The sequence below is a fragment of the Thalassovita sp. ABM4_323 genome (assembly GCF_056158665.1).
Genome location: NZ_JBSWTS010000007.1, coordinates 3,480,922 through 3,698,798, shown reverse-complemented (window position 1 = coordinate 3,698,798; position 217,877 = coordinate 3,480,922). Strand labels below are relative to the sequence as shown.

Below are 217,877 nucleotides of genomic sequence, written 5' to 3'. Positions count from 1 at the left end.
TCTACGATGTTCTAGATTAACAGCCGCTTCGGACCCTGGTCCGGGCGGCTGTTTTCGTTTGCGGTCCTCCCCCCGGCGACATGCGTGTTCTTACTTACTTGTATTGGTTTGGGCGCTGAAACATTCTGTTTTAGCGAAAGAGGAGGAGCGCGCATGGAACGGGTTGCACCGGAACAGCAAGGTATGAGCTCTGCTCGGCTGGCTTTGATCGGCCAGTGGATGGATCGCTATGTTCAAGATCGCAAATACCCCGGCAGTTCCGTTCTGATCGTGCGGGGGGGGCAAGAGGTGTATCACCACGCGACCAGCCTGCGTGATATCGAGCGCGATTTGCCATTCGAGAGGGATACGATCGCGCGCATCTATTCCATGACCAAACCCGTGACCTCGGTGGCGCTGATGATGCTGGCGGAACAGGGGTTGTTTCATCTGGATGCCCCGGTTTCCGAGTTCATTCCGGCGTTTTCCAACATGTCCTGCCTGGTCGCCGGGGCGACAGATATTGCTCAGACGCGTCCCTGCGCAACGCCCACGCTGCACCAATTGCTGACCCATACTTCGGGGCTGAGCTATCCGTTCAATCCAGGGGTCTTACCGCAGGTGATGGAGCTGGACGATCTGATGTTCAAGCCCAACCAGGGCGTGCTGGAAGACATGGCCAGCCAGGTCGCAGCACTGCCGCTTGCCTTCGAACCTGGCAGTCGGTGGGAATACTCGGTTGCGATCGACATTTTGGGCCGGGTGGTCGAAATCGTGTCGGGGCAGACCCTTGCAGAGTTCTTCAAAACCCGGATTTTCGATCCGCTGGGGATGACGGAAACGGCGTTTTCGGTGCCTCAGGGGGCGCAAGACCGTTTTGCCGCGCTTTATACGCCCTTGGCCGGGGATGCGATGGACTTGAACGCGGCGCAAAAAGGGGCTGAAACCCTAAGATGCGTGGACGAGCGAGAGACCTCGGCATTCTTGAACGCCTCGATGTTTTCAGGTGGCGGAGGGCTGGTCGGAACTCTTGATGACTACATGAAATTCACCGAAATGCTGCGCCGAGGTGGGGAATTGGGCGAACGTATCCTGTCGCCGAACACGCTGGCCTTCATGCGTCGCAACCACCTAAAGGGCGATATCGCCTCGATGGGCCCGGCCAGTTTCGCGGAGCAACCCATGGAGGGCATGGGCTTTGGTCTGGGTGGATCCGTGGTTCTGGATCCGGGCCGAACGCGGGTGCCCGGCAGCATCGGTGATTTCAGCTGGGGCGGCATGGCCTCGACGTTCTTCTGGACCGATCCGATCTTGGATCTCAGCGTTGTGTTTTTCACCCAACTGTCGCCGTCCAGTTCGTACCCCTCTCGGGCCGAATTAAAGGCGCTGGTTCATGGCGCGGTGATGTGATGACAGATCGAGCAATCCTATGGGAGCCAACGCCCGAACGCGCCCAACAAACCTTGATGGCCGACTATATCAGATGGCTGGAAACTGCGCGTGGTCAGACCTTCAATGATTACAATGCTTTATGGGAGTGGAGCACCACCGAGATCGAGGAGTTCTGGACCTCGATTTCGGCGTTTTTCAACGTTTCCTTCAGCCATCCTCCGTCAGAGATTCTGAAAGAACGCAAGCAGCCGGGGGCCGAATGGTTCGTTGGCGCGCGTATGAACTATACTGACAGAATGTTCGCCCGCGCAGAGCAGCACCCGGATGAACCCGCACTGATTGTGCAGTCGCAAACCATGGGGCGATCCCAGCTCAGTTGGGCGGAATTGCGTCAGGCTGTGGCGAATGTCGCGGCGCATCTGGCCGAAATGGGGGTGGGCAAGGGCGACCGGGTTGTCGCCATCCTGCCCAACACCGAAGTGTCGATTATCGCTTTTCTGGCCACAGCCAGCCTGGGTGCGATCTGGTCCCTTTGCGCGCCGGACATGGGGCATGTGGCCATTCTGGACCGTTTTCGCCTGATCGAACCCAAGGTCTTGATCGCGCAAGACGGGTACAAACACATCGACAAGATGGTCGACAAGCGCGCGATCCTGGATGACATCGCGGCCGGGTTGCCCTCGCTGGAACAGCGCATCATTTTGCCGCTTGTGGGGGATTTGCCCGATGGTGCGGTGCATTGGCAGCAGATGCTGACCGGCGACGCCGAGCCGAAAACCACGCAGGTCGATTTCTCGGATCCCTTGTGGATCGTGTTTTCCTCGGGCACGACAGGCAATCCCAAACCCATCGTGCATGGCCATGGCGGTGTCTTGCTGGAGGGGCTAAAGACCTGTCTTCACATGGATATTTCGGACCGTACCCGATATATGTGGCTGACCTCGTCGGGGTGGATCATGTGGAATTTGCAAGCCGCCTGTCTGGCCAATGGCGCCACGGTGGTGATGTTTGACGGGGCCGCGAACCACCCGGATTTGATGGAGTGTTGGCGCATCGCCGCGCAGGAACGGGTGACCTATTTCGGCGCGGGGGCAGCGTATTTTTCGCTGTGTCAGAAGGCCGGTATCACCCCTCGGCATGAACTGGATCTTAGCGCGATCGAGGCCGTGGGATCGACCGGATCACCGCTGACCGCCGAGGGCTATGACTGGATCTACAGCGAGGTGTCGCCAGATGCGTGGCTGGCGCCGATTTCAGGCGGGACGGATATCGCCGGGGCGTTTGTCTGCGGAAACCCGATGTTACCGGTGCGCGCAGGCGAGATGCAGGCGCGTGCCCTGGGCATTGCAACCCGCAGTTTCGATCCTGACGGAAACGAGCTGATCGGTGAGGTCGGCGAGCTGGTCTGCACCCAGCCATGTCCCTCGATGCCGCTGTATTTCTGGGGGGATACGGACAATCGTATCCTGCTGGACAGCTATTATGACACCTATCCGGGGAGCTGGCGGCACGGCGACTGGATTGAGATAACCGCCGATGGGGGCAGTGTCATCTATGGGCGCTCGGATGCGACGATCAACCGGCGCGGGTTGCGGTTGGGCAGTTCTGAAATCTATCGCGCGGTCGAGGCCTTGGACGAGGTCCAGGATTTGCTGGTTGTAGATCTGGAATTCCTGGGACGCGACAGTTTCATGCCTCTGTTCGTGGTTCTGAGCGACGGGCAGGACCTGGACGAGACCATGATCAATAAAATCCACGCCGCGATCCGGGCGTCTGTGTCGGCGCGGTTCCTGCCCGACGAAATCATCGCCATCGCCGAAGTCCCGCGCACGCTGTCAGGGAAAAAGCTGGAGGTCCCGGTGAAAAAGCTGCTGCTGGGCGGGGATCCGGCCAAGGTCGTGAACCGAGATTCCATGGCGAATCCGGACAGTTTCGACAGGTTTGTGACCTACGCGGCCGCGCGCGCCTAGCTGATCCGGGCGTGGCACCAATCGCGTAAACGGGCGATGTCACGGGGCAGTTCCTCGCCGAAATCCCCGCAAAAGTCCTGAAACTGGGGCAGTTTGGCACGTCCAACCCCGATGATCACCGGAATGTCCTGCGTCAGCGCGGCACCGATGACAGCGCGAAACCCTTGGCCTTCGGCCTCTTGTTTGCCGAATTTGTTCAACAGCAAAAGGTCAGGGCTCGCATCCAGCGCCGCTGCGATCAGGCCGGCGGCGTGCTCCAATCCTTCCGGGTCCAGCGAACAGCCGGTCGCGCCCTTGCCCAAATCCTGACTGATCCCAATGCGCGGGCCGTTTGGCAGCAGGTGCAGCGCCATGTCCTGCTTGGCCCCGTCTTCACGCGTGGTGTGCTGAACGGCTCCGATCAGCGCGACGCCCTCGGCCATCAGATCCTTGGCCAGCTGGCCCAGGATGGCATCCGCCTCGCCCGGTTCGTCAGATATGATATAGCCCAGCATTTCTGCCTCTTGAATCTGTCTGATCCCCCTTACAGGATGGTCGGGCCGCGTGAAAGAGCGGCAGCGTCGCAGGAGCCCTCCCATGTCACACTTCCCCGGAGTCATTATCGCAGGTGGCCGCGCCGAGCGTCTGGGCGGCGGGGACAAGTGCCTGTTATCGCTGGCGGGCTCCAGCCTGTTGGATCATGTGTTGGGCCGGTTGGTCCCGCAATGCACCACTGTCGCGCTGAATGCCAACGGAGAGGCCCGCCGGTTTCGCGGGTATGGTCTGACGGTATTGCCGGATGAGGGATCCGAGCAGGCCGGGCCGCTTGCCGGGGTTCTGGCCGCGATGGATTGGGCTGAACGGCAGGGCGCGGATCATGTGGTGACCGTGGCGGCCGATACCCCGTTTTTTCCGCGCGATTTGGTGGACAAACTGGCCGCAAAGGGTGGGTTCGCGCTGGCGGCCAGCCAGGCCGCAGACGAAGACGCCGCGCAACTGCATCCGGTGTTCGGATTGTGGCCGGTCGATTTGGCGGACGACCTGCGCGCGGCCTTAGCACGAGGCGAGCGCAAGGTGCGCATGTGGGCAAAACAGAACGGAGCGCAGCAGGTGGTGTTCCGCTTTGGTGGGGTCGACCCGTTTTTCAACATCAACACGCCCGAGGATTTGCGGCAGGCCAAGGCGATTGCCCGCAGCTCGGCCCGGGCGGATCAGTGTTTTCGGATGAAATAGACCTGCGCGGTGCCGGTGTCCTGCATCGACACCAGCTCGGCCCCGGTTTCCGTGCAGAAATGCGGAATGTCGATCACAGCAACAGGATCGGTCGCCGTCAGCCGCAGCACCTGGCCAGGTTGCAGCGCCATCAGCCGTTTGCGCGCCTTCAGCACCGGCATCGGGCAGATCAGCCCCGAGGCATCGTAGTCATCATCAAATTCCATGCCCGCAGGTAACGCGGCGCGACCGTTCTGTCCATGGTCGCGCCGCCTTGGGATCACACGAGCCGAGGTGTCGCGTCGATTTGCAGCGCCTTCAGCGCCTGGGCGACGGACATGTCATGATTCAGCGCGTGTTTGGCGACCTTGGCCGCCTTTTCATAGCCAATCTGGGGCACCAAAGAGGTCGCCATCGCCAGGCTGTTTTCCAGCAGCTCGCGACAGCGCGCCTCGTCGGCCTCGATCCCCAGAATGCAGCGGTCGGTCAGGCAGGCCATCGCCCGTTTCAAAACGCGGATGGATTGCAGGATGTTCAGGATGGCCACGGGCTCCATCGCGTTCAGCTGCAATTGCCCGGATTCGGCGGCCATGGTCACGGTCAGATCGTTGCCGATCACCTGAAAGGCGACCTGGTTCACCACCTCGGGGATCACCGGGTTTACCTTGCCCGGCATGATGGAGGATCCGGCCTGCACTGCGGGCAGATGGATTTCGCCCAGCCCCGAGCGCGGGCCCGAGCTGAGCAACCGCAGATCATTGCAGATTTTCGACAGCTTCACCGCGACCCGTTTCAGGATGCCAGAAAAGGCGACAAAGGCCCCAAGGTCCGAGGAGGCCTCGATCAGGTTGCGCGCGGCGATCACCGGAAACCCCGAGACCTGCGCCAATTGCGACACGGCCACGTCAGTGTAGTTCGCCGGCGTGTTGACGCCCGTGCCGATGGCGGTGCCGCCCAGGTTCACCTCGAGCAACAGCTTGGACACATCGCGCAGGCGGTCGATGTCTTCCTCGATCGTGTTGGCATAGCTGCGAAATTCCTGGCCCAGCGTCATCGGCACGGCGTCTTGCAACTGCGTGCGGCCCAGTTTCGGGATGCCGTCGAATTCGCGCGCCTTGGCCTCGAATGCGTCACTCAGGCGGCGGTGCTCAAACGACAGGCTGTCCATTCTCAGCAGCACCGACAGGCGCAACGCGGTGGGATACACGTCATTGGTGGACTGCGATTTGTTCACGTCATCATTGGGGTGCAGATGCGCGTAATCGCCTACATCACGACCCATGCTTTGCAGGCCCAGATTGGCGATCACCTCGTTGGCGTTCATGTTGGTCGAGGTGCCCGCGCCGCCTTGCAACATGTCCACGATGAAATGCTTGTGGTGCTGTCCGGCCAGCAGCGCATCACAGGCGGTTTCGATCGCTTTGGTTTTTTCGGCGTTCAAGACACCCAGCTTGTTGTTGGCGCGCGCGGTGGCTTTCTTGACCATGGCCAGAGCCGAGATCAGCTCGGGGAAGTCCGAAATCGGTACGTCCGAGATGCGAAAGTTGTTGTAGGCGCGAATGGTGTGGATGCCATAAAGGGCGTCGTCTGGAACGTCGTAATCGCCCAGAGAATCAGTTTCGGTGCGCATTTGGGTTTCCTCCCGATGAGAACGTGGGCCTCTTACGCCCATGGTAGTTTTTAACAAGCCACTTTTTTGTGCATTTTTCCTTTACTGACGCTAGTTGATGCTGGTTTGAGGGGGCTTTGCACCACATTGATTCCAGCGGCGAACTGGTTTGATCGGGCGCGGTCGTGCAGTTAGGTTGCCGGTTCAAGCTGTCCCAATTGTTGGGATCAGAGGAGGGCAGGGCACATCCATGCGGATTTTGGTGATTCACACGGGCGGAACGATCGGCATGGTGCAGACAGACCACGGGTTTGCGCCGCGATCTGGCGTTGTCGAAGAGGCGATTGCCACACTGCTGGCTGATGGGATTTTGCAGGCCGAGGTCGAGATTCTGACCTTCGGTCAGTTGATCGACAGCGCCCAGGCGACGCCCGCGGATTGGGGGCGCATTGCACAGCATGTGCACCAGGCCCGCGATCAGCATGACGCGTTCGTTGTGACCCATGGCACCGACACCTTGGCCTATTCTGCGGGGGCTTTGTGCCTGGCGCTGCCAGGGCTGCGGCAGCCGGTGATTGTGACGGGCTCGATGTTGCCGCTGACGGTCGAGGGCAATGACGGCTGGCGCAACCTGACCGACGCGTTGCAGGCCGCCACCACCGCCCCTGCCGGAGTCTGGGTGCAATTCGCGGGCAATCTGTTGCATGGCGGGCGGGTGCGCAAAAGCCACTCGAGCGCCCTGGACGCGTTCGAGGCCGAACCCTGCGAGGTCATTCCGGTTCTTCCGGCCGCCACGCCTGCGCTGAACGTGGTGATGCAACACAATGTCGGAGTTTTTTCGGTCACGCCGGGCCTGTGCCTGGACTTGCTTGAGGTCGCTGTGCAGCGGTGTGACGGGTTGGTGCTGCGGTGCTATGGCTCGGGGACAGCGCCCGATACGCCGGAAATGCGTGCAGCATTGACACAGGCGCGCGACCGGCAAATCCCCGTGGTGGCTGTCAGCCAATGCCCCGAGGGCGGGATGAAGCTGGGCACTTATGCGGCGGGTCGGGTCATGCGGGACACCGGGGTGATCGACGGGCGCGACATGACCCCCGAGATGGCCTATGTCAAACTGCACTTTGCCCTGTCGCTGGGGCTGGACGATGCGCGTCGGCAAGAATTCCTGCGGGTGCCCCAATGTGGCGAGCTGACACCGGCCACTTGATCAGGTGACCACTTGATCAGGTGACCGGCGCCTCCAGCAGGCGCCGATCGTCGCGCATCCCCATGGCCAGCATACGGCGCACTTCGGGCGGGATCTCCTCGTCATCTGGGTCGTACAAGGCGCACATCTTCATGGTTTTGCGCAGGTCCAGACCCTCGCCCAGATACTGGTACACGATCTGCGTCGCGGTCGGCGGGCGGGGCGCGCGTGCGGCCACGCCGGACACGATCCCGGTCAGATATCGGATGCGGTTATTGTAGCAGGGGTACAGGATTATCTGCATGACCTCGTTGCGGGTCAGGGTCTCCATCACCGTCATGAAAATCCGGTCGCCCAGCATGAAACAGGCGCCTTCGTATTTGCAGGTAAAACGCCGCGCGCCGGGTGTGCCTACGGCTTCGATGCTTTTGACGTTCAGCCCGTAGGGGGTGCGATAGATCTTGGTTAACGAGCGCAGCGTTTGCCCAGGATGGGACATGGAATTGTAGTAGGTGAAATAATATCCCACATACCCGTCCAACGCCGCGCGCGAACCCGCGCGAATGTCATCGGCAACGGCGGACACGATGTTCTTTTCCGCCCGTACGCCGCTTTCGTTCGGTTTCAGGCGCACCAGTTCGGTGAACTGGCCATGCGGCATCAGAAGTTCGGATTCCTCGACCCCAAAGAAATCACACATGCGGCGCATCAGGCGCAACGAGGGGAAGGTTTCACCGCTGAGGTAGCGATTGAACTGAGACCGGTTCACCCCCAATTGGCGACACACGTCAGCGATGGATTTGTGATAGCTGCACAGCAATCGCAGGTTCCGATGAAGATCGCGGGACATCTGGCCACCCTTCGCTAGTTGATGCTCTTACCGATACAACTGGGGTCAAGCAGACGCAAGCTAGTGAAATGGTAAACCTGACCTCTGTGCCTAGGGTGCGCCAATCCGGCGTGGATTTGGCTGCGCTCAACTAGGAGGACTAACATGGAATTTCTGGAGTTAATCTTCGGCAAGATCGGAGACCTGACCTGGGGTTGGTCGCTGATCCCGATCCTTGTCGTGTTCGGGGCGTTTATCACGCTGGCGACGGGCTTTGTACAATTTGAATTTTTCGGCCGTATGTTCCGCGTGCTGCGCAGCGACAATAACGCGGCAGATCCCAGCAAGATCTCGGCGCGCGAGGCGCTGCTGGTCTCGGTCGGAGGGCGCGTCGGCGGGGGCAACATCGCGGGCGTGGCCGTGGCCATCACGCTGGGCGGGCCCGGTGCAGTGTTCTGGATGTGGGCGATTGCGCTGGTCGGCATGGCCACCAGCCTGGTCGAATGTTCGCTGGCACAGCTGTTCAAGCGCAAGGTTGGCGAAAATGACTATCGCGGCGGACCGGCCCGCGCGATCATCCACGGTCTGGGCGCCGAATACAAATGGCTGGCCGTGGTCTATGCCATCTGTTTGATCGCAGCTTTCGGTCTGGGCTTTAACGCGTTCCAGGGCAACACCGTGGCTGGCGCCGTTCAGGACAGCCTGGGCATTGATCGTCTGTGGACCGGCATCGTGCTGGCTGCGGTCGCCGGGGTGATCATTTTCGGAGGTATTCACCGGATCGCCAAGGCCGCGGACGTGGTCGTGCCGATCATGGCAGTGGGCTATATCCTGATGGCGCTGATCGTGATCGTGCTGAATATCGGCGAGCTGCCGGGGGTCATCACCTCGATCGTGAAAAACGCCTTTGGATTCGAGCAAGCCGTCGGCGGCGGAATGGGTGCGGCGATCGCCCAAGGCCTGCGCCGTGGTCTCTTCTCGAACGAGGCCGGTCTGGGCTCGGCCCCCAACGTGGCCGCCACCGCCGAGGTCCGTCACCCGATCAGCCAGGGCATCACGCAGTCCTTCTCGGTCTTCATCGACACGATCCTGATCTGTTCGTGCACCGCTTTCGTGATCCTGCTGGGCGATGTGTATGTCCCGGGCGCCGAGGGCATCGACGGTGTCGCGCTGACGCAGCAATCGATGGTGTCGCATCTGGGGGCTTGGGCGCAGTATTTCCTGACCGGAGCGATCCTGTTGTTCGCGTTCTCGTCGATCATCTACAACTACTATCTGGGGGAAAACGCGCTGACCGTGCTCAGCAAGAACCCCTTGTCGCTGACCATATTGCGTGTGGCGATCATGGGCATCGTGTTCCTGGGCGCTGTGGCCCCCGGAGCGACGGCGGTGTTCTTCTTCTCGGATCCGATGATGGGCATTCTGGCGCTGGTCAACCTGCTGGCCATCATGATGCTGTTCCCTGTGGCCATGCGATTGCTGCGCGATTTCCGTGCTCAGTTGAAGGCCGGTGTGGCCCGTCCCGTGCTGAACCCGGACGACTATGCCGATCTGGATATCGACCGCGAGGCGTGGAAGGTTCCGGCCGAGTAATCCGGCAATATCGAGTGAAAGGGGGCGCCGATGGGCGGCCCCTTTTGCTTTGCGCAGGAAACGGATCGCTTTGCTTTGCTGGGTGGCCTAGCCAGGAGCAGCTGTAACCCGACGGACCTGATATGACGAACACTCCCAAACTGGACCGCGTGTCCTTAGGATTGATGGTGCTGCTGGCGGCAATCTGGGGCGGGTCGTTCTTTTTTGCCAAGATCGCCTTGCAAGAGCTTCCGCCCCTCACGATCACGCTGCATCGTGTTGTCTGGGCCTTGCCCATTCTCGGTGTGATCGTTTGGGCCAAGGGGCTGAAATGGCCGCGCAGTCCCAAAATATGGGGCAACTATCTGGTGATGGGAGCACTAAACAACGCGATCCCGTTTTCACTGATATTTTGGGGGCAGCTGCGGATCGACAGCGGGCTGGCTTCGATTTTGAACGCGACATCGGCCATGTTGGCGGCGGTGGTCGCAGGGATGTTCCTGAAAGACGAACCTTTGACCCCGCGCAAACTGATCGGAGCGGGACTAGGGTTACTGGGGGTCGCTGTGATCATGGGACCCAAGGCTCTGACGTCCTTCGATCTTAGCAACTTGGCGCAGCTGGCTGTGTTAGCGGCGGCGTTGTCATATGCATTTGCCGGGGTATGGGGGCGCGTTGCACTGGCCGATCAGCCGCCGTTGATGAACGCGCTTGGCATGTTGCTGGGCAGCACAGCGCTGATGATTCCCGTTGTCCTGTGGGTGGATGGTCCGCCTGCGCTAAGCCTGTCCGCCTCTGTTTGGGCGGCGCTTTTGGGGATCGCTGGCCTGTCGACCGCGCTGGCCTATGTTCTCTATTTCGCGATCCTTGCGCGCGCGGGTGCGGCGAACCTATTGCTCGTAACGCTTCTAATACCGCCATTTGCCATCGGATTAGGGGTCCTGGCCTTTGCAGAGCAACTGAATGCAGGCCTTTGGCTGGGATTCGCCATAATCGCGCTGGGCTTTGTTGTAACGGATGGCCGGGTTTGGGGAGGCTTGCGCCGGTGGGGTTTCTAATCTTTTCTAATCCTGGGACCAGTCAATGGCCTTGCGCGCCAGGGCAAAGAACTGGTCTTTTTCCGACCTGCTGAGGCCCGGCAGAACATCGTTTTGCAGTGCGACGACGATGGGCAGCGTCACCCGAAACATCGTCGCGCCTTTGTCCGTGGGAAAGACCGTCTTGGAGACGCCGTAGCTGACATAGCCCGTTGTCGCCAGGTCATCGATCACCGGAACGATGGTGTTTTCATCATAGACGATCGCAGTCGCCACCTGCGCGTGGTTCATCCCCGGGGCCGAAATGATCGCGTCCATCGTCGCAAATTTGATCGGAGTCAGATCATATCCAGCCGCCTGCATCTGGCGAATGAACACCTGCGTAGAAATCTGTTGTAGCCGCCGAATCATATGCCCCGGCATCCCGCGTGCTTTCATGGTTTGCTCGCGCCTCCTCGGGGGTATGTGTAATCCTTATTTGATAACAAGAGGTTTCCGTGAATTGTATGTGTACATATTTTTATTGACCCAAACTAATATGTGTAGTTATTATATCGACAACTTAGTCAATCGTGTCGGCGGCTGCCGGGAAGGAGGAGACATGCAATTTTATGTAGACGGATTTCGGGGCGGGAACCCGGACATCAAAAACGCAGCCCCTGGGCGCCGGGATCGTCGTGAAAACGCACCCATGCCGGAAAAGGTGGACGTGCTGATCGCGGGCACCGGTCCCGCTGGTCTTTGTCTGGCCGCGCAACTGGCTCAGTTCCCGGAAATCGAAACCATGATCGTCGAGGCCAGCCCCTCCAACATCGTCAAGGGCAAGGCAGACGGCATCAACACCCGCACCATGGAGATGTTCCAGGCGTTCGGATTTGCCGACAAGGTCAAGCGGGAAACCTACTGGGTGAACCAGACCAATTTCTGGATGCCGGACCCCGAAAAACCCGAACATATCAAGCGTGTAGGCCGCGTTCAGGACGTGCCTGAGGGCAGCTCGGAAATGCCGCATATCCTGATCAACCAGGCGCGGATGCACCAGCTGTTTCTCGAGGTGATGGAGAACTCTCCTTCGCGTCTGGAGCCAGATTATAACTGGGCCGTCAAGGATCTGGAGATCGACACCACCACCGATGATTATCCTGTTACCGTGACGCTGGAAGACACCGGCGTGAACTGGGGTGAAACCATCAAGGTCCGTGCGAACTATGTGGTGGGTTGTGACGGCGCCCGGTCCAAAGTGCGCAAGGCCATCGGTGGCGAGCTGCACGGCGACGCGGCCCACCAAGCCTGGGGCGTGATGGACATTCTGGCCAACACCGATTTTCCGGATGTGCGTCAGAAATGTCTGATCACCTCGGCCAACGAAGGCAACGTACTGATCCTGCCGCGCGAGGGCGGCTATCTGTTCCGCATGTATGTCGAGCTGGATAAGCTGAACGAAGACGAACGTGTGGCGCAGCGCAACATCACTCAGGACCAGATGATCGCCGCGGCCAACCGGATCATGGCGCCCTACACGATTGACGTGAAAGAGGTCGTCTGGTGGTCGATCTATGAAATCGGGCACCGTATGACCGACCGTTTCGACGACGTTCCCGCAGGTGAAACCGCCACCCGGATGCCGCGCGTCTTTACCGCTGGTGATGCGTGCCACACGCACAGCCCAAAGGCGGGTCAGGGCATGAACGTGTCGATGCAGGATACGTTTAACCTGGGCTGGAAACTGGCGCATGTGTTCCAGGGTCGTGCGGATGCCAGCCTGCTGCATTCCTACTCGGCCGAGCGCTGGGCCGAGGCCAAGCGCCTGGTGGATACCGACCACGAATGGGCGCGCGTGATGTCCGCCCCTCCGGGTGAATCCGAGCTGGACGATGGCGAACTGCCCCGCTTTGCCAAGCACTTCATCCAGAATCTGGAATTTACCGGCGGTCTGGCCGTGAAATACAACGAATCCGCGCTGGTAGCCGCGCCGAAACATCAGGATCTGGCCACTGGCGAAGAGATCGGGCGCCGGTTCCATTCGGCCCCTGTTGTGCGCCTGTCGGATGCCAAGCAGCTGCAACTGGGCCACGTGGCCGAGGCCGACGGCCGCTGGCGCATCTACGCCTTTGCGGGCGAAGGGGACAGCTCGGATGCTGGCTCGGCGATCCACAAGCTGGCCGACTGGCTGGCAACCGATGCGAACTCGCCTGTGCTGAAGTACACCAAAGAGCACGAAGACATTGACGCCGTAATCGACCTGCGCGCCGTGTTCCAGCAGACCTTCGATCAGCTGGCCTACGAAGACATGCCCGCGCTGCTGAAACCCTTTAAGGGCAAGCTGGGCCTGATGGACTATGAAAAGGTGTTCTGCGTCGATCACAAAGACGAAGGCGATATCTTTGACATGCGCGGCATCGACCGGGCCAAGGGCTGTATGATCGTTGTGCGCCCCGACCAGTACATCGCCAATGTGCTGCCGCTGGATGGCTATGACGAACTGGCCGAATTCTTTGGCGGGTTCATGCTGGAGGCCTGATCCAGTCAAATCCTATGGCGGGCGTCCCGGTTGGGGCGCCCGTTTGCGTTTCAGATCAGCTGCGTCATCCATTCGTTGAACGCATGGGCCAGTGGTCGGTCGGACAGTTGTGACAGGAAATACCCCTCTTTCCCGGGGATCGAGGTCGGATCGGCCAGAACAACGGCCCCGGAATTCAGCGCCTTGCGCGCGACCAATCGGTTCAGCAAGGCCACGCCGACCCCATCCATCGCCAGCTTCAGCGCGATGCCATAGGAATCCACGGTGATGGCCGAGGTTAAGCCCTTTACACCCACCAGATCGCCCCAGTTTTTCCAGCCGACCGAGGTGCCAACCGTTTGGATCAGAGGCAGTTGATCGATGCGCCCGCGCAGCCCCGGCGCGCGCACGGGCACCAGGGCATTGGGCAGCGCAATGGCCCCGGCGCCAACCTGCTTGGCCGATCCAAACCGCAATTCGATATCCGCCTTGGGGGCGTTGTATTCGTCTGGCCAGATGGTCGCCTGGAAGCCAATTTTCGCATTGGGATAAAAGGCTTGGAACTCGGGCAGATGGGGCGAGATCACCCATTCGATCAGGCTGACCGAGGCCGCGATTGTCAGCGTGTTTTCCGAAGGCGGGGCCAGATGCGTATCGGTCGCCGCGACCAGCATAGCCAGCGCGGCCTCGACCTCGGGCAGCAATTTGCGCCCCGCATCCGTCAGGGCCAGACCCCGCGGCAGGCGTTGAAACAGCTGAACGCGCAGCCGTGTTTCCAGCGCCTTGATCTGCTGGCTGACGGCCGATTGCGTCATGCCGATCTCGTCCCCCGCGGCGGTAAAACTCAGCGCGCGGGCGGCAGCCTCGAAGGAACGGAACCAGGTCAGCGGGGGGAGGGATGTTTTCATGGCCAAGTGATCCATTAGGAATACTTATGCCTATGGCTCAACTTGTTTCATTTGTCAATTTCGCGCCCCGCCGTCAGTCTGCCCCCAGCGAACAGGAGACAGACATGACGCCCGAAATTCGGAAGATCGTAACCTATGACGAAGAGGTCCTGATCGAGGGCTTTCGCGCGGCCCCCAAGCCGTGGCGCATGTTCGCCGTGGCCGCAGTAGTGAAAAACCCCTGGGCCGGGCGCTATGTCGAGGATTTGAAACCGGAAATTCAGGCCTATGGTCCGGTTCTGGGGCAGATGATGACCGACCGGATGATCGCGTTGGCCGGTGGGGGCGATCAGATCGAGGCCTATGGCAAAGCCGCTGTCGTCGGGCTGGACGGCGAGGTCGAGCATGCCTCGGGGTTGATCCACACCCTGCGCTTTGGGAATTTCTATCGCGAGGCCGTGGGGGCGAAATCCTATCTGGCCTTCACCAACACGCGCGGCCCGGCGAATGCGCCGATCATGGTGCCGCTGATGGACAAGAACGACGCCGGGCGGCGCTCGCACTACCTGACCATTCAATTCGCCATCCCGGACGCGCCGCGCGCCGACGAGGTGGTGGTGGTGTTGGGGGCCGCGACCTCGGGGCGGCCGCATCACCGAATTGGCGATCGCTATCAGGATTTGAAGGACCTGGGTCATGACCTGGACAACCCGGCAGCGGTCTAAGCTCGGCCCATTGGCGGCGATCACGGCGGGCGAGGGGCCTTTGGTCCTGCTGCTGCACGGCGTGGGATTGCGCGCCGAAGCCTGGGCACCGCAGATCGAAGCGCTGGCCCGGGCGGGTTTCAGCGTGATCGCGCCCGACATGTTGGGCCATGGGGGCAGCGCCGCGCCAAAGGGCAAGGCCTTGTCAGACTACGTGGCACCCCTGTCCGAGATTTTGGACCGCCCAACCGTTGTGATCGGCCATTCGATGGGCGCGATGCTGGCGCTGGAGCTTGCGTCCTCTCGGCCCGAGACGATCCGGGGCGTGGTGGCCATGAACGCGATTTTCCGCCGTTCAGACAGCGCCAAGCGCGCCGTTCAGGCCCGAGCGGACGCCTTGGATGGCCAGACTGTCCCTGATCCCAGTGAAACCCTGACCCGTTGGTTTGGCCAAGCGGACAGCCCGGCGCGTGCGGCCTGCCGTCGCTGGCTGAGCTTGGTCGACCCGCAGGGCTATAAATCGGCCTATTCGGTTTTTGCCCACAGCGATGGCCCCTCGGATCAGGCACTGGCCAACATCGCCTGCCCGGCCTTGTTCCTCACCGGCGCGGACGAGCCCAACTCGACCCCCGAAATGTCCCAAACCATGGCCGCGCGTGTGAAAAATGGCCGGGCCGAGGTGATTGACGGCGCCGCGCACATGGTGCCCATGACACACTCTGATACAGTGAACGCCCAACTGGTGCGTTTTGCAAAGGAGTGCCTGACTTGACCTCTTTCGATCCCCGCGCGTTGCGTGACGCGTTTGGCAGTTTCATGACCGGAGTCACGGTGGTGACAACCCGCGATGCCCAAGGCGCGCCGGTGGGCTTTACGGCGAACTCGTTTGCCTCGGTGTCGCTGGACCCGCCGATGGTGCTGGTCTGCCCGGGCAAGTTTCTGTCGTCCTACGAGGCCTTCACCGGCTCTAGCCATTTCGCCATCAGCGTTCTGGCCGAAGGACAGCGGGACGTGTCCAACATCTTTGCGGGCTCCAAAGAGGACAGGTTCGCTCAGGTGCCCCATTCGCTGGATCTGAATGACGTGCCGGTGATCGACGGTGCGCTGGCCCGGTTCTCGTGCAAAACACATCAGGTGATCCCAGCGGGCGATCACAGCATCCTGATGGGCGAGGTGCAGGATTTCACCCAGTCCGAGGGTCTGGGTCTGGGCTATGTGGCCGGGCGCTATTTCAGCCTGGGGCTTGAACACAGCTCGGCGCAATCCGTGCAGCAGCCCGTCACCTGCGGGGCGATCATCGAATGCGATGGCGGAGTGCTGCTGGAACGCACAGAGAAGGGATACCGCCCGCTTCAGGTCAGCGTGGCCGAGGCTGGAAACCTGCGCAATTCCATTTCCGCCAGCTTGGCCGCACAAGGGGTCGAGGCCGAGCTGAACCAGGTCTACTCGTCTTATACCGATGCCAATACCGGTGCCAAATTCACCTATTTCCTGGGCAGCGGGGCCACCACCCGCGATCTGCCGGGGGTCGAGCTGATCCCCACTGCTGATCTGCCCGGCATCACCTTCACCCGTCAATCAATCACCAACATGATGGCGCGCTTTGCCTACGAGGTCCGTACGCGGAACTTCTCGCTGTACCTCGGGGACACGAACAAGGGCGACATCCATCGGATAACCCAAAGGACCTGACCCATGGAGTTCTCGCTTTTTGCACATATGGAACGGCTGACGCCTGACCAGTCTCATCAGCAGCTATATGACGAGTTTGTGGGATTGTGCAAAACAGCGGACGAGGGCGGGTTTCGCGCCATCTGGACCGGGGAACATCACGGGATGGAGTTCACCATCGCGCCCAACCCGTTTCTGCCCTTGGTGGATCTGGCGCATCATACGAAAAACGTGCGGCTAGGCACTGGCACCGTTATTGCCCCCTTCTGGCATCCGATCCGATTGGCTGGCGAGGCCGCTGCGGCGGATCAGATCACCGGTGGGCGGATCGAACTGGGGATCGCGCGCGGGGCCTATAGTTTCGAATATGAACGGATGATGCCCGGCATGGACGCCTGGGAAGCCGGTCAACGCATGCGCGAGATCGCCCCGCTGGTCCCCAAAATCTGGAGCGGCGACTGCGCCCATCAGGGGGAATTCTACAGCTTTCCGTCGACCACGGCCGTGCCCTCGGTCCGCCAGGATGGGGGGCCTCCGATCTGGATCGCCGCGCGTGATCCTAACAGCCATGATTTCGGCGTGCACAGCGGCTTCAACATCCAGGTGACGCCCCTGTGGCAGGGCATGGACGAGGTCGAAACGCTGATGGGGCGGTTTAATGCGGCCTGCGACAGCTATTCCGGCCCGCGCCCCAAGATCATGATGCTGCACCACACCTATGTGGGTGCGGATGCCGATGATGTGGCCACTGCGGCGCGGTCCTTCCAGCGCTACTACAGCTATTTTTCGGCCTGGTTCCAGAACCAGCGGGCCATTCGCAAGGGTATGATCGACCCGCTGACCGAGGACGAGATCACCGCCAACCCGATGTTCCAGCCCGACACCCTGATGCGCGATCTGACCATCGGCACCGCCCAGCAGGTGATCGACAAGCTGAAACGCTATGAGGATCTGGGATATGATGAATTCTCGTTCTGGATCGACAGCGGTATGAGTTTCGAACGCAAGCGCGCCTCGCTGCTGCGCTTTATCGACGACGTGATGCCCGCATTTGCATGAGGCCCGACATGAGCACGCTTCCCCACTATCAACTCTATATTGACGGCACCTGGTGCGAGGGCGCGCAGGGGCAGGTCATGGCCTCGCAGAACCCCGCGACGGGGCAGGATTGGGCGACATTTGCCTGCGCGGCCCCTGCGGATGTAGATCGCGCGATCGCCGCCGCGCGCCGGGCGCTGGGCGATCCGGCCTGGCGCGATATCTCCGCCACGCAGCGCGGCAAACTGCTGTATCGCCTGGCCGATCTAATTGAACAAAACGCCCAGGCGCTGGGCCGCGTCGAAACCACTGACAGCGGCAAGCTGTTGGCCGAAACAGCGTCACAAACGGCCTATGTTGGCGACTACTACCGCTATTACGCTGGTCTGGCCGATAAAATCGAAGGCGCCGTTTTGCCCATCGATAAACCGGACATGCATGTGTTCACCCGACGCGAGCCGATTGGCGTGGTCGCCGCTATCGTGCCGTGGAATGCGCAGATGTTCCTGACAGCCACCAAGCTGGGCCCCGCGCTGGCGGCGGGCTGCACCGTGGTGCTGAAAGCCTCGGAAATCGCACCCGCCCCAATGCTTGAATTCGCCAAACTGTTCGAACAGGCGGGGTTCCCGCCCGGTGTGATCTCGGTTGTGACCGGAGACGCGGAAAATTGCGCGATCCCGCTGACGCGCCACCCGGATGTGGACCGGATCGCCTTTACCGGCGGGCCGGAAACCGCGCGTCATGTCATCCGCAACTCGGCTGAAAACTTTGCCGTGACAACGCTGGAGCTGGGCGGCAAGTCCCCGATCCTGGTGTTTGACGACGCCGATCTGGAAAGCGCCGCCAACGGGCTGATCGCGGGCAATTTCGGGGCCTCGGGGCAAAGCTGCGTTGCGGGGTCTCGGGGGCTGGTCCAGCGCGGCATTCTGCCTGCGCTGATCGAAAAAATCCGGGAAAAATCCAGCCAGATTGTTGTTGGCGATCCGCTGGCTCCAGACACTCATGTCGGGCCGCAGTGTACGGCAGCGCAGGTAAGCACAATCGCCCAGACTCTGGCCAAGGCTGGCCAGCAGGGGGCTGATATCCATTTTGGCGGGCAGCCGCTGGAGCGCGCGGGCAATTTCATGGCGCCCACGCTGGTTGAATGCAAATCGCCAGAGACCGAAACGCTGAAGGTTGAAATGTTCGGCCCGGTCATGTCGCTGCTGCCCTTCGAGACCGAGGACGAAGCGATCAAATTGGCCAATGATACGCCTTATGGGCTGGGGTCGGGCGTGTTTACACAGGATGTCGCGCGGGCGCATCGTGTCTCGGGCCGCCTGCGCGCTGGGATTTGCTGGGTGAACACATATCGTGCGATCTCGCCCATTGCGCCCTTCGGGGGCTTTAACGAGTCGGGATATGGGCGCGAGGCCGGGGCCGAGGCTGTGCTGGACTACACCCGCACGAAAACCACCTGGATCAATACCTCGGATCAGCCGATGGCCAACCCGTTCGTGATGCGCTGATCATTTCGCGTTGATTTAGGTGACCAGAACTTCGAGCGGGTATGGTGAAATGGTATCATAAGAGCCCATCAAGGAAGCGATGTGTCTTTCATGCTGTCTCTCCAAGTTGCTAGGGGGGCTGGCGAGAAACGCCAAATCGGGGCGCCGACACTTGAGGTGGCGATGGAGAGCTACCTGTCGCGCCCAAAATTGCGGTCGGAGGCGCACAAGCACACGTTGCGTCTCCAGTTCGAAAAGCATCTGAAGGACTGGCTAAAGCTGCCGCTCGCCCACCAGGGCCGGAAGCCATCGTCCCGATGGACCTGAGGCCGGTCATGCACGAACACTCAAACTGGACCACTCAAGTGGGGCTGATCACCGTCGAAGGGTATCGGTAACGGTTAGGTAGGGTTGGACGGGGGAAGGGAGGCTGCTAGAACGAAGTCCTGCACAGTCTGTACGTAGCTCTCTGCGGATACACCCATTTTGCGGTATTTCGTGCGTTTGACATACCAATCCTGCAAGAGCGGTTTGATAAGCGAGGGTAGGAATGGGGATATGTCGGAGCGCAGCAAATTCTGTGCCTGCGCGCGGCTGATAACGTCTGCGAACACCTGTTCCGTAAAATTGGAACTTTCGATTGCCATCTGTCGTTCTTTTTCGGGAAAACTCTTTGCTTCCATGAAACAGAAGACAAACCAAGAGTGCATTTCTTCGGTCAGGAGAATATGGGCCTCTATCAGCCATCTCAGATGGGTCAGCGGATCCTGTGTGACGTCTTCGGGTGGGTGGGTTAGTACATCTTGGACAGATGTCAGTACCTGCGACAGGATCATATTTAACAGCGTGGTTTTGCTGTCAAAATAGGCGTAAAGGCCACCCATCGAGATTTCGGCCTCCTTGGACAGTTCACGCAAGGACATGGCGTGGAACCCCTTGCGGTTCGAGATTTCCAATGCGGTCTCTATGATCACCACCAGTTTCTTGATCGCAACTTCTGGTTTGCGGATAGAAATGGTATCGCTATTGCGCTCCAGCATTGAGCGGCAAAGGGCTTCGGGTGAGTGATCAGACGCGACAAGCACGGGGGCCTCCTGTAGACTGCTGTAGAACCCCAACTTTGCAATAAGTGTTTGTCCTTTCAAACCCCCGAACGGCCAATTCTTAAATCGAGCGACCGTTCTAGATAGGGTCTTTCCTTGATTTTGCCTTAGCTAAACACTTTCCGTAGGCCCGCCTCGGGCATGGCGTGATCAAACTTTACGAGAAGCGGCGCTAAGATCGTTTCGACCTTGTCCTTCCCCAGAGATTTCATAAGTGCGACAGGCGGGTGCCCAAACCGCAGCGCCTTTGTCGCGCCAAGGTCAATCGCCTCGGGCGAGGCGACGCCTTCGGAAATAGCTTCAAGCACAGGGAAGAAAACCGATGCCAACAAGCGATCAGTTACGATCTCTTTTTGCTCGTTCAAAAGGGCTTCGGGGTTTTCTTCAATGTCCCAGATTCCATCAGCGACTCCGATTTTCTGAAGACCGGTCGCTGGCTCATAGAACGCGCCGAGGCCGGAAAGATTGGATACGGCACTTAGGTTAATGCGGGGCTTTACGATGTTCATGACCGTGAACGGTCCAATCGCCAGATCGAACACCTGATGCGCGATTTCGTCGATTTGGCCGGTGGTGGCCAGTCCTTCATCTACGATGCGAACGGCCTCATTCGTGTAAGGGCAGAAGAAGCGATTCACAGCGAAACCACTGGAATCATTGCAAGAAATTACGGTTTTTCCAGTGCTATTCAGAAAGTCTTTTGCAAGGTTCAACGCATTTTCAGAGGTTTGCGTACCGGCCACCAATTCTACTACTGGATTGTGTTCCGCCGGGCTGAAATAGTGCAAACCGAGGAAATTCTGAGGGTAGGGCAGAGCGTTGGCCATGTCCGAAACCCTTAGCGCGCTTGTGTTGGTTGCGACCAGTGTGTCTTTTTCAACGTGCATTGCAATGTCGCCAAGCAGCTTGCGCTTGACGTCTAAGTCTTCAAACACGGCTTCGATAATCAAATCAGCGCCGCAAACGTCTGTAAGGTCTGTAGATACAGAAAGAGCAGACAGAGCAGAATTGCGACCTTCAGGCATCAGCTGTTCCTTGACGACGAGACGATCAAAGAATTTTTGAGCACGGGCCTGAAGTCGTTGCAGGCTGGCGACCTGCGAGTTGATAACGCGCGTTTCCAGGCCAGCTGCAATGCATCCAATTGCAATGCCGCCGCCCATGGTACCAGCCCCGATGATTGCAACAGATCTGACCTGCCCCCCGAAATCTCCCGCACTTTAATGTAGAGTTTGCTCAACCTCTTGAAGGAGCAAACAAATGCGAAAGAGCCGTTTCACTGAAGCCCAGATCATTGGGATGATCAAAGAACAAGAAGCCGGGATTCCGACGGCGGAGGTGTGCCGCAAGCATGGCCTGAGCCAGGGCACGTTCTACAAATTCAAATCCAAGTATGGCGGCATGGAAGTGTCTGATGCGGCCAAGCTGAAGGCGATGGAGGACGAGAACGCCAAGCTTAAACGTCTGCTGGCCGATGCCATGCTGGACAACGTTGTGCTGAAGGATTTGCTGGGAAAGAGTTGACGACGCCGAATGAGCGGCGAGAGGCAGCGCTCAGGGCGATGCGGGATCATGACATCTCGCAACGCCGGGCCTGCCGACTTGTCGGTGTCGATCCGAAGACGGTCCGGCGTGAACGCCCGCCGGACAATCCTGAGATACGCAAGGAGATGAAGGCCGTCGCGGCCAAACGGCGTCGGTTTGGCTACCGCCGGATCGGCGTGATGCTGGAGCGCGAAGGATACGTGATGAACCACAAGAAGCTGTATCGGCTGTACACCGAGGAGAAGCTGGGCGTTCGGCGACGGCGTGGACGGAAACGGGCGCGTGGGTCTCGAACACCAATGCCAGAGGCTTTGAGGCCAGGCGAACGTTGGTCGATGGACTTCCTGTCGGACACGTTCGGGGCATCACGCCGGTTCCGCATCCTGGCCGTCAATGACGATTTCTGCCGTGAGAACCTGTGCCTGATGGCCGACACCAGCATCTCGGGTGCCCGGGTTGCGCGTGAGTTGGATGCGCTTGTGCGTATCTATGGCAAGCCTGCCAGCATTGTCAGCGATAACGGGACTGAGTTCACAAGCCGGGCAATCCTGAAATGGGCGAACGACAACGGCGTCGACTGGCACTACATTGATCCGGGCAAGCCACAGCAGAATGCCTTCATCGAGTCATTCAACGGCAGCTTGCGCGACGAATGTCTAAATGAAGAGATGTTCGAAAGTCTGGATGATGCGCGTCGAAAACTGGCGCTCTGGCGGTACGACTACAACAACGTCAGGCCGCACTCATCTCTCGGAAACAAAACGCCCGCAGAAGCGCGCCGAACGCTTGAGCAATTTGAGAGCTCCGCGTCCGGCGCGCTTGCCCAAATTGACGACCAAGACTATGAATACCAGACCCGCAAACTCTCGTTATGAATGAGGGAGCCTCGGGGGGCAGGTCACAAGCTTTGTTTTCATAATTAATCAGCCCCGCCTAAGTGATCCCGTTTGATTGTTAGTGCATGATTGGTCTTGTTTCCATCGGGATGATGGAAACTGGGGCTGGTGGTCGATAGTCCAATGCACTGTGGGGGCAATTTCTATGCCATGATCTTTCTCCTTTGTGGCAAAATACCAAGGCAAAGGAGCGGAACAATTCCGCGCCAGGTCCAGGGCACCAGAAGGCCGATGGTTGTGCCGGATGGTGAGAACCGGCGTTTGAGCCTGGATTTCGTCTCCTACGCCATCACCGACGGCCGCCGGTTCCGCATCCGTGCCGTGGTAGACGACCATACCTGTGAGAACCTGGTACTGATCGCCGGCACATCCCTGTCCGGCTTGCGGGTCACGCAGGACCTGGACCGGGCCATTTCCGAACGCGGGATGCCAGAAACAATCGTTTCCTACAACGGGGTCGACTGGCTCTATATCGCGCCGGGAAACCCAACCCAAAACGCATTCATCGAAAGCTTCAACGGCAAGCTGCGTGACGAATGTCTGAACGCAACGCTCTTCATTTCACTGGCAGAGGCCTGTGGAACGCTGGAAGCATGGCAGAAGGATTACAAATATCCAACACCACATTCGGCGTGGGGCAACCTGGCACCGATGGAATTTGCAGAGAAAATGAACATGGACAAACTGTCCGCGTATGGCCATCAAACCAAACCTAAGGACTCTCAGAAGGTTGAAGTTCATAACTTGACGACGAAAAACCGATGCAATAGTACCGGTGAACGTTGAGCGGGCGTTGTGTAATGGTAAGACCCTTGCCTTCCAAGCAAGAGATACGGGTTCGATTCCCGTCGCCCGCTCCAAAAATTTTTTTTCCGACACATTGCCTGCAAATAAGTTTGGTTCTTTTTGCTAACCAATTGTTAATTTTCATTAAATAGGGTTTTTCGCACTAGTCTTCCAAGCTAATGACGCGGGTTCGATTCCCGCCGCCCGCTCCAGAATATTATCTTCATGAAAAAACTGCGGGAATTCGGACCGTCTTCCTAGGTTTCGGTGCTGTCGCGCTTAGATCTCGCAACCGCGACATACGCACAGCTTGCCCGAGGTCCAAAGCTCGCTTAAACCGCCAGCGCAGGACAGGGAAAGGAAGACCATGGCGCGCGGAACCACTACTGTCACCGAGGATCGCGAGAAATCGAAACGCGTCGGCGCGTTGAGAGAGCTGTGGCCGTTTCTGAAACCGTATAAATTGATGGTGTTGCTGGCCGGTTTGGCGCTGGTGCTGACGGCTGGCGTGTCGCTGATCCTGCCGCTGGCAGTGCGCCGCGTGGTGGACAATTTCAACGGGGCGGACGCCGCGCTGTTGGATCTGTATTTTGGGGCGGCGCTGGCCATCGCAGCAGTGTTGGCGCTGGGTACGGGGCTGCGCTATGCGCTGGTGACCCGTCTGGGCGAACGTGTCGTTGCCGACATCCGCATGGCCGTGTTCGACCGGATCATCGGCATGTCCCCGGCCTATTTCGAAAAGATCATGACCGGCGAGGTGATTAGCCGGATCACCACGGACACGACCCTGATCCTCAGCGTGATCGGGTCGTCGATCTCTGTGGCTTTGCGCAATGTGCTGATCTTTGCGGGCGGCCTGGTGCTGATGCTGTTCACCTCGGCCAAGCTGACCGGGATGGTGCTGTTGATCGTGCCCTTGGTGATTGTGCCGATTTTGGTGCTGGGGCGGCGGTTGCGTGTGCTGAGCCGCGAAAACCAGGACTGGATCGCGGAATCTTCGGGCAATGCCTCCGAGGCGCTTTTGTCCGTCCAGACCGTGCAGGCCTTTACCAACGAGGGGGCCTCGCGCCGGGATTTCTCCGACGTAACCGAGCGCAGCTATGGCTCGGCCCGGCGTCGGATCACCACCCGCGCCGTGATGACGGTGATCGTGATTTTTCTGGTGTTCTCAGGCGTTGTCGGGGTGCTGTGGATCGGTGCCAATGACGTGCGCGCCGACCAGATGAGCGCAGGCGCTTTGATACAGTTCGTAATTTATTCGGTGATGGTGGCCGGGTCCGTGGGCGCCTTGTCGGAAATCTGGGGCGAGCTGCAACGCGCCGCCGGCGCCACAGAACGCCTGGTCGAGCTGTTGCGGGCGCAGGACAGCGTGGCCGATCCCGCTCAGCCGGTCGCGGTGCCCAGCCCGGTGACGGGGGCAATCACGTTTGATCAGGTCAATTTCCGCTATCCATCGCGCCCCGATGCCCCGGCCCTGGACAACGTTTCCTTGCAGATCAAGCCGGGGGAAACCGTGGCGCTGGTCGGTCCCTCTGGGGCGGGCAAGACGACGATCGTACAGACAATTCTGCGCTTTTATGATCCGCAATCCGGGCAGATTTTGCTGGATGGGACCCCTCTGTCGCAGATGTCGCGCGATGCGTTCCGCCAGCATATGGCGTTGGTGCCGCAGGACCCTGTGATCTTTGCCACCACGGCGCGCGAAAATATCCGGTTCGGCCGCCCCGGTGCCTCGGATGCCGAGGTGGAAGCCGCCGCCAAGGCTGCCGCCGCGCATGAGTTCATCGGCAAATTGCCCGAGGGCTATGACAGCGATGTGGGCGAGCGCGGGGTGATGTTGTCGGGCGGGCAGAAACAGCGGATCGCAATTGCCCGCGCGATTTTGCGCGATGCGCCGGTCTTGTTGTTGGACGAAGCAACCAGCGCGTTGGATGCCGAAAGCGAACGGGCGGTGCAGGCGGCCGTGGATGAGCTGTCGAAAACGCGCACGACCATCATCGTTGCGCACCGTTTGGCGACCGTGAAAAAGGCGGATCGGATCGTGGTGATGGATCAGGGGCAGATCGTGGCCATGGGCACACATGACGAATTGGTGGCCGAGGGCGGATTGTATGCGCGTCTGGCCAAGTTGCAATTCACCGATGGGGCTGTCTGAGCGTTATTCAGCGGAGCGCGCTGACGCGCGCGCTTGATGTCTCGTCGTCCGCCTGTGGCGGCCGCCTCGGCCTGCGGAGAGGTGACGCGGGACAGTTGCCGTTGCGGTAGTGACGCGGTTTGGCCGGTTTTCCCCTTTTGAAGCCTAGCGGGTTTCGCCAGATTTGTCGGGGAAGGCCGTCAGTTGTGGCGCGCTGCTAACAATGGGGACATATCATGGGACTGTTCAATTTCTGGAAAAAGTCGGGCAAGAAACTGGCGGAAGAGCCGACCGCCGAGGTGCTGAAGCAAGAGGTCGCAGACTTGGGCCTGGATGCCGAGGGTCTGGATTTCGAAGTGGATGGCGACAAGGTGAAAATCTCGGGTGCGGCGCTGACGCCTGAGCTGCGCGAGAAGGTGATCCTGGCCGTGGGCAATGTCGAGGGCGTGGCTGAGGTCGAGGACGAGGTCGCAGACGATGCCGTGTTCCATACGGTGGAAAAGGGCGACACCCTGTCGGCCATTGCCAAGAAAACCCTGGGCAGTGCCAATCGCTATAACGAGATTTTCGAGGCCAACAAGCCGATGCTGAGCCATCCGGACAAGATTTATCCGGGTCAGGTTCTGCGCATCCCGGTGGACGCGTCGGCCTGACGCTCCAGATATTCCAAGTGAAACCGGAGAAAAGGCGCCGATCGGTGCCTTTTTTTGCGTTTTGACGTTGCGCAATTGACCTTAGGGTCGTCTTGTAAGAAGGCCGAAACACTTACACATTGCGCGCGAGGAACACGAAGGTCCGCCTGTGCTGCGGGTCTCTTACGGGAGGAAAAAGATGAGCTTTGCATCCGTTCAGGACACGATCGCCATTGAAAACGAAATGCCGTGGGAGGCGCGCGACGTCCCCCAGACCTTGTACCAGATGCTGACGCGGACCAAGGAAAAGAACGGCAACGGCAAGGCGGTTTCGTTTCAACTGCTGTCCGGGCCGACGGATAAGGCTGAAACCCTGACCTGGGCCGAGCTGCACGCGCGCAGCTGTCAGGCGGCCAATATGTTCCGCGATCTGGGGATTGGCGAGCAGGACGTGGTGGCTTTTGTCCTTCCCAACTGTAACGAGACCATCCTGACCCTGCTGGGTGGCGCTATTGCGGGGATCGTGAACCCGATCAACCCGCTGCTGGAGCCCGAGCAGATCGGTGCCATTCTGCGCGAGACCAAGGCCAAGGTTGTGGTGACGCTGAAGGCCTTCCCCAAGACGGATGTGGCTCAGAAAACCGCCGAGGCTGTACGCCACGCGCCGGGTGTGCACACGGTTCTGGAGATTGATCTGAATCGCTATCTGACCCCGCCCAAAAGCTGGATCGTGCCGCTGGTGCGCCCCAAAAACCCGGGCGGGCACCATGCGGACGTGCTGGATTTCAATAAGACGCTGAAAAAGTACCCGCGCGAGCTGAGCTTTGCTGACAGCAAGGGCGACCGCGTGGCCGCCTATTTCCACACGGGTGGCACCACCGGCATGCCCAAGGTCGCGCAGCATCGCTATTCGGGGATCATCTATAACGGTTGGCTGGGCGGCACCTTGCTGTACACCCCCGAGGATAACGTGATCTGTCCGCTGCCGCTGTTCCACGTTTTCGCGGTGCATGTGATCCTGATGGCCGCGATCTATTCGGGCGCGCATGTGGTGTTCCCGACACCGGCCGGATATCGCGGCGACGGGGTGTTCGACAACTTCTGGAAGCTGGTCGAACGCTGGCAGGTTACCTTTATCATCACCGTGCCCACAGCGATCTCGGCCCTGATGCAGCGGCCGGTGGATGCGGATATTTCCTCGGTGAAGACGTCCTTCTCGGGGTCTGCGCCGCTGCCGCTGGAGCTGTTCAACCGGTTCGAAACGGCCTCGGATGTGACCATCGTCGAAGGCTATGGCCTGACCGAGGCCACCTGTCTGGTGTCGGTGAACCCGGTAGATGGGCAGAAAAAGGTCGGCTCGGTCGGCATTCGGTTCCCCTATTGTGACGTGCGCATCTACAAGAACGTGGATGGCGAGCCGGTGGAATGCGCGCCTGATGAGGTGGGCGAGATCTGCGTGTCCAACCCCGGTGTGAACGCGCCCGAAACCTATACCGAGGCGGATAAAAACAAGGATCTGTACTACTACGGCAAGTACCTGCGCACGGGTGATTTGGGTCGGATCGACGAAGACAACTACATCTGGATCACCGGGCGCGCCAAGGACCTGATCATCCGCGGTGGCCACAATATCGACCCCGCCGAGATCGAAGAGGCGCTGCTGGCCCATCAGGCCGTTGCCTTTGCCGGGGCGATCGGACAGCCCGATGTGCATTCGGGTGAAATTCCCTGCGCCTATGTCGAACTGGTCGAGGGGGCCTCGGTCACGCCCGAAGAGCTGCTGAAGCACTGCAAGGTCCATGTGCACGAGCGCGCCGCCCAACCCAAGTTTATCGAGGTTCTGGACGAGCTGCCCAAAACCGCCGTGGGCAAGGTCTTTAAGCCCGATCTGCGCAAGAAGGCGATCACGCGCATCTACAACAGCGCCCTGGACGAGGCCAAGCTGAACGCCAAGGTCATCGAAGTTGTCGACGACAAGAAACGTGGTTTGGTGGCCCGTGTCGAGCGCACAGGCGTGGTGCATGACGACGAGGTCGGGCATGTGCTGGGCGCCTATACCCGCCCGTGGGAATGGGCCGACTGACCCGACGTTGTTTTCTGGAATGGGGCCGCCTTTTGAGGCGGCCCTTTTTGTTTTGATTGAAACGGTTTAATCGATCTGGCCGGCTAGTCTTGGCCAAAGTCCGCCAGCGACACCGACAATGCTTCACCCGGTTGCAGGGTCACCTCCAGTGCGCGCCCATCCTCCAGCCTCAGCGCATATCGGCCCGGCGCCAGTGAGCGGCTGGAGCCAAAGGCGATTGTCTCGGGCGCGCTGCCCTGATCGAGTGGGATCAGCTGCGCGGATTTGGGCAACGGCTGGGCCACCGCCAGCGCCACCGCCTGAGACACGGCCTCGTCCAGGGCCTGGGGATCGTTGGCTGCGAAATAATTCCCGCCCATACGACCGGCCCACCGGCGAAAATCAGCGGCCAGAGCCGCATCATCAATGGCAAACCCTACAATATGCAGCGTCGCCTGAATTCCGTTTTCAGATAAGGCGTCCAAGGCCTGATCCACCGAGCCGTCGCAGGTTTCCTCGCCATCTGTCAGCAGAATGATGGTGCGCGCCGGACCCGCCTGGCTCAGGTCCTGTGCAGCGGCCGTCAGGCTGGCCGCGATGGGGGTTTTGGCCAGGTTGATCGCCTGAATCTGGTCAATCGCGGATTTCAGGGCAGGGCGATTCAACGGCGCCAGCGGGCTGAGTTGCCGCGTCAGGCACCCGTCCCTGGCCAACCCAAAGACCCGCAGGCTGACCTGGGCCTGTTCGGGGATCACCTGCTCGACCAGGCGATGCAACGAGTCCTTGGCAATCGCAATTCGGCGCGTGCCGTTCAGTCGCTTGAGCATGGACCCCGAGGCATCCAACACAAGCGACACGGCCGGGGCAAACTGATCGGCGTCCTGCTCTGGGGGCTGGGCCTGCCCCGACCCGCCGGCCTGATGGTCAACCAGGGTCAGACTGGCCGGTTTCGGGGGGGCGGGCAGATCGCGCCAGGACAGCTCATACACCTTGGGGCCCGTCAGCGCAGAGGCCGCGTTCATCAGTGCCTCGTGGATTTCGGCGCGGCTGAGAGTGCGCAGGAACCGCCCCTCAAATGCTGCGGCGAAATGCATGGGATAGGGGTCAACTTCGGCCGGGTTCGGGCAGAAGAAATTCCCATCATTGCAGGGCACCAGAACGGCCCAGGTGCGTGCCGGAACCGAGCCAATGGCAAAGGTCCAATCCCGATCGTCCCTTTGCGCCATGCCGGCGCCTGTCCCGTAATAGACGATGCCTTTGCCGCCGGGCCAGTGGCGCAAAACCTGTGCATCCGCCCGCAGCGCCTCGCCGAACTTGGTTGTGCCCAGGCCGCGTTCCTTGAGGTCCGAATCCACGCGCGACAATGCGAACATGATTTCGTCGCGCCCCTTCAAGAGCGCCTGACCGGACCGACCCGGAACTCCGATGGACAAGGCGTCCTGCCCGTCGCCCATCATGTTGGCCAGCTCTTGATATGCGCGCCGCCGCGTCGGTTCCGCCAGCTCTAACATGCTGGACATCTCGCGCCGCAGGATCAGCAGACGTCCCTCTTCGTGCACCTTCAGGAAATGGTCCCGGCGCGGATCCACCTGCGCCACATAGCTGATATGATCGCCCTCCACGGCGGCCGTCTGCGCCATCAGCCCGTCCAGCACCTGTTTCAAATCAGGGCGTTCCTGCACAAAGGCGCCAAGCGGCGTCAACGGGATTTCGGTGTGGTCAGCGTCATACAGGCGCAGGCCAACCTCGACGATCCGGGGGGCGCTCAGCGTAATAACGCGCAGCATGGTCCGGGCCGCGTCCGGTTGTGCGGCCAGGTGATACCAATCGGGCGCGTCCTCTTTGCGGGTCGCGGAACGAAGGGTCTGATTCGCCGGCAGCAGCTGCCCGGCGCCAAATGCGCCGCCTAAAGGCGCAGGCAATGCGTCGGACACAGGAGGTACGTTGCGCGCGATCCAGTCGTGATAGCTGCGCCGATCATCCTCGGGCCAGATCCCCAAAATCGAGCGATACGCGCTGCTGTGGGGTGTCTCGATCACCTGGATCTGTGCCGGGGCTGCCTGCCGATCCGGGGAATAGGGCAGATGCACGAACACATAGCGGGCGCGGGTGCCCGGTGGCAGAATCAGATCCGAGACCTGACCGGGTTCAGGGCGCATCATGCGTCCGACGAACTGGCCTCGTCCGGTCGGCCTGTTCCCGATCGCGATATCGACATAGGGAACCTCGTCGTCATAGGGCGTGGGGCGCAGCCAGGAAATCCGCTGCACCTGCGCGGCCCGGGCTTTGAAAAAGCCCAGAACCATGGACCCGACATAGTCCGGGGGTGTCTCTTCGGGTCCAAGCTCGGGCGGGAGGAGGGTCAGACGTTCAGAGCCGGTCTGGAGGGCCTCGACATTGGTTCCACCCGGCGTGTTGCTGCCAATCACCAAGCCACCCAGCGTCGGATCAGCCAGATTGACACCCTCGGGGGTCGGCGACCAATCGGGCTGTGCGATCACGGCGACTTCGCTGGCGTACAGACAGTGCCGCTGGTCCGCGCAATCGGGATTGGACAGCCGCAGATATTGGGCCGCCACGCCACTGGGAAAGGTCAGAAATTGCCGAGTGGGGGTGATTTCCAGATCGAACAAGCCGATATCCTGGAATACCTGTCCGTCCTGGGACTGTTCGATCCGCAATTTGCGCGGAATCCGGTCCAGAGGCATCGCCTGCGGACGCATCGTGTAGACAAACCCTGCCAAGGGCACCGGCGTCTGCCCGGCCAGATCCAGCGTGAGACTTTGGGCATGATCAATGAAGTGCGGCTGGACTCGCGGCGCGTTGCGGTCGATCAGGGGCAGGTGCTGCTGGTCTTCGGGCAACCGAGCGTCATTCACCGCCCAGACCCTTCCGCCAAGCGCGTGCCATGCCACATTCAGCCCACCGATCATCTGTTCAGGCACGGGCCAATACGGACGCGCCCCAACGGGCGCGCCGCGTTGCGTGGTCTTCAGCGGCACGCGCAGCTCTTGAAGCGCAAAACTTGGGCCCTCGGCTGTGAAGTGGATGGCTGCGTCCTCGTTTGCCCCAAGATAGGGCGGGGCAGACAGGGAAAAGGACAAAGCGCGGCTCTCGCCCGGGGCAAGGGTCAGATCAACCGGTCCGTCCCCGATTGTCCAGCTGCGCGCACTGACCTGCGGCATCAGGGTGGTATTTAGCGGGTGGTCATTTGGGTTCGTGACCGTCAGCCCAATTTCCTGCGCCTGCGACAGGTCCGCAAAGGCGGCGAAGGGGGCCACTGGGGTCGCCATGTTCAAAACCGGAGGCAGCGATGCGGGCGCATCGCGCAGCGGCAATAGCGGCAATTGGGTCAGATCATATAGATCGCAGGCCATTTCGCGAGCGTGTTGGGTGTCGGGATGGGCTCGTAGTTCAAGCCGGGGATGCATCGGGGGCGCGCCAAAGCGACGCTCGCGCAGCTCGTTGGCCGTGTCGGGCCCACAGTCAGCCGAGAAGAGACCAGCCCCGCCAAAATCGATCCGCAAAGGTTGCCACAACCGCCCGGGCAGCGCGGCGGTTTTCAGCCGGACCGGCAAATCCGTCGTTTCCCAGGGCACCTCTGCTGTCAGAGCCATTGTCGGGCCCTGTGGCGGAGTCCTATCGCCCGTGGCGGGCCACAAGGCACAGCTCAGGGACTGCCCTGGCGCGATTGATTGGGCCTCGATCCGGACAAAACCCGTGGTCATCGCGCCCTCAAAAACCCGCACGCCGTCAGCCTCCTGGGTGATCCGGGCGAATTGGCCCGCTTCGTCAAACAGGTGCAGGCGCCCGGTGTGCACATGCCCCTGCGCATCGCTGCAACGCGCGGCGATGGCCGTGACATCAGAGGCAAAGTCGATCCGCCGGATCAGCGTTTGTTCGGGGGCGGTGACATTGACCGTCAGGTTGACGGGCACGGGCAGACGATCCGCGGGATCAATCCCCGCCGCGCGATAGTGTGCTGTCACTCGGGGTGCGGTCGTTTGCAGCTGCTGGCGCAGGGTCTCGGGCGTTTTCCAACGGGGGGCACAGCGATAGAGATTAGGGCCGTCTGGCCTGGGACGGTGGCTGATCATAAAACGCGTGCCAGCCGTGCCCTGATGCGCCATCGACAGGCCTTCGGGGGGAACCCCTGCGCCGCGCAGCCGGGCCTGGGCTGGATCATCCTGCCCCACCAGAAGGCCGGTCTCTACATCAGCGTGTTCGGGCTGAAGGCAATGATAGAAAATCTCGCCCGGCTGTGCGGGCAGGTCGATCAGGAAACTATCCCTGGGATCCAACCCGCCAACATGCCCCGTCACCCAGTTGCCCGCCCGAAGCGAAATCGGGGTGCGCGCATTGGGTTCGGGCTCGGTAATCTGAGCGGCCTGAGGAGGCTGCAACGCGACCCGCCAGGCATCGCGGCTTTGGTCCGTGCCCAAATGGGTCAGCGCCAGGTGGTAGGCGCCGGGGTGCAAGAAGAAGGTCTGATCAGAACTGCTGCCTGGGGCGTAATTCCAATGGTCCAGCACCGGGACCCCGCCATAGTTCAACACGGCCCGCAGCTGGGAATCATCCGGCGCCGAGATTTGAATCCGGACATGTTGAGGGGCGTCCAGCTCGAACCGGATCCCGTCGGTTTCGCCCTTGGTGTTGAAAATTCCGCGCACTGACTGGCCAAGTTTCAGGTGCATCGCTTCAAAGGCTCGGGCGTTGGGTTCTTCCTCGAAATCGGTCGGGGCGGCGCCGGTTTCCAGCAATTCCAACCGATAGGATTCGGCCCCCCGCAGACGGACGAAATAGGTGCCCGCAGGCAAGCGCAGACCCGAAAGCTGGGTCAGGCGGCCCTCTCGGTTGGCGGGGGTGTGCAGAACCTGTTCACCATTTCCCAACAGCAGGCTGAGCTCGGGGCCTCCTGCCGCCTGAAGCGTATACAGCTGCTCTAAATCCGTGATGGTAAAGCGAAAATGATCTTCGTCCCCAGCCGGGACGCTCCCGGATATCGCCTGTCCCAGCGGCAGCAAAGAGGCCCGCGCGATCAGGTCATTGGGTTCGGATTCTTCGTTTGAACGCGGAGGTTTGCGCATTTTGGTGCGCAGCGTATAGGGCGCAACTTGATCGCGCACAGCGATGGCCACGGCATATTGTCCAACGGGCAGCACCAGATCGGACAGCTCGGATTTTCCGGTTCCTGTGCGGCGCGCCAAAACCTGGCCGTCAGGGCTCAGCAATGACAGCTCTCCGGTCAGGTCCCCGAAATCGGCCGAGATCAGCAAACCCGCCCCAGCGCGGGTTTCGGTAACCTCGAGCGCCCATAAATCAGGCGAGGATCTGGTGCCGATCCCGCTGACCCGGTGACGCTTCTTGCCCGCGGGCCAGTTCAGCGGCTGGGCGGTTTCGAAGGTGTCGTTTGGCTCTTTTTCATCGCTGTCCACCGGGGCATGGTCCAGCCGCATCGCGAAGGTGGGCCAGGGATCTGCGCCAAATCCTTCATCGCGCTGGTACACAACTTCGACCCGTTCCAGGGCTGCCTCGATATTAGGCGCGCGCGTGGTAGCCGGGGTCCCTGTCAGGGGCAGGGTGATCCGTGCCGTGGGATAGTGATAGATGACCTCGCCCGCATAATTTTGCGGCAGCGCAACGCTGAGGCGCGCCTGTTGCAGGTCCTCGCCAGTGCCCAGAGCCGCAATCGGTGCCTCCAGCGTGACCCGCGGGCCCGCAGGGGGGCGCACCCATTCCCCGGGTCGCACAGGCCCGTCTGGTTTCGCACCCAGCTCGGGTGTTGGGACAAAGGCCAGCTGCGTTGGCTCTGACACCGCGATTTCCAGATGCGTTGCCCCAGTGGGCAAGGCGATATGGCCGGGTTGCGTCGCATCCAACGAAACGGCGCTGAGGGACTCGATCTTGCGGATCCGTCCGGCCTCGTCTGTCGGCAATTGCACTGCCGCCACGCGCCCGCGCAGGGTCGGGGCGCCGTTGAGGATCGTAAATGTCCAAGAGCGCGCCTGCGTGCCCGGACCCAATGGCACAAACAAGACGCCGTCCGTGTCGTAGCGCTGGGCGGCATCGGCCTGGGCGGGCAGCATCAGCGGCGCCCCGATCGTCAGCTTCAGATCTTCGACAACCGTCTGGGCCTGCTTGGTGCCCCCTAGCGTCGCCGAGCCAAGTGTGCCTTCGACATCAATCAGCTGCGCCCCGGCCGGAGTCGCAAAGACAAGGGCGGCGACAAAAGCGATCAGACGGCCCATGTCTTACACGCACGCTTTTTCGATGACGACTTCTCCGAACGTGATCGCGCTGGCCGCGCCGACGGCACCTCCGAACACCAGGGACACGGCCGCCAGACCGGACTTGATGTTGTTGCAGGTCGCGCATTTCCCTTGTTTTTTCTTGGGTTGCTTCATGCAGGCGTCCAGGTTGACGAAATGCCGCGCCAAAATGCCCACGGCCGAGATCACAAAAAGCTGTTCTTCGGTGGCGGTGCTGCCTGTCCCCAGCCCATTGGCAAGCCGCGCAGTGCCACGATGGGGATCCATTTCCAGCCAGACCGTTTTCAGCACGCTGTCCGAGGGCCAGACGATCAGATGTGCGCCTTGTCTCAGCGTGCGCTCGATCACCGCGCGGTGCAGGGCCAGTTCGGGATCGTCGGCCTCTTGGGGCAGGGTGGCCAGATAGTCTGGGCCGTTGATTGGGGGTATTCCCGCTGTAATGCTCTCTTGCATCAGTTTAAAGGCGCCAAGTTGGGTCATGTGATTGGGCAGCGTCGCGATGATGCGATCGGCCAGCTCGGCTTCTTGTGCGGCGGCGCGCAGGGCGGCAACGGCCACCGTCATTTTCGCGCCATCCAGGGGAATGCGCCCGTCATACAGGATATCGGTGGCCAGCCCCGAGCTGTTCTGGCCCATGTCCCCAAAGGTGCGTAGCAGCACGATCGAGGGCAGGGCATGCGCCAAGTCATCCGTGTCGCTGACCAGAGTGCTGAGTTCACGCCAGAAGGTCGCGATCATCGCCATCGAGGCCGTCTCCCCCGAGGTCGGGCTGTTTAGCGCCCCGTCTGACAGGTCATCCATCAATTCCGCAATGGATTGCAGCGCTGTCGTGGCGACTTGCTGTGCGCCATCAAAGAACCCTCCGACCGAAAAAATATACCCCCCGGACAGGCGGGCCAACATCAGCGCCTTGATCGCGGCCCGCTGATCGTCTTGCGACAGGGTTTGCCAGTCTTCTGCTGCGGCCAGCTTGGATTGCGCCGTGGCCTTGTCAAACAGAATGCGTTCGCCCAGCAAGGGCGGCTGGTCCGGGGCTTCTATGGCAAAGCGCAACAGGATTTGTGACAATAACTCGGGTTGCGTGCGTTCCCCGCCATTGTCCAACGAGGCCAAGGCCTCGCCCAGAAGCCCCGCGCCAGTCTGGAACACGTCTCCGGCGCCACCAGCCAAGGCCTCGAGCGGGACAACCGTCCCGTCCATCGATACGGCCATTGGGGCGAACAGATCTGACGTCACCACCAGCGATTGACGCGGGTCGAATTTGGACAGATCCGGGTTCTGGCTCAGATATCCGGACGGGGAAATCGAAAAGCTGACGCTGGTGCGCGCCAGATTGGCCACGGGGGCGCGAAACTCGGCGATCGAGACCTCACCACCTTTGGCGGATTTGACAACCAGCGAAAGCCTCGCTTGGTGCAGGTGTTGCGTGGGAATTTCGGCGTTCATGAAAGCGCCCTTGCTGGTGTCCGGCGCCGTGATCGAGGTGTTGCGCGCGGGATCAAACCAGGACCAGTCCTGACTGACCGAGCGGCGATAGCGGACAACCGCATAGAGTTGCTCCTCGATCTCGGATCCCGGAATACGCAGGTCTGGCAGCATCGGATCAGCGGCATTCAGCGCCCCAATTCCTGGTCGCAGATCGCGCGATTGCCCAGATATAGCGGAGCGAGTCGACGCGCCTCCCAGGGCCTCCAGCAATTCCTGACCGACCTCTTCGAACTCGTCGCTCAGCTCGGCGACATCTTCGGGGATCGGAAGGTCAGGCAGGGCCCGGGTCACCGATGGCTGGCCCGCCGATCCGGGGCGTGAGCCCACCAGAACCTGCGTTTCATAGCCGGCCCGCTTCAGCAAGCCGGCCAGTGTCAGGGATTGATCATAGCTGTTGCCATATCCCGAGTTGAGAACGCCCTCGGTGCTGCGCAAAACCCCACGATAGGGAACATATCCGATCTGGCCACCGACAAAGGCAGCGATGTCCGAAGCCTCGGTGCCAATGCGTTCCAGCACCGCGTTGGCCTGATCTGCCCGCAAGGCCATGGCACTTTGCAGGTCTTGGGCGATATCCGCCAGATCAGACAAAATGTCCTGCGTGTCTGTGTCAAAAACGCTAGGGTCATCCTGGGCCGACAGGGGCGTCGCCATCCAGACAGCGGCCCAACCAGTCACCAGGCCGATCGCAAGAATTCTAGAGCAATGTCGCAACATACAAAAATCCCGTTTCAATAATACTGAGTACAACCGGCGCCGGTGCCCTGACCAAAATTGAATGCCAGGCCGCCCGCGCCAGCAGAACACCTGGCAACTATCGCCGCGCAATTGAAAAGCGCAATGCGTATTTCCCATACCCTGTTGCGGGTCCGATACAGCGGCAATGATTTGCCGGAATGTGGGTTTCGGAACGAGAGGAAAGAATTTGCCTCAAAATAAATTGACAAAAATAGTATGGTAATGTAGCGACGCAGCGAAAGCCACCTGATCCGCTAGGCAGCTATGCATTTAGCAACGAAGGGATCGGGGAATTATGTCTTCTCGTGCAATCAGTATTGCAGCCGTGGCTGCGATGTCGGCGCAACCGCTTTGCGCCCAAGAGGTGCTGTCAGGGTTTGACGGCGACCTGATCGGGACCGTCACAATCGGTCAAAGCCGCCGTGGCGTTCAAACGGATACGGCCTCGTCCATCACCACCATCGAACAAGAAGAGCTGGACGCGCGTCAGGCGACCTCGTTGGGCGAGCTGATCAACTCGGTGCCCTCGGTCAGCCTGGTAAATGGCAACACGCCCCAAGGGTCGGCGATTTCGATACGTGGCATGGGCGCGCAATCCGGGGTCTATGGTACCGATGGCAAAGTGGCCATCGTGGTGGACGGCATCGCCAGCGGCGCCGAAGAAATCTATCGCAGTGGTTCAATGCTGAGCCTAGAGCCAGAGCTGTTCAAGCAGGTCAACGTGCAACGCGGCCCCGCAGAATTGTTCCGATATAGCTCGGGCGCGATGGGCGGCACCGTTGAAATGGTGACCAAGGACGCCAGTGATTTCCTGGAAGAGGGCGACGATTTCGCCTTCCGTCAAAAGTTGGGCTTCGAAAGCAATGGCGAGGGCGTTCTGAGCACCTCGATCCTGGCCTGGGCACCGGATGATCGGCTGGAGTTCCTGGGCTTCTATGGCTACCGCGACAAGGGTGAATTCGTTGACGGCGATGGCAACGCTTTGGATGCCACCGCGTTCTACAAACCGGCCTATCTGGCCAAGCTGAAATACAAACTGTCTGACGCTAGCTCGGTCACGGTCTCGCATCTCTATGACGAGATCCCGATGTATGACACGCCCTATAACGTGTTCACCCCCACTTGGGGCGGCGGCAGCCTGGTGGACCGCTATGTCAAACAGGCCGTGACCTATGCCGCCTATCGCTATAGCCCGGTCGGCAATGATCTGATCGATCTGGAGGCGCGCCTCAGCCGCCGTGTCGAGGGCGAGCGGGTGACCTCGCTGGATACCTCCTCGGATATCTATAACTCGGATCATGACACAACCACGGTTTCGTTCCGGGTGGAAAACACCTCGGTCTTCAACACCGGTTCTATCGCGCACACCCTGACCGCCGGGGTTGAACTCAGCGAACGGACCCGGAGCTCGACCGAACTGGCGGGCACTTATGCAGGCTTTAACGCGCGCTCGGCCCCAGGGGGGACAGATGACGCGCTGTCGGTCTTTGTCAGCGATAAGATGGCGTTCAATGACAGACTGACCCTGACCCCGCAGATCCGGTTTGAAAAGCAGACGCTGACCTCGCTTGGCAACGACTATGCCTATACCACCATGTGGGGCACCAGCGTGGCCGCTGTTGCAGACGGCGCGCAGTACAAGTCCGAGGCCTTCACGGGCGCCTTGTCCGCGCGCTATGCGGTGACCGATGCTGTCGCGGTGTTCGGGGCCGTCGCCTATAACGAAAACCTGCCGATCCTGGACGATCTGCGCAGCAGCACCAATCGGTCTCAGTCTGAAAAAGGTCGCACCTATGAACTGGGCGCATCGTTCGACAGCGATGCCGTCTTCAACGACGAAGACAGCCTGAAGGTCAAACTGACCGGGTTCCGCACCGAAATCTGGGATGGCACCACGTATTCGGGTATTTCCGAGGTCGACATGGAGGGGCTGGAGCTCGAGGCCAGCTATGTCCATCCTGCCTTCTACGCGGACTTGAATGCCTCGAAAATTCGCGGGACCATCAATGGCTCCGACACCCCGTTTAACAACATTCCGGCTGACAGTATTCAGCTGACATTGGGCAAGCGGGTTCTGAATGATCAGCTGGACCTGTCGCTCGAGGCCAAACATGCGTTTGCGCAAACCCGGACCAGCGCAACCTCTGGCGGGACAGCGCCCTCGGACGGGTTCACACTGTACAGTATCGCGGCTGCCTACACGCCAGACAGCGGCGCCCTGAAGGGGATGGAGCTGCGTGCCTCGATCGAGAACCTGACCGACGAAACCTATCGCGCCTATCTGTCCACCCGCAACGGCGCGGGCCGAACCTTCAAGCTTTCGTTGGTGAAAACCTTCTGATTTTGCAAACACTTGCGCGGCCCATCCGTGGGGCGCGCCCTTATGCCAAAGGACATACCATGACCCAAGCCCCGACCGCCGCAGAAATCCGTCAGGCCCGCCTGGACAATCCCAAAACCCGTGATCGCGATCTGGCCCATCAGCTGGGCATTTCCGAGGCACAGCTGGTCGCCGCCCATGTTGGCCGCTGGGCCACGCGCATCCACGCGCATCCCGACCATCTGATGCCGCAGGTCTCGAAACTGGGCGAGGTCATGGCCCTGACCCGCAATGACTCGGCGGTGCATGAACGGGTCGGAACCTATGGCGAGTATCATTCGGGCAAGCATGCCTCGATGGTGCTGGGCAAAGAGATTGATCTGAGGATTTTTGCCAAGCACTGGGTGCATGGCTATGCAATCGAGCAGCAAACCGACAAAGGGCCGCGACGCACATTGCAGGTCTTCGACGCAGCGGGCGACGCCGTCCACAAAGTATTCTTGCGCGACACCTCCAATCATGACGCCTGGAATGAGGTCGTCGCGGCCCTGAAGGTCGAAGATCAGTCCGAAGGCCAGCAAGTGGCGGCACGCGCTCCTGCTGAAGGAGCCAAGATCAACCCCGACAAGCGGGACATCCTGCTGGACGAATGGGCCCGCATGACCGACACGCACCAGTTCAACCGTCTGGCCTCGAAGCTGGGGATGAATTGTCTGGGCGCCTATCGTCTGATCACTGGCGAACGCTGGGTCCGCCCGCTGGAGATCAGTGCGCTCGAGCAGTTCCTGAACGCCACAAGCGCCGCAGGTCAGTTGGTCGTGCTGTTCGTCGGCAATATGGGTAACATCCAGATTTACTGGGGCAGTCTGGACAACATCAAACCGATGGGCCCCTGGCTGAACGTTCTGGACGAACGGTTCAACCTGCACCTGCGCGGCGACAAGATTGCCGAGGTCTATGCCATCGAGAAACCCACCAAGCGCGGCCCGGCTGTCTCGGTCGAGGCCTTCGACGCGGAGGGCGGAATCATCCTGCAAATCTTTGGCCAGCGCGTTGACGAAAACGATGATCTGAGCAGCTGGCAAAAGCTGGTTGATGATCTGCCCACCCTGAAAGAAAGGGAAATCGCATGATGTTCCGCAGTGTTGCTGCGGCCTGCGTGGCGCTGCTGCCCCTTGGGGCAGTGGCCGAAAGTTATCCGCAGGCCGAACGCGTGGTTTCTGTTGGCGGACCTGTGACCGAAACCGTGTATCTTTTGGGCGAACAGGATCGTCTGGTCGCGCGAGACACGACCTCGGTCTATCCGCCCGAGGCGAACAAACTGCCCGATGTCGGCTATATGCGCCGCCTGTCGGCCGAAGGCGTTCTGTCGATGAACCCTGACCTGATCATCGCGCGCGATACCTCGGGCCCGGTCGAGGTCATTGACCTGCTGAAAGAGGCCGCCGTTCCAACCGTGCTTACCCATGACAGCTTTGACGCCGATGCCGTAGTGAACAACATCCGCATCATCGGCAAGGCGCTGGGCGTGCAAGACAAGGCCGAAGCGCTGGCCACCAAAGTTCAGGCCGATCTGGCCGCGCTGGCGCAGGACGTGGCGACCGTCAGTCATCCCAAGCGGGTGATGTTTATCCTGTCCGCTGAGAACGGCAAGCTGAATGCCGCGGGCAACCAGACCGGCGCAGATGGCCTGATCCAACTGGCCGGGGCCGTGAACGTGATGGCGGGGCAGTTCGTTGGCTACAAAATCGTCACTGACGAGGCGGTGATCAAGGCCGCGCCCGAGATCATCATCATGATGCAAGGCCGGGCCAATCACGCAGGTCAGAAAGAGGAAATCCTGTCGCTGCCGTCCCTGGCCCTGACACCCGCCGGTCGCGACGGCGGTTTTGTTCTGGTGAATGGGCGTGCCCTTGGCTTTGGTCCCGGCATGCCTGAACTGGTGCGCGAATTGCACGGCAATCTCTATTCCAAAGCCGACCGGATGGGGCACTGACCATGGTGGCGCTGGACGAATCCCAAGCAGGCCAACACACCCATGCGGGCGACCGCATGGGCCGTGCGCTGCACATCCGAGCGATCCTGGTTGTCGTGTTGGGGCTGGTGGCGCTGCTCAGCCTGGGTTGGGGGGCTGCGGACGACACCAAGGTGATCACAGCGCTGCTGGCCGGGGTCGGTTTGGACACGGGGGCACAGCTGCGCGACCAGATCATCGTTTGGGACATCCGTTTGCCGCGGATGCTGGTGGGCTGCGTCGTCGGCGCGTCGCTGGCTGTGTCCGGGGTGCTGCTTCAGGGCCTGTTTCGGAATCCGCTGGCCGATCCTGGCTTGGTGGGTGTCAGTGCGGGGGCCGGTTTGGGCGCGGTTCTGGCCATCGTTCTGGGCGGGTTGCTGCCGCTGGCGCTGCAAGAGGCCCTGGGCATCTACCTGATCCCGGCAGCGGCTTTCCTTGGTGGTTGGGGCACCACGTTACTGTTGTACAAGATCGCCACGCGCAACGGGCGGACCTCGGTCGCGACCATGCTGCTGGCGGGGATCGCGCTGGGGGCATTGACCGGAGCTCTGACCGGGCTGGTGGTGTATTATGCCAGCGATGACCAACTGCGCGACCTGACTTTCTGGGGCATGGGGTCGCTGGCCGGAGCAAGCTGGTCCAAGCTGCTGACGGCCGGGCCCATCATGGCGATTCCCTTGCTTGCCAGCCCGTTTCTGGCACGTGGTTTGAACGGTTTGGCCCTGGGCGAAGCCGCGGCCATGCATCTGGGATTTGACATTCAACGCGTTAAAAACATGGCGATTTTCTGCGTTGCTGCCAGCGTGGGTGCGGCTGTCGCCATCACGGGTGGCATCGGATTTATCGGGATCGTCGTGCCGCACCTGCTGCGTTTGGTGCAGGGGCCGGATCACCGCTACTTGCTGCCTAATGCGGCGCTGCTGGGGGCCATCGTGCTGTTGCTGGCTGACCTGATTTCGCGTGTTGTGATCGCCCCGGCGGAACTGCCGATCGGGATCGTGACCGCGATGATGGGTGGCCCGTTCTTCCTGTGGATTCTGCTGCGCAATCGCAGCCTCGTGGACATGTGAGGCACCGATGCTGACCGCAACCGATATCTACGTTCATTTCGGCCAGGCTCGGATCCTGCAAGAGGTCACGTTCACGGCCTCCCCCGGAGAGCTGACCGCGATTGTTGGCCCCAACGGATCTGGAAAAACCACACTGTTGCGGGCCATGACCGGCGAGGTCGCCTATGACGGCCAGGTATCCCTGAACGGGCGCAATATCGCGGCTCTGAAACCCTACCAACTGGCCGCGATGCGCGGGGTGTTGGCGCAGGCCACGCCGCTGGCCTTTCCTTTTACCGTGATCGAAGTGGTGCGTCTGGGGCTGGAGGCTGGCCTCTCGGCTGGGCGCGAACGCCTGCCGCACATGGCGTTGGAACGCGTGGGGCTGGCGGGCTACGAAGGGCGGTTCTACCAACAGCTTTCAGGTGGAGAAAAACAGCGGGTCCAGCTGGCCCGCGTGCTGGCCCAGATCTGGGAGCCGATGCAGGACGGCGCGCCACGCTGGCTGTTCCTGGACGAGCCCGTCTCGGCGCTGGACATTGGCCATCAGCTGACCGTGATGCAGCTGGCGCGGGACTATGCCGATGCCGGGGGCGGGGTTGTTGCGGTGATGCATGATTTGAACCTGACGGCTATGTTCTCGGATCGGGTGAGCCTGATGAACCGCGGCCAGATCGCCGCAAGCGGTGCGGTGGATGACGTTCTGACCGACGAAAACCTGTCGCACGCCTATGGGGTGTCCGTTCACACCAGTGTGCCGCCTCCGTTGGGTGGCGTTTACGTGTTGCCACAGGCCGCGACCTCCCCGTCCGGCGCCCCCCTTAGCCCTTATGACAGACCGAAGGATTGGCGATGAAGTATACATTTTTCTCTGCGCTATTGGTGTCGATATTGCCGATACCAGCGCTGGCTGCGGCGCCCAAGCTGGAGCTGAACAAGACCCAGCAGATGGACACGGCCTGCCGCCTGACCTTTACCGCGCGATCGGAACAGACCGTCGAAAGCCTGGTTCTGGAAACCGTGCTGTTCGAAACGGACGGATCGGTTAACCTGCTGACATTGTTTGATTTTCAGTCGCTGCCCGGCGGCGCCCTGAGGGTTCGTCAATTTGATGTGCCCGACATCCAATGCGACCAGATCGGCCAGATTCTGTTCAACGGTGTGCATGCCTGTCGCCTGCACAATGGCGACACCTGCGAGGCGCCCTCGGTGAGCAGCCGTACGGATATCGAGGTGCGCCGATGATCGCGCATATGCTGCATCAGGTCGGGGCGCTGGTCGCGCTGGGCGGTCCCGTTGTCGCGCTGCTGCTGGCCGCGTCGGTTTTGGCCATGGCGGTCGCGGCGTATAAGATCTGGATCTTTTGGGAGGAGGGCCTCTGGCGGGGGCACAAGCTGTCCTCGCTGGATGCGGCAACCCTGTCGCAAGAGCGTGGCTTTGCCGCGCAGACCTTGTTGGCCTGTCTGAAGGCCCGCCAGGCGGGTGTGTCTGCGCACGAGCTGCGCGAACGTGCCATTCCCCGATTGGAGCGCGGCTTTGGCCGCCTGTCCGCGGGTCTGCGCCTGCTGGACCTGATTGCCCAAGTGGCGCCGCTGCTGGGGCTGTTCGGCACCGTTCTGGGCATGATCAGCGCGTTTCGTGCGCTACAGGACAGCGGGGCCTCGGCCGATCCGACCATTCTGGCCGGCGGTATCTGGGTGGCGCTGGTGACAACGGCGGCCGGTCTGGTTGTGGCCATGCCGGCCTCGATGGTGCTTAGCTGGCTCGACGGCCGGATCGAGACCTTCCGCCGCCTGACGGATGAGCTGCTCGAAGAGGCGCTGAACCCCGGTCTGATGGTCCATTCGGCCCCGCATACCCCTGACTCGGCTGAGGTTGCCAATGCGGTCTAGAAGGGCCCCCAGCCGTCGACGCCTGTCGATGACGTCGTTGATTGACGTCATCTTTCTGCTGCTACTGTTCTTCATGCTCAGCTCGACCTTTTCCAAGTTTGGCGAGATCGAGCTGAAGTTGGGGGCGGGGTCCGGTGCGGCCACCGCCACGAAAGAGCGCCTTGTGCTGGTCCGGCTGACCCATGACGGGCTGAGCATCAACGGACAAGAGACAGAAATCTCTGGTGCACGTGATCGTATCACAGCCTTGCAAACAGGGGCGCCAATGCACCTGGTGCTGAGCGTGACGGAAAAAGCCACGGCCCAAACACTGGCCGATACCCTGCTGATGCTGCGTGGGTTGAAGAGCACCAAGTTGACGGTGGTGAACTGATATGCGCCGGCGTCCCATCCCTGTGCGGCCCAAGCCCGAGCCCACCGTGGCCCTGATCAACATCGTGTTCCTGATGCTGGTGTTTTTCCTGGTGGCCGCGCAATTGGCGCGACCGCTGGAGCAGGATCTGCGACTGGTGGAAACCGAGGACCCCAGGCTGGTGCCGCCGCCTGACGCGGTGACGCTGTTTGCGGACGGGCGCACCGTGTTCCGAGGTGTCGAGTTTGACGCCGCTCAGGTATTGGCCGCGCTGCGGGCCGAGGACCTGCCGTTGATCGGAAAGATCCTGCCGGATCGGGCGGCCCAGGCAACCGACCTTCTTAAATTGGCCCAAGCGTTGCGCAGCGCGGGGGCGACAAAGGTGATGATCATGACAAAGCAGGCTCCGAAATGAAGATACGCAAGTGGATCGGATGTAGCACCGCGGGCATTCTGTCGCTGGGGGTGCACGGGGCGCTGGCGGCTGTCTTTTTCGCATCCGGGGAGGAACCGGAAATGGTGGGGGGGCACGTTGCCGGAGAAATCGCTCTGGGAACGGGCTTTGCCGACTTGGTGCAGGGCTCGATCCAGCCCGTTGCCGCGCGGACACCGATGCCTATGCCCAAAACGGCCACGACGCCCCAAATCAAACCGACCGCAACCGAACTGCCCAGGGTGACATCACTGCCCCAACCGTCGATAAAACCCGTTGTGACGCCAGTACAGGTCGTGCAAAACGCGCCCGTTGAGACTTCGGTGACCAAGATCACCGCAAAGCCCAAAGCCAACCCCAGTACCAGGGGCAATGCCAAGGTGAATTCGAAGGTCGGGCAGGACAACGGGACGGCGGCGGGCAAAAAAGCCCAGTCCTCGGCGCAAAAGGGTCAGGCCAAGCAAGTCGGGCAGGGCGCCGAACGGACCTATAAGCGCAAGGTGCTGCGCAAAATCGCGCGGGTGCCCAAAAAGCGGACCGGGGCGAAAGGGCTGGCCCTGGTTGGGATGGTGATCGCGGCAGATGGCCGTATCGCCTCGGTTGGGATTGTGCGCTCGTCGGGACATTCAGGTATCGACCAGATGGCCATCGAGACGGTGCGCCGTGCCCGCGGCTTTGACCCCACGCCGACCGGCGCGCGGATGAAGCTGGTGGTCGAGATGAAAAGCAAAGGCTGACCCACGCGAGGGTGGATCAGCCTGTGGTCGATCAAGGATCGCGCTGGCCTAGTCGGCCTGATCTGCGGTATCGGCGTTCAATTGGCCGTAGTTCTGTGCCCCGATCTCGTCCAGCAGACCGATCTGGGTTTCCAGAAAATCAATATGGCCCTGTTCGTCGATGATCAGCTGTTCGAACAGGTGCATCGACGCATAGTCGCCAGCTTGCGCGCAATAGGCGCGTGCCTCGGAATACAGCGCCACGGCCTCCATTTCGGCGTCCAGGTCGCAGGTCAGGGTTTCGCGCACATTTTCGCCGATTCTCAGCGGGTCCAGCGTTTGCAGATTGGGGTGCCCTTCCAGAAAGATGATCCGATCAATCAGCTTGTCGGCGTGCTCCATCTCTTCGATGCTTTCTTCGCGCATCTTCTTGGCGAGCTTCCCATATCCCCAGTCTTTTTGCAGGCGATAATGTAGCCAGAACTGGCTGACCGCGGTCAATTCGATCCGCAGCGCCCGGTTCAGATATTCAATTACTTTTTTGTCGCCTTTCATGGGTGCAACCTCTTGTTTTCGCTATGCGTTTCAACCCGCGCAGCTCCATCGGAACCTCCAGGTTGTCGTTGGCGCGCATCGACTCGACAAAGAGCTTCATGCAGCCGCCGCACTCCGGTACCTTGCCAAGCGCGTGATAGATTTTTCCCGGGGTGATGATCGTAGTTTCATCCGCAGCACGCATCCAGTCAATAGTCGCATGGATATCGCGATCTGATATTTTCTGGCAGCTGCATACAATCATGACCGAACCCGTGTGGCGTGAGCTTGATCAGATAATCGAGTATTTTTGTCGGAAAGTCAATTCCTGACAAAAAGAATAGGGCACGAGCCGCGGGTTGGTGGCGCTCAGATCCGAATGAATGGCTGCACAAGGCGGGGCAGCAACGAGGAAAATCGCAACGGTGCATCCGTGGCGGCCAGGCAGATGCAGGGCGCGCCCTCATCTGCGATCGGTGTATGCTCAAGTTGGGCGTCCGCGATTTCCAGATCACCCACACCATATTGGCCGGTTTCGTCGCTAAAACTGCCCTGCAACACCAGTGTGAGCTCTAGCCCGTTATGGCTGTGATCCGGCACGGCGCGGCCACCGGGAATATAGAGCAGCCGCACGGTGCCCTCTTGGCCCGAGGACAAAATGCACTGGCGCACGCCCATCCCGACCGGTTTCCATCGCGGGGTCTTGCCGCTCAGGGCCTGCATGACCGGGCCGGGATAGACCCCCGAGCGCGCGTAAACCGGACGCTCTTTGACGGGGGCATCCAATTGCGCCAGAACGCTGTTTTTCAGCCCGGCGGACAGGGGCGTCGCGCCAGAAGCCTCAAGCAAAGCGCCACCAACGGCCTGGTGCGCCTCGAGCGCGGCGCGGCATTCCAGGCACATGGACACATGGCTGGCCACGACCATCGCATAGGGATGTTCAAGGCTGCCAGCAGCATAGGCGGCCAGCAGAGAGTTGGGGATATGATGGGTGATCGAGCGCATCTTATCTCATGCCCTTCAATTCGTGTCTTAGTCGCTCCAGCCCCAGCCGGATACGGGATTTGATGGTGCCCAGCGGTAGCCCAGTGCTGGTGCTGATGTCCTGGTGGCTCATTTCGCCGAAATAGGCCTGTTCGATGATGGTGCGTTGATCGGGTTTCAGCGTCGCCAAGGCCTGTTTCAGATGCTGGGCTTCTTGATCCAGCGCCAAGATATGGCTGGCGTCGGGTTCCGTTTCCGGGTCCTGTGCCAGTTCCTCGGGGATGGGGCGATTTTCGCGCCGGAAATGATCGATCTGCCGGTTTCGCGCAATCTGGTAGATCCAGGCCGAGACCTGCGCGCGGTGGGGGTCAAACTGATCCGCTTTGCGCCAGACGGTCAGCAGAACGTCTTGTACGATCTCTTCAGCTTGTCCGCCGGGCATCCCCGAACGCATGACAAAGCCCTTCAGACGCGGGGCGAAATAATCGAACAGCGCCGCAAAGGCCGCGCGGTCCCGAGTATCACGCACGGCCAGCATCCATAGCGTCTGCTGAGAAATGTCGTCCGCAGGTGTTGTCACCTTGTGCACGTCCTTCCGCCGGGGCGCAGGCACGCGCCGTTCATAGGGGGTAATATCGCAAGTTTCGACCAACATATCCAGCATACGCAGCGGAACAAGAACCGGATCATTTTTATTGATCCAAATACTGTCTGGTCGCGTAACGCCAACAAACCAAACAAAGTTCGGAGCGTTCATGACCTTTCAATCCCGGCCCATAGCCCCTCAGCGGATCGCAATCATCGGCGCAGGTATCTCGGGGCTGGCGGCGGCCTATTTGTTGGCGCCGCACCATGCCGTAACCCTGTACGAGGCCTCCTCGCGCCTTGGTGGACATGCCCGCACCGTGATGGCCGGACGTCATGGCGACACACCCGTGGATACCGGGTTCATCGTGTTCAATTATGCCAATTACCCGCATCTGACGCGGATGTTTCACGACCTGGATGTGCCCGTGGCCAAAAGCGACATGAGCTTTGGCGCCTCGATCAATGATGGCCGCATCGAATACGGCCTGAAGGACCTGAAGGCCCTGGCGGCGCAGCCCGGCAACCTGGCGCGTCCGGGGTTCCTGCGTATGGTGCGCGACATCCTGCGCTTTAACGCCAATGCCGAGCGCCTGTCGCAAGATGAAAGCCTGACCATTGGCCAGTTGATGGACGAGATGCGTCTGGGGACCTGGTTTCAACGCTTCTATCTGACACCGCTATGCGGGGCGATCTGGTCGACGCCTCCGGCGGAAATCCGTAAATTTCCGGCTCGCGCTCTGGTGCAGTTCTTCCGCAATCACGCCTTGCTGAGCACCTCAGGCCAGCACCAGTGGTGGACGGTCGATGGCGGTAGCATTGAATACGTCACCCGGCTGGAGCGCCATCTGAGATCCCGGGGTGTCGTCCTGCGCACGGGAACGCCCGTTCAGACCGTGAAACGCGACGGCCAGAGCAGCACCGTTCATACGGGCGTGGACGCGCCCGCCACCTATGATCACGTGATTTTCGCCTGTCATTCCGATCAGGCCCTGGCTCTGCTGGCAAAACCGACCCGGCAAGAGGCACAGGCGCTGTCGGCGATCCGGTTTCAGGACAACCAGATGATCCTGCATCGCGACACCCGCCAGATGCCTCGGCGCAAGTCCGTCTGGTCCAGCTGGGTCTACAAGGCCGACACCACACGCCCCGAGCCCGCTATTGGCGTGACCTATTGGATGAACCGGCTGCAGAACATTGACGAAGCCGACCCGCTTTTCGTGTCGCTGAACCCGGCGCAGCCCGTGGCCGAGGATCTGATCTATGATCAGAAAAACTTTCGCCACCCGGTGTTTGACGGGGCCGCCCTGACAGCGCAGCGACAACTGACTGCGATGCAGGGGCAGAACAACACCTGGTTTGCCGGGGCCTATACGCGGCACGGATTTCACGAGGATGGGTTCGCCAGCGCTGTGCGGATCTCGCGCCTGATGGTGGGACAGCTTGCATGAGCCCGCAGGCTGAACATATCCGCGCCAGTACCACGCACACCCGACATGGCGACCTGCGCCACAGCTTTCGCTATGGGGTGGATTTTGTGCTGATCGCCCCCGAGGCCAAGCAACCCGGCCCAGCCCTGTTCTCGCGCAATCGCTTCAACATGATGTCGGTGCATGATGTCGACCATGGTGGCCCCTGGAAGGACGGCACGGGCCCCGCCTGGGTGCGCAGCGTGCTGCGCCAGAACGGATTGCCCAACGAGGATTGTACGGTGCTGTTGCTTACGCAGCCACGCTATCTGGGCTATGTGTTCAACCCGGTCAGCTTTTGGCTGGTCCATCGTGGCGCGGCGCTGGTGGCGGTGATTGCCGAGGTCTCGACCCCGTTCAAAGACAGGCATTCCTATCTGTGTCATGCGCCGGGCTTTGCCCCCATCACTGCCCAGACCCGCATTCACAAGCCCAAGGCCCTGCATGTTTCCCCCTTTCAAGAGATCAAAGGGGGGTACGAGTTTACCTTCGATATCCGGCCTGACCGGGTGTTCATCGGCATTCGTCATACCAATGGCGCGCGGGGGTTGAACGCCACGCTTTGCGGGTCCCGGGCGCCGATGACCAATCGAGGCCTGCTGGCCGCCAGTGCGCGCAGGCCCCTTGGCGCGCTGCGCACGCTGTTTCTGATCTACTGGCAAGCTCTGCAATTGAAACTGAAAGGCGCACCCTATCGCACCCGACCCGCGCCCCCCAAATCCGAGGTGACCTGATGCTGTTCCTAAGCAAACGCGTAAAACACGACTTTCTCGAGACCTGCGCCCGCATCCAATCCGGCAGCCTGCGCCTGTACACGCCCGAAGGCGAAATCTTTGACTTTGGCACAGGTGCCCCGGCCGCCGAGATGCAGATTCACGATTGGTCGGTCGTTACTTCGATCGCAGCGCGGGGCGATATTGGTCTGGGCGAAACCTATGTGGCCGGGTTGTGGGACAGCCCCTCGATCGAGACCCTGACCCAGGTGGCCTTGCGCAATCTCGAGGCCTTCCAGGGCTATGCCTATGCCGGTTTCTGGAACAGCCTGAAATTCCGGGTGGTGAACCATCTGATGCGCGCAAACTCGCGCCGGGGTGCCGCGCGCAACATCCGCAAACATTACGATGTGGGCAACAATTTCTATCAGCTGTGGCTGGACGAGGGCATGACCTATTCCTCGGCCCTGTTTGATGGCGATGACACTGATCTGGTCCGTGGACAGAACCGCAAATATGACCGCATCCTTGGCCAGATCTCTGACCGGGAAAGCGTGTTGGAAATCGGGTGTGGTTGGGGCGGTTTCGCCGAACGCGCAGCCGAGCGGGGCCACAACGTGCGGGCGCTGACCATCTCGCCCAGTCAGAAGGGCTATGCCGACGCGCGTCTGGACGGGCGGGCCGAGATTTGTTTGCAGGATTATCGTGAAAGCGGGGGCACCTATGACGCGATCGTGTCGATCGAGATGATCGAGGCCGTTGGTGCCCGCTATTGGCCGACCTATTTCGCCACGCTCAAGGCGCGGTTGGCACAGGGTGGGCGGGCCCTGGTACAGGCGATCACGGTGCAGGACAGCTATTTCGAGACCTATCGCAAGAGCTCGGACTTTATCCGGCACTACACCTTTCCCGGCGGCATGTTGTTATCCGATGCTGTGATCGACGCGCAGGCGCGCAAGGCCGGGCTGCGGGTGAATGACAGTTTTGCGTTCGGGGCGGATTATGCCCGTACCTGCGCCATCTGGGCCGAGCGGTTAAACGCGGCCTCTCCGAAAATCCGGCGATTGGGGCATGACGAGGGATTCTTGCGCGGCTGGAAGTATTACCTGGGGATTTGCGCGGCCTCATTTGCCGAGGGGCAAACCAACGTGGTGCAAGTGGAGCTGAGCCATGCCGGCAGCTAACCCCCAGACTGTGTGGATCATCGGGGCCTCGGATGGGATCGGCGCAGCGCTGGCGCGCGCTTATGCGGCGCGTGGGGACCGGGTGATCCTGTCCGCGCGCTCGGCGCAGCGTCTGGAGGACCTGCGAACCGAGCTGGGCGCGAACCAGCATCTGGCCCTGCCACTGGATGTGAGCGACCGGTCCAGTCTGGATCGGGCCATCCAGCAGCTGATCAGCCTTGGACCGATTGACCGGGCCATCCACATGGCTGCCGCCTATGATCCCGGACAGATTTCTGAAATCGACCCTGTCACGGCGGCGCGTATCGTTGACGTCAACCTGACTGGCAGCTTCCACGTGGCTCAGGCGGTGCCGCAGGTGTTGAAACCAGGCGGGCAGCTGGCGATTTGCGGCTCGGTCGCCGGATATGTGGGCCTGCCTCAGGGGCAAATCTATTCGGCCACCAAGGCCGGGGTGATCAACCTGGTGGAATCGTTGCGCGCAGAGATGTCGGATCGTCTGGACATTCGGCTGATCAGCCCCGGTTTTGTCGATACGCGACTGACTCGGCGCAACGATTTCACCATGCCAGCTCTGCAAACACCCAAGAGCGCCGCCCAAGAGATCCTTCGCGGGCTGAATGGTTCTCGGTTCGAAATCCATTTCCCGCGCAGGCTGACCTTGGCGCTCAAGCTGCTGCGGGCCCTGCCATACTCGGCCTCGATGCCCTTGACCCGGCGGCTGGTTCGATGACGCGCCTGCATAACCGCCAGGGGGCGAAAAACGCCTGTCTGCGCCCGCTGACCCAAACGGTCGTCCGTTCAATCATCAAAGGTAAACCATGAAGATCCTGATCCTATATGCCGTGACGGCCCTGGTGTTCCTGTTGCTGGACCTTGTGGGGCTGAAATACATCGTGAAACCGGTGTTCGAGCGCCACGTCGGCCATCTGTTTGCGGACCCGTTCAGGATGGGGGCTGCGGCCCTGTTTTACCTGGGCTATATCGCCGGAGTTTTGTGGTTCGTTTCCGTGCCCGCGCTGCGCCAGTCCGATCCGTTGGCGGCCCTGGTTGGCGGCGCTCTGCTGGGCCTGCTGGCCTATGGCACCTATGAATTCACCAATTACGCAACGCTACGGGATTGGAGCCTGGAGCAAGTCGCGGTGGACACCCTTTGGGGGGGTGTGCTGACGGGTGTCTCGGCCTGGGCGGGCGTTGTCCTGGTTCGGCTTTCTTTCGGGACGCTCGGCTAATCCGCTCGCGCACAGGAGCACGTAAAAAATCGCGTATGAAGTTGCGCCAGATCAATCCGCGCCCCACATCTTCTTTGTAGCCTGAACACAACAAAGAAGGAGGACGGGATGCAAATCCAGATCAACACCGACCACAACATTCATGGCGACGAACGCGTGGCCGAGGTTTGCGAACAGATCGTGCGCGACACTCTGGCCCCCATCGCGAAACGCCTGACTCGGGTCGAAGTGCATGTGAAGGACACCCGCGGCCCCAAAGGGGGAGAGGACATCCGCGCCACGGTCGAGTGTCGCCCCGAGGGCCTGCGCCCCTACGCGGCCCATCACGACGCGGCTGATATCCCTCATGCAGTTAAGGCGGCGGCCAAGAAAGTGCGCCAGCGGTTGGAGACCGAATTCGGTAAACTGGCGCATCACTGACGCTGTCGGCGCGGCCCACCCGAGGGTGCAACACGGGCCGCGCCCATTTTTGGCAACACTGACTGGAAATCTCCTCTTGAAACAGAGTGTTCCGAAATAAGCGCTTTGCCTGAGATAATCGGTGATCTACCGTGTCATCGTCGACAGAATATATGTTTTTCCGGTTTTCCAGGGAGCTTCCAATGACGAAACTGCACAAGGCAATGCTGGCATCGGTGCTGGTGATGGGCGCTGCGGCCCCCGCGCTGGCCAATGGTCCGGCGATTTATCCATACGCGACCACGGCAAATTACTGCCCCGGTGGGTTGCAGCCGATCTCGATCAATGGGGTGATTTGTTGCGGCACGCCGAACCAGTCCATGACCTATCAGCAGGCCACATCGGCCCCTGTCACGCGCAGCTATCACCGCCCCGCGCCGGCCCGTCGTGCCGTCTGCCCCGAGGGCCAGAAGGGTTGCTATTACGACTAAGAGTAGGGCGGCGGCTGGAAGTATCCGGCCGCTGCTTTCTGTAGATGTCGGAAATTGGCCCGCAGGCCAAGCAGGTCAGAGCGCCTTGAGATCAGACGCCATCATCCGGCCGTCGCGTCCCTCTTGCAGCTCGTACTCGACCTTTTGATTGTCGGCGAGCCCTGTCATCCCGGACCGTTCCACGGCCGAGATATGCACGAACACATCTTTGCCGCCGGTGTCGGGCGCAATAAATCCATAACCTTTAGTCGTATTAAACCATTTCACGGTGCCGCTGGGCATGTCCGTGTCTCCTTTTGCCTTGTCGTTCCCTGAAAATGCAGGGCCATGTGTCGCCGTTCTGTTGGGTTCGACCGATACACGGGGCAGCGAGACGTACCTATAGACCAATGTCACATGAAAGATGATTGATGGCCCAATGTAAAAATCAAGCAAAACAATCGTGCGCGGCGATGAATTGCTTGTTATTGAGGCACTTGTGTCAACGGAGAGACAGATGATCATCTATGGGTTGAAGAACTGCGACACCTGTCGCAAGGCCTTGAAAGCATTGGAAAACGCCGAGCTGGTGGACGTAAGGGAAACGCCGCTGGACGCTGAATTCCTGGCGCAGGCTGAGCAAAAATTCGCTGAAAAACTGGTCAACACCCGCTCGACCACGTGGCGGGGGCTGAGCGAAGACGAGCGCGCGCGCCCCGCGCTGGAGCTTCTGGCGGACCATCCGGCGTTGATGAAGCGCCCGCTGATCCGCACCCCTGAGGGGGAATTATTCCTGGGTTGGACCCGTGACGTGCAGGTAAGCCTTGGCATCACGGACTGACGTCCCTAGGTCATAGGAAACCGGAGGTAACATCATGCGCAACGCAGCCCTTTTCCTGGGAATTATCGGTGGTCTGATCGGAATGGTGGTCGGCTTTTTCAGCTATGGCTATACCGAGTTCGTCGAGCGGGTCGGGGATTTCGACGGGATGCTGGACCAGGTCGAAAACGTCGATCTGATCCGCTTTGCCAGCTTCTTTGCGCCGCTGTTGGCGATTGCGGGCGGGGCCATGGCCAAGGCGCGGGCCCTGTGGGGTGGTGTGCTGTTGCTGATGTCGGCGGCGGGCATGTATTACGCCTTCAGCTTCAACGTCTTCACCATGTTCCCCATCGGATTCTGCGCCCTGGGGGGGCTGTTGGCTATTGCGGCTGGGAAACCGGACGAGCCAAAGGCCCATTTCTAAGCAGCGCATCAACCGAGACCGGACCTGCGCCCTTGATCACCAGCGTGGTCAGGGCCAGCATCCAAAAGGCCCGCTGATCCAGGATCAGGCTGTCGGGAATGCGGTCGAACCAAGCGCCCAGGGTCTCGGCGTGTTCGATGCCGCCGTGGCCGTACAGATCCGTCAGCGATTGCACAGCGACAAATCCGATCATCCCCAGTGCGGCCAGGCGGGTTAGCAGGCCCAGAATGATCAGCAGCGGCAGGATGAACTCGGCCACGGTGCCTGCGACGACAACCGCCCAATGGAAGACCCCCAGTTGCGAGGCGTCATAGGACACGGCCTCGAACGCTTTGGGGAAAATCTGCGCATATGCTCCGACCGAGGGGCTGAAGATCCCAAAGATCCCGTCGCCCAGTTTGGTGATCCCGGAGGCCCAGAAATACATGGCCAGAACGGCGGCAAAGACAAAGCGCGCCAATGTGGGCAACAGCCAGTCTGCGCGGTTCAGCTGTTCCGTGAGTGCGTGGTAAAGGCTAAACAGTCTTGTCATTTTGGGGCCTCCGAAGTCAGTGAGTGAAGGGCCTGTTGCTGGATGAGCAGCGGCAACAGGGTGGATAGATCGGCGTCAGGCGCGCGCTCCAGCGCCTCGCCCAGGACATGTCCGTCCAGCAAGGCAGCCATCAGCGCGGCCTGTGGTTCGGACAAGGGGGTGGCGGTAGGATCAAAGTCAGGCCGGGTGATCAGCACGGTTTCCGCGCCGCCGGTGGGTTGAGGGCCCTGATCCATCGCATAGGCGCGGATTTGCGTGACTGGAAACTGGGATTGCAGCAGCCCGACCGCAGGGGCAAAGCCAAACCGGGCCGCCATAAAGGCCTCGGGCGTGAGGGACTGCAACGTTTCCGGGTTTATCGGGGCTGCATCCGCGGCGTGATACGCCACGCGCAAGGCCCATTCCAGGCGCGCCACATCCGGCAACCAGGCCAGATGGGCCAACGGCTCGATCCCCGCCAGGAACGCAGGAAACGCATCGCCATACAGGAACATCAGCGGGGATCTGGGCGCGTGGGTGGCCACGAATTGCCGGGCGATCTGGGTGAAATTGTCCTCGCCCACCAGCCGGGCCGTGGCGGGAAACCCATCGCTCAGGGCCTCCATCAACGAAACGGTGACATTGTTGCGATAGACGTTGAATCGCTTGCCAGCGGGGGCCTTTGCTTTGTCCAGCAAGCCCGCCGGGATCGGGAACGCGGCATCGCGTAGGGCGGTGTGAAATTCGGATTGCGAGGTCATGCGGGCACCTTCAGCGCCGCATCCGCGCGCGCGGCCTCGGCCTGCAATTCGGTCCATTCCGGGACATCGTTGTCCCACTCGATCAGGATCGGTTTCGGCCCGGTTTGATGCAGGGTGTAGCTCAGCAACGCCCAAACCGGATCAGCCACCGGGCGCCCATGGCTGTCGATCAGCAGCGGTGCGCCGGTGTCATCGGTGTCTTCGTCGTGACCACCCAAATGGATTTCGCCAACCTTCTCAGTGGGGTAGGCGTCAATATAGGCGCGTGGATCGTATCCTAGATTGGTGGCCGACACGAAAACGTTGTTCACGTCCAGCAGCAGGCCACAGCCCGTGCGCTTGGCGATCTCGGCCAGAAAATCGGGCTCTTCATAGGTCGAGGCGGCAAAACGCAAATAGCTTGAGGGGTTTTCCAGCAGCATCTGACGGCCCAAGGTCTGTTGAACCTGATCGATATGATCGCAAATTCGGCGCAGCGTGGCTGCCGTATAGGGCAGGGGCAGCAGATCGTTCAAAAACTCGGCCCCGTGGGTGGACCAGGCCAGATGTTCGGAAAAACTGGCGGGGTTCAGCCAGTCACACAGGTGCTTCAGGCGGGCCAGATGATCGGGGTCCAATGCATCCTCGCCGCCGATGGACAGGCCAACACCGTGGACTGAGATCGGAAAACGTTGCGCCAGATAGCGCAGCATCGCCAGCGGCCGACCGCCATCCCCCATGTAGTTTTCGGCATGGATTTCCAGCCACTGAACCGCTCCGGATTTGTCCAGAATGTCGGTATAGTGTTGCGGCTTAAAGCCAACTCCCGCAGCGGCGGGCAAATGATTGGCCGTATCAAACATGATGTCCCCGATCCTGTGTGAAAAGAGCCTGTGCGAAATGGGCCTGTGCGAAATGGGGCGGGCATGGTTGCCCACCCCAGAAGGCGCTTAGCCTTTCATCGGCAGGTCGCGATCCAGTGCGGTCAGGCTGCCTTTGCGCATGGTGCCATCTTCCATCGCGGGCAGCGCGATATCCATGCAGGTGCCTGCATCGACCAGGGTCCAGGCGTTGCCCTGGTAATCCACCTTCGACGAGCCGGCGCAGGTGGTGCCGGGGCCAGCGGCACAATCGTTCTTGCCGGCCAGCGAAACGCCAAAGCATTTCTCTTTTTCCATCGCATGTGCGGTGGTGGTGGTCTGAGCGGTCAGAGCGGCGGCCAGTGCGCCTGCGACGGCTGCGGTTTTCAGTGCGTTGGACATGTTTGGTTCCCTTTCCAATGTAAAACTCGTCCGGACGTTGCCGGTGGGGAAAGGTTAGGAAAACCAGGGCGTCACAGGCCACTCACAGGCCCGTGCATCACAGCCGCGTCAGCGCGCGTGTGAGCCCCGTGATCGTACAGGGTGGTTTTCGACGTGTTTATTACGGACCCGGCAACATTTTCCGTCGCCAAAAGGCGAAAAAAATTCGGTTTGTTACAGTGGCGCCTTGCAGGTGTTGATCTGAGTGTGCCGTGCGTGGGGATGCTCACGTTCGCGTCCGAATGGTGTTGCATCGGTTGAAACCGTCGCTGAATTGGCGCAGCGCATAGAAAAACGCGCCACCCCGGGGCAGCGCGTTCCAGAAGTGTTCGGGCGGGCTGGATCAGCCGCGCAGATCGGGCGGTGTGGCTTCGGCCGACAGTGAGGCGACCACATCATCCAAAGGCTGCACCGAGGTTTGCTTTTCCCCAAGGCGGCGGACGGACACGGTGCGCTCTTCGACCTCTTTCTTACCAATGGCCAGAATGGCGGGCACTTTCGACAGCGAATGCTCGCGGACCTTATAGTTGATCTTTTCGTTGCGCAGGTCGGTTTCGGCGCGCACACCAGCGGCACGCAGAGCGGCGGCGACCTCTTCGCAATAGTCATCCGCTTCGGACACGATCGAGGCCACAACCACCTGACGCGGTGCGATCCAGAACGGCAGCTTGCCCGCGTTGGATTCGATCAGGATGCCGATGAAACGCTCGAAGCTGCCCAGAACCGCGCGGTGCAGCATGACAGGGCGATGTTTGGCACCATCCTCGGCGATATAGTTCGCGTCCAAACGCTCGGGCAGAACGAAATCCACCTGCAACGTGCCGCACTGCCAATCTCGGCCGATCGCATCGGTCAGAACGAATTCCAGTTTTGGGCCATAGAAGGCGCCCTCGCCGGGGTTCAGGTCGTACTCATAGCCTGCCGCCTTGGTGGCGTTGGCCAGCGCGGCCTCGGCCTTGTCCCAGACGTCATCAGCACCCGCGCGCGTGTCAGGACGGTCCGAGAATTTCACCGCGAACTCGGCAAACCCCAGATCCTTGTAGATTGCGCTGAGGAATTCGATGAACTTCTTGGTCTCTTCTTCGATCTGGTTTTCACGGCAGAAGATATGCGCGTCATCCTGCGTGAAACCGCGCACCCGCATGATCCCGTGCAGCGCGCCCGAGGGTTCATAGCGGTTACACGAGCCAAATTCGGCCATGCGCAGCGGCAGATCGCGATAGGATTTCAGACCCTGGTTATAGACCTGCACGTGGCAGGGGCAGTTCATGGGCTTCAGTGCGTTGATGGATTTTTCGCGGGCATGTTCTTCGTCTACTTCGACGATGAACATGTTTTCCTGGTATTTCTCCCAGTGGCCCGAGGCCTCCCAGAGTTTGCGATCAACGACCTGAGGCGTGTTCACCTCGACATAGCCGCCTTTTTCCTGCTGGCGGCGCATGTAGTCTTGCAGGGTGGTATAGATTTTCCAGCCGTTGGGGTGCCAGAAGACCTGACCGGGGGCCTCTTCTTGCATGTGGAACAGGTCCATTTCGCGGCCCAGTTTGCGGTGGTCGCGCTTGGCGGCCTCTTCCATCATGACTTCCCAGGCTTTCAGATCCTTGCGGTTCTTGAAGGCCACGCCATAGATGCGTTGCAGCATCGGGCGGGTGTTGTCACCCAGCCAATAGGCGCCGGCCACGTGGGTCAGCTTGAACGCATCCGCGGGCACCTGACCGGTGTGCTGCAAATGGGGGCCGCGGCACAGATCCTGCCAGTCGCCGTGCCAATACATCCGCAGGTCTTCGCCCTCGGGGATGCGGTCGATCAGCTCGACCTTGAAGGGCTCGCCGCTGTCTTCATAGTGTTTCACCGCGCGGGCACGATCCCACACTTCGGTTTTCACAGGCTCGCGAGCGTTGATGATGTCCTTCATCCGCGCTTCGATCTGGCCCAGGTCCTCGGGGGTAAAGGGCTCTTCACGGTCAAAATCATAGAACCAGCCCTGATCGCGGACGGGGCCGATGGTGACTTTGACGTCGGGCCAGATTTCCTGCACGGCGCGGGCCATAATGTGGGCCAGGTCGTGGCGGATCAGTTCCAGCGCGGGTTCGTCATCCTGCATGGTGTGGATGGCGATTTGCGCGTCCTCGGAGATGGGCCACTGCATGTCCCAATGAGCACCGTTCACGCTGGCGCTGATGGCTTTTTTCGACAGGGATTTGGAAATACCAGCCGCGATTTCGGCGGGGGTGATCCCGGCTTCGAATTCGCGCGCATTGCCATCGGGGAAGGTAAGAGTGACGTTTGCCATATGTTGGCCTCCTCGTCAGTTTGGCGCCCACGGAACGCCCGGTTGCGGGTTATGTGTGGCCCCCTTTTGAATCGCGACCGAGCCCAAGTCAACCCGGCTCGGGCCGCTGCAGAAAACCTGAGTCCAAATGGCCACGGGCTCTTTCCCCGGCTGGCCGCTTGGGGCACAGTTGCACCAAACCCAGCAAAGAGGCCCCCATGAGCACCAGTTTCCTAGACACCCCCAGCGGTCGCCGCATTGCCTATCATGTCACGCCCGGCTCGGGCCCCGGCGTGGTGTTTCTGGGCGGGTACAAATCCGACATGGGGGGCACCAAGGCCGTTTACCTCGAGGACTGGGCAAAATCGCAGGGGCGGGCCTTTTTGCGGTTCGATTATTCTGGCCACGGCGAATTGTCCGAGAAATTCGAGGACGGCTGCATTGGTGACTGGGCCGAGGATGCCGTGCGGGCGATCACTCAACTGACCGAGGGGCCGCAGGTTCTGGTGGGCTCGTCCATGGGGGGCTGGATTTCCCTGCTGATGACGCGCCGCATCCCTGAAAAGGTGGCCGGGCTGGTCACGATCGCCGCTGCGCCCGATTTCACCGAGGATAGCTTCTGGGCCGGGTTCACCGATGCGCAAAAGGCCGAGATGGCGCAAACCGGGCAGGTCGCGCTGCCCTCGGACTATGACGAGCCCTATATCGTGACGCAGCGCCTGATCGAGGATGGGCGCAACAATCTGGTTCTGCGTGATGCGCTGCCGCTGCCGTTCCCGACTCGGTTCTTGCAAGGCACGGCTGATGGCTCGGTCGAACGGTCCGTCGCGCTGCGTCTGCTGGATCACGCCACGGGGCCAGATATGCGTCTGACCTTGGTGGACGGGGCCGATCACAGCTTTTCTGATGACACGTGCCTGCCACTGATCACGGCCACGATCACAGACGTGTTGGAGCGGATCTGATGGAACAGAGAATCAGCCTGATCACCCTTGCCGTCGAGGATATGGACCGCACCGCCGCCTTTTATGACGCGCTGGGATGGCGTCAGGAAGAAACTCCCGACGGGATGGTGGTGTATGACCTGCTGGGGCAGACGCTGGGCCTGTATCCCAAGGCAGATCTGGCGCGGGACATGGGGGTTGATCCCGACGCGCTGGGTCATGGCGCGATGACCCTGGCCTGCAATACCCGCACCAAGGACGAGGTTTCGCAGGTCTTTGAGGCTGCAAAATCCGCGGGCGCACGGGTGCTCAAGGAACCGCATGATGTGTTCTGGGGCGGGCATATTGCCTATTTCGCCGACCCCGAGGGCCACATCTGGGAAATCGCCTTTAATCCGTTTTCGCCTCTGCGCGAAGATGGTGCATTTCGGTGGAACGGCTACGAGGCGCCCTCAGCGGAGGCAGGCTGAGCGTGTAAGCCGTTGACTTGGTCAGGGCGACACCCGACTGTTTGAACATAGAATAGAGTGAGTGGCAGGGCAGGCGGAATGCAAGAGCCTTTGGTTTTCCTTCCGGGGATGATGTGCGACGCGCGTTTGTTTGCGCCGCAATTGATTGATTTGGGGCGCGATCATGTGGTCTCGGTCGCGCCGATCACGGGCGGCGACCGGATCGAGGACATCGCCAACGCCATCCTGCCCCAACTGCCGGAACGCTTTGCTTTGGCGGGCCTGTCCATGGGCGGGATCGTGGCGATGGAATTGATGCGCAAAGCGCCCGAGCGCATCACCCGGCTGGCCCTGATGGATACGAATGCGCTGGCCGAAACCCCTGCGGGGGCCGCGGCCTATGAACCTTTGATCATTGGCGCCAAAGCGGGCCGGTTAGAAGAGACCATGCGCCAATTGGTGCTGCCCGACCATCTGGCACCCGGTCCAGCGCGGCTGACCGTGATGAATGAACTGCTGCAAATGGCGCTGGGGCTGGGGCCGGACGTGTTTGTCAATCAGGCCCGCGCGCTGCAACGGCGCCGGGATCAGCAGGCGACATTGCGCAAGGTGAAATGCCCCACGCTGGTGCTGTGCGGCGAACATGACGGGCTGACGCCGGTCAAGCGCCACGCCTTTATGGCCGAGCTGATTCCCTATGCCGAGCTGGAGGTGATTGAAGGCGCGGGGCACCTGCCCACGCTGGAACAGCCCGTCAAGGTGAACGCGGCGCTGCGGCGTTGGATGCTACAGCCGCTTGTGTTGCGCAGCTAAAAAGGCGCGGACAATGCCCGCGCCTTTCTTAGATTCCGTGTTGAACTGATTAGTTCGAGGCAACGACCTTGGGACGCGCGGCCTTTTTCGCCGGTTTGGCGGGGGCGGCCGAGTTCTGGTCGATGAACTCCAGCACCAGCGGGCGGATGTTGTTGCGCCAGCTTTTGCCCGCGAAAATACCATAGTGACCGGCGCCAGGCTCCAGGTGGCTGGCTTTCTTTTCGTCCGGCAGGCCGGTGCACAGGCGCAGCGCGGCGACACATTGGCCGGGGGCCGAGATGTCATCATTCGCGCCTTCAACGGTTTTCACCGCAACGGTCGTGATCTTGCCAATATCGACGTGCTTGCCGTTGATCGAGAATTCGTTTTTGCCGATCTCGCAGTTTTTGAAGATCCGCTCGACCGTGGACAGGTAGAACTCGGCGGGCATGTCCATCACGGCCAGATATTCGTCATAGAATTGGTTGTGGGCGTCGTGATCCGAAGCCTCGCCCTTCATCACGCGCTGAATCTGATCCGCAAAGGCCGAGGAGTGGCGATCCGCGTTCATCGACATGAACGAGGCCAGCTGCAACAGGCCCGGATACACCATGCGGCCCACGCCCTTGTATTTAAAGCCCACACGCTGGATCATCATCTCTTCCAGCTGGCCCATGGTGACGCGGTTGCCGAAATCCGTCACGTCGGTGGGCGTCGCGTCAGGGTCAATCGGGCCACCGATCAGGGTCAGCGAGCGGGGCTGTGCCTCGGGATCTTCCTCGGCCAGATAGGCGGTGGCGGCCAGGGTCAGCGGTGCGGGCTGACAAACGGCGATCAAATGGGTGTCAGGCCCCAGGTGACGCATGAAGTCGACCAGGTACAGGGTGTAATCTTCGACATCGAACTTGCCCGCAGAAACAGGAATGTCACGGGCGTTATGCCAATCGGTGATGTAAACTTCACAATCGGGCAGCAAGCTAAGAACAGTGGAACGCAGAAGGGTCGCATAATGCCCCGACATAGGAGCAACCAGCAGCACCTGGCGCGGTTTGGGCTCGCGGCCCATGACCTTGAAATGAATCAGGTCGCCAAAGTCGCCCGGAACCACGGTTTCGACGTTGACCAGGTGGTCCTTGCCATCATCACAGGTAAAGGTGCGGATGCCCCAGTCAGGCTTTACGACCATACGCTGGAAGGTCCGTTCAGTAACTTCGCCCCAAGCGGCCATCCACTGCAAAGCAGGGTTTGGCACCATGCTGAAAACCGGATATGATGCCATGGACAGGGCGGAGGCACCCAACCATTGGTTCGTATTACGCAAAGTTTCCATAAGGTCGTATGTCGCCATATAGCGCATGGTGATCTCCTTTTTCACGGCATTCGCCGTTGCGTTTCAATCTCTTACCCTGCCAAACCGACGACAGTTAACCTGTTCACCGAAGATGCTGCGTGGCAGCGAGAATAATGGGGAATCTCTAATATGACAACAAAAGAGGATGTCGCAGGCGAAAATTTGGAACGCCTGAACGCGAATCTCGCGAGGGTTGAGGAGCTCTCTCAGAGGTTGATCGCGGCGATGTCTGGACGAAAACCGCCCAACCCCACGCTGAACGCACCCGATCAGGATATGTTTCTGAAGGCCGCCACCACTTATTGGCAAGAGATGTCTCAGAATCCCGCCCGCCTGTTTGAAAGCCAGCTGGAGTATTGGGGGAAATCGGTCAAACATTTTATCGAAGCACAACAGGTTCTGGCGCAGGGGAAATTGGAAGCCCCCGAAGACAGAACACCCACGGATCGGCGTTTTTCGAATCCGCTTTGGAAAACCAACCCATATTTTAATTACGTCAAACAGCAATATATGCTGAATGCCGAGGCGTTGCAGAATGCCGTGAATGAAATCGACGATCTGGAAGACATCGAGAAAAAACGGCTTCAGTATTTCTCGTCTCAGATTATCGACATGATGGCGCCGACCAATTTCCTGGGGACAAACCCCGACGCGTTGGAAAAGGCGATCGAAACCGACGGCGAATCCCTTGTTCGCGGGTTGGAGAATCTGGTTGCGGATCTCGAGGCCAATGACGGTGAAATGCTGGTCCGGCTGGCCGATGCAAATGCGTTTAAGGTGGGGCAGAACATCGGGGCCAGCAAAGGCAAGGTGATATATCGCAACCGAATGATCGAACTGATCCAGTATGCGCCCACTACCGAAGAGGTCCACGCCACGCCTCTGATCATCTTCCCGCCCTGGATCAACAAATTCTACATCCTCGACCTGAAGGAACAGAACAGTCTGATCAAATGGGTCACGGATCAGGGCTATACCCTGTTTGTGGTCAGCTGGGTGAACCCGGATGAATCTCATGCGGATGTCGGCCTGGAACACTATATCGAGGACGGATTCCTGACCGCCATCCGCGAGGTCAAGGCGATCACCGGCCAGGATCACGTCAACGCGGTGGGCTATTGTATTGCCGGTACGACGCTCAGTATGACTCTGTCGCTGATGAAGCATCGTGGCGACAAGTCGGTCAAATCGGCCACGTTCTTTACGACTCTGACCGATTTCAGCGATCAGGGTGAATTCATCCCCTTCCTGCAGAACGATTTCATTGATGGTATCGAGGAAGAGGTGAATGAACGCGGCGTGTTGCGCTCGTTTATCATGTCGCGGACCTTCTCGTTCCTGCGCTCCAATGATCTTGTCTATGGCCCCGCGATCCGCAGCTATATGCTGGGCGAGGCGCCGCCGGCCTTTGATCTGCTGTATTGGAACGGCGACAGCACCAACCTTCCGGCCAAGATGTCCGTGGATTACCTGCGCAAGCTTTGCCAGGAAAATCAGTTCGCCGATGGTGGTATCGAGCTGATGGATGATCGCCTGCATCTGGGCGATGTGGATGTGCCCGTGTGCCTGATCGCCTGCGAGACCGATCACATCGCTGCCTGGAAAGACAGCTATCGCGGCGCCCAGCAGATGGGGTCCAAGAACAAGACGTTCATCCTGTCGGAATCCGGGCACATCGCCGGGATCGTGAACCCGCCTAATAAAAAGAAGTACGGTCACTACACGAACCCCGACATGACGCTCAGTTCTGACGCCTGGCAGAGCAAGGCCAAATACCATGAAGGGTCCTGGTGGCCGCGTTGGGAAAGCTGGCTGGCCAAGCGTTCGGGCAAGATGGTTCCGGCCCGCGAACCCGGTGATTCGAGCCACCCAGCCCTGTGTGATGCGCCTGGGACCTATGTATTGCCGAAGTCAAGCGACTGATTTCACTTGAAAATCTAAATTATTCTGCGGCGCAGCAAAAATCTCTTGATTTGCTGCGCCGCAGCATTCATATTGTTTGCAGTTGCAGAAACCGGGGTGGGCCCGGAACGCAAACAAAGGAATTTTAAAATGGCTACCAAGACCGCAACCGCACCCGATTTCACCGCAGTTCTGAAAGACATGATGGGTTCGTTCCCCGTTGACACCAAAGCTTTCGAAGACGCCTACAAAACCCAGGCGACCCTGAACGAAAAGCTGGCCGGTGTTGCTCTGACCGCTGCTGAAAAATCCTCGGACATCTCGTCCAAGTGGACCAAAGAAACCCTGACCAAGCTGGCCGACATGTCCAAAGCCAAGGCCGAGCCTGCTGACTACGCCAAAGCTGTGACCGATTTCGCTTCGGCTTCGGCTGAAACCGCTGCCGAAAACATGGCTGCTTTCGCTGAGATCGCCAAGAAAGTTCAAATGGACACCGTTGAGCTGCTGATGGCTGCTGGCAAAGACATCACCGAAGAAGCTTCGGCCGCTGTTCAGAAAGCCACCAAAGACGCTACCGAAGCTGCCAAGAAAGTCGCTTCGAAGTAATCGCGCTATCGCCGCATCGACCTCCTCCCAAAATTGATGCGTAGCGTGGGGCGGGCTTTTATAGCCCGCCCTTTCTTTTTGTGCGGACCTGTCGTAGGCTTTGCTGCAGTGCTGCATTTTGGGAGGACCGCCCTTGTCGGACGACAACAAACCGCTTTTGATCAAACGTTATGCTAGCCGTCGTTTGTACAACACGGAAACCAGCGATTACGTGACGCTGGACGACATCGCTGGCTTCATTCGCGAAGGTCGGGAAGTCCAGATCGTGGACCTGAAATCAGGGGATGATCTGACGCGCCAGTATCTGCTGCAAATCATCGCTGAACACGAAAGCCGCGGGGACAACATCCTGCCGGTGAACATCCTGACGGATCTGGTGCGGACCTATTCGGGGCCGGCGGGCTCGGTCGTGCCGCAGTTCCTGCAAATGTCCTTTGATATGTTGCGCGATGGTCAATCCAAGATGATGGAGAACATGTCCAAGGTGAACCCCATGTCCAACATGCCCGGGTTCGAGGCCATGCAGGCGCAGCAAGAGGCCTTTATGAAGGCAATGACTGGCGGGTTGTCCAACAACTGGAGCGGTCCGGCTGATGAATCCGCAGACTCCAGCGGTGAGGAAAACCTGGACGAGATCAAGAAACAGCTGGCCGATCTGCAGGCCAAGCTGTCGAAGATGAGCAAGTAACACACGATGGTCGACAGCCCCGGACGGATCACGCTCTGGGGCGTCGAAGTGTTTGTCGCCACGGCCGAAGAGCGAAGCATCTCGGCTGCTGCGCGTCGATTGGGGGCCAGCCCCTCGGCCGTCAGCCAGCAATTGACCAATCTGGAAACCGCGATCGGGGCGACGCTGCTGCTGCGCAATGCGCGCCCCATTGGCCTGACACCGGCGGGCGAGATGTTCCGCCGCCGCGCCAGCACCATCCTGAACGAGGCCGCGCTGGCACGGGCCGAGCTGGCCAACGCCGATATGACCGCGCTGACCCGTCTGCGGCTGGGCGTGATCGAGGATTTCGAAGCCGATGTCACCCCCAGCCTTTTGACGGCGCTGGCGGGGCAATTGTCCGGCTGTCAATTTCTACTGGAAACCGGCGCTAGCCACAGCCTGCATGATCAACTGGACGCGCGCGGGCTGGATGTGGTTGTCGCTGCAGAAATGGGGGCCCATCCGGACTGGGCCGAGGCCTATCCGATCCTGACCGAGGGCTTTGTGGCCGTCGCGCCGGTCGGGCGGGTGCGTAAAACAGCGGACGTGCTGACGCAGCTGCAATCCCTGCCATTGGTGCAGTACACGACGCGGCACTATATGGGGCAGATGCTGGCCGCGCATTTGGCACGCCAGAACCTGACCTTGTCCCATCGGTTCGAGCTGGACAGCTATCATGCGATCCTGGCACTGGTCGCACAGGGCGCGGGCTGGTCGATCCTGCCGCCCCTGGCGTTGATGCGGGCGCGCCGGTTCTGGCCGGGCCTGGACGTGTTCGAGCTGCCCTTCACACAGCTGCACCGCACCATCACCGTCACCGCGCGCCAGGACATGCTGGGCGACATTCCGGCTCAGGTGGCGACGCAGTTAAACCCGATCCTGAAGGCCGAGGTGGTCACCCCGGCCATTCAGGCCTATCCGTTCATGCAAAACCTGCTGAAGCTGGTCTGATCAGGTGCCGTAGGCGCGCAGATTGCCCATCACGTCCTGCGCCGCGCGGATCAGCGCATCGGCGATCACGTCCAGTTCGGGCAGTTGCAGTCGCGCGGGCAGGCGGGTGTCGCAGGCCTTCATCAGCATCTCGCGGGTTTGCGGCAGGCTGGGCAGGTCCTCGATGAATTGCCAGTTCCAAAAGGCGCGGGCGTTGTCAGTGCTCAGCCCAAAGATCTGGACCTTGACGCCGCGCTTGGCTGCGGCCCCCTCGAAGGCGCGGACCTCGTCCTCGTTCATGCCGACCAGGTTGAACTGGATGGAATCGGGTGCACGCTCTTCGGGGTCCAGTTTTTCGGGGACTTCGATCCAGGGCGAGCCATTCAGTTTTTCGGCCACATAATCGTGGTTGCGCCGGCCATCGCGGACACGGCGGGCGACCTCGGCAATTTGCGGGCGCACGATGGCGGCGGACAGGTTGTTCAGGCGCAGGTTATACAGCGGCAGCTGGTTCTGCCAGCGGCCAAAAGCCTCGGCTAGCGCTTGCGCATCTTCGTCGGTCTGGCACTGGTGCTTTTTCCAGTTGTGTTCGTATGCGCCTGACATGATCACGGCGCGCGCCACGATATCGGGGTCATCGGTGATCATGATGCCGCCTTCGCCCGAATTCAGCAGCTTGTAGCTTTGGAAGGAAAAGCAACCGATCTTGCCGATGGTGCCGATTTTCTTGCCATGCCAGGTGGTGCCCAGCGAATGGGCGGCGTCTTCGATCACGGGGATGTCCCGCTCGGCGCACAGGGCCATGATCGCGTCCATATCCGAGGTATGCCCGCGCATATGGCTGATGATCACCGCGTCGATGTTGTCGTCCAGGCGGGTGGCGAAATCCTCGATATCCAGGCGGTAGTTTTCCCCCACTTCGGCCAGAACGGGCACGCAATCGGCATGCACGATCGACGAGGGCACAGCCGCGAAGGTAAAGGCCGGGATCAGCACACGTGCATCGCGGGGCAGGCCAAGCGCCTTCAGCGACAGGAACAGCGCGGCTGAACAGCTGGACACCGCCAGGGCGTATTTGCAGCCCATGAATTCGGCGAATTCCTTTTCCAGAAGCGACACAGGCGCGTTCTCCGGCGCGGTATAGCGGAACAGATCGCCAGATTGCAGCAGCCGCGCGATCTCGTCATGGGCGGCTGCAGGGATCGGTTCGGCGTCATACACGTTCGGAGGCAGTGTCATTTCGGAATTCCTGAATTCTGTTTTCAGTTTTGTTAAACGACTTTGAGCCGATCTCAAAATGAAATTCCGATGACGCAGGGATCATTTGCAGCGCCGTGTCGGCCGCGCCACCCGGCCTAGAGCCCCAATCGATCCCGCAACGCAAACCAGGTCATGGCCAACGTCATCAGCGGAGTCCGAAACGCAGCGCCCCCCGGAAAGGGAAGCGTCGGGATTTTCGCCATAGTATCAAAGCCTTCGCTGTCGCCCTGGATGGTTCGCGCCATCAACATGCCGGCATGGGTCGCCGTCCCGACCCCATGCCCCGAATAGCCCGAGGCCGACAGCACCGTTTTGCCCACCCGCGCCAGATACGGCAGGCGCTTCATGGTGATTCCCAAGGTGCCGCCCCAGGCATAATCGATCCGAACGTCCCGCAGATGCGGATAAATCTGCGTCATCGGTTTGCGCACCTTGGCCGCGATATCCTTGGGGAAGCGGTCGCCATAGCTTTCACCACCGCCAAACAGCAGCCGCCCATCATGGGACAGACGGAAGTAATTGACCACGAATTTGCTGTCCGCCACCGCGATGTCCTGCGTCAGCACCTTAGCAGCCTCGGCGCCCAAAGGCTCGGTCGCCGCGATGAAGTTGTTGATCGGCATCACCCGCGCGGCCACCTTGCGGTTCAACCCGCCCAAATACCCGTTGCACGCCAGAATGACGTGGTTGGCCTGGACCTGTCCCTGATCTGTGCGAACCGTGTTCGGCGCTCCTTCGACGATACCGTGTACGTGGGTGTTCTCAAAGATACGCACCCCGGCTTTGGCTGCCGCCTCAGCCAGTCCAAGCGCCAGGTTCAGCGGATGCAGATGCGCAGCGCCTTCGTCCAGCAGCCCCCCTTTGTAATCGGGCGAGGGGCATATCTCGTGAAACGCCTCGCGCGTCAGCGGGCGGATCTGATCATACCCATACGAGTCACGCATCTTCTCGGCATAGTCCTGCAAATGCGCGACATCACTGCGCGAGGACCCGGCCCAGGCAATACCAGGGCGCAGATGGCACGCGATCTGGTGACGTGTCACCAGGTCCTTGACCAATTGCTTGGCCTCTTCGCCCAGGCGCCATAGATGGCGCGCATCGTCCAGCCCGACCATCCTTTCCAGCGCATCCTGATCCTGCCGCTGCCCGCTGCCCAACTGTCCGCCATTGCGCCCCGAGGCCCCAAATCCGACCCGATGCGCCTCAAGCAGCACCACGTCCAACCCTGCTTCGGCCAGATGCAAGGCCGCCGACAGCCCCGTATACCCGGCACCAACCACGCAGACATCCGCTCGCGTTGTCCCTTTCAACATCTCAAACGAGGGACACGCATTGGCCGTGGCCGCATACCAACTGTCCGGGTACTGCCCGCGCACGTCATTCGCATACAGCAAGTTCATCTCAATCCCTTTCGTCTGCGCACCAACCCGAGCGCCCTGAAGGGCGCGAGATATCCAGCGCCGCCCGAAAGGGCGGCCCCTTTGGATCAACTGGAAATCAGACGTTCAGCAACAGGTGCTCGCGTTCCCAAGGGCTGATCACCTGAAGGAATTCGTCATATTCGGCGCGTTTCACGATGGAATAGACCCGCGCGAATTCCGGGTGCAGCAAGTCATGCAGATCCGTCGCCGCGTCGAACAGATCCAGGGCCTCGCCCAGCACGCGCGGCACGTCCTCGTGCCCGTCATAGGCGTCGCCCTTGAATTGTTTGTCGGGGCGCTTGCCCTCCAGCAGACCCAGATAGCCACAGGCAAGGCTGGCCGCGATGCCCAGATAGGGATTGCAATCCATCCCCGCCACACGGTTTTCCACTCGTCGCGCCTTGGGGCCTGACAGCGGCACGCGAATGCCCGTGGTGCGATTGTCACGCGCCCATTCCAGATTGATCGGCGCCGCGTGATCGCGCACATAGCGCCGGTACGAATTCACATAGGGCGCCAGCATCGCCATGGCTGCGGGCAAGTGGTTCTGCAACCCGGCGATAAAGTGGAAAAACGCATCTGTTTCCCCGCCTTGCGGCCCTGAAAAGATATTGCTGCCATCCTCGATATTCAGGATCGAGTGGTGGATATGCATCGCGCTGCCCGGCTCGTCGGCGATCGGCTTGGCCATGAAGGTCGCAAAGCAATCGTGGCGCAGCGCGGCCTCGCGGATCAGCCGTTTGAAGTAGAACACCTGATCAGCCAGCGCGACCGGATCTCCATGCAGCAGGTTGATTTCCAGCTGACCGGCGCCGCCTTCCTGCGTGATGCCGTCAATCTCCAGCCCCATGGCTTCGGCAAAATCATAGATGTCGTCGATCACCGGACCAAACTCATCCACGGCGGACATGGAATAGGCCTGACGTGCGGCCGCCGGTCGGCCCGAGCGCCCCATCATCGGCTCGATCTTCTTGGCCGGGTCCAGGTTGCGCGCGACCAGATAGAATTCCATTTCCGGGGCCACCACGGGTTCCCAGCCTTGTTTGCGGTACAGCTCGACCACGCGTTTCAGCACGTTGCGCGGGGCAAAGGGCACGGGGTCGTCATTGCGATCAAAGGCGTCATGGATCACTTGCAGCGTCCAGTCGCCTGTCCAGGGCGCGGCAGTGGCGGTGCTCATGTCCGGTTTCAGGGTCATGTCGCGCTCGATAAAGCCTTCTTCGCCCGCGGCCTCGCCCCAATCGCCGGTGATGGTCTGGTAAAAGATCGAATCTGGCAGGTGAAAATAGTCCTGGCGCGCAAATTTCGGTGCGGGCACGGCCTTGCCGCGCGCAATTCCGGGCAGGTCCGAGACGATGCACTCCACCTCGTCCAGCCGATGTTCCGCCAGGTATTCCTGTGCCGCTTGGGGCAGAGAATTCATCCAATCGCTCATATCTTCTCTCCCTTCAGGACCGATGCCATTTTGAGACTCATAGCGGCATTGTCCACAGGGTTTGGTAATTCCGTCGTTGCGTCCTTGATCAAAGGGGCGGGCACCACACCGGGCGCGCGCTGTTCCAACAGGGATTGGATTTCCGAGGCGGCGAATTCGGGATGCGGCTGGATGGTCAGGATATGGTCGCCATAGGCCAGGATGGCGTTTTCACAAAACGCGTTGCTGGCCAGAACACGAGAGCCTTCGGGGCGGGTGACAACCTGATCCTGGTGCCAGGCGTTCAGCTGCAAGCGCACGTCGCCCATGTCATAACTTTGACGGCCGATCGCCCAGCCACCATCGAATTTCACGACATGGCCGCCCAGGGCCTGCGCGATGATTTGATGGCCAAAACATATCCCGACCATGGGCAAGCCAGCGGCGGCAATCTGGCGGATCAGGGTTTCCAGCGGCTTGATCCAGGGATGATCTTCGTACACGCCATGTTTCGAGCCAGTGATCAGCCAGGCATCCGCCTGATCGGCCCCGTCGGGCAGCTCATTGTCGACCACGTTCCATGTGTGAAACACGAAGCCATGCCCGTCCAGAAGACGGGTGAACAGGGCCGAATAGTCGCCGGTGGTTTCCAACATCTCGTCCGGCAGATGGCCGGTTTGCAGGATTCCGATTTTCATACGTCACCATTTTCTTGGGTGGTCTGGCCCCCGGAATGGGACCAGATAGCGGCCAGTTGCCGGTCAGATACCGGTTCGACACTGGCCAGATAACGGACTGAGCCCGTTGCGGCAATGCAGCCTTGGTCGCGCGGCGGGGTCCCCCCGCCGTCAGACAGTGTCGAGGTAGATCTCGACTCTTTCCTCGGGTGTCAGTTCATCCATGTAGTGCAGCTCTTGGCGCTTGGTCAGAACGATGTTGCGGATCATCTCGGGGGCGAAGATGCGCTTGATATGTTCGCTGCCCTCAAAGGCATCGATGGCCGTGCCCCATTTGTCGGGGATATGTGGGATGTCCAGCGCATAGGCATTGCCGGTGATCGGCGCGGGCGGAGCCAGCTGATCCTCGATCCCGGTCAGCGCCGCGCCCAGAATGGCCGTCAGCAGCAGATAGGGGTTCACGTCCCCGCCGGCAACGCGGTGTTCCAACCGCCGGGCCTTGTGGCTGCCCGAGGGCACGCGGATCGCCGCCGTGCGGTTTTCATAGGCCCAGCTGATACCAGTAGGCGCATGCGCGCCAGGCACCATCCGGTCATAGCTGTTCCAATGGGGGGCAAAGATCAGCGTGCTGTCATGCATCGCCCGCAAACAGCCCGCGATGGCGTGATGCAGCATGGGTGTGCCCTTGTCGCCGCCATCGTCAAAGACGTTCTTGCCATCCTCATCAATCAGCGAAAAATGCGTGTGCAGGCCGGACCCGGCGTAATCCTCATAGGGTTTGGCCATGAACGAGGCGGCAAACCCGTGGCTGCGGGCCAATCCCTTGACCAGCATCTTGAACAGCCAGGCATCATCAGCAGCGCGCAAGGCATCGTCGCAATGCATCAGGTTGATCTCGAACTGGCCCAGACCGGCCTCGGAAATCGCGGTGTCGGCGGGGATGTCCATTTCCTCGCAGGCGTCATAGAGATCGGTAAAGAAGCTGTCGAAGGCATCCAGCGCGCGGATCGACAGGGTTTCAGCCCCCTTGCGCCGCTTGCCCGAGCGCGGGCTGACCGGGATACGCAGATCGCGGCCGGAATCGTCGATCAGGAAAAACTCCATCTCCATCGCGACCACGGGGGTCAGGCCGATGGCCTTGTAGCATTCCACGACGGCGCGCAGGGCGTGGCGCGGATCGCCGTCATAGGGGCGGCCATCGTCATCATACATCCACAGTGGCAGCAACGCGGTGGGGGCGGCCAGCCAGGGCATTGGCATAAAGCCACGCTCGGTCGGGCGCAGCACGCCATCAGCATCCCCGCTGTCAAACACCAGCGGGCTGTTCTCAATATCCTCGCCCCAGATGTCCAGGTTCAGCACGGACATGGGAAAGCGCGTGCCGTCCTCGACCACCTTATCGGCAAATCGCGTGGGCACGCGTTTGCCACGCGCCTGTCCGTTCAGATCTGCCGCCGCCACGCGGATGGTGCGCACCTCGGGGTGCTTTCTCAGCCAGTTGTTCATCTTCATGGTTCGATGAGGCCGTCCTTGCCGCGCAGACGCAAGCAATTCTTACCGCCAGCAGGCTTTGGAGGGGGCCATTGGTCCCTGATTGTTAAATTTTGATCAAATAATTGAGTGCGAACATTGGGCACAAAGTCACGCCAAAAGGGCGCAATGATGCGCAGCTAAATAATTTGATCAAATAATGGATACTACCGGATCAATCGCGGACGCAAGCGAATTTTACGCCGGTGTTGTTGGGGCAGGTGCCGGTTCAGCCGATGATTGATCAGCCCAAAGATGCCAACGATGACCAGGGTCAACAGAATGAAGTACCCGGCGAGGATCGGGTAGGGCACAAAAGGGTTAAAGGTTTTTTCAGCGAAATAGCTGGCATAATACAGCGCGTCGCCCTTCTGTCGCCACGCCGGAAAGCCCGAGAAAAACACCAGAACCGTGGCGTGAAACAGGAAAATCGCCTCGTTCGTATAGGCGGGCCAGGCCAGCCGTAGGGTCGTGGGCCAGGTGATGTGGCGGAACTTTTTCCAGCCGCTAAACCCATAGGCATCCGCGGCCTCCATGTCCCCCTTGGGGACCGAGCGCAGCGCGCCATAGAAAATCTCGCCCGAATAGGCGGCGGTGTTGAAAAACAGCACAATCAGCGCGCCCAGCCAGGCATCGGTGAACGGGGCGAACAGCGGAAACGCCTTTTTCAACGAAAGAAACAGGAAATAGCCAAAGAAGAACTGCACGAACAACGGCGAGCCCCGGAACACAAAGATGAACCACTCGGCCGGTTTGCGCAGCCAGCGGGATTGCGAATTCTTGGCTACGGCCAGCGCATTGGCCAGAAAGAAGCCAGCCAGCAGGGCCATGACCCCGAAATAGATGTTCCACAACATGCCCGAGCCAATCAGCGTCACCTGATGGCACAGCGTGAAATCGGTCTTGGGCAGCAGCCGTTCGCCGATCCCGATCGAGCGCAGCGCGTAGTCCTGGATGATCTGGACGCAGCTCATGCCTCGGCCCTCCGCTGGGCTTCACCGGCAGCGGTGGCTTGGCCGTGTGACAGACGTTTCATCAGTCGTTCCAGCGCCACCTCGGACACGCGGGTGAACCCAAGATAAAACACCAGCAGCCCCAGAAAATACCACATCCGCCAGTCAGGATGCGGATAGTCAGTAAAGCGCGGGGTCTTCGCCGCGCCCAGCTCGCGCGCCCAATAGACGATATCCTCGACCCCCAGCAGGAACAGCAGCGGCGTGGCTTTGATCAGCACCATCCACAAATTCGACAGGCCGGGCAGGGCATAGACCCACATCTGCGGCACCATCACGCGCCAGAAGGCCTGCCGTTTGGACATGCCATAGGCATAGGCCGTTTCCATCTGGGCATGGGGCACGGCCCGCATGGCCCCGAACAACACATTGGCCGCGAAGGCCCCGAAAACAATGGCAAAAGTCAGTACAGCCAGGGCAAAGCCATAGATCTCGTGTACCCATTGCGGGGCGTCCCCCAGCGGCAGTTTCGCAATGTTGCAGACCACGAAGTCATTGCCCTGCCGGATCGGATCAGACCAGTCGGGGCATTTCAGTTGATGGCGGATCCATTCAAACCCCTGATCCAGCGCGATCACGAAAAACAGGAAAAACGCGATGTCCGGAACGCCGCGCACGACCGAGATATAGATCTTGCCCAGCCAGCGCAGTGGCAGCACGGGCGATTTCGCCGCTGTCGCCCCAAAGAACCCGAACACCAATGCAGCGGGGGCGGTGATCGCCAGCAACAACAGCACCGTCCCGACCGAGTAGAACAGCATCATGTGCTTGTCCGTGGTCAGATAGCAGCTGAGCCAGCTCAGCCCCTCAAGCGTGGATGGGTCGGTGCAATAGGGAAACATAGTGCCGTCCGGATGGGGCAGGGGCGGTGCGCGCCCCCGCCTGTTGGATCAGAAGGTTTCGCCGATTTGCCACTTGGTGATCAGGGCGTTCAGCGTGCCGTCATCCTTCATCGATTGGATGGCCGCATCGAATTTGCCGCGCAGCTCGGCGTCGGATTTGCGGATGCCCATGCCGACACCGCCGCCGATCATTTCCTCTTGCTCCAGGAACATCAGGGCGTCATCTGCGGCCACATAGTCGGCCAGGCTGGCCTTGTCCGCCAGGATCGCGTCGGCCTCGCCGTTCACAACGGCGGCCAGGGCTTCGTCAACCGTGGCGAATTCGACCAGTTGCGCGCCCATCTCTGCGATGAATCCTGCCTGAATCGTGTTGGCCTGCGCCGCGATCACGCCGGTTTTGATATCCACATCCATGCTTAGAACCGCATAGGCCGAGGGATCGGGCTGCGTGTAAGCCTGTGTAAAGTCAATCTTTTCCATGCGTTCGGCTGTAATCGACATGCCAGCGATGATGGTGTCATAGTTGCCCGACACCAGGTTGGGGATGATCGAATCCCAATCGTTGGTCACCCATTCGCATTTCAGCTCGGCGCGGGCGCACAGCTCGTCGCCCAACTCGCGTTCGAACCCGTCAACTTCGCCATTGTCATTCAGATAGTTGAACGGAGGATAGGCGCCCTCGGTGCCCATACGGATGGTTTTTGCGTGGCTTCCCGCCATCGCCATGCCAGCCGACAGGGCCAGGATTGTGGTCGTTAGGATCAGTTTCTTCATGGTTCACTCCCGTTAGGTTGCGCGTTGGAAGGCCCGTTTCTCAGAAATGAGAGGTGACGGACAAAAATTGTTGCAGGCGTTCGGTTTTGGGCGCGCCGAACAGAATTTCGGGCGGGCCTTCTTCCTCGATCTTGCCTTGATGCAGGAATACGACGTGGCTGCTGACGTCATGGGCCATTTTCATGTCATGAGTGACGATCAGCATAGTGCGGCCTTCGGCAGCCAAGTCTTTGATAACTTTAACGACTTCTTGTTCCAGTTCGGGGTCCAGAGCGCTAGTGGGTTCGTCGAACAGGATGGCTTCGGGCTCCATGCACAGGGCGCGGGCGATGGCAGCGCGTTGCTGCTGGCCGCCGGACAGCTGGGCCGGATAGACATCGCATTTGTCCCCGATCCCGACCTTGTCCAGATAGGCGCGGGCTTTGGTTTCCACCTCGGCCTTGTCGCGGCCCAGGACGGTGACCGGGGCCTCCATCACGTTTTGCAGGATGGTCATATGGGCCCACAGATTGAACTGTTGGAACACCATGCTGAAGTTGGTGCGGATGCGCAGAACCTGTTTGGCATCGGCTGGCTGGCGGGCGTGGCCTTGGCCCTTCCATTTGACGGGTTCACCCTTGAACAGGATCTCGCCTTTCTGGCTGTCTTCCAGCAGGTTGGCGCAGCGCAGGATGGTGGATTTGCCTGACCCGGACGAGCCAATCAGCGAAACAACGTCTCCCCTATGCGCGGTGATATCCACGCCTTTAATGACTTCCAACGAGCCATAGGCTTTGAAAAGCCCTCGAATTTCGATGACTGGTTCCTTAGCGGACACGACGACCCTGTTTCTTGTTTCTTTCCTCCAGTAGGAAATTTTTTACCGAATGATGCAACTTTCAAACCGACGTTTTCGGGCGAAAAACGATTAGATTGACCTTCGGTCATGCAGAATGGGTCAGATATTCGTGCGTTTTAGCCGCGATTTTCAACGCGTTGACGGGCCAAAGCACTGTCGCGGTCGTTGATGCCCAGAAAATTGGCGACCATGCGCAGCAGCAAATCCTCGGCGTCATCGCGCACCCCATCGGCCAGAACCACCTGCCAAAGGGATTCGATGATGGCGGTGCGTGCTTCGAACGGCACGGCGTCTTTGATGGCGCGGGTGAAACGCACGGTGTCCGGGGCTTCGGATTCCAGGATTTCGGCCTGTTGCAGCAGGGTTTGCGCGGCCTCGGGGCCAAGCGCGTACCGCGTTTGCGCGATTTGCAGGATCAAGGCCCGCTCGTCACTGTCAAAATGCCCATCTGCGCGGGCGACCCGCACCAAAAGCGCACAAAGCGCCAGGCGCGCGTCATCATCGGGCAAAGGGGCGGGGCCGGGCTGCGTCAGCCGCTTCAAGAGATCTGCAAACATGACACCGATATAGGGGCTTTTGCGCGCCGCGCCAACAAACTCGGTTCAGGTCTTGTTGATCGATTGCGCCGCCTGGAACCGAGCTTGCTGACTATCGGCTTCGGACAGGCCCAGGGCCAGCTTGGTGCGATTGACAACGTCCAGCTCTTCGGGGCGTTCATGCCCGTCGGCCAAAGCGACCTGCCACATGGCCTCAAGCGTGGCCAAACGTTCGTTGAAATCCACCCCCTCGCGGATCATCTCCGAGAAGACGTCAATATGAGGCGCGTGCTGTTCCAGTTTTTCACAAAGCGCGCGCATCTTGGCGGCTTCGACCACGTTCAGGTCAAACCGCTGCGAGAAAATCCGGTCAATCCGTTGAATTTCATGGACATTATAGTTGAGGTCGGATTTCGCGACCCGCACCAGCAAGGCGCCCAAGGCCAGCTTTTCATCCGGCTCGGGCAATTCGGTGTCCTTGATGCCGCGGACAGATCTGAAAAGTTGCGCGAACATATCTTGAAGGCTAGGCGCAGAACTGATTCCGCGCAAATCGAAAAACCTTGATGCGCTGCACTGCGAACGCGGCGCTGTGGCTTCGGTGAAACACTGCGCTGACGCAGGGGAAGGCGCCTCAAACCGGTCACAATTCAGCCCAACTAATTCCCACAACCCTCAATAGAAGGTTAACTGAGTAGATACGCCAGAAGGAGTTCCGGCGATGAACCGGATGATTTCAAATGACTGGGACGACAAGCCCGCTGCGTTCAAACCGCAGGGATTGGACGAGGTCGCGCAGGCAGCCATTGCCTTTGACTGGGCTACAGGGGACATGCGCCAACTTGGGCGGCACATGTCCAAGATCGGGTTGGATCTTGCCACCGCTGTGCGGGTGTTCCTGAACGGAAACCCCCATCCTTTCAACCACATGGACCCCGACGAAGTGCCGTTGCAGGACAGCGCGCGTTGCTCGATGCTGGATTGTTTGCACAGCCGTATCAGCGCGGGTTTCTACCTGCCGGATCCTGATATCGGTCTTGCCCCGGTGCGTCACGAGGCGCAAACCTGGATCAACGCGCAACGGCGGGATCGCCAAGAGGGCCGCATGGGCCGTTGGGTGTTTGACGAGGCCAAATTCGAGGCCATTTCCGACAATGGTCCGCGCACGCTTGTGATGACACCCGAGCACGACAACCGCCCGACATTGCTGCGCATATTTATGGAGCCGATCTGGCGCTAATCCATTCCAAATAAAAGAAAAACGGGGCCTATCTGGCCCCGTTTTCTGTTAGACAAGCCTGGAGGTTTCCACGGCCGCGCGGACGAAGTCCTTGAACAGCGGGTGCGGATCAAACGGCTTGGATTTCAGTTCGGGGTGATATTGCACGCCAATGAACCAGGGGTGATCCGTCCATTCCACGATCTCGGGCAGGCGGCCATCGGGCGACATCCCCGAGAAGGTCAGCCCGCAGGCCTCCAGCTTTTCGCGGTACTTGATATCCACCTCATAGCGGTGACGGTGGCGTTCTTCGATCGCGGTGCCGCCATAGACCTTGGCCACGTTCGAGCCATCCGCCAAAACCGCATCATAGGCGCCCAGACGCATGGTGCCGCCCTTGTCGTCATCGGCTTTGCGCTTCACCTTGGCGTTGCCCTGCACCCATTCTTTCAGGTGATACACAACGGGTTCGAACCGCTTGCCGCCGGCCTCGTGATCGAACTCTTCCGAGCCCGCAGTGTCGATGCCAGCCACGTTGCGCGCGGCCTCGATCACGGCCATTTGCATGCCCAGACAGATGCCCAGATAGGGGATTTTCCGCGTACGGGCGAATTCGGCCGCTTTGATCTTGCCTTCGGTGCCGCGCTCGCCAAAGCCACCGGGGACCAGAATGGCGTGGAAGCCCTCCAGATGCGGCGCCGGGTCTTCGTTATCGAAGATTTCAGCATCCACCCATTCGACATTGACCTTGACCCGGTTGGCCATGCCGCCGTGGGTCAGGGCCTCTTTGATCGACTTATAGGCGTCTTCCAGCTGGATGTATTTGCCCACGATCGCCACCTTCACTTCGCCGTCGGCATTGTGGATGCGATCAACAACATCGTCCCATTTGGCCATGTCGGGCTTGGGCGCGGGCGAGATGCCGAACGCGTCCAGAACCGCCTGATCCAGACCTTCGTGGTGATAGGCCAGCGGGGCTTCGTAGATCGAGTTCAGGTCATAGGCGGCGATCACCGCGTCCTTGCGAACGTTACAGAACAGGGCGATTTTCTCGCGCTCTTTGTCCGGGATCGGCTGTTCGCTGCGGCAGACCAGCACGTCGGGCGCGATGCCGATGCTTTGCAATTCCTTGACGCTGTGCTGGGTCGGTTTGGTCTTCAGCTCGCCGCTGGCCGCCAGATAGGGCAGCAGCGTCAGGTGCATAAAGATACACTGGCCGCGCGGGCGGTCATGGGTGAACTGGCGGATCGCTTCAAAGAAGGGCAGGCCCTCGATATCGCCGACGGTGCCGCCGATTTCGCACAGCATGAAATCGACCTCGTCATCGCCGACGGCCAGGAAATCCTTAATCTCGTTGGTGACGTGGGGAACGACCTGAATGGTTTTGCCCAGGTAATCGCCGCGACGCTCTTTTTCCAGAACGTTGGAATAGATTCGCCCCGAGCTGACCGAGTTGGTGTTGCGCGCGGGCACGCCGGTGAAACGTTCGTAATGACCCAGGTCCAGATCGGTTTCGGCACCATCGTCGGTGACGAACACCTCGCCATGTTCAAACGGGCTCATGGTGCCTGGATCGACGTTAAGATAGGGGTCCAGCTTGCGTAGGCGGACCGAAAAACCGCGCGCTTGCAACAACGCTCCAAGGGCAGCTGAAGCCAACCCCTTGCCCAGCGAGGACACAACACCACCAGTGATGAAGATATAACGAGCCATGTCGGCTTCTCCCGTGATTTTCGCCTGGCATTTTGCCAAAACCTGCGCCCCTACGGTTCCAAAAAAACCGTAGCACCACGGGACTCAAGCCTTACTAGATTCGCAAATATAACGCAAGACGACCGCAAGATGCTGTTGCGGTCGTCCGCGAAATTTCAAGGTGTTGTGGTTAGTCCGCGCGGGGAACCAGCGGGCCGGTATCACCAGCCGATGGCGGCAGCAGGTCATTGCCGGGCTGCGTTTCCTCGGGGGCGGTCTCTTCGGTGGTGGTGCCACCCAGACGATCCAGAACCGAGCTGCCCGCGGTTTTTTCCGTCGCGATGACGGTCAGCGCCAACGAGGTACAGATGAACCCAGCGGCCAGAACCCAGGTAACCTTGCTCAGCGCAGTCGCAGCCGAGCGTGTCGCAACGGCCCCACCGCCGCCACCGATTCCAAGACCACCGCCCTCGGACCGTTGCAAAAGCACGATGCCGATCAGCGCCAGCGCCAGAAGAAGGTGGATGATAAGGACGACGTTTTCCATTGGGGCCTGCCTGAGATGTCTTTCCGCGTCTATTTAGGGAAAAGCCCCGTCCCCCGCAACCCGCCTTTGTCATTCTGCGCGGGCAGAGATCAGGAAAAGCTACTCTTCGACATCATCCATGTCGTATTGGCCGGTCAATTGCCGCCGGATCAGGCTCCAGCTCAGGCCAATGCCCAGAACGATGGACAGCGCGAAAATCCCCAGCCAGGTGTTCATGCGCTGGTTTTCCAGGTCCAGCAGGCCGAAATCATACAGCACCCACAGCAATGCGCCGACAATGGCCATCACCAGAAACATGCCGAAGGCTCCGATCGAACGCAGGGTGGCGCGCAGATAGATAATATAGCCCACCAGCAGCAACAGCCCCAGCAGCACCGCCATAGGCAGCTGGTCGGAATAGTTCTTGCTGACCCATTTGGCATAGTTAAAGCCGGTCGGGTTATAGGTCAGTGAAAGCAGAATGAACGCCATCAACCATCGAAGAAAGAAGCCCATCTGACCCCTCGGTGCTGCAAGAAACGTGACTATCTGCCAATATGGATCGCGCAAAGCGCCGCTGCTGTCCAGCCCTGCGGCGAATTTGAGGTTTCACACCGGGGCCGGTGCATATATACGGGCGCGGGTTTGATCCACATTTGAAAGAGGACCAGCAATGGCAAACGTCGTCGTCGTCGGCGCCCAATGGGGCGATGAGGGTAAAGGCAAGATCGTGGATTGGCTGTCGGAACGCGCCGACGTGATCGCGCAATTCCAAGGCGGCCACAATGCCGGGCACACGCTGGTGATCGACGGCAAGGTCTACAAACTGCACGCGCTGCCCTCGGGTGTTGTGCGCGGCGGGAAACTGTCGGTGATCGGCAATGGCGTGGTGCTGGACCCCTGGCACTTGGTCAATGAAATCGCCACCGTCCGCGAACAGGGCGTCGAGATCAACGCCGACACGCTGATGATCGCGGAAAACACCCCGCTGATTCTGCCGATCCACGGCGAGCTGGACCGCGCCCGCGAAGAGGCCGCCAGCAAAGGCACCAAGATCGGCACCACCGGCCGCGGCATCGGCCCCTGCTACGAAGACAAGGTAGGCCGCCGCGCCATTCGCGTGGCCGATCTGGCGGACGAGGCCACCCTGGAGGCCCGCGTGGACCGCGCCCTGCAGCACCACGATCCGCTGCGCAAAGGTCTGGGCATTGAACCCGTCGACCGCGACGCGCTGCTGACCCAACTGAAAGAGGTCGCCAAGGAAATCCTGCCCTTCGCCGCGCCCGTCTGGAAAGTGCTGAACGAGAAACGCAAATCCGGCAAACGCATCCTGTTCGAAGGTGCGCAGGGTGCCTTGCTGGACATTGATTTTGGCACCTATCCCTTCGTGACCTCCTCGAACGTGATTGCCGGTCAGGCCGCGACGGGTGTGGGCATCGGCCCCAACTCGATCGATTACGTGCTGGGCATCGTGAAGGCCTATACCACCCGTGTGGGCGAAGGCCCGTTCCCGACCGAGCTGGATGACGCTGACGGTCAGCGCCTGGGCGAGCGTGGCCATGAATTTGGCACCACCACTGGCCGCAAACGCCGTTGTGGCTGGTTTGACGCCGCCCTGGTCCGTCAGACCTGCGCAGTGAACGGGATCAACGGCATCTCGCTGACGAAACTGGATGTGCTGGACGGGTTCGAGACCCTGAAAATCTGCGTCGGCTATGAACTGGATGGCGAGCGTCTGGATTACCTGCCCACCGCCGCTGATCAGCAGGCCCGCTGCAAACCGATCTACGAGGAAATTCCCGGCTGGTCGGAATCCACCGAAGGCGCGCGCAGCTGGAACGATCTGCCGGCCAACGCGGTGAAATACGTCCGCCGCGTCGAAGAGCTGATCGAGTGCCCCGTCGCCCTGCTGTCCACCAGCCCCGAGCGTGACGACACCATCCTTGTCACCGACCCGTTCGCTGACTGATGGCGCTGAGCTATAAAACCCGCCGCCGTCTGGCGCTGCTGATCCTGCTGGTCGGCCTGCCGCTGTATATCGCGGCGGCGTGGTGGGTGACGTCCTTGTTTGAGAGGCCCTCGTTGCTGATCGAGCTGGCCATCTATGTGGCGCTGGGTTTCATCTGGGCGCTGCCGTTCAAGTTCATCTTCAGAGGGGTCGGCCAGGCCGATCCCGACGCGCCGCGCGATCAGGACTGATCCCGCAGCAACTGGCTCATGACAGCGCGCCGCTCGGCCTCGATAGGGGCAGGGCGGCGCGTTTCTCGATCCACATAGACATGCGTGAAATGCCCCATGGCCGAGGCAGCGTCTTCGTCATTGCGAAACAGCCCCACCTGATACGTGACCGAGCTGTTTCCCAGTTTCACGATCCGCAGCCCCGCCGTGATCCGGTCAGGAAAACGCATTTCCGCAAAATACTGACACCCGGTTTCCACCACCAAGCCGATGGTCGGACTGGTCAGCGGGTCCAGCAGGCCCTTGTCCACCAGCCAGCCGTTCACCGCCGTATCAAACAACGAATAATGCACCACGTTGTTCATATGGCCGTAGATGTCATTATCGATCCAGCGGGTTTGCAGCGGGTAGAAATCGGCATAATCGGCGCGGGTGTCTCGGGGGGATTTGGGCATCTGGTTGATCCACGTTCTGTTGGTGCCCCCAGTTTTGAACAGATCCGCGCGCGGGGCCAGCCCTGCGTTACGTCACAGCCCCCAAGGCACAAAAAACGCGCCGGCAGGTCCCGACCCACCGGCGCGCATTTCGGCTGATCACGGGAGGAGTCAGCCGCCGTGTTTCTTGATCAGGGCCTTGGCTTGCTCGATCAGAGCGTTGCCGTCGATTCCCTTCTCGTCCATCTCGGCCACCCAGCGGTCAATCACCGGCTGCGAGGCCGCCTTAAATCGCGCCACTTCCTCGGCAGAGAGCTGAACAATGTTATTGCCAGCCTTCTCGGCGATGGCCCGGCCTGGCACGTCCTTGTCCCACATGATCTGCGAGGCAAATTCAGACAGTTTCAGACCCAATTCGGCATCAATGGCCGCACGGATATCGGCGGGCAGGCTGTCATATTTGGCCTTGTTCATCACCATGATGATGGTCGCCGTATACAGCGCCTCGTCCCCGGTGAATTCGGTGTGGTTGTCCACCAGTTCAGACAGTTTGATGGCCGGTGTGACCTCCCACGGGATCACGGTGCCGCTGACCACACCCTTGGACAGGGCCTCGGGGATGGCGGGCAGGGGCATGCCAACCGGGGTCGCGCCCAGTTCTTTCAGCATGTCGTTGATCACACGGGTCGGGCCGCGCAGTTTCAGGCCCGACATGTCCTCGACCTTGGTGACGGGGCGGCTGGCGTGGATCACACCGGGGCCATGCACCCAGGCGCCCAGAACTTTCACGTCCTTGTATTCGCCGTCCTGCAGGTCGGTTTCCACCAGTTCCTGGAATGCCTTCGAGGTCGCCACGGGGCTGGTCATCATAAAGGGCAGCTCGAACACTTCGGTCTTAGGGAAGCGCCCGGGCGTATAGCCCACAACGGTCATGACGATATCGGCCACACCATCAATGGCCTGATCCATCAGGGCTGGGGGGCGTCCTCCCAGCGCCATCGCGTCATAATGTTCGATCTTCAGCTTGCCACCGGTGGCCTCCTCCACCCGTTGCGCCCAGGGCTTCAGGATGTGCTTGGGCACGGTCGCGGGCGGCGGCAAAAACTGGTGCAGCCGCAGGGTCACGTCCTGCGCAAAGGCCAGGCTGGGCGACAGCCCGGCGGCAATCGCGGCTGCGGCCACGGTTTTCAGAATGTTACGTCTTTTCATTGGTTTCCTCCCTGAACGTACAATGAAACTTAGTTGAGTGTGACCGGCAGGCTTAGCGGGCCACGGAACGCAAATCCCCAGAATTTGGCCTGTTCGGGATCAGGCAAGCTCATGTTCGGGAATCTGTCGAACAGCATTGGCAGCATGATCTGTGCCAGCATCCGTCGGGCGATATGGGTGCCCTGACAGAAATGCGGCCCGTTCCCAAAGGCTTGGTGCTGGGTTTTGGGCCGAAAGATGTTGTAGATTTCGGGGTTTTCGTACAGGTCTTCGTCATGACAGGCCGAGGCCTGGACGGTCATCAACACCTCGCCTTTGGAGATGTGCAGCCCCCGGAATTCGGTGTCCTCGTTGGCGACGCGGTTGCTGACCTGAATCGGGGCGACCCAACGCACGCCTTCCTCGAAGGCCGCATCCCACAGGTTGTCGGCCACGCAGGCCGCGCGCTGGTCGGGGTTGGTCAGCAATCCATACAGGATGGTCAGCAGAGCGTCGCGCGGCTCGTTGATACCGCCGCCAATGGCGATCTTAACGTTGGCATAGATCTGGCTGGTCGGAATGGGGTCTTGGGCATTCACCATGGCCGACAGCGCCGAGGCATCGGGCTCTGCCTTGACCCGCTCGGCGCATTTGTCGAACAGGGCATTCATTTCCTCGTTGGCGGCATCCGACAGGGCGAACAGCTCGGGATCGTTGCCGAAATTGCCCGCGCCATCGATCAGCGTTTGCGACCAGCGGATCATATCCGCGTCCGAGGCCTCGGGGATGCCCAGAAGATGCGTCAGGCAGCGCGCCGCATAGGGGGCGGCCAGAGCGCCGAACAGATCCACGGTTTCACCGCGGGGCAGGCGAGCGACATATTCCTCGGCCACCTTGGTGTATTTTTCCTGCCAGCAGCCCTTGATCAGGCGCGGGGCAAAGGCCGGGGCCATGGCGTTGCGCTCGGCTTTGTGTTCGGCGCCATCCTTGCGCATCAGCGTATGCGCCTGGAACGCGCGCTGCATGGGGGTGCGCGGATCGTTCGAGCTGAACAGCTCCCAATCTTCCTTGGCGCGCTTGGTGTCGGTGGCCTTGGTCAGCATGATGCGATTGATGCTGGGCACCCGCACCACCGGCGTTTCGGCCCGCAATTTGCGATAGATCGAATACGGATCACGGATCAGCTGATCAATGGTGATATCGGTGTTGACCGGCACTGCGGACAGGGTCGCGGTGGTCATTTCTCCTCCTCCCAAAGTCGAAAATGTCGCACCAGCCTAATGACAGGTTTGACATTGGGCAATCCGATGACTTTGATAGCGTCAATCGAAAAATTAGATGGTGATGAGCATGACCGCAGACCCGCTGAACATCGATTTTGCCGCCCTCAGAACGCTGCGGCTTGTCCATGGGCATGGCAGTTTCTCGCGCGCAGCCGAAAGCCTGGGGGTCACCCAATCGACGGTCAGCTATGCGGTGGCCCGCCTGCGCGAGACCTTCAAGGATCCGCTATTCGTGCGCCAGGGGGCCGGGATTGTCCCGACCGAGCGATGCACCGAGATCGTCACCCAATCCAGCGAGCTGCTGGACCGGTTCGAGGCCCTGACCGCCCCGCGCGATTTTGATCCGGCTGTGGCGGCGCTTGAAATCGGGATCAGCTGCAATTTTTATGAACGCGTCACCTTGCTGCCCGAGGTCATCCGCATTCTGCGCCGCGACGCGCCGGGGATGAAGCTGCGGATCATCTCGTCCACGGTGCGGGGCAAGGAACAGCTGGTGCGCTCGGAATCCGATATCCTGATCGGCCCCATTCAGATCGAAGACGTGGGGTATTTCCGTCGCTCGCTGATGACCGACGAATATGTCTGCGTGATGGATGTCGACAATCCGTTGGCGGGGCAGGTGATGGACAAGGAAACCTGCGTCAGCGCGCCTCAGATCGTGGTGAATTACGGGGGGAATTTCCGGTCGCGGTTCCTGGTGGTGATGGAGGCACAGGGCTATTTTCCCAACGCGGTTATCGAGGTCCCAAGCCCGGCCAATCTGGCCGATTTGTTGCAGGGAACGGACCTGATCGCCACCATTCCGGCCCGGATGGCGCGCAGCTTTGGGGACCGGGTGGCGGTGGTCCCGTGCCCGTTTTCGGCCGAGATCAGCATTGATCTGTTCTGGACGGCGCGCACACAGGTTTCAGCGCCTCATGTCTGGCTGCGCTCGGTCATTGCCGAGGCGGCCAACCGGTTGGTGGCGCGGGAAAAGGCCAGCTAAGAGCCTGCGGGGATTTGCATTCGGGCTGGTTTGCTCTATTGACCAAAGAATTCCGTCACACACCAACCCGATGGGGGTTCCATGTCCGTTTCGATGATGTCGACCTTTGTGAAACCGATGCACCCGGAGGGGCGCAAATTCGTGGCCATCGCCGCGGCGATCACGCTGGTCCTGTTCTGGATCTGGGCGCCTCTGGGTTGGATCGGCACCGGTATCACCGTTTGGGTTTACTATTTCTTTCGGGACCCCGAGCGCGTCACACCTCAGCGCCCTGGCCTGATGGTGTCGCCCGCCGATGGGGTCATTTCGCTGCTGGAACCTGCTGTGCCCCCGGCCGAGCTGGGCCTGGGCGATCAGCCAATGACGCGGATTTCGGTGTTCATGTCGGTGTTTAACTGCCACGTGAACCGCATCCCGCACGAGGGCACGGTCACCACCGTTGCCTATCGCCCCGGCAAATTTCTGAATGCCTCGCTGGACAAAGCCTCCGAGGACAACGAGCGCAATGGTCTGACCGTGCAAATCGCAGATGGCCGCGAATATGGCGTGGTGCAGATCGCTGGCCTGGTCGCGCGTCGCATCCTGTGCTGGACCGACGAGGGGACGCACAAGGGCCGCGGCGAACGTTTTGGCCTGATCCGCTTTGGCTCGCGTTTGGATATCTATCTGCCCGAAGGCGTCGGTCCGCTGGTCGAGATTGGCCAGACCATGATCGCGGGCGAAACCGTTCTGGCCGATCTGGGCATCGTGAGCGAGGCCTGACGCATGAAACCTTTCGCCCCTCGCAACGGTGATCGAGACCGCGTGCCCTTCCTGTTGCTGCTGCCCAATATGGTGACGCTGGCGGGAATGTGCCTGGGGCTAACCTCGATCCGGTTTGCGATGGACGAACGGTTCGGTTTTGCCGTGGCGCTGATTTTCCTGGCGGTTCTGATGGATGGCCTGGATGGCCTGCTGGCACGCCGTCTGCGGGCGACCTCGAATTTCGGCGCCGAGCTGGATTCGCTGTCCGATTTCCTGTGCTTCGGCGTCGCTCCGGGGATTTTGCTGTATAAATTCATGCTGGAACCACTGGGCAGTCTGGGCTGGATGTTCGTGCTGATCCTGGCGGCCGCAGCCTGTCTGCGTCTGGCCCGTTTCAACGTGATGCGCGGCGCCGGGGCCGACGAAGAGGTCACCACCAAAGACGACAAAACCCATTTTGTCGGCGTGCCCGCACCCGCCGGGGCCTTGTTGGCGCTGCTTCCCTTGTTCGCGGTTCAGGCCGGGGTGCTGAGCCCGCAAACGCCCGCACTGCTGGTTGCGTTCTGGTTGGGGCTGGTGGCTCTGCTGATGGTGTCCAGCCTGAAAACCCTGTCGCCCAAAACCCTGCGCATTCCGCGCGGGTTGGTCGTGGTGATCATGTTCACGCTGGTGGTTGGAATCGGCCTGATGTTCAGCCAGCCGTGGTTGCTGCTGGTGGGGGTCGATCTGATCTATCTTGGGGTGCTGCTGCACGCGGTGGTCAAAGCGCGCGGCCGGATCTTTGGGTAAATCTCAATCATTCCAATAGGATAGGTCGCAAACCGCACAAGTGTCCTGCGCGCGGCGAGCTTGGATTCCGAAGGTGGGAAAGTGGTACTCCGTAGGGGAATCGAACCCCTCTTTCCAGGTTGAAAACCTGGCGTCCTAACCGATAGACGAACGGAGCACTCTAGGTGTGAGCGCGCTTTTAGAAAAAGCCGCGCACTTCCGCAAGAGGAAAATGCCTCCTGAAACCAATTCTTTTTACATTTCTGTGTCGCGGGCTAGGCGGCGGCAGGCGCGGCGTCTTCGAGGCGCAATTGCACTGTCTGGCGGCCGTTCCAGTGATTGATTTCCAACCGTCCGGCCAGATGGAATTGCGCGCCGCCATGGTTTTCCAGCATCGGACCCAGCGGGCCATCGTAAGCACCGAAACAGATGGCCTCGATCCGGGCACCCATGCCATCGCCAAAGCTGAGTTTCAGGTGATTTTCGCCAATCCGACGGGTAAAGGTGATCGCCACATCAGGGAAGGCAAAACGAGGGGCCGGGGCGCCCGCGCCAAAGGGCCCGGCTTGTTCCAGCGTGTTGATCAGCTCGATCGTTGCGGCGCCAGGCATCAGCATCCCGTCGATCTTCAGATCAGCGGGGCCGCTTGTGCCTGCATCCTGTTTGGCCAACAGCGCGCTCAGGCGTTCCATTGCGGCGTCCAGTTGGTCGCGCGCGACGGTCAGGCCCGCAGCCATCTTGTGCCCGCCGCCTTTGATCAGCAGCCCCTCGGCGGCCAGACGCTGGATCGAGGCGCCCAGATCCACGCCCGCGACCGAGCGGCCCGAGCCTTTGCCCTCGTCCCCGTCCAGCCCGATCACGATGGCGGGGCGGTTGGTGGCGTCCTTGATGCGGCTGGCGACGATGCCCACCACGCCGGGATGCCAGCCTTCGCCCGCGGCCCAGACCAGAGGCGCATCCAGCCCGCGTTCTTCGGCCTGCACCAACGCAGCGGCGCGGACCTGGTTTTCGATGTCGCGCCGGTCGGTGTTCAGCTGGTCCAGACGGGCGGCCATGGCCTCGGCCTCGTGCGGGTTGCGGCAGGCCAACAGGCGCGCGCCCAGATCGGCCTGACCGATGCGACCGCCAGCGTTGACGCGCGGGCCCAGCAGGAACCCAAGGTGATAGGTCGAGGGCGCCTGATCCATCCGCGCCACATCTGACAGGGCCACGATGCCGGGGCGGGCGCGGCGCGCCATGATCTTTAGCCCCTGGCGCACCAGCGCGCGGTTCACCCCCACCAGGGGCGCCACATCTGCCACGGTGGCCAGCGCCACAAGGTCCAGCATGGCCATCAGATCGGGGCCCTTGGCGCCGTCCTCGCGCATTTGGCGGTTGGCCTCGACCAGCATCAGGAACACCACGGCGGCGGCGCACAGATGCGCCAGATCGCCGGTTTCGTCCTGACGGTTGGGGTTCACCACGGCCACGCATTCGGGCAGGGTTTCGCCGCCCAGGTGGTGATCCAGCACCACCACATCCGCGCCTTTGGCGGCGGCAATCGGCCCGTGCGACAGGGTTCCGCAATCCACACAGATGATCAGGTCATGCGCGCGCGCCAGCTGGGCCATTGCCTCGTCATTGGGGCCATAGCCTTCGTCGATGCGGTCGGGCACATAGAGCGTGGCCTGCACGCCCATCTGGTGCAGCCAGTCCAAGAGCAGCGCGGCCGAGCTGCCCCCATCCACGTCATAATCGGCGAAAACGGCAATGCGCTGACGCTGTTTGACCGCCAGCAGAAACCGCGCGGCGGCGGTTTCCATGTCTTTCAGGCTGCGCGGGTCCGGCAGCAGATCGCGCAATTGCGGTTCCAGAAAGCCCTTGGCCTCGTGGGCGGGGACACCGCGCCGGGCCAGAATGTTGCAGACAGGGCCGGGCAGGCCGGTTTGCTGCTCCATCGCTTCGGCCAGGCGCATCAGTGCGGCGTCGGGCCCGATCCAGGCCCGTCCGGTTGCCGATGCGTTGACCCCCAGAAAAGCCACGTCGCTTAGACGGTCTCGATCCGCAGAGCGACCGGTTCGGCCGTGACCACGTCGGTGTTTTCCATGGCGGTCAGGGCCACGTCCAGCTCGGCGCGGGTGGTGGCGTGGGTGACCAGCAAAACAGGCGCGATATCGTCCTTGTGGTCGTACTGGCGCATCCGGTGGATGGACACCCCGGCCTCGCCCAGGATCGAGGTAATGGTGGCCAAGGCGCCCGGTTTATCCTGCAACGCAAGGCGCAGGTAATAGGGGGCGGGCGTGGCCGACTTGGCCCGCGGGGCCGCCGTCAGACCCGCAGCGGGCTGGCCGAACACCGGATAACGATAGCCGCGCGCGATATCGCAGATGTCGCCCAGAACCGCGCTGGCGGTGGGACCTTCGCCCGCACCGGCGCCGCGCAGCACGACCTGCCCGACACTGTCGCCTTCGATCACGACCATGTTGGTGCCACCTTCCAGCTGGCCCAGGGGCGAGTTCGCAGGCACCAGGCAAGGCGACATGCGTTGTTCCAGCCCGCGTTCCGTCATCTGGGCGACGCCCAGCAGTTTCACGCGATAGCCCATGTCGGCCGCGTCCTTGATATCCTCAAGCGAGATACGCTGAATGCCTTCCAGCTCGACCCCGTCGAAATCAACCTGCGTGCCGAAGGCGATCGAGGACAGCAGTGACAGTTTATGCCCCGCGTCGATGCCGCCCACGTCCAGATTGGGGTCGGCCTCCAGATAACCCAGCTTGTTGGCCTCGTCGAACAGGGCGTTATAGCCCTGGCCGGTGGCCTCCATCCGAGTCAGGATATAGTTGCAGGTGCCGTTCATCACGCCCATGACGCGGGTGATGGCGTTGCCGGCCAGACCTTCGGTCAGGGCCTTGATCACGGGGATGCCACCGGCCACGGCGGCCTCGTAGCGGATCACCTGACCACCGGCTTCGGCTTGTTCGGCAAGCGCCTGACCATGCAGGGCCAGCAGGGCCTTGTTGGCGGTGACCACGTCCTTGCCAGCGGCCAGCGCGGCCTCGGTCGAGGCTTTGGCGGGCCCGTTCGAGCCGCCCATCAGTTCCACGTAGACATCCACGTCATCGCGTTTGGCCAGGGCGACCGGGTCGTCCTCCCACGCGTAGGCCGACAGGTCCACGCCGCGATCCTTGTTGCGGGTGCGGGCCGAAATCGCCGAGATCGTCACGGCGCGCCCGGTGCGCATAGTCAGAAGGTCCGCCTGCTGTTGGATAATTTTCACGACACCGATCCCGACGGTGCCCAGTCCAGCAATGCCCAGACGCAAGGGTTGGCTCATCGAAGCCTCCTGACAGAAGTTTATTATTCAGCCGGGATGTATCGTTTCCAGCGGGGCCATGCAACTTGGCAAATCGAGATTTGGCGTGAATTGCGCGCCTATTGTCCGGCTTGCGCCCGCATCTGCGCCGCTCGGGCGCGCAAAGCAGCAGCCCGTGCATTTTGCGCACCAGTGGTGGTTTGGGTGGTCTGGCTGGCTGCGGCTTGGTCCAACAGCGGATCCAGAGGGACCAGCGCAGGGTAAGGCGCGGCCTTGGCAGCAGGCGTGATCTGGCTGTCCAGATCGGGCAATTGCGTACACCCACCCATCACGGCAGATGCCAGCAAACCAAGACAAAAGGGACCAATGCGCATGGGACCATCCAAGAAAACACTGCGCGATATGTGCCCTGAAATCGACCATGACCGCAAGTCTTGGGGTTTCGGTTTGCTCTGGTTCGGCGATCAGATACAGTCTGGCCATGGCACGCACGACAGGTTCCCATTCCGATATCACAGGTCCCCGATTGCAACAGGCGGCATTGCGCCTGTTCGCGCAGCATGGCTTTGCGGCTGTGTCCATGCGCCAGATCGCCAAAGAGGTCGGCGTACAGGCCGGGGCGCTGTATAACTATATTCCCGACAAGCAAACGCTGCTGTTTGATCTGCTGCGGGGCCATATGGAAGATCTGCTGGCCGCATGGGAGGCCGAGGACCATTCCGGCTCGGCGCGCCAGCGGCTCGAGGCGTTTACCCGGTTTCACATCCGCTTTCACCTGGAACGCCCGGACGAGGTGTTCATCTCGTATATGGAGCTGCGCAACCTCACGCCGGACAATTTCGTGGTGATCGAGGGTCTGCGTCGCCGCTACGAAGACCATCTGGAACAGATCCTGCGCGATGGCACTGCCGAGGGCTGTTTCCAGATCCCGGATGCCAAGGTGGCCACGATGGCCGTGATTGCCATGGTGACGGGTGTGACCACCTGGTACCGCACCGCTGGACGCCTGAGCGTGGACGAGGTGGAACACATCTATTGGGCCATGGTGCAAAAGGCGGTTTCGGCGTAAAGCTGCGCCACCGGGAATCGCCCAACCGAGCAGGAGCGCATATGCAGGACCAATCGACCGAAATTCTGGCCACGGCTCAGGCCTCGCCACCACGCCGCTGGATGGGCATTGGCATGCTGGCCCTGTTGGGCGGGCTGCTGATCTATGTGGCCTTCGCCACGCCTCCGGCGACGATCGGCTGGCAGGTGTTCTTGCTGATCTTAGGGGCGGGGGCGTTATTCGTGGCCGAAAAGATGCGCCGCGCCACAGAGTTGGTGATCCAGCTGAGCGCGCAGGGCCTGCATGACAACACCGGGGCGGTGATTGCCGCGATGGACGAAATCGCCGGCGTGTCGCGCGGGACTTTTGCAGTGAAACCCTCGAACGGGTTTACCATTCGTCTGAATACGGGCGGCATGCGCGCCTGGCAGCCGGGCGTTTACTGGCGATTTGGCAAGCGCGTGGGCATTGGCGGCGTCCTGCCGGGCGCCCAGACCAAGTTCATGGCAGAAATGCTGGAGGCGATGCTGGCGCAGCGCGGCTAACGCGCTGCTCAGCTTTCCCAGGCCAGCAATGGCGCAAAGCGCGGGCTGGTCGTGACAAAATTGTACATCTCTCTCGAGGCCAGACCGACCGAGAACGGCGGGGTATAGCTGCTCCAGGTTTCGACCAGGATTACCCGTTCGTTGTCAGACATCACCGGCAGTTTGTCGGCAATCCCCGTCAGGTCACTGGAACGCAATGCGCTGACGCTGCCACGGGTTTGGGACCAATCGCGCAGAAAACGCTGATCTTCTTCGTCCCACTGCACCACGGTAACGCGCAGCTTGGTCGGGTCGTTGGCATTGGTCAGGTAATCGAACAACGACATCATGCCATCCATGTAATCATTGTCGATCGCGTTTGTTTCGCGCGACAGCACGTCGCTTACCATATAGGCGGCTTTGATGTTGATGCTGGTCTGGCGGTAGGCGTCGAAATAAACGAACGAGGCCAGGAAGGTCCAGAACAGGATCGGCAGCGCGATCACCGCCTCGACGGCGACGGTGCCCCGGGTGTCCTGGGCAAAGGCGCGCAGACGCGCCATCAGCAATTTACGTCCCATAGTCATTACATCGGCTCCTGTACAAAGGCCGAGGTCGCGATCAACGCGGCCATGCCTGCACCATCCTTGTCCAACTGCTTACCCAGACCTGCGCCGGGGAAAATCGGTTCGAACTTGGCGCAGGCGCGCAGCAACATCAGTTCATTGTCCATCCCGTTCACAAAGCTGCGCACGGGCTGCACCTCTTCGGACCGGTCGGTGCAGTCAAAGACCGAGTCAGGCTCGACCCAGTTCTGCGGGTCGATGCTGACCATTTCCAGCCGCAGGTTCTGTTCACAATCCGGGATCACAGGGGCCAGATCGCAGACCTGTTCCTTGATATCATCATGCTGAGGCGCGGTGCCGGTCGAAAGCCGGATATCGCGGACCGTCAGGTCCAGCGCTCGTTCCAGCATGGTTTCCCGCATGGTGATCATCGACAGCTCGAACGAGGACAACAGCACCCCCAGGAAGAACGGAAACACCACGACGAATTCCACGGACGCGGTGCCGCGCTCGTCGCGCCATCCACGTTTCATGCGTTTGAACAGACCCGTCATTGGATTAGCCTCAGTTTGCGGATCGACGCGGCGATGGACGAGAAGGCATCCGAGATCTCAAGACCGTCCACATCGAAATAGTGACCGTCCGAGCTGGCGCAGGCCTTCAACAGCGTCTCGGCAGAAGACGGGGCCTCGAAGCCGATGGTATAGATGATGATGCCACTGTCTTTGGCCGCGTCGCAGATCGAATCCATGCGCGTGTTCTTGGTCGAGCTGCCATGACTGGTGTCGGGGTCGTTCAGCCAAGACCAATCATAATACCAGCGCGTTGGTTTTTTGCTCCACAGTTCAGGAAAGCTCATCTCGATGGCGTTGCCCGGTTGGTCGGTCATCGTGGTGACTGGGGTGCTTTCCATTGAGCACACTTCGCGATCGACCCATATCTTTTTGCATTTCCAGGGCTTCCTGGCGTTGTAGCCACAGACGCGCTCTTTGACCCGCTCGGTGCGGCAGACCTCTGTTTCTTCATAGGTCGTGGTTTCTTCCTGATCGTCGCCATAAGGCACGTTGTGCCATTGGTTGTCATGCAACCAGTAATACATCCCTGTGCTTTCGCGGAAGATTGACCAATAGTCGTCATCGTCATCCTCGGACCATTTGTAGATGCCCGAGCCGCCCTCGCGATAGTCATCCCGCAGATAGTATTGCGAGGTGTTCTGACCGTCTGTCATCAGCACGATGATTTTCATCAGGCCGCCTTCGCCCGCGGCAACAGGGCGCCCGGCAAACGACGAGTTGATTTCGCCATCCGCAATCAACTCGGTCACGACGGATTGCATATCCTGATCCAGCAACAACGTGCCCCATTTCATTCCGACGTCGATCGAGGTGTTTCCTTCGGCGTCCAATGCATTGATATAGCTATGCAAATCTGAAACGCTGCCGGACAGGGGCAGGATTTCCCGGTGCGACCAGTTCGAGCAGGTCAAGTTTTCGTCGTCGACCGAGCTATAGCTCCACGGGTCGAAATGGCCTGTCCGTTCCAGGGTTTCCCCCGCCACAAGGCCGGTATCGCTAAAGGCGTCGGAATCAAAGTTCACACAGTGCGAATAGCTGTGTTCGCTAGTCACATCCATTTCATCCAACAGCAACGCCCCCGCGCTGACCTGCGTGGCATAGGGCACCACCGAAATCGAGGTGTTCCCCGTGTCAGACGAATTCAGGATCGCGGACACGAAGTCACGCGCGGCAGGTTTCAGTCGCGTCAGACGCGAGTTGCTGCTCATCGAACCGGACACGTCCAGCACCAGCGAGATCTCAAGCCCGTCGATGCTTTCCTGGGCGGCCCCATTGGCGCGGGCGGTCAGGGTGTCGATCCCCATCAGCTTCAGGAAGAAGGTGTTGATATCGGCCTCGGCCGTGGCCTCGACCCGTTTCGAGCCCAGCCCCTCTTGGACGTCGATATTGGTCAGGTATTGGACCAGGTCTGCCTTGGTGAAATAGTCTCGAACAACCGTGCGCGCGTTCAGTTCCTGATCCAGATCGGCCGCGGCCAGCACGGCGCGGTCCAGCGTGTTTTGCAGCCGCACCCGATCCATTTCATAGCGCATGATGTCCACGCCAATCCCGCCCACGACCAGCATGGTCAGCAACATGAGCATCGAGAAAGCGACCATGACGCCGTCTTCCTCGTTGCGGAAGCGACGCAGGTGAGCGATCACGCGGCGTCCGGCCTGACGCAGGCGGTCCTGCTGTTTGTCCTGCACTGGTTTCATGTTCTGTTCCAGACGGTGTTGTTTCAGCGACAAGAGCCCAAAGCTGAGTGCAAGCGGACTCTCTCGAGGAATATTTGTCGTTTAAAAAAGGGGCCTAAATATGGCGCAAACCGGGCGAAGCTGGACGATTGTTTTTCCCATATCGTTCAATATGTTATAGCCAGAGGGAATTGTTTCCGTATCGGATGAAATACCGGTGTCTAGGCCGTGGGGTTTTGCTCAATCCGAGACGGAAATGCGGTAAATTCAGCGCTTGGATGTGCTTGACTTTACGTCATGCTCGCAAACGTTGGTGGGTGATTCCAAAGTGTCGATCACGTGGGTCGGAGGGACCGATATGAAACAGAAATCGCCTTTGAATTTTCAATGCGGATGTGGCCAGGTTCAGGCGCGGTTGTCCGCTGCTGGGGTAGCCGCGGGATCTCATATTCAATGCTACTGCAAGGATTGTCAGACCTCGGCACGGCATCTGGGGTATCGCCTACCCGAACATGGCGGGACCGAGCTGATCCAGACCACGCCCGATGCGATTACCTTTGTTTCTGGTGCCGATCAGCTGGGCTTGCAGCGGCTCAGCCCCAACGGTCTGTGCAGATGGTATGCGAAATGCTGCAATACGCCGATGTTCAATACGTTGCAGCGGCGGACTTTGCCCTTTGCCGGGATCGTTGTGCATCCCCCCGAGGCCGAAGGCGTCAAGGCCCAGATGGGCCCGATCTGGGGGCACGCCTTTACCTCGTACGCCCCAAGCGGAACGGGCGCGCCCAGCGAAGATAAACAAATGGGTAGGATCGGCACCAAAATGATCTTGCGATTGATCTCGGCCTATTTGTCCGGGCGCGCAGGCCGAAACCCGTTCCTGACCAAGGATAGGGACTGGATCGCACAGCCCGAGGTTCTGACGCTGGAGGAACGCAAGGCCGCCGCGCCTTAACCCCGCTTGCAGAAGGCGCCCGAGGCTGGCATCAACAAAGCAACCGCCATTTTGGAAAGCCGACCCATGATCCGTTCTGTCGCCATTGTTCTTGCCTGTCTGATCTCGACCACCGCTGTTGCGCAATCCGGTCCCGCCGCGCAGGAAACGCCCGAGCAACGCGCCGAACGCTGCGGCATCCAGGCGGGCATTGTCGAAGGCGCGATCAAACAGCGCAACAAAAAGCGCAGCCAGAAACGCGCGACCAAGGCCGTTCTGAAATCCGATCCGATCAAGGGCACCAAATACGAGGCCAACGTGGATGTCTTGGTGGCGTGGATCTATTCGATCCCCGAACGGCAGCTGAATCAGGACACGGTGACCGCCTTTGAAGAGGCCTGTCTGAAGTTCGACGGCTGAGTCCGTTTGCACTGTCTGCTGACTGGCCTATATTCGCTGCATGTCGCTTCCGCCCGGATTTTTGGATGAGTTACGCTCCCGCACCAGCCTGTCTCAGGTGGTGGGGCGCAAGGTCATTTGGGACACGCGCAAGTCCAATCAGGGCAAGGGCGACATGTGGGCGCCGTGCCCGTTCCACCAGGAAAAAACTGCGTCTTTCCATGTGGATGACCGCAAGGGGTACTACTACTGCTTTGGCTGCCACGCCAAGGGGGACGCGCTGAACTTCGTGCAGGAAACGGAAAATGTCGGCTTCATGGAAGCGGTCGAGATTCTGGCGCGCGAGGCGGGAATGCCGATTCCCAAATCCGACCCCAAGGCCCAGGCCAAGGCGGATCGGCGCACCCAATTGGCCGAGGTGATGGAGCATGCGGTGCAGTTTTTCCGCCTGCAACTGAAACGCGCTGTAGCCGAGGAAGCCCGTGCCTATCTGGATCGTCGCGGGTTGGCGCAGGACACGCAGGACCGGTTCGAGATCGGCTTTGCTCCGGATGGCTGGCAGAACCTGTGGGACCACCTGACCGGCAAGGGCGTGTCCGAGGATCTGATTTTGGGGGCTGGCCTGGCCAAGCCCTCGACCAAGGGGAAGCGGCCGTATGATGTGTTCCGCAACCGGATTATGTTCCCCATCCGGGACGCGCGCGGGCGCTGCATCGCCTTTGGTGGCCGCGCGATGGACCCCAATGACAACGCCAAATACCTGAACTCGCCCGAGACCGAGCTGTTCGACAAGGGACACAACCTCTATAACCATGGGCCCGCGCGGCAAGCCTCGGGGAAGGGGCAGTCGCTGATCGTGGCCGAGGGGTACATGGACGTGATCGCACTGTCCGAGGCTGGGTTTGGCGCCACCGTCGCTCCGCTGGGCACCGCGATCACCGAAAGCCAGCTGCATTTGCTGTGGCGGATCTCTCCTGAACCGATCATCGCGCTGGATGGTGATACGGCCGGACTGCGCGCGGCAATGCGTGTGATTGATCTGGCCCTGCCGCTGCTTGAGGCCGGCAAATCCCTGCGCTTTGCCCTGATGCCCGAAGGCATGGACCCGGACGACCTGATCCGCGCCAAGGGTGCGGGGGCGGTGCAGGCGGTGCTGGATGCGGCCGTGCCGATGGTGAACCTGCTTTGGCAGCGCGAGACCGAGGGCAAAGTCTTTGACAGCCCCGAGCGCAAGGCCGCGCTGGACAAGGCGCTGCGCGAAAAGATCATGCTGATCAAGGATCCCTCGTTGCGGTCGCACTATGGTCAGGCGATCAAGGATCTGCGCTGGGACCTGTTCCGGCAAAACCGCAAGCCCTCGGCCGGGGGACGCAAATGGCAGGACTGGCGCAAGCCGCAAACGCCGGTGCCCGTCAGCACCACGCGGAACTCGGCGCTGGTGGCGGCCGGGGACGAGGTGCAGGACCGTCTGCGCGAGGCCGTGATCCTGGCCACGCTGATCCGGAACCCCAGTATTATCCTGGAATTCGAGGCCGGGCTGGAGACGATGGAGTGCGTTGATCGCGACCACGCCATGATGCGCGATTTGCTGTTGCGCGCGGCGTATGATGGCCCGCACCAGGACCTGGAACACTGGATGGCCGACGTCATGGGCCCCGAAGGGGTTGAAACCCTGTTCGCGCAACCCCATGTGGCCATAGCCCCGCCTGTGCGCCGCGCCGGCGATGCCGAAGCCGCGCGCATGACCGTGGCCGAAGAACTGGCGAAACTCAGGGCCAAGCAGGGCCTGTCCGCCGAAATTGCCGAAGCCGAAGAAGAGCTGACCGGCATCGCGGACGAAGCCGTCACTTGGCGGTTGCAACAGGCTGCTGAGACCCGCAACCGCGCGGTCCGCAGCGAGAACGAAGACAAGGCCGAATACGATGTCGGCAAGAATGGCGCCCGAATCAAACGGGAGGAACGCGCGGCGCTGGACGACCTTCTGGGTAAAATTTCCTTCTCGAAGCGGGGACATTAGTCGTTTCCGAGGGGATTTCTTCATTAAATCAGGTAATACGGGTTTTCGAATCACTCAGACGCGCTAATGATTCGGCCAGCAAATCACCCGACGACCTGAAGTCATTACACATCATCGCGCCCGCGACGCCGCACCGTGCAGGAGTAATACATGGCCGCTAAAGACAACGACGACGCCAAGACCGAAGATCAGGACGCCGAAGTTTCCCTGGACATGAGCCAGGCCGCCGTCAAAAAGATGATCGCCGAGGCGCGCGAGCGTGGCTACATCACCTATGACCAGCTGAACCAGGTTCTGCCGCCCGATCAGGTCTCCTCGGAACAGATCGAGGACGTGATGTCGATGCTGTCCGAAATGGGTATCAACATCATCGAGGATGACGAGGTCGAGGAAGAAGAGGCCAAATCCACCGCCGTTGTGGACGTGTCCTCGAAACAGGGCGAAGTCACCGTTGCCGCCACGGGCCAGGAAAAACTGGACCGCACGGATGACCCTGTGCGCATGTACCTGCGCGAAATGGGCAGCGTCGAACTGCTGAGCCGCGAGGGCGAGATCGCCATCGCCAAGCGGATCGAGGCCGGGCGCAACACCATGATCTTGGGTCTGTGCGAAAGCCCTCTGACCTTTCAGGCGATCACCATCTGGCGCGACGAACTTCTGTCCGAAGACATTCTGCTGCGCGACGTGATCGATCTGGAAACCACCTTTGGCAATCAGATGGGTGACGATGACGAAGAAGAACCCGTTGTCGATGCCAACGCCGCCACGGCCACCAAGACCGAGGAAAAATCCCAGCCCGAGCTGGACGCAGACGGCAACCCGATCACCAACAACGACGATGATGACGATGACGACGAACAGGCCAACATGAGCCTGGCGGCGATGGAAGCAGCGCTGAAACCCAAGGTTTTGGAAACGCTGAACCGCATCGCCTATGACTTCGAAACACTGGCGGAAATGCAGGACAGCCGGATCTCGGCCACGCTGAACGAGGATGGATCGTTCAGCGAACGCGACGAGGCGATGTATCAGAAGCTGCGCGCCGAAATCGTCGAGCTGGTGAACGAGCTGCACCTGCATAACAACCGGATCGAGGCCCTGATCGACCAGCTGTACGGCATCAACCGCCGCGTCATGCAGATCGACAGCGCCATGGTCAAGCTGGCCGACCAGGCCCGCATCAACCGTCGCGAATTCATCGAGGCCTATCGCGGTCGCGAGCTGGACCCGACCTGGCTGGACGAGATGTCTCAGAAAACCGGGCGCGGCTGGCAGATGCTGATGGAACGCTCGACCGGCAAGATCGAAGAACTACGCAACGACATGGCGCAGGTCGGTCAGTATGTCGGCCTGGACATCCCTGAATTCCGCCGCATCGTGTCTCAGGTCCAGAAGGGCGAAAAAGAGGCGCGTCAGGCCAAGAAGGAAATGGTCGAAGCCAACCTGCGTCTGGTGATCTCGATCGCCAAGAAATACACCAACCGCGGCCTGCAATTCCTGGACCTGATCCAGGAAGGCAACATCGGCCTGATGAAGGCCGTCGACAAGTTCGAATACCGCCGTGGCTACAAATTCTCGACCTATGCGACCTGGTGGATCCGTCAGGCCATCACCCGCTCGATCGCGGATCAGGCCCGCACCATCCGTATCCCAGTTCACATGATCGAAACGATCAACAAGCTGGTCCGCACCGGCCGCCAGATGCTGCACGAGATTGGCCGCGAGCCGACCCCCGAAGAACTGGCCGCCAAGCTGCAAATGCCGCTGGAAAAGGTCCGCAAGGTGATGAAAATCGCCAAAGAGCCGATCAGCCTGGAAACCCCCATCGGGGACGAGGAAGACAGCCAGCTCGGCGATTTCATCGAGGATAAGAACGCCGTGCTGCCGCTGGATTCCGCCATTCAGGAGAACCTGAAGGAAACCACGACCCGCGTTTTGGCCAGCCTGACCCCGCGCGAAGAACGCGTGCTGCGCATGCGTTTCGGCATCGGCATGAACACCGACCACACACTCGAAGAAGTCGGCCAACAGTTCAGCGTGACCCGCGAACGTATCCGCCAGATCGAGGCCAAGGCCCTGCGGAAACTCAAACACCCCTCGCGGTCGCGGAAACTGCGGAGCTTCTTGGATCAGTGACGGAAAAAGAGGTCAGGCATCGCCGTGAAGCGCTTTTCTTGCTTAGGCAGCTGCTTCAAAGATGCCTGATTTTTGATGGGCTTCGGACAGAGCAGGAACTGCCCCTAAACTTCTTTCGCGTGTATCAAGGTGCCTTGATGGACACGATTGCGGTAGATTGGTGCAAGATTTTCGGGAGCGATGGTCAAGGCTCGCACTCGAAGACGCTATATCCCAGTAGGGCGGATCAAGACCTGATAAGAAAACAGCTTAAAGATGCCCTTAAAGCTTCGGAATGGAATGGCACTTTCCTACAACTTTGGAATGAAGTGAAGACCTTTCGCGATACAGCTAGCGCGCACCTAGATTTTGATACCCAAAAACGCGCCCAGGTGAACCCAACCATTCTACCGATCCGCCTGACTGCAGAAGTTCTCTATGGCAGATTGTACAGCGATCTGAGGAAGATCGGTCAAACAAAAGGTTATCCTCCTCTGTCTGATTTGACCGGGACTCGTCGCGAAGCGGAGGTAGCAAACGTTCGAGGCCAGGCGAATGCGGCACGTGAAGCGCTGAAAGATTTTAAGAATAGTCCGTTTCTGTTGAGCCGCTCGGAATTCGACAGATTGAATGGCGGCACCTCACCTTGATGTAAAGTGTCTCGCCAACCAGGGTCAGGCGCTGCGGGTTGTAACCATGGTGATCACGGCTAGGATGGGCTGATGCAAACCACTTTCTCGATCCAGACCCGCGGGCAGGGGCTTTATGAGTTCACGCGGGAGGTGACCCGTTGGGCCTCGGGGCGTGGGGATGGGCTGCTGACGCTGTTCGTCCGGCATACCTCGTGCAGCCTGCTGATCCAGGAAAACGCCGACCCTGAGGTGCAGACCGATCTGCGCAACTATTTCGCGCGGCTGGTTCCGCCGACGACCGACCCCAGCATGTCCTATCTGACCCACACCTACGAGGGCCCCGACGACATGCCCGCCCATATCAAGGCCGCGATGATGCCGGTCAGCCTGTCCATTCCGGTTGCGAATGGCCGCCCAGTTCTGGGCACGTGGCAGGGCATATACCTGTTCGAACATCGCGACGCGCCGCACACCCGCCAAGTGGCCGCGCATTTGGCCTGAAACGGCAGTCAAACCCTTAATCTAGCGGTTGCATTTCCCCTCTACCCAAACCCTAGCGGCTGACCTATAGTGGCTGTGGATAAGTTGGGCATGAACCCAACACCAGAGGCGGTGAAGAAAGAAGGGGACCTGCAATGCGTTGCCCGTTTTGCGGAAATATTGACACTCAGGTAAAAGATTCCAGACCGGCCGAGGATCATGTCTCGATCCGGCGACGGCGGTTTTGCCCGGCCTGTGGTGGGCGGTTTACGACCTATGAACGCGTGCAGCTGCGCGACCTGGTGGTGATCAAATCCAACGGGCGCCGCGAGGACTTTGATCGGGATAAGCTGGAACGCTCGATCCGCATTTCCATGCAGAAACGCCCGGTTGAACCCGAGCGCATCGACCAGATGATCAGCGGCATTGTGCGCCGGCTGGAAAGCATGGGTGAAACCGACATTCCCAGCAAAACAATCGGCGAAATCGTGATGGAGGCCCTGGCCCGCATCGACACTGTCGCCTATGTGCGTTTTGCCAGTGTTTACAAGAACTTCCAGGCGGCCGACGACTTTGACAAGTTCGTGTCCGAGCTGCGCCCAGACGTTCCGCCAGAAGAGTGAGCACCGATCAGCGTTACATGAAGCTGGCCCTGTCTTTGGGTCGGCGCGGGCTGGGCAATACCTGGCCGAACCCCGCTGTGGGTTGCGTGATCGTGCGCGATGGGCGGATTGTCGGACGGGGCTGGACGGCGCCCGGCGGGCGGCCCCATGCCGAGCCACAGGCCCTGGCACAGGCGGGCGAATTGGCCCGTGGTGCTACGGCCTATGTGACCTTGGAACCGTGCAGCCATTACGGCCAAACTCCGCCATGCTCGCAGGCTTTGATCGAGGCGGGGATTGCCCGGGTGGTCTCGCCTCTGACGGACAATGATCCGCGCGTGAACGGGCAGGGGTTCGACATGCTGCGCGCCGCCGGGATCGAGGTCCAGACAGGTATGCTGGCGGACGAGGCGATGCGCGACAATGCTGGCTTTTTCCAGCGCAATGAGATCGGTCGCCCGTGGCTGACACTGAAGATGGCCAACAGTTTTGACGGGCGGATCGCCACGGCCAGCGGCGAAAGCCAGTGGATAACCGGCCCCGAAGCGCGCCAGATGGTGCAGGCGCAACGCGCGACCCATGACGCTGTGATGGTCGGCGGCGGCACGGCGCGGGCGGATGATCCCTCGTTGAATATTCGCAGCTTTACACCTGCGCGCCAGCCGGTGAGGGTGGTGATCTCGCGCCATCTGGATCTGCCGCTGATGGGCAATTTGGCGCGAACAGCCAAGGATGTTCCGGTTTGGATTTGCCACGGGCCGGGCACTGATCCGAACCTTCTGGACGCGTGGACAGGGCTGGGCGCAACCCTGCTGGAATGCCGCTTGCAGGGGCGGCAGATCGATCCAGGCTCGGTGCTGGAACAACTGGGGGCCAAGGGCCTGACCCGCGTCTTCTGCGAGGGCGGCGGGATGCTGGCGGCCTCGTTATTGGCGGCGGATTTGGTGGACGAGCTGGTCGGATTTACCGCTGGTGTCGCTTTGGGCGCCGAGGGCCGGCCCTCATTGGGGGCACTGGGATTGGATCGTTTGGCAGAGGCACCGCGCTTTTCGTTGATCGAGACCCGTCAGGTCGGCGCGGATGTGCTGCACCGCTGGCACCGCGCCTGAGTCACCGCCACAGATACGCATAGCTGGACAGCAGCCCCTGCGCCTTGGCCAACAGGCGCAGGCTGGGACGGGGGCGCAGGCCTTCGCCACTGCTCAGCCGGTCCACGATCACCTCGACCGGGCAGGCCGCGCCCGTGACCGGATCGCGATAGCGCGGATAGTCGATCAAACAGGCATGCACCAGCCCCTCGAGCGAGACATGCACACGCCGTCGATCCGGCACCGGGGCCATGTCGCGCGTCAGTCCCCATCCCGCGTAAAACGGCAGGCCAAGCGTCACCACTTTGACCCCGCGCAGCAGGGCCTCGAACCCCAGGGTCGAGGTCATGGTCCAGACCTCGTCAACCTGCCCCAACACCGTGGCCGGATCGCCCGTGACAACCAGATCGGCCTCCTGCGCGTCCACGTCCCCGGGGCGCAATCCGGCTAGCACATCCGGGTGCGGCTTGTACAGGATCACAGCGCCGGGATTGGCCTTGCGGGTGGCCGACAGCAGCTGTTGATTGGTGGAAATATCCAATGTTCCCAACAGGATAGAGGCATCATCCTCGACCTGTCCTGGCACCAGAATTTTGCGCCCAACGGGCAGGTCTGTGGGCGCGCTGGACAGGTTGTATTTGCTTAGCCCGTGGTTTGTGATCGTGTGGATCAGGTCGCGGGCCCGGTCTTGTTGATCGCCCCGCAGATTGGCGCGTTTGGCGATCCAATGCTCCAACCGGCTGGGGCCCGAGGGATCGTAGTAGATGCCCAGATCGTCGCAGGCCAGGCTCAGCGGTGGGGTCAGCTCGGCCCCCAACCCGCGCGAGCGCAAAAAGCCATCCTCGATCCGCACGGCCTTGGGCGCGTCCGCAGACCGATTGGCCCAAACCATGTGGCGCCGGGGAGGTTTCGCAGGCCCGAATTGCACGGATTTGACCGAGCCAAAAAACTCGTTCAGCGGGCGCCGTTTCCACAGACGCATCCCGCTGGCCGTCCAACCCAGCCGGTCCTCGCGCCAGGCCCGGGCGCGCGCCTCGAGCCCGTCAATCACGTCCTCCAATTGGCACAGCCGGTCCTGATACGGGTCGTACCAGATCGGATAGAGGATCATCGCCGCCGCAAAAAGCTGAGCGCGGGTCAGGCTGCGACCGCGCCGAGGTTGCAGGTGAAAATCGTCGCTCAGATCCCATCCGGCATAAAAAGGACGCCCGAAAACCCGGGGGCGATGTCCGGCCAAAATGGCCTCGAACCCCATTTGCGACGACACGGTATAGACCCGCGTTGCCCCCTGCAGCAGTCCCCAGGGCGAAACCGCGTCCGTGCACAGGCTGATCCGGTCCGATTGATCCTGATCCGAGAAATACCCGGTGCGAAACCCCTGCGCGGTTTCCGGATGGGTCTTGATCACGATGCGGGCGTCGGGGTTTTCCTCTTGGGCGTAGTACAGCATCTCGCGGAACGTGTTCGCATCCGCGCCGCCCCTGGTAACGCTGGCATCACCCCGGGTCTGATCGATCACCAGAACATAACCCGGATCGGGCAGGGGCGTTTCGGGATCAAAGCCGGAATACTTGCTCAGCTCGGCCTCTTTCAGGCGTTCAATACAGGCCCGCGCGCGGTTCAGAAGATGACCGTCATCCAGGGGATGGGTGCGCAGCAACACCTCGAGTTCCGAAGGCTGAGCGGGATCGTAATGCATGCCCTGCCGGTCGATCAGCAGCCCCACAGGGGGTTCCCCCGCACGTCCGGGAAACAGCGAGCGCAGGAAGGCATCCTCGATCCGCACGATCCCGGCACCTGTGCGCTCGGCCACCGCCTCGCCGCGCGCGGCGTATTTCGTGTGGCCCCAAACCCCGATCAGATCCGTGTCGCCAGGCTTGAACAGCCGCAGATCCCAGCCCGCCAGCTCCATGATCCGGCGAACGCGTGACTGGGTCAGAAAACCTGCGTTAAAATAGGCCAGCCGCCGCGAGGCATCCCCCACAGCGGCTGAATTTTGTGTTTTAGACAAGGGGCTTAGCCCCCGGTGCCCAATGTCTGGAACGAGCTGACGGTGCTGAGCGAGCCAAAGGTCGCGGCAATCGTTTTGTCCCATTGCGTGAACGGCGCCTCGGTCACATACAGCGTGTCCTCGTCGCGCACGGCAAAATCGCGGGCCATGAACATGCCGTTGGGCTTGGTCAGGTCCAGCACGTAAATCATGCGCTGTTCGCCCACCAAATCACTGCGCCCCAGCACCTGGTTGGCGATCTCGGCCGGTTCGTTGCGGAAGATGAAGACACCCGTCGGATCCGAGGCCGTGGGGACCAGCCCGCCGACCTGCGCGATCGCTTCGATTGCGGACAAGGATTTGCTTTCGAAGTTGACGCGGCTTTGGCTGCCGGTCGCACCCAAGGCGGTAAAGGAACGTGTGTCCCCCTCGACCAGAATCCGGTCTCCGCCACGCAGAGCGATGTCCAGTTCGGGGTGCTCATACAGGTCCTGCAGCCAGATCTTGCCGCGGGCATTGCCACGGATCACGGTGATCTGGGCAATCTCCGGTTCGATGGTCACACCGCCTGCACTGGCCAGCATCGTAGCCAGCGTGCGGGTGGGGCGTTCAATCGCCAGCACACCTTGCGAGCCCACCGCGCCCACCAGCGACACGGTCGAACCATCGCCTGCCATCCGGCGCACCTGCACCTGTGGGTCCGGGGTCTGGTCTTCGAGTTTCTTGGTGATGATGCGGCGCAGAGCCTCGGGCGTGTTGCCCGCAGCACGGATGCGGCCCGCGTAGGGCACGAAAATAAAGCCCGACCCGTCAACCTGCACTTCTTCCAGCGAGGTCGAGTTCGCCGCAGCCCCTGCCAAAAGCCCGTCTTCGACGTTTTCCCAGATGGTCAGGCCCAGCGTGTCTCCGGGACGAATGATATCCGAGCCGAGCTTGCCGGCGCGGGTGAAGTTATTGCCGAAGCCCAGTGCGGGCACGACCGACGTGGCGCGGGTGACGCGGTCATTGACCGAGACGACAAACGCGTCGCCCTCGCGCTGAACCGAGCCCGCATAAATCTCGCGTTTGGTGGGACCCGTACGCGGCAGACCGCAGGCCGCAACAACGGCCACGATCACCAGAAAAGCGACGGATTTCACCCGTCGAGTTGCTTGGGAAGTCACTGCTTGGTCTCCTCGACCTGTTTTTTGCCTCAATTATTGCCGACAACTTACCGGAATCCAGAGGAAAAATCCAGCGCTACAGGTTGTGTCTGTCAGCGGACAAGACGCAACTGTTGCCTCGGAGCCGCTGTGCCTTGTTTCAAAGCATCATACGGATCATCGCCCGCCAGCATCATATCGACCACCTGGCGCAACAGCTGCCGACGCCCGCGAGAGGAATAGAAGCCGCCCGGAACCTGGCTGGTTTCCAGCAGGTAGCGGCGATAGTCACGATAGGCCGCCAGATCGGGCCGCTCGGCCCGCGCAAAGAAGTCGGGCAAAGCCTGGGTCGAGACGAATTCAGGCTTGTCATAGACCGCCGCGCCGAAGGCCTTGAGCGGAATTCCGCGCCACAGAACCTGCTGCGCGGCCGTCGAATTCACGGTCACCGCGCTGCGCGCATCATTCAGCAATTGCGCCAGTTTGCCCCCGCGCACGAAATGCACACGATCGGTGATGCCCAATTGCGCGGCCTGCTCGCGGATATGACGCGCCAGCGGCAGCTGCCCGTTTTCCAGCGGGTGCGCCTTGAAGACGATGTGGTGGTGACGTGGCGCGCCCTCGGCGAATCCGTGCAGCACCATGTCCACGAAATCGGTCATTTTATCGAAGGGCGAGTGCATGCGGAACGCACTGTCATGCTCCAATTGCAGCAGCACCAGGTGATAGGGAAATCCACCATTGCGAATGCGCCGTTCGGCCAAGCGACGCTCGGCCCAATGCAGGGGCATCAGCAGTAAGCGTTTGAGATACAGGGAAAATTCACGGCTGACAGAAAGGTCGCGATGGGTGCGAAACTGCGGGTAATTACCGTTTCGGAACATCACGAACCAATGGTACAGCGCACCGTAAAAGACGTGCTGACGCATATCGCCCCAACTGGCCGGGGGCACGGGCGTATCCAGATCCGAGGTGGCCAGCGCCTTGCGCATTTGCGCGACTTTCATCGCCATCAGGCGGCTGTGGCCGTTTGAACCGCCACGCTCGTAGGTGACCCAGAAGGGGCGCAAATACCCCTCTTCGAACACGTGAACAGAAAGCCCGGCGCGTTTGGCCTGCGCGACCGCCTGAGCATGGATGTCGCGGGTATCGCCATACAGAACAATGTCCGTCACGCCTTTTTCGGCTACGATACGGGCAAATTCCTGGGGCCAGTGCTCGGGCGATCCGTCATAGGCGATATATCCCGGCGCGCCAAACCAAAAGGCCCGGTCGCCCGCGTTGAACCCGACGCGCCACACCGTTGCCCCGGCCTTGCGCAGCATTTGGCCCAGCCGGTGAAAGAACGGCCCGTGCGGGCCCTGAAGGAACAGGAAAACCTGTTTTTGTGTCGTATCCTGGCGCATTTTTTCAGTTTCGCCTCTGCTCTTTGCCAAAACCTTAACGTCTTTCAACGGCGAAAATAAGGCCCAATCACGGCGCGCGTGCTTGCCCTTGGCGGGGGGGATGGATAGGAAATGTGGGACCCATCGAAAGGACAGGATCATGTTCACAGGCATCATCACCGATATTGGCGAGATCACCGAGCTAGAGCAGCGTGGCGATCTGCGCGCACGGATCAAGACGCGCTATGAGATGGACGGTGTGGACCTGGGCGCCTCGATCGCCAGCGATGGGGTGTGCCTGACCGTGATCGAAAAGGGCGCCGATTGGTACGATGTGGAAATCTCGGCCGAAAGCGTGTCCAAAACCAATCTGGGCGACTGGACCGTGGGCCGCCGCGTGAACCTGGAACGCGCGCTGAAAGTGGGCGACGAGCTGGGCGGGCATATCGTGTCGGGCCATGTGGATGGCGTGGCCCAGGTGGTCGCCATGGTGGACGAGGGTGACAGCACCCGCGTGACCCTGCGCGCGCCCGAAGCGCTGGCGAAATATATCGCGCCCAAGGGCTCGGTCGCGCTGAATGGCACCTCGCTGACCGTGAACGAGGTCGAGGGCTGTGACTTCGGCATCAACTTCATCCCGCATACCAAGGACATGACCACCTGGGGCGATGTGGCTGTCGGGGATCGGATCAATCTGGAGATCGACACCCTGGCCCGCTATGTGGCGCGGCTGCGGGATTTTGGCTGAGTTTCCTCTGGCCTGATCCGGCGCACGCCCTAAACTGTTCGCGAACAGGAGGGCGAGATGCGTTCATTTGACGAGATTTTTCAGATAGCGGCTGACCGAAAAGGTGGGGTCGAGGCGTTGGAGGGGATGCTGAAATCCCCCGTGTCGGTTGCGGAATTGGCCGCGCGCCCGGCTAGCGATTGGTTGCAGGAAATGGCCCGCGCGGTGTTTCAGGCGGGGTTCAGCTGGACGGTGATCGAAAACAAATGGCCCGGATTTCGCGCGGCCTTTGATGAATTCGACGTGGACCGCGTGGCCTTTTATCATGACGAGGACATGGATCGGTTGCTGGCTGACACAGGCATCGTGCGCAACGGGCGCAAGATCCAGTCGGTGATCAACAACGCGCGGATGTTGCGGGATTTGCAGGCCGAAACCGGGGACGTGAGCGCCCATCTGGCCCATTGGCCGGTTGAGGAACAGGCCGATCTGGTGGCCATGCTGGGCAAGCGCGGCGCGCATCTGGGTGGAAATACAGCTATGCGGGTGCTGCGGGTGATGGGCTGGGATGCCTATGTGACCTCGGGCGATGTGGTGAAGCGGTTGATTGCTGAGGGCGTGGTGGACAAGGCGCCGAGCTCGAAAACCGCGATGAAGGCGGTGCAGGGGGCGTTCAACACCTGGCATGATCAGTCGGGGCGTCCGATGACGCAGATCAGCCAGGTTCTGGCGATGAGTGTTGGGTGATCAGGCGCGCCGGTGCGCGGCCGGTGAGGCTTGGTTTTGAGTATTTTCAGAGCAAAGAAGCGGGGCGCAGTGGGAATGTTTTCGACGCCCCGCTTTGGGGTCAGGTTTTGAAGACCCGGTAGATGGCGGGGATCACCAGCACGGTCAGCAGGGTCGAGGTGAGCAGGCCGAACAGCAGCGAGATGGCAAGGCCCTGGAAGATCGGGTCGGCCAGGATCACCACCGCGCCGATCATGGCGGCGATAGCCGTCAGCAGGATCGGTTTGAAGCGGATGGCGCCCGCATCGATCAGCACCTGAACCTTGCCCTGGCTGTCATCGGCGTGGCGGATGAAGTCAACCAGCAGGATCGAGTTTCTGACGATGATCCCGGCCAGGGCGATGAAGCCGATCATCGAGGTGGCCGAGAAGGGCGCGCCGAACAGCCAGTGGCCGAAGATGATGCCCAGAAAGGTCAGCGGAATCGGCGTCAGGATCACCAGCGGCAGGCGAAAGCTGCCAAATTGAGCGACCACCAGGATGTAGATGCCCAGCAAGGCCACGCCGAAGGCCGCGCCCATATCGCGGAAGGTGACATAGGTGACCTCCCATTCGCCATCCCACAGCAGGGTGGTTTGGGATTCGTCCTGTGGCTGGCCGTAGAGGCTGATCGCGGGTTTGGTGCCGGTCGTCCAGTCCATGTCATCCAGCGCGGCGGCGACGTCGATCATGCCATAAAGCGGGGCCTCGAAATCGCCGGCCAGCTCGGCCGTGACCATTTCGGCGTAGCGCCCGTTGTGGCGGAAGATCGGGAAGGAGGCGTATTCTTCGGTGACCTCGATCACGTCGCCCAGCTCCACCACGCCGCGTGCGCCGGGCAGGACGTTGGCGGGGATGGGGGTGGAGAGGAAGGTTTCATCCAGCACCCGCAGCCCCTTGTCCCGCTGGATCAGGATTGGGATCGGGTGGCGTCCCTCGCCGCGATGCGAATAGCCCACGGTTTGGCCCGCGTTCAGCAGGGCGATCGTGTCGAACACGTCCTGTTCCTGGACCTGGAAGAACTCCAGATTGTCAGTGTTGACCGTGGCGCGCAGACGCCGGGGTTGGGTGCCGAAACTGTCGTCCACGTCGACCACGTAGGGCACGGTTTCAAAGGCCGCGCGGATTTTGCTGGCCGCCTCGCGACGGGCCTCGGGGGTGGGGCCATAGACCTCGGCCAGCAGGGTGGCCATCACCGGCGGTCCGGGCGGGGGTTCAACCGTTTTCAGGCTGGTCCCGGCGGGCAGGTCGATCTGGTCAATCATCTGGCGGATCTCCAGCGCCAGCTCGTGGCTGGAGCGTTCGCGGTCATGTTTGGGGGTCAGCAGGATCTGTACATCACCCATATGCGGCCGTGCGCGCAGATAATAGTGCCGCACCAAGCCATTGAAATTAAAGGGCGCAGCCGAGCCTGCATGGGTCTGCGCCGAGAGCACCTCGGGCAGGTCCATCACCTTGCGGGCGACGGCCTGAGCCACGGCATCGGTTTGTTCAACGGATGTGCCCTCGGGCATGTCGATGACCACCGAGAGTTCGGATTTATTGTCAAACGGCAGCAGTTTAACCGTCACGTCCTTGGTATAGAGCGCGCCCAAAGAGCCGAAGGACAGCACCGCCGTGATCAGCAGAAAGGCCAGGCTGATGCCCTTGGATTTCAGCACGGGGCGGGCGATGGCGGCATAGGCGCGGCCCATCATGCCGCCGTCATGGCCTGTGTGATCGCTGCTCTCGGCATGGGCGGGTGCCTTGCCTGCGATTTTCAGCATCAGCCAGGGCGTGATCATCACCGCCACGAAAAAGCTAAAGATCATCGCGGCCGAGGCGTTGGCCGGAATCGGCGACATATAAGGGCCCATCAGCCCCGACACGAACAGCATCGGCAACAGGGCGGCCACAACGGTCAGCGTGGCGACGATTGTGGGGTTGCCAACCTCGGCCACCGCATCAATCGCGGCGATCTTACGGTCACGCCCGTCTTTCATGCCCCAGTGGCGGGCAATGTTTTCGATCACCACGATGGCGTCATCCACCAGAATCCCGATGGAAAAGATCAGCGCGAACAGCGACACCCGGTTCAGCGTGTAGCCCATGATCCAGGCCGCAAACAGCGTCAGCAGGATGGTCACGGGGATGACGATGGCCACAACGATGGATTCGCGCCAGCCGATGGCCAGCAGCACCAGCCCGATGATCGAGACAGTCGCCAGACCAAGGTGGAACAGCAGCTCGTTGGCCTTTTCATTGGCGGTTTCGCCATAGTCGCGGGTGATCTGTACCTCGATCGTGTCGGGGATCAAGTGCCCTTGGGCCGCGTGGACCTTGTGCAGGATTTCCTCGGCGACGACCACGGCATTGGCCCCGGCGCGTTTGGCCACGGCCAGGGTAACGGCAGGCGCACGGTAGACCTGCCCGTCATGTTTGCTGACATTGGCCACGATCTGGTCCGAGGTATCGCCGATAAATTCCACATCCGCCACGTCGCTGACATAGACAGGGCGCGCATCGCGGGTGGTGACCAGCAGGCTGGCGATTTCCGCCGGAGAAGTCAGGGTTTCACCCGCCACCAGGTCGATCATCTGGCCGTTGTCGCGCAGCTTGCCGGTGTTCAGGGATTTATTCGCGCCCTGCACCTTGCCGACCAGTTGTTGCAGCGTCACCCCGTACAGCGCCAGCCGGTCCGGGTCGGGCGTCACGCGGATTGCCTCAGGGGCCTCGCCAACCAGATAGGTCAGGCCCACGTCGCCGATTTTGGACACCTCAGCGCGCAATTCACGCGCGATGCGGGTCAGGTCATTGGCGGTGACGCCGTCGTTGCCCGGCTTGGGCGACAGCGTCAGCGAGACAATCGCCACGTCATCAATCCCACGCCCCACGATCAGAGGTTCGGGGATGCCCACTGGGATGCGATCCATATTGGCGCGAATCTTGTCGTGTACCCGCAGGATCGCAGCATCCGAGGACGTGCCCACGACGAACCGCGCGGTGACCATGGCGCCGTCATCCTCGGTTTGCGAGTAGACATGTTCCACGCCGTTGATGCCTTTGACGATGGTCTCCATCGGTTCGGTCACCAGTTTGACAGCGTCCGGGGCCTTGAGGCCGGGGGCTTGCAGGTGGATATCGACCAAGGGAACCGAGATTTGCGGCTCTTCCTCGCGCGGCAGGGTGATCAGGGCCACGATCCCCACGGCCAGCGCGGCGATAATGAACAGCGGCGTCAGCGGAGAGGTGATAAAAGCGCGGGTCAAGCCACCCGCAATGCCCAGTTTTTGTGACTTACTCATGGCGGGCCTCTTTGGGTTCGGTCAACACGTCACCGGCATTCAGGCCGGTCAGAATTTCGACCATCCCATCCTGGGCGACACCGGGGACAACAGTTTTCAGGATCGGCGCGCCGTCTTGCAGAACGGCCACGAAATCAAGCCCTTGGCGTGTGATCAGGCGGTCCTGCGGGATCACCAGAGCCATACGCTCGCCCACCGGAATACGCACCAGAACACGCGCATCGACGAATTCGTCCGACAGGCCGGTGACCTCGACATCCGCGATCACCCGGCCGTTTTCGATCTGCGGATAGATGCGGGCCAGGGTGCCCGTGCTGCCTTCGATCTGGATGTCCGCCCCGACCGTCAGCGCAGTGGCGTGGCGTTCCGGGATGGCCAGACGCAGGAAGAACCCGCCGCCGCCAACCGTGGCCACGGCCTCGCCCGGCATCAGAACGGCGCCCTTGGTGACCGGCACATCCAACACGCGGCCTGCGGCGGGGGCCAGAATGGTGCCCTCGGCGGCCTGTTGTTCAATGACGCGGCGGTTGGCGGTGGTGGCCTCGATCTGGCCCTCCAACACATCAACCTGAGTGCGCAGGGCATCCAGCCGCTGAACGGTGGTCACACCGCGCGCCAGCAGCTCTTCACCGCGTTTCAATTCGGTCTGGGCGTTTTCCAATTGGGATTCCAGCGAGGCCAGCTGGGCATCAATCGCCCCCAGTTGAAAATCCAGTTTTTCATCCACGATGGTGGCCAAGGTCTGTCCGGCCTCGACCAGATCGCCCTCTGAAATGTCCAGCTGCACCAGTGTTCCGCCGATCCGTGCGCGGGCCGGCACGCGGTCGCGCGCCTCGATCCGGCCATAGACGGCTTTCCATTCAGTGACGGGGCTGGGATGCAGAGCGAAATCCTCGGCCGCACCGACGGACGGCAACAGCCCCAGGAAAATGACAGTCATCAGGCGTTTCATCAGTGGGGTCCTTTCGACGCTTGGGGGCAGTGAAATCATATTCTGACTATGGAATATGATTGGGCAGCCAATATTTCAACCCCCAATGTGCTTTCCACCGGGGGCAGACCAGAAACATTACTGTACAGAAGGACCCCAGCGCGCCTTGCGCCAGGTCAAACGTCAGTCGTCGAAGGTGAACTCGGGCAGCATGGTAAACGCCTCGCGCAGCGCATCGCCCCACCCATTCGAAATTTTGTTGAAATAGGGGTCGTCGGCCTCGACCCGGAAAGTGCGGCCGGTCTTCATGCTGTCTTTTTCATAGACATGCACATCCAGCGGCGGCGCAACCGACAGATTGGCCTTGATCGTGGAATCAAAGCTGACCAGCAGCAGCTTGATGGCCTCTTCAAAGGACATGTCAGGCTCGTAGGCGCGCAGGATGATGGGACGGCCATATTTGGTTTCGCCGATCTGGAAGAACGGCGTGTCCTCACCCGCCTCGACGAAATTGCCCTCGGGGTAGATCAGGAACAGGCGCATTTCACCGTCACCCACCTGACCACCAACCAGCAGCGTCGCGTTAAAGGCGCTGTCAGCCCGTTGACCGGCATCGGCGTTCGAGGCAATGACCTCTTTCAACGTGCGCCCCACCAGCGTGGCCACCTGGAACATGGATTTGGCCGACAGGATGTCAGGATCACGTTCCGAAACCTCTTTGGAGCGCTCGGACAGGATACTGATCACCGCCTGTGTGGTGGCCAGGTTGCCCGCGCTCATGATCGTGATGACGCGCTCGCCAGGGACTTCCCAGGTGGTCATCTTTTTGAAGGTCGAGATGTTATCGACACCCGCGTTGGTGCGTGTATCGGACATGAAGACCATTCCATGATCCAGACAAAGGCCAACGCAGTAAGTCATATTTTTCGGGTCCGATTCTTAAGTGATGACACTATTGATCAGTCTGGCTCTGAACTTTCAAGGCAACGTGAAGATCTTCGCTGCCTGACCCGTGTCGAATGCCATGAATTGGTGCCGCATCGCGATAATCGCGCCCAACGGCCACGCGGACATAGCGATCATCCGGGCAAATCGCGTTCGAGATATCAAACCCAACCCAGCCCAGCCCCTTGATCCAGACCTCGGCCCAGGCATGGGTGGCGTCCTGTTCAACCCGATCATCCATCATCAAATAGCCCGAGACATACCGCGCCGGCAGGCCGAACATCCGTGCCGCAGCGATCATGATATGAGCGTGATCCTGGCACACCCCGTGACCTGCGGCCAAGGCGGCCTCGGCCGTGGTTGCGGCGTCGGTCTGGCCGGTTTCATAGGCGACCTTTTCGGCGATTGCAGCCGATAAGCGGTGCATATGGGGCAGGGTGTCTTCGTCGGCTTTGGCCTTGGTCTGTGATACCAATTTGCGCAGGGATTTGCCAGGGGCGGTCAGTGGCGTTGCGGCCTTGTACATCCACAGCGGGGTGCAGGTTTTGTGCGTCCCCACCACGCCCGCGCGATCTTCGACAGACACTGTGCCTTCGCAACTGATGGTCACGCTGGTCGCGTCTGGGTCCACAAGGATCAGATCGACGTGGTTGCCGTATTCATCGTCAAAGCCCAACTGCCGTGTGCCACCCTGAATTTGCGTGGCCCATTGTTCAACCAACTGTCCGTGGCCGTCGCGCGGTTTCAGCCGCAATTGCAGCAGAGCATAGGCATCGGGGCTATCGTAAGTGTATGTAGATACGTGAGAAATCGTCAGTTTCATTGGGGTCAGCCGTAAAAGCGGAAGTCTTGTTCGATCTGGCTGGCCAGCATCGCGGTTTCGTGGATCGAGCTTTCAAGATACTCGTGCAGCCCTTCCTCTAGGACATCGGCCACCTTTCGGTTCTTAAAACGCGCGACGCAGGTTTCGGCCTCGTCCTGGCAAGGTTGGCGGGTGCCGTAATCGCTTTCCAGATGCTCGAGGTTCTCTTTGATCTTGGAATGGCAAAAGGCCAGACTGCGCGGCATCCGTCGGTCCAGGATCAGGAAATCGGCGATGGCTGTGGGCGTGGTTTCTCCGCCGCTGAGCCAGGTAAATGAACGCTCCGCCCCGACCGAGCGCAGGATGTTTTCCCATTGCGTGTTGTCCATGGACGAGCCCACGAACGAGGCCGACGGCAACAGCACATAGTATTTCACATCCAGAATCCGCGCGGTGTTGTCGGCGCGTTCCAAAAAGGTGCCCAATCGGCAGAAATTATAGATGTCATTGCGCAGCATGGTGCCATGCAACGTGCCGCGCACGATGGCGGTGCGGTTGCGGATTTCCGATAGCACCTGCGCCAGGTTTTTTTCGGTGACGGGGCGGGCCAGCAGGGCCTTCATCGTCATCCAGTATTCGTTCACAGCCTCCCAGACCTCGGCGGACAAGGCCGTGCGCACCAGCCGCGCGTTGGACCGGGCCAGCCCGATCGCCGACAGAACCGAGGACGGATTGTCCGGGTCGCGCAGCAGGAAATTGATCACGTTGCGCGCTTCGAAATCCTGATACTTTTCTTCGTACAGGAACCGAATGCCAGCCGTGTTGATCACGCTTTCCCATTCGCCTTCGTCCCCGCCCGTGCGGTTCAACGAGATACGCCAGCCCGCATCCAGCAGGCGCGCGGTATTTTCGCAGCGTTCGATATAGCGGAACATCCAAAAGAGCCCGCCAGCCGTTTTTCCCAGCATTGTCTTAGTCCCCCAACACCCATGTGTCCTTGGTTCCACCGCCCTGCGACGAGTTCACAACCAAAGAGCCTTCTTTCAGCGCCACGCGTGTCAAACCGCCCGGTGTGATATGCACCTTGCCCGGCGAGACAAGCACGAAGGGGCGTAAATCCACGTGACGCGGGGCCAGGCCCTTTTTCGCCATGATCGGCACGGTGGACAGGGCCAGCGTCGGCTGGGCGATATAGTTCGCAGGCTTGGCACGCAGTTTCTTTTCGAACGCGGCCAATTCGCGTTTGCTGGCGGCGGGGCCGACCAACATGCCGTATCCGCCCGATCCGTGGACCTCTTTCACCACCAGTTCGGCCAGGTTATCCAGCACGTATTTCAGACTGTCCTCTTCGGAGCAGCGCCAGGTCGGCACGTTCTGCAGGATCGCCTTTTCACCGGTATAAAACTCAACGATATCAGGCATGTAGGAATACAGCGCCTTATCGTCCGAGATCCCGGTGCCCGGCGCATTGGCGATGGTGATGCCGCCCGCGCGATAGACATCCATGATGCCCGGCACGCCCAGCATCGAATCCGGGTTGAAGTTCAGCGGATCCAGATATTCGTCATCCACGCGGCGATACAGAACATCAATTGCCTTGTACCCGCGCGTGGTGCGCATGCAGACGCGCCCGTCAACGATGCGCAGATCATGGGCTTCGACCAGCTCGGCGCCCATCTGATCAGCAAGGAAGGCGTGCTCGAAATAGGCCGAGTTGTAAATCCCGGGGGTCAGTACAGCGACCTCGGGGCGGTCCCCGTCAAAGGCAGGCGGCGCACAGGCCGACAGGGAACGGCGCAGGCTTTGCGGATACGAGGAGACCGGCCGCACCTTCAGCTTGGTGAACAGCTCGGGGAACATCTGCAGCATGGTTTCGCGGTTTTCCAGCATATAGCTGACACCGGACGGGGTGCGCGCGTTGTCCTCGAGCACATAAAATTCATTCTCGCCCGTGCGGACCAGATCGGTGCCCACGATATGGGTATAGACGCCACCGGGCGGGTTCACCCCAACCATCTGCGGCAGGAAGGCCTCGTTCTTGGCGATCAGCTCGGTCGGGACACGCCCGGCACGCAGGATTTCCTGTCGGTGATAGATGTCATACAGAAACGCGTTGATCGCGCGTACACGTTGTTCGATCCCCTGTTCCAGGCGCGCCCATTCGCGGGCCGAGATGATGCGCGGCACAATATCAAAGGGGATCAGACGTTCGTCCGCCTCCTGTTGGCCATACACATTGAAGGTGATACCGATCCGGCGAAAGAACGCTTCGGCTTCTTGCGATTTATTGCGCAGATGCTTGAGGTCTTCCTGGCCGAACCATTCGCTGTAGAGGCTGTACGGATCGCGCGGTGCGCCGGAACCGTCGTACATCTCGTCAAAAAAGCTTGGTTTCGTGTCCATGATCCCGCGTGTGTCGAGAGTTAAAAAGTGACTCGATTTGAAGCTGTTAGCGCGGGATGTACAAGGGAGGCGCGTCTAAATTCTTGGCAAGATCGTTCGGTGTGCCTGTTTTTTAATCATTCAGGTCGTGCGGGTGTCTGGTGACAGTTTCGTGAAACCTGTGCGGATGACGTTGCGGGTCGCTTGACCGGCGCCAAACGGCGGCGCAGGAATGGATGATCAGGGCCTGCGGAGAGGCAGATGGACGACATTTATGATCTGTTCGTGATTGGCGGTGGTGTGAATGGCTGCGGCATCGCGCGGGATGCGGCCGGGCGGGGGCTGCGCGTGGCCCTGGCCGAACAGGGCGATCTGGCCTGCGCCACCTCTTCGGCCTCGACCAAGCTGTTTCACGGCGGGCTGCGCTATCTGGAGTATTTCGAGTTCCGCCTGGTGCGCGAAGCCCTGATCGAGCGCGAGCGCCTGCTGGCCGCCATGCCTCATATCGCCTGGCCGATGCGCTTTGTTCTGCCGCTGTCACCCGAGATGCGGTTTCAGGGGGAAACGCCCACCTCGCGCCTGTTGGGATGGGTGATGCCCTGGCTGAAGGGGCGGCGCCCCGATTGGATCATCCGCCTGGGCCTGTTCCTGTATGACCATATGGGCGGGCGCAAGGATTTGCCGCCGACCCGCAGCCTGACCCTTGCCAATGATCCTGCGGGCGCTGCGCTGATGACCAAGTTCAGCCGCGCCTTTGAATATTCGGATGTCTGGGTACAGGATTCGCGTCTGGTCGTGCTGAATGCCCGCGACGCGCAGGCCAAGGGCGCGCAAATCATGGTGGGGACACAGGTGCTTGGCGCGCACCGCGCCGAGGGTCACTGGGTGATCGAGACCGATCAGGGCGCGTTTCGCGCCCGTGCCTTGGTGAATGCCGCCGGGCCTTGGGTGGAACAGGTGCTGGGGCGCACCGAGGCCAAGGCCACCGCCAAGGTGCGTCTGGTGCGGGGCAGTCACATCATTGTGCCGCGCATTGCCGATCATGACCGCAGCTATTTCTTGCAAGGCCCGGACGGGCGGATCATTTTCGCCATTCCCTACGAGCAGGATTTCACCCTGATCGGCACAACGGACATGGATCATCCCGGGCCGGACACGCCGCCTGAACTGACCGAGGCCGAGCGCGACTATCTGCTGGGCTTCATCAACCGCTATCTGGCGCAACCGCTGGGGCCAGAGGACATCGTGCACAGCTTTTCCGGGGTGCGGCCCTTGTATGATGACGGGGCGAATGCGGCGCAGGCGGCCACGCGCGACTATGTTCTGACGCTGGATGCCGCGGGCCCGCCGATCCTGTCGGTCTTTGGCGGCAAGATCACGACCTACCGCAAACTGGCCGAACATGCGCTGGCCAAGCTGGCACCGTTTTTCCCTGCGATGGACGCCGCCTGGACGGCGCGTGTGCCCTTGCCCGGAGGCGATTTCCCCCTGGCCGAGGTCGAAACCCGCACCAGCGCCCTGCGCGCGGATTATCCGTTTTTGACGCCGAAACAGGCGCAGCGACTGTTTCGCGCCTATGGAACCGAAGCCTGGGACATTCTGGGCCGAGCCAAGGTGCGCTCGGATCTGGGTCAGGATTTCGGCGCTGGCCTGTCCGAGGCCGAACTGCGCTGGATGATCACCCATGAATTCGCGCGCACGGCTGACGACGTTTTGTGGCGGCGCTCGAAATTGGGGCTGGTGATGACGCCGCTGCAGACCGCCGAAGTCGACCGTTTCCTGCGCGAAACGCTGGCCCCCGCTTGATTTCTGCGCCAGATTGGGCGCAAGAGGGAGGGCAGCACATGACATCGCAACCGGGCTATATTCTGGCGCTGGATCAGGGGACCACGTCGTCACGCGCGATCGTGTTTGACGCACAGATGCAGGTGGTTTCTGTCGGTCAAGAAGAGTTCCCTCAGCATTTCCCGACCTCGGGCTGGGTTGAACACGATCCCGAAGACCTCTGGCAGACGACGCGCCGCTCGGCGCTGTCGGCGCTGGATCGGGCCGGGTTGAGCGCCACCGATATCGCAGGCATCGGCATCACCAACCAGCGCGAAACGACGCTGCTGTGGGACGCCGACACAGGTGAATGCCTGCACAACGCCATCGTCTGGCAGGACCGGCGCACCGCTGATTTGTGTGCTCAGCTGCGCGAGGCGGGCTATGAGGACATGATCCGCCAAAGCACCGGATTGCTGTTGGACCCCTATTTTTCCGCGACCAAGCTGAAATGGCTGCTGGAGAATGTCGACGGCGCGCGTGAGCGTGCCAATGCCGGGCAATTGCGCTTTGGCACCGTGGACAGCTTTTTGATCTGGAAACTGACCAATGGGCGCGTCCATGCCACCGATGCCACCAACGCTGCGCGCACCATGCTGTATGATCTGCACAGCGGTGACTGGAGCCCAGAGATTTGCGCTTTGCTGGACATCCCCCGGTCGCTGTTGCCCGATATCCGGGATTGTGCCGCAGATTTCGGCGTGACCGATTTGCTGGGCGGACAGACGCCCATTCTGGGCGTTGCCGGAGACCAACAGGCCGCCACGATCGGACAAGCCTGTTTCCAGCCCGGGATGATGAAGTCCACCTATGGAACGGGCTGTTTTGCGTTGCTCAATACCGGGGACACGCCGGTTTTGTCGGAAAACCGTCTGCTGACCACGGTGGCCTATCAACTGGAGGGGCGGCGGACCTATGCGCTTGAGGGCGCGATTTTTATCGCGGGCGCGGTGGTGCAGTGGTTGCGCGACGGGCTGGGGATCATCGATAAAGCCAGCCAAACGGGCCCCATGGCTGAACGCGCCGATCCAGAACAGGACCTTATCATCGTGCCAGCCTTTACCGGGCTTGGCGCGCCCTATTGGTCGCCCCAAACGCGCGGGGCGGTGTTTGGGCTGTCGCGCAACTCGGGGCCTGCCGAATTTGCCCGCGCGGCGCTGGAAAGCGTTGGTTTGCAAACGCGCGACTTGCTGGAGGCCATGCAGGCCGATTGGCCCGGCGCAGCCGAAACCGTGTTACGGGTGGATGGAGGGATGGCGGCCTCGGATTGGACGATGCAGTTTCTGGCCGACATTCTGGGCGCGCCCGTGGATCGGCCCAAGGTTTTGGAAACCACGGCGCTGGGGGCGGCCTGGCTGGCCGGAATGCGCGCCGGTCTGTATCCCGATCAGGCTGGATTCGCAGCCCGCTGGAAGGCCGAGAGCCGGTTTGACCCGAACATGGCCACGATCCCGCGCGACACCAAATACGCCCGATGGCAGCGCGCTGTCGCCGCTGCGATGGATGTTTAGGCGGTTTCGCTCGACACCCGTGATGTCGGGAGTCATAAGGCCCACGAACCTCAGGAGGCCAGGATGACCTGTCAGCTATGTGGCGCAGATGACGCCTCGGAATTCACCGTTGCTCCGCGTGACGAAACCATCTTGCTCTGTGCGCAATGCGCAAAGGGTGTTACCGGGCAGCCCGAGGATGGGCCCCACTGGCAATGTCTGAACGACGCGATCTGGAGCACCGATGCGGCCACGCAGGTGACGGCCTTTCGCCTGTTGCACAAGCTGGGCGCGGCCTGGGCGACGGACCTGCTGGACATCGCCTATCTGGAGCCCGAGGTGTTGGCCTGGGCCGAAGCAGGGCTAGAGGCAGACCAAATCGAACACCGCGACAGCAATGGGGCGCTTTTGGCGCAAGGGGACAGCGTGGTTCTGATCAAAGACCTGCCCGTGAAGGGCGCGGGGTTTACCGCCAAGCGTGGTACGGCGGTGCGCAATATTTCCCTGGTGCCCGATAATGCCGGCCAGATCGAGGGCCGGGTCGAGGGCCAGCGCATCGTGATCCTGACGCAGTTTGTCAAGAAAACCTGAGCGAGGGGCGCTGCCCCTCTGCGCCTGCGGCGCATTCACCCCGGGGTATTGGGGCCAAGAAAAAGCGGGCTAGATGCAGAGCTCGATCAGGCTGGGGCCGGGGGTGGCGTTGGCCCGTTGGATCTGGTCAATCAGGGCCTCGATGGTTTCGGTGCGGGTTGCCGGGATGCCAAAGCCTTTGGCGATGGACAGCCAGTCAGGGGCGGGGCGGTCGAGGTTGAACAGCTCGTCCGCGGCAGCGCCCACTGTGGCCCCGACGGCGGTCATTTCGCCTTGGAGGATGGCGTAGCTGCGGTTTGACAGCAGGACGGTGGTGACGTTCAGGTCTTCGCGGGCCTGGGTCCACAGGCCTTGGAGTGTGTAGAGCGCCGAGCCGTCGGCTTGAAGCGCCACCACGCGGCGGTCGGGGCAGGCGACGGCGGCGCCGGTGGCCATGGGGATGCCCAGGCCAATCGAGCCGCCATTCAGGTGCAGGTAATCATGCGGCGCGGCCGTCCAGAACGAGGGCAGAAGCGCGCGGCCATAGCTGATGCTTTCGTCGACGATGATCGCGTTTTCCGGCAGGGTTTGTTGGATCGCGGCGCCCAGCAGTTCCGGTGTTGGCTTGCCCGTCAGGGTGCCGTTATCGGGCCGGTCAGGCAGGGGGGCGGCGGTTTTGGCGCCCACTGCCTGGGCGATCGCGTCCAGCGCGGCCTTGTGGTCCTGGTTGGGGCGGGTCACCATCAGGCATTCGCACCCTTCCGGCATGGGTGTATTGGGTTTGCCGGGATAGGCGAAGAAATTGACCGGCTCGCGCGCGCCGATCTGGATGATTTGCTCGGTGCCCGCCAGGGCCTTGATCGAGAGGTCGACATTGTAGGGGATGCGTTCCACGGGGACGCGGCCGCGCCCCGCCTGAAGGCGCGGGATCTGTGACAGGGTCATCAGGCGCGCGCCGGTTTTGTGGGCGATGCGGCCTGCAATTTCCAGCGGGGCCGCGCGCAGGGCGCGGTTGGACAGCAGCAGCACGGTTTTCTTGCCATTGGTCAGCATTTGCGCGGCGCGATCCACGGCCAATCCTGTGGGGCCCGTCGGAGCAGCAGGAGGCAGGTAGTCGGCGATCTGGCCGCCCTCGGTCCAGGCCGCATCCGAGGGCAGGATCAGCGAGGCCACGCCGGGGGCTTCCATGCTGGCGCGGATGCCCTCCATCGCATCAGCGGACACGCGGGCCGGATCGTTGCTGCGGCGGGTCCAGACCGAGAGGGTTTGCGCCAGTGCCGTGGTATCAGCGGTCAGCGGCGGGTCCTGGGCCACGATACTATCGGCCTGATCGCCAATCAGGTTCAGCACGGGCGTGTTGGCGCGGCGCGCGTTGTGCAGGTTGGCCATGCCATTGGTCAGGCCGGGGCCGCAATGCAGCAGAGTCACCGCGGGCTTGTCCATCATCCGGCCATAGCCATCGGCGGCACCGGTGACCACGCCTTCGAACAGGCCCAGAACGCAGCGCATGCCGGGATGGCGGTCCAGCGCGGCGACAAAATGCATCTCGGACGTGCCCGGATTGGCGAAACATGTGTCGATGCCTGCGCGCAGCAGACTTTGGACCAGGGCCTCGGCTCCGTTCATGAAAAAACTCCCTCTCGCTATGAGAGGGAGTTTGCATGTTTCTGGGCCAAGGCCAAGCGTGCCGTCAGGTCCTTAGGTCCGCACCCCGGCAAAGCGTTCCTGCCAATCTTCACGCTGCTCGTCCGTGATCTTGCTGAACAGCACATCGGGCACGGTGAAGGCATGGCCCGCGGGCAGGGCGTTCAGCGCGGCGGACACATCATCGGGCCAGCTGTCATCGCGGGTCTGCATCGCGGCCAGCATCGCGGCGCTGGCATCGGGGATGAAAGGCGCGGACAGAACCGCATAGAGCCGGATCAGGTTCAGGCCCAGACGCACTTGCGCGGCCGCCTGTTCGGGGTCGGTTTTAAAGGTCGACCACGGCGCGGCGGCTTGCAGGTATTCATTGCCCGCCACCCAGATCGAGCGCAATTCCTGCGCAGCCTTGCGGACCTCTTTGTCCTCCATGAACTGCTCGTAAGCACGGATTTTGCTGGTCAGATCGGCGATCAGGGCCTCTTCGGCCGCGCCAAAGCTGCCGCCTTCGGGCACGGCCTCGGTGAATTTCGAACGGCAGAACTTGGTGATCCGGCTGACAAAGTTGCCCAGCACGTCAGCCAGGTCCTTGTTCACCGAGCCCTGGAAATTCTCCCAGGTGAATTCGCTGTCCGAGCTTTCGGGCGCGTGGCTCAGCAGCCACCAGCGCCAGTAATCGGCAGGCAGGATCTCCAGCGCCTGATCCATGAAGACACCGCGCCCGCGCGAGGTGCTGAACTGGCCCCCGTCATAGTTCAGGTAGTTGAAAGACTTGATGTAATCGACCAGCTTCCACGGTTCGCCGCAGCCCAGCATCGTGGCGGGGAAGCTCAGCGTATGGAAGGGAACGTTATCCTTGCCCATGAACTGGGTATAGGTCACGTCATCCGCACCTTTATCGGTGCGCCACCAGCGGGCCCAGTCGTCGCCCTTGCCGGCATTCACCCATTCCTGAGCACAGGCGATATATTCGATGGGGGCGTCGAACCAAACGTAGAAGACCTTGCCCTCCATGCCGGGCCAGTCCTCATCGCCCTTCTTGACGGGAATACCCCAGTCCAGATCGCGGGTGATGCCGCGATCCTGCAGCCCATCACCATCATTCAGCCATTTCTTGGCGATCGAGGTGGTCAGAACCGGCCAGCCCTGACGGGTGTCGATCCATTCCTCTAGCTGATCCTTCATTTCGGATTGGCGCAGATACAGATGCTTGGTCTCGCGCATCTCCAGATCGGTCGAGCCGCTGATGGTCGAATGCGGATTGATCAGCTCGACCGGGTCCAGCTGCTTGGTGCAGTTGTCACACTGATCCCCACGCGCGCTTTCGAAACCGCAATTGGGGCAGGTGCCTTCGATATAGCGGTCAGGCAGGAACCGGCCATCGGCCTTGGAATACATCTGGTTTTCAGTGACTTCGCGGATCAGGCCGTTTTCGGCCAGCTTGCCGGCCATATGCTGAGTCAGAGCGTGGTTTTCAGCACTGGAAGACCGACCAAAATGGTCAAAGGACAGGCGGAACCCTTCGGCGATCTTGGCCTGAACCTCGTGCATCTCAGCGCAATATTCGGCCACGGGCTGTTCAGCCTTGGCCGCGGCCAGCTCGGCCGGGGTGCCATGTTCGTCGGTCGAGCACAGGAACAAAACCTCATTCCCACGGGCGCGCTGATATCGGGCAAACAGATCGGCCGGCAATTGCGAGCCCACAAGGTTACCCAAATGCTTGATCCCGTTGATGTATGGGATTGCCGAGGTGATCAGATGACGTGCCATATCGCTTGCCCTTCGATGCGTTTGATGCCTCCTTAGCGCAAGCCACGTCCGGGTGCCAGCCTTCAACTCTTTTCAAAAGGAGCGCGCTGACGCGCGCACAGGATATCTCGATCCTCGCCTCCGGCTGCGGTCTCGTGTCGTGCCGATATGTGACGTGCCGGATCACCCTGTCTTCTTTGCTCTGACAATACTCCGGGGGTTTGGGGGCTGGCCCCCAATCTTTCCTGTAAACTCCTTTCAGCTTCTGGTCTTTTGAAAATGACGCGGTATCTTTCCCTTAAAGTTGCATGCGAGGAGCAGGAAGATGAAAACCAATGCACTGGGGCGTACCGGGTTGCAGGTGTCGGAATTGTGCCTGGGCACGATGACTTTCGGTACTCAGACATCCGAGGCCGGGGGGCATGCCCAGATGGACATGGCGCTGGAGCGCGGGATCAATTTTGTGGACACGGCGGAGATGTATCCGGTGAACCCCGTGTCTAAGGAAACCGTGGGACGCACCGAAGAAATTCTGGGCACCTGGCACGCGGCCAATCCGTCGCGTCGGGGCGAGTATATTCTGGCGACGAAGCACTCGGGCGAAGGTTTGGCCGCCGTGCGGGATGGCGAGGCGATCAGTTCCAAGACCATCGCCAGCACCGTCGAAGGCTCGCTGAAGCGGCTGCAGACCGACTATATCGACCTCTATCAGTTTCATTGGCCCAATCGCGGCAGCTATATGTTCCGTAAAAACTGGGCCTATGATCCGTCCTCGCAATCACGCGCAGAGACGATGGCCCATATGGAGGATTGTCTGGACGCGCTGCAAAAGCAGGTGGACAAAGGCAATATCCGCCATTTTGGCCTGTCCAACGAGAGCGCCTGGGGCTGTACCATGTGGGCGATGATGGCCGAGAAGCACGGCGGGCCGCGTCCGGCCTCGGTGCAGAATGAATATTCGCTGCTGTGTCGCCTGTTTGATACCGATATGGCCGAGATGGCCGCGAACGAGGATGTGGGCCTGTTGTCCTTTTCCCCGCTGGCGGCTGGTCTGTTGACGGGCAAGTACCAGGATGGCGCGGTGCCCGAAGCCTCGCGCAAGAGCCTGGTGCCCGAACTTGGCGGGCGCAACACGGACCGGGTGTATCCGGCGGTACAGGCCTATCTGGCCATTGCTGCGCGGCATGGGCTGGACCCGGTGCAAATGGCGCTGGCCTGGTGCTGTACGCGCCCCTTCATGACATCGGTGATTTTCGGGGCGACGACCTTGGCCCAGCTGGAGCATATTCTGGATGGGGCCGACACTGTACTTGGCCCGGACGTTCTGGCCGAGCTGGACCAGGCTCACAAGGCGCATCCAATGCCCTATTGATTGGATGTCAAAGAGAAAAAGAAGGCCGGGGCGATTGCTCCGGCCCATTTGTTTGGGTGAGATGACATGAGTTGGGTTCTGATTTCCATCGCGGCGGCGGCGTTTCAAACCCTGCGGTTCATGCTGCAGAAAATGCTGGCGATGGGCACCCTGTCGTCGGGCGGGGCGACGCTGGCGCGGTTCCTGTATTCCGCGCCGTTTGTGGTCAGCCTGGCCGTTGGGTATGTGTGGTGGCGAGGGCAGGGGCTTCCCGAAATCGGTCCGCGCTTTGTGCCATTTGCGCTGACGGGGGCCGTATCGCAGATCTTGGCGACATGGTGCGTGGTGGCCCTGTTCGCACAGCGCAATTTTGCTGTTGGGATCACGTTTAAGAAAACCGAGACTGTGCAAACCGCTTTGGTGGGGTTTCTGGTGCTGGGTGATCGTATCTCGCTGGGCGGCTTGGTTGCGATTTTGTTGGGGCTGGTCGGGGTCTTGGTGCTGTCGGATCACAAACAGGGCGAGGCCGCGGGCCTGAAACGGTTCCTGAACAAGGGCGCGGGGCTGGGGCTGTTGTCTGGCGCGTTCTTCGCGGTGTCCGCCGTGGGCTATCGCGGCGCCACGCTGGAGGTCGGCAGCGATGATCCCTTGATGCGGGCCTTGGTGGCCCTGGGATGCGTGACGACCACCCAGGCGCTGGGCCTGAGCCTGTGGCTGCGCCTGCGCGAACCGGGCGAACTGACCCGCGTTTTGGAGTCCTGGCGCACCTCGGTCTGGATGGGATTGGCCGGGCTGGGCGGCAGTCTGGGCTGGTTCACCGCCTTTACCCTGATGAACGCAGCCTATGTTTTCGCCGTCGGTCAGGTCGAGGTGATTTTCTCGATCGCGGCCTCGGTTCTGTTCTTCAAAGAGCAGATCACCCGGCGCGAGATCGCCGGGATTGCCCTGATCAGTGCGAGCGTCCTGTCATTGGTCCTACTCCTTTGAGGCGCAGGAACAGGTTGGCTTCTTCGTTGTTCTTAAAGAATGGCACGCTGTCGGGCGGGGTCAGATCGTGGGCGCGCGCGGCGACCTCGGCCAGAACGACCTCGGTGATAAATGGCAGATCGAATTCGCGCACCTTGGGCAGCGGGATCCATTGCAGGTGCGAAAGCTCGTCGCAGGCGGCGCCGAAATCATCCAGATCACTGGCAATCTCATCCGCATCAATCAGGAAAAACCGCGCGTCAAACCGGCGTGGCCGCCCCGGCGGCGTGATCGCGCGAAACACGAATTGCAGCGGATGGGCTGCGGGCAGATGGCCCGTGGCCGCAAACGTGGCCCAATCGTCGGGCGGAGCAACATCCCAGCTGCCCTTCTGGCCCAGGATCAACCCGGTTTCTTCCCACAACTCGCGGATCGCAGCGACAGACAACGCATGGGTCAGGTCCTGGGCTGCGTCTTCGCGCAGACGGGCGCTGCATACCTCTGGCATTTGCGTCGCCAGAGGGATCGCGGCATCCTCTGCATCCACGGCCCCGCCGGGAAACACGAATTTGTTGGGCATAAAGGCCGCCTTGGCCCCGCGTTGCCCCATCAGCACATGAGGATCGCTGGTTCGATCCCGCAACACGATCACCGTGGCCGCGTTGCGGATCGCGGTTTTGTCAATTGTCATAGTCCCTCCTCGCAGAGAGCCTATCTGGTTCCGCCGAACCCGTGCATCCCACGTGCCCATTGGAACCCGATCGTGGCCCCCTTCAACCGAGGAAGAAGGTAGAGCGACATAAGCACCGTGCCAATAGCGAAGATCGTAAACAGGATCAGGGGCTCGGGGCGCCAGGCCTGATACACCACGAACATCAGCGGCACCATGATCTTGCCGACGATCAGGATCGTCAGATAGGCCGGGCCGTCATCGGCGCGGTGATGGTGAAACTCTTCTTTGCAGACCGGGCAGGATTTGCGCACGGTCAGATAGCCCTTGAGCATGGGCCCGTTGCCGCAGCAGGGGCATTTGCGCTTCCAGCCGTTGACCAGGGCAGGCCACGTCGCGCGCTCCTCGATGTAAGCAGTGTCAGTCATAGTTCCCTCGCGTATCCCTAGACCGGTCAAAGTGGGGAACCCTGTCAACAAATTAAAGTCGACGCTTTGTCCTTGCGTCCCGATGTCGCAAATCTGCGCGGACCCTGTCGATCACAGGCGCGTGAGGTCGCAAGTTTTTCGCGACCGAGCCGACGGAAACCCCCAGTCACCCCGTTTAGTGATCAGAAAACAGGCCAAGAGGCCGGTTTCTCGAGCAAGACACAAACTGGAGACAACACAATGAAACGTGCAATTCTGATTTCGACCGCCGCCGTGCTGACCCTGACCATCGGTGCAGGCACCGCGATGGCTTTTGGCAAGGACCGCATGGGGGGTCATCCCGGTCCGCGCGGTCCAATGCTGAACTTTGAAGAAGTCGACACCAACGCTGATGGCAAGATCACGCCCGACGAGGTCGCCGCTCATTTCAAAGCGCGGTTTGACAAGACCGACACCAATGGTGACGGCGCGCTGAGCGCCGAGGAAATCGCCGCCGAAATGCAGGCCAAACAAGCGGATCGTCTGACCAAGCGCGCCAAGCACATGATCGTTGATCGCGACACGAACGATGATGGTGTCCTGAGCCTGGAAGAAATGCAGCCCAAGAAGCAAGGCCGCATGTTCGACCGCCTGGATGCCGACGATGACGGTGCTATCTCGGCCGAAGAATTCGCTAAGCTTGAAAAGCGCATGCAAAAGCACGGGCCTGGTGAAGGCAAGATGATGCGCCATGGCGGTGGTCAGGGTCATGGTCATGGTGGTGAGCGCCCGATGCCGCCGATGCCCGCAGAATAATCCGAACGGATTTCGTGACGATTGCGCCGGGCAGGGATTGCCCGGCGCGTGCCGAAAGGATACGGCAAAAGGACGATGACCATGCCCTTTGATGCCTTCGCGGATGTGCCTGATGACGCGCTGTTGGTGCTTTTTGCCAACGGCGATGGCGATGCGGCGCGCGCGCTGAACGTGCGGCTGACGCCTCGGGCGTTTGGGCAGGCGATGCGGATGCTGAACGATCGGGCCGAGGCCGAGGACGTGGCGCAAGAGGCCATGTTGCGCCTGTGGAAAACCGCGCCGGACTGGCGTCAGGGCGAGGCCAAGGTCACCACGTGGCTGTACCGGGTGGTCGCCAACCTGTGTACGGACCGTCTGCGCAAGGGCAGGGGCGTGGATCTGGACTCGGTTCCTGAACCCGAGGACGACCAGATCAGCGCTGAAGGGGCGTTGCAGAACCAGGCGCGACTGGCCGCGCTGCGGGATGCATTGGCGCAGTTGCCCGACCGGCAGCAACAGGCGGTGACGCTGCGCCATATCGAAGGGCTGACCAATCCTCAGATCGCCGAGATCATGGGGATCAGCACCGAAGCGGTCGAAAGTCTGACTGCACGAGGAAAACGCGCGCTTGGCGGCATTCTGGCCGGACGGCGCGCAGAATTGGGGTATACTGATGGCTGAGATGGACAAAAAATCAGACCTGTTTGACCTGGACGACCTGTTCGAAACGGCGCGCACACAGAACGCCGCGCCTGCCCCTGATTTCATGGAGCGGGTGTTGCAGGATGCGTTGCAAGTACAGACCGATGCGGTTGTGGTGGCTGCGCCGCCGCGCGCCTCCTGGATACGTCAGCTGCTGTCCGCCATTGGGGGCTGGCCAGCTGTGGCCGGTCTGGCCACCGCCGGAGTCGCCGGCCTGTGGATCGGTGTGAACCCGCCCAATGCGCTGGCCACGACCACTGAAAACCTGTTGGGCAGCACCAGCGATCTGTATCTGGTCGATCTGATGCCGTCCTACGATCTCGACCTGGCCGAGGGATAAGCCGATGACCGATCCTGTTGAAACACCGAAAAAGAAAACCGGCACGGGGATGCGTCCTTGGTTGAAGGTCGTGCTGTTCGCCTCGTTGGCACTGAACTTGGCCGTTGCTGGGTTGGTGATCGGAGCGGCCGTGAATTACGGGCCGCGCGATGGGCACCGTCCGCCGCGTGTGGATATGATGATGGGCCCCTATACCCATGCGCTCAGCCCCAAGGATCGCCGTGCAATCGGCGAGCAGCTGCGCCATGAATACCGGGCAGAACGTCCCTCGCGGGCTGAGATCCGCGCGCAGTTTGACAAGGTATTGGTGGCATTGCGCGCGCAGCCGTTTGATGCCGCCACGGTCGAAAAACTGCTGAAACACCAACTGGAGGTCGGCCTGGAGCGCCAGGCCATTGGTCAGCGTCTTTTGCTCCAGCGCCTCGCGGATATGAGCGAGGCTGAGCGGATAGAATTCGCTCAGCGACTGGAGGACGGGCTGAACAAACGAAAAGGTCCCGAGCCAGGGAAGTTCGATCGCCCCTGATCGCGCTGATCGCGCCAGGGCCGTTGAACAGGCCTATCGACAGGAATGTGCCAGTTCAAATCAGGGGCCGATCCAGGGTTGTCACCTGGTTTCGGCCCAGGTTTTTGGCCCCATACAGAGCCTGATCTGCCCGTGTCAGCAAAGATTCCGCTGACTCTCCGATCTCTTGATCCTTTTGGGGCTGCAGGCCCGGCGGAAAGGCCATGGCCAGACCGATGCTGACGGTCACTGGGATCGGATGGCGCGAGGCGGGGATCGTCATCGGCGTGTCCGAGACGATCCGGCACAGATGTTGTGCGGCCAGCTGCGCTTCTTTCAGATGCAGATCGGGGATCGCGATCAGGAATTCTTCGCCTCCGATCCGCGCGACCAAATCGCCCGACCCGACAGCGCCCAACAGACGGCGCGCCACCTCGGCCAGAACGGTGTCGCCCGAGGCATGGCCAAAGCGATCATTGATCCGCTTGAAGTGATCCAGATCCGCCAGCATCACCGCCAGACTGGTTTTGCGCTCGATTGCATTGTCGATCAGGCGTGCAAGCTGGGGCATGGCATAGCGGCGATTGTGCAGACCTGTCAGCGGATCCACCAGCGCGGCGTGCAGACCATCCTGCAAGCGTTCATGCATCTGGTCGGCGCGGGCTTTGCGGCGCAGCAACTGGTCCAAGCGCAGGCTGATCTCGACCGGATCAAAGGCCCCGCTCATCACGTCATGCGCCCCCAGATCCAGCATCTGCGCGGCCGGTTCGGGCGCCTCATCGGGCACGTAAATCAGGAATTGGCAGCGGCGATAGCCCGGCTGCGCCCCCAGCGTGGCCAGCAAGGAGGCGCCGAAATCGCCCTCATCTGCGGCGGTTGAGGCGATCAGGATCACGTCCGGCACCTGGCCACGCCCGAAATCACGCGGCAGGTTCCGCGGCGAATGCAGCGAGAACCGATAGGGGCGTTCCTTTTCCAGGCGCTTGATCCAGGTGAGACCGCTGGCCGCGTCATCCGACAGAACCGCGATATGCGAGGGCCGGGCAAAGCGGCGGGTCGGTTCCGCAAATCCGGTCGAGGCCACGGCCTGCGAGTGCAGCATGCGATCGTCCCGGCTGGTGCCGCTGCGCAGCAGGCTGCGCAAACGCGCCAGCAACAGGCGCGAGTCCGGCAGGCGCACCATCACGTCATCGGCCCCGGCGGCCAGAATATCCAGGCGGCGCGCGCGATCCTCTTCGCAATCCAGCACGACCAGTGCGATGTCTCCGAACTTGGGATGTTTGCGCAGCTGTCGGCACATCTGGCTGGCGCTCATGTCCGGCAAGGTCGAGGCCAGCAGCACGATGTCAGGCTGCACACGGCTCAGCATCTCTAGCCCTTCCGCCCCTGATGCGGCTTGGCTCACGTCGTAGAAAGCAGCGCAAAGTCGAACCCGAAGGCTGATCCTGTTGGTTGCGATCCCGTCGATTATGAGAATTCTTCCGGGCATGGATGGACAGGGTACTCTTACAATGATCCTGCGCGTTGCAGGGGAGGGGTAACTTGATAACTCCTTTATTTTCTGGGATTGGTTAAGAAACGGTAACCAATTTGGTAACAAGGCGAACGATCATGGCCATTGGGCGGGAAAAGGCCGAAACATTGGCGTTGCAGGCACTGGAATGGCTGGTGGGCAATGACGAGCTGCTGCCGGTCTTTCTGGGGTCGACCGGGGCGGGGCTGGATGATCTCAGGGCCGGTGCGACGGACCCGGATTTCATGGGGTCGGTGCTGGATTTTCTGCTGATGGATGATGCCTGGGTGACGGCGTTTTGCGACGCCCATACGCTGCCCTATGACCAATTGATGCAGGCCCGCGCGGCCTTGCCCGGCGGGCAGGCAGTCCACTGGACCTGATCACAGGGTTTTCAGTGGAATATCCGCCGAGTCTTCGATCTTTGTCAGGATGCGCCACAGCTCGTTAGCTTCGTCGCCCGTCAGGATATTCGACAGGATTTCCGAGTTCTGACGCGCAAAGGGCGTGGCCTTGCTGATCGCCTGACACCCGGTTTCGCTGAGCACGACCTGACGGGTCCGCTTGTCCTTGCTGCCCGAACTGCGCACCAAAAGGCCGTCCTCTTCCATCTTGCGCAGGGCGCGGCTGGTGGCGGTGCGGTCGATCCCCACGAAATCAGCAATATCCGAGGGCTGCGACAATCCCTCGTTTCCGACGGCCAGCAGAATGCACCAGGTCGTGCGGCTGAGCCCCAGGGTTTTCAATTGCTCATCCAGCCGTCTTTCCTGCAAGCGGGCGGCCACGGACAGATGATAACTGAGCGATTGGTGAAGCCGATACGGATCGTTCTGTTGCATGGGGCTAAGGGGCCTGAACGGGGGGCGAAAGTCAAGCAAGTGACGGGCAAGAGCCGGGCTTTGCCGCTTGCCAATCGTCGCAGGGGGCGGCAGGTTCGGGGCAAACAGAAACCGAGGCAGATCATGCAGATCAAAGGCATATTGTTCGACAAAGACGGGACCTTGTTTGATTTCCGCGCCACCTGGGATGCCTGGGCGGCGCAGATGATCCGCGAACTGGCCGATCACGACGCGGATCTGATCCGCAAAGTCGCCCATGTCGTGCGTTTTGATCTGGAGACGGGCGGGTTTCATGTCGACAGCCCCTTTATTGCGGGCACCAATGCCGAGGTCTCTGACGCGGTGGCGGGCGTGCTGCCGCATCTCAGCGCTGCTCAGGTCGAGCTGTTTCTGGAACAGCGCGTGGGCGAGGCAACCCTGGCGCCTGCGGTCGATCTGGCTCCGTTCCTGACGGGGTTGCGCGCGCAAGGCATGCGGCTGGGCGTGATGACCAATGACAGTGAATTCGGGGCGCGGACGCAGCTGGATCAGGCCGGGGTCACCGCGCTGTTTCACTTTATCGCCGGGTTTGACAGCGGATTTGGGGCCAAACCTGCGCCAGACCCCCTGTTGGCCTTTGCCGATCACATGAATCTTGCGCCCGAAACGGTGGTGATGGTGGGCGACAGCACCCATGATCTGCTGGCCGGGCGGCGCGCCGGGATGCGCACGGTGGGCGTTCTGACCGGCACCGCCCTGACCGAGGAACTGGCCCCGCTGGCGGATGTTGTCTTGCCTGATATCGGGCATATCCCGGCGTGGTTGCAGCAAACCGTCTGAACCTGCGTGAACGCATGTGATTTGGCCTTGGTGCGGCGCTGCGCTAGGGTGCAGCGAAGATATTCAGGAGAGAGCCATGCAACAACCAGAGGATTGGAGCAAAACACGTCTGGTGATGGCGGGTGTGGGGGCTGCCGGAGGGGTCTCGTTTTGGGGGTTGGCCGAATTCCTGCCCGACGTGATCGACAATGCGCGCCTGCTGCTGTTCCTGTTCATTGTTGTCTTCGGGTTTTTCATCGAGCTTCTTTCGCTGTCCGGGCCGATCCCGGTGCGTCGGGCGGCACTGCCGTCCCTCGGGATCGGGGTTGGCGTTGCGGCGCTGATGGTCTGGGCCAGCCTGCGATTTGCCGAGCTTGAACCCTTTATGGAGGCCGGTCACGCTGCCGCTGCCCTGTTTATCATCTATCTTGTGGCGACGCCCTTTGTATCCGTCCGGCTGGAACATGGCCGGGCGCAGTGGCTGGACTATGGGCATCTGTTTCAAACCGCCTGGGGGCTGATCGTTCGGGCCATGGCGGCGGCTTTGTTCACCGGTGTGTTCTGGGGCGTGTTGTTCCTAAGCGACGCTTTGCTGGGCCTTGTCAGCATCGACCTGATCGAAGACATCATCGAGCAAGAGCCCATGCCGTTCCTGATCACCGGCACCGTCGTGGGTTTGGCCTTGGCGGTGGCGCATGAATGGCGCGAGTATGTCTCGCCGCACCTTCTGTTGCGTCTTTTCCGGCTGCTTGTGCCACTGGTTGTGCCGGTTCTGGCCCTATTCATCATCGCCGTGGGGCTGAGCGGCCTTGAGGGCACGCTGAGCTTTTTCTCGGAAACTGCACTGCTGACGGCGGTGGCGATCGGGGGGATCACGCTGGTCACGGTTTCCGTGGATCAGGATGCCAAGCACCAGGTCTCGGCCCGCTGGATGGTGTGGATGGTGCGTGCCCTGGCCGTTTTGTTGCTGCCGGTGGCCCTGCTGGCCCTGTGGGGGATCGGAGCGCGGGTGATGCAATATGGTTGGACGCCCCAGCGTGTGCTGGCTGCGCTGTGCGTGTTCAAAATCTCGCTCTATGGGGTGGTCTATGCGGTGCTGGTGCTGTGGCGCGGAGAATGGATGCAGCGTTTGCGCCGCGCCAATGTGGGGCTGGCCCTGTCGACGCTTGCGCTGGCCGTGCTGTGGCTGACCCCGGTCCTGAACGCCGAACGCTTGTCGGCCAATTCCCAGGCCCGGCGCATTCTGAACGCCGAGGCCACTGTCGACCAGGCTGCCATTTGGGAGCTGTCGCATGAATGGGGTAAGGCGGGCAAACGCGCGCTGTACCTGTTGCGCACGACCGAAACCTACCCCAACCGAGCCGAAATCCTGGCGCTGATCGACAAAGCCGAGGCTGCCGACAGCCGGTGGAATTTCACCAAAGCGGTCGACACAAAATCATCCGAGGCGTTGGCGGCGCAGGTGCACGCCATGGTCGAGGTCTTTCCCGAAGGACAGACCCTGCCACAGACGGCCTTTGAGGATATGAACACCTATCAGCTGGAGCGCATCAAGAAAGGCTGCAACACATCGCTCGAAGATGGCACGCAGGGGTGTTTGTTCCTGTTCGTCCCGTTCCGCCCCGATCTTGAGCATCCCGAAGGCCTGTTGGCCTATGTCACGACGGGCGATCGCGTAGATGCCTTTACCTATCAGTTGAAAGACGGAACTCTGACCCGGTCGGGCAGTTTGCGGGATGTGGCAAACAGCCAGCGGATTCACCTTGGGCGCAAGGCCTTGCAGGATATCCGCGCAGGCCATTTTGAAATCGCGCCTGCTCCGGTCAATGTTCTGAATCTGGACGGGAATGTGATATTCCCTGACAATTAGACCTATTGAGGGAATTTTAAGAGCTCTTCGGGCAGTTTTACGAGTGTGGTTTGTAATGGTGAGAAGTATGCACGGGCTGATCAATCGCGCGATACAATGTTTTGTGCGCGATACATATGGAAATGAAATCTGGCTGGATGTCGCGCGCCGCGCCTCCCTGGCAGATCCCACCTTCGAGGCGATGCTGATCTACGAAGATCAGCTGACCGATCAGGTGCTGGCCGAACTTGCGCAGGTTTTGAACAAAGCGCATGCCGAGCTGCTCGAAGATCTGGGTACCTATCTGGTGTCCCATCCCAATGTCGAGGCACTGCGCCGGCTGCTGCGCTTTGGCGGGGTCAGCTTTATGGAGTTTTTGCACTCGCTCGATGATTTGCCCGAACGCGCGCGCATGGCCGTGTCCGATTTGGAATTGCCCACTCTGGAACTTTATGAAGAAGACCCCTCGCGCATGTATTTGCACGTGAAATCCCGCCATGATGGCTTTGGCCCCGTTATGTTGGGGGTGTTACGAACGATGGCGGATGACTATGGCGCCTTGGTGCTGCTGGATCTCAGCCATCGCGGACCGGGCGACGATATTATCGAGATTTCTCTGGTCGAAACCGCTTTTGCAGAGGGGCGCAGCTTTACGCTCAGCGCGGGGCAGGACTAAGATGGCTGCGTTTTCCCATTCTGACCTCGGGGCGTGCCTGGACACGCTGTGCCCGATGCACCTGATCCTGGACTCGCAAGGTGGCATCCAGCATGTCGGTCCCACATTGCAGAAATTGCGGCCCAGTTTGACTTTGGTCGGTCTGCCAGTGCTGGACGTATTTGACGTGACTCGCCCTAAACTGCTGACGGCCGAAGATCTGTTCGCGCGGCCGCATGAAAAACTCCATCTGCAATTTCGCCAGGATCCCCCAACGATTCTGAAAGGGGTGCTCAGCCGGTGCGGGGATCTGTACCTGTTGAACCTCTCGTTTGGGATATCGGTCCTGGAGAGCATTCGCGACTATGATCTGACGAACGCGGATTTCGCGCCTACCGATATGATGATCGAAATGCTCTATCTGATCGAAGCGAAATCCGCCGCCATGGAGGCCAGCCGCAAGCTGAACATGCGTCTGCAAGGGGCCAAGATCGCTGCTGAAGAACAAGCCTTTACCGACACTTTGACAGGGCTGAAAAACCGCCGCGCGATGGACCATGTCCTTGGGCGGCTTATTGCGACGAATAAATCCTTCGCGCTGATGCATCTGGACTTGGATTTTTTCAAGGCGGTCAATGACACGATGGGCCATGCCGCCGGGGACCATGTTTTGCAGCATATTGCTCAGATCATGGTCGAGGAAGTGCGCAAGGATGACACTGTTGCGCGGGTCGGTGGGGATGAATTTGTTCTTATATTTCAGAATATTGGGAAACGGGAAACCCTGTCCCGCATTGCCTCGCGGCTGATCGAAAAAATGGAGAAGCCTATCCCCTTTGGGGGGCAAGACTGCAAGGTTTCGGCCAGCATCGGGATTGTTTTGTCTTCCGACTACGACGCCCCGACGGCCGCCGAATTGCTGACCGACGCGGATGAGGCCTTGTATGCCTCAAAACGCCGGGGGCGGGCTTGTTTTAGCTTTTTCGCGTAGCACATCGGCGCTGAACGGATCTGCGGATGCACGCGCCTTTACCCAGCGGCGCGGGCATCCGGTTTGAAACCGATCAATTCGTCAGAGACAGTGAACCGCCCGCCTTTCAGCTTCTCGATCTTGCCGTCTCGCAGCAATTGACCGAAAGAGCGCAACCCGTCTTCGCGTGTGAACTGATACTCCTCGACCTGACGGGCTTTGTTCATCAGTTGTGGCCGCGAGAATTTCTGACGCCCTTCGACATAGGACATGTAGGCCGCGGCGGCCTCCATGACATCGGACAGATCCTTGACACCGGCCTGTGCTGCAAATTCAGCGAAGGTCGCGGTTTTTTCCTGGCTCGTCTCGGCAGGGGGCGTATTCGGTGTGTCATCCTCCAGCGAAACGCGCCGCGGGCGCACCACACGCGGTTGCGCAGCGTTTTCCGTATCGACGCGCTGCTCGGCGACCAGTTTCAGCGGCGCTGGTTTCTGAGTTGGACGGCGGCCAGCGTCTGCCTGCGTTTCGCCCGAGCGCGGACGGCGCGGCCGCACGACGCTGTTCAGGTCGTCGCGATAGGCGTCCAGATCGTCGTCACCACGTCCCAAACCTCCACCGGCTTCGGTTTCGGCGCGAGTTGCCTCGACGGCGGCGCGCAGATGGGCAATTGCGCTGCGACGATGGGCGCCTTCAGGGCGATCCATCTCTTCTGCGGCCTTCTCCATCAGGCGCGACACATCGGTTTCGCCGCTGGCGGCGGCCGGCGCGGAATCCGCAGGGGCGGTTTCTTCGGGTTCGGCAAAGATCGAGGCCACATCTTCGTCCTCGGCAGGCGTGTCGCCAAGCCGGGTAAGGTTCAGCTCAGCTTCGACCTCGGCCAGTTCCCGCAGCAGGTCTTCCTCGTCGTCTGCGGAAAGCCCCGCGTCGGGTTGCGATTTGGCAGAGTTGGATTCGATTTTCCCTTCGGCGACAGCGGCATCGAAGGCTTCGCGCTTCATGCGGATCACACGCGCCGGACGGGTCGCTTTGGGGGGCTCTTGCGGTTCGGGGTCGCGCGCCTCGGCGATATCTTCTGCCAGTTGAGGATCGTCGACAGCGGCCGGTTCTTCGGGCGCGTCCAGGGGTGAGAGCTCTGAAAGATCCTCGGGCTGTTCCTCGGACTGTTCCTGGGATTCGACCACCAGATCTTCGGCGTGCTGGTCTTCGGAATAGTCGACCACCGGGGCGTCGTCGCCAGAGTTGCGATTCACCACGGCTCGAATGCGCGACAGCTTCTCGGCCACGCTGTCTTCGTCAAAGCTGGGCACAGGAGCAGGTTCTGGAGCCGGCTCGGTGGCGGGTTCGGCGGTCAGCTCGGCAACCTCGTCCTCCAGGATCGGGGTTTCGATAACCTCCTCCGCTGGCTCTTGGATGATTTCGGCGGCCAGGGGCTCCGGTTCGGCATCTTGCAGGTCCATGGGATCCGAGGGAGATTCCACAACCGGCTCGGCTTCTGGCGCGGGCGCCTGGGCGGGCAGATCCGTTGTCGGGCGCAGCACGATCGAGCCACTTTCTTCGCGGGCTTCCACCTGGCGGGCGGCTTTGTGTTCGGCGATCCGAGCCAGCATTTCGGCATCCGGGGTCGGCGGTTCCGCCCCGAAAAAACGGTCATCCGCGGCCAGATCGCGGAAATATTCTGCGATGTCCTTCATCATGTCGAACGAGTCATCGAACCCTTCCAGCGTACAGGAGAAGGTTCCATAGGAGACTGTCAGAATTTTGTTCGTGTTAACCATGACTACTCGCTTCCATGTTCGTTTGGGCTATTGTTTACCATGTGTAACCAGACCAAAGCGGAACGAATCTTGGGTTTTTACTGTATCATTTCGTGGCAACATTGTGATCCTCGTCGTTAACAGGCCCTAAATTGCCAAAGAATCAGCCCTTTTTTCAGTCAGATCATCCCGTAACATTGATCGGGGCAGGCAGCGTGACCTCCGAGAAACTGGCGCTCGCGCGGGGTTTTGCGCCTGTGATTGTTTCCGCAGACGGAGGAACAGACGCGGCTTTGACCCAAGGCTTGGCGCCCGAAGCGGTGATTGGCGATCTGGATTCTATCTCGGATCAGGCGCGCCAGCAGATCCCCAAGGATCGGATTTATCAAATCTGCGAGCAAGACAGCACAGATTTCGACAAGGCGTTGCGCAACATCGATGCGCCCCTGGTGATCGGTGTCGGGTTCGAGGGCGACCGGATCGATCATATGCTGGCCTGTTATTCGGTGCTGGTGCAGCGGGTGAGGCCGCCTTGTATCCTGCTGAGTGGCGCGCAGATTGTGTTTCATGCCCCGCCAGAGTTGGAACTGGATCTGGACCCCGGCACGTTGGTGTCCCTGTTCCCGTTAGCGCAGGTGCGTGGGACATCCGAGGGTTTGGACTGGCCCATTGACGGGCTGGAGATGGCCCCAAATGCGCAGATCGGGACCTCGAACCGGGCGCAGGGGACGGTTCGATTGCAGATGGCGGGGCCAGGGATGCTGGTGATCTTGCCCTTGGCGCAGTTGGGGGCGGTTGCCCGAGCTTTGCCTAGCGCAGGCGGTTGGGAATAGGGGCGCTGCCCCTCTGCGCCTGCGGCGCATTCACCCCGGGGTATTTGGGCCAAGAAAAAGTCAGCAGTTGGGGATATTGACCGCCAGCCCGCCCAGCGAGGTTTCTTTATAGTGGGCGTGCATATCGCGCCCGGTTTGGCGCATGGTTTCGATGGCGGCATCCAGTGGCACGAAATGTTGTCCGTCGCCGCGCAGGGCCAGAGAGGCGGCGGCGACGGCCTTGATGGCGCCCATCCCGTTGCGCTCGATGCAGGGGACCTGGACCAGCCCTTTGACCGGATCGCAGGTCATGCCGAGGTGATGTTCCAGCGCGATTTCAGCGGCGTTTTCGATTTGGGCCGGCGTGCCACCCATCACGGCGCACAGACCGGCGGCGGCCATGGCCGCGGCCGAGCCGACCTCGGCCTGGCAGCCGGCCTCGGCGCCCGAAATCGAGGCATTGTATTTGATGAGCCCCCCGATCGCGGCAGCCGTCAGCAGGAACTCATCTATTTTGGCCGATGTCGCGCCGGGCACGTGATCCAGCCAGTAGCGGATAACGGCTGGCAGCACTCCGGCAGCGCCATTGGTGGGGGCGGTGACCACCTGGCCCCCGGCGGCGTTTTCCTCGTTTACCGCCATGGCATAGGTGCTGATCCAGTCATTTACCGTGTGCGGCGCGGGCTGGTTCAGGCCGCGTTCAGAGTGCAGCGCGTCATGAAGGGCTTTGGCGCGCCGTTTAACGTTCAACCCACCGGGCAGGGTTCCTTCTGTGGTCAGGCCGCGGGTGAGACAGCTGTTCATGACCTGCCACAATTGGGTCAGCCCCGCGTTCAGTTGGGCGTGACCGATGCGCGAAAGCTCGTTTGCGGTTTTCATTTGGGCGATGGTTTTGCCCGATTGCGCAGCCATTTGCAGCATTTCGTCGGCCGTGTGAAAAGGAAACGGTACGGGTGGGCCGTGATCGGTGTCCTCGCCCCGGGCCAGTTCGGCCTCGGTCAGGACAAAGCCGCCACCGACCGAATAGTAAGTCTCTTGCAGGGTGACGTCGCCCTGAGCATCGGTGGCCATCAGGATCATCCCGTTGGCGTGGCCGGGTAGGGGGTGATCATAGTCAAAGATCAGGTCGGTTTTGGGAGCGAAGCGCAAAGGCCCCAGGTCGTCGTGCTGGATCGTGCCGGTGGCATGGATTGCGGCCAACGCCGCCTCGGCCCGGTCGTGGTCATAGGTTTCGGGCGCGACCCCGGCCAGCCCCAGGATTGTGGCCCGATCGGTGGCATGGCCGACACCCGTAAAGGCCAACGAGCCGTGCAGGCTGGCGCGCAACCCGTGAAATTCAAACGGTGAGGCGCGCATTTGATCCAGGAAACGTGCTGCGGCCACCATTGGCCCCATCGTGTGCGACGAGGACGGGCCGACGCCCACCTTGAACATATCAAAGACCGAAAGGAACATGGTGCGCCTGTCTCATGCCATTGGGGTTTGGCCCAACGTGGCACATTCCTTGCGGTTCAGACGATCGAAAACGACCCATTGCGCAGGAAAACGGTCAATTTCGCCGATGTTTACCATTTGTAAAGGATGCGGGCTTCAGGGTGGTCAGCAGGAGAGAGAGATGCGAAATAGTCTTCTGACAGGGCTTGTTCTATGCCTGACCTTTTGTTGGTCCCCTCTGGTGCGCGCATAGGAACCGGGGGCAATGCTGGCCGATGCCATCGTCGAATCCTTGCGAGAGCGGCCAGAGCAAGGATTGGAAGAAATATCCGAGGTGGTTCTGGGCTTTGGCCGGGATGGCCGCATTGATGCGGCGGGCATCGAAGACATGATCGCAGTGCGCCGGGCCTCGATGCGGGCAACCGCTTTGCGCCGTTTGCTGGCGGCTGATTTGGACAATGATGGCGCGTTGACGCGGCGCGAAATTGGTGCGGTCATGGCGACTCTGCCAGCGACCTTGCGGGCCCGTTTGGTCATGAGCCACCGACAGGCCGACATAGACAAGGACGGGACGGTCATCGCATCGGAACTGCGCGACTGGGGCGAGGCGGTCGCGCGAAAGAACGTCAGCGAAACCCGCGCCGAAAACTGGCGCAGGCTGATGCTGCTGGACATTGACGAGGACGGGTGGCTGACCATCCATGAAGCGGCCGAGGTGATCGCGCGCTATCGTGACGGCACGTGACGAGATACCTGATGTCGCAGCTATAGATGGCAGCGAGAAAACCGGGCTGTCCATCGCGCGCAAAAACGGCTGCGGGCCGATCAAACTGAGGCTCTGCGCCCCTGCTGCCACGAATTCCGCGTTTTCAGCGTGGCCCTGACCAGACATCTTTCCTATAAGCGTTCCAAAATCAACGGAGTCGCTGCCATGACCGGAGAATTGTCGCCCATCGACAAGGCCAAATTTGTCGCCGCCAAACGCGCGGTGGAATTCATCGAAGACGGAATGAAAGTAGGGCTGGGCACGGGCTCGACCGCGGCGTGGATGGTGCGCTGTCTGGGCGAGCGGGTGCAGAACGAAGGCCTGCGCATCAAGGGCGTGCCAACCTCGACCCGCACGGCCGTTCTGGCCGCGGAACTGGGGATCGAGGTGATCAGCCTGGACGAAGCCAAGTGGCTGGACGTCACCATTGACGGGGCCGACGAATTTGACGGCGATTTCAACCTGATCAAGGGCGGCGGTGGCGCGCATCTGCAGGAAAAGGTCGTGGCCACGGCCAGCGACCGCATGGTGGTGATCACGGATGCCAGCAAAGAGGTCGAAACCCTGGGCGCCTTCCCCCTGCCGGTCGAGGTGATCCCATTCGGCTGGCAAACCAGCAAAGCGCTGATCGAAGAGCTGCTGATCTCGATGGACGTGATGGGGCGCGAAACCACCTTGCGCATGAACGGCGACGCGGCTTTCGTCACCGATGAGGGCAATCACATCGTTGATTTGCACCTCAATCGCATCGGCAACGCCCGCCAATTGGCGATGGCGCTGAATCAGATCCCCGGCGTGGTTGAAAACGGGCTGTTCATCGATATCTGTGACACGGTGGTCATCGGCTATGGCGATGGCCGTGTGGAAACGCGTGATATCAACGAAGGCACCGTGCAGGCCGAGCGACTGGAATTCGTCGAGTCGGAAAACCTGTTCCGGGACCTGTCGGACTAAGGAAACCAGATGACTTTCGACTATGATCTGTTCGTGATCGGTGGCGGCTCGGGCGGGGTGCGCGCTGCGCGTGTCGCGGCGGGCGATGCGGGGGCCAAGGTGGCTCTGGCCGAAGAAGACCGGTATGGTGGCACCTGCGTGATCCGGGGCTGTGTGCCTAAGAAACTGATGGTTTTCGCCAGCGAATATGCGGGCATTGCCGATGACGCGGCGGCTTATGGCTGGGATGTCAGCCTGGGCGATTTCAACTGGGGCCGCTTCAAAACCAAGCTGCACAGGGAACTGGACCGTTTGGAAGGCATCTATCGCAACCTGCTGAAGGGCTCGGGCGTGGACAGCTATGATGCGCGCGCACGGGTTGTGGATGCCCATACGGTCGAGCTGTCGACGGGCGAGCGCAAGACCGCGAAACACATCCTGCTGGCGATGGGGGGGCGTCCGGTCAAACCCGATCTGCCGGGGGCCGAGCTGGCGATTACCTCGAACGATATCTTCCATCTGGAAGAGATGCCGGAAAACATCCTGATCCTGGGCGGTGGCTATATCGCCTGCGAATTTGCCGGGATTCTGAATGGCTTGGGCGTCGAGGTGACGCAGTATTATCGCGGCGCACAAGTGCTGCGCGGCTTTGACGAAGAGGCCAGTGGCCTGGTGTCCGAGGAAATGATCCAGCGCGGCGTGAAATTGCATCTGGGCACCAATATCCTGGCGATGGAAAAGACCGAGGACGGCAAGATCAAGGTCAAGGCCACCAATGGCGATGAAACCGTCTTTGATCAGGTGATGTTCGCCACCGGCCGCGCGCCAAATACCGATGACATGGGTCTGGAAGAGGTCGGCGTAAAGCTGGGCCGGGGCGGTCAGGTGCTGGTGGATGATTATGGCCAGACCGAGGTGCCCTCAATCTATGCCGTGGGCGACGTGACCGACCGGGTGAACCTGACCCCCGTGGCGATCCGCGAGGGCATGGCCTTTGTCGAAACCGTCTTTAAGGGCAATCCAACGAAACCTGATCACGAACTGATCCCGACTGCGATCTTCACCCAGCCCGAATTCGGCACCGTGGGTCAAAGCGAAGAAGAGGCGCGCGAGGCCGGCCCGATCGAGGTCTACTGCACCTCGTTCAAACCGATGCAGACAGCCTTTGCCGGGCGGGCGGAACGTGTGATGATGAAACTGGTGGTATGCGCCGACACCCGCCGTGTGCTGGGCTGTCACATCGTGGCCCCCGGCGCGGGCGAGATGATCCAGCTGGCCGGGATCGCGGTCAAGATGGGCGCAACTAAGGAAGATTTCGACCGGACAGTGGCCGTGCACCCCACCATGTCCGAGGAAATCGTGACGATGAAGGCACCCGTGCGGACCGCCTGAACTTGAAAAATGCGGCGGGCTGCACAGATTGAAGGGCAGCCCGACACAACGGATAACAAGAGGAACACTGGTTTATGGCTGGGAATTCTGGCGGCCCATGGGGCGGCGGCGGAAACAGGGGAGGAGGCGGTGACGACAATCGCCCCAACAATGGCGGAGGGCGACGTCCGCAGGACGACAGCCCCCAGATCCCCGAGATCGACGAGCTGATGAAAAAAGGCCAAGAGCAATTGCGCGTCCTGATGGGCGGCAATGGCGGTGGCCAGGGACGTGGGCGTTCGGGCGGCGGCTCGGGTGGTCCGCGCTTTACCCGCGGGACACTGACCCTGGGCGCTCTGGTCTTGGTTGGTTTGTGGCTGTTCAGCAGCTTCTACACCGTCAAACCCGAAGAACAATCGGTCGAGCTGCTGCTGGGCGAATATAACGCCACCGGCAACCCCGGTCTGAACTTTGCCCCCTGGCCCATCGTGACGGCTGAGGTGGTGAACGTGACCTCGGAGCGGACAGAGAACGTGGGCGTGGCCCGTGGTGCGCAAGACACAGGGCTGATGCTGACCACTGATGCAAACATAGTGGACATCGATTTCCAGGTGGTCTGGAACATCAATGATCCCGCGAAACTGCTGTTCAACATCCGTGACCCGCGCCTGACCGTTCAGGCCGTGTCGGAGTCGGTAATGCGCGAGATCATCGCGGCCTCTAACCTGGCGCCGATCCTGAACCGGGATCGTGGTCTGATCGCCGACACCGCGCGTGAAAGCATCCAGGCCACGCTGAACGAATACGAAAGCGGCATCAACATCGTGCGTGTGAACCTTGAAAAGGCCGACCCGCCGCGCGAAGTGATCGACAGCTTCCGTGAAGTGCAGGCCGCCGAACAGGAACGTGACCGTCTGCAACGTCAGGCTGACGCCTACGCCAACCGTGTTCTGGCCGAAGCGCGCGGTGAAGCCGCGCAAAAGCTGGAAGAGGCCGAAGCCTACCGCGCGCAGGTCGTGAACGACGCCCTGGGTGAGGCCAGCCGCTTTACCTCGGTTCTGGAAGAATACCAGAAAGCGCCCGAAGTGACCCGCAAGCGTCTGTACCTGGAAACCATGGAAAAGGTTCTGGGTGACGTGGACAAGACCATCCTGGATCAGGGTGTGATCGGCGAGGGCGGCACCGGCGTTGTGCCTTACCTGCCGCTGAACGAAACCCGTCGCACCGGGGGGAACTAAGCCATGAACAAGACTACATTTATTCTGCCTGTTCTGGTCATTGTCATTGCCGGGATTCTGTCCTCGGTCTTTGTGGTGGACGAACGTGAGAAGGCCCTGGTGCTGCAATTCGGTCAGATCAAGGCCGTCAAGGAAGAGCCGGGCCTGAGCTTCAAAATCCCGCTGATCCAGGAGGTCGTGACCTATGACGACCGCATCCTGTCGCTGGACACCGAAACCATCGAGGTGACCCCCTCGGATGACCGTCGTCTGGTCGTCGACGCGTTTGCGCGCTACCGGATTTCAGACGTGGTGCAGTTCCGTCAGGCCGTTGGTGTGGGCGGTGTACGCGTCGCCGAGGATCGTCTGTCCTCGATCCTGAACGCCCAAATCCGCGAAGTTCTGGGTGCTGATCAGGTGACCTCGGACACGATCCTGTCGTCTGATCGTCGTGCGCTGATGGTGCGGATCCGGGATCAGGCCCGCGCGGCCGCTGTCAGCCTGGGGCTGGACGTGGTCGACGTGCGTCTGAAGCAGACCAACCTGCCTGCGCAGAACTTGAACGCCACCTTCGCCCGGATGCGGGCCGAGCGTGAGCGCGAAGCTGCGGACGAGATCGCCCGTGGTAACGAAGCAGCCCAACGTGTGCGCGCGCTGGCTGATCGTACCGTGGTGGAAACCCTGTCCGAAGCCGAGCGCGAAGCCCAGGTGACCCGAGGCGAGGCCGACGCAAAACGCAACGGCATCTTCGCCGAGGCCTTCGGCACGGACCCGGAGTTCTTTGCCTTCTACCGCTCGCTGCAGGCCTATGAAAAGGCGCTGCAAGGGGGGAATTCGTCGATGGTGATGACGCCGGACAGCGAATTCTTTGACTATCTCAAAGCGGACACCGTCGCGCGATGATCGCGGCGGCCTGTCTGGCCCTGGGGCTGGTACTGATCGTGGAGGGGCTGGCCTATGCGCTGGCCCCTTCGCTTATTGAGCAGATGCTGGAGGCCCTGAAGGCGCTGCGCGAAGATCAGCGGCGATTGCTGGGGCTGGCGGCCCTGGGTCTGGGTGTTGTGTTGGTTTGGATTGGCAAATCCCTGGGCGCTTGATCGCGAGCGGATGAGAAGGAGGAGAGCACTGGGGCGCTGCCCCAGACCCCGGAGTATTGGCCGAGCAAAGAAGCGCAGGGGATCAACAGCGGTTCACGGCCAGTTGAGGGGTTGAGAGAGGGTTTGAGTTGCCATCGGCGGCGTGGGCGTGGATGGTAGGGGAGATGCTGGGTCCGGAGCCCGGCCATGTCCTAGGATCAAAGGAGAGATGGGAGTGAGCAGTCAGGCAATTTCTGTTCCGTATCGTGGACGCGGGATGCAGGCCTTGTGGCTTGGTGTTGTGGCCTTGGTGATGGTTGTGGTTCAGGCCGCAAGTGCACAGGCGCGGCCCGACAGTCTGGCCGATCTGGCCGAGAAGATCAGCCCGTCGGTGGTGAATATCACCACATCGACCGTGGTGGCGGGGCAGTCAGGCGGGGCGCCGATCGTGCCCGAGGGCAGCCCGTTTGAGGATTTCTTTCGCGAGTTTCAGGATCAGAACCGCGGGGATGGGGATCGACCGCGTCGGAGTTCGGCATTGGGCTCGGGATTCGTGATTTCCGAGGATGGGTATATCGTTACCAATGATCACGTGATCAAGCAGGCCGACGAGATCGTCATCGAGTTTTTCAGTGGTGAGGAATTGATCGCCACGGTGGTAGGAACGGACCCCAAGACCGATATTGCCTTGCTGAAGGTCGAGGCGGACGAGCCGCTGCCATTTGTGACCTTTGGTGACAGTGATGCGGCGCGTGTTGGCGATTGGGTTCTGGCCATGGGCAATCCGCTGGGGCAGGGGTTCTCGGTTTCGGCTGGGATCGTTTCGGCGCGCAACCGGTCGCTGTCGGGCAGCTATGACGATTACATCCAGACGGACGCGGCGATCAACCGGGGCAACTCGGGCGGGCCGCTGTTCAACATGGATGGCGAGGTGATCGGTGTGAACACCGCGATCCTGTCACCCAATGGGGGCTCGATCGGGATCGGGTTTTCGATGGCCTCGAATGTGGTGACGCGGGTTGTGGATCAGCTGAAAGAGTTCGGGGAAACCCGTCGTGGCTGGCTGGGTGTCAGCATCCAGGACGTTACCGCCGACGTGGCCGAAGCGTTGGGTCTGGAGAAGACCGCCGGGGTTTTGGTTACGGATGTGCCGGACGGGCCTGCCAAAGAGGCAGGGATCGTGCAGGGGGATGTGATCCTGAGCTTTGACGGGGTCGAGGTCGTGGATACCCGCGCGTTGGTGCGCCAGGTTGGCAACACCTCGGTTGGCAAAGCCGTGCGGGTGATGATTTTCCGCGAGGGCAAGACCCAGACCATCAAGGTGACGCTGGGCCGTCGTGAAGACGCCGAGGCCGTGCGCACCGCTGCTCCTGCCCCGGAAAAGGCAGAAGAGCCCAAGGAAATGCTGGGCCTGACCCTGAGCCCGCTGACCGATGAGTTGCGCAGCGAGTTGCAGCTGGCGGATACGGCGATGGGCCTGGTGGTGATGGATGTGGATCAGACCTCGGAGGCCTATGAAAAAGGGTTGCGGGCGGGTGATCTGATCACCGAGGCCGGTCAGCAGAAGCTGGAGAATGCGGGGGACTTGAAGGACCGCGTAGACGAAGCCAAAGAGGCCGGGCGCAAGTCCTTGCTGCTGTTGATCCGCCGCTCGGGCGAGCCGCGCTTTGTGGCGCTGTCCATTCAGGACTGACAGCCATCGGTTTCCTGCATTGAAGGCCGGCCCAGATTGGGGCGGCCTTTTTCGTGTGGGGTTATTGCTCGGTGGGGCGCTCGATCGCGATCAGCCCCAGTTTGCGGGCGGCTGCGGTCGACAGGATGCCGGAATCCAGCCCCTGGGCTTTCTGATATTTCCGGATGGCTGCGCGGGTGGGGCTGTCCATTTCGCCGGTAATCGCGCCGCGATACAGGCCGCGCGCGGCCAGAGCGCGCTGGACAGACGAGACGAATTCGGGCGTTTGAACATCAGGGCAGGGGGCCTGAAACCAGGTGTCCTTGCGCTCTTGGACGATACGCTGCTGGGTTTCGGTCTTGTAAATGGCGGGCTGGATGACCTTGCCGTCGCTGGTGATTTGCGCGGGTTGCAGCATGATTTGCTGGGTTACCGTTTCGATCACCGCGGGTCGGGTGTGTTTGCCCCAGCAGGTGCCCGGCGCGGCGCCTGGAGGGGCCTGTTCCAGGGTGCGGGTCAGGGGGGGCTCGGGCGAGATATCCGGCACAGGCAGGGTGGTGTTGCAGGCCGTCATGGCCATAAGGGCCGCCACGGAAAGGGCCGGAACTGGGAAACGGGTCATCTGCTCTGTTGCCTCTTGCGGCGTGTTTGCTCCAGTCTAGCGGGTTTTCAGCGGTGGGGAAAGTGTGGGCAGTTGGGGGCGAGGGCGCGCAAAACCTGTAAAAGGGACTGGTGAAAATCTCAGAGCTTGGCTAGGAAGATGGCTGACTGTGACAACTGAATCCCTTGGGAGGCCGCCAGATGGCGAAAATCACTTACATCGAGCACAATGGCACCGAGCACGTCGTGGACGTGGCAAATGGGCTGAGCGTCATGGAAGGCGCGCGCGACAACAACATTCCGGGTATCGAGGCTGACTGCGGCGGGGCTTGTGCCTGCTCGACTTGCCACGTCTATGTGGATCCGGCCTGGGTGGAGAAGCTGCCTGCGAAGGAAGACATGGAAGAGGACATGTTGGATTTTGCCTACGAGCCCGATCCCGCACGCTCGCGCCTGACCTGTCAGGTGAAGGTCAGCGATGCGTTGGACGGCCTGATCGTCCACATGCCCGAAAAGCAGATTTGATGCGGGCGCCGCGTCGGATGTTGCGCGTCTTGCGCCGTCCGGCGCGCGGCGCAGCGGCAGCGTTGTGCCTGTGGCTGGCCGGGTCGGTCGGCGCGCTGGCCGATATTGTCGGGGCTGAGTTCATTCAGCCGGTTGATCGCTATCACCACGATATTCTGGGCGATACGCCCGAATGGGGCGGGATGCGGTTGCGACTGTCGGATGGGCGCGCGGTGACGGTGACCTTGCCCGACAGCAAAATTTTCGAAGATACAGCGCCGCGCCTGGTGGACGTGGACGGGGACGGGGACGCCGAGGTGATCGCCGTTGAGACCACCAATACCGTAGGGGCGCGGCTGACTGTTTGGGATCAGACCGGCGTGATCGCTGCCACCCCCAACATTGGGCGGCGCAACCGTTGGCTGGCGCCAATCGGGGCGGCGGATCTGGATGGGGATGGCAAGGTCGAGATCGCCTATATCGACCGTCCGCATCTGGCCCGCTTGTTGCGTGTCTGGCGGTTTGATCAGGGCCAGCTGGTTCTGGTGGCCGAGCGCGACGGGCTGACCAACCACCGCATCGGCGACGAAGAGATCCTGAGCGGCTTGCGCGATTGTGGTGATGGGCCTGAGATGGTCACCGTGAACCGGGACTGGTCGCGCCTGATGGCTTCGACTCTGTCCGGGGGCAGCATCGCTGTGCAGGATATCGGGCCCTATCGAGGCCCGGCTAGTCTGCGGGCGGCGTTGGCGTGTCGTTAGCCGTTTGGCGCTGATCCAGGCTGTGGATCAGTTTGGCCAGGGAAACGCTTGGCGGGGCTTGCCAGGGGCGGTTGCCCCAGCCAAAGCCCATCCCCAGCAACACCAAAAGCAGTGAGGGCACCAATGCGGCCAGCAGCCTGTCTCCGCTGACACCCGTGGCCAGGGCCGCGATCGGCAGACCCGCGCCCACGCCCAAGCTGAGCACCCCAACGATAAACATGCCCAGCCGGGCGTTGCCGCGCATGCCATAGCTGACCTGCATGTCCGGGTACAGCGCGTGCACGTCGCGCAGGATGGCAACCACCAGTTCGGAAAAGGGTTCGCGCGCCGCCTCGGCGCCGGTGTCGATGTTCTGGCTGACCCGGCGGGTCTGGCCGTTGGCGTCCAGTTCCAGGTATCGGTTCGTCACATACCGCACCGAGGTTTCGGCATAAGACACGGCGGTGACATCGCGCAGATCCAGCGCCCAATCGGGCCCGGTCAGCACCGAGTCTTGCAGGGTAAATTCCAACTCGGCCCGCAACAGCGCCGGTTTGAACCCATAGACCGTCATTTCCCGGAATTCACCACATGCGGCCCGGCCAAGGTGCCCAGAGACTGGAACAGGCTGGCCGTGTTCGAGGCGCGGAATTTCTTCAGAAGTCGGCCGCGATGGACCTCGACGGTGCGATAGGACATGCCCAGGATCAGCGCGATTTCCTTGCTGGTTTTGCCTTCGCCCATCAACGAGAACACCTCGCGCTCGCGCCGGGTCAACGGCTGATAGGGGCGGGATTTTGACAGGTCGGCAAAGCTCCAGACGGCGCGTTGCAGCGGATCATCGGGGGTAAAGCTGTGGCCACGCACGCGGGCCCAAAACATCTGACCGTCCTTGCGCGCCATCACGCGCTCGTCCCAGTATCCTGCGTTTTCCTGCAGCTCTTTCACACCGCGATTGCGGATGTTCGCGAATTCTTCTTCAGACGGGTACAGAATGTTGAACAGCTTGTCGCGCAGCTCGGCGCGATCATAGCCGAACATCGCGGCGAAGGTTGGATTGCAATCGCGGATCACGCGGTTTTCCGTCACCACCAGCCCGATCGGCGCATGGGTGAACATCAGTTCCATGAAATCGCCGGTGGCATAGGCCTGATCAACGAGCTCGGTCATGGTTTGCGCAAGTCCTTTGGGGTGTTTCGCGCCATGATAGGGCGGACACCGGGAATGCGCAAATATCGTTTGCGAAGGTATGGCGGCCCGAATTTCGGGCTCGCCAAAAGGAGCGTTACAGCGCGCGCCAGCCGATATCGCGGCGGCAGAAGCCCTCGGGCCAGTCGATCTGATCGACCATGGCATAGGCGCGATCTGCGGCCTGGCGCAGGCTGTCCCCGCGCGCGGTCACGTTCAGCACGCGCCCGCCAGTGGCAACGATCTGGCCGTCCACCTTGCCGGTGCCCGCGTGGAAACACATCTCCGAGGAGCTCTCGGGCAGGTTGTCCAGCCCGTTGATTGGGCTGCCCTTTTCATACGCACCAGGATAGCCGTTCGCGGCCATCACCACGGTCATCGCGTGATCGTCGGCCCAGTTCACCTTGGCCTCGGACAGGCGGCCCTCGGCGCAGGCTTGCATCAGGTCCAGCGCTTGGGCGCCCAGGCGCAGCATCAGCACCTGGCATTCCGGATCGCCAAAGCGGACGTTGTATTCGACCAGGCGCGGCTGGCCGTCCTTGATCATCAGACCGGCGTACAGAACGCCCTGATAGGGCATGCCCTTGTCGGCCATGGCCTTCATGGTGGGGCGGATGATTTCGCTCATGGCTTTCTCGGCGATCTCGTCCGACAGCACCGGCGCGGGCGAGTAAGCCCCCATGCCGCCCGTGTTGAGGCCGGTATCGCCTTCGCCCACGCGCTTGTGGTCCTGTGCAGTGCCGATGGGCAGGCAATCCTCGCCATCGACCAGAATGAAGTACGAGGCTTCCTCGCCCTCCATGAATTCCTCGATCACGACCTCGGCGCCTGCGGCCCCAAACTCGCCGCCGAACATGTCATCGATGGCGTCCAGCGCGGTCTGTTCGTCCATCGCCACGATCACGCCCTTACCGGCGGCCAGACCGTCGGCCTTGACCACGATGGGCGCGCCGTTTTCGCGGATATGGGCCTTGGCGGCCTCGGCATCTGTGAAATGGCCATAGCCCGCCGTGGGGGCATTGGCGATGTCGCAGATTTCCTTGGTGAAGCTTTTCGAGGCCTCCAGCCGCGCGGCATCCTTGGACGGTCCGAACACGCTGAAACCGGCATTGCGCAGATCATCGGCAACCCCCGCGGCCAGCGGAGCCTCGGGGCCGACGATCACGAAATCAATCGCGTTTTCCTCGGCGAAATTTACCACGGCCACACCGTTTTCGATGTCCAGGCTGGCGCAATCGGCGATGGCAGCGATCCCGGCATTGCCCGGGGCCACGATCAGCTTGTCACATTTGGGGTTCTGCATGACGGCCCATGCCAATGCGTGTTCGCGTCCGCCGCCGCCCAGGATGAGGATATTCATGCCATGTCTCCGCTTGGCCTCTTGTTTGGGGCGTTCTAAGGTGGCTGGCGCACGGATACAAGTCAGGCCCCACATGTCGGAACTTTTTGATCAGGCCCCCGAGGGCCAAAACGCCCCGGAATTCAGCGTCTCCGAGATTTCGGGCGTGGTGAAACGCATGATCGAGGGCGAATTTTCCTATGTCCGCATCCGTGGCGAGGTGGGGCGCGTGTCGCTGCCGCGCTCGGGGCATGTGTATATGGATCTGAAGGATGATCGCGCCGTTCTGGCCGGGGTGATCTGGAAAGGCGTGGCCGCCCGTCTGACCACCCGCCCCGAAGAAGGGATGGAGGTCGTCGCCACCGGCCGTCTGACCACCTTTCCGGGCCAATCCAAATACCAGATGGTGATCGAGGATATCAAACCCGCCGGCATGGGCGCGCTGATGGCCATGCTGGAAAAACGCAAACAGATGCTGGCCGCAGAAGGGTTGTTTGCGCCGGAACGCAAACGTCCGCTGCCATATCTGCCCGAGGTGATCGGGGTGGTGACCTCGCCCTCGGGCGCGGTGATCCGCGATATCCTGCACCGCCTGCGCGACCGGTTCCCGCGCAAGGTGCTGATCTGGCCGGTCGCCGTGCAGGGCCAGAAATGCGCGCCCGAAGTGGCCAACGCGATCCGGGGCTTCAACGCGCTGACCCCCGGCGGCGCACTGCCCCGGCCCGACCTGTTGATCGTCGCACGAGGCGGCGGCTCGATCGAGGATCTGTGGGGCTTCAACGAAGAAGAGGTCGCGCGCGCCGCTGCCGCCTCGGACATCCCACTGATCTCGGCCGTGGGCCACGAAACGGACACCACGCTGATTGATTACGTGTCGGACAAACGCGCGCCCACACCCACCGCTGCGGCGGAGCTGGCCGTGCCCGTCCGGCTGGAACTGATGGGCTGGCTGGACCAGCAGAACGCGCGCCTCAGCCGAGCGCTGACCCAAGGCATCACCCAGCGCGGCCAACGTCTGCGCGATCTGGGGCGTGCATTGCCGCGCACGGACACGTTGCTGGACGGCTCGCGCCAAAAACTGGACTTGTGGGGGGATCGCCTGCCGCAAGGGTTGATCCGCTCGGTCCAGCTGCGTCGGGTCAAACTGTCAGAAGCGTCAGGCGGTTTGCGGGCCTCGGCGTTGCGCCGACAGATAGACGCCGAAAAGCGCCGCCTTTCGGAGCTTTCGCCAAGGTTGGAGGCAGGGCTGTCGCGGGCCGTCGCTGCCAAATCCGAGGCGCTGCGTGTACGGTCCGACAGGTTGAAGACTGGTCCGATTGAAGCTGATATCAAAAGAAAATCGCAAGACCTCACCAGAACGGCGCAACAGTTTGCACAGGTCGCGACCCATCAAACCGACAGGTGGCGCGAAAAGATGGAGCGTCTGAATCAACTTCGAGAGACCTTGGGGTACAAGGCGACATTGCAGCGGGGATATGCGGTGGTGCGCGGGGACGGAGAAGTCGCGACCTCAGCAAAAACCGCCAAGAAGGCCAAAGCGTTGGAGATCGAATTCGCAGACGGGAAAGTCGTGGTTGGCGAGGCGGGCAGATCTGCCTCCAGAGCGGCCCAAAAATCCGCGCCCAAGCCCCCGGAACAGGGCAGCCTTTTCTAGTCAGTGCGCGGGGTTCGTTGGTGGCTGGCCAATGCCTCCAGGCGCGGATTCATCACGTTTCGCCAGAGCGGCGGCACCAAAGCGATCACCGCCATCACTGGCAGCGAATGGGGCAGAATGGGCATCTCGGGCTCGAGCTGCAGGGCGGGGTAATGGCGCGTTGGATGGAGATGATGATCGGAATGACGTGGCGCATTCAGCATCATCGCGCTGGACCCGAGATGCGGGCTGTTCCACGAATGCTGAGGCGTCACCGGGCCGTATTTGCCCTGCTCGTCCGGGGTGCGCCGCAACCCGTAATGCTGCACGTAATCCGCCAGGAAAATCTGAATTTGGGCGTAGGTCGTGATCACCAGCAAGGCTGCGATGGCAGGGTATCCACCTAAAGTATAAGATAAAGAGAGGGCGATAAGTGCATATAATGCATAGGTAATATATGGTGTGATCTGCGCGCTTTTGCGTGAGGATCTTTGTCTGAGACGGCGCTCCGCGCGCATTCCGGCGATGAACGAGGCAGGCCAAGCATGGATCAGAAACCGCCAGAACCCAAGCCCCTTTCTGGCCGAGTTCGGATCCTGATCGGTGCCCACATGGACATGATGTACCAGCCGGTGGGCAGACACATGATGACCGATCAGAAGCGTCGCATAGGTCATGACGCCAAGGGCACGCAGCCCTCGGTTTGGACGGTGTATCAGTTCATGCGCATTCGGATGCCCGACCTGTCCGAAGAACAATCCAAACCCGATCAGCACGCCAAGGCGCTCGATCCCGGACAGATACGGGGCCAGGGAAATCGCCCAGACCGACAGGCCCAACATCGGTAGGTGTAAAAGGGCCAGAATGGTGGACAACACATCCCCCGAGGGGAACTCGGCCCTGTCCCGCCCACGCAACGCGGGGCCGTTCGCCAGCCTGTCCACGCTGTAGCATCCCAGCGTCATGCACAGCAGCCCCGCCCAGATCCAAACGCCTCCGAGCAACGCCCCAAGGCAGAGGCTTGCAGCAGGTAAGAGCGTGGCTAGGGCGAACAGATGCACGCGTGGCTCCGGGATCGGTTGAGATGCTGATTGACAGGCGGCCTAAGCGGCCCGTTTTGCCATCCTAGGAGCCCATATGTCCCGAAGGAAGCGAAAACCGGATTTTGTTCGAATAGGGACAGAAATTAGGGAAAAGAAGAAGGATATAGCCCATTGAGGTTGTAAAATCAAACGCCAACATCAGGCCCCATGCACATCATCGGCTGAGTGCTTTGGCGCGTTTCATACAGAATGGTGCCGCTGGTTTCGCCCTCGAACCGGGCGACCAGCCCTGCGGGATTGTCAAAGAAGCTCCAGCATTGCGGATCGGGTCGATCTTCGTAGACAAAGCAAATCTGGCCCGCCTCTTCGTACCACAGACCGTCCTTGCAGCGCCCATCCAGAAACGACCAGCGCACACGGCGGTCAGGCAGGTATTCCTCGGCACCATAAGGTTCGCCACCTTCGGCGAAATAGAAGGTCTTGTCGCGCGTATAGGCATCGAATTCTGCGCCGGTCATCGGAGTCTGGGCCAAAGCCGGCGCGGCGAACATAAAGAACAAGAACAACTGTTTCATGAGGATACTGTGACCTTGTATGTTTGAGTTTGCCAAGTCACAAATCCGCGCGTCGGGGTTTTCGGTGGATTTGTGCAAAGACGCGAAATGGTGTCAGCATGGGAGGCGGTCGATGATACTTTTCCTGTTGGGCGCTGGTCTGGCGCTGATCTACGGGGTCTGGTTTTGCTGGCGCCCGGAAAGCTGGCCGCGCAGTCTGATCAAAACCGGCAGCGTGGTGTTGCCCGCCCTGGCGCTGGGGCAGATGGGGCTGCCCTGGCTGGCTTTGGCCGGGTTATGGGCCTGCGCGCTGGGGGATTTTCTTCTGTCCCGTCCGAACCAGACAGCGCTGAAGGCCGGGATCGCAAGCTTTGCGCTGGGGCATGTGTTCTATGTGCTGGCCTTTGTGTTGATCCTGCCGGTGGCGGCGCCGGACGCTGTGTTCTGGCTGGTTGCATTGGGGTTGGTTGCGCTGGGGGTCTCGACCGAGCGCTGGCTGTCGCCACATACCGGAAACTTGCGCGCCGCGGTGCGTGGCTATGTCGTGTTGATCCTGGCAATGGGGATCGCGGCGGCGCTGCCGGGGGGACCGCGAATTTGGGTGCTATCGGGAGCACTGTGTTTCGTGGGCTCGGATCTGATCCTGTCGCGGCAACTGTTCCTGGGGCGCGAGTTGCGCAACGAGGCCCACGCGATCTGGGCGCTGTATTGGGGCGCACAGGCGCTGATCATGTATGGGTTCTACGCCTTTGCCGCAGGCTGAGGGCTTCCATTGCCGGGCCAGAATGGCTAGGTGAAGTGAAACATCTTCGGAGGCCCCATGTCCTTTTTCGGCAAGCTGAAACAACGTCTGACCCGTTCGTCATCCAAGCTCGATCAGGGGCTTGATGCGATTGTCGAGGATGGCGGTGCCGAAGAGGACGTGACCGAGGCGGTTGAGACCACGCCTGAACCGACCCCAGCACCCACACCAGCGACGTCGGTCGATCCAACGCCAGCAGCCGCGCCAGACCCCACTCCTGAGCCTGCGAAACCCGAAGCCAAACCCGGCATCATCGGGCGCTTGCTGGGGCGCGACGAAGGTCAGACTGTTGTGCGCCGCACCTTGGACGACGACATGCTGGAGCAGCTCGAAGAGCTGCTGATCGCCTCGGATATGGGGGTGGATACGGCGCTGCGCGTGACCGCCAATATCGCCGAAGGGCGGTTCGGCAAGAAGGTCTCGACCACCGAAATCAAAACCATCCTGGCCGAGGAAATCGCCCGCGTGATGGAGCCCGTCGCCAAACCGCTGCCTCTGTATCCCAAGAAACCGCAGGTCGTGCTGGTGGTGGGCGTGAATGGCTCGGGGAAAACCACGACGATCGGCAAGCTGGCCAGCCAGTTCAAGGCGGCCGGTAAGAATGTGGTGATCGCGGCCGGTGACACCTTTCGCGCGGCGGCCGTGGAACAGCTGCAAGTCTGGGGCGAACGCGCCGGCGTGCCCGTTCTGACCGCCCCCGAAGGCAGCGATCCCGCCAGTCTGGCCTTTGATGCGATGACCAAGGCCGAGGCCGACGGCGCCGACCTGCTGATGATCGACACGGCAGGGCGGCTGCAAAACCGCGCAGACCTGATGGAGGAACTGGCCAAAATCGTCCGCGTCATCCGTAAAAAGGACGAAACCGCGCCGCATAACACCTTGCTGGTGCTGGATGCCACGACGGGGCAAAACGCGCTGAGCCAGGTGAAGACGTTCCAGGATCTGGCCGATGTCTCGGGGTTGGTGATGACCAAGCTGGATGGCACGGCCAAAGGCGGCGTTCTGGTGGCGCTGGCGGACAAGTTCGGCCTGCCCATCCATGCCATTGGCGTGGGCGAACAAATCGACGATCTGGCCCCGTTTGATCCGGCCGATTTTGCCCGAGCGCTGACGGGTTTGGGCGACTAAACGCTGCCTTTCGCGAAAGCCACAGGATTCCCTCAGCTTATCCCCCGGTTTATCCCCAGCTAATCCACATGAGTCCGGTTGCGCCGGTCCTGCACCCGAGTCAGAAATTCAAGACTTGGACAGCGGGGCGGTGATTCCAGCCTGGGATTCGCCCGTTTCATCAGGGGGGTCTGGCCTTTGTGCCGGGGCCTCAAAGGCGCGGACGGCACGACTATGCTAGAGATATTCGAGACCCTGAAATCCCAATCCGAATGGGGTGAAACCGGCCTGTTCGAGGCTATGGATGACCTGATGGAATGGGCGCGTGTCGACTCGGATCAGGAGACCGGCGCCTGGCCCGATGGTCGCGTGGTCTGCGCCGAATGCGTGCTGACTCGGGGCGACGACGTGGTCGGAATGGGGCGCGTGATCTGGGACAGCCATGTCGAAGATTCGTGTCCGCGCATCGCGCATCTGTGCGTGACACCGGCCTATCGCACCGACTTTGTGATCGACAGCCTGCAAGCCACCCTGATCGAGGCCTATGCCCTACAACCTATCGGTGGGGATCTGGTGAAACGACTGGACGGCGGCACGGTTGATCTGGCCGATCCGGCGGGGGCGATGATCTCGGGGCAGGTCAGTCCTATGCAATTGCGCATGATATGAGCGCCTGGCTGATCAGCCTGGAGGGAACCGAGGCTGGCCATCAGGCCGCGCTGGCGCTGGCGCTGTTGGCGGCGTTTCTGCACGCTGTCTTTGGTGCTCTGCAAAAGGGGCGGCATGACCCGTGGCTGTCGCGCGGATCGATTGATTTCTTCTATGCCGCGATGGCCGCGCCCCTGGCCTTGTTCGTGGTGCCCTGGCCCGAGCCGCATATGTGGCCGATCTTTGCGATCGTTTGGATCATTCACCTGGTCTATAAAACGCTTCAGGCGATGGCCTATACCCGCGGGTCCTATACCGTGGTGTACCCGGTGGTGCGCGGGACAGGGCCGTTTTTCACCGTGATCGGCGCGTATCTGTTGTTTGAGGAAACCTTTACCCTGACGCAATGGCTGGGGGTTGGGGTCCTGCTGAGCGGGATTTTCGGGCTGGCGGTCTATAACTATGTGAAACTGGAGGTGGATCGCTCGACCTTGGGGGCGGCGCTGATCCTGGCGGTCATGACCGGAGGCATGGTGGCGGCCTATACCACCTATGACGCCTATGGAATTCGCGCCACGGCAGACCCATTTACCTTTTTGGCGTGGTTCTTTCTGCTCGATGGGCTGGTGATGCCGGTCGTGGCGGGGGTGCGCTGGCGCTCGATGGTGGACAAACCGGCCCTGCCGCCTCTATTGCTGCGCGGAGTTGTGGGGGCCATCGTGGCATTCCTGAGCTTTGGCTCGGTCATGCTGGCCACGCGGCTGGACAAGGTGGGCGAGGCAGCGGTGCTGCGCGAAACCTCGACCGTGTTCGCGGCCCTGATTGGATGGGTCGTGTTGAAAGAAACTGTGGGGCCGCGCAGGCTGGCCCTGATGGCATTGATCGCTGCGGGCGCGGTGATCGTCGAAATGGGAGGCTGAGCATGGCCGAAAAGATCAATCCGATGGTGAAAACCGGGCTGGAACTGGGCCCCATCGTTCTGTTTTTCGCAGCCTATCTGTGGCTCAAGGACCGCGTGTTCACCATGGGTGGCACCGAGTATGAGGGGTTCATTCTGGTCACGGCCGGGTTCATCCCGGTGATGCTGATTTCGACCCTGCTCTTGTGGAAACTGACGGGCCATCTGTCGAAAATGCAGATTGTCACGTTGGTGCTGGTGGTGATTTTCGGGGGGCTGTCGGTGTGGTTGAACGACGACCGGTTCTTTAAGATGAAACCGACGCTGATCTATGTGCTGTTCGGCGCGGCGCTGGGCATCGGTTTGTTGCGCGGCGAGAGTTATCTGCAAAGCGTGATGGATGCGGCCCTGCCGTTGCAAGACGAAGGCTGGATGGTGCTGACGCGGCGGCTGTGCGGGTTTTTCTTTGCGCTGGCGGTGCTGAACGAGGCGATCTGGCGCACGCAAAGCACGGAAATCTGGGTGTATTTCAAGACCTTTGGCCTGACAGCGGCGATTTTCCTGTTTTTCATGACGCAAGGCGGGGTGTTTAAGCGCTATGCGATTTCCGAGGAGGAGGGCTAGGGTCCGATAAAGCCCCGGCCTGACAGGGGGCAAGGACGGGGATTGAGTATTTTTGGAGCAAAGAAAGGCGCTTAGCCCTTTTGTCCGAACAGGACCTTCTGCGCCTGTTTGCTGTCCTGGATATTTTTCCGTTTTTCGGCGGCCAGGGCGCGGCCTGCCTGGACGGCGGGGCGCGTGGCGATCTCGTCAAGCCAGCGTTTCAGGTTGGGTTTGTCGTCAAGCGTTTGTTCCTGGCCTTCCCAGAGCGAGGCCCAGGGCCAGATGGCCATGTCGGCGATGGAATAGAAATCTCCGGCGACGAACGGATTGTCGGCCAGTTGGGTATCCAGCACGCGATAGAGGCGGCTGACCTCGTTACGGTAGCGGTCTTTGGCGTAGGGCAGATCGTTGGGGGGCTCCATCGAGGGGGCGTATTTCAGGAAATGGTGGGCCTGGCCGGCCATGGGGCCGACGCCGCCCATTTGCCACATCAGCCATTGGTCCACGGCGATGCGGTCGCGCTGGGTGGGGCCGCAGAACTGGCCGGTCTTGCGGGCCAGGTATTGCAGGATGGCGCCGCTTTCGAAGATCGCGATCGGGTCTCCGTCGGGCCCTTCGGGGTCAATGATCGCGGGCATCCGGTTGTTGGGGGCGATTTTCAGGAACCCCGGATCGAATTGTTCGCCTGCGCTGATATTCACCAGGTGCAGATTATAGGGCAGGCTCATTTCCTCGAGCGCGATGGAGATTTTCCATCCGTTGGGTGTGGGCCAGTAATAGAGGTCGATTGCTTTGGTCATGTGGGCTCCCCTTCCGTTGGGGGTCATGATGGCGCTTTGTGGACCAAAGGCAAGGCGGAGCGTTTCACAAAGACGGGACGGAACCGGGACCAGCGGGGGTGTGTGTGGCGGGGCAGGGCGGCCTGTAATGCGCCAATGGGGTGGCGGTGTGGGGCAAAGACCAGCGCGCGATAGAAATCAAAGACGCCGGGGCGCAGGTAGGCTGACCAGTGGCAAATGCGGCGTTGTGCCGGGGCCATTTGAAACCCGCGGGCGCGCAGCGTGTCCAGCGTTTCCGGGTCATCCAGCTGAATCGAAAGCATGTTGGGCAGCTGCGGCGGGGCGCTGCCCATGATCTTGTCTGCGCGCGGGATCAGCCGTTCCAGCAGGAAATCAAACAGGTCGTTTTCCCGGCTGGTGACGTTGAAGACCTCGGCCGTTTGTCCTGCTGGCGATTGCAAGGCGCGGCTGGCGGTGTTGCGGTATTCGGCCGGGGCAAGCAAGAGAATGCGGGCGATGCTGTTGGCGCGGGCCTCAGGCAGGGCCGACAAGATGACCCGGGCGCCCATGGAATGCCCGATCAGGTGGATGGGGCGATGGGGCGCCAGTTGGTGCAGGTGGTTGATCAGGCGGGACAGTTGTGCGCCTGCGCGTGCGGCCTCGTCAAAAGCGGCCCAGATCGAGCCAAGCGCGTTCCAGCCAAAGGCGATGCCCAGGCCCGGCGCCGCACCCTGGGGCCCAAAGCCTAGGGCGCGCGGCCAGCTGAGGGATTTGGGATTACGCGGTGCATCGGCGGTGGACAGGATATGCTTGTGCGGACAGACAGCCCTTGCACCGGGGGCAAAGCGAAATCCGTGGACCATGATGATCACGGGGGCCTCACCCTGTGCCATATGGCATGCATGGGCGATGCTGGGCCAGGCAGGGCGGTGCGATCCGTGCAGACGCAGCCCCTCTGACGTGGCATTGATCCGTAGAAGCGTCATTCCCCCGACCCCTCGCTACGTTTCTGCGGCTTGGTTAAGCAAACTGTGCAAAACGCGCGTGAACACTCGGTTACAGCTGCGTGACGGTTGACGTGCGTGCAGGCGGGGCGTATCAGGCGGGCGTGGCGATTTGTTACCGGATTGCGGGCCACGTAAAACATGCCGCTAAAAGGTCAGGATGAGAGAGCCCCTTTCGCTTGACCGCGTTCGGGGTTTTTTTATTGGCCGACAGGGCCAGAAGGACAGACAGATGAGCGACAGCTGGAAGAAACGCACCAAACTGGTACATGGCGGGACGCGCCGCAGCCAATATAACGAGGTCTCCGAGGCCATTTTCCTGACACAAGGCTTTGTCTATGACACGGCCGAGCAGGCCGAGGCCCGGTTTATCGAAACCGGCCCGGACGAGTTCATCTATGCCCGCTATGGCAACCCCACCGTCGCGATGTTCGAAGAGCGGATCGCCGCGCTGGAAGGCGCCGAGGATGCCTTTGCCACCGCCAGCGGCATGGCGGCTGTGAATGGCGCGCTGGTGTCGGCTCTGAAGGCGGGGGATCATGTGGTTGCCGCTAAGGCGCTGTTTGGCTCGTGCCTGTATATCCTCGAGGACATCCTGGTGCGCTATGGTGTCGAGGTCACGCTGGTGGATGGTGTGAATCTGGATGAATGGCGCGCGGCTGTGCGCGCAGACACCAAGCTGGTGTTCTTTGAATCGGTCTCGAATCCGACGCTGGAAGTTGTTGATATCACTGAAGTCTCCAAGATCGCCCATGCGGTCGGGGCCTTGGTTGCGGTGGACAACGTGTTCTCGACCCCGGTGTTTTCCAAGGCGATCGAGCAGGGCGCGGATGTCGTCATCTATTCGGCCACCAAGCATATCGACGGGCAGGGCCGCGCGCTGGGCGGTGTGATCCTGGGCACGCAGGAATTTATCCGCGGCACCGTTGAACCCTACATGAAACATACCGGCGCCGCGATGAGCCCATTCAACGCGTGGATCATGCTGAAGGGGCTGGAAACCATCGATCTGCGGGTGCGGGCCCAGGCGGAAAGCGCGCTGAAACTGGCCGAGGCCTTGCAGGGGCACCCGAAACTGAACAGCGTGATCTATCCTGGGCATCCCAGCCACGCGCAGCACGCGCTGGCCGTGGAGCAATGCGAAAAAGGTGGCACTGTGGTGTCCTTTGACGTTGCGGGCGGGCAAGAGGCGGCCTTCAAGGTGCTGAACGCGCTGCAGGTTGCGGTTATCTCGAACAACCTGGGCGATGCGAAATCCATTGCGACCCACCCCGCCACCACCACGCATCAGCGTCTGCCGGATGAACAAAAGGTCGAGCTGGGCATCACTCCGGGCCTGATCCGCTTTAGCGTCGGGTTAGAGGACGCCGAGGATCTGATCGCGGATATCCTGAACGGGCTGGATCAGGTTTAACCTGAAAATAACTGATCCAAGGCGTCGTTTTCGGCGTAATCCCTTTCGATATTGGAAATTTCCGGCAAGAGTGACTAAGTTACTCTCCCGGAAGGAACCCGAAAGGCCCGACGATGAACATTCACACGCCGGATATGGAAAAAGAGATGACACGCGACGAGGCCGCGCAGGCCTTGGCGCGGTTGCGTGCGTGGGCAAAGACCGCCAGCGCCGAGGAAATCACGGATCTGGACCCCTCGGTCGCAGCACTGCTGCCGGGGCAGGGGGCCAACTATCCGGCGCTGTCGCGCGATTATCCGGCCGATTTCACCGTGGATGCGGCCTATAAGGCGGATTTGCCGGACCTGCAAAATGGCCCGTCCAGCCTGATCCGGGGCGCACAGCGGCAAATTCAGCATGTCGGGATTTCGAATTTCCGCCTGCCGATCCGGTTTCATACCCGCGACAATGGCGATCTGACACTGGAAACCAGCGTCACCGGCACCGTCAGCCTTGAGGCCGAGAAAAAGGGCATCAACATGTCCCGGATCATGCGGTCGTTTTATAAACACGCCGAGAAGACCTTTAGTTTTGAGGTGATCGAGGCCGCGCTGGACGATTACAAATCCGACCTGGACAGCTTTGACGCCCGTATCCAGATGCGCTTTTCCTATCCGATGAAGATGGAAAGCCTGCGCTCTGGCCTGTCGGGATACCAATATTACGACATCGCGCTCGAGCTGGTGGAAACCGGGGGCGTGCGCAAAAAGATCATGCATCTGGACTATGTCTATTCGTCCACCTGCCCGTGCTCGCTGGAGCTGAGCGAACATGCCCGCATGTCCCGAGGGCAGCTGGCGACGCCGCATTCGCAACGCTCGGTCGCGCGCATCTCGGTCGAGGTGGACGGGGACGAGTGCCTGTGGTTCGAAGACATCATCGACATGGCCCGCGCCGCCGTGCCGACGGAAACCCAGGTCATGGTGAAGCGCGAGGACGAGCAGGCCTTTGCCGAGCTCAACGCCGCCAATCCGATCTTTGTCGAGGACGCGGCCCGCCTGTTCTGCGAGCAATTGCACAAGGATCCGCGCATCGGCGATTTCCGCATCGTGGCCAGCCACCAGGAAAGCCTGCACAGCCATGACGCGGTCTCGATCCTGGTCGAAGGCGACACGTTCGCAGCCGAAAGCATCGATCCAAAGATGTTCCAGACCCTTTTCCACGTGGGATGATCAGGGGTTTACCTAACGGAAACTGCTGAAACCCTGCGCATTCACTCCTGATTTTCGGAATATGTGCCCAAATTCGATGCGTTCCTTCGTCTGGTTGCCGCACGGGCACCAGAAGGATTCGGCGTGTCGCCAGGACTGAGTCAAAATCCCAGCGGGAGAAAACGATCAGTCCGGCACAACCTGTCGCACAAGAGTGATCTTTGCATGACAGACTTGGTTCGGGCCCGGAAATTATAAAGGATGTGTCTGATGATCCATGTGTTGAATCCCTACCAGCTCTCGACGTCTATGTTCCGCTTGGCGGCGTATACCTTCGAGGCCCAGATGTCATTCATGCGCGCGGTCACTCATCTGTCGACCCATGCGAACCCGGCCTATATCACGCGCGAAGCCATCATGGCCAAGGCTAAAAAAGACGCTGCCAAAGGGGGTGCCCCAGCGGCAAAACCTGCTGTTGTCGCCAAGGCCGTCGTGGCCAAACCGGCCCCTGCGAAACCTGCCGTCAAACCTGCCGCGACACCAAAAACCACGGCGCGCAAAACGGCCCCCAAGCCGAAAGTCGTTGCCCAGACGCCCAAAGAAGCGCCCGCACCTGTCGCGAAAACAGCGGCGCCCAAGGTCGCGGAGCCTGCTGCCAAAAGCACCGAGCCTGCGGCCAAGCCCGCAACCACGACAACTCCTGCTTCCAAACCTGCGGCCAAGACGACCAGCAAGACGACCAGCAAAACCGCGCCTAAAACACCCGCCAAGGCTGCGCCCAAGACCACCACCGCCCGGAAAACGGCCCCCAAGGCGACCACGACCGCGGCAGCCAAAACGCCTGCATCTGCACCCAAAGCGGAGCCGAAAGCCGAGACCAAAACCTATCGCGCGCCGTCCAAGCCTCCGGCGATGCCCGGGGCGGGCGAAACCACGGAATAACGCTGCATTGCAGCAATTGCACATCGGGCATGCTTAAATGGCATTGGTAAAGTCAGCTGTTCTTACCTAGTTTGAGTGTCAGGGAAGGGACCAAAACACCAAGAGGTTTCCAAAATGGCTGCTCCTGCAACTGACATTTCGTTCGCCAACCACGGTCTGCTGGACCGTACCGCATCTTTCTTTGCCGCGATTGGCAAGGGCCTGACCGCCTATACCTATCACGCGTCGCGCACCGAACAGATCAAAGCGCTGTCGGCGAAAACCGACGAAGAACTGGCCGAGATGGGTCTGACCCGTGACCAGATTCCGCACCACGTGTTCCGCGATCTGTTCTACGTCTGATCCGGCGCGTTCGTGCCTAGCGGTGGATTTCCACCGTCCCGAAGCCCTGAGCTGCGCCGTCAGTTCAGGGCTTCTGCATGTTCGGCGACGCGCTCTCTTGACAGTGGCGGCGCACAAGGCCAAGCCTCGACCCCATGTTTGACCTAAGACCCGTTGGATATGTTGTGGGCCTGCTGGTGGTGGGCCTGAGCCTGACCATGATCCCGCCTTTGCTGGTCGATCTGGTCGAAGGGCGCGGCCATTGGTTCGTTTTCCTGGAAAGCCTGCTGATCACCTTTGCCACAGGCGTTTTGCTGGCGATGTCCTGTCAGAACGGGCTGCGGGACCGGCTGAGCATCCAGCAGACCTTTTTGCTGACCACGGGCGTTTGGGTGGCGCTGCCGCTGTTTGGGGCGATTCCCTTTGTTCTGGGGGCGACCGATGCCAGTTTCACGGATGCCTTTTTCGAGGCCATGTCAGGCCTGACCACCACTGGATCGACGGTTTTCTCTGGTCTGGACGACCTGCCGCGCGGGATTTTGTTGTGGCGGGGCATTCTGCAATGGCTGGGGGGGATCGGCATCATCGTGGTGGCCATGGTGTTCCTGCCCGAGCTGCGCGTGGGTGGCATGCAGATCTTTAAGTCCGAGGCCTTCGATACGATGGGCAAAATCCTGCCCCGCGCAACCGAGATTGCCACCCAGATTTCGGTGATCTATGTCGCGATGACGCTGCTATGCGTGGTGTGTTACATCGTGCTGGGGATGCAGCCCTTTGATGCGATCGTGCATGCGCTGACGACGATCTCGACGGGAGGGTTTTCCACGCGGGATGCCTCGTTTGGGGCGTTTTCCGGGCCGTTGGAATATGTGGCTTCGGTCTTTATGATCCTCGCGGCGCTGCCGTTTGTGCGCTATGTGCAGATGGTGAACGGGCACCAGACAGCGCTGCTGAAGGACCCGCAGGTGAGGGGGTTTTTGCTGACCATCGCGCTGTTGGTGCTTGTGACCTATTTCGTGCTGACCACGATTTTTCCCCATCATTGGGAGCAAGCCTTCCGCGAGGCCTTGTTCAATATCACCTCGATCATCTCGGGGACGGGCTATGCCAGTGTGGATTATATGAATTGGGGTAACTTCCTGATTTCAATCTTCTTTTTCATCGGGCTGATTGGGGGCTGCGCGGGCTCGACCGCGTGTTCGATCAAGATTTTCCGCTATCAGATCCTGTTTGCCTCGATCCGCGCGCAGCTGCGCAAGACGCAATCGCCCAACGGTGTGTTCACGCCGCGCTATGCCGGGCGCAAGATTGATGACGACGTTCTGAACTCAGTCATGTCATTCTTTATGTTCTTTATCGTGACGCTGGGGGTGCTGGCGGTGCTGCTGGCGCTGACGGGGCTGGATTTCGTCACCGCTGTTTCCGGTGCTGCGACGGCCGTGGCCAATATCGGGCCTGGGCTGGGGGATCAGATCGGGCCCTCGGGGAATTTCTCGGGGCTGAATGATCCGGCCAAGTGGCTGCTGATCGCGGGGATGCTGATTGGGCGGCTAGAGCTGCTGGCCGTGTACGCCATCCTGACCGTCAGTTTCTGGCGCGCATGAAAAAGGGCGCAGCCTTGGCCACGCCCTTTTGATGTTTCACACAGTCTTTACTGCCAGCAGCTGACCAGTACGGTCATGCCCATGGCGCGGCCGGTCAGGTCCTCGGGGGGCATGGCGGTGATCAGGTCGGTTTGCGCGGCGCTAAGGCCCAGATCACCCAGCAGGCGCTGAATTTCGCTGCTGTCCAGGGCAAAGCTGACATCCTTGGGCAGCTGTTTGTCGCCCGTGGCCGCAGGCAGCAGCATACCCAGAACCTCGCCGCCCGTGTCAAAGACCGGGCCGCCCGCATCGCCGGGCAGGGCCGCCAGGGCCAGCCGGTTCAGCTCTTCCTGGCCCTGCAAGCCGCGCAGGTCAGCCAGGGTGCCATAGGTCAGCGTGGGCGCGTCCAGCAAACCCCCGAAAGAAAAGCCTGAAACGGTGATCTCGGATTGCAGACGCGGGATGGCGGTTTGGAAACGGGCAACGGTCGCCGGGGCCAGCCGCTCTGACGGGCGCAGCACCGCCAGGTTTTGATCCGAGCCCAGCACGGTTGCCTCCAGGCCGTCCTCGATGGTGATGCGGGAGCATTGCGCCACCACGTCGGCGGTGGTCACCACGGTGCCCTGATCATCCACAAAGAACCCCGAGCGAGTCAGCGCAGGTTTACGGATCTCCAGCCCGGAAACCAGATCGACACGTTGATCCATGTTGCTGCCGGCGGCTGGGTCCAGCACGCCGTCGGTGCGTTCAAAGCTGGCCTGCATCTCGCCCAGCAGGCGTTCACGGCGTTCTTCGTCGCCGGAGGGCCAGATCAGGGTGAAGCCTTTGATCTCACCATCCTTCAGCGTGGCCTGCGTGTGCGAGATGAAATCCGCACCTTCGCCCACCAGCAGGAACGAGTTCTTGTCCAGCTTGCGCGGGCCATTCAGCGGCACGATTTCCAACGTTTGCATGATGTCATACAGGCCATAGAGCGTGTTGCGATCCCCGGTTTGCGAGATCAGCAGAACCCGCGCACCCGGCACCGTGCCTGTGGGGGCAAAATGCGCATATGGGGCTTCGTATTTGTCGAAGCTCACGGCGCCAAGCGGCAGCTGGATGTCGATGCCGGTGCGCCCCTCGGCGACCAGTTGCAGGTCCAGACCTTCCAGGATGGCGTTGTATTGCGCCAGCAGCTCGGCCCGCTGGCGGGTGGTCAGAACGCCGGTGGGCTCGTACCCATTGGCCTCTTGCCAGGCGGCCATCGAGGCCCGGGTGCCGCGCCCAAACGCGCCATCAATCGCCGAGTTGTAATACCCCGCCCATTGCAGCAGCCGTTGCAGATCGCGTTTTTCGTCGCGGGTCAGCAGGTTTTCGCTGGCACGGGCTTCGCGCGGGGTTTCATCGACCTCGCGGATGTCGGGCTCGGATACGGGTTCCGGATCTGGGTCGTCTACCGTGACGGGCTGCACAGCGGTTTCGCCAACCGGCCAGAATTGCCGTTCGAAGTTTGACGAATACGCGATGAAGCTGTCGCGCGGGATCGCCCGTTCCGAGCGGTAAACGCGCAGAACCTGTTCGGCGTCACGGCGCGCGTAGGGGCCCAGCACGATGGCGTACCAGCCTCCGCGCATGGCGAATCCGTTCACGTCTTGCAGCCGGGTCGAATACTCCCGGGCGCGTTGCGTGGCGTCAGCCAGGGTGGGTTGCGCCTCGATCTGCACCCAGACAGCATCGTCCTGGGCAAACAGGCTGCGGGTGGCCAGCAGCACGAAAAGAAAGGCGGCAGTCACTAATCTCAACATAATTTCAAAAGGTCCTTGCCCTGTTTTGTTCGTCGTCTTTGGCCTGTTTTTAGCAAATCGGGCGTCTGGTGCACTTAAATAATGCAAGTTCGTGCAATTGACCCCGCTTCCTGCTGGACGTAGGTAGGGCGGGAATTTTTCTTTGCCTCTTTGTGGGGCGACAGGGCAGGAATGTCAGGGCAGGACTGATGGCAGACACGACCAGCAAACCGCGCAGCTTTCAAGAGATCATCCTGAGGCTTCAGAACTACTGGGCTGAAAAGGGCTGCGCCGTGATGCAACCCTATGACATGGAGGTCGGCGCGGGCACGTTCCACCCGGCCACCACGTTGCGGTCTTTGGGCTCGGTTCCGTGGGCTGCGGCCTATGTACAACCCTCGCGCCGTCCCACCGATGGGCGCTATGGCGAGAACCCCAACCGTTTACAGCATTACTATCAGTATCAGGTGCTGATCAAACCCAGCCCGCCGGATCTGCAGGATCTGTATTTGGGCAGCCTGCAGGCCATCGGCATCGACATGGACCTGCACGACATCCGCTTTGTCGAGGATGACTGGGAATCGCCCACTCTGGGCGCCTGGGGCCTGGGCTGGGAGGTCTGGTGCGACGGTATGGAAGTCAGCCAGTTCACCTATTTCCAGCAGGTTGGCGGGCACGACTGTCACCCGGTCTCGGGCGAGCTGACCTATGGTCTGGAGCGTCTGGCCATGTATGTGCTGGGTGTGGACCACGTGATGGACATGCCCTTCAACGCGCCCGACGCGCCGATTGCACTGACCTATGGTGATGTGTTCCGCCAGACTGAACAGGAATACAGCCGCTGGAACTTTGACGTAGCCAACACCGACATGCTGCTGAAGCATTTCGAAGAGGCCGAGCAGGAATGCGAGGACATCCTGGCGCAGGAAAACGTGGACCCCAAGACCGGCAAGCGCATCATCATGGCCCATCCGGCCTATGACCAGTGCATCAAGGCCAGCCATCTGTTCAACCTGCTGGACGCGCGCGGCGTGATTTCCGTCACTGAACGTCAGGCATACATCGGCCGCGTCCGTGCGCTGGCCAAGAAATGCGCTGATGCCTTTGTGCAAACCGAGGCCGGGGGCTGGGCGGCCGAATGACCGGGAAACTGATTGCGGGGCTTATCGTGGTAACTGCTTTGGCCGCCGGTGTGGCGATGTATTACCTTCAGGTATACGCTTATTATGACGAGGTCTCGGCCTCGGGCACGGACGACGTGCAGATGACCTCGTTGGCCAGCGGTCAGCCCGAACCGATCCTCTATGAGAATTTCCAGGCGATCGATTCCGACAGCTCGCCCATCCGGTTCCGCGCTTGCTTCACCACCGGCCACAGCCAGGCCATGCTGACCGAGACCTTCCAGCCCTATGCCAAAGCCGCGCCGCTGGTTGCGCCCGGCTGGTTTGACTGTTTCGACGCCAAGGAACTGGGCCGCGCGCTGGAAAATGGCACCGCCTTGGCCTTCTTGGGTCAGGAAAACTATCGCTATGGCATTGATCGCATCGTCGCCGTGATGGACGACGGGCGCGGCTATGTCTGGCACCAGATCAACCATTGCGGCGAGGTCGTGTTCAATGGCGAACCCGTCCCCGCAGATTGCCCAACTCCGCCGGAAGGCCACTGATATGTCCGATTTGCTGATCGAACTCTTCTCGGAAGAAATCCCCGCCCGCATGCAGGCCCGCGCCGCCGAGGACCTAAAAAAGCGTGTCACTGACGGTCTGGTTGACGCCGGTCTGACCTATGCCGGTGCGGCCGCGTTTTCCACGCCCCGCCGCCTGACGCTGACCGTGCAGGGCCTGCTGGACGAAAGCCCCACCGTGCGCGAAGAACGCAAAGGCCCCAAGGTCGGCGCGCCCGACAAGGCGATTGAGGGTTTCCTGCGCGGCGCCGGTCTGACCCGTGATCAGCTGGAAGAACGCGAAACCCCCAAGGGCAACGTTTACTTCGCCACCATCGAAAAACCGGGCCGCCCCGCCGCCGACATCGTCGCCGAGGTGCTGGAGGCCACGATCCGCAACTTCCCCTGGCCCAAATCCATGCGCTGGGGCGCAGGGGCACTGCGCTGGGTGCGTCCGCTGCACTCGATCCTGTGCATCCTGACCAATGATGCGGGCGAGGTCGCCACTGTGCCCATGTCCGTCGACGGGATCGAGGCTGGCAACACCACCCAAGGGCACCGTTTCATGGCCTCGGGGCGCTTTGCTGTGTCCGGCTTTGATGACTACACCGCCAAGCTGAAACGCGACCACGTAATCCTGTCCGCCGAAGAACGGGCTGATCATATCTGGCAGGACGCCACCAACATGGCCTTCGCCGCCGGTCTGGAGGTTGTCGAGGATCGCGGATTGCTGGCCGAGGTGGCCGGTCTGGTCGAATGGCCCGTCGTCCTGATGGGCGAGATCGGCGCCGAATTCCTGGAACTGCCCGCCGAGGTGCTGCAAACCTCGATGAAAGAGCACCAGAAGTTTTTCAGCGTGAAGAACCCCAAAACCGGGCGGATCGAACGCTTCATCACCGTCGCCAACCGCGAAACCACCGATCAGGGCGCGACCATTCTGGCGGGCAACCAAAAGGTGCTGTCGGCGCGTCTGTCGGATGCGAAATTCTTCTGGGAAAACGACCTGCGCGTCGCCAAACAGGGCATGTCCGAATGGACCGGGCGCCTGTCCAACGTGACCTTCCACAACAAGCTGGGCACCCAGGCCGCGCGGATCGACCGGATCGCCGCCCTGAGCCGCGAGATCGCCCCGGTGCTGTCGGTCGAACCCGATCTGGCGCAGCAAGCCGCCGAGGTGGCCAAGGCCGATCTGTCCTCGGAAATGGTCTATGAATTCCCTGAACTTCAGGGCCTGATGGGGCGCTATTACGCGCAGGCCGCGGGCCTGCCGCAGCCCGTCGCCAACGCCTGTGAACAGCATTACCAACCGCTTGGCCCCTCGGATGATGTGCCGTCCGAGCCCGTTTCGTCCATCGTGGCGCTGTCCGATAAGCTGGACACGCTGACCGGGTTCTGGGCGATTGACGAGAAACCCACCGGGTCCAAGGACCCCTTCGCGCTGCGCCGCGCTGCGCTGGGGGTGATCCGCATCATTCTGGCCGGGGACATCCGCGTAAATCTGGATCGCTTCATCGACAGCCAGCTGCTGAAACACCAGATCAACCAGGCTGATGCCAACGGTGACGACCTGGAGGCAATGAACACGCTGGTCGATGAAATCGCCGATCACGGCGTATTTGGCGCCGCGCTGGAGACCGTGCTGAACCGCCTGACTGGCGATGCGAAAACGGCCGTCGAAACCGTGGCCGCGCCCGTGCCGGACACCAGCGCCGATCTGCTCAGCTTCTTCCATGACCGCCTGAAGGTCTATCTGCGCGATCAGGGCCTGCGCCATGACGTGATTGATGCCTGTCTGGCCATGCCCGGCAATGACGACCTGACGCTGCTGGTCAAACGCGCCCGCGCGCTGGGGGATTTCCTGAAGACCGATGACGGGGAAAACCTGCTGCAAGGGTTTAAACGCGCCAACAACATCCTGACTCAGGCCGAGGAAAAGGATGGCGTGGAATATTCCTATGGCGCGGATGTGAAATTCGCCGAAACCGACGAAGAAAAGGCGCTGTTCGCCGCGCTGGACGCGGCCGAGGCCCAGATCAACCCCGCGATGGAAACCGAGGATTTCGAAGCCGCAATGCGGGCGATGGCCTCGGTTCGGGCGCCGATTGATGCGTTTTTTGAGGCTGTCCAGGTCAATTCCGACAACGAAATCGTACGCCGCAACCGCCTGAACCTGTTGTCGCGCATTCGCGGGATCTGCCTGAGCGTGGCAGACCTGACGGTGGTCGAGGGCTAAGGCGACACGCGTCCTGCCACCTCTGCTAATTTGGCCCGTGCCCGGATTTTTCCAGGCGCGGGCTTGCCTTGTCTGGGATCAGGCGTATTCTGCGGCAACTTAGGAAAGGCGCCGCAGTGCAGCAAAACGATCCCGATGTTACCCTGATCACGCAATCCGCCCCTGTGGCGACCAACACTCATGGCGGGCGCGCAAAATGCCTGCAACGCCTGGTGCGACTGGACTTGCCGGTGCCCAAGACCGTGGCGCTGAGCTTTGATGCCGTGCATCGGATTGCGGCCGGGGAAATGCCGGACATTCACGCGATGCTGGAGCCATTTGGCGATGTGCCATTGCTGTGCGTGCGCCCCTCTTCGGAAGATCCCGATTGGGGTGGGCCGGGGGCGGTGCTGAATATCGGCATGAATGACGCGGTGTATGTCGATCTGTGCGACATGCTGGGCCAGGATGCGGCCAGCGCGATGTATTTCCGGTTTGTGCAGGCCTATGCAATTCACGTGGCGCGGCTGGACCCGGATATGTTCGAGGACGTGGCGATGGACGGCCCCGAAGGCCTGTCCGAGGTGCTGCGCGCCTACGAAGACGAAACCGAAGAGACTTTTCCTCAGGATCCGGCGGTGCAACTGGGCGAGGTATTGCGCTCGATGGCGCGCGCCTGGGAGGGCACAACCGCCCGCCTGCTGCGCCAGGCCAAGGGCGCGCCTGCCGATGCAGGTCTGGGCCTTGTGGTTCAGGAAATGGCCATGGGGATGGGCAAGGGTGAATGCGGCTCGGGTGTGATCCAGCTGGTGAATTCCAAGACCGGAGAGCCCCAGATCACCGGGCGCTATCTGTCTCAGTCGCAGGGGCGGGACGCGTTGAAGGCCGGGCCCGAAGCGTTGTACCTGGAACGTGATCCGCGGGGCCCCTCGTTGCAGGAACTGGCCCCGCAGGCCTTCGACGATCTGATCGAACATACCAAGCTGATGCGTATTCGCCTGCGCGAGGAAATGCAGGCCGAGTTCACCATCGAAGATGGCCAGGTGCATATTCTGGACGGTGTGCGGGTGGCGCGCTCGGCGCGGGCGGCGGTGCGGATCGCGGTCAGCCTGGCCGAGGATGGGATTATCTCGAAAGAAGAGGCCCTGCTGCGGATCGAACCTCGTGCGATGAATGAATTGTTGCACCGGCAAGTGGATCCGAGCGCCAGTCGCGACCCGATTGCCTTTGGGATCGCGGCCAGCCCGGGTGCCGCGACAGGACGGATCGTGTTCTCGGCGGCCGAGGCCCAGGCAAGTGCGGCGCGGGACGAAGCCTGTGTTCTGGTGCGACGCGAAACCAGCCCAGAAGACATTCGCGGAATGCATGCCGCGGTGGCCGTGTTGACCGAACGCGGCGGCATGACCAGCCACGCGGCGGTGATCGGGCGTGGGATGGGCCTGCCCTGCGTGGTCGGGGCCTCCAGCCTGAAGTTCCATTTGCGCCGCAAGGTGCTTGTCTCGACCGACGGGCGTGAATTCCGTGCAGGGGATGTGATCACGATTGACGGCACCAATGGCGAGGTCCTGGCCGGTGAGGCCCCCTTGCAAGAGGCCGCACAGGACGATGCGTTTCGCGCCCTGATGGGCTGGGCCGACGAGGTGCGCGATATCGGGGTGCGCGCCAATGCCGATACGCCCGCCGATGCGCAAACGGCCCGCAACTTTGCCGCCCAAGGGATCGGCCTGTGCCGGACCGAGCACATGTTCTTCGAGGCTGACCGTCTGACCGTGATGCGCGAGATGATCTTTGCAGATGACAGCGAAGACCGACGCGCCGCCTTGGAACGTTTGCTGCCGATGCAGCGCGATGACTTTGCCGAATTGTTCCGCATCATGCAGGGACAGCCCGTTTGCATCCGTCTGTTTGACCCGCCCTTGCACGAATTCCTGCCCTCGGATCGGGCCGGGCATCGCGAACTGGCCGAGGCGCTGGATCTGCCCTTGTCCGACGTCACTCGCCGGGTCGAGGCCCTGAGCGAGTACAACCCGATGCTGGGGATGCGTGGGGTCCGTCTGGGGATCACCGTGCCCGAGATCTATGAAATGCAGGCCCGCGCCATTTTCGAAGCGACGATCGAAGGCAGCCGCGATGGGGACCCTGTGGTGCCCGAGATCATGATCCCGCTGGTGTCAGCCAAACGCGAGGTCGAGCTGGTCAAAACCCGGATCGACGCGGTCGCGGCGGCCGTGCGCAACGAAAGCGGTGTGAACTTTGAGTACCGTCTGGGGGTGATGGTGGAAACGCCGCGCGCAGCGTTGCGGGCCGGGGAAATCGCGCCGCAATGTGCATTCCTGTCCTTCGGCACGAACGACCTGACGCAGATGACCTATGGTCTGTCGCGCGATGACGCCGGGCGTTTCATGTCCACCTATGTGCAACAGGGGGTCTACCCCGAGGATCCGTTCCATATGCTGGACACTGACGGGGTGGGCGAGCTGCTGAGCATCGGCGCCGCACGCGGTCGCGAGACGCAATCCGACCTGACATTGTCGATTTGCGGCGAGCACGGCGGCAACCCCGAATCAATTGCATTCTGCCGCGCAGCAGGGTTTGATTATGTCTCGTGTTCACCGTTCCGGGTGCCGGTTGCACGTTTGGCGGCCGCACAACTGACCGTCCGCGACAAAATGCGGGGGATTCCCTGTAAGTAACCGTATTGTAACGGTTTTTGATTCATCTACACGGGTTGGCGACGCTGTCGCGGCCCCGTTAACCCATTCGTGAACATTCGCTTGGGTGGACGAAACCGGTTTTTTTCTCTATGCGCCGGTGGCTGTGGTGGTGCTTTTTGCGCCATCGTGGTTCGGAGATAAGCAAATGCGCAGCCTTTTGATCGTTGGATTGGCCCTTGGATTGGCCCTGCCGGTGGCAATGCCCACGCAGGCGGATACCCCTATGGATCAGGTGGTGAAACAGGAACGGCGCGGGCTTTTTGGCATGTCCTCGCTGCGGCTCAGCCGTCTGTTGCGTCCCGAAGGCAAGGTCGAAGAGATCACCTATACCCGCGAATGGCTGGCTGGTCTGCCCGTCGCCAAAGGCGACGAAGAATGGTCCTGCCTGGCCGAAGCCCTGTATTTCGAGGCCCGCGGCGAAAGCGTGAAGGGCCAGTTTGCCGTGGCCGAGGTCATCCTGAACCGGGTCGACAGCGCGCGTTTCCCCAATTCGGTCTGCGGCGTGATCCATCAGGGCACCGGGCGCAAATACCAGTGCCAGTTCACCTATACCTGCGATGGCAACCCCGAGGTCGTCCACGAACATGCGGCCTATGACCGTGTTGGAAAGATCGCGAAACTGGCGCTCAGCGGTGCCCCGCGCGAACTGACCGACGGCGCCACCTACTATCATACCAAGGCCGTCAGCCCCAACTGGTCGCGCAAGTTCCCCCGGACGGCAACCATCGGTGTGCACCACTTCTATGTCCACCCGACCGAGCTGTCTCAGAAGTAGGCAGATGACGGTTTCGGCTGTTGAATGACGGTCCGCGACTGTTCTCTTGTTGGGTTTGGCGCTAGTTTGGCCGCGAATTGACTGCTGCTACCTAGGAAAGACCATGTCTCAGGAAATCAAATGGGCTTTTGCGCATCCCTCTGAACGCGCCGAGGCAACGGCCGAGGGGCCGCTGGATCGCATCTCGTTGCGCGATCACGTGGTCGAGGTCGAAATCGGTGCGTTCCAACAAGAACGCGGCACGACCCAGCGCATCCGCTTCAATATCGTGGTCGAGGTGCAGCCTTTGACCGGTCCCGTGGACGATGATGTCGATCGCATCCTGTCCTATGACCGTGTGACCGAAGCGATTGCCCACGAGCTGGCCGAAGAACGCCTGAACCTGCTGGAAACTCTGGCCGAACGTGTGGCCGAACGGATTTTGCTGGAACCTCAGGCCATGCGCGTCTTTGTGCGGATCGAAAAGCTGGATCGTGGACCCGGTGCCTTGGGCGTCGAAATCGTGCGGGCGCGTTCAGCGGCTGAGCCGGCCCCGCATCTGGATGACAAGCCCCATCCGCAGATCGTCTATCTGTCCAACGCGGCGATTCAATCGCCGTTGCTGGCGGCGTGGATTGATCAGCTTGAATCCGAGCACCGCCCCACGGTGTTGTGTGTCGGGGCGCCCGATGTCGCGGCGCCTCAGGCGGGCGCGACCATGGTGCAGCGCCGGATTGATTTGTTGGCCATTGAGCAGAACGCCTGGATGCTGGCCGGGCGCGACGCGCGCTGTGTGGTGGTCAACACCCGGACCGAGCTGGACTGGGCGATGAAGAACGATCAGATCAGCGTCTGGGCCCCGTCCAAGATTGTACTGGACGCGGTCGATGGCCCTTCGGCGCAGCCCCGCGATGCCTTGGCGCTGGTCCTGTGGTTTGCCCGCGAAATGGAGGCCGCAGACGTTCTGATCATTGGCGAGGATCTGCCGCAGGATCAGGACATGCCCCTGCGCGCAGTCGCGCTGGACGTGCGGGTTCTGTGATCTCGCAATAGGTATGATATTGATATGAAAAAGTATTATCGGCCTGTCCCGCAATCTGATTTGCTGCGCCCCGAGGGCGCGTTGACGCTGGCCGGTGGGTGGACCTGGTTCGACCGGATCGAAGTCCTCACCCGCGACGGCAGCACGTTGATCGCCGCGAAAGACGCCCCTGCCGAGGTTCTGGCACGGTTGACAGCCCCGCGCGCGTCGGTGGCTGGCCTACCTATGGAGTGCCCCACGGTGATGGGTATTCTGAACGTGACGCCCGACAGTTTTTCAGACGGAGGCGATCACAATGCCCCTGATCAGGCGCTGGCGCACGCCCGTCAGATGGTGGTCGAGGGCGCGGATCTGATCGATATTGGCGGGGAATCCACCCGTCCGGGCGCAGAATATGTGCCCATCGATCAGGAAATTGCCCGCACCGCGCCGGTGATCCGTGCGATCAAGGCTCAGATGGATATTCCGATCTCGATTGACACCCGCAAGACCGAGGTTGCTCAGGCCACCGTCGAGGCCGGCGCGGATATCGTTAACGATGTTTCTGGTTTCACGTTTGATGCTGATTTGGCTGGCTATTGCGCTGATGCGAGCCTGCCGGTGATGGTCATGCATGCGCAGGGCGATCCGCAAACCATGCAGGACGCCCCGCGCTATGACGACGTTTTGCTGGACGTCTACGATTTCCTGGAACAGCGGGTCGAGGCACTGGTCGCCGCAGGCATTCCCCGCCATCAGATCATCGTTGATCCGGGCATCGGGTTTGGCAAAACGCTTCAGCATAACCTGTTGCTTTTGAACCGTTTGTCGCTGTTCCACGCACTGGGATGCGCCATTCTGCTGGGCGTGTCGCGCAAGCGTTTCATCGGCACAATTGCGAACGCGCCTGACCCCAAGGATCGGGCCTCGGGGTCGGTGTCCGTAGGGTTGCGCGCCGTAATGGACGGGGTGCAGATGCTGCGGGTTCATGACGTGGCCGAAACCCGCTCGGCGCTGGATTTGTGGATGGCCGTGCACCGCGCCGCGTATGACGAATAAGGCCCCGATCCGGGGGATCAGGGCCTTGTTTCGTTAACCACGCATCTTGTGATGCAGCAGGATCGGGACGACCAGATCCTCTTCGTCACTCAGGTGGCGGCGCAAGAAGCCTTGCAAGGCTTCGGTTTGCTCGGCCAGCTCCGGCATCTCTTCCCCCACTTGATCCGGCGCCATTTGCGACAGCAGCAGCACGCGATTCATCGTGCGCGAGAAGCCGTCCAACAGCCCGTCCATTTCAGCGTGGTCCGTTTCCAGCATGTCCAGCCCGTGATCGAACCGATCATCGGCCGAGGACAGCTCGGGGAAGAATTTCAGGTCCTCCCACGTATGATGGCCATGCAGGTTTTGCACCAGCCCGCGGCCGTAATAGCCCAGGTTGGCGATGAACCGTTCAGGATCAATGTCCCGATCCAGCATTTGGTGGCTTTGCGCGTTCAAAAGCTCCGAAGCGGCGCGAAACCCTGCATGAGCGCCCATCCAATTGCGGATCGAGCGGGCGAAATTCGGGTGATCCGGCCACGCATCGCGTGGATAGTCCCGAAGCAGGGTCCGCAAATCTGCCGGCAAACCCTGCCGTGTATGGATGTCATAGTGTTTCATGCCCCCCAGATAGGTAGGGGTGTAATACTGTAACAGATCGCAAAATCGCACAGCTGCTATGCCCCAAATGCACAAAAGCCCCGGCGGGAAACCGGGGCTTTCGCAGCATTCAACCTTGGGGCAGGGCCCTTAGTTTTTCTCTTTGTCGACCATTTTGCCGGCCGAGATCCACGGCATCATGCCGCGCAGCTTGGCGCCGGTTTCTTCGATCATGTGCTCGTCATTGGCGCGACGCGAAGCTTTCAGCGTGGGCTGACCAACGGTGTTTTCCAGCATGAAGTCGCGGACGAATTTGCCCGACTGGATGTCTTCCAGAACGGCTTTCATGCGGGCTTTGGTTTCGTCGTATTTCAGGATGCGCGGGCCGGTGACGTACTGGCCGTATTCAGCAGTGTTCGAGATCGAGTAGTCCATGTTGGCGATGCCGCCTTCATAGATCAGGTCAACGATCAGCTTCACTTCGTGCAGACACTCGAAGTAGGCCATTTCGGGCGCGTAGCCAGCTTCGACCAGGGTTTCGAAACCGCAACGGATTAGCTCAACCAGGCCGCCGCACAGAACAGCCTGTTCGCCGAACAGGTCGGTTTCACACTCTTCGCGGAAGTTGGTTTCGATGATGCCCGAACGACCGCCACCGATGGCCGAGCAGTAGGACAGGCCGATTTCCAGCGCTTTGCCGGTTGCGTCGGTGTCGACGGCGACCAGGCAGGGCACGCCGCCGCCTTTGGAGTATTCGCCGCGCACGGTGTGGCCGGGGCCTTTGGGGGCCATCATGATGACGTCGACGCCTTCTTTGGGCTCGATCAGGCCAAAATGCACGTTCAGACCGTGGGCAAAGGCCAGGGCCGCGCCGGGTTTGATGTTGTCGTGGACGTATTTTTTGTAGGTTTCGGCCTGAAGTTCATCGGGCATGGTGAACATGATCAGGTCACACCAGGCAGCGGCCTCGGCGATGCCCATCACTTGCAGACCTTCACCTTCGGCTTTCTTGGCCGAGGGCGAGCCTTCGCGCAGGGCGACGACAACGTTTTTCGCACCCGAGTCACGCAGGTTCAGCGCGTGGGCGTGGCCTTGCGAGCCATAGCCCAGGATGGCCACTTTCATGTCTTTGATCAGGTTGATGTCGCAATCGCGATCGTAATAGACGCGCATTTTGGCGCTCCTTCCTTTGTTTTTCTGAGCCGGATCATACGCTGTTTGGGTGAAATCAACAGATTAGTCCTGGCGGAAAATGGGGGCTAGACGTTCTTTTCATTCTTCAAAAAATATCATAGTGAAAGATTCATGCTTGATGATCTGGACCGACGCATTCTGCGCTTCATGCAGAACGACCCCGAACAGTCATTGCCGGATTTGGCGAATCTGTTGGGGATGACGACCTCGCGCCTGTCGCGACGGCTGGAGAAGCTGCGCGAGGCCGGAATTTATCGCGGTCAACGGGCGGTGATTGATTGGCGCGCGCTTGGCTTTACAGTCGAGGTATCGCTGCGCATCACCCTGGACAAAACCCAGACCCGCGCCTTTGACGATTTCATCGAAGCCGCCCGCGCCATCCCCGAGGTGATCGAGATTCAGACCTTCTTGGGCCGGGTGGATGTGCGCCTGTCGGTGATCGCGCGGGACATGGCGCATTACCAGCAGATTTACCGCGCGCAAATTCTGACGCTGCCTCATATCAACGATATCGAGGCCCTTATGCATGTCGCCCGCATCAAATCCGAAGAGGCGTTGCCGCTATGATTGATCTGGACGAGATTGACCACAACATCCTGCTGGCCTTGGCGCAGGATGCAACGCTGAACGCCAGCACGTTGGGGCGCCGTTTTGGTTTGTCGCAGCCTGCGACCTGGCGGCGGGTCAAACGGCTGACCGATGCCGGGGTGATCGCGGGGCGCCGCCTGGATCTGGATCGGGAAAAGCTGGGCTTTGGCGTGACCGTTTTTCTGGGCGTCAAACTGGCCACCAAGGGGCGCGTCAGCCTCGAGGATTTCGAACGTGCTGTCAGTGCCATCCCCGAGGTGCAAACGGTCGAACACGTGCTGGGCATGTATGACTATCGCCTGCGGGTCACGGCCCGCGATATCGCTGATTTTGAACGGGTGCTGCGCCGCCGGGTGATGACCCTGCCGGGGGTGGGGGACGTGGAAGCAAACGTTTTGCTAAGCGAAGAGCGCCGCCCCGGTCCCCTTGGGGAAAGCAACGATTGAGCCTTGGACATGTGCGCGCGTCGCGGCGTATCCTTGGCCCAAAGGTAAAGGAGACCCGCAGATGCCCGCATTGCTTGATACCGTGGATCCGGATGGATTGCAGGAATTTTCCGTCGTTTTCACCGACCGGTCACTGAACCATATGTCGGCTGCCTTTCAGCAGGTGATGCGCGATATCTCGGATATGTTGAAAGAGGTCTACAACGCGGATGGCGTGGCGCTGATCCCCGGTGGTGGCACCTATGGGATGGAGGCCGTCGCGCGCCAGTTCGGCCATGATGCCCACGCGATGATCGTGCGCAATGGTTGGTTTTCCTATCGCTGGAGCCAGATATTCGAGGCCGGGGAATTCGCCGCGCAGACCACGGTGTTCAAGGCGCGGCAGACCGGAAACGGCGCACAATCGCCGTTTGCTCCGGCCCCGATTGACGAGGTCACCGCCGCCATCCGCGACGCGCGCCCCGACGTGGTGTTCGCCCCGCATGTGGAAACCAGTGCCGGGCTGATCCTGCCGAATGACTACATCACCGCGCTGGCGCAGGCCGCGCACGAGGTCGGCGCGCTGATGGTGTTGGACTGCATCGCCAGCGGTTGTGTCTGGGTGGACATGCAGGCCACGGGCGTGGACGTGTTGATCTCGGCGCCGCAAAAGGGATGGTCAGCCTCGCCCTCGGCGGGGTTGGTGATGATGTCGAACCGCGCGTTGGAGAGGTTGGAAAGCTCGACCTCGGACAGCTTTGCCATCGACCTCAAGAAATGGCATGCGATCATGCAGGCCTATGAAAACGGTGGTCATGCCTATCACGCGACCATGCCGACAGATGCTCTGCGCGCCTTCCGCGATACCATGGCAGAGACCCGCGCATACGGATTCGAGAAACTGCGCGAGGCGCAATGGCGCTTGGGTGACAGTGTTCGGGCCATGCTGGCGCAAAAAGGTATAAAATCCGTTGCCGCCGATGGCTTTGGCGCGCCGGGCGTTGTTGTCAGCTATACCAATGATCCCGGTGTCCAGAACGGCAGCAAATTCGCGGCGCAAGGCATGCAGATCGCGGCCGGGGTGCCGCTGGCCTGTGACGAGCCCGAGGGGTTCATGACCTTCCGGTTGGGGCTGTTCGGGCTGGACAAGCTCTATGATGTCGAGGGCACGTTGGCGCGCCTGCGCCCGGTGCTGAACGCGGTTTTGGACGAAGAATAGGGGGCGATCATGCGAAAACTTATCCTCTTGGTGACACATGGCGGCGCTCTGGCCATCGGCTTTGCGCTGGGGATTTACCTGCTGCCGATTCTGACCGCACCAGACAGCCCCGACGCCGCCGAACTGGCCCAGATGGCGCAGGATGCTGAATACACGGCCGAGTTTACCCGCGATCTGAAGGGCAGCGATTTCCTGCATTGGGGCGAGGGCACCGTGTCGGTCTCGGCGGACCGGGTTGTGCACGAGGGCGCGCTGGCGCCGGGGCCGGATTACAAAATGTATCTGGTGCCCGAATTCGTGACTGACGAGGCCGAATTCGAGGCCGTCAAAGACCGCTCGACCCAGATCGGCGATGTCAAAACCTTTGGCGGGGTCATCGTGGATGTCCCGCAAGGCATTGATATCAATGATTATACCACGGTGCTGATCTGGTGCGAGGCGTTTGGCGAATTCATCACCGCCGCCAAGTACCGTTAACGGGTGCCCAGCCCCATTTGCATCATCGTCTTGCGTACCGGCCCCAGCGAGTAGATCGCGTTCAGCCCCATGGCGCGCAGGTCCCGCAGGGGGCGGGCCTCCATCATCGAGGCGCGGTTCAGCAGGTCGATCCCAGCCACGCGGGCGCGGACCTCGGTATGGCGGCGACGGTGGAAGGTTTCCAGCATCTTGGCGTCGCCCAGCTGATCGGGGTTGGCCTGCGCCAATTCCAGCAGCACCCGCATATCGCCTAGCGACATATTCAGCCCCTGCGCGCCGATGGGCGGCACCACATGCGCGGCCTCGGCGACCAGCGCGACGCGCTCGGCATACATGCGCTCGGCCACTTGGCTGATGATCGGCCAGACCGTCCGGCGCGAGGCCAGCGTCAACGGGCCGAACAGCGAGCAGGATCGTTCAGTCATCGCGGCCTCGAACTCGGCCTCGGGCAGTTTGGACAGGCGCAGGACCTCGGGGCCCTCTTCCATCCAAACGATCGCCGAGGACGGCAGGCCGTTGTGATCGGGCAGGGGCACCAGCGTGAACGGCCCGCCCGAGCGGTAAATCTCGGTCGAGACATTTTCATGCGGGATCGGATGCGTCACGGCAAAGGCCAGCGCCTTTTGCCCATAGCGGGTGGTTTTCACCTTCACGCCCGCGGCCTCGCGCACGGGTGAGTTGCGCCCGTCGGCGGCGATCACCAGCTTGCACCGGATCTGGCTGCCATCGGTCAGGCCCACGCGGGCCTCGGCCTGGCGGGTGAACAGGGTGGCGGTGCCGGTGCCGGGGCGGAACTCGACGTTTGGCAGTTCGGCCAGACGGGCCAGCATTTCACGGCGCAACAGCCAGTTGGGCAGGTTCCAGCCGAACGGCTGTTCCGAGATGTCAGCGGCGTTAAAATCCTTCACGATGCGTGGCTTGGGCTCGGCCCCGCCCGCATCCACGATACGCATGATTTGCAGCGGCGCGGCATGAGCATCCAGACGGTCCCAGATGCCGGCCTGTTCCAACAGCGTTTGCGAGGGCTGAAGAAATGCCGTGGTCCGCAGGTCCGATCCTTCGGCGTCCCGCTCGGTCACGGGCGGGGTGGGATCGACACATAAAACGGAAAAGCCAGTTGCGCCAAACAGGGCTGCGGCGGTCAATCCGGCGACACCGCCGCCGGAGACCAGAATATCAACGGTTTGGAATTCAGTGCTCATCTTCGAGGCCTCCTGTCCGGCAATCTAGTGCTGAACAGCGGGGCATTCCAAGCGGCATCCTGTCATCCCTGCGCTTTAGCCGCGCGAAATGATGATCAACATCACGTACATCACCGGCACCATGGCCAGAGCAGGGATGTAAAGGCCTGGAATACCGAAGAAAAATACCGAAGCGCCCCAGGCCACAACGGCCAGAAGGGTGATCAGCAAAATCATAATCTCGGTGGAAATTTTCTTGGTCGGTGCGGCGGGGCCGGTCGAGGCGTCAATCGCGGTCATGAGGGGTCCTTTCCTGAAACTGAGGCTGATCTAGCATTCAGGTTCTTGAATGGAATGGATCGGATTGCCGCAGTGCGGCGACGTGTCCGGCTTGAAACTTCGCCCGCGCGGATCAGGTCAGGCGCGACAGGAAATCCCTCAGGTCATCGGTGTGGTGGTGGATGTGATCGGCGTCATGCGGATCGGGCGCAACGTGAACGGTTCGCATCCCCATTGCATGCGGCGCGGCCAGATTGCGGGGGTCATCCTCGAACATCGCGGCCGAACCGGCGGGCAAGCCATCCTTGCGGAATATGCGCGCAAAGGCCTCGGGCTCGGGTTTGGGCAGAAATCCCGCGTCCTCGACGCCGTATACCGCGTCAAACAATCCATCCAGCCCGCGCGCCTCGAGCACCCTCTGCGCGTAGGGGGCGCTGCCGTTGGTATAGACAATCTTGCGGCCGGGCAGAGCGCGGATTTGCGCGGCTAGTTCGCTGTCTTTTTCCAGATGTTCCAAAGAAATCGCATGAACATCAACAAGATAGGGTTCGGGGTCCAGGTCATGTTCGCGCATCAGCCCGGCCAGCGTGGTGCCATAAGTCTGCCAATAGTGATGGCGCAGATGGTTGGCGCGTTTCTCGTCCACACCCAGTTCAGCCATCACATACGCGGTCATGCGCCGCTCGATCTGGTCGAACAGACGGGCCTGGGGCGGATACAGGGTGTTGTCCAGATCAAACACCCAGTGGGTGACATGCAAGAAAGACTGTTTCGGCATAGTCGGACGCTAGGGGGGCGCGACGAAAGGCGCAAGAGCCAAGGGTTGATCGCGATGCAAACGCTTGTCTACTGTACCCGGATGTACGACGCGCGGCAGAAAAAAGGAAACGCAGTGCAAAGGGATGCCTATTCGCTCATTCTTGAGGCAATCGATACCGGCGTATACCGTCCCGGTGACCGGCTGGTGGAAAGCGAGCTGGCCGACCGTTTCGGTGTGTCGCGCACACCGATCCGCGAGGCGTTGCAACGGCTGGAAACGCAATCTCTGCTGACTCGCGACGGGCGCAGCCTGATCGTGGCCTCTTTGGATCACAACCAGCTGTCCGAACTCTATGTGGTGCGCGCCGAGCTTGAAGGTCTGGCCGCCCGTCTGGCCGCCCGACACGCCACCAAAGAAGAGGTCCGCGTGTTGCGCGATATGGTCGAAGAGGATGCGGCGCTGCTGGGGGATCCGTCTGCATTGTCGCGCGCGAACCGGCGGTTCCACAAACAGATCCATCTGGCCTCGCACAACCGGTATCTGGTGCAGCAGCTGGATCTGGTGCATCGGTCCATGGCGCTGATGGCGACGACGTCTTTGGCCGCCGAAGGCCGTGGCGAGGACGCGCTGGCCGAACATGATGCGATCGTGCGGGCGATCGAAAACCACGACGAGGACGGGGCGTATAAGGCCCTGAAAAATCACATCTCCAAGGCTTTTGTTACCCGGTTGAAGCTGGACGCCTCGGTCTGATTTTCCGCCGGTTTGGCCGTGTTCAACGAATGCCCGTGCTGGGTTTTGTCCCAATAAAACGGGGCGAAAATCAGCTCGTACAGGGCCTTGTAAGCGGCCAGAACCCCCAACGGAAAATAGAAATGCATCGTCGGCACCCAGGGCAACAGGTGGCGATGAGCCGGACCGGATACAGCGACAAAGCCAGCCATCATAGTGCACAGCTCGGCTCCGAAAAACAGCACGGCCATGGTGCTGATCCAGTCCTGGGACACGAGCAACGGCAAGGGATGGGGCAGGCCCAGAACGATCATCCACATCGACCAGAGCAGTGGCGCCAGCAGGAATTGCGATAGCGCCGTTACAAAGTGCATCTGAAAGCCCACAAATTTGCGCAGGCCCAGCTGGCGCAGCAAAACCCGCGGCTGTCGCATATGCACCAGATAGGTCACCATATAGCCCTTCAGCCAACGTGATCTTTGCTTGACCCACGGAATTGTATGGCAATTAGCCTCTTCGCGGGTGGTGGTCGGCAACATCTCGGTACGGTAGCCATGGCGCGCCAGACGAAAGCCCAGGTCTGCGTCCTCGGTCACGTTGTGGGCATCCCATCCCCCCAGTTTTTCCAGGGCCTCGCGTTTGAAATACAGGGTGGTGCCCCCCAGCGGGATCGCAAAACCCAGCCGCTCCATGCCGGGCATCATCACGCGAAACCAGGTGGCATATTCAATGGTGAAACACCGCGCCAGCCAGTTTTGACGCGCGTTGTAATAGTCCAGAACCCCCTGCAAACAGACCAGATCGTCGGGGCCTTCGGCAAAGCGCTGCGCGACCTTTTCCAACTGATCGGGGGCGGGGGCGTCCTCGGCGTCGAAAATGCCGACGATGTCGCCGCGACAGAAATCCAGCGCATAGTTCATGGCGCGCGGCTTGGTTTTGGGCTGGCCTTCGGGAACCACAACCACGCGCATCCAGTGGGGCAAGTCGGCCATTGCAACGGCCTCGCGCGTGACGCTGTCATTTTCCTCGAGCACCAGAACAACGTCCAGAAGATGCTTGGGATAGTCCAGCCGTTCCAGTCGCTTTAACAGGGCGTGCGCGATCTCGCGTTCCCGAAACAGCGGGACCAAAACCGAGATAACAGGACGATCGCGCGGTGGGCCATTTGCGGGCCCAAGGATACGCGGCGCATGCGCCCCGCCCCGACTGACAAAGGCGACAAGGGACACAAGTCGCATCGAACACGCTACCAGCAAGGTAAAGCTGGCCCAGGCAATCAGGACAGAGAAGACCCAAAGCGGTTTCCAAACCAGAAAAATAAGCGCCGCAGTGGTCAGCAACACCATAAGCCGCATCCGCCAACGCGTGTCATGCCCCCAGATGCGGCAGCTCTCGATATCGGGGACACGTTCCGAGGCCTCTTGGGTCAGCTCGGCGCGAAACAGTTGTGCGATCCGTGCCTGCAAAGCCTCGCGCGTGGTGACCAGTGGCACGACAACCCCGAAATCATGTTGGATCGCCTGGAGGCTCGTCTGGAACTGGTCGGGGCGCGCTGTGGCCACATAGGTCACCCCCTGATCTTCATACAGCGGCAGGATAAGGTGCCTGAGATAGGTCCGGGCCTGCGCGGCGCTCAGCAGCTTTGGATCCGTCACCAGATCGTCCAGCTGCACGCAGCGTGTGCCCATCCATTCGGCGCTGATCTCGGCAAACCCGGTATTGCTCAGGATGTTTTCGGCCACCAGAACGTCGCCCAGATCCGCACTAGAGCCGCGCAGCTGAGATCGGGCACGCAACAATTGCGACGCCGACAGAATATCCAGATCCATCAGGTACTGCCCCAGCGACCTTTGCCGGATCTGATAGGGCAGACGTTCCTGAAACGTCACGATGATCTCTCCTGGTTTGGCCAGAATAGATCATCGGGGGCGGACAGTTAACGCGCGGTTAACGTGTGTTTATTTCTGTTAAGCTTTGCGCGCGGCCATGTTGTCGGCGAATCGCTCGAACAGATAGAAGCTGTCCTGCGGGCCGGGGCTGGCCTCGGGGTGGTGCTGCACGCTGAACACGGGGCGATCATCCATCGCGATCCCGCAGTTCGAGCCGTCAAACAGCGACACGTGGGTTTCGCTGACACCGTTGGGCAGGCTTTGGGCATCCACGGCGAACCCGTGGTTCATCGAGGTGATCTCGACCTTGCCAGTGCCATGTTCCTTGACCGGGTGGTTCGCACCATGGTGGCCGTGGTTCATCTTGATGGTCTTGCCACCCAAGGCCAGGGCCAGCATCTGGTGGCCCAGGCAAATGCCAAAGACCGGCAGGTCAGCGTCCAGCACCGATTTGATCATCGGCACAGCATATTCACCGGTGGCCGCCGGATCGCCGGGGCCGTTCGACAGGAACACACCGTCGGGATTGTGGGCCAGCACCTCTTCGGCGGTGGCGGTGGCGGGCAGCACGGTCACGTCACACCCGGCCGAGGCCAGGCAGCGCAGGATGTTGCGTTTGGCGCCGAAATCGACGGCAACGACCTTGTGTTTGGGCGCGTCCTGCACCGGATAGCCATCGGGCCAGGCCCACCGCATCTCGTTCCACTTATAGGACTGGGCGCAGGTGACCTCTTTGGCCAGATCCATGCCTTCCAGACCGGGGAAGGCCCGCGCCTGGGCGACCAGCGCCTCGATGTCAAAATTGCCCTCGGGGTCGTGGGCCAGCGCCACATGCGGCGCCCCGGCTTGACGGATGGCGCGGGTCAGGCGGCGGGTATCCACACCACCGATGGCGATGCGGCCGCGCTGTTCCAGCCAATCGGCCAGACGGCCCGCCGAGCGCCAGTTGCTGGGCTCGGTCGGGTCCCATTTCACCACCATGCCAGCGGCGACAGGATCGGCGGTTTCGTCATCCTCGGGGGTGATGCCGGTGTTGCCGATATGGGGGAAGGTAAAGGTCACGATCTGGCCCGCATAGGACGGGTCGGTCATGATTTCCTGATAGCCGGTCATGGCGGTGTTGAAACACAGCTCGGCCTGGGCCACCCCGGTTGCGCCGAAGCCCATACCATAGAAGACAGAACCGTCAGCCAAGGCCAGGCAGGCGGTCGGGCGGGAAGAGGGCGTCTGGGCCATGATGCGAGTCTCCTGAGGGGTGGCAAATTGCTTGGGTAATATGGTCCGACGGCAGCGGGGTCAAGAGGCAGAACACAGCGAAAGGGCCGCTTTCTGCGGCACTCTTGGGCTGTTGAAAACAAGGGGGCTGACGTCGGGGAGGGGATGCTTGCTACGGGATATCGGATTGGGTAGTGTCCGCCTCTGGATGCATACCCAAGGGGATGGGACTTCGCACATGAGAGACAAGATCAATTCGGCCCTGAAACAGGCCATGAAGGAAAAGGCAGCGGACAGACTGTCGACCCTGCGCCTGATCAATGCGGCGATCAAGGATCGGGACATCGCCCTGCGCGGCGAAGGCAAGGACGAAGGGGTCGCCGATTTTGAAATCCTGGCGATCCTGGGCAAGATGGTGAAGCAGCGCCAGGAAAGCGCGCGCACCTATGAAGAGGGCGGTCGTCTGGACCTGGCCGAGCGGGAACTGTCCGAGATCTCGGTGATCGAGGAATTCCTGCCCCGCCAATTGTCCCAGGCCGAGGCCGCCAAAGCCGTGGACGAAGCCATCGCCGAGATCGGCGCCAGCTCGATCCGGGACATGGGCAAGGTCATGGGCGCGCTGAAGGCCAAGTTCACCGGCCAGATGGATTTCGGCGCCGTGGGTCCCATGGTTAAGGATAAGTTGTCGGGCTGACTGGTCCTCGAATGTCATAGGAAAGGGGCCCGCGTGGCCCCTTTTTCATGCGCGGTTGCGCAGGTCGTCCAGGGTGCGGGTCAGTTCGTTGAACAGCTCTTTGCGTTCGTCCTCGGACAGGAACCGGCCGATCTCGGCGGCGCGGCCGTTGCCGGTCAGCGTCACGTAAAATGGCACGGGGCCAGCACTGACATGCATTTCAACCCGGGCCCAATAGGCGTTGCATTCCCACAGGTATTCGCTGCCATCCGCGGCGCGGTGATGCAGCTCCAGCATGTTGTCAGGGCGCAGGCTAAGCAGCTCGAGGATATCGCCATCGCGATAGGATTTTTCCAGGCCCCACCACAGCGCGCCGATCACGGCCAGAATAAACGGCAGCAGCCCCCACAGAAACACGGTGCCCAGCAGGCCGTACAGGGGGATCGTGCCCAACACAAAGGCCATGAGGATCATCGCGGCAAAGCCCTTGCGCGGTAAAGAGCGGTGCGGCCACAGGCGCAGGATCTCGGTACTGTTGGAATCGTTGGTCCAAAGATAGGGCATGGATGTTGGTATAGATTTCACACGGCGAATGTCGATGGTCCGATCGCCGCAGACTGGCAATTGGCCAAAAGAAAAGGCCCCGCATAAGCGGAGCCTTTCGAAGTTTTGGATCAGGGGCGCCTTAGTGGGCGTGACCCTTGTCCCAGTCCTCGCGCTTGGGCAGCGTTTCGAACGTGTGTTCGGGCGGCGGCGAGGGCAGGGTCCATTCCAGAGTATCCGCATACTCGTTCCAGGGGTTCGCGGCGGTCTCTTTCTTACCCTTCAGCAGGGCGTAGATCACGATGCCGAAGAACAGGATGAACGAAGCGAACGAGATCATGGCACCAATCGACGAGATCTTGTTCCAGTAGGCAAATGCCTCGGGATAGTCGATGTAGCGGCGCGGCATGCCCTGACGACCCAGGAAGTGCTGCGGGAAGAAGGTCAGGTTGACGCCGATGAAGAACAGCCAGAAGTGAATCTTGCCGAAGAACTCGGAGTACTGACGCCCTGTCATCTTGCTGAAGTAGAAGTAAATCCCAGCGAAGATGGTAAAGGCTGCACCCATGGACATGGTGTAGTGGAAGTGCGCCACGACGTAGTAAGTGTCGTGATAGGCGCGGTCCACACCGGCCTGGCTCAGAACGATACCGGTCACACCACCGATGGTGAACAGGATCAGGAAGCCAAAGGCGAACAGCATCGGGGTTTTGAATTCGACCGAGCCGCCCCACAGGGTTGCGATCCAGCTGAAAATCTTAACCCCGGTGGGCACCGCGATGACCATCGTGGCCAGCATGAAGTAGCTCTGCTGCGTCAGCGACATGCCAACGGTGTACATGTGGTGCGCCCACACGACAAAGCCCAGACCACCAATGGCGATCAGCGCCCAGACCATCGGCAGATAGCCAAAGACGGGCTTGCGCGCGAAGGTGCCGAACACGTGGCTGACCAGGCCGAAACCGGGCAGGATCACGATGTACACCTCGGGGTGACCAAAGAACCACAGAATGTGCTGGTACAGGATCGGGTCGCCGCCACCGGACGGATCAAAGAAGGTGGTGCCGAAGTTCCGGTCCGTCAGCAGCATGGTGATGGCGCCGGCCAGAACGGGCAGCGACAGCAGGATCAGCCACGAGGTAACAAAGATCGACCAGGCGAACAGCGGAACCTTGAACAGGGTCATGCCAGGGGCACGCATGTTCAGGAAGGTGGTGATCATGTTGATCGCGCCCAGGATCGAGCTGGCGCCCGACACGTGCACGGCAAAGATCGCCAGGTCCATGGACATACCGCCTTCGAGCGTGGACAGCGGCGGGTACAGAACCCAGCCAACGCCCGAACCCAGCTGGCCGTTGCCGCCGGGGCTGAGCATCGAGGCCACACCCAGTGCGGTACCGCAGAAATACAGCCAGAAGGACAGGTTGTTCATGCGCGGGAACGCCATATCCGGCGCGCCGATTTGCAGCGGCATGAAATAGTTCCCGAAACCGCCGAACAGGGCGGGGATCACCACGAAGAACATCATCAGGACGCCGTGATAGGTGATCAGCACGTTCCAAAGATGGCCATTCGGGGTACAGGGGTCAGCCATGAAGCCTTCGAGGCACATGTACTGAACGCCGGGCTCCATCAGCTCCAGGCGCATGTAAACGGTGAAACATACCGAGATCAGGCCGACGATGGCGGACGTGATCAGGTAAAGGATACCAATATCCTTGTGGTTGGTGGACATGAACCAGCGGGTGAAGAAACTGCGCTGGTCTTCGTGTCCGTGGCCATGGATGGCTGCGTCTGCCATACTCTGCCTCCTATTGGTGTGAGTAAAGGCGCAGAGAGGTTCTGCGCCCGCGGTCCAATTCTGGTTTTAGAATGTCGCTGCCTTGGCGGCAATCGCGTATATTGATGTAGATCAAATAATTTTGTCGCACCCTCTTGAAGATCGCCCCCGGTTTTCAGGCTTTTGCCGACTTTGGTCCTGTGGGGGATGCTGTCAGGGGGAAAGGGCCGGGCAGGGTGGCGCCAGGTCTGCGATTTTGGCGAATCTCCTGTTGGGTCAATTCGCCACGTAAAAGGCGCGCGACCGATGCCGCGCGCCTGTGTTGAATCCGATAGCCTGAGAACCGGGATTATTCGGTTGCTGCGGCTTCTTCTTCGGCCTCAGGGGCTTCGGGGGCGGGCGAAACCGTGGCCAGATAGGCCGCGACGTCTTCGCCACCCTTCTTTAGCTTGAAGGACATTTTCGACTTGGCTTTGCCGTCGCCGGTGACCTCTTTCAGATAGGCTTTGGGGTCAGCAACATAGGCCGCAACCGAGGTTTCGTCCCAAATCAGGCCGCCTTCACCGGCTTCAACCAGCGACGCGCCGTATTTGAAGCCCTCGACCGAACCAGCCTGACGACCGATGATGCCGTACAGGTTGGGGCCGGTTTTGCCGCCTTTTTGGATTTTGGTGCCATCATCAGCCACGACCATGTGGCAGGATTTGCACTTTTTATACAGCTTCTCGCCTTTTTCAGCGTCCCCTTCGGCGAATGCGGGGGTGGTCAGCGCGATCAGGGCTGCGGTGGCGGTCAGAAACTTCATTGGGAATCTCTCCTCTTTGCTGAGAATACCTAGCGTCCGAGGGGGAATGTAGGCCCATAGCGCACCCGCGCCAATGCGACTTTCGCGTGACATCCTGCCTCAGCCCGCCGGAAATGGAAAAAACCGGCGCGAAGCCGCCCATGACCAAGATCAGTACACTTTAGAGCCGGATGCAAATGGCGTCACAACGGCTTTTGATTCTGGACAAAGCACGCTAAGAGGCAAGGACGAATTCCAGGGCGCATCCCGCGCACAGAACCAAAGCACAGAGGGCGACCATGACCACCAAGGTATTCATCGACGGCGAAGCAGGCACAACCGGGCTCCAGATCCGCGACCGCCTGATCCAACGCCCGGACGTGGAACTGGTGCAGATCGACCACGCGTTGCGCAAGGATGACGCGGCCCGGAAAGCCGCCTTTGCCGCCGCTGATGTGGCGATCCTGTGCCTGCCGGATGACGCGGCGCGTGCCGCCGTGGCGCTGTCGGCGGATCTGGACACGCGGATCATCGACGCCAGCACGGCGCACCGGGTGAACCCCGACTGGGCATTTGGTCTGCCCGAGCTGTCCAGCGCTCAGGCCGAGCGGATCAAAACCGCGCGCTATGTGGCCAATCCTGGCTGCTATTCGACCGGGGCCATTGCGCTGCTGGCGCCGCTGGTCAGCGCAGGGCTGGTGCCCGCGGATGCGCCGATCACCATCAACGCTGTTTCGGGCTATACCGGTGGCGGCAAGGCGCTGATCGCTGAATATGACGAGGGCACCGCGCCTGCGCATTTCGTCTATGCCACGGGGCAAAAACACAAACACCTGCCCGAGATTGTTGAATATGCCGGGCTGTCCGGCACCCCGATCTTTGTGCCGGCGGTTGGGAATTTTGCTCAGGGCATGGCCGTGCAAATTCCGCTGCATCTGGGCGCATTGGGCGCGGGCGCCACAATGGAATCGATCCACGCCGCGTTGACCGAGCATTACAGCGCAGGTGGCAATATCAGTGTCACTCCGATCGAGGATCAGGACAGCCGCATCGACCCCACCGCGCTTAACGATACCAACCGTCTGGAAATCTCGGTGCGCGGAGACGCCGACACGGGCCGGATCGTTCTGATTGCTGTGCTGGACAACCTGGGCAAGGGCGCCTCGGGGGCCGCAGTGCAGAACCTGGACCTGATGATCGGCGCCTGAAAGCTGTTTGACATGAGATGAAACGCCGCCCCATGAGGCGGCGTTTTTTATTCGTCTCCAAACACCGCATCGAACGATGCGCGCAGCACCACGTCCAGATCGGTCATGCTGACGGGCAGGCCCAGATCGACCAGGCTGGTGACCCCATGTTCGGTGATGCCGCAGGGCACGATGCCGCTGAAATGTTCCAGGTCCGGTTCCACGTTGATCGAGATCCCGTGAAAACTGACCCATTTGCGCAGGCGGATGCCGATGGCGGCGATCTTGTCCTCTTGGGGCTGGCCATTGATGCCCAATGGCTTGTCCTGCCGCTGTACCCAAACGCCCACGCGCCCCTCGCGGATTTCGCCACGGACGTTGAACTGATCCAGCGTGGCGATCACCCATTCCTCGAGCATCTGAACAAACTTGCGAATGTCGCGTCCGCGCTTGTTCAGGTCCAGCATCACATAGGCCACGCGTTGCCCCGGACCGTGATAGGTATATTGCCCGCCACGTTTGCTGTCATAGACGGGGAAGCGGTCGGGATCGGTCAGGTCTTCGATCTTGGCAGATGTCCCCGCTGTATACAGCGGCGGATGCTCCACCAGCCAAATGCATTCCGAGGCCTCGCCCGCATGAATCGCGGCGACTCGATCCTCCATAAAGCGTACAGCCGCGTCATAATCGGTCAGTCCGTCTGACGTGATCCACTCGATCATTGGGGTTTTTTCTCCGTCTGCGTCAACCCAAGGCGGTTTTCGCGCTTTTTTAGTCGCCTCAATCTCAAAAGCTGGGCTAACCTGATTCCATTGGTTCATAGTTATAGGGAGCGGAGGGAATGTTTTCCAAGTCGCTAAAGACGACACTGGCCGCATCGCTGATTGCGACGTCCATGTCCACACCGGTATTTGCAGATAATCTGGGGGCCGCGATTGTTGGCGGGATCATCGGCGGAGCGCTGATGAACGGCGCCAACAAACCCAAGAAACGCTATACCGGAAATACAGTCGCCCGGCAGCAAAACCGCGAGGCGCAATCTGCACTCAACTATTTCGGCTTTCCGGCAGGTACGCCTGACGGTGTGATGGGATCGCGTTCGCGCGCGGCCGTGTCGCAATACCAGGTGTTCATGGGCTATCCCGCAACCGGGCGGCTGACACAATACGAGCGGGACTTCCTGGTCTCGTCGCACCAGCGCGCTCAGATCGGTGGCCCGCAGGTCATCAAGGCCATGCAGGGCCCCCAAGGAGTGCGCGGCCTGCTGATCACCTGGCGGGATGAAGCACAGGGCACCCGGACCGCCTATTCGGGGGGCTATGGCGGCGTGCCGATCGAGGTCAGCCAAGCCATTGACGAGATCGCCTCCAGCACCGAACCCAGCGCCGAGCAGCTGATGCAGCGCTCGGGGTTCATGCAACTGGCGGATCTGAACAATGATGGGAAAAACGACTATATCCTGGATACCTCGGTGTCGGGCAGCTCGTTCTGGTGCGGGGCTTCGCATTGCACTGTGATGGTGTTTGCGTCGGCGCCGCAGGGATATCGCCGGATTGATTTCCAGGCCCGTGGCGTGACGCCGGCCAGTTTCTCGTGTCATTTGACCAATTGTTCGCTGAATGACGCAGGCACCACGATGCAGGCGGCAGCGCCCGCGCCTGCACCGGCCCCAGCTCCGCAACCAACCGGACCGACCACAGTGATGACCTCGGGCCAGGCCCCGACGCAGCAGGGCGGAGGGCTTGGTGGTATTCAGCCCTTTACCATGGCCGGGGACGAACAGCAGAAACCCTCGTTGGCCAGCCATTGCAGCAAGGTCAGCCTGCTGACCAACTCGAATGGCGGCTTCATGACGGTGTCCAACATGACCGATCCTGATCTGGCGCTGAGCGAGCAATTCTGCCTGACCCGCACCTATGCCATTGGCTCGGGCGAGTCGTTGGTGGCCAAGGTCCAGGGCGTCAGCCAGGCGCAGATCGACGCGCAATGCGATGCCTTCGGACCCGCGCTGCAACCCTATGTGAACAGTCTTGGCGCCAAAGAGGCCCCAGCTGTGCGCAGCGATGTGCAAAAATTCGTTCTGGGATCGAACATGTCGATGGATCAACTCAGCAGCACCGCCAAGATCTGCCTGTATTCCGGCTATCGTCGTGACGATCTGGACGTGGCCCTGGGGGCGGCGTTGTTGATGGTGGCCGTGGGGCAGACCCCCTATGCCGAGCTGGTCGGACACCACCTGTCGCAGGGCTTTGGTGCGCCGCAATCCGCCGCCCGGGCCGCCCCGTGGTACGATATGGCGATCCAGGCGTTGCAGGGCGGGGCCGAACCGGCCTTTGCACCCGGTCAGCCCGAGCGGATCGAGATGATCAAGGCCGCCTCGGATGCGTTGAATGGCAATGGGATGCCCAAACCCAGCCCGGCGGCTGCACTGCCCAGCTTTGTGATCAAGTAGGGGCTTGATCCCCCGTTGCCGGGGCCATCGCCTGTGCGTGGCCCCGGTTGAGCGCGATGGGATCCTGTGCCCTCACGCGCAACCGTGTTTTCCCCCTTCACAACCGATCACAGCTCGTCTATACGGCCCCCCGACTACCTAGATCACGTGCGGCCGTGGCGGAATTGGTAGACGCGCAGCGTTGAGGTCGCTGTTCCTTAACCGGAGTGGAAGTTCGAGTCTTCTCGGCCGCACCAAAAATCCCTTTAAGTAATTGAAAGATAAAGAAAAAAGATTGTGGCGCTTTTGGTTGCCCCACAATCGGTCCCACACCCAAAGCGGGCTTAGTTTTGCGCTTTGATCCCTTCCGTGACCATTGAGCCATTCAAAAGCGACGCGTGTCGCGCCGCTGGAAGTGCAAGGGTCGTTTACAATGCGCAAACAAGTTGGCGATGACTTTAGTCAGTTTCTGACATCAAGGCTTCGGCCAGACCCTGATCGAGAACGAGATGTGTTACCAGGCCACCTTTGATCGCAGCGCGGGTCGCGTCTTGGCGATCCTTCCCGCACACCACCAAAAGCCGTTTGCGGGCGGATTTCATGCCCTCGAGTGAGGCCGCGATGACGCGGCTGTAGGGGGCCGCGCGTACTTCTTCGCCATTCCCGTCAATATAGCGACAGCAGATAATACCCAAAGCGCCGTCAACCCGAGCCTGCTTTAGCTCGGCAGCAGAGGCAATTCCGGCCGCGACCATATGGGTATCGTCGCTGACATCGCCGATCGAAGCGAGGGTCATATCCATCTGTGACAGACGAGAAAGCTGCGTTTGGATTGTTGCCTCTGCCATCAGGGCCGTTGCCAGGTCCTCGCTCGAGACAATGCCCGGCGCATGCAAGGTGTGGCAGCTGGCGCCGAGCTTGTTTGCGACCTCGATGGCGCAGATTTCCGAGGCTGGAACCCGCTCGGAATCCTGTGACCCGATAAGCTGGCACACTTCTGTTTGCGGCACGTGATGGCGGGGCATGGCCTGCGCGACAGCGGCGATGGTTTCGCCCCAGGCCACACCGACGCGATCGCCGGGTTCAACAATGTCCATGGTCGCCATCGCGGCCACCCGGGCGACCTGGGCCAACAGGTCGTTGCGACTTGTTTCATGCCCCTCGGCGGCATTCATGGCGATGTACACATCTTGCAGGCCGAAATGATCGCGCAGGTCGCGCGCCAGGCTTGACGCTGCAAATAGCTGACCATCGACACGAATTTCCACAATGCCCCGTTCGCGGCATTCCCTGAGCATGTTCACAATGGTTGCGCGAGACAGCTTATAGCGCTTAGCGATCTCGCTTTGCGTCAGGCCTTCGCCATAGTAGAGCAGCGCAATGTTGGATAGGATTGCCTCTTTATCATGGGAGCCGGTCAGTGTTCTTTGGGTCTTGCTCATGTTCTATTTACTAACGACTTTTGCGCCGGATTGCCCATAATTTTTCCGGAACCAATTGTAGCAGCGGTCAATTTCTTCCTGGGGCAGTTCCTCGACCGGACCTCGCGTCATCGCCAGATGCGTGGTCATCGCGGCTTCTTCCAGATACATCGCGTTCGAGGTCGCCTCTTTCGCAGATGTCCCCATGGTGAAAACGCCGTGGGCTTTGACCAGCACGGCCCAACCACCTTCGGCCGCCTCCAGGACGGCCTCGCCCGTGTCCACTTCACCGGGGGTCGCGTAACGCGAACAGGGCACGTCGCGGCCCAGCATATGGGTGATGGGGGTCATCACGGCCGGAATGCGTTCGCCGCGGGCGGCAAAGCTGCTGGCATAGGGGGAATGGGTGTGGGCGACGCCAAACACATCGGCGCGGTGGCGGTAGATATATAGGTGAATGCCAGTGTCGACCGAAGGTTTCATCTCGCCCTCGATCACATTGCCCTCAAGATCCACAACAACCATCGTGTCCGGGGTGAGCTTGGCGAATTTCACGCCGGACGGCTTGATCACCACCAGCCCGGTTTCCGGGTCGCGGCCCGACACATTGCCGCCCGAGCCGACGACCAACCCATTGGCGGGAAGCTCGTGGTTTTGCTCGCAAACGATTTCTTTTAGTTCTTCAAGCATAGACCAGCTCCTTTTTTCCGTCGGGGATGCCGTGCGGATAGACGACGATTTTCAGGGATTTTTCGGCCTCAACCAGCATGCGGAAGGCTTCTGCGCTGTCGCTGATGTCAAAGCGATGCGAGATCGCCTCGTCCGCCTTGATGCGCCCAGCCTCAAGCAGGCGGATATAGCTGTAGGTGTCCGTATGATCCGAGCTGTAGCGCGACGTGACTGTGATCTGGTCGAAATAGGCCTTGTGGCCGTCCTGCACCCATTCTGCCTCGGGTGGAAGAGGCGCGCCAAGGTGCAGGCAGCCGCCCACCTCGACCAGATCCATCGCCTGTTTCCAGGCTGAGGCAAAGGGCGCGATCACAATGACCGTGTCGGCCAGGCGCCCGTTGTTCAGCTCGCGCATGGCCGCGACCGCGTCCTCAGTCTTGGGATTGATCGTATGCGTCGCGCCAAAGAACCTGGCCTTTTCCAGCCGCCAATCCGAAAAGTCCAAGGCCACAACCTTACCGGCGCCAAAAAGCGGGGCGAGGTGGACAAAGCCCTGACCCATAAAGCCAGCCCCCACCACAGCGACTGTGTCTCCGGGTTGGATGTTGCACTGCTTTAGCCCGGACAGAACACAGGACCAGGGTTCGATGGTAACGGCTGCTTCGTCCGAGATGCTGTCGGGCAGTTTGTGCGTGTCCATCGCCAGATGCTGCGCCGTCACGCGGAAGTATTCGCAAACCCCACCCGGATCGAGCCGCATGGTTTTGTAAAACGGATCTCGGGTGAAATGGCCGCGCCGCGACAGGTGGCTGTTCACTCGTCCCACGTGGTGGTTCACGAAGACCCGGTCGCCCACCTTATAGTCTGTGACGCCCGCGCCCACCTCGACAACCTCGCCAGACGGCTCATGGCCAAGCACCTTAGGTTCTGTCTTGTACCAGGCCATGGTTTCACCGCCGCACAGACCGCAGGCGCGCGTTTTTAACAGCAACTCTCCGGGTCCGATTTCGGGGACAGGACGCTCTTCTAGGCGAATGTCATCAATGGCGTATTGAACCGCCGCTTTCATCATGTTGCTCATGGATTTGGGTCCTTGGCTGAGTTCAAGTCTTCCTGAAGGCGCTGCATGGCCGTCGAAATCAGCGCGTAGCGCCGATAGACATCGCAATAGGCCGCATGCGCCGTTTGATCGCTTTGATAGACATTTTGCGCCTCGGTCCGTTGGGCCAGCGAGATCGGATCCCCCTGGCCAGCAGCGGCAGCGCCGATGCAGGCCGCCCCCCACAGGCCCTGATCCGACGCTTGGCTGACGATCACGTCCTGACCGATGATGTCGGCAATGATCTGGCACCACACCGCGTTCTTTGAGCCGCCGCCGGTCAATTGCACCGGTTCGGTGGGCAGGCCCGAATGGCTTTCAAAGCAGTGGCGCAGGCTCATCGCGGTGCCTTCCATCACGGCCCGGCCCAGATCGGCTTTGGTCGTGCTGGCCCGCAACCCGTGAAAACCCCCGCGAATGTCCGGGGACACAAAGGGCGCACGTTCGCCGTTCAGATAGGGCAGGAAGGTGACGCCATTCGCGCCAACCAGCACCGTTTTAACCAGGGCGTTGAGCTTTTCGGCCACCTCGTCCGGTGTGTCCCCGCCCAGGGTATTGGGGTGCAGGGCTGTGAACCAGTCAAAGGCAGCCGCCCCGGTAGAGGGGGCCAGAATTCGAATGATGACGTCGCTGGTGGGGTGCAGCGCCGAGGCGCCAACGGGCTGCGGAACACGGTCCGCCGTGTCCGTCAGAATATTGACTACGGCGGTGGTTCCCATGATCAGCATCGTCTGACCCGGCTGGTCCAGCCCCATCCCGACGATCATCGCCGCCAGATCCAACGTGCCGACCGAGACCGGCAGGCCAGCGGGCAGGCCGATTTGGGCTGCCACATCCCCGCTCAGCCGTCCCAGGGCTTCGGTCGCGCGGCGCGGCTTTGGCAGTTTTGGTTTCAGATCTGCGCAATCAATGGCAGCAAACTGGGCGTCGCTGTAATCGCGCGTTTCAAGATCCATGAAGGGAATAGAGCCGTTGGACAGATCCGTCGCAATGGCGCCTGTCAGACGATAGCCAATCCAGTCTGCGCAGGTGAAGACGGTCGCAATTCTGTCTGCACCGCCCTTTGGCTGTGACTTCAACCACCGCCAGAGCATCCCCGATGTCCCTGGCCAGATCGACGTGCCTGATCCGATGCCGAGAACGTCTGTGCACCCGCTGTTTCCGAGGGCTTCCAGATCGTCGGCCGCGCGGGTGTCGTTCCACAGAATTGCGTTGCCGGCGGGCTGACCCTTGCCATCCAGAGCCCAGAACCCGTCTCCTTGGGCGCAAACCCCGATGGAGCAGATGGCCTGTCCTGCACAGGCCCGCGCCACGTCGGCAAGGCAGGCAACAGCGCTTCTCCAAACCACTTCCATGTTTTGCTCGGCATATCCGGGCCCGCTGCGCAACACGGTTGTGTCGCGTTCTGCGCGGGCGACCGACGTCCCGTCTGGTCGGTAGGCAGCCGCTTTGATGGCCGTTGTTCCGACATCCAAACCAAGTCTCAATTCGCTCAATGTCCGTCCTCCTGATTTATACAAATGATTTATTTATTGACATTTGTAAAGAACGTTGTTTTTGTCTGCCCATCAGCACGGAGAGGAGCCGTGCACTCTTTGGGAGGACTTAAGATGAACAAATTTCTTGCTGCGACAAGCATCATGGCAGCGCTTGCAGCGGCGCCCGTACTGGCCGATGGTCACCTGAGTCTGGATGGCAAGACCGTGGGTGTGGCCGTCGTTGGAACACAGCATTTCTGGGATCGCGAAGCTTTTACCGGCGCGACCGACATGGTCGAAGAGCTGGGCGGCACCGTGGTGCCGGTTGATGGCGGCCGCGACAACCAGGTCCACGCTGACAATCACGACGTTCTGTTGAACCGCGGCGTTGACGCTGTGATCTCGATCCTTGGGGACGGCGCAGTTGAGCCGAAGTTCGAAGCGCTCAAAGCCGCTGGCATTCCGGTCTTTACCGTTGACCACCCCAGCCCGCATGCGCTGAACAACACCACGTCGGACAACTACTATATGGGCACCACCATTGGCCGTTATATGGCGGATGCGATTGGCGGCGAAGGCAAGGTTGCGGTGTTCAACGCGTTCGAAAACGCGCTGCGCATCTGCGGCATCCGCACCGGTCTGTGGAAGTACGTCCTGCAGGATTATCCGGGCATCGAAATCATCCAGCCTGAGCTTGCTGAAGAGTTCGCAAACGCGCCGGAAGACGCCCGCCGCCAGACGCTTGACCTGCTCAGCCAGTATCCGGAAGGCACCATCGATGCCATCCACGTGGGATGCTGGGACCAGCCGGCCATTGGCGTGGTTCAGGCGCTCGAAGAATCTGGTCGTACGGACATCGTTGTGACCGCTCTGGACGGTGGCCCCGATACGCTGGAGATCATGGCCGAAGACGGCAGCCCCTTCGTGGCAAACGTTGCCCAGCAACCGCGCCTGATCGGCTCTACCGCGGCGCAGAACGTGGCGCGTCACTTTGGCGGTGAATTGCTGCTGCCGCAGACCTACGTGGACGTTGTGCCCGTCAGTGGTCAGGACGGCGCCAAAGCGGCCTATAAGGCTCTTGGCTACGGCGAGCTTGACTAAGCCCTGTTTATGACAGGCAATATGGCAGCCCTGAGATGATGGGCTGCCACCCCTAGCGCAAACCGAAAATCTATCATTCCTTAGCGAGGCAATATGACCGATGCTGCGTTTCGCCTTAGCGACATTGTTCAGATATTTCCAGGTGTCCGGGCATTGGACGGTGCAAATCTGACAGTCAAACCCGGCGAAGTTCATGGTCTGGTTGGTGAAAACGGCGCAGGCAAGTCGACCATCATCAAGGTCCTGGCCGGTGTCTATCAGCCCGCAGAGGGCACCGTTGAGGTCGGCGGAGCCACGATCTCCCCCGCAACGCCTGAAAAAATTCATGACGCTGGCGTGCGGTTTATCCACCAGGAACTGCATCTGGTCCCGCATTTCACCCTCGCTGAATCCGTATTCATGGGGCAAGAGCTGCCCGGCAGGTTCGGCCTCGCCAAATCCAGAATGCGCGCCCGGGCCGAGGCGTTTATGCGGGACGAGCTGGGCGCGGAATTGCCCGGCAACCGGTTGATCCGGGATCTCAGCCCGGCGGAACGCAAGCTGGTTCAGGTGGCCCGCGCGCTGATCGATGGCGCGGCGAAAGTTGTGGTCTTCGACGAACCCACGGCCCCGCTGGCCAGCGAAGAAGTGCTGAAGATCATGACAGCGATCGACAAGCTGAAAAGCCGGGGGATCGCGATCCTCTATGTCTCGCACTATCTGAATGAAATCACGGACATCTCGGACCGGGTCACGGTCTTTCGCCAGGGCAAAGACGTCGCCGTCTTTGACGAGATCACAGCCGACACCGGGACCCAGCTTGTTTCGGCCATGATCGGGCGCGAGCTGGATGCCTTTTTTCCCACCAGCACGCGGCAACCCGGTGACGTCGCCTTGCGTCTGGAGGGCTATGACGATGGCAGCAGCTTCACCGGTGTCGATCTTGAGATCCGCCGGGGCGAGATCTTTGGCATCGCGGGCCTGATCGGTTCGGGCCGCGAAGAGCTGGTCGATGCCCTTTACGGTCTGCGCAAACTGTCCTCTGGCCAGCTGACGCTGGATGGCGCGCCGCTGGACACAAAGACGGCCGCCAGCGCGGTGGCCAACGGGATGGTTCTGGTTCCTCGGGATCGCCGCCATGACGGGCTGGTGCTGCCCATGACGGTCGAAGAGAACGCAACCCTCGCCACGCTGGATGAAGCAGCATCGCTGAGCCTCATCAACCGGACCAAGACACGGCAAGTGACCGAAGGCTTGATTCAGGATTTGGACATTCGCCCGGCCAACGCCCAGGCCGTGACCCGCTTTCTGTCGGGCGGCAACCAGCAAAAAGTGGTTCTGGCCCGCTGGCTGGCCAAAAGTGCCAAGGTCTTCATTTTCGACGAACCGACGGTGGGCGTCGATGTGGGCGCAAAGAGCGAGATCTACCAGTTGATCGAGAACCTGGCCGCCGAGGGGGCGATTGTCCTGATGTCGTCCTCGGACCCGGTCGAGCTTGTCGGCACCTGCGACCGCGTCGCCGTGATGATGCGGGGCGAGGTCAGCACGATCATCGAAAAAGACGCGCTGAACGTGGACCACCTTGTGGCCGTCACCACGGGCGCCACAGAGGTATCGGAGATGGCACATGCAAGCGCGTAGCCTTCAGCAAAAGCACATGCTGGCCACGATTGTCGGCCTGCTGCCGTTGATCATCTTTCTGGCGCTTCTGCTGTATGTGGGCCTGAATGCGCCCAACTTCATGACCTTTGTGAACCTCAAGCTTGTGCTGGCGCAAAGCCTGCCCGTGGTCTTGTCGGTGATTGGCTTGTCCGCCGTGGTCATGGCCGGGGGGGATGACGTTGTTTCGGGCGGGATTGATCTGTCGATCCCCGCGACGGCTGTGCTGTGCGCCGGGATCGTTTCGGTGATCACCACAGCCGAACAGTCCCTGCTGCTGGCCGGTCTTGCCGCGCTGGCTGCTTGCACGATGGTCGGCGTCGTCAATGCGCTGCTGGTCACACGGTTGCGCATGACGCCTTTGCTGACCACGCTTGCCATGTTCGTCGCCGTCGTCGGCATCAATAACGTGGTCACTGCGCGCAAACGGCTGAACCTCAACTCCGAGGCCATCGCCTCCCTGCGGGACGAGTTTGCGCTGGGCATGCCGCTGGGGATCCTGATTGTCGCGGCGCTGGCCCTGCTGGCCTATCACCTGCTGCACCGCTCGAAGTGGGGGCTGAACCTTCAGGCTGCGGGCGGCAGCCGGGATGCGGCCGAAATCTCGGGCATCCGGGTGGATCGGCTGGTGGCGCAATCCTATCTGCTGGCGGCCTTCATGGGGTTTGTGACCGGCTTTTTCATCCTTGCGCGCGGCAACGGCTATTCGCCGGGTGTGCAGGACAACCTGATGCTGGAAATGGTCCTGGCGACCTTTCTGGGCGCGGCCTTTTCGCCCCGCCGCGTGGTCACCATGTGGGGCGCCGTATTGGGCGCGGTGCTGGTCGCCGCCATTTCCATCGGCCTCAAGACCATCGGCGTGAACGTCTTCTGGACGGATCTTATCAAGGGCTCGCTCATCGTGGTTGTCGTCGCGTTGTCCGCCATTTCAGAACGGGTGAACTAATGGACCAGGTTGCCAAAAAGAGCCGCTTTGACCTGCGCAGCATTCTGGTGCGTTTCGGCTTTATGATCGTCTTCGCGCTGTTCTTTGTCTTCTTTGCCGCCTGGAACCCGGTGTTCCTGCAAGGCCAGAACCTGATGAATATTGTCGAAGGATCCGCGATCCTGATGATCATCGCGCTGGGCATGACGTTGATCGTGGCCACGGGGGGCATCGATTTGTCGGTCGGGATCGCCTTGGATTTCGGAGCGGCCTTTGCCGTCGTTGCCATGAAGACCTATGGCATGGGTTGGTTTTCCGCAGCCTGTGTCGGGATGATGGGCGGCTCGCTGGTGGGGTTGTTGAACGCCGCGCTGGTTGTCGGCCTGCGCATCAGCCCGTTTCTGGCCACGCTTGGCACCTTCTTTATCGGCTCGTCGGCGCAACGGATCTTTACCAACGGGGGCGGGCCGATCTCTTACCGGAAGATGCCGGACGGCTTCCGCAGCATCGCCCAGGGCGAGGTGTTTGGCATCCCGACCGAGGTGATCGTCGCGGCGGTTCTGGTGGGCATTTACTATCTGGTGCTGGAACGCTCTGTCTGGGGACGCCGCGTGCATGCCATGGGCATGCAGCGCTCGGCCTCGATTGTGGCGGGGATCCGGGTGAACCGCATCCTGATCGCGTGCTTCGTGTTCGCCTCGATCACCTGCGCGGTGGGCGGGTTGATTGCTGCCGCCAACATCCGCATGTTCACGCCGCTGTCTGGCTTTTCCTACCTTTTGGACGCCATCGCCGCCGTCTTTATTGGCGCGGCGCTGCATCCGCGCGGACGGCCCAACATTCCGGGGACTGTGGCGGGCGTATTGTTCCTGGGCATGGTGACCAATGGGCTGAACCTGATGGGGCTCAACTTCAACACCAAAGACGCGCTGTCGGGGATTATCCTGGTGTCCGCGCTGGCGCTGGCCGTGGCGCAGCGCAACATGCGCAACGCGAGCGGCAGCTGATCACTGAGAACCGAGCAGGCAGAGCCCTTCTTGAGCGTCGCGGCTCAGGAGGGCTCTGTAAATTTGGGCGGCTGCGAGATGGTCAGGTCGGGCAGCGCGCCGGTCCATTTTTCGATCTGCACCAAACAGGAATGCGCGATATTGCCCTGTGACAGCTCGGAGCAGCCCCAATCGCGGGTCAGCACGTTCGGGTTCCCGTGCGCCTCCAGCGGTTTGCCGTCGACGACTTGCGGGTCAAACCACGCCCCGGTGGGCAGGAAGATGCAATCCGGGCGCAGCCCGTCATCCAGCCGAACGCCTGCCAGACAGGCCCCACGTGTGTTGAAGAGCCGCGCGATGTCGCCCTCGGCCAAGCCAAGAGAGGCGGCGGTGTCAGGATGAAGATAGGCGGCCTCCCGCCCCTCGATCTTGTCCCCCAGCGCTTCTGCGCCACGATCATTCTGAGAATGCAACCGCGTGTCCGGCTGGCCCGAGATCAGGTGCAGCTCTCCCGGTTTGGCGCGGGTCAGACACTCGGAGGGTTCGATCCAAGTGGGGCAGGGGGGACAGCTGTTCAGCCCCATCGCCCCAATCGTTTCGTTTGTCAGGGTGATCCGGCCGGTTTCCGTGGCCAGCGGGTGGGCTGCGGGATCGGCCACAAAATCCGCAAGGGCGATCCGCGCCTCTTGGGCGTCGGGCACATCAAACCGGCCCTCTGACCGGAACTGGTCGAAGTCCGGCAAGGTGAAGCCGTGGGTCTGCGCCACCGCCTTGGATTGTTCCCATAGATGCGCAAGCCAACCGTCCGCGTCGCGCCCTTCGGTGAAGGCATCGCCAAAGCCCGACGCATGCGCGAGCCGGGAAAAGATCTCAAAGTCGTCCAGCGCTTCGCCCACGGGCGCATGATAGGGCGACATCCACAAAAGCGTCGGATCGCGCCGGTTCATCATGATGTCGGACCGCTCCAGCGGTGTGGTCGCGGGCAGCACGATGTCGGCCCGGCGCGCGGTGGCGGTCCAGCTGTGGTCGTTGACAATGACAGTGTCGGGCCGAGTCCAGGCCTGCTCAAGCCGGGTCAGATCCTGATGATGATGGAACGGGTTGCCGCCTGTCCACCAGACCAGCTTGATGTCTGGGTAGGTGCGGTCCTGACCGTCGTATTTGTAGGGCCCGCCGGGGGACAACAGCATGTCGGCGATGCGGGCCACGGGGATGAAGTCCGACACCGGGTTGCGGCCTTGGGGCACCGAGGGCCAGCCGATCAGTTTCGCCGCGCGCCCGACGGGTGTTGTGGAGCCATAACCAAACCCATAGCCCGTGCCGGGTTGCCCGATCTGGCCGATCAGCGCCGCCAAGGCCAGCCCCGCCCAGATTGGCTGTTCTCCAAATTCGGCGCGTTGAATGCCCCAGGCCATCGAGACCATGCTTTTTGACCGCACAAGGTCCATGGCCAAAGCCCGCAAGGTTTCGGCACTCAGATCACAGATCGGCGCCGCCCATTCCGCCGATTTCACAACGCCATCCGACGCGCCGGTCAGGTAGTCGCGAAATGCCTCCCATCCGCTGGTACAGCGCGCCAGAAAACCCGCGTCCGCCAGACCTGCAGCGTGGATTTCATAGGCCAGCGCCAGCAGGCAGGCGGTGTCTGTGCCGGGGCGAATGGGCAGCCACTCTGCCCCCTCCAGATCCGCACGGCGGGGCGACAGGCAGACAATCCGCGTCCCTTTGGCGCGCATCGCATCCAGCCAGGGGCCGACCTCATGCGTCGTCGTTCCAGAGGACGTGATCTGCGCGGTGCGAGGAGAGATGCCGCCAACCGCCAGCAGAAGCTCGCAATGCTGCGCCACCAACGGGATCGCCGTCATATCGTCCTGAAACGCCCTGTTGCTGAGGCCCAGCACATGGGGAAACAGCACCTCGGCGGCGGCATGGGAATAGGTGTTGCGCGCAGACACATAGCCGCCGGCGAGGTTCAGAAACCGCCGCATTTGGCTTTGGGCGTGGTGAAAGCGCCCGGCGCTGGACCAGCCGTAAGAGCCGCCAAACACTGCGCCGTTGCCATAGCTGTCAGTCACGTCCCGCAACGCCCCGGCGGCCAGGCTTATCGCGCGGTCCCACGACACCTGGACATAGCTGTCCCGGCATCGGTTCTGCCCCTTGTCCCCGTCCAGCCACCCACGTCGCACGGCGGGGCGCAGAATGCGGCTTTGCTTGTCTTTTGAAGCGCTGACCCACCCCCGCCCGATACGAGAGGGATCAGGATCGCTGTCCAGTGGCTGCAACGGGCCACCGGGTTCGAACTGGTAGCTGCCCCAATGGGACGAAGTGTATTTCATGTCGGGTCCTAGCCGTTGGGCTCAAAAATAACCTTGATCTGCACCTCACCCGGATCGGGCTTGCGCGTGATCGCCTGTTCGAACTCTTCCAGCGGGTAGGCATGGGTGACGCAGGCGTCCCCATCTATCAACCCGCGTCCCATCAGGTCCAGCGCGGTGGCATAGGTGAAGGGGGCAAGATGGCCGCCCCGCAGGTCAAGCTCTTTGAACTCCCCCAAAATGTTCAGATCAAAGGGCACTGGTTCTTTGTAAACGCCAAAGACAACCATACGCCCGGCCTTTCGGATCAGGTCCAAGCCTTGCAAAAACGCCGACCCTTGGCCCGATGCCTCCAGAAAGACATCCGCGCCGCGCCCGTCTGTCAGCGCGTCGAGCGTCACCTTCAACGCCGGATCGCTGGGGTGAAAGGCCAGATCTGCCCCCAGCTTCAACGCCAGATCGCGCTTGGCCTCTCCGGGATTGATGAGGATGAGCTTTCGTGGTGTTTTCAGGCGCGCGGCCTGGATCATCCCCATGCCAATCGGACCCGCGCCGGCAACAATCACCACGTCCTCGAACCCGATCTCGGCGCGCTGAACGCCGTGTATCGCATTGGCCAGCGGCTCGGTGTAGCAGGCCGCGCGATTGGACAGGCCATCCGGGACTTTGTGGATCACGGCGTCGGCTGGATAAAGCATGTATTCGGCCCAGCCGCCGTCCAGCGTTGCGCCCAGCACGTCCATATGGTCGGTCATGTGGTAAAGGCCGCGCTGGCGGAAAAAGTCGTTGCCGTAGGTGATGTTCAGCTCGGCAATGGCCCGGTCTCCGACGCTGAGGCCATGTGCCTCGCCCGCGCCGTCCCCAAGTTCGATCACGGTGCCTGTGAACTCGTGCCCCGGTGTAAACGGGAAATTCAGAGACCAGGGGCCGGTGGCATCCCACATCGCCCGGTCAGCCGCGCAGATCCCGCTGGCATCCACCTTGACCAAGACTTCGCCCGGTCCCGGCTGCGGAACTGCCAAACCGGTCTCAAACCGGTGCTTGCCTCCGAATCCATGGCATCGAATGGCCTTCATCTTGCGCCTCCCCGTTTCCTCCAACGCATCGTGCAATCCGCTATTGATTTTTACAATTGCACGTTTTATTGACATTTGTAAAGATACAGGAGGAGGCTTCCCCGTGAGAAACGAAAAGACAACCGAAGAGGTTGCACTTGGCATCCGCCGCCGTGTGTTCGAGCACTCGATGCGCAACAATGGTGGCTATCTCAGCCAGGCCTGCTCGGCGGGGGAACAACTGGCATGGCTCTACAACGAAGCGCTCAATCTGGGTCAGCCGACGCTGCCGATGATCCCGAAGCCTTTCGAAGGTGTGCCATCGCCCAGCAATCCCGACTATCACACCGGGGCAGGGTACAATGGCCCGGCATCCCCCGAATATGACCGTCTTTTTATTGCCCCCGCCCATTATGCGCTGGTGGCCTATGCCACGCTGATCGAGGTTGGCCGGATGGCGCCCGAGGGGCTGGAGATGTTCAACAAGGACGGCTCTTCGGTTGAGATGATCGGCGCGGAACACAGCCCCGGCATGGAAGTCCACAACGGGACGCTGGGCATTGGTTTGTCGACCGCCGCCGGGTTGGCCTATGGCCGCAAGCTGCGCGGTGACACGGGTAAGACCTGGGTCTTCATGTCCGATGGTGAGGTGCAAGAGGGCCAGACCTGGGAAGCGGTGCAGGCCTGCGCTTTCCACAACATCGAAGTCAAAGCCATCATGGATGTGAACGACCAGCAGTGCGACGGCGCCATGAACTCGGTCATGGAAGTTGGCGACATCCGTACAAAGTTCATCAACTTCGGCGCCCATTGCGTCGAAGTGGACGGGCACGACCTGACCGCGATCCGTCAGGCGTCGGAAGAAAACCATGACGGCAAGCCGCTGATCATTCTGGCGCGCACCAATCCCTTCCACGCCATGTCGATCCTCGAAGAGCGCTTTCCACGGCTGCACTACGTGCGGTTCAAGTCCGAAGACGAACGCGCCCGCATGAATGTTTCCATCGCCAAAGATCTGGGTGTCGACCCGATCGACTACGCCCACTAAGGAGGCCCGAAACATGGTAGAAATGGTATCCCGCCCTTACGCCTCGGCCTTTGAGAAATTTGCGGCTGGCAACAAGGACATCCTGTGCCTTTCGGCGGATTTGACGTCGTCCTGTGAAATCGACGGGTTTCGCGACCGCCACCCCGATCAGTTCCTGTCGATGGGCATGGCCGAGCAGAACATGATGAGCTTTGCTGGTGGCCTTGGTCTGGCTGGCTTTCGCCCGTTCATCCACACCTTTGGCGTTTTCATGTATCGCCGGCCCTATGATCAGCTCATGGCCTCGGTCGCTTATCCGCGGCGCAAGGTGCGCCTGATGGGGTTCCTGCCAGGTGTCACCACGCCGGGGGGGATGACGCACCAGTCGATCGAGGATATCTCGGTCATGCGGTCGATCCCGAATATGACGATCCTGGAAACCGGCGATGCCACCGAAGTGGAGAGCATTTGTGAGGCCGCCGACAGCATTGACGGCCCGGTCTGGTGCCGGGTGCTGCGCGGCTCGGTTCCGCGCCTTTTTGATACGCCGATTAAGGTGGGCGAAATGCGCGAGCTGAGCGACGGCGACGATGTGCTTGTCGTCACGTCGGGCATCTGCACCGAAGAGGCCATGCGCGCCCGCGCGGCCTTTGCCAAGGCGGGGCTGTCGATCCGGCACTTGCATCTGCACACCATCAAGCCCTTTGATTCCAAAGCGCTTCTGGATCATATCGGCAGCGTGAAGCACGGGGTTGTGACGCTGGAAAACCACGTGACCGAAGGGGGGATCGGCAGCCTTGTCGCGGAAACCATGGCCGATGCAGGTGTCGGAAAGCGGCTGATCCGTCTGGGTCTGAAAGACACCTACGCGCATGGCGGATCACGCCCCTACCTGATGAAGTTCTACGGCCTTGATGCCTCGGCGCTGGTCAAGGGGATCGAAGACCTGATGGGCCAGACATTTGGCATCGGCGAAGAGGATCTGGACGCTGCCCGCGTTGAGGACGTGCATTCCTTGGTAAAGGCTGAGGCGCTCTAGAGAGTTTCACAGCACGGCCTGGCCAACATGTGTCCCGCGCCTTCAAGCGGCCCGACAGTTTCGGGCCGTTTAGATGCCACGAGAACTCTTGGACAAAATTTGCGCGATTTGTGCCTTGTTATTTATCCCCATGCGTTTGTATGCACATCGAATATGATGGCGTACGGTGCTTGGGGCAATTCCCATTTCGCGGGCCACCTCTTTGTATGACGCCCCCTGGGAATAGAACTGGATCGCCTCCAACTCGCGGGGCGGCAGAACGGCAAGCGGAGAAACCTCTTGCAGGGCCACAACCCAAAGGCCCGCTACCTCGGTCATTTCAACGCTGTAGCCATTCCAGACATAGTCTGCGTCCGACGGGTCCTGTGCATTCTGCAAGATGTCTTCGGGCAGACTGTTTTCATTCCAGTCGGGGATCAGCGATTTCAGGATCGTCCTGAACTCTGGATCTGCACGGTGGAAAACCCCGAACGCATCGCAAATGGCGCGTGGTTTTCGTTCCGAGCTGTGTTGCAGCTTTGAGGCCAGCTGAAGGCGCCTGTTTGTGCGGGTCGCCGCAGCAATATGCGGAATGACAAGTTCAAGTTTCCGCAGGTCCAATTCTGAAAACACTGCCCTGTGGTCGTGGCGGTAGACCGACAGGAAACTTATCAATTCGAACCCGTTGTCGATCGCGCAGACACTTGCCAGGTTTTGCAAATCATAGCGGCGCGCCCATTCCTGGAACTCTGGCGCAATATCTTGCGTTTGAAGCGTCACAGAGCTCGCCTGACCCGGCACCAGGCTGGCCAGATCGGCAAAGGGATCAAAGGCTGCAATTTTCTTCCATTCCGGTCCGAAATCAGCCGAAAGGTTATACGTGAACGCGCTGTGGTTCACTGGCAGGCTGCCTTGAATTGACGCCACTCCTGTCCAGGCGGCATCAAAGTCCAGCAGGCTTTTCAGCGCTAAAATCCAAGACTTTTCAAAGGCGCCAATGGGCTCGCGCACGGCCGCCCCGTATAGATCAAGCAGAAAACAACTCAGCCCGACATCGGCGGAGGATGCAGCGAGCGTCTGCGCAAAATCCATGTGCCGCGGGGCGATGGATTCGATCTGGTATGCGCCAAGATCGACAGGATCGGGAATATGTTCAAAGTCCCAGACCTGCGCATCTTCTGCTTCGGTATCATCTGACGGATGGGGCATTTTGCTTGGCCATTTCTGTGAGAATGGCCAAGCATAGCATCACTGGGGTCATGCGTATATTGTAGGGCCGTGTTTTGAAGAAGCTACAGCGACAAGGCCTGCGCCTGCTCGCTTAGCAAGCGATCCTGCAAGGCGTCAAACTCGGCGCTGGCCTGCCACAGATGCCCCATTTCAAGGATGGGATCCTGGACCTGGGTGCGGATCCCCGACAGGGTTTCCATGATGGCCAGACCGCAGAAGGGCACATAGGTTTCAGAATACCCGCCCTCGTGCACCATGGCCACACGCCCCGCGCAATGGCGCTCAGCCGCAGCCATGATTTGTTCCGTCATCCATCGATAGCTGTCGCTATGCAGATTCATGCGGGCCAGCGGATCAACCGCCGAGGCATCAAGACCCGAGGCCACAACAATCAGGTCCGGTTTGAACCGGTCCAGCGCGGGCAGGACGATCTTTTCAAAGGCCGACACATAGGCCGCATGGCCGCCGCCGGGCATCAACGGGATATTTATATTCGCGCCAACGCCATCCCCGGCACCTGTATCTTCGGTACCGCTATAGCCCGGCGGAAAGTTCTTATCTTGGTGGATCGAGAGCGTCAGCGTGTCGGGGTCGTCATAATAGATCGCCTGAGTGCCATTGCCGTGGTGCACATCCCAATCCAAAATCGCGACGCGTTTTGGCCCGTGCTTGGCACGCATTGCCTCGACAGCGATCGGAATATTGGCGAGCAAACAAAATCCCATCGGATGGTCCGGCAAACAGTGGTGCCCCGGCGGGCGCGACAGGGAATAGGCGTTTTTCAACGTTCCCGACATGACCTGGTCGATGGCGTCCTTGGCCAATCCCGCAGAAAGGGCTGCGATTTCGTAGCTTCCTGTGCTGAACGGGGCCGAGGTGCCCAAATCTCCACCTGACTGGTCGCTCATGTCTTTGAACGCTGTCAGATAGCTTTGGGGATGGATGCGCAGCAAGTCTTCTTGCGTGGCCATCGCCGCCGAGGCGACCGTCAGCTCATCCGCCAGACCGCTGGTTTGAACCAGCGCCAGAAAGCGGCGTTTCGTGTCCGGCGCCTCGGCAAAGCCGGCGGCATTGGGGGGTTGTATCCACCCCCCGACAGGCAACACAAGCGACTGCATGCCTCCGCTATGCCAGAATGTTTTTTCATCCGTAAAGAAGCCTGTTTTCATCGTTTGACCCATTATTCAGCCTCTGGCGTTTGCGTTTGCGTTTTCGGTGTCAGAATCAGGCCGATCAGGGACAGCACGCTGCAAACCGCAGCCAGCAGCATCACAGTTCCCAGATCCCATCCTCCGGCCAGCATATTGCCCGCGAACAACGGCCCCAATGACAGCCCCAAGCCAATGATCAGCGTGGTGGCCGCAACGAGGCGCCCCGAGGCGTCACAGCTGGAGATCTCGGCGATGATAAAGGGCAGGGCAAAGGTCCAGGCAAACTTGAAGGCGCAAATTGCGGCGATGTAGATCCACACGGTATCGACAGACAGCGCTGCCAGGGACACGACCAGGATCGCATAGCCCACGAAAAGCGAGAGACGGCGGCTGGAACGCCCGCCCATCCAGGTCGCGACGCCCGCGCCTAGAATTCCAAACAAGGTCGCGATGGACAGCACCGGGCCAATGCGCTCGGGCGCCAGCCCAGCACGTTCCGCAGCCGAGCTGACAAAGGTCCAGGCGCCTCCGATGGCAACGTAGTACAGCAGCAACGCGCCCAATGCGAAAAAGATCACAAAGACAAAGCGCGCTGTAATGCCGGTTTTTTCGGCGCCCGTTTCAGCCGCCGCAGGTGTGCGAAAGCCACGGACAAGCGGAGACAGCAAAAGCGTGACAACGCCCAGGATGAGGTAGAATTCGCGCAGACCGAAATCAGCAAACAGCAACGGCAAGACCGCCAGACCGATCGCGCCGAGAATCAGCTGACCAATCACCCAAAACCCAAAAATACGATCGGGATTTTCAGCGTCTTGCGCGCTGACCATGGACAGCACCATCAAGGTCCCGCCTCCCAGTCCAGTGATGGCCCGCATGATCAAAAGCGTTCCAAACTCGGGCAACAGAAATGCGGTGACCAGATTGCCAACCCCAAAGACCGCGATGGCGATCATGCTCACCAGGCGAATATTGATTTTTCCAAGCCAGAATATGGAAACAAGCGAAGCGAAACTGAATGCGCCGTTTTCCACAAAGAAGTAGCGGCCAATTTCGGCGGGGCCTACGCCCAGCTCTCCGGCCAGTTGAGCCGCCAAAGCAGGCGCCACGAGAAGAGCCAAAGGCGTGATCGCGGCAAATAGGACCAGCGCGGTCAGAGTAAGGTTCGAGAACGAAGTTTTCGGTGCGACAGCAGATGCATCAGTCATGCTCTGCCCCCCACGTTTGTGTGAGTGTCAGAAAGAGTCATAGTGGTTTTCCCTGTTGATCAACGCACTTTTCGCGTGCGCAATGAGGGAGATTGTCTGTTTGGGGGGGCTTTTCTGTAAAGCCGTTCAAATGAACGGGTCGCCCGGGTTTGATCGGCGTGTTCGGGCGTCGTCAGGATCAGCTCTCGGGTGACCCCGAGAGCCTGTAGGTCTTTGGCCAACAATTGCCGCGCCCCGGCAGAACCGAGCCCGCGCGGGGTCGCTTTCGACTGAGAAGCCCGCGTGAAAACTCGGCTCTTCGTGGCGCTTATTTGTCCAGGTTGAAAAGGCGCGCAGCGTTGCCGCGCCCGATCTTCGCCCGGTCCGCCTCCGAGATCGATGCACTGTCGAACCAGTCGGCGGCGTGATCGACGTTTTCGAACGGCCAGTCGGTCGAAAACATGATGCGCTCGGCGCCCAGTTCAAGGATCGCGTCGATCAGCGTCTGGGTGCGGAAGTTGCCCGAGGTGGTGATGTGGAAGTTCTCGTTGAAGTAATCCACGAACTTCTTCTTGGCGGGGTATTTGGGCGGCAGCTTAACCCAGGCGTTGCGATGGTCGATCCGCCACAGCATTGCGGGGATGCCTTCCCCCATGTGGCCGATGATGATCTGCAACGAGGGGTGGTCGTCGAACAGGCCCGAGCCCATCAGACGCAGAGCATGCACGGCGGTTTCCTGCGCAAAGGCCCAGGTCGGACCCATCAGCCAGGGGTGGCCGTCATAGATCCGGCTGTCCTGCGGCAGCGGGTTGCGCGGGTGCAGGTAGAAGGGCACGTCGAGCTTGGCGACCTCACCCCAGAAGCTGCGGTATTGCGGCAGGTCATAGTAGAGCAGGTCCTGCCCGTCGCCCTGCGCTTGGTCCTGCGAGAAGCCGTTCACCAGTGCGCCGACCATGCCGAGGTCCTTGACGCAGCGGTTCAGCTCTTCCGCAGCCGCATCGGGGTCCTGCAGGGGCAGGGCGGCGAAGGCGCGGAAGCGGTCAGGGCGCTTGGCGCATTCCTCGGCCAGCACGTCGTTTGCACGGCGGGAGATGTCGATGGCCTTTTGACGGTCCGTGATGGCCTGCACGGCGGGGGCGTTCAGCGACAGGATCATGGTCTCGATCCCATGCGCGTCCATCAGCTTTAGCCGCGTGTCCTGAATGTCCAGCAGCCGGTGCTGGAGTTCTTCCCAATAGGCGCCGGGGACGAAGCCAGCGGAATCCTGCAGCGTTTCGGGAATGGCGAAATGTTCTTCGAGGGCGATCTTGCCTTGCATCATAGGTCCTTTCAGATCAGGCGGCGGCCGGTCCGGGCGCCAGCGTTTCGGTGAGTTGAGAGAGGAGGGAGCCGAGCTCTGCGCCCGACTTGGCGAGCCCGTAGACATAGCTGTCAGGTCGGACGATGGCGGCCACCGCGCCGGTGGTGTCGAACCAGCGGGTATAGACGCCGCCTGTATCGGACAGATCGCCGCCGCCGACGATGGCCAGCAGGTTGAAGACGGCCGCGCTGCCGCCCATGGCCTGCCAGGCCTGGCGCTGACTGTCCGACAGGCCCGACAAGGCCTCGGGCCCCTTGGCCACGATCAGCCAGCCGGTGCCCACAACATCATCCAGCAGACCGGTTTTCCCGGCAGAAGACACAAGCCCCTGCGGCAAGAGCTGCCCGTCATTGGCGATCATCCCGCCGCTGAGGCCCGGATAGATCAGCTTGTCGGGCTTCTTGTTCGCCGCCCGAACGGCCTTCAGTCGGGCGTCGCGTTTTTCCGCCTCGACCGGGTCGCGCATGGTCTGAACATGGCCCAGTTCGATGGCCTTCTCGGTGATAAAGCGGACATGTGGTTCGCGTTCGACCTGATAGCTGTCAAGCAAGCTGTCATCCTGACCCGACAGGACTAGGTTGAGCTTCCACGACAGGTTTCGCGCATCCCGGATACCCGACACCATTCCCTGCGCCAGGAATGGCGGCATCTCGTGCGCAGCGTCACCCGCCAGAATGATGCGACCCCGTCGCCAGTTCCGTACGATGCGCGAGCGGAAGGTGTAATTGGCCACGCGGATCAGGTCGGCTTGATCAGGCTTCAGATAGTCCGCCACACGCGCCCAGACCCGGTCGGGATCGGTGGCGCTTTCGCGGTCTTCGTCCTTCTCCAGCCGGAAAGAGAAGCGGTGATGTTTCGGCCCGATGTTGACGATCGACACCGGCTGAGCAGGGTTGCAGACCTGCCGGAACGACGGCAGCCCCTCGACCGGAGCAGGCATCTCGAAATCGCAAACCAGCCAGTTTTCAAAGAACCCATAGTCGTCCAGCTGGCTATCCAGATAGCTGCGGGTATACCCGCTGCCGCCGTCCGCGCCGACGACGTAGGTTGCCTCGATCTCGACCGTCTTGCCTTCCGCCGTCTCGGCCAGAACGACGACGTGATCGCCGTGTT

The 217,877-nt window shown here is 60.9% G+C and carries 208 protein-coding genes, 3 tRNA genes, 1 pseudogene and 1 riboswitch (1 of these 213 running past the window's edge); of the genes and pseudogenes, 119 read left to right on the top strand and 93 right to left on the bottom strand.

The window, feature by feature from the left end:
- Window positions 1-183: 183 nt before the first annotated feature.
- Window positions 184-1,389, top strand: coding sequence for a serine hydrolase domain-containing protein (locus ACXADQ_RS20740; protein ID WP_475326116.1), 1,206 nt, complete (start codon window positions 184-186; stop codon window positions 1,387-1,389).
- Window positions 1,389-3,341 carry an acetoacetate--CoA ligase gene (locus ACXADQ_RS20735; protein ID WP_475326024.1) on the top strand — a complete coding sequence of 651 codons (1,953 nt, stop codon included), beginning with the start codon at window positions 1,389-1,391 and terminating at the stop codon, window positions 3,339-3,341. Before ACXADQ_RS20740 ends, ACXADQ_RS20735 begins: the two co-directional genes overlap by 1 nt.
- Here the strand turns inward: ACXADQ_RS20735 and ACXADQ_RS20730 are convergent.
- Window positions 3,338-3,835, bottom strand: a complete 498-nt coding sequence (locus ACXADQ_RS20730; RefSeq protein ID WP_475326023.1) for a DUF2478 domain-containing protein — start codon at window positions 3,833-3,835, stop codon at window positions 3,338-3,340. The two genes, ACXADQ_RS20735 and ACXADQ_RS20730, sit on opposite strands and share 4 nt — an antisense overlap.
- 82 nt (window positions 3,836-3,917) lie before the next feature.
- On the opposite strand from ACXADQ_RS20730, the gene mobA reads away from it, so the two are divergent.
- A complete protein-coding gene (gene mobA / locus ACXADQ_RS20725; protein ID WP_475326022.1) occupies window positions 3,918-4,553 on the top strand; it encodes a molybdenum cofactor guanylyltransferase MobA in 636 nt (211 codons plus the stop codon).
- On the opposite strand, the gene ACXADQ_RS20720 is transcribed toward mobA, so the two are convergent.
- Window positions 4,532-4,759 (bottom strand): sulfurtransferase TusA family protein, encoded by a 228-nt coding sequence (locus ACXADQ_RS20720; protein WP_475326021.1) that lies wholly within the window; start codon window positions 4,757-4,759, stop codon window positions 4,532-4,534. The genes mobA and ACXADQ_RS20720 overlap by 22 nt on opposite strands.
- 53 nt (window positions 4,760-4,812) lie before the next feature.
- Entirely contained in the window at window positions 4,813-6,162 is a 1,350-nt protein-coding gene (locus ACXADQ_RS20715; RefSeq protein WP_475326020.1) for an aspartate ammonia-lyase, read from the bottom strand.
- 229 nt (window positions 6,163-6,391) lie between these two features.
- On the opposite strand from ACXADQ_RS20715, the gene ACXADQ_RS20710 reads away from it, so the two are divergent.
- Window positions 6,392-7,348, top strand: a complete 957-nt coding sequence (locus ACXADQ_RS20710; RefSeq protein WP_475326019.1) for an asparaginase — start codon at window positions 6,392-6,394, stop codon at window positions 7,346-7,348.
- A 16-nt stretch (window positions 7,349-7,364) separates the two neighbouring features.
- On the opposite strand, the gene ACXADQ_RS20705 is transcribed toward ACXADQ_RS20710, so the two are convergent.
- Complete coding sequence (locus ACXADQ_RS20705; RefSeq protein WP_475326018.1) at window positions 7,365-8,177, bottom strand: helix-turn-helix domain-containing protein; 813 nt, start codon at window positions 8,175-8,177, stop codon at window positions 7,365-7,367.
- A 144-nt stretch (window positions 8,178-8,321) separates the two neighbouring features.
- Between ACXADQ_RS20705 and ACXADQ_RS20700 the strand changes: the two genes are divergently transcribed.
- Window positions 8,322-9,749, top strand: a complete 1,428-nt coding sequence (locus ACXADQ_RS20700) for an alanine/glycine:cation symporter family protein (protein ID WP_475326016.1) — start codon at window positions 8,322-8,324, stop codon at window positions 9,747-9,749.
- Between the two features lie 122 nt (window positions 9,750-9,871).
- Window positions 9,872-10,786, top strand: coding sequence for a DMT family transporter (locus tag ACXADQ_RS20695; RefSeq protein ID WP_475326014.1), 915 nt, complete (start codon window positions 9,872-9,874; stop codon window positions 10,784-10,786).
- Between the two features lie 6 nt (window positions 10,787-10,792).
- Here the strand turns inward: ACXADQ_RS20695 and ACXADQ_RS20690 are convergent, their stop codons facing one another.
- Entirely contained in the window at window positions 10,793-11,203 is a 411-nt protein-coding gene (locus ACXADQ_RS20690) for a MarR family winged helix-turn-helix transcriptional regulator (protein WP_475326010.1), read from the bottom strand.
- Window positions 11,204-11,366: 163 nt separating this feature from the next.
- On the opposite strand from ACXADQ_RS20690, the gene ACXADQ_RS20685 reads away from it, so the two are divergent.
- Window positions 11,367-13,286: an FAD-dependent monooxygenase gene (locus ACXADQ_RS20685; protein WP_475326007.1), complete on the top strand. Its 1,920-nt coding sequence runs from the start codon at window positions 11,367-11,369 to the stop codon at window positions 13,284-13,286.
- A 50-nt stretch (window positions 13,287-13,336) separates the two neighbouring features.
- Here the strand turns inward: ACXADQ_RS20685 and ACXADQ_RS20680 are convergent, their stop codons facing one another.
- Window positions 13,337-14,173 carry a LysR family transcriptional regulator gene (locus ACXADQ_RS20680; protein WP_475326005.1) on the bottom strand — a complete coding sequence of 279 codons (837 nt, stop codon included), beginning with the start codon at window positions 14,171-14,173 and terminating at the stop codon, window positions 13,337-13,339.
- Between the two features lie 104 nt (window positions 14,174-14,277).
- Here ACXADQ_RS20680 and ACXADQ_RS20675 point away from each other — a divergent pair, with 104 nt between their 5' ends.
- Genes ACXADQ_RS20675 through ACXADQ_RS20655 form a run of 5 tightly spaced genes read left to right on the top strand, consistent with a single transcriptional unit; the run spans window position 14,278 to window position 19,073 of the window.
- The gene (locus ACXADQ_RS20675; protein ID WP_475326003.1) at window positions 14,278-14,877 is read left to right on the top strand and encodes an amino acid synthesis family protein; all 600 of its coding nucleotides are present in this window, start codon (window positions 14,278-14,280) and stop codon (window positions 14,875-14,877) included.
- Window positions 14,849-15,628 (top strand): alpha/beta fold hydrolase, encoded by a 780-nt coding sequence (locus tag ACXADQ_RS20670; protein WP_475326001.1) that lies wholly within the window; start codon window positions 14,849-14,851, stop codon window positions 15,626-15,628. The genes ACXADQ_RS20675 and ACXADQ_RS20670 overlap by 29 nt, the downstream gene beginning before the upstream one ends.
- Window positions 15,625-16,548: a flavin reductase family protein gene (locus ACXADQ_RS20665; RefSeq protein WP_475325997.1), complete on the top strand. Its 924-nt coding sequence runs from the start codon at window positions 15,625-15,627 to the stop codon at window positions 16,546-16,548. Before ACXADQ_RS20670 ends, ACXADQ_RS20665 begins: the two co-directional genes overlap by 4 nt.
- Window positions 16,549-16,551: 3 nt before the next feature.
- Window positions 16,552-17,586, top strand: a complete 1,035-nt coding sequence (locus ACXADQ_RS20660; protein WP_475325994.1) for an LLM class flavin-dependent oxidoreductase — start codon at window positions 16,552-16,554, stop codon at window positions 17,584-17,586.
- Between the two features lie 8 nt (window positions 17,587-17,594).
- Window positions 17,595-19,073, top strand: coding sequence for an aldehyde dehydrogenase (locus ACXADQ_RS20655; protein WP_475325992.1), 1,479 nt, complete (start codon window positions 17,595-17,597; stop codon window positions 19,071-19,073).
- Between the two features lie 380 nt (window positions 19,074-19,453).
- On the opposite strand, the gene ACXADQ_RS20650 is transcribed toward ACXADQ_RS20655, so the two are convergent.
- Together ACXADQ_RS20650 and ACXADQ_RS20645 are read right to left on the bottom strand one after the other, a co-directional pair.
- Window positions 19,454-20,137, bottom strand: a complete 684-nt coding sequence (locus ACXADQ_RS20650; protein ID WP_475325989.1) for a TetR/AcrR family transcriptional regulator — start codon at window positions 20,135-20,137, stop codon at window positions 19,454-19,456.
- Window positions 20,138-20,262: 125 nt separating this feature from the next.
- Window positions 20,263-21,333, bottom strand: a complete 1,071-nt coding sequence (locus tag ACXADQ_RS20645) for a 3-hydroxyacyl-CoA dehydrogenase family protein (RefSeq protein WP_475326115.1) — start codon at window positions 21,331-21,333, stop codon at window positions 20,263-20,265.
- Window positions 21,334-21,415: 82 nt separating this feature from the next.
- Between ACXADQ_RS20645 and ACXADQ_RS20640 the strand changes: the two genes are divergently transcribed.
- From ACXADQ_RS20640 to ACXADQ_RS20615, 6 genes and pseudogenes are all read left to right on the top strand, one after another.
- A protein-coding gene (locus ACXADQ_RS20640; RefSeq protein ID WP_475325986.1) for an IS3 family transposase occupies window positions 21,416-22,575 on the top strand; the annotation gives its coding sequence in 2 pieces (ribosomal slippage) (window positions 21,416-21,665 and window positions 21,665-22,575; 1,161 coding nt in all).
- Between the two features lie 201 nt (window positions 22,576-22,776).
- Window positions 22,777-23,271 (top strand): annotated as a pseudogene (locus tag ACXADQ_RS20635) (integrase core domain-containing protein); the annotation flags it as partial.
- Between the two features lie 111 nt (window positions 23,272-23,382).
- Window positions 23,383-23,456: transfer RNA gene (locus tag ACXADQ_RS20630), tRNA-Gly, on the top strand.
- 293 nt (window positions 23,457-23,749) lie between these two features.
- Window positions 23,750-25,537: an ABC transporter transmembrane domain-containing protein gene (locus ACXADQ_RS20625; protein WP_475325984.1), complete on the top strand. Its 1,788-nt coding sequence runs from the start codon at window positions 23,750-23,752 to the stop codon at window positions 25,535-25,537.
- Between the two features lie 215 nt (window positions 25,538-25,752).
- Window positions 25,753-26,169 carry a peptidoglycan-binding protein LysM gene (gene lysM, locus ACXADQ_RS20620; RefSeq protein ID WP_475325981.1) on the top strand — a complete coding sequence of 139 codons (417 nt, stop codon included), beginning with the start codon at window positions 25,753-25,755 and terminating at the stop codon, window positions 26,167-26,169.
- Window positions 26,170-26,347: 178 nt separating this feature from the next.
- On the top strand, window positions 26,348-28,231 hold the full coding sequence (locus ACXADQ_RS20615; RefSeq protein WP_475325979.1) for an acyl-CoA synthetase: 1,884 nt from the start codon (window positions 26,348-26,350) through the stop codon (window positions 28,229-28,231).
- 83 nt (window positions 28,232-28,314) lie between these two features.
- Here the strand turns inward: ACXADQ_RS20615 and ACXADQ_RS20610 are convergent, their stop codons facing one another.
- Window positions 28,315-34,458, bottom strand: coding sequence for a vWA domain-containing protein (locus ACXADQ_RS20610; RefSeq protein WP_475325977.1), 6,144 nt, complete (start codon window positions 34,456-34,458; stop codon window positions 28,315-28,317).
- Window positions 34,459-34,461: 3 nt separating this feature from the next.
- Window positions 34,462-36,621: a hypothetical protein gene (locus ACXADQ_RS20605; RefSeq protein ID WP_475325975.1), complete on the bottom strand. Its 2,160-nt coding sequence runs from the start codon at window positions 36,619-36,621 to the stop codon at window positions 34,462-34,464.
- A 379-nt stretch (window positions 36,622-37,000) separates the two neighbouring features.
- Between ACXADQ_RS20605 and ACXADQ_RS20600 the strand changes: the two genes are divergently transcribed.
- From ACXADQ_RS20600 to ACXADQ_RS20555, 10 genes are read left to right on the top strand one after another with little or no spacing between them, the layout of a single operon-like run.
- Complete coding sequence (locus ACXADQ_RS20600; protein ID WP_475325973.1) at window positions 37,001-39,046, top strand: TonB-dependent receptor domain-containing protein; 2,046 nt, start codon at window positions 37,001-37,003, stop codon at window positions 39,044-39,046.
- Between the two features lie 59 nt (window positions 39,047-39,105).
- Window positions 39,106-40,158: a hemin-degrading factor gene (locus ACXADQ_RS20595; protein WP_475325969.1), complete on the top strand. Its 1,053-nt coding sequence runs from the start codon at window positions 39,106-39,108 to the stop codon at window positions 40,156-40,158.
- A complete protein-coding gene (locus ACXADQ_RS20590; RefSeq protein WP_475325967.1) occupies window positions 40,155-41,021 on the top strand; it encodes a heme/hemin ABC transporter substrate-binding protein in 867 nt (288 codons plus the stop codon). Before ACXADQ_RS20595 ends, ACXADQ_RS20590 begins: the two co-directional genes overlap by 4 nt.
- 2 nt (window positions 41,022-41,023) lie before the next feature.
- Complete coding sequence (locus ACXADQ_RS20585) at window positions 41,024-42,109, top strand: FecCD family ABC transporter permease (RefSeq protein WP_475325964.1); 1,086 nt, start codon at window positions 41,024-41,026, stop codon at window positions 42,107-42,109.
- A gap of 7 nt (window positions 42,110-42,116) precedes the next feature.
- Complete coding sequence (locus ACXADQ_RS20580) at window positions 42,117-42,944, top strand: heme ABC transporter ATP-binding protein (RefSeq protein ID WP_475325962.1); 828 nt, start codon at window positions 42,117-42,119, stop codon at window positions 42,942-42,944.
- On the top strand, window positions 42,941-43,333 hold the full coding sequence (locus tag ACXADQ_RS20575; protein ID WP_475325960.1) for a hypothetical protein: 393 nt from the start codon (window positions 42,941-42,943) through the stop codon (window positions 43,331-43,333). Before ACXADQ_RS20580 ends, ACXADQ_RS20575 begins: the two co-directional genes overlap by 4 nt.
- On the top strand, window positions 43,330-43,980 hold the full coding sequence (locus ACXADQ_RS20570; protein WP_475325958.1) for a MotA/TolQ/ExbB proton channel family protein: 651 nt from the start codon (window positions 43,330-43,332) through the stop codon (window positions 43,978-43,980). Before ACXADQ_RS20575 ends, ACXADQ_RS20570 begins: the two co-directional genes overlap by 4 nt.
- Entirely contained in the window at window positions 43,970-44,353 is a 384-nt protein-coding gene (locus tag ACXADQ_RS20565) for an ExbD/TolR family protein (protein ID WP_475325955.1), read from the top strand. Before ACXADQ_RS20570 ends, ACXADQ_RS20565 begins: the two co-directional genes overlap by 11 nt.
- Window position 44,354: 1 nt before the next feature.
- The gene (locus ACXADQ_RS20560) at window positions 44,355-44,747 is read left to right on the top strand and encodes an ExbD/TolR family protein (RefSeq protein WP_475325953.1); all 393 of its coding nucleotides are present in this window, start codon (window positions 44,355-44,357) and stop codon (window positions 44,745-44,747) included.
- The gene (locus ACXADQ_RS20555; RefSeq protein WP_475325950.1) at window positions 44,744-45,502 is read left to right on the top strand and encodes an energy transducer TonB; all 759 of its coding nucleotides are present in this window, start codon (window positions 44,744-44,746) and stop codon (window positions 45,500-45,502) included. The genes ACXADQ_RS20560 and ACXADQ_RS20555 overlap by 4 nt, the downstream gene beginning before the upstream one ends.
- 48 nt (window positions 45,503-45,550) lie before the next feature.
- On the opposite strand, the gene bfr is transcribed toward ACXADQ_RS20555, so the two are convergent.
- The 4 genes from bfr to ACXADQ_RS20535 all read right to left on the bottom strand — a co-directional run bounded on the left by bfr (window position 45,551) and on the right by ACXADQ_RS20535 (window position 47,537).
- On the bottom strand, window positions 45,551-46,036 hold the full coding sequence (bfr, locus tag ACXADQ_RS20550) for a bacterioferritin (protein ID WP_475325948.1): 486 nt from the start codon (window positions 46,034-46,036) through the stop codon (window positions 45,551-45,553).
- Entirely contained in the window at window positions 46,011-46,280 is a 270-nt protein-coding gene (locus tag ACXADQ_RS20545; RefSeq protein ID WP_475325943.1) for a (2Fe-2S)-binding protein, read from the bottom strand. Before ACXADQ_RS20545 ends, bfr begins: the two co-directional genes overlap by 26 nt.
- A gap of 104 nt (window positions 46,281-46,384) precedes the next feature.
- Window positions 46,385-47,020, bottom strand: a complete 636-nt coding sequence (locus ACXADQ_RS20540; RefSeq protein WP_475325939.1) for a ChrR family anti-sigma-E factor — start codon at window positions 47,018-47,020, stop codon at window positions 46,385-46,387.
- Window position 47,021: 1 nt separating this feature from the next.
- Window positions 47,022-47,537, bottom strand: a complete 516-nt coding sequence (locus tag ACXADQ_RS20535; protein WP_475326114.1) for a sigma-70 family RNA polymerase sigma factor — start codon at window positions 47,535-47,537, stop codon at window positions 47,022-47,024.
- Window positions 47,538-47,754: 217 nt separating this feature from the next.
- On the opposite strand from ACXADQ_RS20535, the gene ACXADQ_RS20530 reads away from it, so the two are divergent.
- The 7 genes from ACXADQ_RS20530 (at window position 47,755) to ACXADQ_RS20500 (ending at window position 53,072) form a co-directional block, all read left to right on the top strand.
- Window positions 47,755-49,035, top strand: coding sequence for an NAD(P)/FAD-dependent oxidoreductase (locus tag ACXADQ_RS20530; RefSeq protein ID WP_475325937.1), 1,281 nt, complete (start codon window positions 47,755-47,757; stop codon window positions 49,033-49,035).
- Window positions 49,032-49,787 carry a DUF1365 domain-containing protein gene (locus tag ACXADQ_RS20525; RefSeq protein WP_475325932.1) on the top strand — a complete coding sequence of 252 codons (756 nt, stop codon included), beginning with the start codon at window positions 49,032-49,034 and terminating at the stop codon, window positions 49,785-49,787. Before ACXADQ_RS20530 ends, ACXADQ_RS20525 begins: the two co-directional genes overlap by 4 nt.
- Window positions 49,787-50,950: a class I SAM-dependent methyltransferase gene (locus ACXADQ_RS20520; protein WP_475325928.1), complete on the top strand. Its 1,164-nt coding sequence runs from the start codon at window positions 49,787-49,789 to the stop codon at window positions 50,948-50,950. The genes ACXADQ_RS20525 and ACXADQ_RS20520 overlap by 1 nt, the downstream gene beginning before the upstream one ends.
- The gene (locus tag ACXADQ_RS20515; protein ID WP_475325924.1) at window positions 50,937-51,683 is read left to right on the top strand and encodes an SDR family NAD(P)-dependent oxidoreductase; all 747 of its coding nucleotides are present in this window, start codon (window positions 50,937-50,939) and stop codon (window positions 51,681-51,683) included. Before ACXADQ_RS20520 ends, ACXADQ_RS20515 begins: the two co-directional genes overlap by 14 nt.
- 88 nt (window positions 51,684-51,771) lie before the next feature.
- Window positions 51,772-52,182, top strand: coding sequence for a DUF2177 family protein (locus ACXADQ_RS20510; protein ID WP_475325920.1), 411 nt, complete (start codon window positions 51,772-51,774; stop codon window positions 52,180-52,182).
- A gap of 108 nt (window positions 52,183-52,290) precedes the next feature.
- Complete coding sequence (locus ACXADQ_RS20505; protein ID WP_475325916.1) at window positions 52,291-52,602, top strand: HPF/RaiA family ribosome-associated protein; 312 nt, start codon at window positions 52,291-52,293, stop codon at window positions 52,600-52,602.
- 182 nt (window positions 52,603-52,784) lie between these two features.
- Window positions 52,785-53,072 (top strand): hypothetical protein, encoded by a 288-nt coding sequence (locus ACXADQ_RS20500; protein WP_475325912.1) that lies wholly within the window; start codon window positions 52,785-52,787, stop codon window positions 53,070-53,072.
- Between the two features lie 75 nt (window positions 53,073-53,147).
- On the opposite strand, the gene ACXADQ_RS20495 is transcribed toward ACXADQ_RS20500, so the two are convergent.
- On the bottom strand, window positions 53,148-53,354 hold the full coding sequence (locus tag ACXADQ_RS20495; RefSeq protein ID WP_475325908.1) for a cold-shock protein: 207 nt from the start codon (window positions 53,352-53,354) through the stop codon (window positions 53,148-53,150).
- A gap of 214 nt (window positions 53,355-53,568) precedes the next feature.
- Here ACXADQ_RS20495 and ACXADQ_RS20490 point away from each other — a divergent pair, with 214 nt between their 5' ends.
- Both ACXADQ_RS20490 and ACXADQ_RS20485 read left to right on the top strand, forming a co-directional pair.
- Window positions 53,569-53,892, top strand: a complete 324-nt coding sequence (locus tag ACXADQ_RS20490) for an ArsC/Spx/MgsR family protein (RefSeq protein ID WP_475325905.1) — start codon at window positions 53,569-53,571, stop codon at window positions 53,890-53,892.
- 34 nt (window positions 53,893-53,926) lie between these two features.
- Entirely contained in the window at window positions 53,927-54,295 is a 369-nt protein-coding gene (locus ACXADQ_RS20485; protein WP_475325901.1) for a hypothetical protein, read from the top strand.
- On the opposite strand, the gene ACXADQ_RS20480 is transcribed toward ACXADQ_RS20485, so the two are convergent.
- The 5 genes from ACXADQ_RS20480 to thrS form a co-directional block, all read right to left on the bottom strand.
- Window positions 54,252-54,827, bottom strand: a complete 576-nt coding sequence (locus ACXADQ_RS20480) for a DoxX family membrane protein (RefSeq protein WP_475325897.1) — start codon at window positions 54,825-54,827, stop codon at window positions 54,252-54,254. The two genes, ACXADQ_RS20485 and ACXADQ_RS20480, sit on opposite strands and share 44 nt — an antisense overlap.
- Window positions 54,824-55,567, bottom strand: coding sequence for an HvfC/BufC family peptide modification chaperone (locus tag ACXADQ_RS20475; protein WP_475325893.1), 744 nt, complete (start codon window positions 55,565-55,567; stop codon window positions 54,824-54,826). Before ACXADQ_RS20475 ends, ACXADQ_RS20480 begins: the two co-directional genes overlap by 4 nt.
- Window positions 55,564-56,409, bottom strand: a complete 846-nt coding sequence (gene bufB / locus ACXADQ_RS20470; protein ID WP_475325889.1) for an MNIO family bufferin maturase — start codon at window positions 56,407-56,409, stop codon at window positions 55,564-55,566. The genes ACXADQ_RS20475 and bufB overlap by 4 nt, the downstream gene beginning before the upstream one ends.
- Window positions 56,410-56,496: 87 nt before the next feature.
- A complete protein-coding gene (locus ACXADQ_RS20465; RefSeq protein WP_475325886.1) occupies window positions 56,497-56,808 on the bottom strand; it encodes a BufA1 family periplasmic bufferin-type metallophore in 312 nt (103 codons plus the stop codon).
- Window positions 56,809-57,190: 382 nt separating this feature from the next.
- Window positions 57,191-59,140, bottom strand: coding sequence for a threonine--tRNA ligase (thrS, locus tag ACXADQ_RS20460; protein WP_475325881.1), 1,950 nt, complete (start codon window positions 59,138-59,140; stop codon window positions 57,191-57,193).
- A 197-nt stretch (window positions 59,141-59,337) separates the two neighbouring features.
- Between thrS and ACXADQ_RS20455 the strand changes: the two genes are divergently transcribed.
- From ACXADQ_RS20455 to ACXADQ_RS20445, 3 genes are all read left to right on the top strand, one after another.
- Complete coding sequence (locus ACXADQ_RS20455) at window positions 59,338-60,084, top strand: alpha/beta hydrolase (RefSeq protein ID WP_475325877.1); 747 nt, start codon at window positions 59,338-59,340, stop codon at window positions 60,082-60,084.
- Complete coding sequence (locus tag ACXADQ_RS20450) at window positions 60,084-60,533, top strand: VOC family protein (RefSeq protein WP_475325874.1); 450 nt, start codon at window positions 60,084-60,086, stop codon at window positions 60,531-60,533. Before ACXADQ_RS20455 ends, ACXADQ_RS20450 begins: the two co-directional genes overlap by 1 nt.
- Before the next feature lie 78 nt (window positions 60,534-60,611).
- Window positions 60,612-61,325, top strand: coding sequence for an alpha/beta fold hydrolase (locus ACXADQ_RS20445; RefSeq protein ID WP_475325870.1), 714 nt, complete (start codon window positions 60,612-60,614; stop codon window positions 61,323-61,325).
- A gap of 49 nt (window positions 61,326-61,374) precedes the next feature.
- On the opposite strand, the gene phaZ is transcribed toward ACXADQ_RS20445, so the two are convergent.
- Window positions 61,375-62,661: a polyhydroxyalkanoate depolymerase gene (gene phaZ, locus ACXADQ_RS20440; RefSeq protein ID WP_475326113.1), complete on the bottom strand. Its 1,287-nt coding sequence runs from the start codon at window positions 62,659-62,661 to the stop codon at window positions 61,375-61,377.
- A gap of 123 nt (window positions 62,662-62,784) precedes the next feature.
- On the opposite strand from phaZ, the gene ACXADQ_RS20435 reads away from it, so the two are divergent.
- The 4 genes from ACXADQ_RS20435 to ACXADQ_RS20420 all read left to right on the top strand — a co-directional run bounded on the left by ACXADQ_RS20435 (window position 62,785) and on the right by ACXADQ_RS20420 (window position 66,823).
- Window positions 62,785-64,578, top strand: coding sequence for a PHA/PHB synthase family protein (locus ACXADQ_RS20435; protein WP_475325867.1), 1,794 nt, complete (start codon window positions 62,785-62,787; stop codon window positions 64,576-64,578).
- A gap of 129 nt (window positions 64,579-64,707) precedes the next feature.
- On the top strand, window positions 64,708-65,163 hold the full coding sequence (locus ACXADQ_RS20430) for a phasin, PhaP (RefSeq protein ID WP_475325863.1): 456 nt from the start codon (window positions 64,708-64,710) through the stop codon (window positions 65,161-65,163).
- A 133-nt stretch (window positions 65,164-65,296) separates the two neighbouring features.
- Window positions 65,297-65,851, top strand: a complete 555-nt coding sequence (gene phaR / locus ACXADQ_RS20425) for a polyhydroxyalkanoate synthesis repressor PhaR (RefSeq protein WP_475325859.1) — start codon at window positions 65,297-65,299, stop codon at window positions 65,849-65,851.
- 6 nt (window positions 65,852-65,857) lie between these two features.
- Window positions 65,858-66,823: a LysR family transcriptional regulator gene (locus ACXADQ_RS20420; RefSeq protein ID WP_475325855.1), complete on the top strand. Its 966-nt coding sequence runs from the start codon at window positions 65,858-65,860 to the stop codon at window positions 66,821-66,823.
- Here the strand turns inward: ACXADQ_RS20420 and ACXADQ_RS20415 are convergent, their stop codons facing one another.
- The 11 genes from ACXADQ_RS20415 to ACXADQ_RS20365 all read right to left on the bottom strand — a co-directional run bounded on the left by ACXADQ_RS20415 (window position 66,824) and on the right by ACXADQ_RS20365 (window position 77,575).
- Entirely contained in the window at window positions 66,824-68,041 is a 1,218-nt protein-coding gene (locus ACXADQ_RS20415) for a DegT/DnrJ/EryC1/StrS family aminotransferase (protein ID WP_475325851.1), read from the bottom strand.
- A 116-nt stretch (window positions 68,042-68,157) separates the two neighbouring features.
- The gene (locus ACXADQ_RS20410) at window positions 68,158-69,462 is read right to left on the bottom strand and encodes an NAD(P)/FAD-dependent oxidoreductase (protein ID WP_475325847.1); all 1,305 of its coding nucleotides are present in this window, start codon (window positions 69,460-69,462) and stop codon (window positions 68,158-68,160) included.
- Window positions 69,463-69,559: 97 nt separating this feature from the next.
- Window positions 69,560-70,918 carry a glutamine synthetase family protein gene (locus tag ACXADQ_RS20405; RefSeq protein WP_475325843.1) on the bottom strand — a complete coding sequence of 453 codons (1,359 nt, stop codon included), beginning with the start codon at window positions 70,916-70,918 and terminating at the stop codon, window positions 69,560-69,562.
- The gene (locus tag ACXADQ_RS20400) at window positions 70,915-71,595 is read right to left on the bottom strand and encodes a type 1 glutamine amidotransferase (RefSeq protein ID WP_475325840.1); all 681 of its coding nucleotides are present in this window, start codon (window positions 71,593-71,595) and stop codon (window positions 70,915-70,917) included. The genes ACXADQ_RS20405 and ACXADQ_RS20400 overlap by 4 nt, the downstream gene beginning before the upstream one ends.
- Window positions 71,596-71,745: 150 nt before the next feature.
- The gene (locus ACXADQ_RS20395) at window positions 71,746-73,080 is read right to left on the bottom strand and encodes a glutamine synthetase family protein (protein ID WP_475326112.1); all 1,335 of its coding nucleotides are present in this window, start codon (window positions 73,078-73,080) and stop codon (window positions 71,746-71,748) included.
- A 191-nt stretch (window positions 73,081-73,271) separates the two neighbouring features.
- On the bottom strand, window positions 73,272-74,078 hold the full coding sequence (locus ACXADQ_RS20390) for an ABC transporter permease (protein ID WP_475325836.1): 807 nt from the start codon (window positions 74,076-74,078) through the stop codon (window positions 73,272-73,274).
- A complete protein-coding gene (locus ACXADQ_RS20385; RefSeq protein WP_475325833.1) occupies window positions 74,075-74,959 on the bottom strand; it encodes an ABC transporter permease in 885 nt (294 codons plus the stop codon). The genes ACXADQ_RS20390 and ACXADQ_RS20385 overlap by 4 nt, the downstream gene beginning before the upstream one ends.
- A 48-nt stretch (window positions 74,960-75,007) precedes the next feature.
- Window positions 75,008-75,733, bottom strand: coding sequence for a transporter substrate-binding domain-containing protein (locus ACXADQ_RS20380; protein ID WP_475325830.1), 726 nt, complete (start codon window positions 75,731-75,733; stop codon window positions 75,008-75,010).
- A gap of 40 nt (window positions 75,734-75,773) precedes the next feature.
- A complete protein-coding gene (locus ACXADQ_RS20375; protein WP_475325828.1) occupies window positions 75,774-76,550 on the bottom strand; it encodes an ABC transporter ATP-binding protein in 777 nt (258 codons plus the stop codon).
- Between the two features lie 137 nt (window positions 76,551-76,687).
- The gene (locus ACXADQ_RS20370) at window positions 76,688-77,128 is read right to left on the bottom strand and encodes a tellurite resistance TerB family protein (RefSeq protein ID WP_475325823.1); all 441 of its coding nucleotides are present in this window, start codon (window positions 77,126-77,128) and stop codon (window positions 76,688-76,690) included.
- A 45-nt stretch (window positions 77,129-77,173) separates the two neighbouring features.
- Window positions 77,174-77,575, bottom strand: coding sequence for a tellurite resistance TerB family protein (locus tag ACXADQ_RS20365; protein ID WP_475325820.1), 402 nt, complete (start codon window positions 77,573-77,575; stop codon window positions 77,174-77,176).
- Between the two features lie 253 nt (window positions 77,576-77,828).
- Here ACXADQ_RS20365 and ACXADQ_RS20360 point away from each other — a divergent pair, with 253 nt between their 5' ends.
- On the top strand, window positions 77,829-78,347 hold the full coding sequence (locus tag ACXADQ_RS20360) for a hypothetical protein (protein WP_475325816.1): 519 nt from the start codon (window positions 77,829-77,831) through the stop codon (window positions 78,345-78,347).
- Window positions 78,348-78,395: 48 nt separating this feature from the next.
- On the opposite strand, the gene ACXADQ_RS20355 is transcribed toward ACXADQ_RS20360, so the two are convergent.
- From ACXADQ_RS20355 to ACXADQ_RS20345, 3 genes are all read right to left on the bottom strand, one after another.
- Window positions 78,396-80,039 (bottom strand): CTP synthase, encoded by a 1,644-nt coding sequence (locus ACXADQ_RS20355; RefSeq protein ID WP_475325814.1) that lies wholly within the window; start codon window positions 80,037-80,039, stop codon window positions 78,396-78,398.
- A gap of 169 nt (window positions 80,040-80,208) precedes the next feature.
- Window positions 80,209-80,565 carry a preprotein translocase subunit SecG gene (gene secG, locus ACXADQ_RS20350; RefSeq protein WP_475325810.1) on the bottom strand — a complete coding sequence of 119 codons (357 nt, stop codon included), beginning with the start codon at window positions 80,563-80,565 and terminating at the stop codon, window positions 80,209-80,211.
- A 99-nt stretch (window positions 80,566-80,664) separates the two neighbouring features.
- Window positions 80,665-81,060, bottom strand: coding sequence for a DUF6524 family protein (locus ACXADQ_RS20345; RefSeq protein WP_475325808.1), 396 nt, complete (start codon window positions 81,058-81,060; stop codon window positions 80,665-80,667).
- A gap of 157 nt (window positions 81,061-81,217) precedes the next feature.
- On the opposite strand from ACXADQ_RS20345, the gene ACXADQ_RS20340 reads away from it, so the two are divergent.
- Both ACXADQ_RS20340 and ACXADQ_RS20335 read left to right on the top strand, forming a co-directional pair.
- Window positions 81,218-82,513, top strand: coding sequence for an adenylosuccinate synthase (locus ACXADQ_RS20340; protein WP_475325807.1), 1,296 nt, complete (start codon window positions 81,218-81,220; stop codon window positions 82,511-82,513).
- Window positions 82,513-82,743, top strand: coding sequence for a DUF2842 domain-containing protein (locus ACXADQ_RS20335; protein ID WP_475325806.1), 231 nt, complete (start codon window positions 82,513-82,515; stop codon window positions 82,741-82,743). Before ACXADQ_RS20340 ends, ACXADQ_RS20335 begins: the two co-directional genes overlap by 1 nt.
- Here the strand turns inward: ACXADQ_RS20335 and ACXADQ_RS20330 are convergent.
- The 3 genes from ACXADQ_RS20330 to ACXADQ_RS20320 all read right to left on the bottom strand — a co-directional run bounded on the left by ACXADQ_RS20330 (window position 82,734) and on the right by ACXADQ_RS20320 (window position 85,585).
- Window positions 82,734-83,177, bottom strand: coding sequence for an acyl-CoA thioesterase (locus ACXADQ_RS20330; protein WP_475325803.1), 444 nt, complete (start codon window positions 83,175-83,177; stop codon window positions 82,734-82,736). The two genes, ACXADQ_RS20335 and ACXADQ_RS20330, sit on opposite strands and share 10 nt — an antisense overlap.
- Before the next feature lie 150 nt (window positions 83,178-83,327).
- Complete coding sequence (locus tag ACXADQ_RS20325; protein WP_475325799.1) at window positions 83,328-84,365, bottom strand: TRAP transporter substrate-binding protein; 1,038 nt, start codon at window positions 84,363-84,365, stop codon at window positions 83,328-83,330.
- A 29-nt stretch (window positions 84,366-84,394) separates the two neighbouring features.
- A complete protein-coding gene (locus tag ACXADQ_RS20320; RefSeq protein WP_475325796.1) occupies window positions 84,395-85,585 on the bottom strand; it encodes a cytochrome P450 in 1,191 nt (396 codons plus the stop codon).
- Window positions 85,586-85,694: 109 nt separating this feature from the next.
- Here ACXADQ_RS20320 and ACXADQ_RS20315 point away from each other — a divergent pair, with 109 nt between their 5' ends.
- The 3 genes from ACXADQ_RS20315 (at window position 85,695) to ACXADQ_RS20305 (ending at window position 88,145) form a co-directional block, all read left to right on the top strand.
- Window positions 85,695-86,612: a LysR family transcriptional regulator gene (locus ACXADQ_RS20315; protein ID WP_475325793.1), complete on the top strand. Its 918-nt coding sequence runs from the start codon at window positions 85,695-85,697 to the stop codon at window positions 86,610-86,612.
- Between the two features lie 81 nt (window positions 86,613-86,693).
- Window positions 86,694-87,374 carry a phosphatidylserine decarboxylase gene (locus ACXADQ_RS20310; protein ID WP_475325791.1) on the top strand — a complete coding sequence of 227 codons (681 nt, stop codon included), beginning with the start codon at window positions 86,694-86,696 and terminating at the stop codon, window positions 87,372-87,374.
- A 3-nt stretch (window positions 87,375-87,377) separates the two neighbouring features.
- Window positions 87,378-88,145, top strand: coding sequence for a CDP-alcohol phosphatidyltransferase family protein (locus ACXADQ_RS20305; RefSeq protein ID WP_475325788.1), 768 nt, complete (start codon window positions 87,378-87,380; stop codon window positions 88,143-88,145).
- 82 nt (window positions 88,146-88,227) lie between these two features.
- Here the strand turns inward: ACXADQ_RS20305 and ACXADQ_RS20300 are convergent.
- The 4 genes from ACXADQ_RS20300 to ACXADQ_RS20285 form a co-directional block, all read right to left on the bottom strand.
- Window positions 88,228-88,302, bottom strand: a tRNA-Glu gene (locus ACXADQ_RS20300).
- A 97-nt stretch (window positions 88,303-88,399) separates the two neighbouring features.
- Complete coding sequence (gene recJ, locus ACXADQ_RS20295) at window positions 88,400-90,145, bottom strand: single-stranded-DNA-specific exonuclease RecJ (protein ID WP_475325785.1); 1,746 nt, start codon at window positions 90,143-90,145, stop codon at window positions 88,400-88,402.
- A gap of 5 nt (window positions 90,146-90,150) precedes the next feature.
- A complete protein-coding gene (locus ACXADQ_RS20290) occupies window positions 90,151-91,437 on the bottom strand; it encodes a homoserine dehydrogenase (RefSeq protein WP_475325783.1) in 1,287 nt (428 codons plus the stop codon).
- Window positions 91,438-91,535: 98 nt separating this feature from the next.
- Window positions 91,536-91,790, bottom strand: a complete 255-nt coding sequence (locus ACXADQ_RS20285) for a hypothetical protein (protein WP_475325781.1) — start codon at window positions 91,788-91,790, stop codon at window positions 91,536-91,538.
- A gap of 107 nt (window positions 91,791-91,897) precedes the next feature.
- On the opposite strand from ACXADQ_RS20285, the gene ACXADQ_RS20280 reads away from it, so the two are divergent.
- Together ACXADQ_RS20280 and ACXADQ_RS20275 are read left to right on the top strand one after the other, a co-directional pair.
- A complete protein-coding gene (locus ACXADQ_RS20280) occupies window positions 91,898-92,485 on the top strand; it encodes a TetR/AcrR family transcriptional regulator (RefSeq protein WP_475325778.1) in 588 nt (195 codons plus the stop codon).
- Between the two features lie 41 nt (window positions 92,486-92,526).
- Window positions 92,527-93,009, top strand: coding sequence for a hypothetical protein (locus ACXADQ_RS20275; protein ID WP_475325776.1), 483 nt, complete (start codon window positions 92,527-92,529; stop codon window positions 93,007-93,009).
- Between the two features lie 8 nt (window positions 93,010-93,017).
- Here the strand turns inward: ACXADQ_RS20275 and ACXADQ_RS20270 are convergent, their stop codons facing one another.
- The 3 genes from ACXADQ_RS20270 to ACXADQ_RS20260 are packed head-to-tail and all read right to left on the bottom strand — an operon-like array spanning window position 93,018 to window position 95,826.
- A complete protein-coding gene (locus ACXADQ_RS20270; RefSeq protein WP_475325774.1) occupies window positions 93,018-93,575 on the bottom strand; it encodes a TadE/TadG family type IV pilus assembly protein in 558 nt (185 codons plus the stop codon).
- A complete protein-coding gene (locus ACXADQ_RS20265; RefSeq protein ID WP_475325772.1) occupies window positions 93,575-94,108 on the bottom strand; it encodes a TadE/TadG family type IV pilus assembly protein in 534 nt (177 codons plus the stop codon). Before ACXADQ_RS20265 ends, ACXADQ_RS20270 begins: the two co-directional genes overlap by 1 nt.
- Window positions 94,105-95,826, bottom strand: a complete 1,722-nt coding sequence (locus ACXADQ_RS20260) for a pilus assembly protein TadG-related protein (protein WP_475325769.1) — start codon at window positions 95,824-95,826, stop codon at window positions 94,105-94,107. The genes ACXADQ_RS20265 and ACXADQ_RS20260 overlap by 4 nt, the downstream gene beginning before the upstream one ends.
- A gap of 337 nt (window positions 95,827-96,163) precedes the next feature.
- Here ACXADQ_RS20260 and ACXADQ_RS20255 point away from each other — a divergent pair, with 337 nt between their 5' ends.
- From ACXADQ_RS20255 to ribD, 8 genes are all read left to right on the top strand, one after another.
- Entirely contained in the window at window positions 96,164-96,760 is a 597-nt protein-coding gene (locus ACXADQ_RS20255; protein ID WP_475325765.1) for a DUF6151 family protein, read from the top strand.
- Window positions 96,761-96,826: 66 nt separating this feature from the next.
- A complete protein-coding gene (locus tag ACXADQ_RS20250) occupies window positions 96,827-97,159 on the top strand; it encodes a hypothetical protein (protein ID WP_475325761.1) in 333 nt (110 codons plus the stop codon).
- A gap of 40 nt (window positions 97,160-97,199) precedes the next feature.
- A complete protein-coding gene (dnaG, locus tag ACXADQ_RS20245; protein WP_475325757.1) occupies window positions 97,200-99,155 on the top strand; it encodes a DNA primase in 1,956 nt (651 codons plus the stop codon).
- 150 nt (window positions 99,156-99,305) lie between these two features.
- A complete protein-coding gene (gene rpoD, locus ACXADQ_RS20240; RefSeq protein ID WP_475325755.1) occupies window positions 99,306-101,291 on the top strand; it encodes an RNA polymerase sigma factor RpoD in 1,986 nt (661 codons plus the stop codon).
- Window positions 101,288-101,920, top strand: a complete 633-nt coding sequence (locus ACXADQ_RS20235) for a hypothetical protein (protein WP_475325753.1) — start codon at window positions 101,288-101,290, stop codon at window positions 101,918-101,920. The genes rpoD and ACXADQ_RS20235 overlap by 4 nt, the downstream gene beginning before the upstream one ends.
- Window positions 101,921-101,992: 72 nt before the next feature.
- Window positions 101,993-102,403, top strand: a complete 411-nt coding sequence (locus tag ACXADQ_RS20230; RefSeq protein WP_475325750.1) for a secondary thiamine-phosphate synthase enzyme YjbQ — start codon at window positions 101,993-101,995, stop codon at window positions 102,401-102,403.
- A 134-nt stretch (window positions 102,404-102,537) separates the two neighbouring features.
- The gene (gene nrdR, locus ACXADQ_RS20225; protein ID WP_475325746.1) at window positions 102,538-103,005 is read left to right on the top strand and encodes a transcriptional regulator NrdR; all 468 of its coding nucleotides are present in this window, start codon (window positions 102,538-102,540) and stop codon (window positions 103,003-103,005) included.
- A complete protein-coding gene (gene ribD / locus ACXADQ_RS20220; RefSeq protein ID WP_475325742.1) occupies window positions 103,002-104,093 on the top strand; it encodes a bifunctional diaminohydroxyphosphoribosylaminopyrimidine deaminase/5-amino-6-(5-phosphoribosylamino)uracil reductase RibD in 1,092 nt (363 codons plus the stop codon). The genes nrdR and ribD overlap by 4 nt, the downstream gene beginning before the upstream one ends.
- Before the next feature lies 1 nt (window position 104,094).
- On the opposite strand, the gene ACXADQ_RS20215 is transcribed toward ribD, so the two are convergent.
- The 3 genes from ACXADQ_RS20215 to ACXADQ_RS20205 form a co-directional block, all read right to left on the bottom strand.
- On the bottom strand, window positions 104,095-106,083 hold the full coding sequence (locus ACXADQ_RS20215) for a capsular polysaccharide biosynthesis protein (protein WP_475325738.1): 1,989 nt from the start codon (window positions 106,081-106,083) through the stop codon (window positions 104,095-104,097).
- Window positions 106,084-106,088: 5 nt separating this feature from the next.
- Complete coding sequence (locus ACXADQ_RS20210; protein WP_475325734.1) at window positions 106,089-107,225, bottom strand: polysaccharide biosynthesis/export family protein; 1,137 nt, start codon at window positions 107,223-107,225, stop codon at window positions 106,089-106,091.
- Between the two features lie 92 nt (window positions 107,226-107,317).
- Window positions 107,318-108,610, bottom strand: coding sequence for a capsule biosynthesis protein (locus ACXADQ_RS20205; RefSeq protein WP_475325731.1), 1,293 nt, complete (start codon window positions 108,608-108,610; stop codon window positions 107,318-107,320).
- A 139-nt stretch (window positions 108,611-108,749) separates the two neighbouring features.
- On the opposite strand from ACXADQ_RS20205, the gene ACXADQ_RS20200 reads away from it, so the two are divergent.
- Both ACXADQ_RS20200 and ACXADQ_RS20195 read left to right on the top strand, forming a co-directional pair.
- Window positions 108,750-109,337: a riboflavin synthase gene (locus ACXADQ_RS20200; RefSeq protein ID WP_475325728.1), complete on the top strand. Its 588-nt coding sequence runs from the start codon at window positions 108,750-108,752 to the stop codon at window positions 109,335-109,337.
- A 57-nt stretch (window positions 109,338-109,394) separates the two neighbouring features.
- Window positions 109,395-110,063, top strand: a complete 669-nt coding sequence (locus tag ACXADQ_RS20195) for a DNA-3-methyladenine glycosylase I (protein ID WP_475325724.1) — start codon at window positions 109,395-109,397, stop codon at window positions 110,061-110,063.
- A 100-nt stretch (window positions 110,064-110,163) separates the two neighbouring features.
- Here the strand turns inward: ACXADQ_RS20195 and ACXADQ_RS20190 are convergent, their stop codons facing one another.
- The 6 genes from ACXADQ_RS20190 to ACXADQ_RS20165 all read right to left on the bottom strand — a co-directional run bounded on the left by ACXADQ_RS20190 (window position 110,164) and on the right by ACXADQ_RS20165 (window position 118,445).
- Window positions 110,164-113,364, bottom strand: a complete 3,201-nt coding sequence (locus ACXADQ_RS20190; RefSeq protein WP_475325720.1) for an efflux RND transporter permease subunit — start codon at window positions 113,362-113,364, stop codon at window positions 110,164-110,166.
- Window positions 113,357-114,316 (bottom strand): efflux RND transporter periplasmic adaptor subunit, encoded by a 960-nt coding sequence (locus tag ACXADQ_RS20185; protein ID WP_475325715.1) that lies wholly within the window; start codon window positions 114,314-114,316, stop codon window positions 113,357-113,359. Before ACXADQ_RS20185 ends, ACXADQ_RS20190 begins: the two co-directional genes overlap by 8 nt.
- Before the next feature lie 162 nt (window positions 114,317-114,478).
- Window positions 114,479-115,216, bottom strand: a complete 738-nt coding sequence (locus ACXADQ_RS20180) for a proteasome-type protease (protein ID WP_475325713.1) — start codon at window positions 115,214-115,216, stop codon at window positions 114,479-114,481.
- Between the two features lie 31 nt (window positions 115,217-115,247).
- A complete protein-coding gene (locus ACXADQ_RS20175) occupies window positions 115,248-116,063 on the bottom strand; it encodes a transglutaminase family protein (RefSeq protein ID WP_475325708.1) in 816 nt (271 codons plus the stop codon).
- Window positions 116,064-116,068: 5 nt separating this feature from the next.
- Complete coding sequence (locus tag ACXADQ_RS20170; protein ID WP_475325706.1) at window positions 116,069-117,010, bottom strand: alpha-E domain-containing protein; 942 nt, start codon at window positions 117,008-117,010, stop codon at window positions 116,069-116,071.
- 4 nt (window positions 117,011-117,014) lie between these two features.
- Window positions 117,015-118,445, bottom strand: coding sequence for a circularly permuted type 2 ATP-grasp protein (locus tag ACXADQ_RS20165; RefSeq protein WP_475325704.1), 1,431 nt, complete (start codon window positions 118,443-118,445; stop codon window positions 117,015-117,017).
- A 240-nt stretch (window positions 118,446-118,685) separates the two neighbouring features.
- Here ACXADQ_RS20165 and glpD point away from each other — a divergent pair, with 240 nt between their 5' ends.
- The 3 genes from glpD (at window position 118,686) to ACXADQ_RS20150 (ending at window position 122,329) form a co-directional block, all read left to right on the top strand.
- A complete protein-coding gene (glpD, locus tag ACXADQ_RS20160) occupies window positions 118,686-120,230 on the top strand; it encodes a glycerol-3-phosphate dehydrogenase (protein WP_475325700.1) in 1,545 nt (514 codons plus the stop codon).
- Window positions 120,231-120,268: 38 nt separating this feature from the next.
- Window positions 120,269-121,759, top strand: a complete 1,491-nt coding sequence (gene glpK, locus ACXADQ_RS20155; protein ID WP_475325696.1) for a glycerol kinase GlpK — start codon at window positions 120,269-120,271, stop codon at window positions 121,757-121,759.
- Between the two features lie 63 nt (window positions 121,760-121,822).
- Window positions 121,823-122,329, top strand: coding sequence for an alkylphosphonate utilization protein (locus tag ACXADQ_RS20150; protein WP_475325692.1), 507 nt, complete (start codon window positions 121,823-121,825; stop codon window positions 122,327-122,329).
- A 69-nt stretch (window positions 122,330-122,398) separates the two neighbouring features.
- Here ACXADQ_RS20150 and ACXADQ_RS20145 read toward each other — a convergent pair whose 3' ends face one another.
- The gene (locus tag ACXADQ_RS20145) at window positions 122,399-123,934 is read right to left on the bottom strand and encodes an acetolactate synthase large subunit (protein ID WP_475325688.1); all 1,536 of its coding nucleotides are present in this window, start codon (window positions 123,932-123,934) and stop codon (window positions 122,399-122,401) included.
- Window positions 123,935-124,006: 72 nt separating this feature from the next.
- Window positions 124,007-125,719: a methionine--tRNA ligase gene (metG, locus tag ACXADQ_RS20140; RefSeq protein ID WP_475325686.1), complete on the bottom strand. Its 1,713-nt coding sequence runs from the start codon at window positions 125,717-125,719 to the stop codon at window positions 124,007-124,009.
- 304 nt (window positions 125,720-126,023) lie between these two features.
- On the opposite strand from metG, the gene ACXADQ_RS20135 reads away from it, so the two are divergent.
- The gene (locus ACXADQ_RS20135) at window positions 126,024-127,070 is read left to right on the top strand and encodes an aldo/keto reductase (protein WP_475325683.1); all 1,047 of its coding nucleotides are present in this window, start codon (window positions 126,024-126,026) and stop codon (window positions 127,068-127,070) included.
- A 66-nt stretch (window positions 127,071-127,136) separates the two neighbouring features.
- On the top strand, window positions 127,137-128,036 hold the full coding sequence (locus ACXADQ_RS20130; RefSeq protein WP_475325680.1) for an EamA family transporter: 900 nt from the start codon (window positions 127,137-127,139) through the stop codon (window positions 128,034-128,036).
- Here the strand turns inward: ACXADQ_RS20130 and ACXADQ_RS20125 are convergent.
- A complete protein-coding gene (locus ACXADQ_RS20125) occupies window positions 127,999-128,706 on the bottom strand; it encodes an NUDIX hydrolase (RefSeq protein WP_475325678.1) in 708 nt (235 codons plus the stop codon). The genes ACXADQ_RS20130 and ACXADQ_RS20125 overlap by 38 nt on opposite strands.
- A 20-nt stretch (window positions 128,707-128,726) precedes the next feature.
- The gene (locus tag ACXADQ_RS20120; RefSeq protein ID WP_475325675.1) at window positions 128,727-129,113 is read right to left on the bottom strand and encodes a DUF983 domain-containing protein; all 387 of its coding nucleotides are present in this window, start codon (window positions 129,111-129,113) and stop codon (window positions 128,727-128,729) included.
- 240 nt (window positions 129,114-129,353) lie between these two features.
- On the opposite strand from ACXADQ_RS20120, the gene ACXADQ_RS20115 reads away from it, so the two are divergent.
- The 4 genes from ACXADQ_RS20115 (at window position 129,354) to ACXADQ_RS20100 (ending at window position 131,455) form a co-directional block, all read left to right on the top strand.
- Window positions 129,354-129,908: an EF-hand domain-containing protein gene (locus ACXADQ_RS20115; protein ID WP_475325670.1), complete on the top strand. Its 555-nt coding sequence runs from the start codon at window positions 129,354-129,356 to the stop codon at window positions 129,906-129,908.
- A 75-nt stretch (window positions 129,909-129,983) separates the two neighbouring features.
- Entirely contained in the window at window positions 129,984-130,568 is a 585-nt protein-coding gene (locus tag ACXADQ_RS20110) for an RNA polymerase sigma factor (RefSeq protein ID WP_475325667.1), read from the top strand.
- Entirely contained in the window at window positions 130,561-130,929 is a 369-nt protein-coding gene (locus tag ACXADQ_RS20105) for a hypothetical protein (RefSeq protein ID WP_475325664.1), read from the top strand. The genes ACXADQ_RS20110 and ACXADQ_RS20105 overlap by 8 nt, the downstream gene beginning before the upstream one ends.
- A gap of 4 nt (window positions 130,930-130,933) precedes the next feature.
- Complete coding sequence (locus ACXADQ_RS20100) at window positions 130,934-131,455, top strand: periplasmic heavy metal sensor (RefSeq protein WP_475325660.1); 522 nt, start codon at window positions 130,934-130,936, stop codon at window positions 131,453-131,455.
- A gap of 55 nt (window positions 131,456-131,510) precedes the next feature.
- Here the strand turns inward: ACXADQ_RS20100 and ACXADQ_RS20095 are convergent, their stop codons facing one another.
- Window positions 131,511-132,923, bottom strand: a complete 1,413-nt coding sequence (locus ACXADQ_RS20095) for a diguanylate cyclase domain-containing protein (RefSeq protein ID WP_475325657.1) — start codon at window positions 132,921-132,923, stop codon at window positions 131,511-131,513.
- Between the two features lie 122 nt (window positions 132,924-133,045).
- Here ACXADQ_RS20095 and ACXADQ_RS20090 point away from each other — a divergent pair, with 122 nt between their 5' ends.
- The gene (locus ACXADQ_RS20090; RefSeq protein WP_475325653.1) at window positions 133,046-133,330 is read left to right on the top strand and encodes a DUF3572 domain-containing protein; all 285 of its coding nucleotides are present in this window, start codon (window positions 133,046-133,048) and stop codon (window positions 133,328-133,330) included.
- On the opposite strand, the gene ACXADQ_RS20085 is transcribed toward ACXADQ_RS20090, so the two are convergent.
- Window positions 133,331-133,786 carry a MarR family winged helix-turn-helix transcriptional regulator gene (locus tag ACXADQ_RS20085; protein WP_475325650.1) on the bottom strand — a complete coding sequence of 152 codons (456 nt, stop codon included), beginning with the start codon at window positions 133,784-133,786 and terminating at the stop codon, window positions 133,331-133,333.
- Window positions 133,787-133,909: 123 nt separating this feature from the next.
- On the opposite strand from ACXADQ_RS20085, the gene ACXADQ_RS20080 reads away from it, so the two are divergent.
- The 4 genes from ACXADQ_RS20080 to ACXADQ_RS20065 all read left to right on the top strand — a co-directional run bounded on the left by ACXADQ_RS20080 (window position 133,910) and on the right by ACXADQ_RS20065 (window position 138,079).
- The gene (locus tag ACXADQ_RS20080) at window positions 133,910-134,605 is read left to right on the top strand and encodes an HAD family hydrolase (protein WP_475325646.1); all 696 of its coding nucleotides are present in this window, start codon (window positions 133,910-133,912) and stop codon (window positions 134,603-134,605) included.
- A 76-nt stretch (window positions 134,606-134,681) separates the two neighbouring features.
- Window positions 134,682-136,454, top strand: coding sequence for a hypothetical protein (locus ACXADQ_RS20075; RefSeq protein ID WP_475325644.1), 1,773 nt, complete (start codon window positions 134,682-134,684; stop codon window positions 136,452-136,454).
- 67 nt (window positions 136,455-136,521) lie between these two features.
- Window positions 136,522-137,109 (top strand): heme NO-binding domain-containing protein, encoded by a 588-nt coding sequence (locus ACXADQ_RS20070; protein ID WP_475325641.1) that lies wholly within the window; start codon window positions 136,522-136,524, stop codon window positions 137,107-137,109.
- Between the two features lies 1 nt (window position 137,110).
- Entirely contained in the window at window positions 137,111-138,079 is a 969-nt protein-coding gene (locus tag ACXADQ_RS20065) for a diguanylate cyclase domain-containing protein (protein WP_475325638.1), read from the top strand.
- A gap of 38 nt (window positions 138,080-138,117) precedes the next feature.
- Here the strand turns inward: ACXADQ_RS20065 and ACXADQ_RS20060 are convergent, their stop codons facing one another.
- Entirely contained in the window at window positions 138,118-139,833 is a 1,716-nt protein-coding gene (locus ACXADQ_RS20060) for a hypothetical protein (RefSeq protein ID WP_475325635.1), read from the bottom strand.
- Between the two features lie 194 nt (window positions 139,834-140,027).
- Here ACXADQ_RS20060 and ACXADQ_RS20055 point away from each other — a divergent pair, with 194 nt between their 5' ends.
- The gene (locus tag ACXADQ_RS20055; protein ID WP_475325632.1) at window positions 140,028-140,645 is read left to right on the top strand and encodes a thiamine diphosphokinase; all 618 of its coding nucleotides are present in this window, start codon (window positions 140,028-140,030) and stop codon (window positions 140,643-140,645) included.
- 60 nt (window positions 140,646-140,705) lie between these two features.
- Here ACXADQ_RS20055 and ACXADQ_RS20050 read toward each other — a convergent pair whose 3' ends face one another.
- Window positions 140,706-142,079: an L-serine ammonia-lyase gene (locus tag ACXADQ_RS20050; RefSeq protein WP_475325630.1), complete on the bottom strand. Its 1,374-nt coding sequence runs from the start codon at window positions 142,077-142,079 to the stop codon at window positions 140,706-140,708.
- Between the two features lie 244 nt (window positions 142,080-142,323).
- On the opposite strand from ACXADQ_RS20050, the gene ACXADQ_RS20045 reads away from it, so the two are divergent.
- From ACXADQ_RS20045 to ACXADQ_RS20015, 7 genes are all read left to right on the top strand, one after another.
- Window positions 142,324-142,803 (top strand): EF-hand domain-containing protein, encoded by a 480-nt coding sequence (locus ACXADQ_RS20045; protein WP_475325627.1) that lies wholly within the window; start codon window positions 142,324-142,326, stop codon window positions 142,801-142,803.
- 186 nt (window positions 142,804-142,989) lie between these two features.
- Window positions 142,990-143,778: a ribose-5-phosphate isomerase RpiA gene (gene rpiA, locus ACXADQ_RS20040; protein ID WP_475325624.1), complete on the top strand. Its 789-nt coding sequence runs from the start codon at window positions 142,990-142,992 to the stop codon at window positions 143,776-143,778.
- Between the two features lie 9 nt (window positions 143,779-143,787).
- Complete coding sequence (gene gor, locus ACXADQ_RS20035; RefSeq protein ID WP_475325621.1) at window positions 143,788-145,149, top strand: glutathione-disulfide reductase; 1,362 nt, start codon at window positions 143,788-143,790, stop codon at window positions 145,147-145,149.
- Window positions 145,150-145,223: 74 nt separating this feature from the next.
- Window positions 145,224-146,366 (top strand): FtsH protease activity modulator HflK, encoded by a 1,143-nt coding sequence (gene hflK, locus ACXADQ_RS20030; RefSeq protein WP_475325619.1) that lies wholly within the window; start codon window positions 145,224-145,226, stop codon window positions 146,364-146,366.
- A gap of 3 nt (window positions 146,367-146,369) precedes the next feature.
- Window positions 146,370-147,248 (top strand): protease modulator HflC, encoded by an 879-nt coding sequence (gene hflC, locus ACXADQ_RS20025; protein ID WP_475325617.1) that lies wholly within the window; start codon window positions 146,370-146,372, stop codon window positions 147,246-147,248.
- Window positions 147,245-147,442: a DUF2065 family protein gene (locus ACXADQ_RS20020; RefSeq protein WP_475325615.1), complete on the top strand. Its 198-nt coding sequence runs from the start codon at window positions 147,245-147,247 to the stop codon at window positions 147,440-147,442. The genes hflC and ACXADQ_RS20020 overlap by 4 nt, the downstream gene beginning before the upstream one ends.
- 256 nt (window positions 147,443-147,698) lie before the next feature.
- The gene (locus ACXADQ_RS20015; RefSeq protein ID WP_475326111.1) at window positions 147,699-149,114 is read left to right on the top strand and encodes a DegQ family serine endoprotease; all 1,416 of its coding nucleotides are present in this window, start codon (window positions 147,699-147,701) and stop codon (window positions 149,112-149,114) included.
- Between the two features lie 61 nt (window positions 149,115-149,175).
- Here ACXADQ_RS20015 and ACXADQ_RS20010 read toward each other — a convergent pair whose 3' ends face one another.
- A complete protein-coding gene (locus tag ACXADQ_RS20010) occupies window positions 149,176-149,715 on the bottom strand; it encodes a peptidoglycan-binding domain-containing protein (protein ID WP_475325611.1) in 540 nt (179 codons plus the stop codon).
- Between the two features lie 179 nt (window positions 149,716-149,894).
- Here ACXADQ_RS20010 and ACXADQ_RS20005 point away from each other — a divergent pair, with 179 nt between their 5' ends.
- Together ACXADQ_RS20005 and ACXADQ_RS20000 are read left to right on the top strand one after the other, a co-directional pair.
- Complete coding sequence (locus tag ACXADQ_RS20005; protein ID WP_475325609.1) at window positions 149,895-150,218, top strand: 2Fe-2S iron-sulfur cluster-binding protein; 324 nt, start codon at window positions 149,895-149,897, stop codon at window positions 150,216-150,218.
- Entirely contained in the window at window positions 150,218-150,958 is a 741-nt protein-coding gene (locus tag ACXADQ_RS20000; RefSeq protein ID WP_475325607.1) for an FG-GAP repeat domain-containing protein, read from the top strand. The genes ACXADQ_RS20005 and ACXADQ_RS20000 overlap by 1 nt, the downstream gene beginning before the upstream one ends.
- Here ACXADQ_RS20000 and ACXADQ_RS19995 read toward each other — a convergent pair.
- From ACXADQ_RS19995 to purD, 3 genes are all read right to left on the bottom strand, one after another.
- Window positions 150,927-151,511 carry a hypothetical protein gene (locus ACXADQ_RS19995; protein ID WP_475325605.1) on the bottom strand — a complete coding sequence of 195 codons (585 nt, stop codon included), beginning with the start codon at window positions 151,509-151,511 and terminating at the stop codon, window positions 150,927-150,929. The genes ACXADQ_RS20000 and ACXADQ_RS19995 overlap by 32 nt on opposite strands.
- Window positions 151,508-152,107 (bottom strand): LuxR C-terminal-related transcriptional regulator, encoded by a 600-nt coding sequence (locus ACXADQ_RS19990; protein WP_475325601.1) that lies wholly within the window; start codon window positions 152,105-152,107, stop codon window positions 151,508-151,510. The genes ACXADQ_RS19995 and ACXADQ_RS19990 overlap by 4 nt, the downstream gene beginning before the upstream one ends.
- 115 nt (window positions 152,108-152,222) lie before the next feature.
- Window positions 152,223-153,485, bottom strand: coding sequence for a phosphoribosylamine--glycine ligase (gene purD / locus ACXADQ_RS19985; RefSeq protein WP_475325599.1), 1,263 nt, complete (start codon window positions 153,483-153,485; stop codon window positions 152,223-152,225).
- A gap of 73 nt (window positions 153,486-153,558) precedes the next feature.
- Between purD and xseA the strand changes: the two genes are divergently transcribed.
- Window positions 153,559-155,118, top strand: coding sequence for an exodeoxyribonuclease VII large subunit (gene xseA / locus ACXADQ_RS19980; RefSeq protein ID WP_475325597.1), 1,560 nt, complete (start codon window positions 153,559-153,561; stop codon window positions 155,116-155,118).
- Here the strand turns inward: xseA and ACXADQ_RS19975 are convergent.
- Together ACXADQ_RS19975 and ACXADQ_RS19970 are read right to left on the bottom strand one after the other, a co-directional pair.
- On the bottom strand, window positions 155,115-156,158 hold the full coding sequence (locus ACXADQ_RS19975; protein WP_475325594.1) for an alkane 1-monooxygenase: 1,044 nt from the start codon (window positions 156,156-156,158) through the stop codon (window positions 155,115-155,117). The two genes, xseA and ACXADQ_RS19975, sit on opposite strands and share 4 nt — an antisense overlap.
- A gap of 167 nt (window positions 156,159-156,325) precedes the next feature.
- Entirely contained in the window at window positions 156,326-156,715 is a 390-nt protein-coding gene (locus ACXADQ_RS19970; protein WP_475325592.1) for a hypothetical protein, read from the bottom strand.
- 112 nt (window positions 156,716-156,827) lie between these two features.
- Here ACXADQ_RS19970 and ACXADQ_RS19965 point away from each other — a divergent pair, with 112 nt between their 5' ends.
- The 5 genes from ACXADQ_RS19965 (at window position 156,828) to ACXADQ_RS19945 (ending at window position 160,773) form a co-directional block, all read left to right on the top strand.
- Entirely contained in the window at window positions 156,828-157,457 is a 630-nt protein-coding gene (locus tag ACXADQ_RS19965) for a lysoplasmalogenase family protein (protein ID WP_475325590.1), read from the top strand.
- A 57-nt stretch (window positions 157,458-157,514) separates the two neighbouring features.
- Window positions 157,515-158,624 (top strand): signal recognition particle-docking protein FtsY, encoded by a 1,110-nt coding sequence (gene ftsY, locus ACXADQ_RS19960; RefSeq protein ID WP_475325588.1) that lies wholly within the window; start codon window positions 157,515-157,517, stop codon window positions 158,622-158,624.
- Between the two features lie 213 nt (window positions 158,625-158,837).
- Complete coding sequence (locus tag ACXADQ_RS19955; RefSeq protein WP_475325586.1) at window positions 158,838-159,272, top strand: hypothetical protein; 435 nt, start codon at window positions 158,838-158,840, stop codon at window positions 159,270-159,272.
- Entirely contained in the window at window positions 159,269-160,171 is a 903-nt protein-coding gene (locus ACXADQ_RS19950) for an EamA family transporter (protein ID WP_475325583.1), read from the top strand. The genes ACXADQ_RS19955 and ACXADQ_RS19950 overlap by 4 nt, the downstream gene beginning before the upstream one ends.
- A 2-nt stretch (window positions 160,172-160,173) precedes the next feature.
- Window positions 160,174-160,773 (top strand): inner membrane-spanning protein YciB, encoded by a 600-nt coding sequence (locus tag ACXADQ_RS19945; RefSeq protein ID WP_475325581.1) that lies wholly within the window; start codon window positions 160,174-160,176, stop codon window positions 160,771-160,773.
- Window positions 160,774-160,844: 71 nt separating this feature from the next.
- Here ACXADQ_RS19945 and ACXADQ_RS19940 read toward each other — a convergent pair whose 3' ends face one another.
- Both ACXADQ_RS19940 and ACXADQ_RS19935 read right to left on the bottom strand, forming a co-directional pair.
- On the bottom strand, window positions 160,845-161,552 hold the full coding sequence (locus tag ACXADQ_RS19940) for a glutathione binding-like protein (RefSeq protein WP_475325579.1): 708 nt from the start codon (window positions 161,550-161,552) through the stop codon (window positions 160,845-160,847).
- Between the two features lie 23 nt (window positions 161,553-161,575).
- Window positions 161,576-162,517, bottom strand: coding sequence for a DUF726 domain-containing protein (locus tag ACXADQ_RS19935; RefSeq protein ID WP_475325577.1), 942 nt, complete (start codon window positions 162,515-162,517; stop codon window positions 161,576-161,578).
- A 112-nt stretch (window positions 162,518-162,629) separates the two neighbouring features.
- Window positions 162,630-162,706, top strand: a riboswitch (SAM riboswitch).
- Window positions 162,707-162,767: 61 nt separating this feature from the next.
- On the opposite strand from ACXADQ_RS19935, the gene metZ reads away from it, so the two are divergent.
- The 5 genes from metZ (at window position 162,768) to ACXADQ_RS19910 (ending at window position 168,006) form a co-directional block, all read left to right on the top strand.
- Window positions 162,768-163,949, top strand: a complete 1,182-nt coding sequence (gene metZ / locus ACXADQ_RS19930; protein ID WP_475325574.1) for an O-succinylhomoserine sulfhydrylase — start codon at window positions 162,768-162,770, stop codon at window positions 163,947-163,949.
- A 113-nt stretch (window positions 163,950-164,062) separates the two neighbouring features.
- Window positions 164,063-165,160: a GTP cyclohydrolase FolE2 gene (gene folE2 / locus ACXADQ_RS19925; protein ID WP_475325570.1), complete on the top strand. Its 1,098-nt coding sequence runs from the start codon at window positions 164,063-164,065 to the stop codon at window positions 165,158-165,160.
- A 249-nt stretch (window positions 165,161-165,409) separates the two neighbouring features.
- Entirely contained in the window at window positions 165,410-166,081 is a 672-nt protein-coding gene (locus ACXADQ_RS19920) for a hypothetical protein (protein ID WP_475325567.1), read from the top strand.
- A gap of 114 nt (window positions 166,082-166,195) precedes the next feature.
- Window positions 166,196-166,423, top strand: coding sequence for a hypothetical protein (locus tag ACXADQ_RS19915; RefSeq protein WP_475325564.1), 228 nt, complete (start codon window positions 166,196-166,198; stop codon window positions 166,421-166,423).
- A gap of 134 nt (window positions 166,424-166,557) precedes the next feature.
- Window positions 166,558-168,006: a TrkH family potassium uptake protein gene (locus tag ACXADQ_RS19910; protein WP_475325560.1), complete on the top strand. Its 1,449-nt coding sequence runs from the start codon at window positions 166,558-166,560 to the stop codon at window positions 168,004-168,006.
- A 47-nt stretch (window positions 168,007-168,053) separates the two neighbouring features.
- Here the strand turns inward: ACXADQ_RS19910 and ACXADQ_RS19905 are convergent, their stop codons facing one another.
- On the bottom strand, window positions 168,054-169,769 hold the full coding sequence (locus tag ACXADQ_RS19905; RefSeq protein WP_475325556.1) for a serine protease: 1,716 nt from the start codon (window positions 169,767-169,769) through the stop codon (window positions 168,054-168,056).
- Between the two features lie 188 nt (window positions 169,770-169,957).
- Between ACXADQ_RS19905 and ACXADQ_RS19900 the strand changes: the two genes are divergently transcribed.
- The 7 genes from ACXADQ_RS19900 to folP all read left to right on the top strand — a co-directional run bounded on the left by ACXADQ_RS19900 (window position 169,958) and on the right by folP (window position 179,171).
- On the top strand, window positions 169,958-170,890 hold the full coding sequence (locus ACXADQ_RS19900; RefSeq protein ID WP_475325552.1) for a glycine--tRNA ligase subunit alpha: 933 nt from the start codon (window positions 169,958-169,960) through the stop codon (window positions 170,888-170,890).
- On the top strand, window positions 170,887-171,414 hold the full coding sequence (locus ACXADQ_RS19895) for a DUF6446 family protein (RefSeq protein ID WP_475325547.1): 528 nt from the start codon (window positions 170,887-170,889) through the stop codon (window positions 171,412-171,414). Before ACXADQ_RS19900 ends, ACXADQ_RS19895 begins: the two co-directional genes overlap by 4 nt.
- Before the next feature lies 1 nt (window position 171,415).
- On the top strand, window positions 171,416-173,644 hold the full coding sequence (glyS, locus tag ACXADQ_RS19890) for a glycine--tRNA ligase subunit beta (protein ID WP_475325543.1): 2,229 nt from the start codon (window positions 171,416-171,418) through the stop codon (window positions 173,642-173,644).
- 116 nt (window positions 173,645-173,760) lie between these two features.
- Entirely contained in the window at window positions 173,761-176,316 is a 2,556-nt protein-coding gene (gene ppdK, locus ACXADQ_RS19885) for a pyruvate, phosphate dikinase (protein WP_475325539.1), read from the top strand.
- Window positions 176,317-176,482: 166 nt separating this feature from the next.
- Window positions 176,483-177,112, top strand: coding sequence for a cell wall hydrolase (locus tag ACXADQ_RS19880; RefSeq protein ID WP_475325535.1), 630 nt, complete (start codon window positions 176,483-176,485; stop codon window positions 177,110-177,112).
- A gap of 103 nt (window positions 177,113-177,215) precedes the next feature.
- Entirely contained in the window at window positions 177,216-178,133 is a 918-nt protein-coding gene (locus ACXADQ_RS19875; protein ID WP_475325531.1) for a dihydroneopterin aldolase, read from the top strand.
- A gap of 24 nt (window positions 178,134-178,157) precedes the next feature.
- Window positions 178,158-179,171, top strand: coding sequence for a dihydropteroate synthase (folP, locus tag ACXADQ_RS19870; protein WP_475325526.1), 1,014 nt, complete (start codon window positions 178,158-178,160; stop codon window positions 179,169-179,171).
- 33 nt (window positions 179,172-179,204) lie between these two features.
- On the opposite strand, the gene ACXADQ_RS19865 is transcribed toward folP, so the two are convergent.
- A complete protein-coding gene (locus ACXADQ_RS19865) occupies window positions 179,205-179,771 on the bottom strand; it encodes a hemerythrin domain-containing protein (protein ID WP_475325522.1) in 567 nt (188 codons plus the stop codon).
- Between the two features lie 129 nt (window positions 179,772-179,900).
- Entirely contained in the window at window positions 179,901-180,923 is a 1,023-nt protein-coding gene (gene ilvC, locus ACXADQ_RS19860; RefSeq protein WP_475325518.1) for a ketol-acid reductoisomerase, read from the bottom strand.
- Window positions 180,924-181,055: 132 nt separating this feature from the next.
- Here ilvC and ACXADQ_RS19855 point away from each other — a divergent pair, with 132 nt between their 5' ends.
- The 4 genes from ACXADQ_RS19855 (at window position 181,056) to ACXADQ_RS19840 (ending at window position 183,653) form a co-directional block, all read left to right on the top strand.
- Window positions 181,056-181,511 carry an Lrp/AsnC family transcriptional regulator gene (locus ACXADQ_RS19855; protein ID WP_475325513.1) on the top strand — a complete coding sequence of 152 codons (456 nt, stop codon included), beginning with the start codon at window positions 181,056-181,058 and terminating at the stop codon, window positions 181,509-181,511.
- Complete coding sequence (locus ACXADQ_RS19850; RefSeq protein WP_475325509.1) at window positions 181,508-181,978, top strand: Lrp/AsnC family transcriptional regulator; 471 nt, start codon at window positions 181,508-181,510, stop codon at window positions 181,976-181,978. Before ACXADQ_RS19855 ends, ACXADQ_RS19850 begins: the two co-directional genes overlap by 4 nt.
- Before the next feature lie 61 nt (window positions 181,979-182,039).
- Window positions 182,040-183,176 (top strand): aminotransferase class V-fold PLP-dependent enzyme, encoded by a 1,137-nt coding sequence (locus ACXADQ_RS19845; RefSeq protein ID WP_475325505.1) that lies wholly within the window; start codon window positions 182,040-182,042, stop codon window positions 183,174-183,176.
- A gap of 9 nt (window positions 183,177-183,185) precedes the next feature.
- On the top strand, window positions 183,186-183,653 hold the full coding sequence (locus tag ACXADQ_RS19840; protein WP_475325501.1) for a DM13 domain-containing protein: 468 nt from the start codon (window positions 183,186-183,188) through the stop codon (window positions 183,651-183,653).
- Here the strand turns inward: ACXADQ_RS19840 and ACXADQ_RS19835 are convergent.
- The 3 genes from ACXADQ_RS19835 to ACXADQ_RS19825 all read right to left on the bottom strand — a co-directional run bounded on the left by ACXADQ_RS19835 (window position 183,650) and on the right by ACXADQ_RS19825 (window position 185,891).
- Window positions 183,650-184,855: a UbiH/UbiF family hydroxylase gene (locus ACXADQ_RS19835; protein ID WP_475325497.1), complete on the bottom strand. Its 1,206-nt coding sequence runs from the start codon at window positions 184,853-184,855 to the stop codon at window positions 183,650-183,652. The two genes, ACXADQ_RS19840 and ACXADQ_RS19835, sit on opposite strands and share 4 nt — an antisense overlap.
- 75 nt (window positions 184,856-184,930) lie before the next feature.
- Window positions 184,931-185,134: a hypothetical protein gene (locus ACXADQ_RS19830; RefSeq protein ID WP_475325493.1), complete on the bottom strand. Its 204-nt coding sequence runs from the start codon at window positions 185,132-185,134 to the stop codon at window positions 184,931-184,933.
- 112 nt (window positions 185,135-185,246) lie between these two features.
- Complete coding sequence (locus ACXADQ_RS19825) at window positions 185,247-185,891, bottom strand: pyrimidine 5'-nucleotidase (protein WP_475325489.1); 645 nt, start codon at window positions 185,889-185,891, stop codon at window positions 185,247-185,249.
- Between the two features lie 81 nt (window positions 185,892-185,972).
- On the opposite strand from ACXADQ_RS19825, the gene ACXADQ_RS19820 reads away from it, so the two are divergent.
- A complete protein-coding gene (locus ACXADQ_RS19820) occupies window positions 185,973-186,626 on the top strand; it encodes a GntR family transcriptional regulator (protein WP_475326110.1) in 654 nt (217 codons plus the stop codon).
- On the opposite strand, the gene ACXADQ_RS19815 is transcribed toward ACXADQ_RS19820, so the two are convergent.
- Complete coding sequence (locus ACXADQ_RS19815; protein WP_475325485.1) at window positions 186,575-188,494, bottom strand: glycosyltransferase; 1,920 nt, start codon at window positions 188,492-188,494, stop codon at window positions 186,575-186,577. The two genes, ACXADQ_RS19820 and ACXADQ_RS19815, sit on opposite strands and share 52 nt — an antisense overlap.
- A gap of 78 nt (window positions 188,495-188,572) precedes the next feature.
- Entirely contained in the window at window positions 188,573-189,730 is a 1,158-nt protein-coding gene (carA, locus tag ACXADQ_RS19810; protein ID WP_475325481.1) for a glutamine-hydrolyzing carbamoyl-phosphate synthase small subunit, read from the bottom strand.
- A gap of 217 nt (window positions 189,731-189,947) precedes the next feature.
- On the opposite strand from carA, the gene ACXADQ_RS19805 reads away from it, so the two are divergent.
- On the top strand, window positions 189,948-190,403 hold the full coding sequence (locus ACXADQ_RS19805) for a GatB/YqeY domain-containing protein (RefSeq protein ID WP_475325476.1): 456 nt from the start codon (window positions 189,948-189,950) through the stop codon (window positions 190,401-190,403).
- Window positions 190,404-190,448: 45 nt separating this feature from the next.
- On the opposite strand, the gene ACXADQ_RS19800 is transcribed toward ACXADQ_RS19805, so the two are convergent.
- From ACXADQ_RS19800 to ACXADQ_RS19790, 3 genes are all read right to left on the bottom strand, one after another.
- On the bottom strand, window positions 190,449-190,946 hold the full coding sequence (locus ACXADQ_RS19800; RefSeq protein WP_475325472.1) for a DUF2244 domain-containing protein: 498 nt from the start codon (window positions 190,944-190,946) through the stop codon (window positions 190,449-190,451).
- 121 nt (window positions 190,947-191,067) lie between these two features.
- Window positions 191,068-192,726: a cytochrome c oxidase subunit I gene (gene ctaD / locus ACXADQ_RS19795; RefSeq protein WP_475325468.1), complete on the bottom strand. Its 1,659-nt coding sequence runs from the start codon at window positions 192,724-192,726 to the stop codon at window positions 191,068-191,070.
- A gap of 328 nt (window positions 192,727-193,054) precedes the next feature.
- The gene (locus tag ACXADQ_RS19790) at window positions 193,055-193,510 is read right to left on the bottom strand and encodes a c-type cytochrome (RefSeq protein ID WP_475325464.1); all 456 of its coding nucleotides are present in this window, start codon (window positions 193,508-193,510) and stop codon (window positions 193,055-193,057) included.
- Window positions 193,511-193,788: 278 nt separating this feature from the next.
- On the opposite strand from ACXADQ_RS19790, the gene argC reads away from it, so the two are divergent.
- Window positions 193,789-194,697, top strand: a complete 909-nt coding sequence (gene argC / locus ACXADQ_RS19785; protein ID WP_475325462.1) for an N-acetyl-gamma-glutamyl-phosphate reductase — start codon at window positions 193,789-193,791, stop codon at window positions 194,695-194,697.
- A 47-nt stretch (window positions 194,698-194,744) separates the two neighbouring features.
- On the opposite strand, the gene lipB is transcribed toward argC, so the two are convergent.
- Window positions 194,745-195,398, bottom strand: coding sequence for a lipoyl(octanoyl) transferase LipB (lipB, locus tag ACXADQ_RS19780; protein WP_475325460.1), 654 nt, complete (start codon window positions 195,396-195,398; stop codon window positions 194,745-194,747).
- Window positions 195,399-195,517: 119 nt separating this feature from the next.
- On the opposite strand from lipB, the gene ACXADQ_RS19775 reads away from it, so the two are divergent.
- Window positions 195,518-197,128, top strand: a complete 1,611-nt coding sequence (locus ACXADQ_RS19775) for a peptidoglycan-binding domain-containing protein (RefSeq protein ID WP_475325457.1) — start codon at window positions 195,518-195,520, stop codon at window positions 197,126-197,128.
- A 149-nt stretch (window positions 197,129-197,277) separates the two neighbouring features.
- Window positions 197,278-197,364: transfer RNA gene (locus ACXADQ_RS19770), tRNA-Leu, on the top strand.
- A gap of 201 nt (window positions 197,365-197,565) precedes the next feature.
- On the opposite strand, the gene ACXADQ_RS19765 is transcribed toward ACXADQ_RS19770, so the two are convergent.
- The 4 genes from ACXADQ_RS19765 to ACXADQ_RS19750 are packed head-to-tail and all read right to left on the bottom strand — an operon-like array spanning window position 197,566 to window position 201,792.
- Window positions 197,566-198,549, bottom strand: coding sequence for a sugar-binding transcriptional regulator (locus tag ACXADQ_RS19765; RefSeq protein ID WP_475325455.1), 984 nt, complete (start codon window positions 198,547-198,549; stop codon window positions 197,566-197,568).
- Window positions 198,550-198,552: 3 nt separating this feature from the next.
- The gene (locus ACXADQ_RS19760) at window positions 198,553-199,218 is read right to left on the bottom strand and encodes a class II aldolase/adducin family protein (RefSeq protein ID WP_475325451.1); all 666 of its coding nucleotides are present in this window, start codon (window positions 199,216-199,218) and stop codon (window positions 198,553-198,555) included.
- Complete coding sequence (locus ACXADQ_RS19755) at window positions 199,211-200,278, bottom strand: alcohol dehydrogenase catalytic domain-containing protein (RefSeq protein WP_475325448.1); 1,068 nt, start codon at window positions 200,276-200,278, stop codon at window positions 199,211-199,213. Before ACXADQ_RS19755 ends, ACXADQ_RS19760 begins: the two co-directional genes overlap by 8 nt.
- A complete protein-coding gene (locus tag ACXADQ_RS19750) occupies window positions 200,275-201,792 on the bottom strand; it encodes an FGGY-family carbohydrate kinase (protein WP_475325445.1) in 1,518 nt (505 codons plus the stop codon). The genes ACXADQ_RS19755 and ACXADQ_RS19750 overlap by 4 nt, the downstream gene beginning before the upstream one ends.
- Before the next feature lie 114 nt (window positions 201,793-201,906).
- On the opposite strand from ACXADQ_RS19750, the gene ACXADQ_RS19745 reads away from it, so the two are divergent.
- The 4 genes from ACXADQ_RS19745 to ACXADQ_RS19730 all read left to right on the top strand — a co-directional run bounded on the left by ACXADQ_RS19745 (window position 201,907) and on the right by ACXADQ_RS19730 (window position 206,445).
- Window positions 201,907-202,875 carry a sugar ABC transporter substrate-binding protein gene (locus ACXADQ_RS19745; RefSeq protein WP_475325442.1) on the top strand — a complete coding sequence of 323 codons (969 nt, stop codon included), beginning with the start codon at window positions 201,907-201,909 and terminating at the stop codon, window positions 202,873-202,875.
- Between the two features lie 93 nt (window positions 202,876-202,968).
- On the top strand, window positions 202,969-204,495 hold the full coding sequence (locus ACXADQ_RS19740) for a sugar ABC transporter ATP-binding protein (protein ID WP_475325440.1): 1,527 nt from the start codon (window positions 202,969-202,971) through the stop codon (window positions 204,493-204,495).
- Window positions 204,482-205,459, top strand: coding sequence for an ABC transporter permease (locus ACXADQ_RS19735; RefSeq protein ID WP_475325438.1), 978 nt, complete (start codon window positions 204,482-204,484; stop codon window positions 205,457-205,459). Before ACXADQ_RS19740 ends, ACXADQ_RS19735 begins: the two co-directional genes overlap by 14 nt.
- On the top strand, window positions 205,459-206,445 hold the full coding sequence (locus ACXADQ_RS19730) for an ABC transporter permease (protein WP_475325435.1): 987 nt from the start codon (window positions 205,459-205,461) through the stop codon (window positions 206,443-206,445). The genes ACXADQ_RS19735 and ACXADQ_RS19730 overlap by 1 nt, the downstream gene beginning before the upstream one ends.
- A gap of 44 nt (window positions 206,446-206,489) precedes the next feature.
- On the opposite strand, the gene ACXADQ_RS19725 is transcribed toward ACXADQ_RS19730, so the two are convergent.
- Window positions 206,490-208,760 (bottom strand): molybdopterin-dependent oxidoreductase, encoded by a 2,271-nt coding sequence (locus ACXADQ_RS19725; RefSeq protein WP_475325432.1) that lies wholly within the window; start codon window positions 208,758-208,760, stop codon window positions 206,490-206,492.
- A gap of 8 nt (window positions 208,761-208,768) precedes the next feature.
- The gene (locus ACXADQ_RS19720; RefSeq protein ID WP_475325430.1) at window positions 208,769-209,815 is read right to left on the bottom strand and encodes an alcohol dehydrogenase catalytic domain-containing protein; all 1,047 of its coding nucleotides are present in this window, start codon (window positions 209,813-209,815) and stop codon (window positions 208,769-208,771) included.
- A 103-nt stretch (window positions 209,816-209,918) separates the two neighbouring features.
- Here ACXADQ_RS19720 and ACXADQ_RS19715 point away from each other — a divergent pair, with 103 nt between their 5' ends.
- Complete coding sequence (locus ACXADQ_RS19715) at window positions 209,919-210,842, top strand: transketolase (protein ID WP_475325426.1); 924 nt, start codon at window positions 209,919-209,921, stop codon at window positions 210,840-210,842.
- Window positions 210,843-210,855: 13 nt separating this feature from the next.
- Window positions 210,856-211,860 carry a transketolase family protein gene (locus ACXADQ_RS19710; protein WP_475325422.1) on the top strand — a complete coding sequence of 335 codons (1,005 nt, stop codon included), beginning with the start codon at window positions 210,856-210,858 and terminating at the stop codon, window positions 211,858-211,860.
- Between the two features lie 69 nt (window positions 211,861-211,929).
- On the opposite strand, the gene ACXADQ_RS19705 is transcribed toward ACXADQ_RS19710, so the two are convergent.
- From ACXADQ_RS19705 to mhpA, 5 genes are all read right to left on the bottom strand, one after another.
- Entirely contained in the window at window positions 211,930-213,048 is a 1,119-nt protein-coding gene (locus ACXADQ_RS19705) for a helix-turn-helix transcriptional regulator (RefSeq protein WP_475325419.1), read from the bottom strand.
- An 83-nt stretch (window positions 213,049-213,131) separates the two neighbouring features.
- Window positions 213,132-214,238, bottom strand: a complete 1,107-nt coding sequence (locus ACXADQ_RS19700) for a class II histone deacetylase (RefSeq protein ID WP_475325414.1) — start codon at window positions 214,236-214,238, stop codon at window positions 213,132-213,134.
- Window positions 214,239-214,249: 11 nt separating this feature from the next.
- Window positions 214,250-215,425, bottom strand: a complete 1,176-nt coding sequence (locus ACXADQ_RS19695) for an MFS transporter (protein WP_475325412.1) — start codon at window positions 215,423-215,425, stop codon at window positions 214,250-214,252.
- 307 nt (window positions 215,426-215,732) lie between these two features.
- The gene (gene tsdA, locus ACXADQ_RS19690) at window positions 215,733-216,722 is read right to left on the bottom strand and encodes a gamma-resorcylate decarboxylase (protein WP_475325408.1); all 990 of its coding nucleotides are present in this window, start codon (window positions 216,720-216,722) and stop codon (window positions 215,733-215,735) included.
- 16 nt (window positions 216,723-216,738) lie between these two features.
- Window positions 216,739-217,877, bottom strand: partial view of a bifunctional 3-(3-hydroxy-phenyl)propionate/3-hydroxycinnamic acid hydroxylase MhpA gene (gene mhpA, locus ACXADQ_RS19685; protein WP_475325405.1) — the 3' portion only. It continues 400 nt past the right edge of the window; only the last 1,139 of its 1,539 coding nucleotides appear in the window; its start codon lies beyond the right edge, outside the window — the gene reads right to left on this strand; the stop codon is at window positions 216,739-216,741.

What these genes read in the sequence shown, in the direction of transcription:
- ACXADQ_RS19880 (WP_475325535.1), top strand. Translation starts at nt 176,483, where the DNA reads ATGCGCAGCCTTTTGATCGTTGGATTGGCCCTTGGATTGGCCCTGCCG.
- ACXADQ_RS19950 (WP_475325583.1), top strand. Translation starts at nt 159,269, where the DNA reads ATGAGCGCCTGGCTGATCAGCCTGGAGGGAACCGAGGCTGGCCATCAG.
- ACXADQ_RS20415 (WP_475325851.1), bottom strand. Translation starts at nt 68,041, where the DNA reads ATGACACTGCCTCCGAACGTGTATGACGCCGAACCGATCCCTGCAGCC.
- ACXADQ_RS20420 (WP_475325855.1), top strand. Translation starts at nt 65,858, where the DNA reads ATGGTCGACAGCCCCGGACGGATCACGCTCTGGGGCGTCGAAGTGTTT.
- ACXADQ_RS19790 (WP_475325464.1), bottom strand. Translation starts at nt 193,510, where the DNA reads ATGAAGTTTCTGACCGCCACCGCAGCCCTGATCGCGCTGACCACCCCC.
- ACXADQ_RS19695 (WP_475325412.1), bottom strand. Translation starts at nt 215,425, where the DNA reads ATGACTGATGCATCTGCTGTCGCACCGAAAACTTCGTTCTCGAACCTT.
- ACXADQ_RS19850 (WP_475325509.1), top strand. Translation starts at nt 181,508, where the DNA reads ATGATTGATCTGGACGAGATTGACCACAACATCCTGCTGGCCTTGGCG.
- ACXADQ_RS20390 (WP_475325836.1), bottom strand. Translation starts at nt 74,078, where the DNA reads ATGAGCTGCGTCCAGATCATCCAGGACTACGCGCTGCGCTCGATCGGG.
- ACXADQ_RS19830 (WP_475325493.1), bottom strand. Translation starts at nt 185,134, where the DNA reads ATGACCGCGATTGACGCCTCGACCGGCCCCGCCGCACCGACCAAGAAA.
- ACXADQ_RS20260 (WP_475325769.1), bottom strand. Translation starts at nt 95,826, where the DNA reads ATGAAACCAGTGCAGGACAAACAGCAGGACCGCCTGCGTCAGGCCGGA.
- ACXADQ_RS19835 (WP_475325497.1), bottom strand. Translation starts at nt 184,855, where the DNA reads ATGAGCACTGAATTCCAAACCGTTGATATTCTGGTCTCCGGCGGCGGT.
- ACXADQ_RS20135 (WP_475325683.1), top strand. Translation starts at nt 126,024, where the DNA reads ATGAAAACCAATGCACTGGGGCGTACCGGGTTGCAGGTGTCGGAATTG.
- ACXADQ_RS19730 (WP_475325435.1), top strand. Translation starts at nt 205,459, where the DNA reads ATGGACCAGGTTGCCAAAAAGAGCCGCTTTGACCTGCGCAGCATTCTG.
- ctaD (WP_475325468.1), bottom strand. Translation starts at nt 192,726, where the DNA reads ATGGCAGACGCAGCCATCCATGGCCACGGACACGAAGACCAGCGCAGT.
- ACXADQ_RS19935 (WP_475325577.1), bottom strand. Translation starts at nt 162,517, where the DNA reads ATGACGCTTCTACGGATCAATGCCACGTCAGAGGGGCTGCGTCTGCAC.
- ACXADQ_RS20720 (WP_475326021.1), bottom strand. Translation starts at nt 4,759, where the DNA reads ATGGAATTTGATGATGACTACGATGCCTCGGGGCTGATCTGCCCGATG.
- ACXADQ_RS20545 (WP_475325943.1), bottom strand. Translation starts at nt 46,280, where the DNA reads ATGATTGTATGCAGCTGCCAGAAAATATCAGATCGCGATATCCATGCG.
- ACXADQ_RS19710 (WP_475325422.1), top strand. Translation starts at nt 210,856, where the DNA reads ATGGTAGAAATGGTATCCCGCCCTTACGCCTCGGCCTTTGAGAAATTT.
- ACXADQ_RS20115 (WP_475325670.1), top strand. Translation starts at nt 129,354, where the DNA reads ATGAAACGTGCAATTCTGATTTCGACCGCCGCCGTGCTGACCCTGACC.
- thrS (WP_475325881.1), bottom strand. Translation starts at nt 59,140, where the DNA reads ATGGCAAACGTCACTCTTACCTTCCCCGATGGCAATGCGCGCGAATTC.
- ACXADQ_RS20050 (WP_475325630.1), bottom strand. Translation starts at nt 142,079, where the DNA reads ATGTTCCTTTCGGTCTTTGATATGTTCAAGGTGGGCGTCGGCCCGTCC.
- ACXADQ_RS19740 (WP_475325440.1), top strand. Translation starts at nt 202,969, where the DNA reads ATGACCGATGCTGCGTTTCGCCTTAGCGACATTGTTCAGATATTTCCA.
- dnaG (WP_475325757.1), top strand. Translation starts at nt 97,200, where the DNA reads ATGTCGCTTCCGCCCGGATTTTTGGATGAGTTACGCTCCCGCACCAGC.
- ACXADQ_RS20000 (WP_475325607.1), top strand. Translation starts at nt 150,218, where the DNA reads ATGCGGGCGCCGCGTCGGATGTTGCGCGTCTTGCGCCGTCCGGCGCGC.
- ACXADQ_RS20565 (WP_475325955.1), top strand. Translation starts at nt 43,970, where the DNA reads ATGCGGTCTAGAAGGGCCCCCAGCCGTCGACGCCTGTCGATGACGTCG.
- ACXADQ_RS20410 (WP_475325847.1), bottom strand. Translation starts at nt 69,462, where the DNA reads ATGAACTTGCTGTATGCGAATGACGTGCGCGGGCAGTACCCGGACAGT.
- ACXADQ_RS20015 (WP_475326111.1), top strand. Translation starts at nt 147,699, where the DNA reads ATGCAGGCCTTGTGGCTTGGTGTTGTGGCCTTGGTGATGGTTGTGGTT.
- phaZ (WP_475326113.1), bottom strand. Translation starts at nt 62,661, where the DNA reads ATGCGCTATATGGCGACATACGACCTTATGGAAACTTTGCGTAATACG.
- ACXADQ_RS20070 (WP_475325641.1), top strand. Translation starts at nt 136,522, where the DNA reads ATGCACGGGCTGATCAATCGCGCGATACAATGTTTTGTGCGCGATACA.
- glpK (WP_475325696.1), top strand. Translation starts at nt 120,269, where the DNA reads ATGACATCGCAACCGGGCTATATTCTGGCGCTGGATCAGGGGACCACG.
- ACXADQ_RS20090 (WP_475325653.1), top strand. Translation starts at nt 133,046, where the DNA reads ATGGCCATTGGGCGGGAAAAGGCCGAAACATTGGCGTTGCAGGCACTG.
- ACXADQ_RS20435 (WP_475325867.1), top strand. Translation starts at nt 62,785, where the DNA reads ATGACAACAAAAGAGGATGTCGCAGGCGAAAATTTGGAACGCCTGAAC.
- glpD (WP_475325700.1), top strand. Translation starts at nt 118,686, where the DNA reads ATGGACGACATTTATGATCTGTTCGTGATTGGCGGTGGTGTGAATGGC.
- ACXADQ_RS20555 (WP_475325950.1), top strand. Translation starts at nt 44,744, where the DNA reads ATGAAGATACGCAAGTGGATCGGATGTAGCACCGCGGGCATTCTGTCG.
- ACXADQ_RS20540 (WP_475325939.1), bottom strand. Translation starts at nt 47,020, where the DNA reads ATGCGCTCGATCACCCATCATATCCCCAACTCTCTGCTGGCCGCCTAT.
- hflK (WP_475325619.1), top strand. Translation starts at nt 145,224, where the DNA reads ATGGCTGGGAATTCTGGCGGCCCATGGGGCGGCGGCGGAAACAGGGGA.
- gor (WP_475325621.1), top strand. Translation starts at nt 143,788, where the DNA reads ATGACTTTCGACTATGATCTGTTCGTGATCGGTGGCGGCTCGGGCGGG.
- ACXADQ_RS20475 (WP_475325893.1), bottom strand. Translation starts at nt 55,567, where the DNA reads ATGACCTCGCAATCCGAATTTCACACCGCCCTACGCGATGCCGCGTTC.
- ACXADQ_RS20705 (WP_475326018.1), bottom strand. Translation starts at nt 8,177, where the DNA reads ATGTCCCGCGATCTTCATCGGAACCTGCGATTGCTGTGCAGCTATCAC.
- ACXADQ_RS19725 (WP_475325432.1), bottom strand. Translation starts at nt 208,760, where the DNA reads ATGAAATACACTTCGTCCCATTGGGGCAGCTACCAGTTCGAACCCGGT.
- ACXADQ_RS20065 (WP_475325638.1), top strand. Translation starts at nt 137,111, where the DNA reads ATGGCTGCGTTTTCCCATTCTGACCTCGGGGCGTGCCTGGACACGCTG.
- ACXADQ_RS20170 (WP_475325706.1), bottom strand. Translation starts at nt 117,010, where the DNA reads ATGCTGGGAAAAACGGCTGGCGGGCTCTTTTGGATGTTCCGCTATATC.
- ACXADQ_RS20715 (WP_475326020.1), bottom strand. Translation starts at nt 6,162, where the DNA reads ATGCGCACCGAAACTGATTCTCTGGGCGATTACGACGTTCCAGACGAC.
- rpoD (WP_475325755.1), top strand. Translation starts at nt 99,306, where the DNA reads ATGGCCGCTAAAGACAACGACGACGCCAAGACCGAAGATCAGGACGCC.
- ACXADQ_RS19900 (WP_475325552.1), top strand. Translation starts at nt 169,958, where the DNA reads ATGGCAGACACGACCAGCAAACCGCGCAGCTTTCAAGAGATCATCCTG.
- ACXADQ_RS20570 (WP_475325958.1), top strand. Translation starts at nt 43,330, where the DNA reads ATGATCGCGCATATGCTGCATCAGGTCGGGGCGCTGGTCGCGCTGGGC.
- ACXADQ_RS20465 (WP_475325886.1), bottom strand. Translation starts at nt 56,808, where the DNA reads ATGTCCAACGCACTGAAAACCGCAGCCGTCGCAGGCGCACTGGCCGCC.
- ACXADQ_RS20230 (WP_475325750.1), top strand. Translation starts at nt 101,993, where the DNA reads ATGCAAACCACTTTCTCGATCCAGACCCGCGGGCAGGGGCTTTATGAG.
- ACXADQ_RS20020 (WP_475325615.1), top strand. Translation starts at nt 147,245, where the DNA reads ATGATCGCGGCGGCCTGTCTGGCCCTGGGGCTGGTACTGATCGTGGAG.
- ACXADQ_RS19800 (WP_475325472.1), bottom strand. Translation starts at nt 190,946, where the DNA reads ATGCCCTATCTTTGGACCAACGATTCCAACAGTACCGAGATCCTGCGC.
- ACXADQ_RS20340 (WP_475325807.1), top strand. Translation starts at nt 81,218, where the DNA reads ATGGCAAACGTCGTCGTCGTCGGCGCCCAATGGGGCGATGAGGGTAAA.
- ACXADQ_RS20060 (WP_475325635.1), bottom strand. Translation starts at nt 139,833, where the DNA reads ATGGTTAACACGAACAAAATTCTGACAGTCTCCTATGGAACCTTCTCC.
- ACXADQ_RS20400 (WP_475325840.1), bottom strand. Translation starts at nt 71,595, where the DNA reads ATGAAAATCGGAATCCTGCAAACCGGCCATCTGCCGGACGAGATGTTG.
- ACXADQ_RS20560 (WP_475325953.1), top strand. Translation starts at nt 44,355, where the DNA reads ATGCGCCGGCGTCCCATCCCTGTGCGGCCCAAGCCCGAGCCCACCGTG.
- ACXADQ_RS20495 (WP_475325908.1), bottom strand. Translation starts at nt 53,354, where the DNA reads ATGCCCAGCGGCACCGTGAAATGGTTTAATACGACTAAAGGTTATGGA.
- ACXADQ_RS20145 (WP_475325688.1), bottom strand. Translation starts at nt 123,934, where the DNA reads ATGAACGGAGCCGAGGCCCTGGTCCAAAGTCTGCTGCGCGCAGGCATC.
- ACXADQ_RS19755 (WP_475325448.1), bottom strand. Translation starts at nt 200,278, where the DNA reads ATGAGCAACATGATGAAAGCGGCGGTTCAATACGCCATTGATGACATT.
- ACXADQ_RS20595 (WP_475325969.1), top strand. Translation starts at nt 39,106, where the DNA reads ATGACCCAAGCCCCGACCGCCGCAGAAATCCGTCAGGCCCGCCTGGAC.
- ACXADQ_RS20735 (WP_475326024.1), top strand. Translation starts at nt 1,389, where the DNA reads ATGACAGATCGAGCAATCCTATGGGAGCCAACGCCCGAACGCGCCCAA.
- ACXADQ_RS20095 (WP_475325657.1), bottom strand. Translation starts at nt 132,923, where the DNA reads ATGCCCGGAAGAATTCTCATAATCGACGGGATCGCAACCAACAGGATC.
- ACXADQ_RS19865 (WP_475325522.1), bottom strand. Translation starts at nt 179,771, where the DNA reads ATGAAACACTATGACATCCATACACGGCAGGGTTTGCCGGCAGATTTG.
- ACXADQ_RS20280 (WP_475325778.1), top strand. Translation starts at nt 91,898, where the DNA reads ATGGCACGCACGACAGGTTCCCATTCCGATATCACAGGTCCCCGATTG.
- ACXADQ_RS20265 (WP_475325772.1), bottom strand. Translation starts at nt 94,108, where the DNA reads ATGACGGGTCTGTTCAAACGCATGAAACGTGGATGGCGCGACGAGCGC.
- ACXADQ_RS20125 (WP_475325678.1), bottom strand. Translation starts at nt 128,706, where the DNA reads ATGACAATTGACAAAACCGCGATCCGCAACGCGGCCACGGTGATCGTG.
- ACXADQ_RS20355 (WP_475325814.1), bottom strand. Translation starts at nt 80,039, where the DNA reads ATGGCTCGTTATATCTTCATCACTGGTGGTGTTGTGTCCTCGCTGGGC.
- ACXADQ_RS20010 (WP_475325611.1), bottom strand. Translation starts at nt 149,715, where the DNA reads ATGACCCGTTTCCCAGTTCCGGCCCTTTCCGTGGCGGCCCTTATGGCC.
- ilvC (WP_475325518.1), bottom strand. Translation starts at nt 180,923, where the DNA reads ATGCGCGTCTATTACGATCGCGATTGCGACATCAACCTGATCAAAGAC.
- ACXADQ_RS20200 (WP_475325728.1), top strand. Translation starts at nt 108,750, where the DNA reads ATGTTCACAGGCATCATCACCGATATTGGCGAGATCACCGAGCTAGAG.
- bfr (WP_475325948.1), bottom strand. Translation starts at nt 46,036, where the DNA reads ATGAAAGGCGACAAAAAAGTAATTGAATATCTGAACCGGGCGCTGCGG.
- ACXADQ_RS20450 (WP_475325874.1), top strand. Translation starts at nt 60,084, where the DNA reads ATGGAACAGAGAATCAGCCTGATCACCCTTGCCGTCGAGGATATGGAC.
- ACXADQ_RS20315 (WP_475325793.1), top strand. Translation starts at nt 85,695, where the DNA reads ATGACCGCAGACCCGCTGAACATCGATTTTGCCGCCCTCAGAACGCTG.
- ACXADQ_RS19700 (WP_475325414.1), bottom strand. Translation starts at nt 214,238, where the DNA reads ATGAAAACAGGCTTCTTTACGGATGAAAAAACATTCTGGCATAGCGGA.
- ACXADQ_RS20380 (WP_475325830.1), bottom strand. Translation starts at nt 75,733, where the DNA reads ATGAAGAAACTGATCCTAACGACCACAATCCTGGCCCTGTCGGCTGGC.
- ACXADQ_RS20520 (WP_475325928.1), top strand. Translation starts at nt 49,787, where the DNA reads ATGCTGTTCCTAAGCAAACGCGTAAAACACGACTTTCTCGAGACCTGC.
- secG (WP_475325810.1), bottom strand. Translation starts at nt 80,565, where the DNA reads ATGGAAAACGTCGTCCTTATCATCCACCTTCTTCTGGCGCTGGCGCTG.
- ACXADQ_RS20430 (WP_475325863.1), top strand. Translation starts at nt 64,708, where the DNA reads ATGGCTACCAAGACCGCAACCGCACCCGATTTCACCGCAGTTCTGAAA.
- glyS (WP_475325543.1), top strand. Translation starts at nt 171,416, where the DNA reads ATGTCCGATTTGCTGATCGAACTCTTCTCGGAAGAAATCCCCGCCCGC.
- ACXADQ_RS20480 (WP_475325897.1), bottom strand. Translation starts at nt 54,827, where the DNA reads ATGACAAGACTGTTTAGCCTTTACCACGCACTCACGGAACAGCTGAAC.
- ACXADQ_RS20190 (WP_475325720.1), bottom strand. Translation starts at nt 113,364, where the DNA reads ATGAGTAAGTCACAAAAACTGGGCATTGCGGGTGGCTTGACCCGCGCT.
- ACXADQ_RS20360 (WP_475325816.1), top strand. Translation starts at nt 77,829, where the DNA reads ATGAACCGGATGATTTCAAATGACTGGGACGACAAGCCCGCTGCGTTC.
- ACXADQ_RS20730 (WP_475326023.1), bottom strand. Translation starts at nt 3,835, where the DNA reads ATGCTGGGCTATATCATATCTGACGAACCGGGCGAGGCGGATGCCATC.
- ACXADQ_RS20395 (WP_475326112.1), bottom strand. Translation starts at nt 73,080, where the DNA reads ATGAACAACTGGCTGAGAAAGCACCCCGAGGTGCGCACCATCCGCGTG.
- tsdA (WP_475325408.1), bottom strand. Translation starts at nt 216,722, where the DNA reads ATGCAAGGCAAGATCGCCCTCGAAGAACATTTCGCCATTCCCGAAACG.
- ACXADQ_RS20005 (WP_475325609.1), top strand. Translation starts at nt 149,895, where the DNA reads ATGGCGAAAATCACTTACATCGAGCACAATGGCACCGAGCACGTCGTG.
- ACXADQ_RS20120 (WP_475325675.1), bottom strand. Translation starts at nt 129,113, where the DNA reads ATGACTGACACTGCTTACATCGAGGAGCGCGCGACGTGGCCTGCCCTG.
- ACXADQ_RS20130 (WP_475325680.1), top strand. Translation starts at nt 127,137, where the DNA reads ATGAGTTGGGTTCTGATTTCCATCGCGGCGGCGGCGTTTCAAACCCTG.
- argC (WP_475325462.1), top strand. Translation starts at nt 193,789, where the DNA reads ATGACCACCAAGGTATTCATCGACGGCGAAGCAGGCACAACCGGGCTC.
- ACXADQ_RS19940 (WP_475325579.1), bottom strand. Translation starts at nt 161,552, where the DNA reads ATGACCAAAGCAATCGACCTCTATTACTGGCCCACACCCAACGGATGG.
- ACXADQ_RS19945 (WP_475325581.1), top strand. Translation starts at nt 160,174, where the DNA reads ATGGCCGAAAAGATCAATCCGATGGTGAAAACCGGGCTGGAACTGGGC.
- ACXADQ_RS20615 (WP_475325979.1), top strand. Translation starts at nt 26,348, where the DNA reads ATGAGCTTTGCATCCGTTCAGGACACGATCGCCATTGAAAACGAAATG.
- ACXADQ_RS20690 (WP_475326010.1), bottom strand. Translation starts at nt 11,203, where the DNA reads ATGAAAGCACGCGGGATGCCGGGGCATATGATTCGGCGGCTACAACAG.
- ACXADQ_RS20675 (WP_475326003.1), top strand. Translation starts at nt 14,278, where the DNA reads ATGACGCCCGAAATTCGGAAGATCGTAACCTATGACGAAGAGGTCCTG.
- ACXADQ_RS20490 (WP_475325905.1), top strand. Translation starts at nt 53,569, where the DNA reads ATGATCATCTATGGGTTGAAGAACTGCGACACCTGTCGCAAGGCCTTG.
- ACXADQ_RS19875 (WP_475325531.1), top strand. Translation starts at nt 177,216, where the DNA reads ATGTCTCAGGAAATCAAATGGGCTTTTGCGCATCCCTCTGAACGCGCC.
- ACXADQ_RS19825 (WP_475325489.1), bottom strand. Translation starts at nt 185,891, where the DNA reads ATGCCGAAACAGTCTTTCTTGCATGTCACCCACTGGGTGTTTGATCTG.
- ACXADQ_RS20180 (WP_475325713.1), bottom strand. Translation starts at nt 115,216, where the DNA reads ATGACTTACTGCGTTGGCCTTTGTCTGGATCATGGAATGGTCTTCATG.
- ACXADQ_RS20655 (WP_475325992.1), top strand. Translation starts at nt 17,595, where the DNA reads ATGAGCACGCTTCCCCACTATCAACTCTATATTGACGGCACCTGGTGC.
- ACXADQ_RS20330 (WP_475325803.1), bottom strand. Translation starts at nt 83,177, where the DNA reads ATGCCCAAATCCCCCCGAGACACCCGCGCCGATTATGCCGATTTCTAC.
- ACXADQ_RS20535 (WP_475326114.1), bottom strand. Translation starts at nt 47,537, where the DNA reads ATGCTGGCCGTGCGTGATACTCGGGACCGCGCGGCCTTTGCGGCGCTG.
- nrdR (WP_475325746.1), top strand. Translation starts at nt 102,538, where the DNA reads ATGCGTTGCCCGTTTTGCGGAAATATTGACACTCAGGTAAAAGATTCC.
- lysM (WP_475325981.1), top strand. Translation starts at nt 25,753, where the DNA reads ATGGGACTGTTCAATTTCTGGAAAAAGTCGGGCAAGAAACTGGCGGAA.
- ACXADQ_RS19775 (WP_475325457.1), top strand. Translation starts at nt 195,518, where the DNA reads ATGTTTTCCAAGTCGCTAAAGACGACACTGGCCGCATCGCTGATTGCG.
- ACXADQ_RS20285 (WP_475325781.1), bottom strand. Translation starts at nt 91,790, where the DNA reads ATGCGCATTGGTCCCTTTTGTCTTGGTTTGCTGGCATCTGCCGTGATG.
- ACXADQ_RS20660 (WP_475325994.1), top strand. Translation starts at nt 16,552, where the DNA reads ATGGAGTTCTCGCTTTTTGCACATATGGAACGGCTGACGCCTGACCAG.
- ACXADQ_RS19915 (WP_475325564.1), top strand. Translation starts at nt 166,196, where the DNA reads ATGGCTGCTCCTGCAACTGACATTTCGTTCGCCAACCACGGTCTGCTG.
- ACXADQ_RS20185 (WP_475325715.1), bottom strand. Translation starts at nt 114,316, where the DNA reads ATGAAACGCCTGATGACTGTCATTTTCCTGGGGCTGTTGCCGTCCGTC.
- hflC (WP_475325617.1), top strand. Translation starts at nt 146,370, where the DNA reads ATGAACAAGACTACATTTATTCTGCCTGTTCTGGTCATTGTCATTGCC.
- ACXADQ_RS20320 (WP_475325796.1), bottom strand. Translation starts at nt 85,585, where the DNA reads ATGACCACCGCGACCCTGTCCGCAGTGCCGGTCAACACCGATATCACC.
- rpiA (WP_475325624.1), top strand. Translation starts at nt 142,990, where the DNA reads ATGACCGGAGAATTGTCGCCCATCGACAAGGCCAAATTTGTCGCCGCC.
- ACXADQ_RS19720 (WP_475325430.1), bottom strand. Translation starts at nt 209,815, where the DNA reads ATGAAGGCCATTCGATGCCATGGATTCGGAGGCAAGCACCGGTTTGAG.
- ACXADQ_RS20250 (WP_475325761.1), top strand. Translation starts at nt 96,827, where the DNA reads ATGATCCGTTCTGTCGCCATTGTTCTTGCCTGTCTGATCTCGACCACC.
- ACXADQ_RS19920 (WP_475325567.1), top strand. Translation starts at nt 165,410, where the DNA reads ATGATCCATGTGTTGAATCCCTACCAGCTCTCGACGTCTATGTTCCGC.
- purD (WP_475325599.1), bottom strand. Translation starts at nt 153,485, where the DNA reads ATGAATATCCTCATCCTGGGCGGCGGCGGACGCGAACACGCATTGGCA.
- carA (WP_475325481.1), bottom strand. Translation starts at nt 189,730, where the DNA reads ATGGCCCAGACGCCCTCTTCCCGCCCGACCGCCTGCCTGGCCTTGGCT.
- ACXADQ_RS20575 (WP_475325960.1), top strand. Translation starts at nt 42,941, where the DNA reads ATGAAGTATACATTTTTCTCTGCGCTATTGGTGTCGATATTGCCGATA.
- ACXADQ_RS20500 (WP_475325912.1), top strand. Translation starts at nt 52,785, where the DNA reads ATGACGAAACTGCACAAGGCAATGCTGGCATCGGTGCTGGTGATGGGC.
- ACXADQ_RS20600 (WP_475325973.1), top strand. Translation starts at nt 37,001, where the DNA reads ATGTCTTCTCGTGCAATCAGTATTGCAGCCGTGGCTGCGATGTCGGCG.
- ACXADQ_RS20625 (WP_475325984.1), top strand. Translation starts at nt 23,750, where the DNA reads ATGGCGCGCGGAACCACTACTGTCACCGAGGATCGCGAGAAATCGAAA.
- ACXADQ_RS19840 (WP_475325501.1), top strand. Translation starts at nt 183,186, where the DNA reads ATGCGAAAACTTATCCTCTTGGTGACACATGGCGGCGCTCTGGCCATC.
- ACXADQ_RS20110 (WP_475325667.1), top strand. Translation starts at nt 129,984, where the DNA reads ATGACCATGCCCTTTGATGCCTTCGCGGATGTGCCTGATGACGCGCTG.
- ACXADQ_RS19965 (WP_475325590.1), top strand. Translation starts at nt 156,828, where the DNA reads ATGATACTTTTCCTGTTGGGCGCTGGTCTGGCGCTGATCTACGGGGTC.
- ACXADQ_RS20510 (WP_475325920.1), top strand. Translation starts at nt 51,772, where the DNA reads ATGAAGATCCTGATCCTATATGCCGTGACGGCCCTGGTGTTCCTGTTG.
- ACXADQ_RS20195 (WP_475325724.1), top strand. Translation starts at nt 109,395, where the DNA reads ATGCGTTCATTTGACGAGATTTTTCAGATAGCGGCTGACCGAAAAGGT.
- ACXADQ_RS20255 (WP_475325765.1), top strand. Translation starts at nt 96,164, where the DNA reads ATGAAACAGAAATCGCCTTTGAATTTTCAATGCGGATGTGGCCAGGTT.
- ACXADQ_RS20585 (WP_475325964.1), top strand. Translation starts at nt 41,024, where the DNA reads ATGGTGGCGCTGGACGAATCCCAAGCAGGCCAACACACCCATGCGGGC.
- ACXADQ_RS20680 (WP_475326005.1), bottom strand. Translation starts at nt 14,173, where the DNA reads ATGAAAACATCCCTCCCCCCGCTGACCTGGTTCCGTTCCTTCGAGGCT.
- ACXADQ_RS20305 (WP_475325788.1), top strand. Translation starts at nt 87,378, where the DNA reads ATGAAACCTTTCGCCCCTCGCAACGGTGATCGAGACCGCGTGCCCTTC.
- ACXADQ_RS20175 (WP_475325708.1), bottom strand. Translation starts at nt 116,063, where the DNA reads ATGAAACTGACGATTTCTCACGTATCTACATACACTTACGATAGCCCC.
- ACXADQ_RS19970 (WP_475325592.1), bottom strand. Translation starts at nt 156,715, where the DNA reads ATGAAACAGTTGTTCTTGTTCTTTATGTTCGCCGCGCCGGCTTTGGCC.
- ACXADQ_RS20205 (WP_475325731.1), bottom strand. Translation starts at nt 108,610, where the DNA reads ATGCGCCAGGATACGACACAAAAACAGGTTTTCCTGTTCCTTCAGGGC.
- ACXADQ_RS20505 (WP_475325916.1), top strand. Translation starts at nt 52,291, where the DNA reads ATGCAAATCCAGATCAACACCGACCACAACATTCATGGCGACGAACGC.
- ACXADQ_RS20740 (WP_475326116.1), top strand. Translation starts at nt 184, where the DNA reads ATGAGCTCTGCTCGGCTGGCTTTGATCGGCCAGTGGATGGATCGCTAT.
- ACXADQ_RS19760 (WP_475325451.1), bottom strand. Translation starts at nt 199,218, where the DNA reads ATGCTTGAAGAACTAAAAGAAATCGTTTGCGAGCAAAACCACGAGCTT.
- ACXADQ_RS19735 (WP_475325438.1), top strand. Translation starts at nt 204,482, where the DNA reads ATGCAAGCGCGTAGCCTTCAGCAAAAGCACATGCTGGCCACGATTGTC.
- ACXADQ_RS19705 (WP_475325419.1), bottom strand. Translation starts at nt 213,048, where the DNA reads ATGCCCCATCCGTCAGATGATACCGAAGCAGAAGATGCGCAGGTCTGG.
- ACXADQ_RS19955 (WP_475325586.1), top strand. Translation starts at nt 158,838, where the DNA reads ATGCTAGAGATATTCGAGACCCTGAAATCCCAATCCGAATGGGGTGAA.
- ACXADQ_RS20405 (WP_475325843.1), bottom strand. Translation starts at nt 70,918, where the DNA reads ATGAGCGATTGGATGAATTCTCTGCCCCAAGCGGCACAGGAATACCTG.
- ACXADQ_RS20525 (WP_475325932.1), top strand. Translation starts at nt 49,032, where the DNA reads ATGAGCCCGCAGGCTGAACATATCCGCGCCAGTACCACGCACACCCGA.
- ACXADQ_RS20605 (WP_475325975.1), bottom strand. Translation starts at nt 36,621, where the DNA reads ATGGCGACGCCCCTGTCGGCCCAGGATGACCCTAGCGTTTTTGACACA.
- ACXADQ_RS20075 (WP_475325644.1), top strand. Translation starts at nt 134,682, where the DNA reads ATGCAACAACCAGAGGATTGGAGCAAAACACGTCTGGTGATGGCGGGT.
- folE2 (WP_475325570.1), top strand. Translation starts at nt 164,063, where the DNA reads ATGAACATTCACACGCCGGATATGGAAAAAGAGATGACACGCGACGAG.
- ACXADQ_RS19855 (WP_475325513.1), top strand. Translation starts at nt 181,056, where the DNA reads ATGCTTGATGATCTGGACCGACGCATTCTGCGCTTCATGCAGAACGAC.
- ACXADQ_RS19910 (WP_475325560.1), top strand. Translation starts at nt 166,558, where the DNA reads ATGTTTGACCTAAGACCCGTTGGATATGTTGTGGGCCTGCTGGTGGTG.
- ACXADQ_RS20700 (WP_475326016.1), top strand. Translation starts at nt 8,322, where the DNA reads ATGGAATTTCTGGAGTTAATCTTCGGCAAGATCGGAGACCTGACCTGG.
- ACXADQ_RS19845 (WP_475325505.1), top strand. Translation starts at nt 182,040, where the DNA reads ATGCCCGCATTGCTTGATACCGTGGATCCGGATGGATTGCAGGAATTT.
- ACXADQ_RS20100 (WP_475325660.1), top strand. Translation starts at nt 130,934, where the DNA reads ATGACCGATCCTGTTGAAACACCGAAAAAGAAAACCGGCACGGGGATG.
- ACXADQ_RS20695 (WP_475326014.1), top strand. Translation starts at nt 9,872, where the DNA reads ATGACGAACACTCCCAAACTGGACCGCGTGTCCTTAGGATTGATGGTG.
- ACXADQ_RS19805 (WP_475325476.1), top strand. Translation starts at nt 189,948, where the DNA reads ATGAGAGACAAGATCAATTCGGCCCTGAAACAGGCCATGAAGGAAAAG.
- ACXADQ_RS20270 (WP_475325774.1), bottom strand. Translation starts at nt 93,575, where the DNA reads ATGACTATGGGACGTAAATTGCTGATGGCGCGTCTGCGCGCCTTTGCC.
- ACXADQ_RS19745 (WP_475325442.1), top strand. Translation starts at nt 201,907, where the DNA reads ATGAACAAATTTCTTGCTGCGACAAGCATCATGGCAGCGCTTGCAGCG.
- ACXADQ_RS20590 (WP_475325967.1), top strand. Translation starts at nt 40,155, where the DNA reads ATGATGTTCCGCAGTGTTGCTGCGGCCTGCGTGGCGCTGCTGCCCCTT.
- ACXADQ_RS20385 (WP_475325833.1), bottom strand. Translation starts at nt 74,959, where the DNA reads ATGTTTCCCTATTGCACCGACCCATCCACGCTTGAGGGGCTGAGCTGG.
- bufB (WP_475325889.1), bottom strand. Translation starts at nt 56,409, where the DNA reads ATGTTTGATACGGCCAATCATTTGCCCGCCGCTGCGGGAGTTGGCTTT.
- ACXADQ_RS20445 (WP_475325870.1), top strand. Translation starts at nt 60,612, where the DNA reads ATGCAAGAGCCTTTGGTTTTCCTTCCGGGGATGATGTGCGACGCGCGT.
- ACXADQ_RS19905 (WP_475325556.1), bottom strand. Translation starts at nt 169,769, where the DNA reads ATGTTGAGATTAGTGACTGCCGCCTTTCTTTTCGTGCTGCTGGCCACC.
- ftsY (WP_475325588.1), top strand. Translation starts at nt 157,515, where the DNA reads ATGTCCTTTTTCGGCAAGCTGAAACAACGTCTGACCCGTTCGTCATCC.
- ACXADQ_RS20530 (WP_475325937.1), top strand. Translation starts at nt 47,755, where the DNA reads ATGACCTTTCAATCCCGGCCCATAGCCCCTCAGCGGATCGCAATCATC.
- ACXADQ_RS19765 (WP_475325455.1), bottom strand. Translation starts at nt 198,549, where the DNA reads ATGAGCAAGACCCAAAGAACACTGACCGGCTCCCATGATAAAGAGGCA.
- ACXADQ_RS20370 (WP_475325823.1), bottom strand. Translation starts at nt 77,128, where the DNA reads ATGTTTGCAGATCTCTTGAAGCGGCTGACGCAGCCCGGCCCCGCCCCT.
- ACXADQ_RS20150 (WP_475325692.1), top strand. Translation starts at nt 121,823, where the DNA reads ATGACCTGTCAGCTATGTGGCGCAGATGACGCCTCGGAATTCACCGTT.
- metG (WP_475325686.1), bottom strand. Translation starts at nt 125,719, where the DNA reads ATGGCACGTCATCTGATCACCTCGGCAATCCCATACATCAACGGGATC.
- ACXADQ_RS20345 (WP_475325808.1), bottom strand. Translation starts at nt 81,060, where the DNA reads ATGGGCTTCTTTCTTCGATGGTTGATGGCGTTCATTCTGCTTTCACTG.
- metZ (WP_475325574.1), top strand. Translation starts at nt 162,768, where the DNA reads ATGAGCGACAGCTGGAAGAAACGCACCAAACTGGTACATGGCGGGACG.
- ACXADQ_RS20685 (WP_475326007.1), top strand. Translation starts at nt 11,367, where the DNA reads ATGCAATTTTATGTAGACGGATTTCGGGGCGGGAACCCGGACATCAAA.
- ACXADQ_RS20105 (WP_475325664.1), top strand. Translation starts at nt 130,561, where the DNA reads ATGGCTGAGATGGACAAAAAATCAGACCTGTTTGACCTGGACGACCTG.
- mobA (WP_475326022.1), top strand. Translation starts at nt 3,918, where the DNA reads ATGTCACACTTCCCCGGAGTCATTATCGCAGGTGGCCGCGCCGAGCGT.
- ACXADQ_RS20455 (WP_475325877.1), top strand. Translation starts at nt 59,338, where the DNA reads ATGAGCACCAGTTTCCTAGACACCCCCAGCGGTCGCCGCATTGCCTAT.
- ACXADQ_RS20515 (WP_475325924.1), top strand. Translation starts at nt 50,937, where the DNA reads ATGCCGGCAGCTAACCCCCAGACTGTGTGGATCATCGGGGCCTCGGAT.
- ACXADQ_RS20045 (WP_475325627.1), top strand. Translation starts at nt 142,324, where the DNA reads ATGCTGGCCGATGCCATCGTCGAATCCTTGCGAGAGCGGCCAGAGCAA.
- ACXADQ_RS20485 (WP_475325901.1), top strand. Translation starts at nt 53,927, where the DNA reads ATGCGCAACGCAGCCCTTTTCCTGGGAATTATCGGTGGTCTGATCGGA.
- folP (WP_475325526.1), top strand. Translation starts at nt 178,158, where the DNA reads ATGAAAAAGTATTATCGGCCTGTCCCGCAATCTGATTTGCTGCGCCCC.
- ACXADQ_RS20310 (WP_475325791.1), top strand. Translation starts at nt 86,694, where the DNA reads ATGTCCGTTTCGATGATGTCGACCTTTGTGAAACCGATGCACCCGGAG.
- ACXADQ_RS20080 (WP_475325646.1), top strand. Translation starts at nt 133,910, where the DNA reads ATGCAGATCAAAGGCATATTGTTCGACAAAGACGGGACCTTGTTTGAT.
- ACXADQ_RS19820 (WP_475326110.1), top strand. Translation starts at nt 185,973, where the DNA reads ATGTACGACGCGCGGCAGAAAAAAGGAAACGCAGTGCAAAGGGATGCC.
- ACXADQ_RS20290 (WP_475325783.1), bottom strand. Translation starts at nt 91,437, where the DNA reads ATGAGCCAACCCTTGCGTCTGGGCATTGCTGGACTGGGCACCGTCGGG.
- ACXADQ_RS20710 (WP_475326019.1), top strand. Translation starts at nt 6,392, where the DNA reads ATGCGGATTTTGGTGATTCACACGGGCGGAACGATCGGCATGGTGCAG.
- ACXADQ_RS20085 (WP_475325650.1), bottom strand. Translation starts at nt 133,786, where the DNA reads ATGCAACAGAACGATCCGTATCGGCTTCACCAATCGCTCAGTTATCAT.
- ACXADQ_RS19895 (WP_475325547.1), top strand. Translation starts at nt 170,887, where the DNA reads ATGACCGGGAAACTGATTGCGGGGCTTATCGTGGTAACTGCTTTGGCC.
- ACXADQ_RS20670 (WP_475326001.1), top strand. Translation starts at nt 14,849, where the DNA reads ATGACCTGGACAACCCGGCAGCGGTCTAAGCTCGGCCCATTGGCGGCG.
- ACXADQ_RS19990 (WP_475325601.1), bottom strand. Translation starts at nt 152,107, where the DNA reads ATGACCGAGCTCGTTGATCAGGCCTATGCCACCGGCGATTTCATGGAA.
- ACXADQ_RS20275 (WP_475325776.1), top strand. Translation starts at nt 92,527, where the DNA reads ATGCAGGACCAATCGACCGAAATTCTGGCCACGGCTCAGGCCTCGCCA.
- ACXADQ_RS20335 (WP_475325806.1), top strand. Translation starts at nt 82,513, where the DNA reads ATGGCGCTGAGCTATAAAACCCGCCGCCGTCTGGCGCTGCTGATCCTG.
- ACXADQ_RS20580 (WP_475325962.1), top strand. Translation starts at nt 42,117, where the DNA reads ATGCTGACCGCAACCGATATCTACGTTCATTTCGGCCAGGCTCGGATC.
- ACXADQ_RS20165 (WP_475325704.1), bottom strand. Translation starts at nt 118,445, where the DNA reads ATGGACACGAAACCAAGCTTTTTTGACGAGATGTACGACGGTTCCGGC.
- ACXADQ_RS20325 (WP_475325799.1), bottom strand. Translation starts at nt 84,365, where the DNA reads ATGAAAAGACGTAACATTCTGAAAACCGTGGCCGCAGCCGCGATTGCC.
- ACXADQ_RS19995 (WP_475325605.1), bottom strand. Translation starts at nt 151,511, where the DNA reads ATGACGGTCTATGGGTTCAAACCGGCGCTGTTGCGGGCCGAGTTGGAA.
- ACXADQ_RS20610 (WP_475325977.1), bottom strand. Translation starts at nt 34,458, where the DNA reads ATGGGCCGTCTGATCGCTTTTGTCGCCGCCCTTGTCTTTGCGACTCCG.
- xseA (WP_475325597.1), top strand. Translation starts at nt 153,559, where the DNA reads ATGTCGGAACTTTTTGATCAGGCCCCCGAGGGCCAAAACGCCCCGGAA.
- lipB (WP_475325460.1), bottom strand. Translation starts at nt 195,398, where the DNA reads ATGATCGAGTGGATCACGTCAGACGGACTGACCGATTATGACGCGGCT.